The organism is Rhodobacter sp. NSM, assembly GCF_052244495.1.
In the GTDB taxonomy this organism is placed as follows: domain Bacteria; phylum Pseudomonadota; class Alphaproteobacteria; order Rhodobacterales; family Rhodobacteraceae; genus Cereibacter_A.
The window spans coordinates 1-221,966 of the sequence record NZ_JBQPXH010000002.1 but is presented as its reverse complement, the minus strand read 5'-3'; the positions used below and the strand labels follow the sequence as shown (position 1 = coordinate 221,966).

Below are 221,966 nucleotides of genomic sequence, written 5' to 3'. Positions count from 1 at the left end.
CCTTTCATCGTGACGGTGCTCTCGATCCTCCGCCAAGCCATCGGCCTTCAGCAGGCACCGCCCAACATGCTCATCGTGAGCCTCGCGTTGTTCCTCACCTGGTACATCATGGACCCGGTCTTCACTGACGCCTGGATCCGTGGCATCGAGCCGCTGACCCGCAACGAGCTGGACCTGCCACAAGCCATCGCTGCCGCGGCGATCCCGTTCCGCGACTTCATGGCCGCGCGTCTCGATCCGGACACGTTTGCCAGCCTTCAGGCACTCCGTCCCGGAGAGACCGCGCCGCCCGTCGACTCGCCGCTGTCGGTACTCGTTCCGTCCTTTCTTCTTTCGGAGATCCAGCGCGCGTTCGAGATCGGCTTCCTCATCTACCTGCCCTTCCTCGTCATCGACCTCGTGGTCGCAGCGGTTCTGATGTCGATGGGGATGATGATGGTCCCTCCCGCCGTCGTCTCTATGCCCTTCAAGCTCGCCTTCTTCGTCGTCGCCGATGGTTGGAGCCTGATCTCGGGCGCGCTGGTCCACAGCTATCTTTGAAGTGAGGCAGTCCAGAGCCGGAAGCGCTCCTGCCCTGTCACCTCGCGAATGAGACCGAGCGCGGACAGACGTTCGAAATTGCGCTGAACGGCGGCGCGGGAGGAGCCGGTCTCGGATTCTGCCACCGGGGCCGAAAGCAGAGGCCAGCGGCACAAGGCCTCGACCAGACGCTTCGGTGTGCGTCCCGACAGCGCAGCCGTGGCGATCGACGCGCGTTCGCGCCACTCCTCCAGACTGTCCAGATGGCGGAGCAACGCCAGTGTCGCCCGGTCCGCACCCTCGTACCAGCGCGCAAGACGCTCCTCTGGTGTCCCGCCGCCGCGGAATGCCGCGCTGCCTCCCGAAGCAAGCGGCAGGAAGGCTGACGATCTCCCCTCCGAGGCGCCAACGCGAGAGGCGACGACGGCCGCCTCAATGCGTCCGCTGCTCCTGTCACCCGCAACCGCAATCCAGAAGTGGTATCCGACTGCCGCCCTCGTGATCGCGTGCAATCCCGCCGAGGCTTCTTCGACCTCCGCCCAATCAGGCACGCGGTCGGTTTCATCTTTCCGTCCGAGAAAAGCGGCGAGGCCTGCCGCGGGGCCGGGCCCTCCGATCAACCGTCGCGCACCCCAGGCGGCACGCGACAACGCAAGGCTGTCCAGCTGTGCGCCGGCCATCCGCAGCGACATCCAGAGAGACAGGCGGTCAGGCGTCACGCGATCGCCCGCCCACCAGCTGAATTCGCAGGCCTCGCGGACGGCAAGCCGCTCTCGCACGCCAGCCGGAGCACGCCGCATGCGTTCGTCGAAGGCGCCGAACCTCTGCGCCGTCCGCGCAAGATTGGCCGCCAGAGCCGCCTCGGCCCGGCGCCACTCGACGTCGCGGAGGGGAACCCGACGGTCTGCCCGCGGCAGCGGCGGGACAAAAGCCTCCTCGGTCTCCGGCGTCGGGCCGGCAAACCACAGGTCTTCCTCGGGAACTTCGCCGTCGTAGAGGGATGGCTGCGAGGTGTCGATGTCAGCGAGCAGGCGTCTCATCCCTCGATCATAGCACCCACCGGCTTGCCGGGGGAGGCTGCGTCTTGTTGCCGCACGTCTACCCTTTACCCTTTTGCGGAACACAGTCATTCTGCGCCCCACCTCCGATCCGGAGCTCAACGGAGAGCCCGATGCTCGTCGCCCTCGACAAGATTTTTTCAGACGATCCCTCCCCTTACGTTCTGCTCGACCGCGACCTGACGATGATCTGGGCCAATACCGCCTACCTGCGCGCCACCGGCCGCTCGCGCGAGGAGATCCTGGGCCACCGCATGACCGACGTGTTCCCTGCGGACCCCGAGTCGGTCTCGGACCAGATGCTCCGCGCCTCGTTCCGGCGCGTCATCGACCTCGGGCGTCCCGACCACCTGCCTCTCATCCCCTATCCGATCGCCGGGACCGACGGTCGCATGGAGGAGAGGTTCTGGAGCGCCACGAACACGCCGATCAAGGATGCGGACGGCAGGGTCGAGTACATCCTGCAGAACACGAACGACATCACCGCGCTTTACCGCGAGGATCGAGGAACGGAGCAGCCGCTGGTCCGGGCGCGGATGACCCAGCGCGCGGAAGCGGTGACCCGCGAGAACCTGGAACTCGGCAGCGCGATGGACTTCTTTCGCAGTGCCATCGACCAGGCGCCCAGCTTCATGGTGGTCCTCGAAGGCAGCGACCACGTCTTCCGGATCGTCAATCAGGCGTATCTCCAACTGGTCGGACGTCGCGACCTGCTGAACCGCACCGTCCGTGACGCTCTGCCCGAGCTTGAAGGACAAGGCTTCTTCGAACTGCTCGACGAGGTCTTCCTGACAGGTCTCGCCTTCACGCGGCGCGCGGCCCCCGTTCTCCTTCAAAGGGGCGCAGAGGTCGAGCGGAGCTTCGTCGATTTCATCATGTGTCCGCTTCGGGGGCCTGATGGGCAGGTTCGCGGCGTCTTCGTCGAGGGTCACGACGTGACACGGCAGAAGATGGCCGAGGCGGAGCTTCTGGAAACGCGAGAGCGATTTCGTCTCATGGCCCAGACGATGCCAAATCACGTCTGGACCGCCACTCTCGACGGCCGGCTCGACTGGCTGAACGATCGGCTCCGGGATTACTTCGGCCGGCAGGCGGACGAACTGCTCGACGCATCGCCGGTGGCGATACTGCATCCCGAGGATCGCGATCGTGCCGAGGCAGCCTGGTCCGCATCTTTGGCCCACGGCATCCCGTTCGAACAGGAGATCCGACTTCGGCGGCACGACGGGGCCGATCGGTGGCATCTCTCCCGGGCGCTGCCGATCCGCGACGACGACGGCAGGATCCTGCGCTGGATCGGAACGAACACCGACATCGAGGATCGCAAACTGGCCGAAGAGGCCATCGCCGGCCTGAACGCGACACTCGAAGAGAGGGTGCAGCAGCGCAATCGCGAACTCGAGGAACTGAGCGCCACGCTGCGGCAGAGCCAGAAGATGGAAGCCATCGGCAACCTGGCCGGTGGCATTGCCCATGATTTCAACAACCTGCTGCAGACCATCACGGGCAGCGTGCAACTTGCGATGCGCGCGCTCGACGAGGACAACCCGGTGCTGCCGCGGTTGGAGCAAGCCCTGCGCGCGGTGGAGCGGGGCGCGACCCTGGCATCGCAGCTCCTCGCGTTCGGCCGGCGGCAGCCCCTTGCCCCTCAAGTCATCAACCTCGGCCGACTTCTGCGCGATGCCGATCACATCGTGCGCAGTGCTGTGGGCGAAGGTGTCGAGGTGGAAACCATCGTCGCCGGCGGACTCTGGAACACCTGCGTCGATCCCGCGAACGTCGAGACGGCAATCCTCAACCTCGCCATCAATGCACGCGATGCGATGGAGGGCCGCGGCCGGCTGACGATCGAGATCGGCAACTCGTTCCTCGACGAGACCTACACCCGGACCCATCCGGATCTCGAGCCGGGCCAATACGTGATGCTGGCCGTCACCGACACGGGCTGCGGCATGACGCCGGCCGTCATCGACCGCGTCTTCGAGCCGTTCTTTACCACCAAGGCCGAAGGGCGCGGCACTGGCCTCGGAATGTCCATGGTCTACGGCTTCGTCAAGCAGTCCGGTGGACATATCAAGATCTACAGCGAGGTGGATAGCGGGACCTCGATCAAGATCTACCTGCCGCGGTCTCTGGAGACCGAAGATGTTGCGCGACCTCAACCGACGGGCGCAATGACGGGAGGGACGGAGACGATCCTCGTGGTGGAAGACGACGAGCAGGTCCGCTCGACGGCGATCGGGCTGCTGCACGATCTGGGATACTCGGTGCTGCAGGCCAAGGATGCCGATCGCGCGCTCACCATCGTGGAGAGCGGCGCGCAGATCGACCTGCTCTTCACGGATGTGGTCATGCCCGGCAAGCTGAACAGCCGCCAGCTTGCGGAAAGGGCTCGGCGCCTGCGTCCGGGCCTGCCCGTGCTGTTCACGTCCGGATACACACAGAACTCGATCGTGCACGGAGGACGCCTCGACAGCGGCGTGCATCTTCTGAGCAAGCCCTACACGCAGGAGGCGCTGGCGCGGAAGCTTCGCGACGTCCTCGCCGCGGCGGCGCCCGCCGCAGCACCCGAGCAGAACCTCAGGGGCGTCCATGTCCTCGTCTGCGAAGACGACGTGATCATCCGCATGAACCTCGTCGAAGGGCTGGCGGAGGCCGGCTGCCGTGTATCGGAGGCAGGGGTGGGCTCGGCGGCAATCGCGCAGCTTCAGAACGAAGCCGCAGATCTGCTCCTGATAGACCTGGGTCTACCGGACATGAGCGGGGTCGACCTTGCCCGCATGGCGCGATCGATGCATCCCGACATACCCATTCTCTTTGCCACCGGCGACACCGGCGTGCCCGAGGAGGAATTCCAGCCTCGGGTCGCGGTTCTGACGAAACCCTTCGGCGATGAGGCCTTGCTCGACTGCGTGGCAAGGCTCGTCCACGGCATGCCTCACCTCACGATGAACTCGGCATGAAGCGCGCCGGCGGCATGGATGCTCTTCAGGATGTCGATCATGTCGTTGGGCGCGACGCCCAGCGCGTTCAATCCGGCAACCACCCTTGAGAGCGAGGTTTCCGACTGGATCTCCGCGAGCCCCGTCCCTGGCTCTTCCTCGATGGACGCGGAGGTGCGCGGGACGACGATCGTCTCGCCACGGCTGAATGGATTCGGCTGAATCACCATCGGCTGCTCTTCCACGCGAAGTGTGAGGCCTCCCTGCGCGACCGCGACGCGACTGATGCGCACGTCCTCGCCCATGACGATGGTGCCGGACCGCTGATCCACCACCACCCGTGCCACCGTCTCGGGCTCGACCTCCAGGTTCTCGATCCTCCCCAGTGTCCTCGCCGGAGAGCGGGATCCCCCCAGGTCGAGCGAGACGGTGCCTGCATCCAGCATCGTCGCCACCCCGCGGCCGAGTTCGCGATTGATCCGCTCCTCGATCCGACCGGCTGTGGTGAAGTCGGGCGAGCGCAGCGCCAGACGCACGATTTCAAGGCTGGCAAACTCGAAGTCCACTTCGCGCTCGACCCTGGCGCCTTCCGGGATGGTGCCGGCGGTCGGCACTCCCTGGACAACCCGCGCGGCCTGGCCCTCGGCGGAGATGCCGCCCGCGATGATCGTGCCCTGCGCCACCGCGTAGATCTGCCCGTCGGCTCCATTGAGCGGGGTCATCACCAGGGTGCCGCCGAGAAGGCTCTTCGCATCGCCCATCGCCGAGACGGTGACGTCGATCTGCGCCCCCGCCCGGGCGAAGGGCGGGAGAGTAGCGGTCACGAAGACAGCGGCGACGTTCTTCGGCCTGTATTCCTCGCCCGTGACGTTGACGCCGAGCCTCTCGAGCAGATTGGACATGATGTCCTCTGTGAAGGGCGCGTTTCGCAGGCCGTCTCCCGTGCCATTGAGACCCACGACGAGACCATAGCCCACGAGGTCATTGCCGCGAACGCCATCGAACCGGACGAGATCCTTGATGCGAATTGGTCCGGCCAGTGCTGGAGGAGCGATCAGGAGGAGGAGCGCGAGGAGGCGAAGCAACATCACAGATAGTCCGTCAGGCTCATGCGGCTCAGCCTGGCCGTCAGGTTGTAAAGGGTTTCGAGCTGGCTCTGCGTGGCCTCGAGAAGGCTCGCCGCTTCGTATTCGTCGATCCCCAGAAGCTCCTTCCGCGCGATCTTCAATGCGGTCGACTCGTTCGAATTTTCGGTCGCGGCGCTCTCGATGCGCGCCTCGGTGCGGCCGAGCCTGGCGGCAAGATCGACGCGGTTCGACTGGCCCTGCAGCAAGACGTTGCCTGCCATGCCCGCCAGATCGGCGCGTTCCGCGTCGGAGCCTGCGAGCACCCCCCGACCAATCATTGCGGCCATGGCAAGGCCCTTCAAGGTTTCGCGTATGGCCGGATCATCGGCGGTGACGTCGATGCTGACACTCGTGCCTGCGCCGACGGAGACAGGAGCGAGCGTTCCGCCACCGCCATAGGCGAGATCGGAATAGCCGCCGGGTCCGTCGAACCAACCCTTGATGGCTGCCTGCACGTCGGACGCGGTCGTGGCGCCGATGACCGCGGCGTCCAGAAGGCTCAGAATGCCCTCCGCGTCCATCACCGCGTTTTCCTGCTGGCGCGTTCCGCCGAAGATCGAACGGTCGCCCAAGTGGGTATTCAGTGTCGCGATGGCACTTCGGAATGTCTCCTCAGCCTCTTCTCCCAGCTGGTCCATCGTCATCTGCGTGGCGCTCTGGCTCAGGCTCAACAGGGTCGCAGAGAGGGCCGACGCGCTGTCGTCGATCTTGGCGAGTGCGACCTGCATGGTCGAGGCCATGAGGGCTGTCTCGGCCGTGACCGCCGCACGCGCCGAAATCAGTGCGAGGCTGCCGTCTATGCCGTTCAGCGCGGAGAGATCGCCACCGACCTTCTTCCGCACATCGGCGGCGAGGCCAGTCACGACCTCGGTCGAGAGCCGCTGCGCCTCGGATTTGAGCGTGGCGTTCTGACGCCGGAGCATGAAGGTTCGGGCGAGGTCGCCCAGGGACACGGCGCTCATCTACATCTCCAGCAGGTATTGGATCAGGTCGTCGCAGGCGGTGACGACCTTGGCATTGGCGGCATAGGCCCGCTCGAGCAGGAGCAGTTGTTCCATCTCGCGGTCAGTGTCCACGCCATCCCCAAGCACCAGCGCCTGAAGTTCGTCGCGCCTCGCCGAGGCGAAGCTGGCCTCCTGATCCGCCTCGACCAGGGCCGAGGACAGGCCGGAGACGGTCTCGGTCGCGAGGCCGGCGAAGCTGAAGCTGCCACTCAGCCCGTTGGCCGAAAAGGCGGTTCGGGCATCCAGGGCCTGGCTCATGGCGTTGATGAGGGTCGCATTGCCGACGTCGCCTTCCGCGGCGGCCTGAAGACCGTCGCGCAGATGCCAGAGTGCCCCCCCCTGACCCGGATCGACGATCGCGTTCACGGAGATCCGGCTGGCAAGGCCTGTGAGGTTTGCCGGATCGAACGGATTTCCATCATCGGTAAACAGACCCGCGTCACCCGCCGACAGGGTGGGATCAGCGCCAACAAGGCGCGTGACGAGATCCTGTGCCAAGGCATCGAGCCGCGCCTGCTCTGTCGGGGCGAGGTCGTCCCGAACGGCGAAACTCGCCGCAAGCGAGCCGCCAGCGAACAACCCGTTCTCCGCCGAAACCATGACGGGCTTGCCGTTGATCGTGAGGGTGCCGAGCGTGCCAGCGGCCACGGAAGAGCTCGCCACGAGGCCGGGGGTCCGCGTGAACCCGATTGCGGTCGGTCGGCCGTCGAGGAGGGCCGCGCCGCCTGTCGTGAAGAGGGCGATCTGACCATTCTCGCGCTCGACTTCGCGAAGCGGCACGACGGTCGCGATTGCGTCCACCAGTCGCTGCCTCTCGTCCTCGAGGGCGGAACTGTCGCGGCCGCTGACCCGCATCTCGGTGATCCTGACGTTCATGTCCCTGACGCGCGACAGCGTGTCGTTGAGCGTCTCGACCTGATCGGCAATCGAGGCATCGGCCTCGCGCCGGGCGGCAAGGACGGCATCCGATGCGTCGCGGATGCCGGAGGCGAGGGCGCTGGCGGCATCCGCCACGTCCTGAAGGCGTTCCTGAGAATCCGGGCGGCTGGATGCGGAGACCAGCGAGGCGGAGAAGGTCGAGATCCGCGCCAGAAGCGAACCTTCGCCCGTATCGCCGGTTGCATCGGCGAGCGATTGGTAGAAGGCGGCGCGCGTGTCGCGATCGCCCGTCGCGGCATCGGCGATCCTGCGATCGCCGACGAGGGTCATATTGACCATGCGGTTGATGCCGACCACGCGAACGCCCTGCCCCTCCTGGCCATAGGAACGCGCCGCGACTTCCATCTCGCGCCTCGCGTAGCCCTCGGTGAGGGCGTTGGCCACGTTGTTGGAGGTGTTCTCGACACTGCGCGAGGTGACGGTCAGGCCGGACAGTGCGTTCGACAGGGCGCCGGTGATGCTCATGTCTCAGATCCTCAACGCTTGAGGTTGGTCGTTTCCTGCAGCATCTCGTCCACGGTCTGGATGATCTTGGCGTTGGACGAGTAGGCTCGCTGGGTCTGGATGAGGGCGGTGAGTTCGTTGGCCACGTCGGTGGTGGACCCTTCGCGGGCATAGCCCACGACGTCGCCTGTCGGCCCGTCGCCCGCATCCCAGAGATAGAAGGAGCCGGAGTCGGGCGAGATCGCGAATGTCTGGTTGTTCAGCGCGGTAAGACCGTTGTAGTTCGGCACGTCCACGAGCGGGACCTGGTAGATCACGCGGGTGAAGCCGGTGTCGTAGGTCGCGCGGATGTAGCCGCCGTCGTCGATCTCGACGCTGGTGAGGTTGCCGACAGGAGACCCGTCCTTGGTGATGCCGGTCTGGGCGAAGTCGCCCGAGACCTGGGTCATGGCGTTCGCGCTTCCCGGCTTGCCGAGCGTCACGTCGATCGTATTCGCGGCATCGCCCGCCACCGCGAGCGAGATGACACCCGTCAGCGGATCGTAGGTCGGGCTGGTGTCGGCAGGGGTTGATCCCGCATTCTCGACGGTGAACGTGGTGCCGTCGAGCGTCACGGTGTCGAGTTCCGTGATGGCCGTGTTGTCGAGGATCGTGCCGCCGCCGCTGCGGGCATCGCTGAACTGCAGCGTGTAGATGCCGATCACCTTGTCGGCATTGGCGGAATCCTGGATCACCATTGTCCAGTTGTTGGTCGGCGCATCCGTGGGGTTGGCCGGTACGGTCGGGTAGTAGCTGACGGTCAGCGTCTCCGAGGTGCCGAGGTTGCCGAAATATTCCACCGACACTGTCAGCGCATCGCCCGAGGCGCCGGGTTTCGTCTCTTCCGCCGGCAGGTTGACGCCGAGATTGATGCGGGTGGTCGGATCCGCGGCCGTCTGGTTCGCCGCGATCACCACCGGCTCGAGCTGGGCGATCGAGTCGCGCGACATCGTCGGAATCGTGCCGTCGGCCGTCGCAGGCCAGCCGAGAAGGACAAGGCCGGTATCCGTCTTCAGCACGCCGTTCGGGTCGGTCGCAAAGGAGCCGGTGCGCGTCATCAGCAGCGCGTCATTGCCAGCCATGGAACTGATCGACGTCTCCCGGATGACGGGCAGCATCCCTCGGCCGGAAATGGCGATGTCCATGGCGTTCGAGGTGGTCACGAGAGCCCCCCGCTCTTCCACGAGACGGAGCGCGTTCGCCCGCACCCCACCGGCCGAGTAGGAACCGGAATTGGCCGATTGCGTGATCACCATGCTTTCGAAGTCGGCGTCGGCGCGCTTGTATCCGTAGGTGCCGGAGTTCGCGATGTTGTCGGCAATGGTGGCGAGCTTGGTGGCGTTGGCGTTGAGCCCCGCCACCCCCGCGTTGAGCGAGGAAGAAATCGTCATGGATGAAGGCGCCTTTCTGCTGCTTCAAGCCTTGGTGGACCCGAAACTGCGCGCGGCGCCTTAACACCGGCCTAACATCATGGCTTTATCGCGGCGCTCAACGATCCCGGCGGAGGAGAATTACTTCAAGTCGGTTGTTTCGGACCGCCATCGGGTCCGGCGTGACGGTCTTGCGGTCGGCGAAACCCGAGATCCTCTGCATGCGCTCGCCCGGCAGGCCGGACGATTCGAGAAGGCCCCGCATCCGTTGCGCCCTCTGCGCCGAGACATCCCAGACCGGATTGCGGATCAGGGTGATGGGGTAGCTGCGGACATGGCCGTTGACGGCGATCCGGTTGGTGGTGATCGGGAGGATCTCGGCCAGGAGTCTCGCGATCTGCGGAAGGACCGGCTCGGGCTCGTCCGTGTCGCCGAAGAAGAGCGGGACATCCGGAAGGTCGAAGATCTCGATCACCAGTCCCTCGTCCGTGATCCGCGTCACCACATGCCGCAGCAGACGCTGCATCGTCATGCTTTCGCCCGTTCGGGCGCGCAGCAGCTTCTCGACCTCGACGAGGCGCGCCTGTTCCTCGGCGGCCTCGCCGGTCTCGCCTTCCTCGCCGCGCGCCTTGACCTCTATGGTCGCCCGGTCATCCGTGGCACCGGTGCCGGTCTGCAGCATCGTCTGATCGTGGAAGACGGAATCGCCGCCGAACGCACCCTCTCCACCCCCTGACACCCGGTTCATCGGGATCGTCGGGTTGAAGTAGTCTGCCAGACCCTTGCGCTGTTTCTCCGTCGTCGCGTTCAGCAGCCACATCAGCATGAAGAAGGCCATCATGGCCGTCACGAAATCGGCATAGGCGACCTTCCAGGCACCGCCATGATGCCCGCCCCCCTGCACGACCTTCTTCCGCTTGATGACGACTGGCGCGGCATTCGACTGCCCTGCCATTCCGGTCACCCCGTTCATACACACCCGACAGCGACCCTACCGGCGGCGAATGAACGGGGCATTAACCCGTGGAATTTTAGGCTCCGCAGGACACGGGTTCGGACACCAGTTCGATCCGCGTTTCAAGGCCGATCGCGGCATAATCCGCGTGGAAGCGCCGGGCGGCAGCACGGCTCAGCCCCGACTCGAGCCGGATGTCCTGCGCCCGGTGCGGGGACATGAGCCGCTTCGGCTCGACACGCACCCGCGTAGCAAGAAAGTCGGCAATGTCGGGACGCGAGATGTCGTGTCCCTCGGCGAGGAACAGGTCGAAGCGCTGGAAGTCGCGGTTCAGCGCCTCCACGATGTCTCCGTGGCGTGCCAGCACCAGCCGCGCAGTGCGGGCATCGAGGGCGGCGCCGACCGCTCCGCTGAACAGGCAAGGCGCGAGGCCAAGCTGCCGCAACAGCTTCTGCAGCCCCGCGCTCATGGCGCAGCCCGGCTTGAGGAACAGATCGTATCGCGCCGTATGGAGGCTGGAGAGCGCGATGCGGAGGCTGCCGTCCCGCCGGAAGGCGTGGCGCAGCGCCTCGGCATCGCTCTGGCAGAGGCTGAGCAACAGGCCTTGCCGCCCGGCGAGCGCCGCGCGGATGGCCTCAGGCTCCTGCCGCAGATGTGTGGCGAGCCGCGCGAGCGTAGCCTCGGACGTCGGGCGGAGCGGCTGCACCGCCACATCCACGACCAGCGGCTCCTCGGGAGCGCCCGTCGGATCGAGCCGGACGATCACGCCCAGCGCGGCGAGAAGGGGTGAAAGGCGCTCGGCCGCTGCGGCCGGCATCCCTTCCGACAGCACGGCGCCTTCCTGGGCGAGGAGCCGGCTCACCAGCGGCCGCTCCAGGCCGAGATGGCGCGAGATCAGTCCGGCCGCCACGCGGAAGCACTGCGGCGCGGAAAGGAGGGTCACGCGCATCTGACGCGATGATGTCACTGTGGCAGACATGGCTTGCTCCCTGCTTTTCTCCGGTCAGCTTGCCTCCAACGGTGTGACCTCACCGTAACGGACCCGTCAAACATCCGTCAAATCGCAAGATGTCTCGGCAATGCGACTGTCCGGTTCCCCTCCTGCGACAAACAGGGCGACATCTGCCTTACGCATGGCGGACGGCCGCATCGACCAGCGCGGATGCGTCGGGCAGCCCGGCGCCGAAGAAGGCCTGCGGACCGAGCAGCGGTTCGTCATCCGCGTTCATCGTGTCGGGGGTCAGCGGCCGGCAACCCGGCTTCACCACCGACGATGTCGACGAGGCCGCCACGAGAAGCCGTTTCAGCGCAAGTCCGCCCAGCGGATCCTTGCCCGCAGCCCGGCGCGCGCGCTGGGCAAGGGCCACGAGCCCGCCGATCAGCGCCGAGGCGCCGGAGGTGCCGCCGAAGGCCGTGTAGTATCCGCCGCCCAGCCCCGGGTTGCCTTGCGAGGGCATGACCGTCGACCAGGGCTGCGAGCCGCTGTCGTAGCCGAACACGCCGGGAAGGTCGGTGGTGACCAGCTCCAGCGTCGAATAGACATGCGTCTTGCCGGCCCCGACCGAATGATCGTGAAGCGCCATCAGCGGATCGAAGGTGTTCTGTCTGCGCTGGTGGCGGTTGTAGACGGGATAGTCGTCCGAGGGCGCGACCAGCGTCAGCCCCTCTCCGTAGCTCGAGTAGCCCGACCGCAGCCCTTCGGCCGTGACCGCGCCGACGGCGATGATTCCGTTCGAGTCATCGGCGAGATTGGCCGGGTAGATCAGCTGGCTCTCGCCGTCGTTTCCGGCCGCGCAGACCACCGGAATATGCCGCGAGATTGCCTGGATCAGGTGGCAGAGGATCTTCCACGGACGGTCAGGCTGAAAACCCGTCTGCGCGGCATAGGGATCGCCGGCGCCGTTGCCGAGCACCTGCAGCCGCTGGAAAAGATCGGCGGCATGGCGGCTCTTCCAGGTCTCGAGATCCGCCTTCAGGTCCTCCTTGGGCTGAAGCGGGCCGCGCACCGGGTCGGGCAGACCGCGCGGCAGCACGATCACGTCGACCTTGTGCTGCCAGGCATAGAGGAAGGCCGTGATGAACTGGTAGGGATCGCTCTCGAAGGAGGTCCGGATCGAGATCAGCCGCGAGAACGGATCGACGCCGAAGTAGGGCAGCAGGTTCCCGTCCGGGTTGGGCACGCCGTCGGGGAAGGCACTTTCGGGCGGAAGCGCCTCGGTGGAGCCCTCTGCGACGGCCGCGGGCTCGCCCACGATCAGCCCGGCGCAGGCGGTGCCGTGGGCCGCGAAGCTCTCGTCGCCGTCCAGCAGGTGCCGCGTGACGCCCTTTGACTGGCGCAGGTCCTCGACCAGCGCCTCCAGAAAGTCCTGCTCGTGCGACGAAAGCTGCAGGGGCTGAAGCCCGTCGAGATCCAGGTCCGGGAAGAACGCCCGGCTCCCTTCACGCGTCGAGGGCGAGGCGTCGCCCACCGGCACCGACTGGGCGCCGTAGCGGTGGCTGGTGAAATCGATCGACCGATCCGCATCCACCCTGCTCCGGAGGTTGGGATGGACCCGGCTCACCCCGGTGTCGATCAGGGCGACCGTGGCGGTCCCGCCGTCGATCCGGTCCCAGACCGTCGAGCGGATCTGCGGTGCCGGCACTTCTCGCAGCGCGCTTTCCGAGAGCGGCGGGATCGGCTCGATCGGCTGGCCGAAATCGCCGTCGAGCACGTTCAGCGCCGCGAGATGCCAGAGCCAGTAGTAGCGGGGCGGGATCGGCCGGGTCATGACCTGTCTTTCCATGTCAGTGCCACTCCTCTTGCGCAGCAAGGAAGGCGGCGCCGAAGGCGTCGCGCAGATAGGGTGCGAAGCGCCGCGCCAGTTCCTTCCCGGCGATCGTGTCGGACGGGAAATGCAGTCCTGCCCACTCCCGGTTCTCGGCCACGTTCTGCGCGATCCTCTGCAACTCCTCGGTCGCGGGATGCTCGGGCAGGATCGCGTTGAAGGCGAAGACGATGGAATGGGCCTGGAAAGAGTGGTTCGACGGGAAGCTCTGGTGCGCCGGCACCGCGAGCAGCGGCCTGAGCCGCGGCTCGGCCACATTCGGCCGGTCGCGGTCGATCCGCGCCTTGTAGAGCAGCCCCACATACTCGGTTGCCTGCAGGATGTTGAGGAACAGCCCCTCGGTCGCCTCGTAGCCCGCAAGCCCTTCGATCCCGAGCGGCCGCAGGAACTCGTCCACCGAAAAGGCGGCCTGGGCCTCGATGTCGGGCAGACGCCGCATCCGCTCGGCATCGCGGGACTGCATGGCCAGCATCACGGCCGTCTCGAGCCGCGTGAAGTCCGGCCCCGGCGGCAGGCAGATGTCGAGACATTCCCAGACGAAGCGGCGCGCGACGGTGAAGGGATCGGCCTCGGGAAGCTGGTGGAGCCGGCGCAACTCCAGCGCGGGCAGGAGGTTCGACAGGGCGGCCGCGCCGCCGCCCGCCCCGGCAGACCGCTTGTTCTTGTTCTTGTTTTTATTCTTGTTCTTGTTCTTGTTCTTGTTGAGGGATGACTTGTTCTGCACCGACTTGTTGAGCGCGGAGAGAGCCGCGCCGCCTGCCGGCACGTCGCCCTCGGCCGATCCGTCGCTTCCGACCGGATGCCCGAGGCCACCGTTCACCGGCAGCACCCGCTCGGCATTCACCTCGAACGGGTAGCGGTTCAGGAACTCCGCCACGCCCGCGGTTACGGGTTCACACATCACTCTTCCTCCCAAATCAGGTTCTTGGCTCAGTGCTTGCGCACGCCCGCCTTCGACAGGCCGTCCAGGAAGTGCCGCCCGCCCTCGGTGTCGAGGCCCGGGTAGCCCGCCTCCCTCAGCGAGGCGATCGAGAAGTTCGGCTCCACCTGGAGGAGCCGCTCGAGGAACATCCGCGCTTCTTCGGGGCGGTCCAGATGGGCATTGGACGAGACCAGCACCCTGAGCAGCGAGTTGAAATCCGGCCGTTCGGCCAGTGCCGACTGCCCCGCATCGATCGCGGTCTGGTGGTCGCCGGAGAAATTGCCGGTGATCGCACGCGTCGTCTCATAATAGTAGCGATGCGGGCTGAAGGCGCCGAGATGGCGCGCCCAGCGCGCCATGGCCAGCGCCCGCTTCGGCTGACCCGCGTAGGCGTGAAGCATCGCGTAGAGGTCCCAGGCCAGCGTCTGCGCGGGGTTCACCCGCAAGGACCGCTCGAAGAGCGCGGCCGCATAGTCGAATTCGCCGAAGAGGAAGGAATGGATGTGGCCGACGAGGGCCGAGACCAGCGCGTTGTTCGGCTCCAGCGAGAGGGCGCGGCGGGCGAGGTGCTGCGTCTCTTCTATGAGCGGCGCATCCGAAGGGTTGAAGCGCTGGCCCACGCGGAAGGTATTGAGGAACGCGAGCCAGGCGTAGCCCTGAGCGGTGGGTGTGGTGTCGAGATGCCGGCGCAGGATCACCTCGGACCGGTCGAGATCCCCCCGCGCGAGACGAAACATCGAGGCGACGGCGGCGGCGATGCGCCCTTCGGCCTCGGCTGCCTCGCCGCCTCCCCGACGCAGCAGATGCATCATCGCTTCTTCTGTCGCGCGCACGATCAGGGGGACCGCGAAATTTGACTCGACCGTCGCCTCGCGCCGCGCCACCACCACCTCGTCGGACCAGACGAGCGAATTGTCCGCCGGGTTCTGAAGCACGATCCCGACCCGGAGATAGCTGACGTCGGTCAGCACCCGGACCTGCACGCTCAGGTGCACCTGCTCGGGCAGCCGCGCGAGCGCTGACCCTCCCAGCAAGCCCGGACCGGTCTCACCAAAGCCGAGCGGGGCCATCTCCACGAGGCGCATGTCGCCCGTCTCCATCAGCGCGCGGCGAAGCGCCCGCTGAACGTCGGCCTGAACCACGGCGCCGGCAGGGTCGCCGCCGAGGATCACCGGAGGCATCATGGCCACCCGCCATCCCTTGTCATCGTCGTCCTGTCGCAGAAAGCTCGACGGGGGTGTCTGCGGCATGGCCGTCCGCGCCATCGGCGGCGAGGTCCGGGGCACGGTCAGCGATGCAGAGCGCGCGTCGGCCGAAGGCCCGGAACGCGGGGCGAGATCGGCTTCGAAGCCCGTCTCCTCAAGCCGCGCGAACCAGCTCTGCCGCTCCAGCGTGAGCCAGTCCTCGAATTCAGGGTCGCGCACGTCGATCCCTTCGAGGAAGTGCTCCGTCGTCACCGGCTCGTCGCCGCGCCGGTCGCCCGCGACAAGCTCGAGCGCATCGACGGCGATCGATGCGAGGTCGAGGGACACCGTGTTCTTGTCCGCCGTCAGCAGATGGGCCGCCCGCGGGCCGAGCGACTTGCGGATGTCGAGCAGCGCCTGCCGGAGACTCGCCGAGGCCTGGTCCTCGCCCCGGTCGCTCCAGAGCTTGTCGCGCAGCCAGACGCGCGAGCGCGACCCGCGCGGGGCGACGGCCAGCATGGCGAGGATGGCGCGCGACTTGCGCGACTTCGGAGTCAGATCCTCGCTGTCGGGTCCCAGAAGGGTAAAGGGTCCGAACAGGTACATCCGCAGTACGTGAGACACGCCCGTCATTCGGTCTGCCACTGATCCAGGAGACGGAGCCCCGGCATCCGTCCGTTCGAGCCACAGTGACCGACCGGTGACTTTGGGTAAAGCGGTATCGAACACGAACGGCACCACGCATTGGGTGTATGCCGCTGATGCAGCCGGGGACAACATGCCTATCCCTCCCTTGACGACTTCCCGACCGAGATCTAGCCCGTGTCCGTGAGCGGCGCGTCAATGGAACGTCAAAGATGGCGCGTGTCCCGGCACTTCATCGAGCCCGCCGGAAGAGGAGCATCCATGCCCAAGATCCTGCGCGGCGCCACGATCTTCGACGGAGCCGCTTTCCACGAGGCCGACCTGCTCATCCGGGAAGGGCGCGTCGCGGCGCTCCTGCCTCGCGGCACGCAGGACGGGATGCCGGTCGAAGAGGTCGACGGCATCCTCGCCCCGGGGCTCATCGACCTGCAGGTGAACGGCAGCGGCGGGGTCATGCTCGACGGCGCGAGCACGGCCTCAACGATCCGCCGCATCTGCGAGAGCCAGGCGGCACTCGGCGTGCTCCACATCCTGCCCACCCTCGTCACCGACGGACCCGAGGTCGTCGCGCGGGTCATCGCGGCCATCGCCGAGGCCGTGGCCATGGGCACGCCCGGCCTCCTGGGCCTGCATCTCGAAGGGCCGCATCTCGATCCCGCGCGGAAGGGTGCGCATGACGGCCGGCTGATCCGGCGCATGGAACAGGCCGATCTCGACCTCTACCTGTCCGCGGCGCGTGCACTTCCGACCCTGATGCTGACCCTGTCACCGGCCGCCGCGACAACGGACCAGATCGCGGCGCTCGCATCGGCCGGTGTCGTCGTCAGCCTCGGGCATACAGACTGCACCATGGCCGAGGCGCAGGCCGCCTTCCGCGCCGGGGCCGCCTGCGTCACCCATCTCTTCAATGCCATGAGCCCGCTCGGCCATCGCGAGCCCGGCCTGCCGGGTGCGGCGCTCGCATCAGCGGTGCCGACCGGCCTCATCGCTGACGGTCGCCACGTCGCTCCCGAGGTGCTGCGCATCGCGATGGCCGCAAAGCCGGAGGGTCTCTTCCTCGTCTCGGACTGCATGGCTGTCGCCGGAACCGACCTCGGCGAGTTCGAGCTGAACGGCCGCCGGATCCTTCGCCGCAGCGGGATCCTCACGCTCGAGGATGGCACGCTTGCCGGCGCAGACCTGACCCTGCCCGCGGCGGTGCGCAACCTGACGGCTCTGGGCGTAGAAACCGGGCGCGCACTTTCGATGGCCACCTCCGCCCCCGCCGCAGCCATCCGGCGTCCCGACCTCGGGCGGATCGCACCCGGTGCGCCTGCCGATCTGGTGCTGCTCTCGCCCGATCGCCACCCCAAGGCCGTCTGGCGCGCAGGAGTCAGGCAAGACCTGCCGTCTCGGCCCTGAGCCAGTCCCGGAAGGCCGCAAGCGGCGGATGCTCGCCCCGGTCCTCCGGCCAGACCAGCCAGTAGGCGTGACGCCCCTCGACCGCGCCGCCAGAAGCCGGGACAAGCGTCCCCTCTGCCAGCGCCGGGCCGGCCAGGAATTCCGGCAGGAGCGCCACGCCGATCCCGTGGATCGCGGCCTGCATCATCGTGGCGAACTGATCGAAGACCATGCCCCGCGGCACGGAGGCCGCCACTCCGTGATGCGCGAACCAGCCCGCCCAGCCGCGCGGCCGCGTCTCCAGCGTCAGAAGCGGCAGGGCCAGCAGGTCCGCGGCCCCCCTCACCGGATGGGCAGCCAGGAAGTCCGGCGACGCCACCGCCACGACTCCCTCGCCGAAGAGGCGCATGTGGCCGGCGCGCGGCCAGGTCGGGCTTCCGAAGTGAATGGCCGCGTCGAAGTCCTCGCCCTCGAAGTCGAAGGGCTTCAGCCGGGTCGCCAGATTGATCGTCACTCCCGGATGCGCCTTGAGGAAGCCCGGCAGGCGCGGCGCGAGCCAGTGCGTGCCGAAGGTCGGCAGGATCGCGAGCGACAGCACCCCGCCCTCCGGATCCGAAGCAAGGCGCAGCGACGCCCGCCCGATGATGTCGAGCGCACGCCGGACCTCTCCGGCATAGGCCAGCGCCGCCTGAGTCGGCCGCAGCCGTTTCTTCTGCCGCTGGAAGAGCAGGACCCCCAGCTGCTCCTCGAGCGACTGGACCAGCCGGCTTACCGTGCCCTGGGTCAGGTCGAGTTCACGCGCCGCGGCGGCGGTCGAACCTGTCCGCGCCACCGCCTCGAAGGCAGCGAGTTGCCCCACCGGAGGCAGGTAGCGCCGAGCAAAGGCCACTTGATGCACTCCATGCATGAACTTCGACGAAATTAGCGTTATCCTTGTCCGGCATGAAGCGGTATCTGCTCGCAACCCGATCATCCGCGGAGGACGTCATGAAGGACCTGAAGGCCAAGGATGCGCCCGATCTCGGCCGCTTCGACTGGGAGGACCCCTTCCGGATGGAGCTCCAGCTCTCCGAGGAAGAGCGCATGCTGCGCGACGGTGCCCGCGCCTACGCACAGGAGCGGCTGATGCCGCGGGTGACGGTGGCCTATCGCGAGGAACAGACGGATCCCGCGATCTTCCGCGAGATGGGCGAGATGGGCCTTCTCGGCGTGACCGTCCCCGAGGAATATGGGGGGCTCGGTGCTTCCTATGTCTCCTACGGCCTCATCGCACGCGAGATCGAGCGGGTGGATTCGGGCTACCGCTCGATGATGTCGGTGCAGTCCTCCCTCGTGATGTATCCGATCTACGCCTATGGGTCCGAGGAGCAACGGCAGCGCTACCTGCCCGGACTTGCAAGAGGTGACCTCATCGGCTGCTTCGGCCTGACCGAGCCCGACGCGGGCTCCGACCCCGCCGGAATGAAGACGGTGGCCCGCAAGACCGCCTCCGGCTACGTGCTCAACGGGTCGAAGATGTGGATCTCGAACGCGCCCATCGCCGACGTCTTCGTGGTCTGGGCGAAGTCCGAGGCCCACGGCGGCAAGATCCGCGGCTTCGTGCTGGAGAAGGGCCTGAAGGGTCTTTCCGCCCCGAAGATCGGCGGAAAGCTGTCGCTGCGCTCCTCGATCACCGGCGAGATCGTGATGGACGGGGTCGAGGTGCCGGACAGCGCGCTCCTGCCGAACGTCGAGGGCCTCAAGGGTCCGTTCGGTTGCCTCAACCGCGCGCGCTATGGCATCAGCTGGGGCGTGCTCGGCGCGGCCGAGGCCTGCCTGCACGCCGCCCGCCAATACGGGCTCGACCGCAGACAGTTCGGCCGCCCGCTGGCCCAGACCCAGCTCTACCAGCTGAAGCTTGCCAACATGATGACCGACATAGCCCTCGGCGCTCAGGCGAGCCTGCGCGTCGGCCGGCTGCTCGACGAAGCCAATGCCGCGCCCGAGATGATCTCGATCGTCAAGCGCAACAACTGCGGCAAGGCGCTCGAGGCCGCGCGCCACGCCCGCGACATGCACGGCGGCAACGGCATCCAGGAGGATTTCCACGTCATGCGCCACATGGCGAACCTCGAGACGGTGAACACCTACGAGGGCACGCACGACGTCCACGCGCTGATCCTCGGGCGCGCGATCACCGGCCTGCAGGCATTCTTCTGACCTTCATTCTCGCACAAATATCCCCGCCGGAGGCTCCGCGGCCTCCGCCGGGCGGAACGCACCGATGCCTCGCTCGCTGATCGTCCATGAGAACTTCCTTGCCCGCGTCCCGGCGCGTGATCTGCCGGCGGGTGCGGCCCCCGCGCCCGGTCTCGACCCGCAGGAGATGGTGGCGCTCTTCCGCTGCCAGTGCCTCTCGCGCGCCCTCGACCGGACGAGCCGGGCGATGCAGAAGGCCGGACAGGGCTTCTACACCATCGGCTCCTCGGGCCACGAGGGCATGGCGGCCGTGGCCCATGCCCTGCGGCCCACCGACATGGCTTTCCTGCATTACCGCGACGCGGCCTTCCAGATCGCGCGGGCGGCGCAGGTGGGGCAGGACATCGCGCGCGACATGCTCCTGTCCTTCGCCTCCTCCTCCGAGGATCCGATCTCGGGCGGCCGCCACAAGGTGCTGGGCTCGAAGGCGCTCGCCATCCCGCCCCAGACCTCGACCATCGCAAGCCACCTACCGAAGGCCGTCGGCGCCGCCTATTCGATCGGTCTCGCCCGCCGTCGCCCGCCCGAGCACCGCGCCCTGCCCGAGGACGCGCTGGTGATGGCCAGTTTCGGCGATGCCTCGGCCAACCACTCGACCGCGCAGGGCGCCTTCAACACCGCGGGCTGGACCGCCTTCCAGACGGTGCCGCTCCCGATGCTCTTCGTCTGCGAGGACAATGGCATCGGCATCTCGACCAAAACCCCCCGCGGCTGGATCGAGGCGAGCTTCCGCAACCGGCCGGGCCTGCGCTACTTTGCGGCCAATGGTCTCGACATAACAGACGCATATGCCGTGGCGGCCGAGGCGGCCGACTACGTTCGGACCCGCCGCAGGCCTGCCTTCCTGCACCTGCGCACCGTGCGCCTCTACGGCCATGCGGGCGCCGACCTGCCCACCACCTACATGAGCCGCGAGGAGGTGGAGGCCGAGGAGGCGAACGATCCGCTGCTCCACACCGTCCGCCTGATGGACGAGGCGGGTGCCCTGAGTCCCGACAAGGCGCTGGCGATCTACCTCGAGACCCAGGAGCGTGTGGACCGCATCGCGGCGGAGGCCGTGACCCGGCCCCGGCTGAAGACGGCACCGGAGGTTATGGCGAGCCTCATTCCCCCGGCCCGACCCTGCAGCCCCACGAACGGCCCTTCGTTCGAGGCCCGCGCCGCAGCTTACGGAACCGACCTCAGGGCGATGGACGAGCCGCAGCCAATGAGCCGTCTGATCAACTGGGCGCTCACCGACCTGATGCTGGAGCACCCCGAGATCGTGCTGATGGGCGAGGACATCGGCCGCAAGGGCGGGGTCTATGGCGTCACGCAGAAGCTCCAGTCCCGTTTCGGCTGCAACCGGGTGATCGACACGCTGCTCGATGAACAGTCGATCCTGGGCCTCGGCATCGGCATGGCCCACAATGGCTTTCTTCCGGTGCCCGAGATCCAGTTCCTCGCCTATCTCCACAACGCCGAGGACCAGATCCGGGGCGAGGCCGCCACCCTGCCCTTCTTCTCGAACGGGCAATACGCGAACCCGATGGTCGTCCGGATCGCGGGGCTCGGCTACCAGAAGGGCTTCGGCGGACATTTCCACAACGACAATTCCATCGCCGTCCTGCGCGACATTCCGGGGCTGATCCTCGCCTGCCCTTCGGACGGGGCGGAAGCCGCGATGATGCTGCGCGAATGCGTGCGCCTTGCCCGCGAGGAGCAGCGTCTGGTGGTGTTCCTCGAACCCATCGCGCTCTATCCGATGCGCGACCTGAAGGACGAGAAGGACGGAGGCTGGATGCGCACCTACCCCGACCCCTCGCGCCGCATCGCCTTCGGCGAGATCGGCATCCACGGGGATGGACGCGACCTTTCCATTGTCACCTACGGCAACGGCAACTACCTGTCGCAGCAGGCGAATTTCGCGCTTCGTGAAAATGGAGTGTCCGCTCGGATCATCGACCTGCGCTGGCTGGCGCCCCTGCCCCTCGACGCGATGCTTGAGGCCACGCGCGACTGCGGGGCCGTGCTCGTCGTGGATGAATGCCGCCGCTCGGCTGGCGGGCCCGCCGAGGCGCTGGTGACCGCGCTGGCCGAGGACGGCCGCAGCCGCATCGCCCGTGTCACAGCCGAGGACAGTTTCATCGCCACCGGCCCGGCCTATGCCGCCACGCTCCCCTCGGCCGCGGGCATCGCCGAGGCGGCATTGAAGCTGGTGAAGGGATGAGCGCCATCGCCCGGACCTGTTACCCGATCCGGCGCGCAAAGCCCGCTTCGAGCAGCGAAAGGCTGTTCGGACACGTCACAGGAGGACAACGATGAAGGAACTGTTCGACGCGCTGGGGCTCAGCCGGACCGAGATCGAGGGCGGCACCCTGACGGTGCACTCGCCCATCGACGGCGCGGAGATTGCACGCGTCCATCCCACCGATCCAACTACGATGTCCGGAGTGATCGCCCGCGCGCAGGAGGCGTTCCGGGCGTGGCGCGAGGTGCCCGCGCCCCGGCGGGGGGAGCTGGTGCGGCTTCTCGGCGAGGAGCTGCGCGCGGCCAAGGCCGAGCTCGGCGCGCTGGTCACGCTCGAGGCGGGCAAGATCACCTCGGAAGGCCTGGGCGAGGTGCAGGAGATGATCGACATCTGCGACTTCGCGGTCGGTCTTTCGCGGCAGCTCTATGGGCTGACCATCGCCTCCGAGCGGCCGGGGCACCGGATGATGGAGACCTGGCACCCGATGGGGCCCTGCGCCGTGATCTCCGCCTTCAACTTCCCGGTCGCGGTCTGGTCGTGGAACACCGCACTGGCGCTGGTCTGCGGCGACCCGGTGATCTGGAAGCCATCCGAAAAGACGCCGCTGACGGCGATGGCATCGATGAAGATCCTCGGCCGGGCGCTGGAGCGGTTCGGGGACGCACCCGAGGGTCTCGTGCAGCTGGTGATCGGCGGGCCGGAGATCGGCGAGGCGCTGGTCGCCTCGCGCGATGTGCCGATCGTCTCGGCCACCGGCTCGACCCGGATGGGGCGGATCGTCGGGCCGAAGGTCGCGGAGCGCTTCGGGCGCCCGATCCTCGAACTCGGCGGCAACAACGCGATGATCGTGGCCCCCTCGGCCGACCTCGACATGGCCGTGCGCGCCATCGTCTTCTCGGCGGTCGGCACGGCCGGGCAACGCTGCACCTCGCTCCGGCGACTGATCGTGCACCACTCGATCCGGGAGGATCTGGTGGCCCGCCTCGTCAAGGCCTACGGCTCGCTCAAGGTGGGCGACCCGCGCGCCGAAGGCACGCTGGTCGGCCCGCTCGTCGACGCGGATGCGCGCGACCGGATGCTGGCGGCGCTCGACCGCGCGCGGGCCGAGGGTGGCACCGTGCATGGCGGCCGGCCGGTCGAAGGTGTGCCCGGCGGGGCCTATGTCGAGCCCGCCATCGCGCTGATGCCCGCCCAGACCGGCGTCGTCTGCGAGGAGACCTTCGCGCCGATCCTCTACGTCATGGGCTACGAGACGCTGGACGAGGCAATCGCGCTGCAGAACGCCGTGCCGCAGGGCCTCTCGTCCTGCATCTTCACGCTGAACCTGCGCGAGGCCGAGGCCTTCGTCTCGGCGGCAGGCTCGGATTGCGGGATCGCCAACGTGAACATCGGGCCCTCCGGCGCCGAGATCGGCGGGGCCTTCGGCGGCGAGAAGGAGACCGGCGGCGGCCGCGAAAGCGGCTCGGATGCGTGGCGCGGCTACATGCGGCGGCAGACGAACACGATCAACTGGTCGGCGGCGCTGCCGCTGGCGCAGGGGGTCAGGTTCGACATCTGAGGCCGCGCGCGGCCCCTGAAGTAGGGGTCAGGCACGCTCGGCACAGGCGGCGCGGCACCAGCGCAGCGCCGCCTCGCCATCGGGCGGAAGCCACTGGCAGAGCCCGCCGGCGAATGCCTCCCAGGCGGGCTCGCTCGACGGGCGCACCGCCACGAGGACCGGCACCCCACGCTCGCAGGCGCGACCGATCAGGCCACGCATCCCTTCGCCCTCCGTCTCCGCCTTGCCGAAGCGCGGGATGACGAGGAGGTCCGGGGACCGCTCCAGGGCGGCGATCCCGGCCGCGGCCGCGATCGCGAGGCCCTCGGGATCCAGCCGGCAGCCGCTGGACCCGGGACCGAGATCCTGCGTGATCGGGTAGAGCGCCCCCGAGACGAGATCCTCGAGCCGTGTTCCCTCTCGCTGAAGGAACCCCGCAGGCCGCAGCCCCTCGGCCCGGAGCGTGGCCACCACCGCGGCCAGCAGAGGGTCGATGGGAACATCGGCGCGGATCGGAAGGGCCGCGACGGGAAGCCGCGCATCGAAAGTGTCGCTCTGGTCCATCGCCCTTCCCTGCCCCGACGCGGCGTCACCCGCCTTGATCCTGCGCAACCGGGGCTCGTCTCGCGTCCCCGCCCGTGCCACCATCGGCGCGGGAGGACCTAAGATGACAGCAGAGCCGATCAGCCGCTACCCCGTTCCCGAGATCGACGGACTGCCCGAGGACATCCGCGACCGCATCCTCGCCGTGCAGGAGAAGTCGGGGTTCGTGCCGAACGTCTTCCTCGTCCTTGCCCGGCGGCCGGACGAGTTCCGTGCCTTCTTCGCCTATCACGACGCGCTGATGGACAAGGACTGCAACCTCACCAAGGCCGAGCGCGAGATGATCGTGGTGGCGACCTCGAACGCCAACGGTTGCCAGTATTGCGTGGTGGCACACGGGGCGATCCTGAGGATCCGGGCGAAGGACCCGCTTGTGGCCGACCAGGTCGCCGTGAACCACCGGAAGGCGCAGATCACGCCGCGGCAGAGGGCGATGCTGGACTTCGCGATGAAGGTCTCGCAGGCCTCCCATCTTGTCGGGCCCGAGGATCACGAGGCGCTGGCCGCCCACGGCTTCGATGCAGAGGATGCGTGGGATATTGCCGCCATCGCCGCCTTCTTCGGCATGTCGAACCGCATCGCCAATGCAACGGACATGCGGCCGAACCCCGAGTTCTATGCCATGGGCCGATAAGGCCCGGCCTGCGCGCGTCAAGGATCCGCGTCATGCGCCAAGGGGCGCAAGCAACATTATTGCTTGAAAATCAGCGCGAGCAGTGTTTTGCGTTGCGGCAACTCAACCCAAGGCACAGCCAGAGCGGAGACCGCCATGACTCGCCCGACCTTCGTCCATCCGACCCGGCGTTCCGTGCTGGCCGGAGGCGCCTCAGCCCTCGTAGCCGCCAGCCTGCCCCGCTTCGTGCAGGCGCAGAGCTCCGAGCCGATCCGGCTCGGATTCCAGCTCCATCGTACCGGGATCGGCGCGGCGTACGGGAGGTGGTACGAGCGGACAGCGCTCGCCGCGCTGAAGGTCGTGAACGAGTCGGGCGGCATCGCGGGCCGCCCGGTCGAGATCCTGTTCGAGGATGACGCGACCGACCCGCGTCGTGGCGCGGAGGTCGTCGAGAAACTCGCCACCCAGGCCAGGGTGGACATGATCTTCGGGCCGCTCTTCAGCCATGTGGTCATCGGCTCGGCCCCGCGCGCGGCCGAACTCAAGATCCCCTACCTCGTCTGCTCCGAGGGCTACCACGTCGCCTCGGGCAAGCTGAACCGCTGGACGCTCCAGCCCGGTATCACCGACGTGCGGGCGCAGGTCACGGCCATGGCGCCCTTCGTGACCCGGAACCTCGGCAAGAAGATCACGATGATCTTCCCGGACTACGCCTTCGGCCACGACCACCGTGACTTCTTCACCGAGGCGGTGGCGGCGCAGGGGGGAGAGGTCATCGCCCAGATCGCGATCCCGCCGACCGAGACCAGCTTCACGCGCTACTTCCCCCGCATCCCGCGCGACACCGAGGTGCTCTATCACGTCATGGTTGGCCCCTCGGTGCTGACCTTCGTGAAGGAGCTCGGCGAATTCTACGGCTCGGGCGCCCGACCCGAGATCTTCGGCTTCATCGACTCGCTCGAGGCAGTGGACATCTCGAGCCCCGGCCTCGGCTTCCTCGACGGATCGCATTTCTGGGAAGGCCAGTGCCGGATGCTGCAGTCCGACGCGAGCGAGGCGGAGAAGTTCTACCGCGAGGCGGTGGGCGTCGATGCCAACGGCGCGGCAGTCGAGGATCCGCAGAACGTCTCTTGCTACGGCCACATGTTCTCGGTCTGGGAGACGCTCTTCGCGATCAAGCAGGGCATGGAGGCCTGCGGCTGGCGCGGGCCGCAGGACCGTCAGGCCTTCGTCGAGGCGGTCGAGGCCTTTACCGAGATGCCGGCGGGCCGCGAGCGTCCGCAGGGCGCCAAGGTCTTCGACGCGAAACTCCACCAGGCCTTCGGGCACCAGTTCATCTCGAAGCTTGAGGGCGGACGTCTGGTGAAGGTGCACGAGACCTCGATCGAGGACGGACGCTACGAGAGCGACGTGGACTATACCGCGACCTCCTTCTGAGGATGGAATTCGGACCCTTCCTGCTTCTCGCCGTGATGGAGGGGCTGGTCGGCGCGGCGGTGCTCGCGCTGACGGCCTCGGGCTTGAGCCTCGTCTTCGGCGTGATGCGGGTGGTGAACGTGGCCCATGGCGAGTTCTTCATGCTGGGCGCGGTCGCCGCCTGGTTCGTAAGCCAATGGGTGCCGGGGCCGCCGGCCGCCGCCTTCGCCGTGGCGCTGGTCGCCTGCCCGCTCCTCGTGGCAGGGCTGGCAGCGCTCGCCGACCGGGCGGTGCTGAAGCGGCTTTCCTACGAGCCAGAGGCCACGATCATCGCCACCATCGGCCTGCTCTACATCCTGCAGCAGGCGGCGCTAAGCCTCTACGGCCCCGAGGCGCGACCGGTGCCGCCGCCTTTCGAGGCGCGGCTGCAACTGCCGTGGTTCGGCTGGTCGGGCTACAAGCTCTTCGTGATCGGGGCGGCGGGCGCGGTGCTCGCAGGCCTCTGGCTCTTCCTGTCGCGCAGCCGCGCGGGCCTCGTGATGCGGGCGACGCAGGTCGACCGGGTCACCGCCACGGCCTTCGGCATCGACGTGGATCGCGTCTACGCCGGCACCTTCGCGCTCGGGGCGGGGCTCGCCGCCACCGCCGCGGTGCTGATCGTGCCGATCCAGCAGGCGCACTACCTGATGGGGGGCGATCCGCTGCTGCTCAGCTTCATCGTCGTGGTGATCGGCGGCCTCGGATCGCTGCGCGGCACGCTGGTCGCGGCGCTGCTGATCGGCGTCTCGGACGGTGTGATCTCTACCTTCTTCGAGCCGACGCTGGCAAAGATCCTTGCCACGCTCCTTGTGGCGCTGGTGCTTGTCTTCCGTCCGCAGGGTCTGTTCGGGACTGCTGCATGAGGATGCTCGCCCTGCATCTGGCCGTGCTGGCGGCGCTGGCGGCGCTCCAGTTCCTTCTGCCCGCCTATCACCATACCAATGCCGCGCGCATCATGGTGCTCGCGACCTATGCGATGGGGTTCAACATCGCCTTCGGCTACACCGGCCTCCTGTCGCTCGGCCATGCACTCTTCTTCGCCGGAGGCATGTATGCGACGGGACTTCTGGTCGATCAGGGCGGCTGGCAGCCCTGGGCCGCGCTGCTGGCCGGGCCCGTCGCAGGCGGCGCGCTCGCCGCGGGGCTGGGGCTTCTGGCGCTGAGGACGGCGGGACCGGCCTTCATGATCGTCACGCTGATGTTCGCGCAGGCCTTCCACCTCGCGATCCTCTACTGGGGAGGCTTCACGGGCGGCGACGAGGGCTTCACCCTCTCCGGCGCGGCGCGGAGGGTCGGGCCGCTTGACCTTGCCGATCCCGCCACGCGCTACGGCGCGGCCTTCGCGCTCTTCGCCGCGACGATGCTGGCCTGCCTTGCCCTCGTCCGGTCGCGCCGGGGCCGTGTCCTCGTCGCCGTGCGCGAGAACGAGGAGCGCACGCGGATGCTGGGCTACGACACGTTCCGCGCCAAGCTGTTCGCGATGACGCTCTCGGGCCTCGTCTCCGGCGCGGCGGGGGCGACCTACGGGCTGATGTTCGGCTATGTCGGTGGCTCCTTCGCCTCGATCCAGTATTCGATCCTGCCGCTGATCTGGGTGCTGCTCGGCGGTGCCGGGACCGTGCTCGGGCCGCTTCTCGGCACCGCGCTCATGTTCTACCTGATCGACTGGGCCTCGTCAGTCACCACAGCCTCGCAGTTCGTCGTCGGCGCGGTGCTGATCCTGCTCGTCCTCTTCGCGCCGCGGGGGCTTCTCGGCCTCCTGCGCGAGCGCGGCCTGCGGAGCCTGCCATGAGCCTTCTGGAGGCGCGGAACCTCGTGCGCCACTTTGGCGGCGTGCTGGCGATCGACGGGGTGGATTTCGATCTGTCTGCCGGTGAGATCCACGCGCTGATCGGGCCGAACGGAGCCGGAAAGTCGACGCTTGTCGGGCTCCTCTCGGGGCGCATCCCGGCACAGGAGGGCAGCATCCGCTTCGACGGACGCGACATCACCCGCCTGCCCGCGCATGCGCGGGTGGCCTGCGGCATCGCCTATGCGTTTCAGATCACCTCGGTCTATCCCCGCCTCACGGTCTTCGACAACGTGGCCCTCGCCGTGCAGCGCGGGGGGCCAGGCGACCTTGCCACGGCCACGCGGGCGGCGCTCGCGCGGGTGGGGCTGGAGGCAGAGTCGGAGCAGCTGGCCGGCGCCCTGTCCTACGGTCACCAGAGGGTCCTCGAGGTCGCCATGGGCCTCGCGCTTGCGCCGCGCCTTCTGATCCTCGACGAGCCGACGCAGGGCCTTGCGGCTGGCGAGATCGAGGGGTTCAAGACCCTTGTGCGCGATCTGGTGCCTGACACGACCGTGCTGCTGATCGAGCACAACATGGAGGTGGTGATGGACCTCGCCCAACGCATCACCGTGCTGAACAACGGCCGGGTGCTGGCGCGCGGCACGCCGGCCGAAATCCGGGCCGACCGGGCGGTGCAGGCCGCCTACCTGGGGGGCTGAGATGCTGAGGGTCCAGTCCATTGATGCCGGATACGGCCGGGTGCAGGTCCTGCACAGGCTCAGCTTCGAGGCGCGGGCCGGCGAGGTGACCTGCATCATGGGCCGGAACGGCGCGGGGAAGAGCACGCTCCTGCGCGCGATCATGGGGCAGGTGCCACCCGGCGCGGGCCGGATCGAGCTGGACGGCGAGAGGATCGACGGTTTGCCCGCGCACCGCATCCCGCGGCTCGGGATCGGCTACGTGCCGCAGGGCCGGCGCCTCTTCGGGCCGCTGACGGTGGCCGAGAACCTCGAGATCGGCCTCATGACCCGCGGGCGCGGCGCCCGGACGCGTGAGCGGGTGCTCGACCTCTTCCCCCGGCTGCGCGAACGCCTCGGGCAGACCGCCGCGACCCTCTCGGGCGGCGAGCAGCAGATGCTGGCCATCGGCCGCGCGCTCTGCCTCGAGCCGAAGGCCATCCTGCTCGACGAGCCGACCGAGGGCCTGCAGCCCTCGATGATCGCTCTGATCCGGGACACGGTGCGCAGGCTGCGCGGAATGGGCGTGGCGGTCGTGCTGGTCGAGCAGCGGATCGAGGCGGTGCTGGATCTGGCCGACCGTGTGGCCTTCATGGAGACCGGGCGCGTGGCCGAAGCGGTGGCCGCCGCCGATCTTGCGGCCGACGCGCCCCAGTTCGCGCGGTACGTCGGCGTCTGAGCGCCCCCGCCGGGAAGGGCGGCCAGAACACCGCGGCCTGCCTCGCCACATCGCGTCCCGCCATGCCCAGCCGGCCTTTACCACTTTCGCTCCGTGACTTCACCCGTCAGCCGGCGCTCCGGGCAAGTAGGAACCTTTCAGCCGCACGATCTCCTCCTGCAGCCGCAGGGCGGCCGGGTTCAGCGGCCGGTCCACCGGATTCACGAGAAACCAGTGGCGCTCGATCGGCAGGCCCGGCGCCGACAGCCGCACCAGCTGTCCGAAGCGCAACTCGTCCATGACCACATGAAGCGACAGGAACGCGATGCCGAGGCCCGCGATGGCGGCCTGCTTGATCGTCTCGTTCGAATCCATCTCGATCAGGTCGACCACCTGTCCTTCGCCCAGCCGGTCGAGATAGCGCGACATGAGAAGCCGCGTCCCCGACCCGTCCTCTCGCGCAAGGAAGGTCTGCGCAAGGAGATCCGGTGCGGGCACCTCGGCCAGACCGGCCAGCGGATGGTCGGGTGCGGCCACGATCCCATGCGGATGGGGACCGAGCGCGACCGACGCCACCTCGGGCAGTCGGGGCGGGCGGCCCATGATGGCCAGATCGACCGTATGCCGGGCAAGATCGTCGATCAGATGCTCGCGGTTGCCGACGCGCAGGGCGATTCGGATCTCGGGGCAGGCAAGGCTCAGCATCTTGACCAGCCGGGGGGCGAAATAACGCCCCGTGGAGACGACGCCCAGCGTGACCTGCCCGGCCCGACCTTGGCTCACTGCCATCACTTGGTATGAGCATTGCGACAGAATGACCTCGATCCTCTGCGCCGCTTCCATGACGGCAGAGCCCGCAAGCGTCGGGGTGAAGGCACCGGCCTCGGGCGGGCGATGCAACAAAGGGACGCCGAAGGCTTCCTCCAAGTTCCTGATCTGGCTGTGAATTGCCGGAGGCGTCAGGCCCAGGTGCAGCGCGCCGCCCGTCAGCGAGGCTTTCTCTGCCACTGCCGTCAGGGCCCGAAGCTGCTTCAACGTGATGGCGTCCAGCCTCACCATTCCAATTATCCTAATCTATATTCATGCTTATTAAATTCCATAAAAGGCCAGCTTGGGCAAGCCTTGCGTCAAGGACGGGAGGAGATGCCAGTGAAGCCGTTTTCAACCAATCCCGATGCCATCCCGGCCGAGTTGCAGGATGTCATGGACCGCCTTGGCTCGGTCGCAATCGAGATCGCGCTCCGCATTGCCCGCGGCGGGATCGACGAGGATCTTGCAGGGCTCTGCGGCACCAACACCGACGGCGACGGACAGAAGGCGCTCGATGTCATCGCCGATGATGCCTTCCGCGATGCCCTCATGGGCTCGGCCATCAGGTTCTACGCCTCGGAAGAGCAGGAGACGGTCGCCACGCTCAACGAGACGGGCACGCTTGCCATCGCCATCGATCCGCTGGACGGCTCGTCCAACATCGACACGAACCTCTCCATCGGCACGATCTTCGCCATCTGGCCGGCCGCGGATACGGCGGAAGCCAGCTTCCTGCGGCCCGGCTCGGAACTGGTCGCGGGCGGCTACGTGATCTACGGCCCGCAGGTCTGCCTCATGGTGAGCTTCGGCAGGGGCACGCAGAAATACGTGCTGGATCCGCAGACGGGGGCCTTCGTGCTCGTTGACCGCGCGGTGAAGGTTCCGCCCACATCGATCGAATTTGCAATCAACGCGTCGAACTACCGGCACTGGCCCAAGCCGATCCGCGCCTACATCGACGATTGCGTGGCCGGAACCGAGGGGCCGCGGGGACGGAACTTCAACATGCGCTGGCTGGCCTCGCTCGTCGCCGAGACGCACCGCATCCTCGCGCGCGGTGGCGTGTTCCTTTACCCGCGCGACAGCCGCAAGGGCTACGAGCAGGGACGGCTGCGCTTCCTCTACGAATGCGCGCCCATCGCCTTCGTGATCACCCAGGCGGGCGGCGGGGCCACGGACGGCGAGAACCCCATCCTCGGCCAGACGCCCTCGCGGTTGCACGCCCGCACACCCTTTGTCTTCGGGTCCGCCGAGAAGGTGGCCCGCATCACGGCCTACCACGACCTGCCGGAGCAGGAGACGTCGGCCCTCTTTGGAAATCGCGGCCTGTTCCGGAGCTGATACCCGTCATGAGCAAGAAACACCCCATCATCTCGGTCACGGGATCGTCCGGCGCGGGCACGTCGACCGTGAAGCACACCTTCGACCAGATCTTCCGACGGGAGGGCGTGAAGGCCGTCTCGATCGAGGGTGACGCCTTCCACCGCTACAATCGCGCCGACATGAAGGCCGAGCTGGAGCGCCGCTATGCCTCCGGAGACGCCACGTTCTCGCATTTCTCCTACGAGGCGAACGAACTTAAGGAGCTGGAGCGCGTCTTTCGGGAATATGGCCAGACCGGTCTCGGCCGCACGCGAACCTACGTCCACGATGACGCGGAGGCGGCAAGGACCGGGGTCGCGCCCGGCAACTTCACCGAATGGCGCGAGTTCGACAGCGACAGCCACCTGCTCTTTTACGAGGGGCTGCACGGCGCGGTGGTCAACGACGAGGTGAACATCGCAGCCCTTGCGGACCTCAAGATCGGCGTCGTCCCCGTCATCAACCTCGAATGGATCCAGAAGATCCACCGGGACCGCGCGACCCGCGGCTACACGACCGAGGCCGTGACGGACGTGATCCTCCGCCGGATGCACGCCTATGTGCACTGCATCACGCCGCAGTTCACGCAGACCGACATCAACTTCCAGCGCGTTCCGGTGGTGGACACGTCGAACCCCTTCATCGCGCGCTGGATCCCGACCGCCGACGAAAGCGTCGTCGTCATCCGCTTCCGGAACCCGAGGGGCATCGACTTCCCCTACCTGACCTCGATGATCCACGGCTCCTGGATGAGCCGCGCCAATTCCATCGTCGTGCCCGGCAACAAGCTGGACCTGGCGATGCAACTGATCCTGACGCCCCTGATCGAGCGCCTCGTGCGCGAGAGCAAGGTGGCCTGACCCGACCCCGCGTCTTCGGGGACATGCCCCGAAGCGCCGATCCCGCCCGACCCCGGCCGGCTCCGACCGGCCGGACAGGATACGACCGACTCTGACATGACGACCGAGGGAGGAGACCCATGGCCCTGATCACGCTCAGACAATTGCTCGACCATGCCGCGGAGCGCGGCTATGGCGTGCCGGCCTTCAACATCAACAACATGGAACAGGGGCTCGCCATTCTTCAGGCGGCCAAGGCCTGCGACGCGCCGGTGATCCTGCAGGCGTCCCGCGGGGCGCGAAGCTATGCCGGCGACATCATGCTGCGCCACATGGTCCAGGCGCTGGCCGAGATGTATCCGCAGATCCCGATCTGCCTGCATCAGGACCACGGCAACAACGAGGCGACCTGCCTTTCGGCGATCCGGCACGGTTTCACTTCGGTGATGATGGACGGCTCGCTTCAGGCGGACATGAAGACGGTCGCCTCCTACGACTACAACGTCGACATCACCCGCCGCGTGACCGAGGCCGCGCATTGGGTCGGCGCCTCGGTCGAGGGCGAGCTGGGCGTGCTGGGCAGCCTCGAGAAGGGCGAGGCCGAAGCCGAGGACGGCTCGGGCGCCGAAGGCAAGCTCGACCACAGCCAGATGCTGACAGACCCGGATCAGGCGGTCGATTTCGTGCAGGCCACCCGCGTCGATGCCCTCGCCATTGCCATGGGCACCAGCCACGGCGCCTACAAGTTCAGCCGCAAGCCCGATGGCGAGATCCTCGCCATGCATGTCATCGAGGAAATCCACAAGCGGCTGCCCTCGACGCATCTGGTCATGCACGGCTCGTCCTCGGTCCCGCAGGAGCTGCAGGACCTGATCAACGCCAATGGTGGCGAGATGCCCCAGACCTACGGCGTGCCGGTGGAGGAGATCGAGCGCGGGATCCGCCACGGGGTGCGCAAGGTCAACATCGACACCGACTGCCGGATGGCGCTGACCGGCCAGTTCCGCAAGGTCGCGAAGGAGAACCCGAAGGAGTTCGACCCGCGCAAGTTCCTCATCCCCGCGATGAAGGAGATGGAGGCCCTCGTCCGCGACCGGCTGGAACGGTTCGGCACTGCGGGCAATGCCTCGAAGATCACCGTCATCCCGATGGATGACATGGCCCGGCGCTACGCCAGCGGAGCGCTCGATCCTGCGGTCGCGACCGCCAAAGCCGCCTGAAGGGAGGGTGCGATATGGATACCAAGAACACCGAGATCAAAGGCAAGGAACGCTACAAGGCCGGCGTCCTGAAATACGCGCAGATGGGCTATTGGGACGGCGACTACGAGCCCAAGGACACCGACGTCCTGGCCCTGTTCCGCATCACGCCACAGGAGGGGGTGGATCCGATCGAGGCCGCCGCTGCGGTGGCCGGTGAAAGCTCGACCGCGACCTGGACCGTGGTCTGGACCGACCGCCTGACTGCCTGCGACAGCTATCGGGCCAAGGCCTACAAGGTCGAGCCGGTGCCCGGAACGCCCGGCCAGTATTTCTGCTACGTCGCCTATGACCTGATCCTGTTCGAGGAAGGATCCATCGCGAACCTGACCGCCTCGATCATCGGCAACGTGTTCAGCTTCAAGCCGCTGAAGGCCGCCCGGCTCGAGGACATGCGCTTCCCGGTGGCCTATGTGAAGACCTACAAGGGTCCGCCCACCGGCATCATCGGCGAGCGCGAGCGGCTGGACAAGTTCGGCAAGCCGCTCCTCGGCGCCACGACGAAGCCCAAGCTCGGCCTGTCGGGCAAGAACTACGGGCGCGTGGTCTACGAGGGGCTGAAGGGTGGCCTCGACTTCATGAAGGACGACGAGAACATCAACTCGCAGCCCTTCATGCACTGGCGCGACCGGTTCCTCTACGTGATGGAGGCGGTGAACCTCGCCTCGGCGCAGACGGGCGAGGTGAAGGGCCACTACCTGAACATCACCGCCGGCACGATGGAGGAGATGTACCGCAGGGCGGAATTCGCCAAGCAGCTCGGCTCGGTCATCGTGATGGTGGATCTCATCATCGGCTACACGGCGATCCAGTCGATCTCGGAATGGTGCCGGCAGAACGACATGATCCTGCACATGCACCGCGCGGGCCACGGCACCTACACCCGGCAGAAGAACCACGGGATCAGCTTCCGCGTGATCGCCAAGTGGCTCCGCCTCGCCGGGGTGGACCATCTGCATTGCGGAACGGCCGTGGGCAAGCTCGAGGGCGATCCGCCGACGGTGCAGGGCTACTACAACGTCTGCCGCGAGCCGTTCAACGCGGTCGACCTGCCGCGCGGGATCTTCTTCGAGCAGGACTGGGCGGACCTGAGGAAGGTCATGCCGGTTGCCTCGGGCGGCATCCATGCCGGGCAGATGCACCAGCTGCTGAGCCTCTTCGGCGATGACGTGGTGCTGCAGTTCGGCGGCGGCACGATCGGCCATCCGATGGGCATCCAGGCCGGGGCCACGGCGAACCGCGTGGCGCTGGAAGCGATGGTTCTCGCCCGCAACGAAGGCCGCAACATCGACGTCGAAGGCCCGGAGATCCTGCGGGCTGCCGCCAAGTGGTGCAAGCCGCTGGAAGCCGCCCTCGATACCTGGGGCAACATCACCTTCAACTATACCCCCACCGATACGTCGGATTTCGTGCCGACCGCCTCGGTCTCGATGTAAGGAGAGACGCACATGCGTATCACCCAGGGCTGCTTTTCGTTCCTGCCGGACCTCACCGACGACCAGATCTCGGCGCAGGTGGAATACTGCCTGTCGCGCGGCTGGGCGGTAAGCCTCGAATACACCGACAACCCCCATCCCCGGAACACCTACTGGGAGATGTGGGGCATGCCGATGTTCGACCTGCGGGATCCCAAGGGCGTGATGATGGAACTCGAGGAGTGCCGCAAGGCCTGCCCCGACCACTACATCCGCATCAACGCCTTCGACTCCACCCGCGGCTTCGAGACGGTGACCATGAGCTTCATCGTGAACCGCCCGAAGGTCGAGCCGACCTTCCGCATGGAACGGACGGAAGTGGATGGCAGGGCCATCCGCTACACACACAGCATCGTCCGCTGATCCGATCCTCCCTCAGGATTGGTGGGCCCTTGACCGGGAGGCCTTCGGGCCTCCCGGCGCCGGGCACGGGCTGACTGCCTTTTCCGATTGGCCTGCGACAGAACGCTTTCCTGTTCGCGTCCGACCCGTGCTCTACTTCATGCATGACTCAGACAAACCGGAGTTCGCAATGAACGACGAAGCCGCCGCCCCCACCTCGATCGACCTGCGTGCGGAATACGAAGGCTCGGGTGCAAAGGAAGTTCTGGAGGAACTCGACCGCGAGCTGATCGGCCTCAAGCCGGTCAAGGACCGGATCCGCGAGACGGCTGCACTGCTGCTCGTCGAACGCGCCCGGCAGAAGATGGGCCTCGCGCATGAAACGCCGACGCTGCACATGAGCTTCACCGGCAACCCGGGCACCGGCAAGACCACGGTGGCGCTGAAGATGGCGGGGCTGCTGCACCGCCTCGGCTACGTCCGAAAAGGGCATCTCGTGTCCGTGACGCGCGACGACCTTGTGGGCCAGTATATCGGGCATACGGCTCCCAAGACGAAGGAAGTCCTCAAGCGCGCCATGGGGGGCGTGCTCTTCATCGACGAGGCCTACTATCTCTACCGACCTGACAACGAGCGCGACTATGGCCAGGAAGCCATCGAGATCCTGCTGCAGGTCATGGAAAACAACCGCGACGACCTCGTGGTGATCCTCGCGGGCTACGCAGACCGGATGGAGAATTTCTTCCAGTCCAACCCCGGCTTCCGCTCGCGCATCGCGCATCACATCGAGTTTCCGGACTACAGCAACGAGGAGCTCTACGAGATCGCGGGCCACATGCTCTCCGACCAGAGCTACCGCATGGCCAGCGGCGCGGAGGGTGCGCTGAAGGAATATATCGCGATGCGCCGGACGCAGCCGCATTTCGCCAATGCCCGCTCGATCCGGAACGCGCTCGACCGCGCGAGGCTCAGGCAGGCCAACAGGCTGTTCACGTCCTCGACCGGGCCACTCGATGCTGCCGCGCTCTCGACCATAGCGGAAGAGGACATCCGCGCCAGCCGGGTCTTCAAGGGCGGGCTCGACAGCGAGCGCCGCGCTGCGGGGGCGCTGTCGAAATGATTGAAGCGATCATCTTCGACGTCGACGGAACGCTTGCCGAGACCGAGGAACTCCACCGCCGCGCCTTCAACGAGACTTTCGCCGCCATCGGTGTCGACTGGTTCTGGGACCGCGAGGACTACCGCGAGCTGCTGACCACGACCGGTGGGAAGGAGCGGATCGCCCGCTTCCTGCGCCACCAGAAGGGCGACCCTGCGCCCATGCCGATCCCGGAGATCCACAAGGCCAAGACGGACCGCTTCGTGGCGCTGATGGCCGAAGGCGAGATCGCGCTGCGGCCCGGCATCGCAGACCTTGTCACCGAAGCGAAACGGGCGGGGCTGAAGCTTGCCATCGCCACCACGACCAGCCTGCCGAACGTCGAGGCGCTGTGCCGCGCCTGCTTCGGCAAGCCGGCCTCGGCGATCTTCGATGTCATCGCGGCGGGCGACATGGTGTCCCACAAGAAGCCCTCACCCGAGGTCTACCTTCTCGCCCTGAAGGAACTCGGCCTGGAGCCCGATCAGGCGGTGGCCATCGAGGACTCGCTCAACGGTCTGCGGGCGGCGAAGGCGGCGGGGCTGCGCTGCATCGTCTCGCCCGGCTTCTACACCCGGCACGAGGAATTCGCCGGAGCGGACCGCCTCGTCGGCTGCTTCTCCGAGATCGGCGGCCTCGCCGGGCTCGAAGCCACGGCGCCGGTGGCCTGATGCCCGGCGTCGTCTTCGATCTCGACGGAACGCTCGTCCACTCCGCCCCCGATATCCACGCGGCGGTCAACAAGGCGCTGGCCGAGGAGGGGGGCGAGCCGCTTTCGCTCGCTCAGGTCACCGGCTTCATCGGCAATGGGGTGCCGGTGCTCATCCAGCGGGTGATGGCTGCCCGCGGAGAGGAACCGGATGCGCATCGCCATGCCGACCTGCAGCAGTGCTTCATGAAATATTACGAGGCGGACCCGGCGACGCTGACGAGTGTCTATCCCGGGGCCGAGGCGGCGCTTCGTCACCTTCACGGCGCGGGCTGGCGCATCGCGCTCTGCACCAACAAGCCGGTTGCGGCCTCGCGGCAGATCCTGTCGCTCTTCGGCATCCTCGACCTTTTCGACGCGATCATCGGCGGCGACAGCCTGCCCCAGCGCAAGCCCGACCCCGCGCCCCTCCGCGCGGCCGCCGCGGCCCTGACCGAAGAGCATGTGCTCTATGTCGGCGACAGCGAGGTGGACGCGGCGACCGCCAGCGCCGCCGGGCTGCGCTTCGCCCTCTTCACCGAGGGCTACCGGCATGCGCCCGTCCACGAACTGCCGCACCACGGCCTTTTCAGCCACCATGACGAACTGCCCGACCTGCTGACGCATCTGCTGGCCTGACGGCCCATCTCCCCCTAGGCTCGCAGGCGGGAGAGGGAGGAGCGGATGAGCAGCTTGACCGACGCGGGACCGGACTGGACGGCAAGGCCGGCGCACAGGCTGTGGCTGCTGGATCAGGCGCGCGGGCTCTTCGACTTCTTCCGTCCGTCCCTCGATCCGGACGGCGGGTTCCGCCCGCTCGACCTGCGGGGTCAGCCGCTCGGCGGCAAGGCGGGTGCGCTGCGCCAGATCCACGATACGACGCGCATGGTGCATTGCCACGCGCTTGCGCAGGAACTGGGCCTGCCGGGGGCGGATCGTGCGATTGACCATGGGATAAAGACGCTCTGGTCGCGCCACCGGGACTCTCGGCACGGCGGCTATTTCTGGAGCTTCGACGGCGACGGCATCGTCAGCGCCGAAAAGCAGGCCTACGGCCATGCGTTCGTGCTCCTCGCCGCGGCCTCGGCACGGATGGCAGGCCATCCCGATGCCGACCGACTGCTGTCGGACGTGGCCGAGGTTCTGCACCGCAGGTTCTGGGATCCGTCAGCCGGCGCGGTGCGCGAGGAATTCTCCGACGACTGGAAGCCGCTGAGCGCCTATCGCGGCCAGAACTCGAACATGCACCTGACCGAGGCGGCAATGGCGGCCTTCGAGGCGACCGGCGAGCGCGGCTGGCTCGACATGGCCGAGAGCATCGCCAGCCTGATCGTCGACCGCCATGCGCGGGCCGAGGGGTGGCGCGTCCCCGAACATTTCGACGAGCACTGGCAGGTCGACCGCCAGCACGCGGGCGATCCGATGTTCCGGCCGGCGGGCACGACGCCGGGACACGCGCTCGAGTGGAGCCGCCTGCTGATACAGCTCTGGCATCTCGGCGGTCGCCGACACGACTGGATGCGCGACGCAGCCGAGGCGCTCTTCCTGCACACGGTCGCGATCGGCTGGGACCATCGCGCAGGCGGCTTCTACTACACCCTCCACTGGAGCGATCGGCCGGATCGCGAGGATCGCTTCTGGTGGCCCTGCGCGGAAGGGGTCGCGGCTGCCCATGTGCTGCGTCGATCGGGCGGCGATGCACGGCTTGAGGACTGGTATCGCCGGATCTGGAACTTCGTCGCCGCGCGATTCATCGACCACGCCCACGGCGGCTGGTTCGCCGAACTCGATTCCGAACTTCGCCCCGTCGAGAAGGTCTTCCGTGGCAAGCCCGACCTCTACCACGCGGTGCAGGCGTGCCTCATCCCGATGCTGCCGCCCGACGCAGGCCTCTGTCGCGGTCTGAGGGCGATGACGCTTGCCGCTCCGGAGCCGGGCTGAGTCCTCCGAAGAATTTTTCGGAGCCCGGAACTTCCCCTTCTGGCGGGGGTTGAGCACACAATCCCGCGGCTGGCGCTTTCCCCGACGCCTTGCCCTTGATCGCCGCGGGCCGAGCGCCGCCACCAGGGTTATCCCTCCCCTGCTGGCGGCGCGCTTCTTTTCCATGCACCGAATTACGTCGGCGGCCCGGCAGTCGCGAGGAGAGGCATGGGCCGTGCGCTCTTGGTGCATCCGCACGCCTTCCCGCATCCAGAGCGAGGCATCGGCCAAAACAAAGGCGGCGCCGAAGCGCCGCCTTCAGAATGTCTGCCGCTAGGCGGCCGTCAGGTGTCGATGCGCTCGACCACGGCGGCCGCGAAGGTGGCCACCATGCCCGCGTAGACTTCCTGGCTCGTCGGCGGGATCACGGTGATGTCGGTCCCCGGCGGCATCATCGGCAGCGCCTGCGCCATCGTCACCGTGAGGTCGAAGGTCTTGAAGTTCGTGTTGTTCGTCAGGTCGATCACGTTGACCGTGCCGGTCATCGTGCTTTCCGCCCCGACAGCCGACTCGAAGAAGCTGGCAAGCGCGACCTCGCTCATGTCGATCTTGATGTCCATGCCCTCGTCGGCAAGGCGGCCCACGAGCTGCGCCGCGATGGCGGTCTCGAGATCCGTGTCGAGCGACTTCCAGTAGGCTGCCGCCTCGGCATTGCTCAGGTCATTGAGCGAGGTCTCGACATCGATGGATTTGATCATCGGCTCTTCGGCCGAGGCCAGCGCAGGCAGGGTCAGGGCCGCGCCCAGAAGGGCGGCCGCAAGTGTCTTCCCGTTCATTGGATAAGTCTCCGGACTTCATGTTGGCTGCAGGCGACAGGGTCGCCCGTCATGTGCCACCCAAACTCGCAAGTGCCGCGCCGGTTCCGAAAATGCGTCTCAGATCAAGGGGCGACGCCGCGGTTGTTCCGGATCGGCGAGCGCGACCGCACCGAGCTGCTCGCGGTCGATCGACAGCGTGCCGCCACTCCAGCGCGCGGCGCCCATTTCTCGAAGCCGCCGGATCGTCTTGTTCGTGTGGACCAGCGACAGGCCCAGCGCATCCGCGAGATCCTGCTGCCGCCACGGCATCTGAACCCTTCCATCCCCGTCGCCCAGCCCCACGGACAGCAACCTCTCGTGGATCCGCAGCAGCGCCCATGCCATTCGTTGCGTCGCGTCGCGCTGGCCGAGCGTAGCGATCGTCTCGCCGAGGAAATGCTCCTCGACGGCGGCGATCCAGGTCAGGTCATAGGCGCGTTCGGGCTCTTCGCGAAAAAGGGACATGAGGTTGGCGCGGTTGAAGACGCAGAGAACCATCGGCGTCGTGCTCTCGACGGTGTGTCGCATCTTGTCCGAGAGGCCGGCCTGAAGACCCACGAAATCGCCCGGAAAGAGGAAGTTGATCACCTGCCGCCGTCCGTTCTCGAGCATCGTCGAGCGGATGCCGAGGCCGCTGAGGATCGTGAAGAGATGCGCGCTGCCCTGCCCCTCCTCGAGCAGCATTACGCCGGGATCGACGGACATCTCGCCGACCTTGAACCGTTCCATGAAAGACAATTCACCCTCGGAGAAGGGCAGGAATAGCGGCAACTGCCGCAATGGGCAGTTGTGGCAGACGGTGACATGCACGGCGGGGTGGCTCTCTCGCATGTCACAGTTTAATGCAGAGCGGCACAATCGGGTGCATAGAATTCGCCATCGGTATCTTCACGAGGCCGGGACACGGTGCGCTCCTGCTATTTCATTGCCCTTAAACATGTCGTCGTCGCGCAGGATCTCGCGCAGACCATCCTCGACCACGATTCGGAGGCCGAGGTGATCGTCGGACGCCGTCCGGAAGATCTCGGCACGACCTGCCGGCCCCGCGTGGCCTTCATCGGGCTTGCGCCCAGCAAGGCGCTGGAGCATCCCCTCGTGTGCGCCCTGCTTCGGGACGGGACGCGCCTGGTCCTGCTCGGCGAAGAGGCCGAGACGGCGGGCGAAGGCCCCGACTGGTGGGTCCTGCCCCGCCCCTTCACGAGCGATGCGGTTCTGGCGCTGCTGGAGCGTGCGGCCGAAGAGCGCCGCGGTCAGGATGCCCGCTGATCCAGCGGGCATCGAGATCACCGCTCAGGCGTTCAGCGTCTCGGTCGAGGAGAAGAACATCGCCTGGCTGACGGCCGAACGCACCTGATCCTCGGAATAGGGCTTGGTGATGAGGAAGGCAGGTTCGGGGCGCTTGCCGGTCAGCAGCCGCTCGGGGAAGGCGGTCACGAAGATGACCGGGATGTCCTCGAACTGCTTGAGGATGTCGTTCACGGCGTCGATGCCCGAGGAATTGTCCGCCAACTGGATGTCGGCCAGGATCAGGTCCGGCCGCTCCCGCGCGGCCAGAGCCACGGCTTCGGTCCGGGTGCGGGCGATGCCCGTCACGCCGTGGCCCATTTCGCGGACGATGGCCACGATGTCCATGGCGATGATCGCCTCGTCCTCGATGACCATGATTCGGCCTGCAACCGAACTGGCCATTTCGCGCTGCGCGATCTCGATCAGCTCGGCGGCTTCCGAGGCGTCGACCTGCATGATCGCGCCGATCTCGTCATGGTGGAAACCCTCGATCGCGTGAAGCAGCAGAGCTTCGCGCGTGTTGGGCGTCAGGCGCGCCATATGGTCCTGTGCCCTCTGCGACAGGCGGGTGTCCGGTTCGCCCAAAGGCGCGCCGGCACTGGCCCAGACAAGGTGGAACGCATGAAAGAGCGCCACCTTGGGGCTTTCGGTCGCCTCGAAGATATGCGTATCCTCCAGAATGGCTTCCAAGGTGACGGCGGCATACCGGTCGCCCGTCTCCTGACTGCCGGTCAGCGCACGCGCATAGCGGCGCAGATACGGCAGGTTGGTCCCGATCACACTGGCGAGGTCGGGCGTCGTGTCGGAGGTCATATACAAGGTCCCCTGTCTGCAACATTCTTGGGAACCGAACGTGCCTGCGGGCGTTCGGTTCCGGGGATCTTATCAACTTTTTCGAGGGGCGTGGCAGTTTCCATGACGCAATCTACCGAACCCAAGGCGTCGCCGTCCGAGGCGAAGGCCAAGGGACCCGACAAGACGAAGGGCAAACGGAGAGAACTGCAGCAGCAGATCGACGAGAACCTGAGACGGGTCTACGAGGAAGCTCTTGTGCAAGAGATCCCCGACCGTTTCGCGCAATTGCTCGACCAGCTGCGGCAGAAGGAAGTCGGTAGATGACCAAATCCGAGAACACGCCACCCGAACACCGCGATCCGCGCGACGAACTGCCCGAGCACCTGCCCGCGCTGCGCGCTTTCGCCATCAGCCTCACGCGGAACGTCGCCGTGGCCGACGATCTCGTGCAGGACACGATCGTGAAGGCCTGGACGAACTTCGACAAGTTCACCGAGGGCACGAACCTGAGGGCATGGCTCTTCACCATCCTCAGGAACACGTTCTACTCGGACAAGCGCAAGCATCGCCGCGAGGTGCCCGATCCCGAGGGCATTCACGCCGCGACCCTGTTCGTGAAGCCAGCCCACGACGGCCACCTCGCCTTCGCGGACTTCAGCGCGGCCTTCGATCAATTGTCTCCGGAGCACCGCGAGGTCCTCATCCTCGTTGGCGCCTCGGGATTCGCCTACGAGGACGCGGCGGCGATGATGGGCGTGGCGGTCGGCACGGTGAAGAGCCGCGCGAACCGGGCGCGGGCGCGTCTGGCCGAGCTGCTCGGCCTCGAGAAGGGAGAAGAGATCTTCTCCGGTGTTGACGGGCAGACCATGGCCGTCATGTCCCGGTCAGGGATGACGGCTGCATGACACCCTTCGCCGGGTTGCAGCGGCGCTACGCGGACAGGATCGGCTCTCGCATGGCCTTCCTTCTCGCGGTCGCCCTGCTGCCGCTCGGGGCTATCTCGGTCGTCCAGTCCCACGCCGTGCTGCGCGAGGCGGAGGCCCGATCCGAGGCTGCCCTGACCGGCGAGACGATGCGCGCGGCCGAGCACGAGATCCGGCTGATCCAGAAGGCGCAGGGCGCGGCCGCAGCACTGTCGGAGATCGTCCGGCCGCTGCTGGCCAGCCCCGAGGCCTGCGACCTTGCCATGCGCGAGGTCAAGAATGCCTCGCAGGTCTACGAGGTCATCGGCTTCATCGACAACGACCTGCGGATGACATGCTCCTCGCTCGGCCGGGAAGAAGATTTCACCGGCTCCGATACGGCCGTTCTGGCAATCGAGGCGGGCGAGCCCCTCCTGCAGGTCAGCCCCGAGGGCCGCGTTTCGGGCAAATCGGTCGTCGTTGCGACCAATCCGGTCTTCGATCCCAACGGCAGGCAGATCGGCGTCCTCGCGGTATCGCTACCCCACAGCGTCCTCATCGGGCAGCCGAGCATCACGTCGGACCAGTTGCCGCCCGTGCTCATGACCTTCAACGGCAGTGGCGATATCCTGACCTCCTCGGCCGGCTTCGAGGCGGGACAGCAATTGCTGCCGCGCGACAGGGCGCTGCCGGCGCTGGCGGGCGAGACGCGCAGCCTCGCCTTCACGGCGAAGACCATCAGCGGGCGCGACCGCGTCTATTCCGTCGTGCCGATCATCCCGGGCCGGCTCTATGCCCTGGGATCCTGGCCCGCGGGCGGCAAGACCGGCCTCTGGATCCGCGCCCTTCCTTCCTTCGCCCTGCCGTCGCTGATGTGGCTCGCCTGTCTCCTCGTGACCTGGCTCGCGGCCGAGCGGATGATCGTCCGGCCGATCCGGCACCTGCGGAAGGCGATCCTCGACTTTGCGAAGGGAAGCCGGATGGTCGATCCGCTGAACACCTCGGACGCGCCGCAGGAGATCCGCGAGCTTGCCGAGGCATTCGCGCGGATGACGGACACGATCCTGCACGACGAAGCCGAACTCGAGGACATGGTGCACCAGAAAGAGGTGCTGCTCCGCGAGGTCCATCACCGGGTGAAGAACAACCTCCAGCTCATCGCCTCGATCATGAACATGCAGATGCGCCAGGCCCGGACGCCCGAGGCGAAGGGGCTCATGAAGGGTCTGCAGGACCGGGTCATGAGCCTCGCCACGATCCACCGGGGCCTCTACCAGACGACGGGTCTGACCGACATCCGGGCGGACGAGCTGTTGCCGGACATCGTGCGGCAGGTGGTCAATCTGGCCACCGGCCCCGGTCGTCGCATCGCCGTCAACACCGATTTCGGCGACGTGCGCCTGACGCCCGACCAGGCGGTGCCGCTGTCGCTTCTGCTGACCGAGGCGCTGACCAACGTGATGAAATACGCTGGCGCCCGGGCAGGAGAGACGCCGCGGCTCGACGTGTCTCTGAGGTGCGAGCAGGGGTCGACGGCCCTTCTCGAGGTCTCGAACACGCTCGATCCGGTGCCGCGCCAGACCGAGCAGGCAGCCATGGGCACGGGACTGGGAGCACAGCTTCTGGCCGGCTTCGCGCAGCAGATCGGCGGCGAGGTGAAGATCGACCGGACGGAGGAGCGCCACACGCTGAGGGTCCGCTTCGAGATCCGGCCGCTGGCCGACGCCGAGGCACGCAACGAGGCTGCGGCGGGCACGGATCCCGTTCCCGCCGCGGCGTCCTGACCAAGCGCGACCGCGCGCATCCGTGATCGCGCGTCCGGAACCGCCCTTCCCGGCCATGCGTTCATCCGGCAGCCCGCAAGGGAATAGTACAAGGAGCAAGTGACATGAATTGGGATCAGGTTTCCGGCCGCTGGAAAGAGTTCAAAGGCAACGCCCGCAGCAAGTGGGGCGAGCTTACCGACGACGAGCTCGAGCAGGTCGCGGGTGACCGCGAGCGCATGGTCGGACTCATCCAGAAGAAATACGGTGACGACAAGGCCGATGCCGAGCGGAAGGTCGACGACTGGATGCGCGGCCTCTGAGGCTTTCATGATGCGCGACAAGGCCCGCTTCGGCGGGCCTTTTTGCATTCCGGAGGGCGGTGGCGCGGTCCCGATGCCGCAAGGACGGCGTCCAGATACTTTTGAGACCGGGCGGAGCGCCGGACGCCGGAAGCCAAAGGGATGCTGCTTGCAGGAAGATACGGGCGGTAGGTCATAAAACGGGTTTCCCTACGCCCGTTACTACGGGTAGTAAGCACCGGACAAGATCATCGCGAGTTGTTGACATGCGTTCTGCCCTTCTTTCGATCGTGACCGCCATGATCTGCGCGATCGCAGCGGGCGCCGAGGCCGGCGGCCTGTCCAATGCGCAAGCCGAACCCGAGATCATTGCTCCGGCCTCGAGACCGGACTGGTCGGGGACCTATGTCGGCGGAACGGTCGGCAGGGCCTTCGGTGCCGACGATCGCCTCGGTTTCTGGGAGACCGGCGGCGGGTATGCAGGCGATGTCGGCGATCTCGACGTTTCGGGCACGGTGGCGAGCGTGCGGCTCGGCTATCGCTGGCAGCTTGGCTCGTGGGTCATGGGGCCGGAACTTTCCTACGAAGCCGGCAGCGTATCGGCCGAGAGCCGGGGCGTGCTGGGCGGCGAGAGCCTGACCGGCCGGTCCGAGATCGGATCGCTCATCGCTCTGCGGCTTCGGACGGGCTATGCGGTGCGCCCCGATCTGGTGCTGTTTGGGCAGGTCGGGCTGGCGCAGGCCGACATCGACTACAGCGTGAACGGCTTCGACGGCGACTACAAGGCCACCGGCTACCTCGGCGGCATCGGGATCGAGAAATCGCTTGGCGCGGGCTGGTCGGTGACGGGCGAGGTGGAATACCTCGATCTCGGCAAGGAACTTCGTCGGTTCGGGGATCTCGAGACCAACGCGACTCCCACCCACAGCCGCGCCCGGATCGGTCTCAACTACCAGTTCTGACCTTCTGGAAAGCCCAGCAAGCCCCGCTGCGTCAGGGCGCCTCATGTCGGAGGCCCGCGGCACCATGCCCGCGCAGCCCATCGAACCATCAGGCGACTCCGGCCCGTCGCGGTGCTGGTCACTTGACCAAGCGCATCGCCGCCCCATGCGACGGGAGCGGCACCTTGGGGGTGTAGGGCCTCGGCAATGCGCCCTCTGCGGCAGGCGAGCTGACGGCTGGCCGAGCGTCGATCCGGGCGTGATGCCCTTACGCTCCTCTTCTCCGCGCGGAACCCGGGACCATTCCGCCGGTTGCCCTGACTGATGCCAGCTCCTGCCCATCCCTGACTGATGCCGGCTCCTGCCCATCGTGGACGATCCTGGGAGAAACACATGTCCTACATCCGCTTCGGCCTGATGATCCTCACCTCGACCCTCGTGATGTTCGGGCTGATGTATCTGAACACCTACTCGCTGAAGCACGTCTTCTTTTCCGAGACGCGGGTCTACATGGCGCTGATGATGGGCGCGACGATGGCCATCATCATGCTGGGATACATGCTCGGGATGTACAGGAACCGCGCGCTGAACGCGGCGATCTTCGTGACGGCGGTCATCGGCTTCGCCCTGTCGCTCTGGCTCGTCCGCAGCCAGGTCACGGTCAGCGGCACGAGCTACATGGAAGCGATGATCCCGCACCACTCCATTGCCATCATGACCTCGGAACGTGCCGATATTAAGGATCCGCGCGTGCGGAAGCTGGCCGACGAGATCGCGGCGGCGCAGCGGCGCGAGATCGCGGAGATGCGGTATCTCGTGGCGGAGGTCTCGGCCGGGCGGACGGTGGACAGCGTCTACATCGACCCGCCCGCCCATGTCGGCGATCTGGACGAGGCGCTTTCAACCCCGCTGATCGCCGAACTCGATCCCTCTCCGATTGCGAGGATCGAGGCAGAGGAGGTGGTCACCGGCACCCAGCGCTGCACCTTCCGCCGCGGCGAGGGCTCCGATCCGATCCTCTGGGCCTCCGCCGGGGGCGCCGTGATGAAACTGAACGGCGTGCTTGTCCCGCTTGAGCCGGACGGATCCATGGAGGGAATGGCCTTCACCGCCCCCGGCGTCCTGATGAGGGTGCGGCAGCTGGGCGAAGAGGGTGGCTGGAGGTCGGATGCCGAACTGCTCTTCGCGCTCGATCGAGGACTGGAGGTGGGCTATCGCGGCTCCTGGCGCTGCGGCGCCTGACGCCCACGCGTCGCCCTGAGCGCCGTTCGCGCCTCCGGAGCAGAGAGAGTGGACGGGCTGCTGCGCATCGGCGGATGGGGGCGATCGGTTCGGAGATCGGCACGTCGAACTGCCATTGGCGAGGCGGACGGAACCGGCCGGTCAGTGATCCACGACGTCACGCGCGGCGCCTCGGCCCCGATAGGCCTTTCCGGAAGAGCGCCCTTCGAGCCCATGGAGGCGCCGGGACCGGCGCCTGAGGACAAGGACATGCGGCTTCGCCTGATGCACCTGATGCAGAAGGCGAACCGCACCGGTCGCGGCCACCACTTGAACTGGGCATCAGCGGGCGGAACCCGCCGAGGGCTTCGGCCGCTTGACGACCTACTGCACGCCGGAGCCGCCACGCGGGTTCTCCGGCATCATCTTCTCCACTGAGCGGAACCTTACCCGTCGCGACCTGTTCCTTTGGCGTCCCCGCAGAGATGGTGACGGCATGAAAGATCATTTTCCTGCAGTCTTCGAGCCCACCGGCGCCGGCCGGGTCTCACCCGGACGCCCCGCATCCGGCGGACTGGGGCGTGCTGCAGGCCGTCGCAGCCCGGCCCGGTAACGGAATGAGGCTGGCCCCCTGCTCCTGATCCTTGCCGTGCCTGCACATGCCGCTGCTCCCTATCAGTACCTTGCGACTGCAGGCCGACCGGGCGACGGCATCACGCCGCTCCTCTGGGCGCTGCTGGGGGTGTCGATCCTCGTCGTCGTGCTGATCGCGGGTTTCGTGCTTTTCGGGCTCCGGCGGGTGCAGCGCGGCGTGGATCCCGCGGCCGACCGTGCCTCCGTCCATCGGGCCGACGAGAGGCACGCCATGCTGGATCTACGGCGGCCTTCTGCTGACGACCGTCGTCCTCCTCGGCTTCACCGGATGGACCGTGCGGGCGTTGAACGCGATGGTAGCGCCCCGGCCGGCCTTCAGCCTTGAGGTGACGGCCCTGCAATGGTGGTGGGAGTCCGCTACGTCGATCCGGAAGCTGCGGACCGAAGCTTCGTCACGGCGAACGAGATACACATTCCGGTCGGCCAGCCGGTTAAGCTGCGGCTGAGATCTGCGGCTGTGATCCACTTCTTCTGGGTGCCGGCCCTTGGCGGCAAGACCGACCTGATACCGGGACAGGAGAACATGACGTGGCTGCAGGCCGACAAGGCCGGCGTCTGGGAGGGGCGCTGCGTCGAATACTGCGGCCTGCAGCATGCGAACATGGCGCTCCGGGTCTTCGCCGACCCGCCCGATGCCTTCGATGCGTGGATGGAGCGAGAGCGCCGGGCGACCGCCCAGCCCACGACCGAGGGGCAAAGACAGGGTCGAACCGTCTTCCTCCAGACCTGCGGCGCCTGCCACAGGGTCCGGGGAACGCCTGCCCGAGGACGCGTCGGGCCGGATCTCACGCATCTGATGAGCCGAAGCACGATGGCCGGGGGCATCCTGCCCAACACGCCGGAGCAGCTGACGGCCTGGATCACCGATCCGCAGGCGCTGAAACCGGGCGCTTACATGCCCGCTCCGCATCTCACCGAGGCCGAGCTCGCCGCGCTTCTGGCATGGCTCGGAACACTCGAATGAGTGCCGCGGCGCCCCTTCGTCCGACTGCCGCGCGCGACGGCACCATGACATTCGGATCCGACGCCGCGGCGAAGGACGTGAGAGGGGGGCGGGCCGAGGTCGACGGTCCACACCGACCGCAGCGTCCGGCATCGGCCGAAGCGCCCGTGCACTCGGGAACAGGGAAGGCCGCATGACAGACCCCTACAGCCGCACGCCCCGCCTCGGTCCCGATACGCCGGATCTGCGCCGCAGGCTCGACCGGATCTGGAGGACAGGGCCCGGTCTGACGGGTTGGATCGGCACGGTCTTCCACAAGGAGATCGGGCTGCGCTACCTCGTGACCGCCTTCGCCTTCCTGCTTCTTGGCGGGCTTGAGGCGCTCGCGCTGCGTGTCCAGCTCGCCCGGCCCGACCAGTCGCTGCTGACCCCGAGCAGTACAACGAGCTCTTCTCGATCCACGGCATCACCATGATCTTCCTCTATGCGTTGCCGGTGCTGTCGGGCTTCTCGAACTATCTCTTCCCGCCGCCGCTCGGCGCGCGCGACATGGCCTTTCCACGGCTGAACGCCTTTTCCTACTGGGTCTTCCTCGCTTCCGGGCTCTTCATCTACGCAAGCTTCCTCGCTGGAGCGGTGCCGAACAACATCCCCTCATGGCGCTCTCCTTCTTCTCGGGTGCCTCCTTCATCATCACCATCCCGTCGGCCATCGCCGTCTTCGCCTGGATCGCGACCATCCGTACAGGTCGACCAATCCTGACCATTCCCTTGCTCTACTGCGCCTCCTTCGTCGTCATGTTCACGATCGGCGGGGTTTCAGGCGTCATGACCGCCTCGGTTGCGGCCGATTTCCAGCTTCACGACACCTATTTCGTGGTGGCGCACATCCATTACGTCCTGATCGGGATCAATCTCTTCGGCGTGCTCGCCGGCATACACTTCTGGTTACCCAAGATGACCGGCCGGATGATGAGCCCGCGCCTCGGAGCCTGGGCCTTCGGGCTCATCTTCACCGGATTCAACGCGGCCTTCCTGCAGATGCACTGGACCGGCCTCATGGGCATGCCGCGGCGGATCTACACCTATCCCGAGGGCGCCGGCTGGGGTGCGGTCAACATGGTCACGACGCTGGGCTCCTTCGTCATGGCGGTGGGGATTCTGGTCTTCCTGGTGGACGTACTGCGCTCCCTCCGATCGGGCCCGCCCGCCGGTCCCAATCCCTGGGACGCGCCGACGCTCGAATGGGCGGTCTCTTCGCCGCCCCCGCCGTGGAACTTCGCCACCATCCCGGTCGTGGCCAGCCGCCACCCGCTCTGGGAGGACCGGCTTGACGAGGGAACCGGACGGTCATCGCTCGTCCACGGGCCGCTGCTCGACCGCAGCAAGGAGGCGCTGGTGACGACCTCGGTCGATGCGGAGCCGCAGGACATCGCCGACCTGCTCTGGGATTCCCTCTGGCCCTTCTTCACCACCCTCGCCCTGTCGCTGCTCTTCACCGCGCTCCTGCTGCGCGGCTGGGTCTGGGCGGGCGCGGGCGTCCTCGCGCTCGCCGCCTGCCTCCTCGGCTGGCTCTGGCCGCGGCGAAGCCTCGGCCTCATCGCAGAAGACCGCCGATGAGCAGAACCCTCCTGCCCCGCTTGACCGAAGGCCGCCGCTCCGGCGCGACCCTGCGCCAGGACGGGCGCGCCCACGAGATCCTGACCTTCGGCCCCATGACCCACGGCAGCGTGGGCCACGGCAGCCTCGGCGCCTGGGGGATGCTGACGCTGATCCTGACCGAGGGCTGCCTCTTCGGTTATCTGCTCTTCAGCTACGCCGAAGGGCGCACACGCTTCCTCGCGGTCTGGGGCCTGTTCTCCAGCCTGATCTTCCTGGTCGCCACCCTCGCCAACAGTATCGCCTTGGTCTGGGGGATACCTGCCCCGCCTGAGCCGAGGATCCTCAGTAGCGGTCAGGTGATTCGGCCGGCAAGTGTGGCCGGGGCGGTGAGAACTGGAAAAGGCGGGCCACATGAGTGACCCCATCTTCCCGGCCTTCCGCCGTCCGCATCCCGCATCGCTCGCCGGGGCGGCAACGCCTGCGCCGGCAAGCCAAGGAGCCGTGGGCTCAAACGAGCGGCCAGTAGTGTGCGAGAGTAATCTCGCAGAATGATCAGATCCTTGACCGCCGGCGGCCGGTTCGCCAGCCGGCGGCACCCTCCCCTCACGTCGCGCCCGAAGGTGCCCTTGTGCCTCCGGTGAGATGATTGGAGGCCCCTTGCACATTGGTCGTTCAGGCCAGGGATGCCGGCGACCGGGTGCATCTTTCGGGCACCGCCTTTCGCCGAGGACGCACAGTCTTTCGTATCTTGAATTGAAGAATTAACGACATGGTCAAGCTCCGGGCGTAGAAGTCCGGCATGAAGGCCCTTCCGCTGCTGCCGCTTGTCACATTGGGAATTACGGCCTGCCTCGGCGTCGAGGTCGCGGGGATCGCGGCCATGGCTTCAGTCGATGTGCGGGAGCCGTTTGTGGTGGTTGCACCGCCATGGAACGGCGGACCGGAGGAGGTCGTCCAGACGGCAGGGGGCAGACTGGTCGGCCCGATCCACGCGCCGTTATCGGTGCTTGCGGTCGGCGCCCCGGCGGAAACCTTCCTTTCGGCGGGCGCGTGGCTTGTGCTCGACGCATCCAAACTGCTGGCTCTTTGTGGATCTGAAGGCGACCCATGGTAACGTTGGAAATGGAACAGTCCGAGATGGACAAGGATTCGAGCGGCACCGCCCGCGCGGTGGCCGTGGCACTGGGCGCGCTGCCGCCCCTGACAGCCTGGCTGGTGGGCAGCCCTGTCGCAATCGCGGTTCCTGCGGCGCTGATCTTCGCGGTTCTCGCCCTGCTTTCGAAGTCGCTCGCGCCGAAGGCGCGACCGATCCTCGTTTCGCTCGCGCTCGTAGGTCAGTGCATCGCCTTCACAGCAGCCTTCGCCGGCCATCCGTGGCAGATCGACTCGCACATGATGTTCTTTGCCGCCCTGGCGATCGCGGCGACGATGGGCAGCATTCCCGCTCTGCTGTTCGGTGTCGTGCTGACTGCCGTCCACCACCTGGCACTCGGGTTCTTCCTTCCGACGCTGGTCTATCCCTCGGCCGACACGTTGGGCAACCTGCTGCGCACGCTGATGCACGCGGCAATCGTGGTGCTCGAGGCGTCGATCCTCGTCTGGTCGATGATGCTCAGCGCGCGCGCCGCAGCCGAGGTGCGAGCCCGCCGGCTGGAGCTGGCAGAGACGGCGGAGAAGGCGGCCGATGCGCGGGCAGAAGCGGAAGCGGCCCGTGAGCGTGCCATGGCAGCGGCAGACCGGACGCGGCGCGAGGGGCAACGGGCCGCGACCGCTGTCGAGGAGATCGCCGTCACCTCGCAATCGACCGCCGAGGGCGCGGCTCAGGCGCGGCAGGCCGCGTCGCGGGCACGGCACGATGCGGAAGGCTCGGGCGACATCGTGCGGCAGGCCACCGCCGCGATGTCGCGGATCGAGGAGTCCTCGCGCCAGATCGGGCAGATCGTCGGGGTCATCGACGAAATTGCGCGACAGACCGACTTGCTGGCGCTGAATGCCGCGGTCGAATCCGCCCGTGCCGGTGAGGCGGGGCGTGGCTTCGCAGTCGTCGCGACCGAGGTGCGTCAACTTGCACAGCGATCAGCGGAGGCGACACGCCAGATCCGGGAAATCGTGTCGAGTTCGTCCGGTCAGGTGCGCGAGGGCGTGCAGCTTGTGACCGACACGGGCGTGGCCCTCTCCAAGATCTCCGCCGTGGTGTCGGATCTCGACGATCTGGTCAGCAGCATTGCTGCCAGCGCGCTTCAGCAGTCGGAGGGTCTTGCCGAGGTCAAGGCGGCCATCTGCAGGATCGACCAGATGGCCGATGCGGACCAGCCGGGCGAGGGGACCTCAATCAGAAACGCACGGAAGGTCCGGCCGCGGGCCCTGGCAGCGGCCTGAATCAACTCGATCGAAAGACCGTGAGCGCCCTCGCGCACGGTCTTTCTGGGTTGGTGGACGCCAATCATTGATCGGACCACCGCTGTCGAGGAGGATCTGCCCGGCTTATCGTTCGCTCGCGGCTGCCTGCGTTTCGAAGAGGAGAAGGCAGAGTTCCCGCCGCATGGAGCGCAGCCGGGCCGTGACGTCGAGCGGCTGGCCCTCGCCCAGCGCGTCGTCGAAGGCATCGACCACATGCTGCTCGCCGTCACGGATCTGGTCGAGGATGCTGCCGTCGATCCCGTCGATCATCGAGCGGAGCGATACCACCGCCCGATTGACCTTGGACATGATGCTGCCGTCGCTTTCGGGGTTCCGGCCGAAGCGCGCGATCATCTCGGCCAATTCACCGGCCTGTGCGCGGTGCAGGTCCCGGAACCGCTCGGCCGTCGGCCTGAACTCCGGTTCGGCCCGGCCGACCATCGTCTCGAAACCGGCCAGCACATCCACGCAGCGCAGATGGAGCGTCTCGAGCGCCTGAAGCGCCGCGGGCCCCGGCGCGCCGTAGGATCGCATCCCGACCATCAGCAGTCCTCCATCCGGACCGGACCCTGAGCAGTGCCGGTCAGATTCCGCGCGACGCCCCTCGCGGACCGAGGACCAGCCACAGGATGAAGCCGATCACCGGAAGCAGAATGACGATCAGCGCCCAAAGCACCTTCCGCCCCGTCGAGGCGGAGGAGCCAAGAATGGATACCAAGGCCCAGAGATCGAGCGCAAGGATGATGAGGCCGCCGAAGCCCCGAAGCTGAAACATATTCATTTCCATCTGCGCGATCCCTTGTGTGAAGAACTCGTATGCCAGCAAACGCGTCGCGGGGGCGTCGGTTCCTGCCCCGGCCCAAACCGGACCTCCTCATTCCACGACGCATCGCGCGGCTGCAGCGCGCCCCGCACTCCGATGCGCCGAACATCGTCCGGTGTCGGCGGGATCAGGTGGCAAGGAAGGCTTCGACCGGCGCGAGAGACCGATCAGGGCCTTCTTCCTGCGGGACGTGTCCCATGTGCGGCAGAAGGACCGTGCGGGCATCCGGGAGGGCGCGGGCATAGGATTGCGCATTGGTGACGGGAATCACCGCATCCTCCTCGCCCCAGAGCAGCAGCGTAGGCGCCCGGACTTTCGCCAGCAGGCGCTCTGGCGGCACGAGAACGGTCTGGCGCATCCGGTCGAACAAGGCTTCCCGCACGCCGGGTGCGCGGATGAGATCGTGGTAGCGGCTCACGATCTGGTCCGTCATTACCTCGGGATCGGCGTAGGCCATACCCAGCGAAAGCCGCAGCAGCGGCTTCGGCAGCCAGAACCGGACAGCCTGGGCGAGCATCGGAACCTCCGGCGCCTCACCATAGGTGAAGCCGGGGCTCTCGTAGCCGTCCGGCGACACGAGAACGAGCTTGCGCACCCTGTCGGGATGGGCGGCGGCGAAAGTGAAGGCTATGCGCCCTCCGATCGAGTTGCCGATGACATCGGCGCGCTTGAGCTGAGCCCGGTCCATGATCGCGAGCACGATCTGCGAGACACGTTCGTCCGAGTAGTCGCCGGTCGCATCGGGAGGAGAGAGGCCGAGGCCGGGAAGGTCGAAGCTGATAACCCGGCGCTTGACGGCCATGCGATCCTGCCACGCGCTCCAGGTATGGAGGCTGGACCCGAAGCCATGGATCAGGATGACGGCCGGCGCGGTCTTCGGCCCCCGGTCGCGCATGTGGATCGTGGTACCGGCGACCTGTACGAGGTCTCCTGGGCTCGCGAGATAGCGGTTCTCGAGCTCCGCGCGTGGAAGGTCCGGTGTCCACAGGGCAAGACCGGTCCCGAGCATGACCGCAGCCATGAGGTTGAGCACGAAGATCAGACGAAACTGGCGAACCCTACTCATGCACCACCGCTCGGAACCTGGCGGACTTCCCTCCGTTGGCCCCATGCCAGCCGAGAATCGCCCACCCACGATTCGTGCAGTTAGGTTGCGATAACCTTCCGTCAATACTTCATCTTGTCGCGTGGCGTTTTGCCGCACCTCTTGGGCAAGTCATTGCGCCGCAATGCAGCATATGAGGTGCGCCTTAAATCACGGCACTTTAATAACTTGATCCTGCTCAAATCAGAAATGCTGCGTGTGCATTATATCGTTTTCATGAACCGAAGGTATGAGAGGCTCCGGCGTTATCGGAGATACGGAAAGATCGATGTCTGACATGAAGTGGAATGCAGAGGGCGTGCCTGCTTACGGGCAGGCGCTCGATCGTGCTGCGCGCGCGACGATTGCGGGCATGACGCGCGGACTGGCACCTTCGGTGCTGGCGACGGCGACTCTCGACTGGATGATGCACCTCGCTGCAGCACCCGGCAAACAGGTGGAACTTCTGGAGAAGGCCGTCAATTCGGCCACGACGCTGATGCAGGGCGGGTTTCAGGCGCACGAGGCGCCCGTGAAGGATCGCCGCTTTGCCGCGGAAGCGTGGAGCAGCCAGCCCTACGCCGCGATGCGCGACTGCTTCCTTCTGACCGAGGACTGGTGGCAGGCCGCCACCACCGGACTGCGCGGCATGGACCGGACGCATGAGGCGGCGCTGAGCTTCTCGGTCCGCCAGATGCTCGACGTCTGGTCGCCCTCGAACATTCCCTTCCTCAATCCGGAGGTTCTGAGCCGCACGACCGAGACGCGGGGCGCGAACCTGATGCAGGGCGCGATGAACTTCGCCGGGGACATGGCGCAGCTCGTCACCGGCGCCTCCATGGACCAGACCGAATTCCGCGTCGGCGAGAACCTCGCGGCGACGCCCGGCAAGGTGGTCGCGCGGACCCATCTGATGGAACTGATCCAGTACACGCCCACCACCAGGCAGGTGCATCCCGAGCCGGTGCTGATCGTGCCGGCCTGGATCATGAAATACTACATCCTCGACCTCACCGAGCAGAACTCGCTGGTCCGCTGGCTGGTGTCGCAGGGCTTCACCGTCTTCATGATCTCGTGGAGGAACCCCGACTCCGAGGATCGGGACCTGGGCCTTGTCGATTACCTCGACCAGGGGCCAAGAGCGGCGCTGAAGGCGATCCAGGAGATCACGGGCGCGCCGAAGGTTCACGCGGCGGGCTACTGCCTTGGCGGCACGCTCCTGTCAATCATGGCGGCGCGGATGGCGCATGACCATGACGAGCGGCTGGCCTCGATGACGCTCTTCGCGGCGCAGGTGGACTTTTCCGAGGCAGGCGAACTCGCGCTCTTCATCTCGGAGGCGCAGGTCGCGCTGCTCGAGGACATGATGTGGCATCAGGGCTATCTCGACAGCGACCAGATGAGCGGGGCCTTCACGCTCCTGCGGTCGAACGACCTGATCTGGTCGCGGATGATCCACGAATACATGATGGGCGAGCGTCCGCATGCGAACGACCTGATGACCTGGAATGCGGATGCGACCCGGATGCCCTACCGGATGCACTCCGAATATCTCCGCCAGCTCTTCCTCGAGAACCGCTTCGCCGAGGGCAAGTTCGAGTTGGAGGGCCATGCCCTCTCGCTGACCGAACTTCGGCTGCCGATCCTCGCGGTGGGCACCGAGACGGACCACGTAGCGCCCTGGCGGTCGGTGTTCAAGATCCAGCGCCTGACCGAGACCGAGACGACCTTCATCCTCACCTCGGGTGGCCACAACGCAGGCATCGTGTCCGAGCCGGGCCACAAGCGGCGGCATTTCCGCATCGCCACCACCCAGCGCGACGATGCCTATCGCGATGCGGACGAGTGGTTCGCCACGACCACGCCGGCCGAAGGCTCGTGGTGGCCCGCGTGGGGCGCCTGGCTTGCGGAACGGTCCTTGCCCCGCACCAAGCTGCCGCCGATGGGCAATGCCTCGGGCGGCTACCCCGCGCTCTGCGACGCGCCGGGCACCTACATCCTGCAACGCTGAAGGTCAGGGACAATGCTCAAGGGAAAATACGGGCTGGTGGTGGGTGTCGCCAACGGCCAATCGATTGCCGCCGGCTGCGCCCGCGCCTTTGCCGAAGCCGGGGCGGAACTCGCCCTCACCTATCTCAACGAACGCGCCCTGCCCCATGTGCGGCCGGTCGCCGACGAGGTGACGGCCGCGGCCCTGCTGCCGCTCGATCTCTCGCAGGAAGGTGAGCTGGAAGCGGTGTTCGAGAACGTCCGGGAGCGCTGGGGAAGGCTCGACTTCCTGCTCCATTCGGTCGCCTTCTGCCCTAAGGAGGACCTGCACGGCCGCGTCACCGACTGTTCCGCCACGGGCTTCGCGCAGGCCATGGACATCTCCTGCCACTCGTTCCTGCGAATGGCGAAGCTTGCCGAACCGCTGATGAGCGCGGGCGGCAGCCTGATGACGGTGAGCTATTACGGCGCCGAGAAGGTCGTGGACCATTACAACATCATGGGTCCGGTCAAGGCCGCGCTCGAGGCCTGCACACGGCACGTCGCGGCCGAGCTCGGGCCGCAGGGCATTCGGGCGAACGTGCTCTCGCCCGGCCCCATCGCGACCCGCGCGGCCAGCGGCATCGACCACTTCGACGCGCTGATCGAGGATGCCAAGACCCGCTCGCCCGAACGACGCCTCGTGACCGTGGCCGAGGTGGGCGCCGTGGCGGCCTTCCTTGCTTCCGATGCCGCCTCGGGCGTCACCGGAACCGTGACCCATATCGACGGAGGCCGACATGTTCGGATGTGATCCTTCCATCACCACGGTCGAGAACCGGACGCTCGAGGAACTGCAGATCGGCGACAGCGCCGAGGTGGACCGGGTGCTCACGCCCGAGGATATCGAGCTCTTCGCCGTCATGTCGGGCGACGTGAACCCGGCCCACCTCGATGCGACCTATGCGGCCGAAACGGGCTTTCACCATGTGATCGCCCACGGCATGTGGGGCGGCGCGCTGATCTCGGCGGTGCTCGGCACCCGCCTGCCCGGCCCCGGCACGATCTACCTCGGCCAGTCGCTGCGCTTCCGCCGCCCCGTCTCGCCCGGCGACAAGATCACCGTGCGGGTGACGGTGCGCGAGAAGGACATGGCCTCGGCCAAGGTCACGCTCGACTGCCTCTGCCTCAACCAGGCGGGAGAGCTGGTCATCACCGGCGAGGCGCTGGTGATGGCCCCGCGCGAGAAGGTGCGCCGGCCGGTCTCGCACCTGCCCGAGGTGCGGCTTCACAATCCCGGCGCGCGCTTCGCGAACCTGATCCTCGCGGCGCGCAGCCTGCCGCCGATGCCCACGGCCATCGTGCATCCCTGCGACGACCTGAGCCTCCTCGGCGCGATCCAGGCTGAGGGCGCGGGCATCATCACGCCGTGGTGGGTCGGGCCGAAGGCCAGGATCCTCGCCACGGCGGCCGCGGCCAATGTCACGCTGGACGAAAGCCGCATCGTCGATGCCCCGCACAGCCATGCCTCGGCCGAAGTGGCAGTGGATCTGGTGCGGGACGGGCGCGCGGGCGCGCTGATGAAAGGCAAGCTGCACACCGACGAGCTGCTGTCGGCCGTGCTCTGCCGCGCCAAGGGCCTGCGGACCGAGCGGCGCCTCAGCCATGTCTTTGCGTTGGACGTGCCGGACGTGGACCGGATCCTGTTCATCACCGATGCCGCGATCAACATCGCGCCTGACCTCGAGACGATGAAGGACATCGTGCAGAACGCCATCGACCTCGTGATGGCATTGGGGATCGAGACGCCGCGCACCGCCCTCCTCTCGGCGGTCGAGACCATCACGGGCAAGATCCCCTCGACCCTGCTGGCGGCTTCGATCTGCAAGATGCACGACCGTGGCCAGATCATGGGCGGGCTGATCGACGGGCCGCTGGCCTACGACAACGCCATCTCGCTCGAGGCGGTGAAGGCCAAGGGCATCGTGTCCGACGTGGCGGGGCGCGCCGACATCCTCGTGGCGCCGAACCTCGAGAGCGGAAACATGATCGCCAAGCAGCTGATCCACCTCGGCGGTGCCGAGGCCGCGGGCCTCGTGTTGGGCGCGAAGGTTCCGATCATCCTCACCAGCAGGGCCGACAGCCCCTCGGCGCGCCTCACCTCGGCCGCCCTCGCCCGCCTTCACGCAGAGGCGCGGCCCACGAAGCCGGTGGCCGAATGAAACCCGTCTGGCTCGTCCTCAATATCGGCTCCTCCACGGTCAAGTTCGGCCTGTTCGACGTGGAGGACGCCACTCCCCTCGTGCGCGGTCTGGTCGAGGGGATCGGCCTCACGCCACGGCTGAAGGCCACCCTGCCCGACGGAACGCTGGAACTGCGCGCGCCCGCCGACGCGCGCGACGCGAAGGAGCTGACGCTCTGGCTTCTCGGCCTGCTGGAAGGGCGGCTCGGTCCGCTCGACCTGCATGCCGCCGGGCACCGGGTCGTCCACGGCGGCCCGGACTACAACGCGCCGGTGCTGCTGACGCCCGAGGTCATCGAACGGCTGGAGAGCTTCTCGCCTCTCGCGCCCAGCCACCAGCCTTTCAACCTCGCGGGTATCCGTGCGGTCGAGGCGCGCTGGCCGGGCGTGCCGCAGATCGCCTGCTTCGACACCGCCTTCCACCACGACCGGCCCCGCCTCGCCCGCCTCTATGCCCTGCCCCGTGCGATGGCCGACGAGGGCATCCAGCGCTACGGCTTCCACGGGCTCTCCTACGACTACATCGCGAGCCGTCTGCCCGAGGTGCTGGGCGAGACGGGACGCGGGAAGGTGATCGTGGCGCATCTGGGCAGCGGCGCGAGCCTCTGCGCGATGGAGAACCTGCGGAGCGTCGACACCACCATGGGCTTCAGCGCCCTCGACGGTCTGATGATGGGCACGCGCTGCGGCCAGCTGGATCCGGGCGTGATCCTTCATCTGCTCCGCCAAGGGATGACCGGCCCCGAGATCGAGGGCATCCTCGGCCGGAAGAGCGGCCTTGCGGGCATGTCGGGGATCAGCCCCGACATGCGCGACCTGCTTGCCAGCGACCGGCCGGAAGCTGCCGAGGCAGTCGATCTGTTCGTGCGCTATGTCCTGCGGCAGATCGGGGCGCTCGCCGCTTCGATGGGCGGGCTCGACGCACTCGTCTTCACCGCGGGCATCGGGCAGCATTCGCCAGAGATCCGGGCGCGGGTCATGGCGGGCCTCGGCTGGATGGGACTGGTGCCGGACGAGGCGGCAAACGGTCGTGCGAGCGGCATCATCTCCGCTCCGGAGAGCCGGGTGGCGGCTGCCGTGATTGCGACGGACGAGGAGGAGGTGATCCTGCGCGCGCTGCACCGTGGGGAAGTGGATCATTTCACCGCACAGACGGCGCTGGCCTGAGCGGTCGCAGGGCGGCCATCCATGGCGGTCGCCGGCCGGGTCCGGGAACACCGGACCGTGCCACGAGCCGGCCGGGGCGGCATTGCCCCGGCGCCTCCGCGGATCTCTGCTCAAAATGCCGTAGCGCGGGAACGTTCCTGCAAGATGCGCATTCCTCAGCGTAATGTTCCGGGAGGGCGAACCGCCCGGACCCGACATGGAGGATCAGATGAGCATTCCGAAGTTCCTGCTGCCCGCACTTGTCGCGAGCATCGCCATTGCCGCGTGCGGCGAAACGCGCACCCAGCGGGCCGCGACCGGCGCGCTCGGCGGCGCGGTGGCGGGCGAGGTGCTGGCCGACGACCCGGTCACGGGCGCCGTCGTGGGCGGCGTGGGCGGCGCAGTCCTGCCCTGACGCAGACGATGCGGCGCAGCACGGGTTGACTGCGCCGCAAGCCCAAGGCGTGCGGAATCCGAAGGCGGCGATCTACCGCACCACGTCCAGCCATACCGCAGGCCCAGCGCGCGCGGATCTGAAGCTCGATCCCGTGGGCCGTCTGGACAAGCCAGCCTTGGCCCGGCAGTCTCCCCCCGTGAAGGAGATCTGCCGTGACCGTCGAGCTTGTGCTTGTCCTTGCCCTCCTTTTTTCCGCCATCGTGATGTTCGCCCTCAACCGCCCGCGCATGGATGCCGTGGCGGTCATCATGATGGTCGCCCTGCCCTTTACCGGCGCCCTCACGTTGCGCGAGTCCCTGTCGGGCTTTGCGGATCCGAACGTCATCCTGATCGGGGCCCTCTTCGTCATCGGCGAGGCGCTGGTCCGCACGGGCATCACCAAGCGTCTCGGTGACTGGGTGATCGCGCGCGCGGCGGGCAGCGAGACCCGGCTGGTGATCTACCTGATGGCGGCGGTGGCGGCCCTTTCTGCGATCATGAGCTCGACCGGCGTCGTCGCGATCTTCATTCCTGTCGTGCTGCGCATTGCCCGGGACGCGCATATCCCGGTTGGCCGGCTGATGATGCCGCTGTCGGTTGCCGCGCTCACATCGGGGATGACGACGCTGGTGGCGACACCGCCGAACCTCGTGCTTCACGGAGAGCTGGTGCGCACAGGCCACGAAGGGTTCTCGTTCTTCGCCTTCACGCCTTTCGGTCTTCCGATGCTTGTCGTGGCCGTTCTCTGGATGCTGGTGGCGCGACGCTTTCTGGGAGGTCCGGCCAGCTTGGCCGCGCCCGAGCCGCGGCATCTGGGCGACTGGGTGGCGGAATATGGCCTCGCCGGTCACGAGGCACGCCTGCGGATCGGAGCGGCGTCCCCGCTCGCCGGTGCAGCCGTTTCGGACGCCGACTTTCTGTCCAGCCGCGGCATGACAATCCTCGCCATCGAGCGGCCCGGCATCTTCGGCGCGGAACTCATCCATCCGAAGGCGGCGACACGGCTTCGGGCGGGGGACATCCTGCTGCTCGACCTCGAGCGTGCCGCGATCGACCTGCCGGCGATGCGCGAGCGCTGGCACCTCGAGGATCTTCCGCCCTCCGGCGCCTATTTCGCCGACCGGGTCTCTGACATCGGCATGGCCGAAGTGATGATCCCCGCCACGTCGAGCTTCGTCGGCCGCACCCTGCTGGACCTGCGCTTCCGGTCGGTCCACGACCTCGCGGTCGTGGCCATGAAACATGGGGCGCAGTCGGTGGCCGGTCCGGTGGCGGACGAGAAGCTTCGCGAGGGCGACACTCTGCTCGTCGTCGGCCCGTGGCGGGCGATCCGCCGCATCGGCGCGGAGCGGCGGGAGATGATCCTTCTGGACCTGCCCGGCGAGGCCGAGGACGTCGCGCCCGAGGGCCACCGGGCGCCGGCGGCATTGGCGGTGCTGGTGCTCGTGGTCGCCCTGATGGTTTCGGGCATCGTCCCGAACGTGCAGGCGGCGCTCGTGGGCTGCCTGCTGCTCGGCCTCCTGCGGTGCATCGACATGCGCTCGGCGCTGGCTTCGATCCGTTGGGAGACGCTGGTGCTGATCGTGGGCATGCTGCCCTTCTCGATCGCCCTGCAGCGGACGGGAGGCGTCGATCTCGCGGCCGAGGCCCTGATCGGCCTCCTGGGAGATGCCGGGCCGAGGGCGATCCTCGGCGCGCTCTTCTGCGTGACGACGGCGCTCGGCCTCTTCATCTCGAATACCGCGACGGCGGTGCTCATGGCGCCCGTCGCCGTGGCGCTGGCCGAGCGGATGGGCGCGTCGCCGCATCCCTTCGCCATGATCGTCGCGCTCGGCGCCTCGTCCGCCTTCATGACGCCGGTGGCCTCGCCGGTGAACATGCTGGTCGTCGGTCCCGGCGGCTACCGCTTCATGGATTTCGTGAAGGTGGGCGTGCCCCTGACCATCGCCAGCCTTCTCGTCGGGGTGGTCATGGTCCCTATCCTTCTGCCGCTCTAGGAACGCAGCGGAACGGTTGACCGCCGCGCTGCGCAGGGTGTCACCTCGGCCCAACCGAGAGGAGGAACCGATGCCCATCCCCGAAAGCCTGAAGGGCCGCCTGGCCGCGCCCGTGATCGCGGCGCCGATGTTCCTCACCTCGGGTCCCGATCTCGTGGTCGAGACCTGCAACGCCGGGCTGCTCGGCACCTTTCCGGCCCTGAACCAGCGGACGAGCGAGGGATTCCGCGAGTGGCTGCGCGAGATCCGCGGGCGGCTCGCGCCGGAAGCCGCGCCGTTCGGCGTGAACCTGATCGTCCACCGCTCGAACCCGAGGGTCGAGGCCGACCTTGCCATCTGCGTCGAGGAGCGGGTGCCGCTGGTCATCACCTCGCTCGGGGCGGTGCCGGAACTGGTTGCGGCCGTCCACGGCTACGGCGGGCTGGTGTTCCATGACGTGGTGAACGCGCGCCACGCGAGGAAGGCGGCCGAGGCGGGCGTCGACGGGATCATCGCCGTGGCGGCGGGCGCGGGCGGTCATGCCGGGACACTGAGCCCGTTCGCACTGGTGTCCGAGATCCGCGCGTTCTTCGGTGGCGCCATCATCCTCTCCGGCGCGATGAACACGGGGCGGGATGTGGCCGCGGCAAGGATGATGGGGGCGGATCTCGCCTATCTCGGCACCCGCTTCCTCGCCACCACGGAGGCGATGGTGCCCGACGAGCAGAAGCGCATGGTCGCGGAGAGCAGCGCCGCCGACATCGTCTACACGCCGAAGGTCAGCGGCATCCCGGCAAGCTTCCTGCGCCAGAGCCTCGCCGCGGCCGGGATAGACCCGGAGGGCGGCGCCGCGCCCCACCTCGACATGGCGTCGGAGGCGAAGGTCTGGCGGGATGTATGGTCGGCCGGGCAGGGGGTCGGCGGCATCACGGACATTCCGGCTGCGGCCGATCTCTGTCGTGGCCTCATCTCGGAATATCGAGACGCCGTTGCCGCCTGCGCGGACGCTGCCCGCGTAGAAGGTTGGCTGTGAGGATTCAGCCCCCTGCGAACCGACTGCAGGCGCGCATGGAGCCGCAGAGAGCCGGGCGGACAGGTATCCGGCCGGCGCCTTTTCCGAGAATTATCGGAACGGATTGTTTCGGTTCGCGCCCCGCAGATCAGAGCGCGGCGAGTTCTTCCGGTGTGCGGCCCTGCGCCATGGCGACCTTGAACCAGTTCGGGCACCGCCCGCGCCCGTTCCAGGAGATCGCTCTGTTGGCCGGGTTGAAGTAGCTGACGCGCTTTCCCCCGGACCCTTGTCCGGTCGGAAGCGTGGCTGTTACAGAGCGGGTCTTCGATGCTGCCTGCCGGATCTCGCATGCATCCAGAGCGGCAGAGATCCTCCCGTAGAGGTCCAGCAGCTCGTCCCGATTCAAGCGCTCGATATTCAATTTCACACTGACCACCCAAGCCTTGTTTCGCCGGTCACACACACCGGCCCCATGGCGAATTTTTTCTCACCTTACATAAGGTTCCCGGACCGGCCGAGTATCTTTGGTCTAGGGACTACATACTTTGGGATGGGATCAACCGGGTGACGTCGCGGCAAAGTGACGCCTCGAGGACGGGACCGATGCGGATGCAGTCGAGACGCCTGATTTCTCGACACGAGATGAAGCGGAGCGGCGGACTGCCGCCATGCCGTCCTTCAGCCGCGGGCCGGCGAGTCCGATGATCGAGACGGACGCAGACATTGACGCCAGAAGGAGTGGGCGGCAGCCCGCTCCGCGCTCTGCATCAAGCAATAAATGCCGGTGACAGCCACGCGGCCTCCGGCATTGGACGGCATCGGCCAGTGGCCAGTGGTCAGGCGGCGCGACGGATGGTCGAGGCGGGCTTTTCCAAAGGCTTCGTGGTCGGCGGCACCACATGGGCGCTGCAAGCGAGCATGAGATCGTAGGGGCTCTTCATGTCCGTCGCGAGGCGCTCGACCATGCCACCATACCATTCCTGCATCGACGAGAAGGAAGCGGTATCGGTGAAACCCTTGTCCATGACCTTCTGCGTCGTTCCGATCAGGCTCGTCATCGCCGATTGACGGCGGTCAAGCCACTGGTGCGCCGCCTGGTTCACTTCGCCGGCAATACCCTGCTGCATGTCGAGCATCCGCTTCGCCATGATCGTTGCCATGGGGGCCGCCGACATGGACGAAAAAAGCTGTGTCATCGTGTCGAACATGGTGCGGGAAGTCTCGGCCGGTTTGGTCATGATCATCCTCCAGATCGTTCGTTTCAGCCGCCGCCGGGGGCGGCGCGGTCGAAACGTGGGCACTCGAGGCCGAAGCGTCAACGGAAATCCGCAATGTCGGCGCGCCTTTGCGCAGATGCGGCATGCGCAATCGTTTGCGCGTGCGGCAAGGGCGCCGAAAGCACGACGCAGCCTTGAGCCCGCGCGCGACCGAGTCGTGGCGAGAGCTTGCGCAACCGCAAATTGCGGCAGTGCAGGGGCTGCTAGTGACCGGGCATCAGATTGAAGGAGTGTCAGATGCTCAAGACGACAACCGCTGCCGCGCTCATGCTTCTCCTCGGCACCGCCGCCCATGCGGCGACGCACGAGGTGACCATGCTCAACAAAGGGGCCGACGGCGCCATGGTGTTCGAGCCCGCCTTCGTCGCAGCCCAGCCGGGGGATACGATCCTCTTCAAGGCGACCGACAAGGGCCATAATGCCGAGACCATCAAGGGGATGCATCCCGAGGGCGCCGAGACCTTCAAGGGCAAGATGGGCAAGGATCTCGAGGTCACGCTGACCGAGGAAGGCCTCTATGGCGTGAAATGCTCGCCGCACTTCTCGATGGGGATGGTGGCGCTGATCCAGGTCGGCGCGCCGGTCAACCGCGAAGCGGTCGCCGCCGCACCGATGAAGGGCGCGGCGAAGAAGCGGTTCGATCCCTTGCTCGCGCAGGTCGCCGAGTAGGATCGACCGGAGCGCGGTCCCTTGGGGGAGGGGCCGCGCTCCGCCCCCGCTCAGAACGGGCTGTCCGGGAAGTAGAACTGCTCGGCATTCTCGGGCGTGATCAGCTGCGAACCGATGATGAAGCGCCCCGAGACCGGCGTCGAGGAGACGAGCTTCAGCGCCGTCAGCTCGATCGCGGTGGAGATCTGCGCCGGCGGATAGGTCACGTTCGCCGGAAGCTGCGGATCGCCGTCGGCGATGCGCCGGATGATCTCCTTCATGCCGGCGCCGCCCATCACCCACATCTCCTCGGTGCGGTTCGCTTGGGCGATGGCCTCCATCGCGCCGATGGCCATGTCGTCGTCGGCGGCCCAGACCGCGTCGATCTCGGGATATTTCGACAGGAAGTCCTGCATCACGTTGAAGGCGTCGTCCCGGTTCCAGTTTCCGTGCTGCATGTCGAGCACCTCGATGCCCGAGCCCTCGAGGGCCTTGGTGAAGGCATCGACGCGCTCGTTGTCGAGGGTGGTGGGGATGCCGCGGAGGACGACGATCTTCTTGCCGGACTCGAGGTTCTGCGCGAAGTACTCGCCCGCCACGCGACCGAAGCCGGGGTTGTCGCCCGCCACATAGAGATCCTCGATCCCCTCGACCGAGAGGCCACGATCCACGACCGTCACCCAGATGCCTGACTCCTTGACCGCTTGGACGGGCGAAGTGAGCGGCTCACTCTCGAAGGGCAGGACGACGAGGGCGCTGATGTTGCGCGTGGCGACCATGTCCTCGATGTCGTTGACCATCTTGCCCGCGTTTCCGGCGGTCGCCAGCACGAAGTCGAGCTGCGGATAGACCTGCTGCAGCCGGGCGATGGTATCCTGCGCGTGGAAGTTCAGCCCGCCCATGAAGCCGTGGGTGGCCGAGGGGATCGCCACTCCGATGGTGCCCACCTTCTCCTGCGCGAGGGCGGGGGCTGCGCCGGCCCCGGCGGCCACGCCGGCCACGGCCGCGGTGGTCAGGAATTCTCTGCGTTTCATCACGTTCCTCCCAAGGATCTACCGCGTGTCCGCGGCCTTCTTCTCCCGCTGCAGGACGACAGCGAGGATGACGATGACGCCCTGGATCGTGCCGTTGAGATAGGGGCTGACGATCGAGGCGAGGTTCAGGATATTGTCGATCAGGCTGAGGATCAGGACGCCCACGACGGTGCCCCAGACGCGACCATAGCCACCCTTGAGCACCGTGCCGCCGATGATGACGGCGGCGATCGCCTCGAGCTCCCACAGGACGCCGGTCGAGCCCGAGGCCGAGCCCAGCCGTGGCACGTACATGATGGTGGCGAGCCCCACGAGCAGCCCCAGAAGCGCGTAGGTCGCGATCCGCACGCGCGGCACCTTGATGGCCGAATAGCGCGCCACCTGCTCGTTCGCGCCGATCGCCGCCACGTGGCGGCCATAGGCGGTCTGGCGCATCACGATCTCGCCGAGGATCGCGACGATGGCAAAGACGATGATCGGCCAGGCCACGCCCAGGATCCCGCCGTAATAGACCGGCCGGTAGAGGCCACGGAGGCCGAAATCGAGCGAGAGCGTGCCGCCGTCGGCCAGCCAGGTCACCAGCGAGCGGTAGATGCCCATGGTGCCCAGCGTCACGATGAAGGGCTCGATCCCCACCTTGGCGATGAGAAAGCCGTTGAGCCAGCCTGCAAGGAGGCCCGCGCCGGCGGCGACCAGCACCCCCACGAGGATGACCGAGACCCCTTCGCCCATGTGGGGCAGAAGCGCGTTCATCGACAGGATCATGAGCCCGGCGATGAAGGCCGCCATGGATCCCACCGAGAGGTCGATGCCCCCCGAGGTGATGACGAAGGTCATGCCCACGGCAATGATGCCGATGAAGGCCGAGCGCGCCAGCACGTTCGTCACGTTGCCGTAGCTGAGGAAGTTCGGGTTCAGCCAGGCGCCGAGCGCGATCAGCACGAAGAGCGCGAGCAGCGGCCCCAGCACATGCAGATGGAAGCGGGGACGGGGGGCGGTGACGGCACTCATGCGCTGGCCTTCCGGTGGTTCAGCCCCATCGCGAGGCGGACGATGTTCTCTTCGGTGATGGCGTCGCCCTCGACCTCGCCGGCGATGCGACCCGCGCTCATCACGACCACGCGGTTCGCGAGCCCGATCACCTCGGGCAGTTCGGACGAGACGACGATCACGCTGCGGCCTTCGGCGGCAAGGCGGGCGATGAAGCCATAGATCTGCTGCTTGGTGCCGACGTCGATCCCGCGCGTCGGCTCGTCGATGATGACGACACGCGGCTCGGCCAGCATTGTCTTGGCCAGAAGCAGCTTCTGCTGGTTCCCGCCAGAGAGGCTGCCCGCGCTGATCCCGCGGTCGCCCACCCGGATGTCGAAGTCCGAGATCGCCTGCGTCAGGGCGCGATCCTCCGCCGCCTTGTCGATCAGCACGCGCCCGAAGCGGCCCAGCGCGAGGAGGGTGAGGTTCTCTCCCAGCGGCTTGCCGAGGAGGAGGCCCTTCTCCTTGCGGTCCTCCGTCAGGTAGACGAGGCCCGCCGCGCGCGCCGCCGACACGGACGCGTGGGGCAGGGGAGTTCCCTCCATCCGCACCTCTCCCGTCGCCGGGCGGAGGCCCACGATGCCCTCCATGAGCTCGGTCCGGCCTGAGCCCACGAGACCCGCGAAGCCCAGCACCTCGCCACGGCGCAGGGTGAAGGAGGCGTCGCGCACGAACCCCGGCACAGTGAGGCTCGCCACCTCGAGCACGGACTCGGACGCGGGAGAGGACTTCGGCGGGAATAGGCCGGACAGCTCGCGGCCCACCATGGTCTCGGCCATCCGGTCCTCGGACAGCCCCTTTGCCGGTGCCGTCATCACCCGGCGGCCGTCGCGAAGGACCGTCACCCGGTCGGCGATCCGTGCCACCTCGTCAAGCTTGTGCGAGGTGTAGAGGATGGACGTGCCCGCCGCCCGCAGCCGGTCCACCTGTTCGAGCAGCGTATCGGTCTCGCGGTGGGTGAGCACGGCTGTCGGCTCGTCCATGATGAGGACGCGTGCCTTCAGCCCCAAGGCCTTGGCGATCTCCACCATCTGCCGGTTCGGCACGGACAGGGTCGAGACACGGGCGCGCGGATCGACCGCGCAATGCAGCCGCTCGAGCAGGCGGCGGCTTTCGGCCTGCATCGCCCGGTGGTCGAGAAACGGGCCGCGCTTCAGCTCGCGCCCGAGAAAGATGTTCTCCTCGACCGTGAGCGGGGTCGCGAGGTTGAATTCCTGATGGATCATCACGATCCCCGCGGCCTCGGCCTCGCGCGAGGAGGGGAAGTGGACGGGCTGGCCGTCCAGCAGCACCTCTCCTGCCGAGGGCGCGAGATAGCCCGCGAGGATCTTCATCGTGGTGGATTTTCCCGCACCGTTCTCGCCGATCAGCGCATGGACCTCGCCGGGGCGGAGGTCGAAGTCCACGTCGAACAGGACCTGAACCGGCCCGAACAGCCGCGAGACCTGGCGGATCGCCAGAACCGGCTCGGTCATGGCACCACCCAGGCGGCATTCCGGCGCGACGAGCGGAGGCAGGCGTCGATAAAGGCCATGCCCTCCATGCCGTCGGCGATGCCGGGATAGGTCACGCCCTCGGGCAGGGCTTTCCCCTCGCGATGGGCGAGGATCGCTTCGGCCGCTTCCGAATAGATCGTCGCGAAGGCCTCGAGGAACCCTTCGGGATGGCCTGCGGGCGTGCGGCTCACCCGCGCGGCCTCGGGGCCTGCGCCCGCGCCCATGCGGGTGATGAGATGCTTCGGCTCACCCAAGGGGGTGTGCCAGAGCTCGGTCGGGGTCTCCTGCGCCCATTCGAGCCCGCCCTTCTCGCCATAGACCCGCAGGCGGAGCGAGTTTTCATGCCCCACCGCGACCTGACTGCACCAGAGCATCCCGCGCGCCCCACCCTCGAAGCGCAGCATCACATGGGCGTTGTCGTCGTTCTGCCGGCCCTCGACGAATTCCGAGAGGTCGGCCGCCAGCGCCTCGACCTTTAGGCCGGTCACGAAGCGGGCGAGGTTGTAGGCGTGCGTCCCGATATCGCCCGTCGAGCCGCCCGCGCCGCTGCGCGCCGGATCGTTGCGCCATTCGGCCTGCTTGTTGGCGACGGGGGTGGCCATCCAGCCCTGCGGATATTCGACCTGCACCACCCGCAGCCGCCCCAAGGCGCCCGAGGCCACCAGTGCGCGCGCCTCGCGCACCATCGGATAGCCGGTGTAATTGTGCGTGAGCACGAAAAGCGCGTCCGCCTTCTCGGCCGCCTGCTGCAGGCGCTTGGCCTCGGCCAGTGTCGCCGTCAGCGGCTTGTCGCAGATCACATGGATGCCGCGCTTCAGGAACTCGCGCGCCACCGGCCCGTGCATGTGGTTCGGGGTAACGATCGCTACCGCCTCGATCCCGTCGCGCCGCCGGGCCTCGGCTTTCGCCATGGCGGTGAAATCGTCGTAGCTCCGCGGGATGCCAAGTGCCGCCGCGCTCTCGCGCGCCTTTTCGGGCGTCGAGGACAGCGCGCCCGCCACCAGCTGATATTTCCCGTCGAGCCGGGCGGCGATCCGGTGGACCGCGCCGATGAAAGCCCCGCTGCCGCCGCCCACCATGCCGAGCCGGATGGGCCCCTCGCGCCCCGCAAAGCGGCTCATCGGTCGAGCCCCAGCATGGCACGGTTGGCGGCCTCGTCGGTGCCTGCGCCGGCGAAATCGTCGAAGGCGTTGGGCGTCACGCGGATGATGTGGTTCCGCACGAACTCCGCCCCCTCGCGCGCCCCGTCCTCGGGATGTTTCAGCGCGCATTCCCATTCCACGACCGCCCAGCCGTCGAAGTCGAGCGCGGTCAGCTTCGAGAAGATCGCGCCGAAATCCACCTGCCCGTCGCCGAGGCTGCGGAAGCGCCCCGCCCGGTTCACCCAGGACTGGAAGCCGCCATAGACGCCCTGCCGCCCCGTGGGGTTCAGCTCGGCGTCCTTGACGTGGAACATGCGGATGCGGCTGCCGTAGATGTCGATATTGTCGAGGTAATCCAACGCCTGAAGCACATAGTGCGACGGATCGTAGAGCATGTTGCAGCGGGCGTGGTCGCCCACGCGCTCGAGGAACATCTCGAAGGTCACGCCGTCGTGCAGGTCCTCGCCGGGGTGGATCTCGTAGCAGAGGTCGATTCCGCAGTCCTCGGCATGGTCGAGGATCGGGCGCCAGCGGGCGGCCAGTTCGTCGAAGGCGGTCTCGACAAGACCCGCGGGCCGCTGCGGCCAGGGATAGAGATAGGGCCAGGCGAGCGCCCCCGAGAAGGTCGCCATCGCCTTGAGCCCGAGGTTACGCGAGGCGGTCAGGCCTTTCATCACCCGGTCGACCGCCCATTCCTGCCGCGCCTTCGGATTGCCGCGGACGGACGGATCGGCAAAGCCGTCGAGCATCGTGTCATAGGCCGGATGGGCCGCGACGAGCTGGCCATGCAGGTGGCTCGCAAGTTCCGTGACCTCGAGGCCCGCCTCGGCCGCCTCGCCCTTGAACTGGTCGCACCAGTCCTTCGACTCCGCCGCCCGGTCGAGATCGAACAGCCGCGCGTCCCATGTCGGGACCTGCACGCCCGCATAGCCGCAATCGGCCGCCCAGCGGGTGATGGACTTCCATGAATTGAAGGGCGCAGCATCGCCCGCGAACTGCGCCAGAAACAGCGCAGGCCCCTTGATCGTCTTCAAGCGCCTTTCCTCCCTCCGGTCGCCACCGGTGCAACTCCTCCACCGCGACCGCTGTCTTGATGTAATCGTTTGCAGGTTCACTATAGACGCGCAAGACTTGCTGACAACGATTCTCCTGCGACGCAGGATGTCGCGAGTCTCGGAGGACGGCATGCGGCAGAAAGTGGCTACGATACAGGATGTTGCCCGGATATCGGGGGTCTCGACGGCGACGGTGAGCCGGACGCTGTCGCACCCGGATCGGGTGGCCGAGGCCACGCGCGAGGCCGTGCTGCGGGCGATCCGCGAGACCGGCTACGTCGCGAACCACATGGCGCGGAACCTGAGGCGTCGGCGCACGGGCAGCATCCTCGCGCTGGTGCCGAACCTCGCCAACCCCTTCTTCTCCGAGATCCTTTCGGGCCTCGCCTCGGTGCTGACGCCCTCCGGCTACGGGCTTCTGATCGCCGACACCCACACGGATCCGGCCGGGCGGTTCGCCTTCTATCTCGAGAGCGGGCTGGCCGATGGCATGGTCGTCTTCGACGGCAGCCTGCCGGAGGACGCTCTGGTGACGCGAACGCGCCCGCCCGTGCTTCTTGCCTGCGAGTGGATGGGAGAGGGGCTGCCCTCGGTCCGGGTGGACAACGCCGTCGGCGCCGAGATCGCGATCCGGCACCTGCACGAGATGGGCCATCGGCGCATCGGACATGTGACCGGACCGGGCGGCAATGTCCTGACCGAAAGCCGGCTGGAGGGCGTTCACCGCGCCGTTGCCGGTCTCGGGCTCGAACTCCGCCCCGAGTGGGTCTTCCGCGGCGACTTCGGCCTGGCCTCCGGTTCCTCGGCCGCAATGGCCTGGCTTGCGCTGAAGGAGAGGCCGACGGCCGTCTTCTGCGCCTCGGACGAGATGGCCTGCGGCTTCATGGGAGCGCTGCAGCACGCAGGGGTGCGCGTTCCGGCGGAGGTCTCGGTTATGGGCTTCGACGACATCGAGGTGGCGGGGCATCTCGTTCCGGCCCTCTCCACGATCCGCCAGCCGCGCCACCTGATCGGACGCAGGGCGGCCGAGCTTTTGTCGGCGATGATCGATGCCCGCGCGCTGAGCGGCCCCTCCGAGGTCTTGCCGGTGGAGCTTATCCGACGGCAGAGTGTCGCTCCACCCTACGGAGAAGGAGCAGGCGCATGACCCATCCCCCGATTCTCGGCACGCTGGAGTCCGCCCTTTACACGGATGATCTGGCGGCAGCAGAAGCCTTCTATGGGGGGCTGATCGGCCTGCCGGTTCTGACCCGCGCGGGTGACCGGCACATCTTCTTCCGGGTGGGCGAGGGGGTGCTGCTGGTCTTCAATCGCTGCGAGACGGTCAAGCCATCGAACAATACCGCGCTGCCGGTGCCGCCGCACGGAACAAGCGGGCAGGGCCACTACTGCTTCGCCGTGCCCCCCGAGACGCTCGACCTCTGGCGGCAGAGGATGGAAGGGGCGGGCGTGGAGATCGAAGCCGATTTCCACTGGCCGAATGGCGCCCGCTCGGTCTACGTCCGCGACCCGGCCGGCAATTCGATAGAGTTCGCTGATCCCGCCATCTGGGCGTGACCGTTCGCGAAGCGTGAATGGTCGGCCTCAGCGGCCGCGGCGGAGATAGACGTAATAGGCCCCGTCGCCGCCGTGCCTGAGATGCGCAACCGCAACCTGCAGCACCACCGCGCCAAGCGGTGGCATCCTCAGCCAGAGCGGCACCTGATGGCGCAGGACGCCCTGCCGCTGCGGGATCGGTCCGTGGTCGTCGGGCCGCCTGCTGCCCTTGCCGGTGATGACCAGAACCAGACGCAGTCCGTCGGCATGCGCGTTGAGCACGAAGCGGATCAGCTCGGGATGCGCCTCGGTGAGGGTCATGCCGTGCAGGTCGATCCGCGCCTCGGGCGAGAGCTTGCCACGCGACATCCGGGCAAAGCTCTTGGCGTCCATGCGCAGAGGCTGGGTGGCCAACTGGTCCCGCAGGGCGGGGAGGATGTCGTGGCCCGGCACGTGACGGGCCTTCTCGCCGACCCGGAAGTGCGGGATCGCGGGCGAATGCCCCTTCGCCTCGACCATGTGCTGCGCAGACTCCGCCTTCGGCGTATGGCTGCGGATGCGTTGCGGGTGCAGAGGCTGGGCCGACCGTGCGACGGCCTGCCAGAGCTCTTCCTCGTCGGGGCGGAGGGTGCGCCGCCGGGCCATCAGTTCTCGGGCAGCATGGCGAAGGCCCGGTCGATGGGCAGCAGCACCATCATCCGCCCGCCGTCCTTGACCTCGCCCGCGATCTCGCCAGCGCGGTCGCCGGTGCCGTAGAAGATGTCCGCGCGCTGCATCCCCTTGATCGCGCCGCCGGTGTCCTGCGCCACGAAGAGCCGCCGCAGAGGACGGTGACCGTCCTTCTCGACCCAGACGGGCGCGCCGAGCGGCGTATAGAGCGGATCGACCGCGATGCTGCGCAACGTGGTGATCGACCGGCCCATGGCGCCGATCGGCCCCTTGTCGGCGGCCAGTTGCGGCAGCTTCCGGAAGAAGACGTAGGACGGGTTCACCGCCAGCAGCGCCTGACCCTCGAGCGGGTTGCGCCTGACCCAGGCGCGGATGGTCCGCGCCGAGGCTTCTTCGAGGCGCAGGAGGCCCCGCCGCACCATCTCCCTGCCTACCGAGACGTAGGGATGGCCGTTCTTGCCCGCAAAACCCACGCGCAGAACGCGGCCGTCGGGCATGCGGATCCGCCCCGAGCCCTGGACCTGCAGGAAGAAGGCCTCGACCGGATCGTCGAGCCAGGCGATCTCGAGACCGCGCCCCGCCAGCAGGCCTGCGTCGATCTCGGCGCGGCTGCGCCACACAGCCCCGTCCTGCAACTCGGGCGGCCGGGCGTAGATCGGCCAGGCGAAGCGCGGGGTGCGCACGGGAGACCCCGGAAGTTCGGGCTCGTAGTAGCCGGTGAAGAGCGCCGGCGGGTCGCCGACCTGCACGGGCCGAAAGAACAGCTCGAAGAACTCGCGCGCGGCCTCGGGTCGCTCCGCCGTGTTGCGGGCCAGCCCGCAGAGCGGCCCCCATTCCGGATCCTTGAGCAGATCACAGGTCTGGCGGAAGACCGCGAGCGCTTCGACGTGGTCGTCCTCGGTCCACCCGTCCAGAGCCTCGAAGTCGAGGACCTGAGCAGACGCGCCACCGGACGCCGCCGTCACGGCACAGACCGCCAGCGCGCGAAGAAGGCCACGCATCACTCCCCGGTGGCGACGAGTTGCCAGTTCGGGTCGTTGGCACCCATGTGACGCTCGAAGGTCCAGACGTCGCGCTGGCGCTTGACCTCGCTGGGGCTGCCCTCGACCACCTGCCCGCTGCGGTCGCGGACGACCGAGGTCAGCTCGCCCACGAAGCGGACGGCAATCTGGCCGATGCGGGTGTCACGGTCGAACGACGCCTCGTGGATGTCGATCTCGCGCAGGCCAAGGAACGTCGCCTCGACGCTCAGCCCCTCGTCTTCTCGGGCGCGGACGGCATCCTCGAAGCTCTCGAAGACCTCCGGCGACAGGAAAGGCCGGATCTGCTCGAGTTCGCCCTTCTCGAAGGCCATCACGATCATCTCGTACGCCCCGCGGGCGCCGGTCAGGAATTCCGATACGGAAAACCCCGGCTCGGCCATCTTCATCCCGGCCAGCGCCTTGGCCGAGGGACTGCCGTCGGCGACGTGGTCGATGATGTCGCGGTCCGGCCCGCCCTCGATCACCTCGAAGTCGCGCCGTGCGCGTGGCCGCGGATCTTCCAGGGGAACCGGCGGCTTCTCGAAACCCTCGCGGGTGCCCAGAACGCTCTTGAGCTTGATGATCAGGAAGACGGCGATCCCGGCCAGCACCAGCAGTTGGATCAGGGACGAACTCATTTTTAACCTCGGTCGGGGGGCGTCGGGCCTGAAGTCCCGCGGCACATCGGGGTTGGTATGAACGGCTTTCCCTCCCTATGTAGGGGAGGGGCCGCGGCAAGTCCACCGCCGCACCCGCAAAGTCGCTCGACAGATGGAGGCTCTCATGTGGCCACTCGCGGCCTTTCTCGCCCTGCCGATCCTCGAGATCGCACTCTTCGTCACCATCGGCGGCGCGATCGGCCTTCTGGCGACCCTTCTCATCATCTTCGCGACGGCGGTTCTCGGCGTATCGCTTCTGCGGCGGCAGGGCGTTGAAATGCAGGCTGCGCTGCAGATGTCGCGGCGGATGGATCCGCTGGCGCTGGTGGCCGACGGAGCCGTCGTCTCGCTGGCTGCCGGGCTGCTGATCCTGCCCGGTTTCTTCACCGACACGCTGGGGCTTCTGCTTCTGATCCCTCCGGTTCGGCGGGCGGTCATCCGGCGTCTGGGCCGCAACGTGCAGGTGCGGACCACAGGCTGGCGCGCGCCCGAGCGACACGACGGCCCGATCGACGCGGAATATTACGAGGTGGACACTTCGCCTCGGGATCCGCTGGCTCCGCCGCGACATTCGCCGGGAAACTCCGGCTGGACGCGGCATTGAGGCGCAGCCCCCGACCTGATACACCCGCCGCAAATGGCCCGTGACCCAGGGAGTGACACGATGACCGATACCAACGGAGCGCCTGCCGAGGCCGCACCGCAGATCCGGATGCAGGTGCTTGCGCAATACGTGCGCGACATGTCGTTCGAGAACATGGTGGCCCAGAAGGGCCTGCAGGGCGGCGACGTCCAGCCCGACATTCAGGTGCAGGTCAGCCTCGATGCCCGCAAGCGCAGCGTCGAGAACCAGTACGAGGTGATCACCAAGTTCAAGGTGACGTCGAAGAACAAGTCGGGGTCGGCCGAAACGCTGTTTCTGCTGGAGCTCGACTACGGCGGTATCTTCCACGTCGAGAACGTGCCGGAAGAGCAGCTTCACCCGTTCCTGCTGATCGAGTGCCCGCGGCTGCTGTTCCCCTTCGTGCGCCGCATCATCTCGGATGTGACGCGGGATGGCGGCTTCCCGCCGCTGAACATCGACACGGTCGATTTCCTCGCGCTCTACCGGATGGAGCTTGCCCGCCGCGCCGAGGCGCAGAAGGCCGACCAGCCCGTCCAGTGAGGGTCAGGCCCGCTTGAGCCAGATCGCGCCGTCGCCCAGCTTCGCCACGAAGGCGGCATGGGCGGCGGCTTCCTCCTCGGTGATCCGCGGCGGCAGCGGGTGGGGCCGGGGACGCGGACGCCATTCGGCCTCGGGGCTGCCGGGGCGCAAACCCGCCACGGTGGCAAGACCGAAATCGGGCTGCCGTCCGCCGAGCAGTTCCAGATAGACCTCGGCCAGGATCTCGCTGTCGAGCAGCGCCCCGTGCTTCTCGCGCGCCGAGTTGTCGACACCGAACCGCCGACAGAGCGCGTCGAGAGTGGCGGGCGAACCGGGAAACTTCTGCCGCGCCAGCGCGAGCGTGTCGAGTGCACGGTCCAGCGGCAGCCGGGGCAGGTTGGCCCTCCCCAGCTCGAAATTCAGGAATTTCATGTCGAAGGCGGCGTTGTGGATCACCAGCCGCGCCTCGCCCACAAAGTCCAGGAAATCGCGGCCCACCGCCGCGAACACCGGCTTGTCGCGCAGGAACTCGTCGCCGAGGCCGTGAACCTCGAAGGCCTCCGTCGGCATCGGCCGCTCGGGGTTGATGTACTGGTGATAGGTGCGGCCGGTCGGCATGTGGTTGAGAAGCTCCACCGCGCCGATCTCGACGATCCTGTGACCGTCGGAGGGCTCGAAGCCGGTGGTCTCGGTGTCGAGGACGATCTCACGCATCTGCGGTCTCCCGGATGTAGGCGAGGAGCGCCCGGACAGAGGCTCGCGCGGCCTCGAGCCCCAGCGTCTCGATGATGTGGGTGGCGCGCGCGCGCTTTTCGCTGTCCGGCATCTGGCGGGCAAGGATCGCCTCGAACTGCGCTTCGGTCATCGTCCCGCGCAACAGGACGCGGGCCCGCTGCAGGGCGGGCGGAGCGGTGACGAGAAGGGTCGCGTCCATATCCGTCTCGTAAGCCTTCTCGAAGAGGAGCGGGATGTCGAGCAGCACGACATCGGCGGCGCTGCCGGCGAGGAAGGCGGCGCGATCCTCGGCAACGGCTGGATGGACCAGAGCCTCGAGCCGGGGCAGGGCCGCCGGATCGGCCGCGATCCAGTCACGGAGGATCGGCCGATGCACCGCGCCGTCGCGGATCGCCTCGGGGCAGAGGGCTGCCACGGGGGCGACGAGGGCGCCCCCGGATGAGTAGAGGCGGTGAACGGCAGCATCCGCATCCCAGACCGGCACGCCTTCTTCGGCGAAGAGGGCGGCAGTGGTCGACTTGCCCATGCCGATGGAGCCGGTGAGGCCGAGCCGGAACGGCCTCATGACGCGAGGACGGCCGCGCGCGTGTCCTCGTCCACCTCGGGACGGACGCCGAACCAGCGCTCGAAACCGGGCGCGGCCTGATGCAGCAGCATGCCAAGCCCGTCGACGACGCGGCATCCCGCGGCTTCGGCCTCGACCAGAAGCGTCGTCCTGAGAGGGGCATAGACGAGATCGGAGACCACGGCCTTCGGGCTCAGCGCGTCGAGCGGAACGCGGAAATCGGGCTTGCCCACCATGCCGAGCGACGTCGTGTTCACGACCGTCGCCGCATCCTCGAGGATGTTGCCTGCCTGCACCCAATCGTGCACCTGGACCTTCGCACCGAAGTCCGAGCGCAGCGCGTCGGCGCGTGCGCGGCTTCGGTTCGACAGTCGGATCTCGGGGACGCCCACCTCGATCAGGGCGGCGATCACGGCACGCGCCGCGCCGCCCGCACCCCAGACCACCGCCGGCCCGGACTGCGGCTGCCAGCCCGGAGCGTTCTGGCGCAGGTTTGCGATGAAGCCTGTCCCGTCGGTGTTGTCCGCGTGGATCTTGCCGTCTGCGCGAAAGATCAGCGTATTGGCCGCCCCGATCAGAGCCGCACGGTCGGTCACGATATCCGCCATGGCGAGCACCGTTTCCTTGTGCGGAATCGTCACGTTGCAGCCGACGAAGCCCATCCGGGGCAGCATGGCCAGAGCATCGCGCAGGTCGATCTGTGCGATGTCCATCGGGATGTAGTGGCCCTTCAGCCCGTAGCGCCTCAGCCAGTATCCGTGCAGGGCCGGCGAGCGGCTGTGGGCGATGGGCGATCCGATCACCCCCGCGAGCGGGATGCGCGTAGGTTGCGTCATGTCGGGATGAAGCCTCTTTGACCCAGATAATTCAAGAGCGGCAAGAGTGGCAGGCCGAGAACGGTGAAGTAGTCGCCCTCGACCGTCGAGAACAGCCTCACACCCTCGCCCTCCAGGTGGTAGCCGCCAACCGAATCGCGCACGGTCTGCCAGTTGCGAGCGATATAGTCTTCGAGCCAGTCGTCCGAAAACTCGCGCATGGTGAGACGCACTTCTTCCGCATGGCGCCAGACCGGCCGGTTTTCCTCATAGAGCACGACGGCCGAGATGAGCTTGTGGGTCCTGCCGCGCAACCGGAGCAGCTGTTCGTAAAGCGCCTGAGGGGTGGCGGCCTTGCCCCAGACCTCGCGGTCGAAGGCGAGGACCTGATCGCATCCGAGGACCAGCGCGTCGGGGTTCCGGTCGGCAAGCTTCTGCGCCTTCATTTCGGCGAGGGCATCCGCCACGTCGCGGGGCGAGGCGCCCTCGGCCTCGAGCGCGGCCCGCGCGCCCTCTTCGTCGATCCGGGGCGGGCTCGCCTCCAGTTCCAGTCCCGCGGCCCGAAGGAGCGCGAGCCGCGTTTCCGAGGCAGAGGCAAGAAGGAGGCGCATGGGGAGGAGGCTGTGGATAGTCTGCTTCTGTTCCTGACGGCGAATCCGGCACAAGCCGGGCTGTCGGTGACCTATGGCCGTCAAGATGCCATGTTATCGGGCAAAGAGCCACAGTTGTCCACTCGTGCACAAGCATTCGCAGCCGTGGTGGACGAAGCAGCTATCCAGAGGCTGGGGACGCAGGCGGTGGGCTTCATCCACAGGGAGGATGCGGCGCAAGTATCTGATGAAACGGGTTTTCCGTTTGGCGCCTGGAAGTCATCCACATCCATACACACCGTCGCCCCCAGCATCAGGGCTGTGGATGAACACCGGGAGAAGCTGGCAAATCCAGTTATCCCTGCGCCCTACTGCATCATTCCATTCTTTTCTTTCTTTTCTTATGAGGATGGCCGACCGCTTCGAGGAGATGACGATGGGCGCTTTCCTGGCCGACTACTATCTGTGGACGAAGTCGCTTCACGTGATTTCGGTGCTGGCCTGGATGGCGGGTCTGTTCTACCTGCCGCGTCTCTTCGTGTATCACGCCGAGGTGGTGAAGACGGGCACCGAGACGGATGCCCTCTTCCAGACGATGGAGCGCCGGTTGCTGCGCGCGATCATGAACCCCGCGATGATCGCGACCTGGTTCTTCGGGCTGGTTCTTGTTTTCACGCCGGGCGTCGTGGACTGGTCGCTGCTGTGGCCCTGGACGAAGGGTTTCTGCGTGATTGCGATGACCGTGTTCCACATGTGGCTCGCTGCGCGCCGCAAGGATTTCGCCGCCGGTAGAAACAGCCGCGCCGGGCGCACCTACCGGATGATGAACGAACTTCCGACCCTGCTGATGTTGGTCATTGTCTTCTCGGCGGTGGCCAAGTGGAACTACTGGGGCCTCTGAGCCGCAGGCCAAGAAGATTGACTCCGAGCGGCCCAAGGCCTATGTGCGGCGTTGCGGGGCCGTCCGGCCCATTGCATCTCCCGTCTCCGACCCGAATCCAACCGCCTCTCTGGCGGTGCCCATGATGAACGGCAGTGTCATGACAGAACGCCTCAATCTCGCGGACCTGAAAGCCAAGACCCCGGCCGATCTTTTGGCGATGGCCGAGGAGTGGGAGATCGAGAACGCGCCCTCGATGAGGAAGGGCGAGATGATGTTCTCGATCCTCAAGGAGCATGCGGAGGAGGGATACGAGGTCGGCGGTGACGGGGTGCTCGAGGTGCTTCAGGACGGCTTCGGCTTCCTGCGCTCGCCCGAAGCCAATTACCTGCCGGGCCCGGACGACATCTATGTCTCGCCCGAGATCCTGCGCCAGTTCTCGCTGCGCACGGGGGACACGGTGGAGGGCGTGATCGTCGCGCCGCGCGAGAACGAGCGTTACTTCAGTCTGACGCGGGTGACCCGGATCAACTTCGACGATCCGGAGAGGGCGCGGCACAAGGTCCATTTCGACAACCTGACGCCGCTCTATCCCGATGAGCGGCTGAAGATGGAAGTGGACGATCCGACGATGAAGGATCGGTCTGCGCGGATCATCGATCTCGTGGCGCCGATCGGGAAGGGTCAGCGAGGGCTCATCGTGGCGCCCCCGCGCACCGGCAAGACCGTGCTGCTGCAGAACATCGCGCATTCGATCGCGACCAACCATCCGGAGTGCTACCTGATCGTCCTGCTCATCGACGAGCGACCCGAAGAGGTCACGGACATGCAGCGGTCGGTCAATGGCGAGGTGGTATCCTCGACCTTCGACGAGCCGGCAACGCGGCACGTGGCGGTGGCAGAGATGGTGATCGAGAAGGCAAAGCGCCTTGTCGAACACAAGCGCGACGTCGTCATCCTGCTCGATTCGATCACGAGGCTCGGCCGGGCGTTCAATACCGTGGTGCCATCCTCCGGCAAGGTTCTGACCGGCGGTGTCGATGCGAACGCCCTGCAGAGACCGAAAAGGTTTTTCGGTGCTGCGCGGAACATCGAGGAGGGTGGATCCCTGACGATCATCGCGACGGCCCTGATCGACACGGGCAGCCGGATGGACGAGGTGATCTTCGAGGAGTTCAAGGGCACCGGTAACTCCGAGATCGTTCTCGACCGGAAGGTTGCGGACAAGCGGGTGTTCCCGGCCATGGATATCCTCAAGTCGGGCACCCGGAAGGAGGATCTGCTGGTGGACAAGTCGGACCTCCAGAAGACCTATGTGCTGCGCCGGATCCTGAACCCGATGGGCACGACCGATGCCATCGAGTTCCTGATCTCGAAGCTGCGGCAGACGAAGAGCAATGCCGAGTTCTTCGACTCGATGAATACCTGAGCCATCCGACCTGCGGGAAGCCGAATGGACACGATCTACGCCTTGGCCAGCGCTCGCGGCAAGGCCGGGGTGGCGATCGTGCGTATCTCCGGCCCTCAGGCGCATGCAGCAGTGGCCGCCTTTGGCGTTGCGCTGCCGCCCGTCCGACAGGCAGCGCTCCGGAAGCTGAAGTGGAAGGGCGAGGTGCTTGATGAGGCGCTGATCCTGCTGTTTGCAGAGGCGGCGAGCTTCACGGGGGAGACCTCTGCCGAGCTTCACCTTCATGGCAGTGCTGCCGCGATCACGGCCGTTCTGCGGGCGTTGTCGGAGCAGTCGGGCCTTCGCCTCGCGGAAGCCGGCGAGTTCACACGGCGGGCGCTGGAGAACGGCAAGTTGGATCTCGCCCAGGTCGAGGGTCTGGCGGATCTGATTGACGCCGAGACCGAAGCACAGCGGCGCCAGGCGCTGAAGGTTCTTTCCGGCGCCATTGGTCAGAAGACCGAGCGCTGGCGATCCGACCTGATCCGGTCAGCGGCGCTGTTAGAGGCAACCATCGACTTCGCCGACGAGGACGTTCCGGTGGACGTGTTCCCGGAAGTTCTGGACTTGCTGAACGGTCTGATTGCAGACCTGAGACAAGAGGCTGCGGGAGCACGGGTTGCGGAACGTATTCGCGACGGCTTTGAAGTGGCGATCGTGGGTGCGCCGAATGCGGGTAAGTCCACGCTGCTGAATGCACTGGCGCGGCGCGAGGCAGCCATCACATCGGAGATTGCGGGGACCACCCGTGATGTCATCGAAGTCCGCATGGATCTGGAGGGTCTGCCCGTCACCCTCCTGGACACGGCTGGGCTGCGTGAAACCTCGGACCCTATCGAGACCCTTGGCATAGATCGGGCCGTGGCGAGAGCGGAAGCCGCCGACCTGCGCATCTTTCTGCTGGATGACAGCGGTCCGCTCTCCGGTGTTGCGGTTAAGCCTGACGATCTCGTAGTGCAGGGAAAGGCAGACCTGAGGCGCACGGACGGGTTTGCGGTTTCTGGTGTGACCGGCCAAGGACTTGAGGATCTGATCGCTCAGCTGACCGAACGTCTGCAGGCCCGTAGCGCCGGTGCCGGAAACTTGACGCGGGAACGGCACAGGCTTGCGATCGAGCGCGCTATCGGGGCTATGGAATCGGTGCAAGGTGCGATATTGGAAGGCGCACAGCAGACGGAACTGATGGCGGAAGATCTGAGGCGGGCGATCCGCGCGCTCGACTCCCTCGTGGGTAGGGTGGACGTGGAAGCACTGCTTGGCGAGATCTTCTCCAGCTTCTGTATCGGAAAGTGAGGATGTTTCACGTGAAACATTATGATGTCGTTGTCATCGGTGGTGGGCATGCCGGCAGCGAAGCGGCCGCGGCCGCAGCGCGCATGGGCGTGCACGTCGCGCTGGTCACCTTGCGCCGCGATGGTATCGGCGTCATGTCCTGCAATCCGGCCATCGGCGGCCTCGGAAAAGGGCACCTGGTTCGAGAGATTGACGCGCTCGACGGGATCATGGGGCGGGCAGCGGACGAAGCGGGCATCCAATTCCGCTTGTTGAATCGCAAGAAGGGTCCGGCGGTGCAGGGGCCGAGGGCGCAAGCCGATCGCGCGCTCTACCGTCGTGCTGTCCAAGGCATGTTGAGTGCGCATCCAAATCTCGACATTGTTGAGGGAGAAGTCGTCGATCTGGAAGTCCGAGATGGCAAGATTCGGGCTGTTCTGCTTGCGGACGGTTCGCGTCTACCGACGCAGCGCGTGATTCTGACGTCCGGCACCTTCCTGAATGGGGTTATACATATCGGAGACAGAAGACAGCCGGGCGGGCGGATGGGTGATGCGCCCTCTTGCCGACTCGCGCAGCGGCTCTCCGAACTCAACCTCGCTCGTGGAAGACTCAAGACAGGCACCCCGCCGCGCCTTGATGGCCGGACGATTGAATGGGAGAGGCTTGAGAAGCAACCGGGTGATGAGGATCCGGTGATGTTCTCCTTCCTCAATCGCACGCCGACGGCGCGTCAGATTGCCTGCGGGATTACACACACCAATGAACGCACGCACCAGATAGTGCGGGACAATCTTCAGCGCTCCGCAATGTATGGTGGGCACATTGAGGGTGTCGGTCCGCGCTATTGCCCGTCCATCGAGGACAAGATCACACGGTTCGCCGACAAAACCGAGCACCAGGTGTTTCTGGAACCGGAAGGGCTCGCGGACCACACGGTTTACCCCAACGGAATCTCCACCTCTCTCCCGGCTGAGGTTCAGGAGGCTTACGTCCGCACGATCGCCGGGCTGGAACGGGCGACCATCCTCCAGCCCGGGTATGCGATCGAGTATGACTATTTTGATCCGCGTGAACTGCGCCCGACTCTGGAGGTCAAGTCGATCCCCGGCCTGTACTTCGCTGGCCAGATCAATGGCACCACAGGTTATGAAGAGGCTGCAGCCCAGGGCCTTGCGGCTGGCTTGAACGCTGCGCTTTCGGTGCAAGAGCGAGATCCGATCATCTTCGGGCGATCGGAAAGCTATATTGGCGTCATGATCGACGATCTGACAAGTCGCGGCGTTACAGAGCCGTATAGGATGTTCACCTCTCGTGCGGAGTTTCGGCTGTCCTTGCGCGCTGACAACGCCGACCAGCGTCTGACCCAGACAGGTATTGACCTGGGTTGCGTGGGTGACATGAGGCGCGAGAGCTATCTTAAGAAGGCCGATCAACTGACGGTCGGGCGGCGTATGCTTCAATCGTGCAGCTTCACTCCCTCAGAGCTTGCTTCCCTTGGGATACGGATCAGCCAGGATGGAGCGCGACGGTCGGCGTATGCCGTCATGGCGTTCGGTGAGGAAGCCGCGGAACTGATCGGGCAGGCCGTTGCCGGCTATCGGGACCTGCCGGATGACGTTCAGGCGCAACTGTCCCGGGATGCGCTCTACGCGCAATTCATTCTCCGGCAGGAGCAGGAAGCGCTGGCACTGAAGCGAGATGAGGCGATTCGTATTCCGGACGACTTCGACTACGCACCGCTGTCAGGGCTGTCGGCAGAGCTGAAATCGAAACTCACGCGCCTGCGTCCGGCAACCATGGCGCAAGCTGCGCGAATCGAGGGCATGACGCCATCCGCGCTGACCTTGATCCTCGCGCGCCTGCGCCGGTCGGGGCGGGAACGCGCGGTGATCTAGTGGAAGAATCGGCGGTTCTTGCTGCTCTTGATGTTTCACGTGAAACATCGGAGCGTCTACGAGGCTACGCAAACCTTGTTCGAAAATGGAATCCTGCGATCAATCTGGTGTCGGCATCGACGCTGCCTGCGATCTGGTCGCGCCACATCATGGATTCGGCGCAACTGTGGCGATACCGCCCCGCGCGCTTTGACCTTTGGCTGGACCTGGGCAGCGGTTCCGGCTTTCCGGGGATAGTGATCGCGATCCTCGCCGCGGCTTCCGCGTCAGAGTCCCAATTCGTTCTGGTTGAATCGGACAAGCGAAAGGCAACCTTCCTGCGGACGGCCTGCCGCGAGCTTGGACTGTCGGCGACCATTCAAGCGACGCGCGTCGAGGACCTCCCGCCGCAGGAGGCCGACGTGATCAGCGCTCGCGCACTGGCTCCCTTGCCTGATCTCTGCCGACTGTCAGACCCCCATCTGGCGCGGCACGGCATCTGCCTCTTCCCGAAGGGTGCTGGGCATGCCGCAGAGATTGCAGCGGCGCGCCAGTCGTGGAACATGGACTTGGAGATTCACACGAGCCTTACCGATCCCGAAGCCGTCATCCTGAAGCTGAGAGCCCTGGCCCATGTCTGATCCGATCCGACCCAGAAAGCCACGCGTCATGGCCATCGCCAACCAGAAGGGAGGGGTGGGCAAGACCACAACTGCGATCAACCTCGCCGCCGGTCTGGCGGAGCTTGGTGCGCGCATCCTGGTGGTCGACCTCGATCCCCAGGGCAATGCCTCGACAGGCCTTGGCATCGAAGCCAGCCGCCGGGCCAAGACGAGCTATGACCTGCTGCTCGACAAGCCGGCGCTCGACGAGGTGATCCAGCCGACTCGGACGGACACGCTCTTCATCTGCCCGGCAAATGCGGATCTGGCATCGGCCGACATCGAACTGGCGGTGAACGAGCGGCGCAGCCAGCTCTTGCGCGAAGCGCTCCGGCAGGACGACATGGAGCGGTTCGGCTTCGACTACATCCTGATCGACTGTCCGCCATCTTTGAGCCTGCTGACGGTCAATGCGCTCATCGCCTGCGACTCGGTCCTGGTCCCGCTTCAGAGCGAGTTCTTCGCCCTTGAAGGCCTGTCGCAGCTCATGCTCACCATTCGCGAGGTGCGCAGCACTGCTAACCCGGCGCTGAAGATCGAAGGCGTTCTCCTCACGATGTATGACAAGCGCAACAACCTGTCACAACTTGTAGAGGGCGACGCCCGGCAGAACCTCGGCGACCTCGTGTTCCGGACGATGATCCCGCGCAATGTGAGGGTGAGTGAGGCGCCCTCTTATGCGCTGCCCGTGCTTGCCTATGACTCGGGGTCGAAGGGGAGCGAAGCCTATCGGGCGCTGGCCCAGGAGATCGCGACGCGGCACGGCTTTTCGGTGCAGCGAGAGGCCGCCTGTTGATGGAGAAGAAGATGGAACGTCGTGGGCTTGGGCGCGGGCTGTCCGCACTGATGGCGGATATTCAGGTCGAGGCCGAAGCCGGGCAGGGCGCTGGCCGCCGGGCCGATCTGCTGGTGCCGGTCGAGAAGCTGGTCCCCAACCCGAACCAGCCGCGGCGTGATTTCGGCCCGGAGGCGCTGGAGGATCTGGCCGCCTCGATCCGACAGAAGGGCGTGATCCAGCCGCTGATCGTCCGGCCGATCCCCGAAACGGATCGCTACGAGATCGTCGCGGGAGAACGCCGGTGGCGGGCCTCCCAGCTTGCGCAGGTGCACGAGCTGCCGGTGATCGTGCGCGAGTTCGACGATACGGAGGTGCTCGAAGTCGCCATCATCGAGAACATTCAGCGCGCCGACCTCAATGCTGTCGAGGAGGCCATGGGCTATCGCCAGTTGATGGATCGGTTTGGCCATACGCAGGAGAAGCTGGCGGAAGCGTTGTCGAAAAGCCGCTCGCACATTGCTAACCTTCTGAGATTGCTGCAACTTCCGGACGACGTGCAGTCGTGGCTTCGTGAGGGGAAGCTGACGGCGGGCCATGCGCGAGCGCTCATCACCACGCCCAATGCTTCGGACCTGGCACGGCAGGTCATCGCGCGCAACCTGTCGGTCCGCGACACCGAACGACTCGCACGGGGGACTGCCGAGAAGCGGCGACCGAATACTCCCCGTGGCGGGCGGGAGAAGGATGCCGACACGCGTGCACTCGAGGCGGATCTATCGGCCAATCTCAAGATGGCGGTGACCATCGATCACGAGCCGGGCGGCGAAAGCGGACGGCTCTCGATCCGCTACAACACGCTCGACGATCTCGACACGCTCTGCCGGACGCTCTCGGTCATGCCGAGGGACGGGTCCATATGAAAAGGCCCGAGGCGCAGAGCACCGCCGCCTGAACCGCGAGGATCGTCGGGCGCAATTCCATCCCGACGGAGAGGCCGAAGACGGCCAGCATCGACAGCGTCGCCATCTTCTTCCCTCGGGGCGAGATGGCGCCCGATCTCTCCCAGTCACGGATCGGCGGTCCGAGCACCGGATGGGTGACGAGCCAGCCGTGCAGGCGCTCGGACGAGCGGGCGAAGCAGAAGGCGGCGAGCAGCAGGAAGGGGACCGTCGGCAGCAGCGGCAGGAAGATCCCGAGCACGCCGAAGCCGACCGAGGCGAGGCCCGCAAAGAGCCACAGCAACCGCATCTATGCGCTCGCCAGCGCAGCGATGACGGAGTTGAGCACCAGCCTGCCCTCCATGGTGGCGCGAAGTCGGGTGTTCTCCGTCTCGATCATGCCCATCTCCCGCAGGTCGGCAAGGCGCTGTCGGTCCATCGGTCGACCGGCCAGCGCGGCATGACGCTCGCTGTCCAGGCCCTCGCGAAGTCGGAGCGCCATCATCAGATATTCGAGCGCATGCTCTTCCCGGTCCAGCCTCGAACGTGGCAATTCGCCATTTCCGCTGCGTTCGACCCGGTCGAGCCATTCCCCCGGTGCTTTCGGCGTCTCGGTTGCCCAACGACCGTTCGCGGACGTCAGTCGCCCATGCGCGCCGGGGCCCGCGCCGGCATAGTCGCCGCCGCGCCAGTAAATCAGGTTGTGCCGCGACTCAGCGCCCGGACGTGCGTGGTTCGAAACCTCGTAGGCCGGAAGACCGGCAGCCTCGCACAACTCCTGCGTCAGGGCATACATGTCTGCCGCCAGTTCCTCTTCCGGCAGGCCACGCAGCTTGCCTCGCTTGAAACGTTCGCCGAATGCCGTGCCATCCTCAACTGTAAGTTGATACATCGACAGGTGATCGGCGGCCATCGACAGCGCCTCGGCGAGTTCGCTCCGCCAGTGATCCAGCGTCTGGTCCTGCCGGGCATAGATCAGGTCGAAGCTCACCCGGTCAAAGGTCGACCTCGCCACGTCGAACGCCGCCCGCGCCTCGGCGACGGAATGCAGGCGGCCGAGCTGTCTCAGGTCGGCGTCGTTCAGTGCCTGAATCCCCATCGAGATCCGGTTGACGCCCGCGTCCCGGTAGCCACGGAAGCGGCCGGCTTCGACCGAGCCCGGATTGGCCTCCAACGTGACCTCGAGGTCATTCGCGAACGGCCAGGTCGCGCGCACCGTCTCGAGGATGGCCGCCACGAGGTCCGGCTCCATCAGCGAGGGTGTGCCGCCGCCGAAGAAGACCGAGTTCAGCACCCGGCCCTCGGTCTCGGCACCCAGTCGGCGGATCTCCGAGAGATAGGCGCGCTGCCAGCGGTCCTGATCGATGCTGGCCGCCACATGGGAGTTGAAATCGCAGTAGGGGCATTTCGACTGACAGAACGGCCAGTGCAGGTAAAGCCCGAAGCCGCCGTTCCGCCAGTCGTCCATCGCTACCCCTTGAAGGCTGTCACCTCGATCTCGACCAGCATCTCGGGGCGGATCAGCCCGGCGATGACCATGGTCGCGGCCGGGCTGATCTCGCCCAGCACGTCCCCCAGCACGGGAACCAGCGCCTCGACCAGCGCCGCATCGGTGACCGTATACTGCACCCGCACGATGTCGGCCATCGTGAAACCGGCCTCTTCAAGAACCCGTGCAATGGTTGCGAAGCAGTTCCGGCCCTGGGCCGCGATGCCGTCGGGCATGGCCATCGTCTTGTAGTCGTAGCCGGTGACGCCCGAGACGAAGCACCAGTCGCCCTTCACCACGGCCCGCGAGTAGCCCATCTTCGCCTCGAAGGGCGATCCGCTCGAGATACGTTTCACTTGAAGCATCCGTGCATGAGGTTGCGGAAGGCGCGGGCGCGGTGGCTGATCTCGTTTTTCTCCCAGCGGTCCATCTCGCCGAAAGTCAGTTCGCTGCCGTCGGGCTGGAAGATCGGGTCGTAGCCGTGGCCCTGCTCGCCCCGCATCGGCCAGACGACCTGCCCGGGCATCACGCCCTCGAAGACCTCGTCATGCCCGTCGGGCCAGGCCAGCACCAGCGTGCAGCGGAACTGCGCCTTGCGGGGAAAGGGGGCGCCGATGGCTTCGAGCCTGGCCCAGGTCTCCGTCATCGCCTTCCCGAAATCGCGGCCCGTGGGCGTCATCGCCCAGTCGGCGGTATAGACGCCCGGCGCACCGTCGAGCGCGTCGATGGTGATGCCGGAATCGTCGGCAAGGGTCACCATGTTCGCCGCCTTTGCCGCGGCATGGGCCTTGATGCGGGCGTTGCCCACGAAGGTGGTCTCGGTCTCTTCCGGCTCGGGCAGACCCAGCTCACCCGCCGAAACGACCTCGATCCCGAAGGGCTCGAAGAGATGCTGGATCTCCTCGAGCTTGCCCTTGTTGTGGGTGGCGACGAGCAGGCGGTCGCCCGAGAACTTCCGCGTCATCCGAGCGCGGCCTTCTGCGCGTCCACCAGACCCGCGATGCCAGCCTCGGCGAGATCGAGGAGCTGTCCCATCTCGTCGCGCGAGAAGCTCGCGCCTTCGGCCGACATCTGCACCTCGATCAGGCGATTGCGCCCGGTGAGGACGAAGTTGCCATCGGTGCCCGCAGTCGAATCCTCGGCATAGTCGAGGTCCAGCACCGGCTGGCCCGCGTAGATCCCGCAGGAGACCGCCGCCACATGGTCGACGATCGGGTCCGAGACGATGATCCCCGCCTTCAGAAGCTTGTTCACCGCGAGCCGCAGCGCGACCCAGCCGCCGGTGATCGAGGCGCAGCGCGTGCCGCCATCGGCCTGCAGCACGTCACAATCGATCACGATCTGGCGCTCGCCGAGCGCCGAGCGGTCGACGCCCGCGCGCAGCGCGCGGCCGATCAGGCGCTGGATCTCCTGCGTGCGGCCGCTCTGCTTGCCCGAAGCAGCCTCGCGCCGGTTGCGGGACGTGGTGGCGCGCGGCAGCATCCCGTATTCGGCAGTCACCCAGCCGAGGCCGGTATTCTTCAGGAACGGCGGGGGCTTGTCCTCGATCGAGGCCGAGCAGAGCACATGCGTCTCGCCCATGCGGATGAGGCAAGAGCCCTCGGCATGTTTCATCACGTTGGGCTCGATGGACACCGACCGCATCTGGTCGAGCTTTCTGCCGGAAGGACGCATGGAAAACCTCATGTCTGGAACGCCGCCAGATAGGCCCCCGGCGGCCACGGATGCAACCCTGATCAGGGGCAAGCCCGATTGACGGGCGCGGACGCGGCTCGCTAAAGTCGGCAGTCGCTTGGAAGGCAGCAGCATGAACGACGGCCGCAGGATGCTCTCGGAGATGAACGACCGCTCGCGCGAGGTCTTTCGCCGCGTGGTCGAAGGCTATCTCGCGTCGGGCGATCCCGTGGGCTCGCGCACGCTGACCCGGCACATGTCCGAGAAGGTGAGCGCCGCCACGATCCGCAACGTCATGCAGGATCTGGAATATCTGGGGCTGCTCGACAGCCCGCATGTCTCGGCCGGCCGGATCCCGACCCAGCTCGGCCTGCGGATGTTCGTCGACGGCCTGCTCGAGGTCGGTCAGGTCTCGGACGAGGACCGCGAGCGGATCGACTCGACCTTCGGCGGCAACGAGCATGACGTCGTGTCGCTGCTTGACCGGGTGGGGGCCACGCTGTCCGCCGTGACGCAGGGGGCGAGCCTCGTTCTTGCGCCAAAGCATGAGGCGGCGATCCGTCACATCGAATTTGTGAGCCTCGGGGCGGACCGGGCGCTGGTGGTGCTCGTCTTCGCCGATGGCCATGTCGAGAACCGGGTCTTCCGGCCGCCGTCGGGGCAGACCGCCTCGTCCATGCGCGAGGCCGCCAATTTCCTCAACGCGCTGGTCGAGGGCAGGACGCTCGGAGATCTGCGCCAGACCATCGGGCAGGAGATCACCCGTCGGCGTCAGGAGATCGACGCACTGGCCCATGATCTGGTGCAGAGCGGGCTCGCCGTCTGGGAGAACCCGGGCGAACAGTCGGAGCGGCTGATCGTGAGGGGTCAGTCGAACCTGCTGGAGGGCGGGGCGGAGGCCGCCGACTTCGAGCGGATCCGCACTCTCTTCGACGATCTGGAGCGCAAGCGGGACATCGCCGAATACCTCGAACTGGCCGAGGCCGGCGAAGGCGTGCGCATTTTCATCGGCTCTGAAAACAAGCTTTTCTCACTTTCGGGTTCCTCTCTGGTGGTCTCTCCCTATATGAACGCGGATCGAAAGATCATCGGCGCCATTGGCGTGATCGGCCCGACCCGGCTGAACTACGGCCGCATCGTTCCGATCGTCGACTACACGGCGCAGCTGGTGGGTCGGCTGGTGTCCGACCGCGGCAAGGGATGACGAGCATGACGAACGCAAGGAAAGACGAGATGGCCGAGGACCAGGCACCCCGGGAAGAGACTGTCGAAGCGCCCGAACTCGCGGAAGCGCCGGAGATCGACGAACTCGAGACGCTGCGCGCCGAGCGCGACGAGCTGCGCGACCGCTTCATGCGGGCGCTGGCCGATGCCGAGAACAGCCGCAAGCGGGCCGAGCGCGACCGGCGCGAGGCCGAGCAATATGGCGGCACGCGGCTCGCGCGCGACCTGCTGCCGGTCTATGACAACCTGAGCCGCGCGCTCGAGGTGGCGACCGACGAGCAACGCGCCGCTGCTGCGGCGCTGTTCGAGGGCGTGGAACTGACGCTTCGCGAATTGCGCAACGTGATGAACAAGCATGGCGTGCGCCCGATCACGCCGCAGGTGGGCGATGCCTTCGACCCGCAGCAGCATCAGGCGATGTTCGAGGCGCCGCTGCCGGGGACGAAGGCCGGCCAGATCATCCAGGTGATGACCGAGGGTTTCATGATCCACGACCGGTTGCTGCGCCCGGCGCAGGTGGGTGTCTCGTCGAACACCGGCGCCTGAGCGGCCCTTGGGGGCGCCTGTGGCCGCCCGGGACGGGGGGCTGCGCGCCCCCCGCCCGACCCCGAGGGTCGGGCTCCCCCGCGGGATATTTCTGCGAGAATGAAAGCGGCCTCACGTCAGGAGGGCGCGGAGATCGTAGAGGAGCTTCAGCGCCTCGCGCGGGCTGAGGTCGTCGGGCTGGATCTCGCGCAGCCGCTCTTCCACGGGTGAGGACTTTGGGGCTGCGGGCGCGGGTGCCGGCGGGGCCGCGCGGAAGAGCGGCAGGTCGTCGATCAGCGTCTGTCGCCGTGCGCCGCTCTCGCGCTCGCCCGACTCGAGCGCGTCGAGCACGGTGCGGGCGCGCTCGATCACCGAGGCGGGCAGGCCTGCGAGCCGTGCCACCTGGACCCCGTAGGAACGGTCGGCGGCGCCGCGCCGCACCTCGTGCAGGAAGATCACGTCGCCCTCCCATTCCTTCACCGCGACGGTCGCGTTTTCCACGCCCTTGAGCTTGCCGGCCAGCGCCGTCATCTCGTGGTAATGGGTGGCGAAGAGGGCGCGGCAGCGGTTCCGGTCGTGCAGATGTTCGAGCGTGGCCCAGGCGATGGAGAGCCCGTCCCAGGTGGCGGTGCCGCGGCCGATCTCGTCGAGGATGACGAGGGCGCGGTCGTCGGCCTGGTTCAGGATGGCCGCGGTCTCGACCATCTCGACCATGAAGGTCGAGCGGCCGCGCGCCAGATCGTCGGAGGCGCCGACGCGGCTGAAGATCTGGCTGACGAGGCCGATATGGGCGCGGCGGGCAGGGACGAAGCTGCCCGCCTGCGCGAGGAGCGCGATCAGGGCGTTCTGGCGCAGGAAGGTGGACTTGCCGGCCATGTTCGGCCCGGTGATGAGCCAGACCGCCGGCGTCTCGCCGGTGGAGAGGTCGCAGTGGTTCGCCACGAAGGGCGTGCCGGTGCGGCGCAGGGCCCGCTCGACGACCGGATGGCGCCCGGCCTCGATGGCGAAGGCGCGGCTGTCGTCGATCTCGGGCTCGGTCCAGTCCTCGGCCACCGCGAGGTCTGCGAAGGCCGCGATCAGGTCCAACTCGGCCAGCGCCCGGGCGGCGCGTCCGATCTGGCCCGCGAGATCGAGGATCGCCGTCCGCAGCGCCGCAAAATGCACCTTCTCGAGTTCGAGCGCGCGGTTGCCCGCATTCAGGATCCGCGTCTCGAGTTCCGACAGCTCCACCGTCGTGAAGCGCACCTGCCCGGCGGTGGTCTGGCGGTGGATGAAGCCTTCGGAGAGCGGCGGCGAGAGCATCCTCTCCGCGTGGGTCGAGGTGACCTCGATGAAATAGCCCAGCACGTTGTTGTGCTTGATCTTCAGGCTCGGAATGCCGGTGGTCTCGATGAAGCCTGCCTGCATCGCCGCGATGACGCCGCGACCCTCGTCGCGCAGGCGTCGCGTTTCGTCGAGATCCGCGTCGAAGCCTTGAGCGATGAAGCCGCCGTCGCGCGCGAGCAGCGGCGGCTCGGCCACCAGCGCCTGATCAAGGAGGTCGACCAGCGCCTGGTGGCCGCGGAGCGCCTCCAGCGCCTGGGCGACGAGAGCGGGCGCTTCGGCAGGCATCCGATGCGCGATTTCTTCGGCCTGGGTGAGGCCCGCCCGGATCGCGGCCATGTCGCGGGGGCCGGCGCGGTCGAGCGCCAGCCGCGAGAGGGCGCGGTCCATGTCGGGCACCCGGCGGAGGCTCGCTCGCATCTCCTCGCGCAGGCGCGGCTCCTCGGTGAGCCAGCGCACCGCGGCCAGCCTCTCGTGGATCAGGCCGAGGTCGCGCGTGGGGCTCGAGAGCCGGCGTTCGAGGAGGCGGGCGCCGGGGGCGGTGACGGTGCGGTCCACGGCCCAGAGAAGCGAGCCCTCGCGCCCGCCGGTGAGCGCTTGCGTGATCTCGAGGTTGCGTCGCGTCGCGGCGTCGATCTGGACCGTGCCGCCCGCCACCTCGCGCAGCGGCGGGCGCAGCAGGGGCAGCTTGCCGCGCTGGGTGAGGTCGAGGTAATCGACGAGCGCCCCCATGGCCGAAAGCTCGGCGCGTGTGAAGTTGCCGAAGCTCTCCAGCGTGCCCACGCCGAAGAGCGCGCAGAGCCGCTTCTCGGCCGAAGCGCTGTCGAAGCTCGCCCGCACGAGCGGGGTCAGCGCGCAACCCGTCTCCTCGATCCAGTCGAGCCCCTGCTCGTCGGCCACCAGCAGTTCGCGCGGGGCGAGGCGGGCCAGTTCCGGCATCAGGCGGGGCAGCGGGCAGGGCGTGACCGACAGCTCGCCCGTCGATATGTCGGCCCAGGCCAGCGCCGCCTCGTCGCGGATCTCGGCGAAGGCGCAGAGGAAATTGTGCCGCCGCGCCTCGAGCAGCGTGTCCTCGGTCAGCGTGCCGGGCGTGACGAGACGGACGACCTCTCGCCGGACCACCGACTTCGAGCCGCGCTTCTTCGCCTCGGCCGGATCCTCCATCTGCTCGGCGATGGCCACGCGGAAGCCCTTGCGGATCAGCGTGAGCAGGTAGCCCTCGGCCGCGTGGATGGGCACGCCGCACATGGCGATGTCCTCGCCGCGATGCTTGCCGCGCTTGGTGAGCGCGATGTCGAGCGCCTCGGCGGCAAGCGCCGCGTCGTCGAAGAACATCTCGTAGAAGTCGCCCATCCGGTAGAACAGGATGGCGCCGGGGTGCTGCGCCTTGATCTCCAGATATTGCGCCATCATCGGCGTGACGGTTTCTTCGCTCACTTCCGCTCCCCTTCAGGTCGGCAGACCCTACAAAAGCGCCTCTGCGGGGAAAAGCCGCAAATCCTTGGTGATTGTTGCGGGGGCGGGGCGGCGCTAGAAGGGCCGTGCTTGCACAGGATGGCCCCCTCATGACCAAGACCAAGATCACGCCCGAAGAGGCGCTTCTCTACCATCTGGAACCGACACCCGGGAAGTACGAGATCGTAGCCACCACGCCGATGGCAACGCAGCGCGACCTGAGCCTCGCCTATTCGCCGGGGGTGGCCGTCCCGGTGCAGGCAATCGCCGATGCGCCCGAGACGGTCTATGACTACACGGTCAAGGGCAACATGGTGGCGGTGGTCTCGAACGGGACCGCGATCCTCGGCATGGGCAACCTCGGCGCGATGGCGTCGAAGCCGGTGATGGAGGGCAAGGCGGTGCTCTTCAAGCGGTTCGCCGACGTGAACGCCATCGACATCGAGCTCGACACCGAGGACCCGGACGAGATCATCCAGGCCGTCCGCCTGATGGGGCCGACCTTCGGCGGCATCAACCTCGAGGACATCAAGGCGCCCGAGTGCTTCATCATCGAGCAGCGCCTGAAGGAGATCATGGACATCCCGGTGTTCCATGACGACCAGCACGGCACGGCGGTGATCTGCGCCGCGGGCCTGATCAACGCGCTGGAACTGTCGGGCAAGAAGATCGAGGATTGCCGGATCGTCCTGAACGGCGCGGGGGCTGCGGGGATCGCCTGCCTCGAACTCCTGAAGTCGATGGGTGCGCGCCACGACAACTGCATCATGTGCGACACCAAGGGCGTGATCTGGCAGGGCCGCACCGAGGGCATGAACCAGTGGAAGTCCGCCCATGCGGCGCGGACCGACCTGCGCACGCTGGAGGAAGCGATGGTGGGGGCCGATGTCTTCCTCGGCGTCTCGGCCAAGGGCGCGGTCACGCCCGAGATGGTGCGCAGCATGGCCGACAATCCGGTCATCTTCGCCATGGCCAACCCCGATCCCGAGATCACGCCCGAGGAGGCGCAGGCGGTCCGCGCCGACGCCATCGTGGCCACGGGCCGGTCGGACTACCCGAACCAGGTCAACAACGTGCTGGGCTTCCCCTATCTCTTCCGGGGCGCGCTCGACATTCATGCCCGCGCGATCAACGACGAGATGAAGATCGCCTGCGCCCGGGCGCTGGCGCAACTCGCGCGCGAGGACGTGCCGGACGAGGTGGCGATGGCCTACGGGCGCAAGCTCTCGTTCGGGCGCGACTACATCATTCCCACGCCCTTCGATCCGCGGCTGATCTACACGATCCCGCCCGCGGTGGCGAAGGCCGGGATGGACACCGGTGTCGCGCGGCGGCCGATCATCGACCTTCAGGGCTACGAGCTGACACTGAAGTCGCGGATGGATCCGACCGCCTCGATCCTGCAGGGCATCCACGCCCGGGCCAAGGCGGCGCAGGCGCGCATGATCTTCGCCGAGGGCGACGACCCGCGCGTCCTCCGCGCGGCCGTGGCCTATCAGCGCGCCGGGATGGGCAAGGCGCTCGTCGTGGGGCGCGAGCAGGACGTGCGAGAAAAGCTCGAGGCAACGGGGCTCGGCGATGCCGTGCGCGAGCTTGAGGTGGTGAACGCCGCCAATTCGCGCCATCTCGATGCCTACAAGAGCTTCCTCTACCACCGTCTCCAGCGTGGCGGCTTCGACAGCTACGACATCCAGCGGCTCGCCACGCGCGACCGGCACGTCTTCTCGGCGCTGATGCTGGCGCATGGACACGGCGACGGGCTGGTGACGGGCGCCACCCGGAAGTCGGCCTATGTGATGCAGCTCATCAACCACGTCTTCGACGCCAAGGCCTCGGACGGGGCGGTGGGTGTCACGGCGCTTCTGCACAAGGGGCGCATCGTTCTGATCGCCGACACGCTGGTCCATGAGTGGCCGGAGGCCGAGGATCTGGCCAACATCGCGATCAAGTCGGCACGGGTGGCGCGGAACCTCGGGCTTGAGCCGCGGGTGGCCTTCGTCTCGTTCTCGACCTTTGGCTATCCCGTCTCGGAGCGCGCGGCCAAGATGGGAGCGGCCTCTCGGGTGCTCGACGGGATGAAGGTCGATTTCGAGTACGAAGGTGAGATGACCGTCGATGTCGCGCTGAACAAGGCCGCGATGGCGCAATATCCCTTCTGCCGGCTGACCGGGCCTGCCAATATCCTCGTGGTTCCGGCGCGGCACTCGGCCTCGATCTCGATCAAGCTCATGCAGGAGATGGCGGGGGCGACGGTGATCGGCCCGATCCTGACCGGCGTGTCGAAGCCGATCCAGATCTGCGGCGTGAACTCGACGGTGAACGACATCCTCAACATGGCGGTGATGGCCGCCTGCAAGGTGGGCTGATGCTGCTCAATCTCGGCTCGATCAACATCGACCACGTCTACCGGGTGCCGCATCTGCCGGCGCCCGGCGAGACGCTCGAGGCCGAGACCCATGCCGTCGTTCTGGGCGGGAAGGGCGCGAACCAGTCGGTCGCCGCGGCGCGGGCCGGGGCGCGGGTGCTGCACATCGGCGCGGTCGGCGCCGAGGGAGGATGGGCGCGCGAGGCGATGGCGGGCTACGGCGTGGACGTGACGCATGTCGCGCTGCGCGAGGGACCCTCGGGTCACGCCATCATCAACGTGGACCACCAGGGCGAGAACGCCATCGTGATCTTTCCCGGTGCGAACCGGACCCTTGGCGAGGGCGAGCTTGCGGCCGCTCTGGCGGGCGCGGGGCCGGGGGACACGATGCTCCTTCAGAACGAGACCTCGGGTCAGGTGGAGGCGGCGCGGCTCGCGGCCGGGCAGGGCCTCAGGGTGGTCTACTCGGCCGCGCCCTTCGAGATCGGGGCAGTTCGCGCGGTCCTGCCTTTCGTCACTCTGCTGGTGATGAACGAGGGCGAGGCTGCGGCGCTGAGGGCTGCGCTGGGCGCGCTGCCAGAGGTCGAGATGATCGTGACCCGCGGCGCGAAGGGGGCCGAGTGGCTGCGCCCGGGTCAGGGCACGATCTCTGTCCCGGCCTTCCCGGTGACGCCAGTCGATACGGTGGGCGCGGGCGACTGTTTCACGGGAAACCTCGCGGCGGCTCTGGATGCAGGGCATGCGCCGGAGCAGGCCATGCGCCGCGCCGCCGCGGCCGCGGCGATCCAGGTCACGCGCAAGGGCGCTGCCGATGCCATGCCCACAGCGGCGGAGGTGGAGGCTCTCCTCCGCTGACGTTCAGTGCCCGACGAAGGGCGCGTCGGCGCCCCAGAGCTCGCGCACCCTCTCGTCCCGCCCGCAGGCGTCCCGGTAGAGATCATAGGCCGAGGCCTGCCTGCGGGGTCCGAAGCGCGTCAGGATCAGCCGGTCTCCCTTGTAGTAGTCCTGGTGATACTCCTCGGCCGGCCAGAACCGGGTGAAGGGTTCGATCGCCGTCACCACCTCCTGCCCCAGTGCCCGTTGCGCCTGCGCCTTGGCCGCTTCCGCCTGCCGCTGCTCCTGCGGAGTGGCGGGGAAGATGGCCGTCCGGTAACTCTCGCCGCGGTCGCAGAACTGCCCGCCCGCGTCCGTCGGATCGACCGAGCGGAAGAAGAGGTTCATGAGCTGGGCGTAGCTGACCACGCTGTCGTCATAGCGGATCTCGGCGGCCTCGTAGTGGCCGGTGCCGCCGCGGCTCACCTGCTTGTAGGTCGGCTGCTGTACCGTGCCTCCGGTGTAGCCCGAGATCACCTCGGACACGCCCTTCACCTTCTCGAAATCCGCCTCGACGCACCAGAAACAGCCGCCGGCGACATAGGCCTTGCGCTCGGCGGCCTCGGCGGCCCCGGCCGTCAGCAGGAAAATCAGAAGCAGTTTCGTCATTGTGGTTCCTCCTGTCCCGAGCATGGGCGCCAGGCCCGCCTGCTGCAACTCACCGGGGCGTGAGGCGCCCCTCTGCCGGTTCACCTCTTGGCTCGAAGCGCCGGCGGGTCTAGCGTCAGCCGAAGCCGGAGGAACGGATGCAGGAACACGTCACCACTCACCAGGCCGAGGAAGATTCCCGGAACGAGACCATCCGGATCTGGCTGAACGGCCGGATCCTGCCCAGGGCGGAGGCGCTGGTCTCGGTCTACGATGCCGGCTTCATGCTGGGCGATGGCGTCTGGGAGGGGCTGCGGCTCTACGAGGGTCGCTGGGCCTTCCTTGACGAGCATCTCGACAGGCTGTTCGAGGCGGCGCTCGCCATCGATCTCGACATCGGCATGGACCGGGATGCGATCCGGCAGGCGCTTCTCGACACGGCGGACGCCAACGGGATGCAGACCGACGCCCATGCGCGGTTGATGGTGACGCGCGGGGTCAAGACGCGTCCGTTCCAGCATCCGTCACTGTCGCGGCAGGGGCCGACGGTCGCGATCATCATGGAGCACTCGAAGCCGAAGATCCCGCGCCCGATCCGGCTGGCGACCGTGCCGCACATCCGCGGCCTGCCGATGAGCCAGGATCCGAAGCTCAACTCGCATTCCAAGCTGAACTGCATCCTGGCCTGCATCGCGGCCGAGAAGGCGGGGGCGGACGAGGCGCTGATGCTCGACATCCATGGGTTCGTGAACACCACCAACGCCTGCAACTTCTTCATCGTGAGAAAGGGCGAGGTCTGGACCTCGACAGGGGACTACTGCATGAACGGCATCACGCGCCGGAAAGTCGTCCAGATCTGCCGTGAGGCGGGCATTCCCGTGTTCGAGAAGAACTTCTCGCTGGTCGAGACATATTCCGCGGACGAGGCCTTCCTCACCGGCACCTTCGGCGCGCAGACACCGGTGGGCGAGATCGACGGACGAAGGATAGGCAGCGGCGACATGGGTCCGATGACCGAGCGGATCCGCGGGCTCTACAAGGAACTGGTGGCGGCATGAGGATCGCGATGTGGTCCGGCCCGAGGAACCTCTCCACGGCCATGATGTATGCCTTCGCGGCACGAGGCGACTGCGGCATCTGGGACGAGCCGTTCTATGCCGCCTATCTGAAGGCTACGGGAAGCGACCACCCGATGCGGTCCGAGATCATTGCGGCCCACGAAACCGATCCGGCCATTATCGCATCGCGATGCGCGGGAGATGCGCCGGGGGGCGAGCGCCTGTTTTACCAGAAGCACATGACGCTGCACCTGATCCCGGGCTTCGACCGTGGATTCATGCGCTCCTGCGAAAATGTTTTCCTGATCCGCCACCCCGCGCGGGTGGTTGCAAGCTATGCGCGCAAGCGTGAAGGCCCCACCCTTGCCGACATCGGCTTCCGGCAGCAGGCGGACCTGTTTGACGAGGTGGCGACCTCGCTCGGCCGTCCGCCCCTCGTGATCGACAGCGCGGACATCCGGGACGATCCGCGCGGCATGCTGTCGTCCCTGTGCAAGGCGCTGGGCATTCCCTTTACCGACGCGATGCTGAGTTGGCCCGCCGGAGGACATCCCCTCGACGGGATCTGGGCCTCGCACTGGTATGGCGCGGTCCATCTCTCGACCGGCTTCGACCAGCCGGAGGGCCCGCTGCCCGAGTTGTCGCCGCAGTATGCGGATCTGGCGCAGCAGGCCCTTCCGTTCTACGAGAAACTGGCGGCCTACCGCCTCACGCGGTGAGGTCCTCGACCTCGCGCACCTCGGCGTCCGACAGGTTCAGCCGCCCGCGCAGCGTGCAGAGATACGCGCGGTTGGCGCTGGTCGTGGGATCGACCGCCGCGCGCGAGGCGAGGTAGAACTGCTCGGCCGTTTCCTGATCGCGCACCCGCTCGAGCAGCCGATCCAGCGGCTGCGGATGGGCGATCTCGCGCTCCACCAGACGGCGATCGTCGTCATCGGCGCCGCCGGCATCGAGCTGCTCGACGATCCGCCGACGCTCTTCCATCGAGATTGCCCCGTCTGCCCAGGCGGCGGCGACCATGCCCTGCAGCAGCAGAAGCGCCTTCGCATCCGAAATCATGTCTTCGGGCGACTGGTCAGGCGCCACGTCGTGCTGCGTCGCCTGCGCATTTCCCGCCGAGTGGCCACCCTGACCCGTCAGGTTGTCGATGACGCCCCCGATCATGCCGCCGATGCTGCCCGAGCCACTGGCCCCGCTGCGGTGCGTGCGCGACTGATTGTCCTGCCACGCGCGGTAGGCCATGTAGGCCAGCGCCGCCAGTCCCGCCTTCTTGCTCACGCTCGATCCGAGAACCGCGGCCGATCCGAGTCCTCCCGCCCGGCCACCGCGGCCAGCCATGCGCGATGCCAGCATCAACCCGAGGACTTTCTTGAGGCTCATTGTCAGGGTCTCCTCTCCCGTCGGAAAGGAGGTCAACCGGCGCCGCAGGGCGCCGGTTCCGCGATTTCGCCTCTCAGCCCTTCACGCGTGCGTTGCGGGTCGCGATCAACTTCAACCTGAGCGCGTTCAGCCGGATGAATCCGGCGGCGTCCTTCTGGTCGTAGGCGCCCGCGTCCTCCTCGAAGGTGACGTGCTTCTCGGAGTAGAGCGAATGCTCCGACCAGCGGGCGACGGTCCGGGCGAACCCCTTGTAGAGCTTGACGCGCACGGTGCCGGTGACATGCTCCTGCGACTTGTCGATCAGCGCCTGCAGCATCTCGCGCTCGGGGCTGTACCAGAAGCCGTTGTAGATCAGCTCTGCATAGCGCGGCATGATCGAATCCTTCAGGTGCCCTGCGCCGGAGTCGAGCGTGATCTGCTCGATGCCACGATGAGCTTCCAGCAGGATCGTGCCGCCGGGGGTTTCGTAGATCCCGCGCGACTTCATGCCGACGAAACGGTTTTCCACGAGGTCCAGACGGCCGACGCCGTGCTTGCCGCCAAGCTCGTTGAGCTTCGTCAGGATCGTCGCGGGCGACATGGCCTCGCCGTTGATCGCCACGGCGTCGCCCTTCTCGAAGGTGATCTCGACGAATTCGGGCGCGTCCGGCGCCTTCTCCGGATCGACGGTGCGCTGGTAAACGTAGTCTGGCGCTTCCTCGCCCGGGTTCTCCAGCACGCGGCCCTCGGAGGAGGTGTGCAGCAGGTTCGCATCGACCGAGAACGGCGCCTCGCCGCGCTTGTTCTTGGCAATCGGGATCTGGTTCTGCTCGGCGAACTCGATCAGCTTCGTCCGCGAAGTCAGGTCCCATTCCCGCCACGGCGCGATGACCTTGATCGACGGGTTCAGCGCATAGGCCGTCAGCTCGAACCGCACCTGGTCGTTGCCCTTGCCGGTCGCGCCGTGCGCCACGGCGTCGGCGCCGGTCATCTCGGCGATCTCGACCAGACGCTTGGCGATCAGCGGGCGCGCGATCGAAGTTCCGAGCAGGTACAGCCCTTCGTAGAGAGCGTTCGCCCGGAACATCGGGAAGACGAAGTCGCGCACGAATTCCTCGCGCACGTCCTCGATGAAGATGTTTTCCGGCTTGATGCCCAACATCACCGCCTTCTCGCGCGCGGGCTCCAGTTCCTCGCCCTGGCCGAGGTCGGCGGTGAAGGTGACGACCTCGCAGCCGTATTCGGTCTGCAGCCATTTCAGGATGATCGAGGTGTCGAGCCCGCCGGAATAGGCAAGGACGACTTTCTTCGGGGCGGACATGGGAGGGCTCCAATCGCGGAAAACTTCGTGCGCCGGTCTAGTGAAGTTTGGCCTTGCAAACAAGGGGCGCCCCGTGGCGCAGCCTTTGCGAAGCGGCTAGGGTGCGCGCATGACCCAGTTTGCCGAAAACGCCCGCTCCGCCACCCGCGCCCTGCGGGACCTGTTTCCCGCGACGCCGCTCCAGCGCAACGACCATCTCTCGGCCCGCTATGGCGCCGAGATCTGGCTGAAGCGCGAGGATCTGACGCCGGTGCGCAGCTACAAGCTGCGCGGCGCCTTCACGGCCATGCGCAAGGTGCGGGACACCCGGCCGGACCAGCGTTCCTTCGTCTGTGCCTCGGCCGGGAATCATGCACAGGGCGTGGCCTATGCCTGCCGCCATTTCGGCGTGAAGGGCACGATCTTCATGCCGGTGACCACGCCGCAGCAGAAGATCGACAAGACGCGGACCTTCGGGGGTGACGCGATCGAGATCGTCCTGACGGGCGACTATTTCGACCAGACGCTGGCGGCGGCGCAGGCGTGGTGCGCCGAGCAGGGCGCCCATTTCCTCGCCCCGTTTGACGATGCGGACGTGATCGAGGGCCAGGCCAGCGTGGCTGTCGAGATGCTGGACCAGCTCGGCCGGGCGCCGGATCTGGTCGTTCTGCCGGTGGGCGGCGGCGGACTTGCCGCCGGAGTGACCGGCTTCCTGCGTGCCGAGGCGCCCGAGACCCGGTTCCGCTTCGTCGAACCCCTGGGCGGGGCGAGCTTCAAGGCAGCCCTCGACGCCGGGAGCCCGGTGGCCCTGCCGCGCGTCAACAGCTTCGTCGATGGAGCGGCGGTGGCCCGCATCGGCGCGATGCCGTTCTCGCGTCTCGGCTGGGTGGACCCTTCCGCGGTGCATCTCGCCCCCGAGGATCGGATCTGCATCACCATGCTCGAGATGCTGAACGTCGAGGGGATCGTGCTCGAGCCCGCCGGGGCGCTGTCCGTCGACGTGCTGCCGGAACTGGCGGAAGAGATCCGCGGCCGCACCGTCGTCTGCGTCACCTCGGGCGGAAATTTCGATTTCGAGCGGCTGCCCGAGGTGAAGGAGCGTGCCCAGCGGTTCTCGGGCCTCAAGAAGTACTTCATCCTCCGGATGCCCCAGCGTCCCGGGGCCTTGCGCGAATTCCTGATGATGCTGGGGCCGGACGACGACATCGCCCGCTTCGAGTATCTGAAGAAGTCCGCGCGCAACTTCGGATCGGTCCTGATCGGCATCGAGACCAGGAAGGCCGAGAACTTCTCGCGCCTCGCCGAAGTGATGGCGGCGGCCGGGCTCAACTATCGCGACATCACCGGCGACGAGGCCCTGGCCGAGTTCCTCGTCTAGGGCTGCCCGACAGAGCCAAGCCGCTCGATGAATTCCATCCGGGCGAGGCGGTAGCTGTTGATCAGCATGCCAAGATCAACCTCGGAGCCGCGTCCTTCCGCGGCCAGCGTCTCGCCGTCCTGACAGAGGCGCGCGACGGTGGTGAAGCCGAGGTTCAGCGCGGAGCCCTTGAGGAAGTGAAGAAGTTCTTCCAGGGCCGGTTCCGCACCGGACGACAGGGACCGGATCGACTGGTCCGTCTCCTCGAGAAACATCTGGACCACTTCGTCGAATCCGTCTTCTCCGACCTCGCCGCGCAGATCCGCGACCCTCTTCCAATCGATCATCCTGTCCGTCCCAAGCCCACGAGGCCAGACTGGATGCGCGGCATTAACGAAGCATGACCGCAAGCGCCCCGCTTTCGTAGCTTTTGAGGCTTCATTCTCCGTTAAGTCGCGCCTGCCTAGCATCGTCTCCCATAACTTGCAGAGAGGCTGTCTTGCCTGCCCTATCCCTTCCGATTGCCGACCCTGGCCTGCGCAGCCCGCCTGCGACCCCGAGGCATGTGCTGGTGGTCGATGACAGCCGCGCGCAGCGGCGGTTGCTGTCGCTCTGCCTTCGGCGCTGGGGCTACAGGGTGAGCGAGGCCGCTTCCGCGACCGAGGCACTGGATCTCTGCCGGACGGCGGGCGTCGACATCGTCCTGAGCGACTGGATGATGCCCGGCATTTCCGGACTCGAGCTGTGCCGCCGCATCCGGGCACTGCCGCGCGAGGGCTACTGCTATTTCATCCTGCTCACCTCCCGGTCCGGAACGGGCGAGGTCGTGGACGGGCTTGACTGCGGGGCCGACGACTACCTCGTGAAGCCGGCGGCTTCGGACGAGTTGCGCGCGAGGCTGCGGGCGGGCGAGCGCGTGCTCCTCATGCAGGCGGAACTGGTGGACAAGAACCACCTGCTCGAAACCGCCTTCGGGCAGTTGCGCAAGATCTACGACTCGCTCGACCGGGATCTGGTTGAGGCGAGAAAGCTGCAGCAGTCCCTCGCGCGGGAACGGCACCGCCGCTTCGGCAACTCGATGGCGACGCTGCTCATGCGGCCCTCCGGACATGTCGGGGGGGATCTGGTCGGATCCTTCGAGATCGCGCGGGGGCGGGTCGCGATCTATTCGATCGACGTCTCGGGACATGGCGTCGCCTCAGCGCTGATGACCGCGCGTCTGGCGGGCCTCCTGTCGGGCGTCTCGCCCGATCAGAACTTCGCGCTGACCGGCGGCAATTGCTATCGCTGCAAGGGTCGCCAGACCTGGCCGCCGGAAATGGTGGCAAGCCGTTTCAATCGCATGATGCTCGAGGACCTGAGGGTCGAGCAGTATTTCACCATGGCCTATGCCGAGATCGACCTCGAGACCGGGCAGATCGACCTCGTTCAGGCCGGCCACCCCCATCCCGCCCTGCTTCGGGCGGACGGGACGGTCGAGATGCTGGGACAGGGCGGTCCGCCGGTCGGCCTGCTGCCCGAGGTCGTGTATGAGCGGGTCGGATCCCGCCTTGGCCCGGGCGACCGGCTGTTTCTCCTGTCCGATGGCATCACGGAATGTCCCGACGCAGGTGGCCACGAACTCGGCGAGCAGGGCCTTGCCGCCCTGCTGCAGGCCAATGCCGGCCTTGAAGCGGACGCGCTGATGGAGGCCCTGCTGTGGAACCTTCACGAGCGGAGCGGAGGCGCAGACCTTCGCGACGACGTTTCGGGAGTGCTCTTCGAATTTCATCCCTGAGCGCGAGAGGCGGCGTAGCCGGACGGTCCGGATCCGCATCGCATCGGCGGACAGGACCTCGCCAGTCCTGTTCCGCACGGATCCGCCCGCCGCAGGTCTTCCTCGGGAACCGACGGCGGATCCTGCTGGCCGTGTTCAGCGCAGCGCACGCGCCAGCAAGGCTCGGTCGCCCGGGTTGCCGAGCCGGACCAGAGCCTCCTCGGCCGGCAACCAGACGGCGTGATGCCCGGCCTCGGTCGGCGGGCCTAGGCGCCGGATCGGGCGGGCCGTATAGACCGCGCAGAGCTTCTCGGCCCAGAGATCGTATTCCGGCATATAGGTGAAGCGGCGGAAGGCGCCGATCCGGCGGATCTCGCCGATGCGCCAGCCGGTCTCCTCCATCACCTCGCGATGCAGGGCCGCCACGGGGTGCTCGCCCGGGTCTATTCCGCCGCCCGGCAGCTGAAACTCCGGCACCGGCTCTTCCTGGAAGGTCGTGAGGATGTCACGGCCGCTCATCAGCACCGCGTAGACCCCGGGCCTGCGCTTGTAGCGACGGCCTGCACTTACCGTCTCGCCGTACCGCCTGATCATCCGCTCTTGGTCCACCCGTTGTTCCGCCTATATTGTGGCGGTATGCCAAGGCTCATGCCTCAAGGAAACCCCATGACCATCGGTTCGAAGATCGCCTGGGACGATACCGTCCTGCCTTTCCAGCTTGACCGCTCGGACATCCGCGGCCGCGTCGTGCGGCTGGACGGCGTGCTCGAGGAGGTGCTGTCGAAGCATGACTACCCGCCGCAGATCGAGGCGCTGGTGGCCGAGGCCTCTCTGCTGACGGCCCTCATCGGTCAGGCCATCAAGCTGCGCTGGAAGCTGTCGTTGCAGATCCGCGGCAACGGCGCGGTGCGCATGATCGCCACGGACTACTACGGACCCGCCGAGGACGGGCAGCCGGCGCGCATCCGCGCCTATGCCAGTTTCGTGGCCGAGGACCTCCGGCCCGGCGCGCCGGCCTTCGATCAACTGGGCGAGGGCTATTTCGCCATCCTGATCGATCAGGGACAGGGGATGGTGCCCTACCAGGGCATCACGCCCATCGCCGGAGGCTCGCTCACCGCCTGCGCCGAGACCTATTTCGCGCAGTCCGAGCAGCTGCCGACCCGGTTCGCCCTGTCCTTCGGGCTGTCCACCGCCAGTGGCGCGACCCACTGGCGCGGCGGCGGCGTGATGCTTCAGCACATGCCCAAGGCCTCGCCGGGCGTGGCGGGCGAAGGCGGCTCGGGCGAGGGTGGCCTCCTGCAGCATCAAGACCTGCTCGACGGCGACGAGGGCGAGAACTGGACCCGGGTGAACCTGCTCCTTGACACGGTCGAGGATCTGGAACTGGTGGGTCCGTCCGTCCAGCCGCCGGACCTGCTCGTGCGGCTCTTCCACGAGGAGACGCCGCGGGTGTTCGAGGCGCAGACGCTGCGCTTCGGCTGTTCCTGCTCGGCCGACCGGGTGCGCGAGTCGCTCTCGATCTACTCGCCCGAGGAGATCGCCGAGATGACGACCGAGGAGGGCATCCTCACCGCCGACTGCCAGTTCTGCGGCGCGCATTACGAGTTCGACCCCGCAACGCTCGGAACAGGGGCGAGGAGCGACGATGCCTGAGGCGCTGCGCCGCGCGCTGGAGAGCGGCGGCGCCGCCTCGTCCGACCATGACCTCGATCCCGGCATGGTGCTGCCGCCCGAGCGCCGCCTGCGCGCGGCGGCGGTGCTGGTGCCTGTCTGGCAACGCGAGGGCGGGGCGCAGGTCATCCTGACCAAGCGCGCCTCGCATCTCGCGCATCATCCGGGACAGATCGCCTTCCCGGGCGGCAAGATCGACCCGGAGGATGCGAGCGCCGAGGCCGCGGCGCTGCGCGAGGCGCGCGAGGAGATCGGCCTGCCCGAGACGCAGGTCCACCTGATTGGCAGGCTTCCGTCGCATGAGACGGTGACGGGCTATACCGTCGTTCCGGTGCTGGCGCAGGTGCACGGCGACTTCGTTCCCGTCCTGCAGGAGGCCGAGGTGGAGGAGGCCTTCACCGTCCCGCTCTCGCATGTGCTGGACCTCGCACGCTACCGGGTGGAGAGGCGGCTCTGGCGCGGCGGGTGGCGCAGCTACTACGTCGTGCCCTATGGGCCCTACTACATCTGGGGGGCGACCGCGCGCATCCTGCGGGGCTTCGCCGAGAGGATGCAGCCGTGAGGATTACAGGCGACTGGCTCTCGCAGCCGGGGACGCAGACGCTTTGTGCCGTGCTGGACGAGGCGGGCCATCGGGCCCTTTTCGTCGGGGGCTGCGTCCGGAACGCGCTGCTCGGCCAACCCGTCGCCGATCTGGATCTTGCGACCGACGCGCTGCCCGAACGGGTCTCCGCCCTCGCCTCTGCCGCGGGGCTGAAGGTGGTGCCGACGGGGATCGAGCATGGCACCGTCACCGTGGTCGCGGACGGCGTGCCGCACGAGGTGACGACCTTCCGCCGCGACGTCGAGACCTTCGGACGGCATGCCGTCGTGGCCTTCTCGGACGATGTGGCCGAGGATGCCGCGCGGCGCGACTTCACGATGAACGCGCTCTATGCCGAGATTTCCGGGACGGTCATCGACCCGCTCGGCGGGCTTCCCGACCTCATTGCTCGCCGGGTGCGTTTCGTCGGCGACCCGATCCGGCGGATCGAGGAGGATTACCTGCGCATCCTCCGCTTCTTCCGTTTCCACGCGATCTACGGCGATCCCGCGGGCGGGCTCGACGCCGAGGGTCTCGCCGCCTGCGCGGCGCGGGTGGAAGGGATCGGCCATCTCTCGCGGGAGCGGGTCGGCGCCGAGATGCGCAAGCTGCTCGGCGCCGCGGATCCTGCGCCTGCCGTCGCCGCGATGGAGAGGGCGGGGGTGCTCGCCCCCGTCCTTCCGGGGGCCGAGTCCCGGACGCTTCCCGTGCTGGTGCATCTCGAGGCCGGTCGCGAGCCGGACTGGCTCGTGCGCCTCGCGAGCCTTGGCGGCGAGGACGCAGCCGGGCACCTGCGCCTGTCGCGCGCCGACGCGCAGTCGCTGGAGAAGCTGCTTTCCGCAGTGGTCGAGGAAGCGCCGCCTGCCGAGCGGGGCTATCGGCTGGGCGCGCGGCTGGGCGCGGGCGCGGTGCTCTTGCGGGCGGCCCTGACCGCGACTGCGCCTCCCGAGGGTTGGGAGGCGGCGGTGGCAAGGGGTGCCGACGCGCGTTTTCCCGTCAGGGCCGCCGACCTCATGCCCGCCCTCTGCGGACCGGCGCTGGGCGCGCGCCTTCGGGAACTCGAGGAGCGCTGGATCGCCTCGGGCTTCCGGCTCGACCGCGAGGCCCTGCTGGCCTGAATCTGCGCATTTCCTTCACAGGGAAGAAGTCTATATCTTGGCGGCATTCACGAGGCCCCCGATGTTCCGCTTCTTCGAGAACCTGGTCGATCCCTATGCGCCATGGGACCGGACCGACACGCCACCGCGCCGCCTGTGGCCGTTCCTGAAGGAGTATGTGCAACCCTTCCGGAAGGTGTTCGCGATCACCGGCCTGATGTCGGTGCTGAATGCGTCGGTCGAGGTGCTGCTGATCTGGTATGTGGGCCGCCTCGTGGACCTGCTGGCCGAGGGCGCGCCGCAGGAGGTCTGGGCGAGTCACGGGACGGAGATCGTGGCGGTGGCGCTGGCGATCCTGTTGATCCGGCCGCTGGTGGCCGGGGTGGACGTGGCGCTTCTGCACAACACGATCCTGCCGAACTTCGGCACTCTGATCCGCTGGCGCGCGCACAACCACGTCCTGCGCCAGCCCGTCGGCTGGTTCGAGAGCGATTTCGCCGGCCGGATTGCCAACCGGATCATGCAGACACCGCCCGCGGCGGGCGATGCCGTCTTCCAGACCTTCGACGCGGGCGCCTTCGCCATCACCACCGTGATCGGCGCCGTGGCCGTGCTGGCGGATGCCGACCCGCGGCTCACGCTGCCGCTTATCCTGTGGTTCGCGCTCTATGCCCTTCTCGTGCGCTGGACGATCCGCCATGCCGGCCCGGCGGCCAAGGCTTCGTCCGACGCGCGCTCGGCCGTCACGGGCCGGGTGGTCGACGCCTATACCAACATCCATTCGGTGAAGCTCTTCGCCCACCACGACCGCGAGCTGTCCTATGCCCGTGAGGCCATCGAGACGGCCCGCACCACCTTCCAGCGCGAGATGCGGATCATCACACGGATGGACGTGGCGCTGACGGTCCTGAACGGCGCGCTGATCACCTCGGTCACGGGCTGGGCGATCCTGCTGTGGTATCAGGGGCAGGCGAGCGTGGGCATCGTGGCGGCCTCGACGGCGCTGGTGCTGCGACTGAACAACATGACCTACTGGATCATGTGGGCCACGAGTTCGCTCGTGCAGGCGCTGGGCGTGGTGGCCGAGGGGATGGAGACCATCGCCCAGCCCATCGGGCTCGTGGACCGTTCCGGCGCGCGGCCGCTGCGGCTGACCTCGGGCAGCATCGCCCTCGAGGAGGTCTCGCATCACTACGGCCGCGGCTCGGGCGGGCTCGATCGGGTGACGCTGACGATCGCGCCGGGCGAGAAGGTGGGGATTGTCGGCCGCTCGGGCGCGGGGAAATCCACGCTCGTGAAGCTCATGCTGCGCTTCTACGACCCCGAGCGCGGGCAGATCCGCATCGACGGGCAGGACGTGACCGAGGTGACGCAGGAAAGCCTGCGCCGCGCAATCGGCATGGTGCAGCAGGATTCCAGCCTCCTGCACCGGTCGGTGCGCGACAACATCCTCTACGGCCGCCCGGATGCCAGCGAGGAGGAGATGATCCTCGCCGCGCAGCGGGCCGAGGCGCATGACTTCATCCTGACACTCGAGGATCCCGAAGGCCGGCGCGGCTACGACGCCCATGTGGGCGAGCGCGGCGTGAAGCTCTCGGGCGGTCAGCGCCAGCGGATCGGGCTCGCGCGCGTCATGCTGAAGGACGCGCCGATCCTCATCCTCGACGAGGCCACCTCGGCGCTGGACAGCGAGGTCGAGGCTGCCATCCAGGAGACTCTCTACCGGGTGATGGAGGGCAAGACGGTCATTGCCATCGCCCACCGGCTCTCGACCATCGCAGCCATGGACCGCATCGTCGTGCTCGAAGAGGGGCGCGTCGCCGAGACGGGAAGCCACAGCGAACTTCTGGCCAAGGGCGGGCTCTATGCCCGGTTCTGGACCCGGCAGTCGGGCGGCTTCATCGGCACCGAGGACGCGGCGGAATGAGACTTATCCGGCTCGGCAGCCTGATCGACGCCTTCCGACCGGCGGAAGGGCCGCCGCCGCAGAAGCTCGGCGCCTTCATGCGCTGGTGCCTGCGCGGTTCGTGGCCGATGCTCTCGGTGGCCGCGGTCCTGTCCGCGCTCGCCGGCACTTTCGAAGTCGTGTCGGCCATGATCATCGGCTGGGTCATCGACGCGGCCGTGGCCTCGGGACCCGCAGGCTTCTTTGCCGAGCACGTGGGGCTGCTCGCCCTCTTCCTTGCCTTCTACCTCTTCCTGCGGCCGCTCTCGTTCGGCCTCTCCTCGGCCTCTAACGCCATCGTCATCGGCCCTAACGTCCTGCCGCTGGTGCTGAGCCGGCTTCACCGCTGGACATTGGGACAGGCGGTGACCTTCTTCGACAACGACTTCGCCGGCCGCATCGCGCAGAAGCAGATGCAGGCGGCCCGCGCCGTCACCGACGCCGTGACCGAGATCATCAACACGGTGGCCTTCGCTTTGGCCTCGGTCGTAGCATCGGCACTCTACCTCCTGTCGGTGGACTGGCGGGTTGCCGCGGCGCTGGGCCTCTGGCTCGTGGCCTACCTCGGCCTCATCCGCTATTACCTGCCCAGGGTGCGCGAGAATTCCGCCGCCCGCGCCTCGGCCCGCGCCATGGTCTCGGGGCAGGTGGTGGACACGATCACCAACATCAAGACGGTAAAGCTCTTCGCCCATGCCGCCTTCGAGGATCAGGTGGCGCTGCGGGCGATGGAGAGCTTCCGCGAGCGCTCGCTCGAGTTCGGCGTGATCTCGACCTGGTTCCGCTCTGCGCTGATGACGCTCTCGGGGCTCTTGCCGGTGCTGCTGATCGGGGGGACGCTCCTTCTGTGGCAACGGGGCGAGGCCACCGCGGGTGCCATCGCTGCGGCGGGCGCCATCGCCATGCGCATCTCGCAGATGTCGGGCTGGGTGAGCTTCACGCTGATGTCGATCTACACCTCGGTCGGCGAGGTCGAGGACGGGATGCGCACCCTCTCGGTGCCCCACGCGCTGCCCGACCGCCCGGGCGCCGCCATGCTTGCGCGGGTCGAGGGAGAGATCCGCTTCGACCGTGTGAGTTTCGCCTACGGGCGCGGCGTCGGGGGTCTCCGCGAGCTCGACCTGACCGTGCGGCCGGGCGAGAAGCTCGGCATCGTGGGCGCCTCGGGGGCCGGCAAATCCACGCTCGTCTCGCTGCTCCTCCGGCTCTACGACCCCGAGGAGGGGCGGGTGCTGGTTGACGGGCAGGACCTGCGCAGTATCACGCAGGAGAGCCTGCGCCGGCAGATCGCGATGGTCACGCAGGAAACCGCGATGTTCAACCGCTCGGCGCGGGACAACATCATGTATGGCCGCCCGGATGCGACCGAGGACGAGATGATCGCCGCCGCCCGCGCGGCGGAGGCCGACGACTTCATCGTCAGCATGGCGGACCACTCCGGCCGCCACGGCTATGACGCCTTCCTGGGCGAGCGCGGGGTCAAGTTGTCGGGCGGGCAGCGGCAGCGGATCGCGCTGGCGCGCGCGTTCCTCAAGGACGCACCGATCCTCGTGCTGGACGAAGCCACCTCGGCGCTCGACAGCGAGGTCGAGGCCTCGATCCAGGAGGCGCTGGCCCGCGTGATGGAGGGCAAGACCGTGCTTGCGATCGCGCACCGGCTTTCAACCATCGCGGCGATGGACCGGATCGTCGTGCTCGACCGCGGCCTTCTGGTCGAAGAGGGCACCCATGACGAGCTTCTCGCGCTGAACGGCCTTTACGCCCGCTACTGGAACCGGCAAAGCGGCGGCTTCATGGGGTGCGAGGAAGAGGCCGCGGAGTGATCGTCACCATCGAGAGGCTTGGCCATCTGGGCGATGCGATGGGCCAGGGGGTCTTCGTGAGCGGTGCCTTGCCCGGCGAGACGGTCGAAGGCGACGTGATGCAGGGCCGGATCGCCGCGCCGCGCATCCTCACGCCCTCGCCCGACCGGGTGCGTCCGCCTTGCCCCCATGCCCGAAGCTGCGGCGGCTGCCTGCTGCAGCATGCCTCGGACGGCTTCGTCGCAGGCTGGAAGCAGGAGGCCGTCCGCTCCGCGCTGGCGGGGCAGGGACTCGAGGCGCCCTTCCGGCCGATGGCCATCTCGCCGCCCTCGTCGCGCCGTCGCGCGACGCTCTCGGGTCGGCGGACGAAGGGCGGCGCGCTGGTGGGATTCCACGCGCGTCAGTCGGAAACAATCATCGCGATCCCGGAGTGCAAGCTGCTTCATCCCGAGCTGATGGCGGCGATTCCGGCGCTCGAGGCGCTGGTGAAGGCCGGCGGCTCGCGCTCGGCCGAGCTCTCGCTGACCGTAACCCGAAGTCTCGGTGGCCCGGATGTGGCCGTGACCGGTGGCAAGGAACTGGATGCGGCGCTTCGGGCGGACCTCGCACAGCTTGCCGAAAAGCGGGGACTTGCCCGGCTGACATGGGAGGGCGAGACGATCGCGCTGCGCGTGCCGCCGGCGCAGGCCTTCGGACCGGCGCGTGTCGTTCCTCCGCCCGGGGCCTTCCTTCAGGCGACCTCCGAGGGCGAGGCCTCGCTGGTGGCGGCGGTAGGCGATGCCATTGGCGAAGCGCGACTGGTGACGGAGCTTTTCGCGGGCGTCGGCACCTTCTCGCTTCCGCTCGCGCAGCGGGCAGAAGTCCATGCCGTCGAGGGAGATGCCGCGATGACGGCGGCGCTAGACCGTGGCTGGCGGCAGGCGGCCGGGCTGAAGCGGGTGACCGTCGAGACGCGCGACCTCTTCCGCCGGCCACTCGAACCCGCGGAACTCCAGAAGCGCGATGCCGTCGTGATCGACCCGCCCCGGGCCGGTGCGGAGGCGCAATGCGAGGCGCTCGCCCGTGCGCGCGTTCCGGTGATTGCCTTCGTCTCCTGCAATCCCGTGACTTTCGCGCGCGATGCGAAGCTGCTCGTCGGTGCCGGCTACCGTCTCGACTGGGTCCGGGTGGTTGACCAGTTCCGCTGGTCCGCGCATGTCGAACTTGTGGCGCGCCTCAGCCTGACGGCGTGAGGGACGCCGGCACGCTGATGGTCTTCTGAACGCACCTGCGAGCCTCGTCGAGCGCCGCGCGGGACGGCCTCCGCATCAATTTTTAGTCTGCCTTAACCACATTGCCCAAAGATCTTCTGGCGAGACGGGCCGATTCCCGGTATCTCAGAACAAAAAACATGTCGGGCAGTGAACATGAAAATCCTGAAGATAACCCTGATTGTCCTCGCACTCGGCCTTGCCGGTTGCGGCGATTCCAAGATCCGCAAATATGACGGGCCTCCGGTCACCAGCGTGCAGGTGCACAAGGCGGACCGGAAGATGTATCTCCTGAGCGGTGCGAAGGTGCTGCGCCAGTACGATATCGGGCTCGGGTTCAAGCCGGTCGGCCACAAGCAGTACGAGGGCGACGGGCGCACGCCCGAGGGCGTCTATTTCATCGACCGCCAGAACCCGCGCTCGACCTATCATCTGTCGGTCGGGATCTCCTATCCCAACGTTGCGGATCAGAAGATGGCCTTCCTCGAGGGCAAGAAGCCCGGAGGCGACATCTTCATCCACGGCCGCGGCAAGTATAACGGGCCGAACAAGCGCGACTGGACGGCAGGCTGTATCGCCGTCACGGATGACGAAGTCGAGGAGATCTACTCGATGCTCCGGCTCGGCACACCGATCTACATCCTGCCGTGATGCAGGCGGCGGGCCCGGGAAGGGACCGCCGAAGGCCGACATGATGGCGGGTCAGAGACCCGCCACCGTCATCGGGCCCTGGTCGGTGCCGGTGACGACCGTCCACCAGATCTTCCCCTGAGACTCCTGGTACCAGGCGAAGCCGAGGTCCGTCGCCGTCGGATCCAGCACGATCTCGCGCGTGTCCTTCTGCTCCATCCAGGCGGCCAGCGTCTCCAGCTCGGTCTGGTAGGTTTCGGAAATGAGCTCGCCCTTCAGCTTGCCTGCGTAGCCGGCGCGCTGGACGCGGACGAGCGGCGACGAGCCGTCGGAACCGAAGTGCCACGGGCGGTTCTGCACCGACATGTCCCGCGAATGCGTCGCCGCCGCGGCCGTCAGCTGCGAGTTGAGCCGGAGCGGGGCCGCGCCCTTCGCCTGCCGCAGCGTGTTCACCGAGTCGAGCAGCCGGTAGGTGATGTCGCTCTCCTGTCCCGGGCCGATCCTGTAGACCTGCGGCAGCGGCTTGCCGTCCGGCCCCAGCGCGACCTCGGTCGTCGAGGCGCAGGCCGAGAGGACCAGGGCGCCACACAGGGCGAGCGCGGAGATAGTCTTCATGTGTCATCCACCCAAAAGGAATGTTGCGGCTCTCATAACAGAAAGGCCGCAGCTTGTTCAAACGCATCTCGGAAGGCGAGTTCGCCGTTGACGAGGCCGTGAATTGTCGCCAATGGCGCGGGACGATAGGATGCCGCGGTCCGAAAATTTCCGGGACCAAGATCAAGGAGACGAGCGGAATGGGTGCGGATCAATCGAACAGGCTCGACCGTCGCACGCTCTTGTGGAGCGCCGCCGCGGGGCTTGGCGCCATGGCGCTGCCGGCGCGTGCGCAGGAAGAGACGGAGAGCATCATCCCCGCGGCCCAGAGCCCGGTGAGAAACAACATCTCGAGCTTCCGGATGCTCGACTGGCAGCCCTACTTCTCGAACCTGCGGAACGGGGCGATCCTGGTCGACATCACGTCGCGGGCGCTGCACTACTGGAGCGAGGACGGCCAGACCTATCTGCTCTTCCCGACGTCGGTTCCGCTGTCGGACGACCTGACGCGGCGCGGGCGGACCTCGGTGGTGCAGAAGGTGGTGGCGCCGCCGTGGCGGCCGACGCCGGCGATGCGCGAGCGCAACCCCGAATGGCCGGAAATGGTCGAGGGCGGTGCGCCGGACAACCCGCTCGGCACGCACGCGCTCTACCTCTCGTGGACCTACTACCGAATCCATGGGACCCACGACACCCGCAAGATCGGCCGCAAATCGTCCAACGGGTGCATCGGCCTCTACAACGAGCATATCCAGCAGCTCTTCCCCCTGGCCAAGGTGGGGACGCAGGTGCTGCTGATTTGACGTAAGCCTGCAACAGTCAAGGGATCTTCAGGCACCCCGATTGCTTTTCCCCAAGCATGCTGGTTACTCGGCATCACGAGGTAATGTCTTGGGGGCATCCGGCCGCCTCACCTGTATTCGGACCGGGTGCCATATCTGGAGGTCTCACATGAAGAAACTCGCGCTCGCCGCCGCCCTTTCGATCGCTGCCACTTCCGCCTTCGCCGGCGGCATGGCCGAACCGGTCATGGAACCGGCCGTCGTGGAAGCGGAAACCGCTTCGTCGGGCGGCATTCTGGTTCCGCTGATGCTGCTGGTGGTCGTGGCCGCCGTCGCCGCCAACTGATCAGCGCGACATCCTGACTTGAGGGCGGCGGGGACACTCGCCGCCCTTTCTTTTCGACGAAGCCGTTGCAGGTCACCCGAAGAGGCCGCACCAAGGCTCAAGGCTCAAGGCTCAAGGCTCAAGGCTCAAGGCTCAAGGCTCAAGGCTCAAGGCTCAAGGCTCAAGGCTCAAGGCTCAAGGCTTGCGGGCGCGACCTCAGCTCCGGTTGATCCAGCCCGCGAGGTTGTCCTCGATCACCGCGACCAGCGCCTTGATGTGCGCCTCATCGTCGTTCAGGCAGGGGATGTAGGTGAATTCCTCGCCACCGGCCTCCTCGAAGGCCTCGCGGATCTCGCCGTTGATCTCCTCCAGCGTCTCGATGCAATCTGCCGAGAAGGCAGGTGCGATGACGGCAATACGCTTCCGGCCGCTGCGGGCGAGTTCCGCCACATGCTCGACCGTGTAGGGCTTCAGCCACTCCTCCGGCCCGAAGACCGACTGGAAGGTCGTGTCGATCGCATCCTTGGCCCATCCCAGCCGCTCGCGCAGAAGGCGCGAGGTCTTGGCGCACTGGCAGTGATAGGGATCGCCAGCGAGGAGATAGCGGCGGGGCATGCCGTGATAGGAGGCGACCAGCACGTCCGGACGATGATCGAGGTCCGCATAGGCGCGCTCGACCGAGCGGGCGAGCGCGTCGATGTAGAGCGGGTGCTCGTAGTATTCCGGCACCGTCCGCACGGCGGGCTGGCGCTTTTCCTTCATCATGGCGCGGAAGAACTCGTCGTTGGCCGTGGCGGAGGTCGCGCCTGCATAATGGGGATAGAGCGGGAAGAAGAGGATCTTCTCGCAGCCCGCATCGACCATCGTGCGCACGCGGCTCTCCGTCGAGGGATTTCCGTAGCGCATGCAGAAGTCGACGATCACCCGGTTGCCGTGGAGCGCGCGCAGCTCGTCCGCGATCCGCGCGGTCTGGTCCTTCGTGATCGTCATGAGAGGGCTTTCGCCTTTCTCGTGGTTCCAGATCAGCTTGTAGTTCGCGCCCGAGGAGAAGGGTCGCTTCGACAGGATCAGGACCTGAAGCAGCGGCTGCCACTTCCACGCCGGGTAGTCGATCACGCGCTTGTCCGAGAGAAACTCGTTCAGGTAGCGCCGCATCGACCAGTAGTCGTAGTTGTCCGGCGTGCCGAGGTTCGCAAGCAGGATGCCGATCTTCGGCTGCGGCAGTTCCGGATGGTCGGCGGGCGCATGGGCCAGCCGACCTTCGCCGGGATGAATCGGCTCCTCGGCTCCCAGTTTGCGCGCCTGCTCCGGCGTGGCTTGCAGCATCGGCGTCATTCCGCTTCCATACATTCAGTCCGTGAGACACATATAGGCATCTGGACCGCGGTCAACCATCGGCCTTGCCCGTGCCGCCCCTCCGGGCCTTCTCGAGCGCATCGGCCAGGCTCTGTTCCGCAGAGCCGGGGCGGAGCGGCTTCTGCTGGCTTTCGTGCGGAGCCCAGCCGGTCAGGCAGATGATCTCGAAGCTGGCTACGATCCGGTCGCCCACGCGCCGGGGGTAGCGCGCATCCGCCTCGGCGAAGAGCGCGCGGCGGCTCGGCCGGCGCAGCCGCGCGTCAAGGGCGTTCGTCTCGCCCATGGCCCGAAGATCCCGCATCAGATGCAGCGTGTCGCGATAATGGACTTCCCGAAGAAGGGAATCCGCCACCGGAAGCGCAAGGCCTGCCCGCTGCAAAAGGCCGCCCAGGTCACGGATCTCGGCCATTGGCACGATCCTGGGAGAAAGACCGCCCGTCACGGCAGCCTCGGCCTCGGCCAGCGCGATCCGCAATTCGGAGAGGGTCCGGCCGCCGAAGAGAAGCCCGAGGAACAGTCCGTCCGGCCGAAGCGCCCGGCGGCACTGCACGAGCTGGCCGACGGGATCGTTCGCCCAATGCATGCCGAGCGCATGAACCACGAGGTCATGGGCGGCCTCGCCAAGATCGAGGCGCTCGTCGTCGGGCACGACGCGCGCATCCTGAAGGCGATCCCGCCACACCTCGGGGAAGGGCGTGATGACGGCGGGCGCCGTAAACCGTCTGTTAACCTCGCCCAGTCTTTCCTCGACCTCGAGGGCGGCCTCCTCGTGAAGGAAAAGCTCGGGCGCACGGCGGGCGCGAGTCCGGTGGCGGTCGAGTGCGGAGCGGTCGGTCAGGATGGGGGTCATGGGGGCCTCCGCCGCGAGGTAAGGGGGGCGGGATGGGATTGCAAGCCGTGCTGCGTCTGCTGTTTCCGCCACAATGCCTCCTGTGCGGAACGCTGGTGACGACGGATTTCGGGCTCTGCGGGAGTTGCTGGCGCGATACGCCCTTCATCGCCGGCCCGCTCGTCTGCGACCTCTGCGGCACGCCTTTGCCCGGAGAGGATGGCGACCATGCTGCCCATTGCGACGATTGCCTGGCGCTCGGACGTCCATGGGATCATGGCCGCGCAGCGATGCTCTACCGCGACAATGGCCGCAAGCTCGCCCTCGCGCTGAAACACGGAGACCGGCTTGACCTGGTGCGGCCGGCGGCGGGATGGATGCTCAAGGCTGCCCGGCCTGTCCTGACACCGGGGACGCTCGTCGTGCCGGTGCCGCTCTACTGGACCCGGCTTCTCGCGCGTCGCTACAACCAGTCCGCCCTGCTCTCGGCCGAATTGGCCCGGCAGGGGCAGCTCGACCACTGCCCCGATGCGCTGGTGCGCGGGCGGAACACGCACAGCCAGGACGGGCGGAGCCGCGAGGGCAGGTTCGACAACATGACCGGGGCGATCCGCCCGCACCCGAGGCGCGGCGGCCTGTTGCGCGGGCGGCGGGTGCTTCTGGTGGACGATGTGATGACCTCCGGTGCGACCCTCGCGGCGGCGACCGAGGCCTGTCACGGCGCCGGCGCCACCGAGGTCTCGGTAGCCGTGCTGGCGCGCGTTGCGAAGGACGCCTAAATCCCTATAGTCACCCACGACTGGAAGGGAACGCGATGAAGTCCGTCGAGATCTACACGACGCCCACCTGCGGCTACTGCCAGGCGGCCAAGGCGCTGCTTCAGCGCAAGGGCGTGACCTACGCCGAGACCGATGTCAGCCGAGACCCCTCGCTGCGCGCGGCAATGACCCAGCGCGCCTTCGGCCGGCGCACGGTGCCGCAGATCTTCATCGGCGGCCAGCATGTCGGCGGCTGCGACGACCTTTATGCGCTCGACGGGGCCGGCAAGCTCGACCCGATGCTGGCGGACTGACGGTGATGCGCGCGGCCCTCGTCCAGCTCAACGTGACCGACGATCCGGAGGCGAACCTTCCGGTGACGCTCGGCCATGTGCGAGCGGCGGCCGAAGCCGGAGCCGGGTTCGTCCTCACGCCCGAATGCACGAGCTGCCTCTCGTCCAGCCGCGAGCATCAGCGGCGCATCTTCCGGCATGAGGAAGAGGACGCGACGCTTGCGGCGCTGCGCGAGGCGGCGGCCGACGCCGGAATATGGCTGCTGATCGGCTCCCTCGGGTTGCTGACGCATGACGCCGACGGTCGTTTTGCGAACCGGAGCTTCCTGATTGCGCCGGACGGGAGTGTGAAGGCGCGCTACGACAAGATCCACATGTTCGACGTCAACGTGTCGGAGACCGAGGTCTACCGGGAGTCGTCGGCCTACCGTCCAGGTGAGACGGCCGTGGTTGCAAGGACCGACCTTGCGGCAATCGGCATGACGGTCTGCTACGACCTCAGGTTTCCCCATCTCTACCGTCGGCTTGCACAGGCAGGGGCAGAGATCCTGACGGTTCCCGCGGCCTTCAACCATGTGACCGGCGCCGCGCATTGGGAGATCCTGCTCCGCGCGCGGGCGATCGAGACCGGCTGCTTCGTCCTCGCCCCCGCGCAGACCGGCTTCCATGCCGAGGCGCATGGCAAGGGCCGGCGCACGCATGGGCACAGCCTCGCCATCGCGCCATGGGGAGAGGTCCTTGCCGATGCGGGAACCGCACCCGGCGTGACGCTCGTGGACCTCGACCTTGCCGAGGTCGGACGCGCACGCCATCGCGTGCCGTCGCTCGATCACGACCGCCCCTTCGCGGGCACCTGATGTCGGAGAGGACGGATGAGCTTGCGGTGGCGTTGTTCGGAGAGCTGTTCATGGCCGACCAGCTGGCCCGGAACCGCCTGTCCAAGGTCCTGCCCAAGGGCATGGAGCTGTCGCATTTCGGCGTGCTGAACCATCTGGCGCGCGCCGCGGAAGAGCGGACGCCGGCGCAACTCGCGCGCGCCTTCCACGTCACGCGCGGCGCCATGACCAACACGCTGGCGAAACTGGAATGGGCGGGGCACGTGCATATCCGTCCCGACTGGGACGATGCCCGGCGCAAGTTCGTCTCGATCAGCCCCTCGGGCCGGAAGGCGCGCGACGCGGCCGTGGCGGCCATCGCGCCGCTCATCGCCGATGTCGTCCAGTCGCTGGGCGCCGAGCGGGTGCGTGCGGTGCTGCCGGTCCTGCGCGAGATGCGCACGAGGTTCGAGGAAGAGGACTGATGGCCGCCCGCGTCCTCGTTCTCGGCTCGACCGGGCGGATCGGCCGCTTCCTCCGCCGGGCGTGGGAGGTGCCGCCGGAGGGTCTCCAGCCGGTCTGGCACCGACGGACGGCGGGCGTCAGCGGCGAGACGCAACCGGAACTCGTCTGGGACATGCTGGGAGGGGCAGAACCCGAGACTGCGGCAGATGTCGTGCTGACCCTCGCCGGCGTTACCGACCGCAGCGGGCGGCTCGAGGATAACGTCGCACTCGGACTTGCGGGGTGCCGCGCAGCCGAGGCGACCGGGGCCCGCCATGTGTTCCTTCTCTCCTCCGGCGCCGTCTATGGCTCGACCCGCTCCGACGATCTTGCGGAAGAGGACGAGCCCCGGCCCGACAATGCCTATGGCGCGGCGAAGCTCTCGATGGAACGGGCTGCACTCGATTGGTCGGGGCCGCAGCGGCCGAAGCTCACCATCCTGCGCCTTGGCAACGTGGCGGGGGCGGATGCGCTGCTCGGGCAGGCTCGTGCGCCCGGTGCCGACATCGTGCTGGATCCGGTGCCCGGAGCAAGAGGGCCGGTGCGCAGCTACATCGGCCCCGTGACGCTCGCTGCGGTTCTGGCGAGCCTCTCGCGCCTCGCGGCAGAGGGTGAAGCGCTTCCGGGCATTCTCAATCTGGGCGTTCCTCCTGCGGTGGACATGGCCGACCTGCTGGAGGCGTCGGGCCTCGCATGGCGCTGGGGGCCGCCGCGGGAAGGTGTGGTGCCGCGCGTCGGAATGGCTCTGGACCGTCTCGCCGCGATCTGCGATCTGCCCGAAGACGGCGGCAGCGCCACCCGGCTCGTCTCGGAATGGAGACGCCTGCAATGATCCCGACGGAAAGTTTCCCGCGATGACGCCCGCGAAGCGCCTCCTCGATCTGGTTGTCGCGCTGATCCTCGTTCTCCTGCTGGCGCTGCCGTTCCTGCTTCTGCTGCTGGTCCTGCGGGTTATCGAAGGCCGGCCGCTCTTCTACGTCGCCGAGCGCATGAAGACCCCGACCGAAGGCTTCGATCTGTGGAAGCTGCGGACGATGCGGCCTGCATCGCAGAACGCAGGCGTCTCGGGCGGCGACAAGAAGGACAGGGTGACGCGCACCGGGCGCTTCCTGCGCCGCACGCGGCTCGACGAGGTTCCGCAGCTCTGGAACGTGCTGCGCGGCGACATGAGCTTTGTTGGGCCTCGCCCGCCGCTTCGCCTCTACGTCGAACGCCACCCGGAGATCTACGCGGACGTCCTGAAGAGCCGCCCCGGCATCACGGGGCTTGCAAGCCTGCATTTTCATCGTCACGAGGAACGCCTGCTGGCCGCCTGTCGCACGCCCGCGGAGACAGATGCGGTCTACAGCCGTCGGTGCATACCTCGAAAGGCGAAGCTGGACCTCATTTATCAGGAGAAGCGGACGCTTTGCCTCGACCTGGCGCTGATGGGGCGGACCGTTGGACGCGTCCTACTGTGGCGCAATAGGCAACCTTTCGCAAATCGTCGCAGCAGATAGTGCTGCCGAGCTTGAGGTGATTCTGGCCCTCGTCTAGGCTAGCCCCATATGAATTCGGAGTTTTCTTGGGCAGAAAACGATGTCGGTCTCGGTGACGGCGAACGGTCGAAAACAACCGCGGCGACAAGAGGGCAGGACAATCCAAGTGAAGAAACTCCTTTTCGGTCTGGTGGACCGACTGACCAGAGGTCAGAAACGCGGTCTTTTGCTTCTGGCCGACGTGCTCGTGGCACCGCTGGCGCTGCTGGTCACCGGGGCGTTCATCCGTGGTTACGGCGCAGAGCATGAATGGGTGCTGTTTCCCGCTGCCGCCGCCTTTGCATTCGGGATCTCGCTGATCCTCGGGATGCCGCGCATCAAGCTCAACGCATACGAATCCCTTGCGATCCTGAAGACGGGCGCGTTCGCGTCGATCCTCACGATGGCGCTCGCGCTGCTCGCCACGATCATCGGCATGCACGTGCCGGCCGCCGCGGCGATCCTGTTCGGCCTGCTCTTCTTCATGCTGGCGGTCGCTGCGCGCATGGCGATGCTCCACGCCCTGCTCTGGGTGCTGCAGGTCGACCAGAAGGGGTGCCGCGTCGTCATCTACGGGGCGGGCAACACGGGCATGCAGCTTGCCGCCGCGCTTCGGTCGCGCGGAACCATCCGGCCGATTGCCTTTGTCGACGATAACCCCGCGCTGCACGGGATGCTGATTGCCGGCCTGCGGGTCTACGCGTCCGACCGGGTCGAGCGTCTCGTGAAGGAGCGGGACGTGGCACGTGTCCTGCTGGCTATGCCGTCCGAGTCTCCTGCGAAGCTCTCGCGCATCGCGCAGCGCCTGCAGCTTGCCGGGGTGGACGTGCACACCGTGCCGTCGTTCGCCCAGCTCGTGGGCGAGGAGAAGCTTGTCGACAACCTGTCCCCCTTCACCTTCGGCCGCTTCCTCGGGCGCCAGCAGATCGAGGATGCCCTGCCGCAGGGGGCCGATGCCTATGTCGGGAGATCGGTCATGGTGTCGGGCGCGGGCGGTTCCGTCGGCTCGGAACTGTGCCGGCAACTTCTCCTGATCCGACCGCGGCGCATCGTGATGTTCGAAATCAGCGAATTCGCCCTTTACAACATCGACCGCGAACTGCGGGCCATGGCCGAGGGGACGGGGGTCGAGATCGTGCCCGTCCTGGGCTCGGTGACGGATTCGCGGCTTTCGCGGATGGTGATGCAGGACCACGGCGTCGAGGTCGTCTTCCACGCCGCAGCCTACAAGCACGTCCCGCTCGTCGAGCATAACCCGATTGCGGGCCTTGCGAACAACGTCCTGGGCACGCGAACGCTGGCCGATGCCGCCCACGAGGCGGGTGTCTCGCGGTTCATCCTGATCTCCACCGACAAGGCCGTGCGCCCGACAAACGTCATGGGCGCCTCGAAACGGCTTGCGGAACTGGTGATCCAGGATCTGGCCAAGCGCTCGCGCGGCACGATCTTCTCGATGGTCCGGTTCGGAAACGTGCTGGGATCGTCAGGATCGGTCATCCCGCTCTTCAAGGAGCAGATCGCCAAGGGTGGCCCCGTCACCCTGACGCATGAGGACGTCACCCGTTTCTTCATGACCATCTCGGAAGCGGCTCGTCTGGTTCTTCTGGCGGGATCATTCGCGCATCAGGCTGAAAGCCGGGGCGGCGACGTGTTCGTGCTCGATATGGGCAAGCCGGTGCGCATCCGCGATCTGGCCGTGCAGATGATCGAGGCCGCCGGTCGGTCCGTGCGTGATGCGCGCAACCCCTTCGGCGACATCGAGATCGTCGTGACGGGGCTGCGACCGGGCGAAAAACTGCACGAGGAGCTGCTGATCGGCGAAGGACTGCTGACCACGCCCCATGCGAAGATCCTGCGCGCGCAGGAAGAGAGCCTCTCGGAACTGGAAATGGCGACGGCGCTGAGGGCATTGCGCAGCGCCATGGCGACCGGCGATGCGCAGGCGGCGCGGCGCGTGATCCTGTCGTGGGTCGAAGGATACCGTCCTCCGGAAACCGTTGCCACGAAGCGATAGCCGGCAAGGCTTGGCCAGAATGCTGCCGATTGGCGTTGTTCAGGATTGTCAGCCTGCCTAGACTGCGCGCAACGAACGAGGTGACCATGGCACTGCCTAAATTCGCGCGTCGGCGCGGCCTTCTTGCGGGCGCGTCCTGCGTAGCCTTGGTGGCGACGGCTCCGGTTCTGTCCGAGACCCGTCCGACGTTCAACTTTTACGGAGCGACCGGCCTGATCGACATGCCCTCGGGCGAGGCGCAGCCCGACGGAATCTTCAACACCAGCGTGACGAGCTTCGGCGGGATCACCCGCACGACCCTCACCTTCCAGATCACGCCGCGCCTGTCCGCGAGCTTCCGCTATCAGGGAATCGGAGACTGGAACGCGGCGATCCCCGAAGAGAATCGCACGGGCGTCAACAGGTTCGATACTTATTATGACCGCAGCTTCGACCTGCGGTTCCGGGCCTTCGACGAAGGGCGCTACATGCCTTCCGTCACCATCGGCCTGCAGGATTTCGTCGGCACCGGCATCCAGAGCGCCGAATATGTCGCCGCGACCAGGCACCTGACACCGAGCCTGAAGGTCACTGCAGGCGTCGGCTGGGGCCGACTCGGAAGCTATGGAAGCTTCGGCGGCTTCGGCACCCGCCCGTCCTACAATCCCGAGGAAAGCGAGGGTGGCGAGGTCAACGCGGACCAGTGGTTCCGTGGCGACATGGCCGGATTTGCGGGTGTCGAGTGGCAGCCGACCGACAAGCTCAGCCTGAAGATGGAATACTCCTCCGATGACTACGAGGAGGAGGCCGAGGACCGGCAGGTCTTCGAGCGCAGCAGCCCGTTCAACTTCGGCGCGGAATACGAAGTCTCGCATGGCGTCCAGGTCGGCGCCTACTACATGTACGGCAGCGAACTCGGTCTTGGACTGCACTTCGTGTTGAACCCACGGGAGCGCACGACGACGGGTCTCGTCGATCGCGCGCCGACGCCGATCCGGCCGCGTCCGTCGCTTGCCTCGGACCCGGATGCGTGGTCGCCGGAATGGGTGACGCAGGCCGACGCGACAAGCCTGCTGCGCAAGAACATGCAGAAGCAGCTCGACAAGGATGGCGTGCTGATCGAGGCCTTCGGCTCCGACGGGCGGACCGCGCAGATCCGCATCCGCAACGTGCGCTACGACGCCGAGGCGCAGGCGGTCGGCCGCACGGCCCGGGCCATGGCCTACTCGCTCCCCGCCTCGGTCGAAACCTTCGAGATCGTGCCGGTCGTGAACGGCGTGCCGCTCTCCACGGTGACGGTCCGTCGCTCTGACCTCGAACGGCTCGAGTTCTCGGCCGACGCCGCGGGCCGGATTCGCCAGCGCGTGACGGTCGGCGAGGCGGGACCGCCGATCGCGGGCCTCTCCTTCGATCCGAAGCGCTACCCGAGCTTCAACTGGTCGCTCGCCCCCTTCATCCGCACCAGCCTCTTCGACCCGGAAGAGCCCGTGCGGGCGGACTTCGGCCTTCGCCTGCGCGGACAGTACGAAGTCGCTCCGGGCTTCCTGCTGTCCGGCTCGGTCAGCCAGAAGCTGGCGGGCAACATCGACGGGCAGGATCGGTCAGAGTCGGGCCTGCCCCGCGTGCGGACCGACAACTACCTCTACAGCCAGGAAGGCAAGACCATGATCGACAGCCTGACGGGGGCCTGGTACGCCCGTCCGGCAGAAAATCTCTACAGCCGCGTGACGATCGGATACCTCGAGCGGATGTATGGCGGTGCGTCCGGCGAGCTTCTCTGGAAGCCCGTCAACAGCCGTCTCGCCCTCGGTGCAGAGGTCAACTACGTCAAGAAGCGCGAATTCGATCAGGGCTTCGGCTTCCTGTCGGGGGACGAGGCCTATGACATCGTGACCGGCCATGCCTCGGTCTATTACGATCTCGGCAACCAGTTCATCGGGCAGGTGGATGTGGGCCGCTATCTCGCGGGCGACTACGGCGCGACGCTCTCTCTCGACCGCGAGTTCGAGAACGGATGGAAGGTCGGCGCCTTCGCGACCCTGACGGATGCGTCGGCGGAAGAGTTCGGCGAAGGCTCGTTCGACAAGGGGATCCGCGTGAACATCCCGCTCACCGTCCTTCTCGGCCAGCCGACCCGGGAAACCACGGGCGCCACGATCCGTCCCGTGTCTAGGGACGGCGGATCGCGCGTCAATGTCGAGGGCAGGCTCTACGAGACCGTGCGGCACTACCATGCGCAGGAACTCGACGACCAATGGGGGAGATTCTGGAAGTGATGCGGCACGCGATCCGAGCCGGTCTTGTCGCCGCGTTCGCCCTGATGACCGCTTGCGGCTCGCAGGAGGACACCCGGGGCACGGCCACCTACTTCAAGCAGGCTTTTTCCGCCATGACGGCCAGAAGTGGCCAGGAGAGCAGTGGCGCGGCCGGCCTGACCCGGGCCAAGATCTCGCGGGTGACGCAGCCTCTCTCGGTCGTCGAGGTCGAAGGCACGAGCGCCTGGGCGCTCATGGTGCCGTTCCAGACGAATGGCGGGGTCGTCACCTGGTCCTCGACCGACGAGCGGACCATCGGGCTCCGGGATGGAGTGCTGGTGTCGACGCGTGGCCTCGGCCCGGATCTCATGTCGGCCGAGGTCCCGTCCGCTTCTCGGATCGCCTCCGGAACGGGCAGTTACCAGCGCGTCCATTACCAGATCGACGGCCTGGATCAGACAGTGCGCCGGGAATTCCGTTGCACTCTCGCAACGGACGGCGCCAAAACTATCACCATCGTCCAACGAAACTATCCGACGCGCCACGTGTTGGAGCAATGTGAAGGCGCTACGGGGCAGTTTACCAACGAGTATTGGGTCGATAATGCAGGCTTCATCCGGCAAAGTCGGCAAACTTTCGATCAGACGCTTGGCAAACTCAAAATCAGCCGGGCGATCGATTGACCGAAACCCAATGTTCGGACTTTTCTGGTAGTTGCCCCTATGGTATCAGGTTATCAAGCGGCCATTATACTTGGAGAACGCAAATGAAGAAACTGACTGCTCTCGTCGCATCGACGGCGCTCGTGTCCTCGGCCATGGCGGCCTTCGCCGGCGGCCCGGTGGTCGTGGTTGACGAAGCCGAGCCGGTGGCGGTTGTTGCCGCCGAAGAAACCGGCAGCATGGGCGGCCTGCTCCTGCCGGCGCTCGGCGCTGCCGCGATCATCGCGCTGATCGCTTCGGACAACGACGACGACGACGACACCACCGACTCCGAGTAATCTCGGACAGCCTCGGAACAGTTCGAAGGCCCGCGAAATCCGCGGGCCTTCTTCATTCCAGCATGGGTGATGCGTGGGCGCGGAAGGCTTCTGGCGAGCGCGGTGGCGGCTGCTGGTGCGGCTCTACGACAGGATCGATTCTGCCGATCTCAATCTGGCCGCGGCCGGCATCGCCTTCTACGGCTTCCTTGCGATCTTCCCCGCCGTGGCGGCGCTGATCGCGATCTGGGGCTGGGCGTCCGACCCCGGCGTGATCCGCGCCCAGATCGACCTCGCTGCCGATTTCCTGCCCGAGCAGGCCTACGGTCTCTTCCGCGCCCAGGTCGAGGCGCTTCTGGCGGCCAACAGCCGGCATCTCGGCTGGGCAAGCCTCTTCACCACCGGGGCCGCCATCTGGTCTGCACGCGCGGGTGTTGCGGCGCTCATCCGCGGGCTGAACGCGACTCACCGTCTTCCGAACCGCATGGGCCCCTGGCACATCGTCCGGGCCATCGTGCTCACGCTGACGCTTGTGGGGGTGGGTCTGGTCGCCATGCTGCTCTCGGTCGTGGCTCCGCTCGTGCTCAATATCATCCCGCTCGGCGATGCCGACCAGAAGATCCTGGAGCTTGCCAATGTCGCGGTCGGCATGCTGGTCGTGATCTTCGGCGTCGCTCTCGTCTACAGGCTGGGACCGAACAGGCCGAAGGGCAGCCCGAAGCCGATCATCACCTGGGGACTGCTGGTGGCCGTCGCGCTCTGGGCGATCGCCTCGCGCGCGCTGGTGTTCTATCTGGCGAACTTCGCAAACTACAACGAAGTCTACGGCTCGATCGGTGCCGTCGTGGCGCTTCTTGTCTGGCTCTACCTCAGCGCCTTCGCGGTTCTGCTCGGAGCGGCGGTCGATGCCGTCCGCGCAGCACCGCACTAGGGATCAGTAGTCGCCCTCGAAGAAGATCCCGATCGAAGTGTCGCCCTTGGTCCCGACGCTGCCCCGCAACTTGATGCTGGATGTGACGTCGAGGTTGAGGTTGATCTGGCTCTGCCCCTGCTGATCGACCTCGACCTGCGTGTAGACATTCTCCGAAATGTACTTGCCGGCCCTGAGCGAGGCACTGCCGTCCGCATCCGTCGCCACGTCCAGATCGTCGAGCCCGAAGCCCTGCCGCAGCCGTCCGATGACGCCTTCTCCGCCTCGCCCCGCGAGCGTGGCTACTGCGGAGGCAAGCTGCGCCGCCTGAAGCGGGCTGATCGTGTCGAGGCCCCGCCCGAAGAGCAGGCGCGAGATCACCTCTTCCTCGGGCAGCTCCGGTGTCGAGGTGAAGCTGACATCCGGCTCGTCCGCGCGCCCCTCGATCACCACCGATGTCGTGATGCCGTCGTTCTCCGTCGAAGCGACGACGCGGATGAACGGCACGAAATCGCCCTCGAGAAGAAGCTGCGCCTCGCTGAGGACCAGCCGCTTGCCGAGGATGTCGAGCCGCCCTCGGATCAGGTTGAAGGCGCCGCTGGGCACGACATTGGCCGTGGTGCCCGAGACGAGAAGCTGGCCTCCGAGTTCCGCATCGAGGCCCCGGCCACGGATGAAGATGCGGTCCGGTGAACTGATCAGCAGGTTCAGCCCGAAGGGTTGCGAGCTTCCTCCTGCGCCCCCTGCGCCACCGCCCTCGTCGATCAGGCCTGCGCGTGCGCGGGTCCGGCGGACGGGCGCGGGTTCGTTGCGGTGCCTCAGATCCGGCAGGCCGTTGGCTCCGCCGAAGCCGGTGGAGGGGATGCGGAGTTCCGTCTCCTCGAGATCGATCCGCCCCGCGATCTGCGCCCCGCCCGTGAGGGGTCCGCGTACGGTGACTTGTCCGGTCGCCGTGGTCTCATAGAGTTCCGGATCGCGCAGGACGGCGCGGCGGATGTCGATGACGAGGTCGGACGTATGCGGCGCTTCAAGCCCGATGCCACCGGACACCGTCAGCCGCCCGCCCGCCGCCGGGCGTCCCTGAACCTCGATGTTCGCCCGCGCCCCGGAGAGGGTTGCATTTGCCTGCAGCCCCTCGATCACGAGGCCGAGATCCTGATCGGCGAACCGCCCGCCCGACAACGAGATCTGGCCGGAGACGGAGGAGAGGGCTGGCCGGCCGTTCACCCGCAGGTCGAAGCGGAGGGGCCCCACGACGTTGCGAGGCTCGATGAACGGGTTGGCGAGCGCTGCCTGTGCACTGCCGCTGATCCCGAGATTGACGCTCGAGAAGTCCATTGCCGCCGTGCCCTGCGCCCGGGCGTCGATCTGGCCCGGACCCTGTGCGCGCAGGTCGATGCTGTAGGTCTGGCCCTCGCTCCGGGCGGTTCCCCTTACGGTAAGCGGTCCCGGAAACTGCGGCACGACCAGCGCAAGATTGGCCAGGCGCGCGTCCAGCGTCAGCGTCCGGTCGGTGCCCGAGACCGCCCCCTCGGCCGCGACGGTGAGCTGCGGGTTGCGGAGGTTGGCCTGATCCACCTGGATCGTCCCGTTCTCGATCCGCACCCGTGCCGAGAGCGTGCTCTCTCCGCGCAGCAGGCTGTTCGCCTGAGCCTGGCCTATGCGCAGGTTCGTCGCACGCGAGTCCGCCGTGATCGTGGCATTCTGCGGCGTGCCCTGGAAGCCGGCCGTCGCGGAGAGTGATCCCCCGTAGCCCGCGCCCAGAGGCGAGAGGTCGGAAAAGCGGAGGCTGGCCGTCACGTCGCTGCCGTCGGTTGCGAGCCGCCCGGTGGCCGAAAGATCGAGCGTGTTTGCGTTCACCGTCGCACGATCAAGGACCAGCGCACCCTGATCCAGCCGTCCCGCCATCTCGATGGTCGAGGAGCCGCGAAGAAGACCATCCACCTGCGGCTGGCCGATGCTCAGATCCTGCCCCGTGGCAGTGAGCGAAACCTGTCCGGCCTCCGGTGTGCCCGAGAAGCTCGCATCCGCCTCCATCCGTCCGCCATAGGCCGGACCGAGAACCGAGAGATCGGCGAAGGACAATTGTGCCGAGATGTCGCTGCCGGCTGTCGCCAGCGTGCCCGAAGCGGTGGCCGTCAGGCTCTGCGCCTCGACGCGCAATGCTCGCAGACGGGTCCCCTGCGTGTCGCGAACCAGCGAGGCCTGAAGTTGCGACGTGCCCTTCAGAAGATTGTCGACCTCGGCCTGACCGATCGCGAGGTCGGTGCCGCTGACGGTTGCCTCGGCATCGATTGCCCCCGTGAGGGCCGCATAGGAGCCGCTGACCGTGCCCGTTCCGCTGCCGCCCAGGGGCCGTCCGGCGAGCCCGGAGAACCGGGAGAGATCGGCGAAGCGCAGGTCCGCATCGCCCGATATGGCGAGGTCGCTCGTCAGCCCCTCGAAGGTCAGATCGGCCGCAAGACCGTAGTCGTCGCCATCGAGCGTCAGCCTCGGCAGCTGCAGGCCGTCGCCGCCCTCGTCCCAGGAGAAATCGGCGCTGCCCGCCACGCGAGAACCAAGCGCCGTCGCGAGATCCGGATCCGCCGGGCGGAGATCCTCGGCCGCATAGTCGAGCGTGCCCGAGACCGTCGCCGCTCCCCCCTCTCGGCGCGCGATGCGGCCCGAGCCGTCGAGCGTAAGGCGTCCGGCCGCGAAGTCGGGGCGGTCGAGATCCTGGACAGCCAGGCGCGTCGTCCATGTCTCGCCTTGCGCTGCATCATAGGCCACGTCGAGATCCGCCCGGGTCACGCGCGTCTCGGCGCCCGACAGGGGCAGCAGCACCGGCTGGCCATCGGCGGAAGCAACCTGTCCGGTCAGCGCAATGCGCTCGGGCAAGCCGTCCGCTGCGAGCACGAGATTGCCTTCGAGCTGCAGTGCGCGGGTCGAGAGCAGCAGGCGGTTCAGGTCAAGCCTGCCGTCGGGCGCGCGATTGCCGGCAACGTCCAGCTGAACGTCGGGCCCGAAGAATTCCGCGTACTCGGGCAGGAAGAGCGGGACCACGTTCCCTCCGAGCACGGCGGCGAACTGCCGTCCCTCAGCCGCATCGCCCTGCAGCGTCACACGTCCCGCCAGACGCTCCTCGCCGTCTGTCGCGAGGCGGATGTCGGCCGCGTAGTCGCTGAGCGGGCCCGTCCCCTGCACCGTCAGTTCAAGGGGCGGTGTGCCCGGCAGGCCCATCAGCGTTGCGGCAATGCCGTCGTCGCCCTCGTTGAGGTCCAGATCCAGAGCAAGTTCGCGGCTGGTGTTCGCGAAGCTGGCCGTCAGGCGCAACTCGCCCTGCGGACCGTCGGTCCGGCGTGCCAGCAACTCGGCCTCGCCAGCCCCGTTCGCAAGAGAACCCGAGGCCTCGAGACTGGCCTCGATCGCCCTGCCGAGGACCGGCTCGCCGAGAACGAGGCGGTCGGCCGCGACGCGCCCGATCTCGATGGAGACCGGCAGATCGGGCAGCGAGAAGTCCGTTGCCTCGGGCGAGGGGACATCGACACCTTCTTCGGCCACCGGCAGCCGGTCGAGAATGATCTCGACCGCCGAAAGCTCCGACACCGACAGCCGGCCCGCCAGGAGAGCCGAGCGGCTCCAGTCGAGCACGACCTCGTTCAGCGTGAGCCAGATGCCCTGATCGTCGGCGATGGTCAGCCTTTGAATCGTCGCGCGCGACGAGAGAGCGCCCTGGAAGCCCTCGATGCGGACCGCCCGGCCGGCGGAAGAGAGGTTGTCCTCGATCAGTCCCTGCAGGAAGCCGCGATCCTCGTCGGCGGTCTGCGCCGCGGCCGCGACGGGCAAAAGAAGCCAAAGAAGGAAGAGGATGATCCGCATCAGAATGCCTGCCCGATACCGACGTAGATCTGCACGCCATCGCCCGTGTCGCCCCCGACCGGGCCAGCCACATCCACGCGGATCGGGCCGAAGCCGGTGGCATAGCGCAGGCCGAGGCCTGCTCCCGCATGCCATTCGTCGCGGTCGCTTTCGATGCTCTCGGCGGTGACGTAGCCGGCATCGGCGAAGGCCACCACACCGATACGTTCCGTAATCGGCGCGCGAAATTCGGCCGAAAGCGCGGCGAAGCGCGTGCCGCCGATCTTGTAGTCGGGATCCGTCGGGTCCGGCCGCACGCCGAGCGACTGGTAGGGCTGGCCGCGGACGGTGCCGCCGCCGCCTGAATAGAAGAGATATTCGCGCGGGGTCTCGAGCAGCTCGGATCCGAAGACCGCCCCGGCCTGAAGGCGTCCCGCGAGAACGTAAGGCCGATCCTCGTCGCCGAAGCCGAAGAAGGCGCGCCCGTCCAGCGTCACCTGTCCGCCTGATCCGGTGTCGCCAAATCCCTGGAAAGGTGTGGCCCCGGCGGCGACGTAATAGCCGCTCGTCGTGTCGAGATCGTCGTCGCGCGCATTCCAGATCAGCGTGCCGGGCAATGAGACGTATTCGTAGACATACGCGCCGAAATCATCCTCGACGTCGGAGTAGGAATAGCCGAGCCCGATGCTTCCGGTGAGCCGCTTGCTGAAGAGCCGCGTGAGCGACGTGCTGAGCGAGATCGTGTCGGCGAGGTAGTCTTCCTCGTCCAGCCGCTCCACCTCGACGCCGAAGCCCAGCGTCGTGTCGGCGGTGGGCGTCGCCGGCCGGTCCAGCGTCACGCCGAGCCGGTAGTCCACCCCGCTGTTCGAGGCACCGAGGTTGTCGACCTCGCCGGTGACGGTCAGGCGCTCGCCGCCGCCGAGCAGGTTGCGGTGGATCCACTGCCCGGTGACGGTGGCGCCCTCGAGACTCGAGACCTCGACCCCGAAGCTGTAGCGGCGGGGAAGTTCCTCGACCACCGTTGCCGTGATCCCGAGTAGATCCGGCGGCGTCACGGTCTCGTCCTCGGTCAGCGAGACCGAGCGGAAGACGCCCGTCCGGCGCAGGCGGTCGGCGCTATCCTCCAGTTCCTCCGGGTCGTAGACCTCGCCCGAGGGAAGGTCGGCGATCTTGCGGATGCGGCGCTCGCTGATGCCCTTGTTGCCGACGATGCGCATCGGGCCGAAGCGCAGCCTGGGGCCGGGGGCCATGCGGATATCGGCATCGAGGGTCTGGCGCGCATGATCCGCAACCACGTCCTGGGATCCGACGTCCACCTTCGCAAAGCCCACCGAACGCCAGCCGTCCGCGGCCGCGGTCACGGAATCCTGCACCAGCGTGCTGCGGGCGCGTTCCCCGGCGCGGAAGTCGTCCGGAAGCTCGGTCTCTGGCGCGAGAGGGGCGACCCGTGCGAGGCCGAAGCGGAACGGCGGCCCGACCTGCACCTGCACGATGATCGTGCGGATCGTGTCCGGTGCATCCAGCGGCGGTATCTCGGCGGCCTCGCGCCCGTCCACCAGCACGCTCACGACGGGAGAGTAGTAGCCGAGCCCGTACAGCGCCGTGACGAGCCTGCCGTATTCTGCACGCGCGGCGCTGAAGATGTCCTGCGCCTCGCCGTCCCCGGCATCCCGCGCCGCGATGATCGCGGACGCTCCCTTGATCGCGCGTTCGACCTCGTCGTTCCCCCCGGCCACGCGGAACTCAAGCCGGTCGAGCGTCTGGGCGGAGGGTGCGACGGAAGTGAAGCCGAGGCCGACGACGGCGGACAGGAGACCAAGCGACCGGACGCTGAAAACGGACACGCACTTCCCCCTCACTGTGCCATTCAGAAAACTATTGCAGGTTGCATCCTGTGCGGCAACCGACAGAACCCCATTGGTTCCGGCCGCAACCGTCCCCGGAGGGCCCAACGGCGCGTTTCTGCCGGAAGTTCCGGGGTTTCACAGTCTTCCGAACGAATCTTCATGTGGCCGAACGGCCACGGGCAACTATTGCGCCGGGATCTCGCGGGCAGGTGCGAGGAGCCTTTCGCCCAGTGCGGAGAGGGCCAGTGCGGCCGCGCCGTGGGCCCAGAGCATCTCGCCCCAGGCGTGGATCTCGATCTCGGGCAGGGGCCGCCCGGTCTCGAGAACGAGGGCTGTCATCTCGGCCAGCGTGTCCTCGGCATAGAGGTAGTCGAAGCGCAGCCGCGCCCCCGCGAGGATAATGAGCGGCGGGTCCACGAGGTTCACGACATTCGCCAGTCCCACCGCCAGATAGCGCCCCGCACGTCGGAAGATCGAGCGCGCGGCGTGGTTCCCTGCCTTGGCGTGATCGTGCAGGCTCTCGAGCAGGATCGCCGTGGACCGGCTTTCTCGGTGGGTCCAGTTGAGTGCGGTCGTGGCCTCCCTCGCCAGCGCGTAATCGGCCACATAGGCCTCGAGACATCCGCGCTGACCACAGCGGCACAACGCTCCGTCGAGCTGCACCTTGGTGTGGCCGAGTTCCATCCCGATGCCGCGCGCGCCCCGGAAGATCCTGTGGTTGGTGACCATGCCCATCCCGAGCCCGTGCTCGATCGTCACCACGACGAAATCGGACAGGCGTCGCCCCGCGCCGAACCAGAGCTCGGCCATCGCGCAGAGGTTCGCGTCATTGTCCACCTGCACCGGCAGAGCCAACCTGTCCGTCGCCAGCCGGGCCAGCGGCACGTCGCGCTCGGCCAGGATCGACGACCAGAGCACCCGACCCTCCGCACTGTCCACATATCCCGGCAGGCCGATGCCCAGCCCGGAAAGCTCCTGCCGCGCAACACCCGCCTTGGCCGTCACCCGATCCAGCAGCGCTTCGATGACGGTGAGGAGTTCGGCCGGGGAAAGGGCCACGGGGCGCCTCTCCTCATGGTGCTCCGCGAGCAACTGGCCCGCGAAGTCCATCACCACGGCAGAGAGATCGCGGTCCGAGATCTTGAGTCCGACCACCCGATGCGCCGCGGCCCGCACGCCAAGTGCGACCACGGGACGGCCGCGACCACCCTCGCTCTCGCGGCGCGTCGCGATTTCCTCGACAAGACCGGCGTCGATCAGTTCCGACACGATGGTGGTGACCGAAGCGGGACTCACCCCCAGGTCCCGGGCCACCTGCACCCGTGCGGTAAGCCCGGCTGCGCGTACGCGCTGGAAGACCTGCTGGCGCAGGGAGCGCGAGGTCTCGGCCAGCGGAGGGATCAGCGGACCGCAGCCGACCATCGGCTCGGGCAGGGCACGCTTCCGGACCTGTCGGCGCATTTATTTCCCGCCCAAAATAATGATTCTATGGATCATTTGCTTCATGCCCCGGATGCACCGGCACCCGGCTGTCGGGTGCCTTCATCGCGTGCATGTTCAGATTGAGCGGACAACTATACTTTGACAACTGAAATTATTCGCGCCAATCCTTTGGCTGTGGCGGCGATTCCGCCGCATCAAGGGAGGTCAAGAACATGCGTAATGCCCTAGTGGCCGCCGTGGTTGCCGCGGCAGGCTTCTCCTCTGCCGCACTGGCCCAGGATCTGACCGTCGGCGTAAGCTGGTCGAACTTTCAGGAAGAGCGCTGGAAGACCGATGAGGCCGCGATCAAGCAGGCGCTCGAAGCCGCCGGCGCGACCTACGTCTCGGCCGACGCGCAATCCTCTTCGGCCAAGCAGCTGTCCGACGTCGAGGCCCTGATCTCGCAGGGCGTGGATGCGCTCATCATCCTGGCGCAGGATGCCGATGCCATCGGGCCGGCCGTCCAGGCCGCCGCGGACGAGGGCATTCCGGTGGTGGCCTACGACCGTCTCATCGAGGACAACCGCGCCTTCTACCTGACCTTTGACAACGTCGAGGTCGGACGGATGCAGGCCCGCGCCGTCTTCGAACAGGCGCCGACCGGCAATTACGTCATGATCAAGGGCAATGCGGCCGATCCCAACGCTGACTTCCTCCGCGGAGGCCAGCAGGAGGTGCTGCAGGAAGCCATCGACAAGGGCGACATCACCATCGTGGGCGAGGCCTATACCGACAGCTGGCTGCCCGCCAATGCCCAGCGGAACATGGAGCAGATCCTGACCGCGAACGACAACAATGTCGATGCGGTGGTGGCCTCGAATGACGGCACCGCGGGCGGGGCCATTGCCGCGCTGACGGCGCAGGGGATGCAGGGCATCCCGGTCTCGGGCCAGGACGGCGACCATGCCGCGCTGAACCGGATCGCCAAGGGCACGCAGACCGTCTCGGTCTGGAAGGATTCGCGCGAACTCGGCAAGGCCGCGGCCGAGATCGCGGTCGCCATGGCGCAGGGCACGGCGATGGAAGAGGTCGAGGGCGCGGAGAAGTGGTCCTCGCCCAAGGGCACCGAGATGAACGCCGTGTTCCTCGAGCCCATCCCGATCACCAAGGACAACCTGTCCGTCGTGGTGGATGCGGGCTGGATCGGCAAGGATGCCCTCTGCCAGGGTGTCTCGAACGGCCCCGCGCCCTGCAACTGATCCGCATCCGATTGCGCGATCGGGCGCCCCCGCCGCGGGGCGCCCCTGATCCCCGGCTTCCGGCCGGCCCAGCAGGACGAGCCCCATGAGCGATACCGCCAACGCGTCGGGCGCCGCCCGCAAGCGCACATTCATCGAGACGCTGGAGATCGACACGCGCCTTCTGGGCATGATCGGCGCCTTCATCGTCCTCTGCCTCGTGTTCCACTTCCAGACCGACGGGCGGTTCCTGACCCCCCGCAACATCTTCACGCTCGCGATCCAGACCGTTTCGGTGGCGATCATGGCGACGGGGATGGTCTTCGTGATCGTCACGCGCCACATCGACCTGTCGGTGGGCTCTCTGCTCGCCCTGTGTTCGGCCGTCATGGCGATGATGCAGGTCGTCGTGATGCCGCAGATGATGGGCCTCGGCTTCGGCCATCCGCTGATCACACCGGTCGCGATCCTGTCGGGCCTGGCGGTCGGCGTCCTGATCGGAGCCTTCAACGGGTGGCTGATCGGCTATCTCGGCATCCCCGCCTTCATCGTGACGCTCGGGGGCCTGCTCGTCTGGCGCAACGTCGCCTGGTACATGACGTCTGGCCAGACCATCGGGCCGCTCGACCCGACCTTCCAGCTCTTTGGCGGCATCAACGGCACCGTAGGCCCGTTCTGGTCCTGGATCCTCGGCGCGGTGGGGACGACGGCGGCCCTATGGGCCCTCTGGAGCGCGCGCCGGGCCAAGCAGTCGCACGGCTTCGCGGTGAAGCCGGTCTGGGCGGAACTGGTGATGGGCGGCATCATCTCGGCCTCGATCCTCGGCTTCGTGGCCATCGTGAACGCCTATCAGGTGCCGGCAGCCCGCCTGCGCCGCCTGTTCGAGGCGCGGGGCGAGACCCTGCCCGAGGGCTACACGACCGGCTATGGCCTGCCCATCTCCGTCCTCGTCCTCGTGGGCGTCGCCATTGCCATGACGGTCATCGCCAAGCGCACGCGCTTCGGCCGCTACATCTTCGCCACGGGCGGCAACCCCGACGCGGCCGAGCTGTCGGGCATCAACACGCGGTTGCTGACGGTCAAGATCTTCGCCCTGCTGGGAGGTCTGTGCGCGCTCTCGGCGGTCGTGGCTTCGGCACGGCTCACCAACCACGCCAACGACATCGGCACGCTGGACGAGTTGCGGGTGATCGCCGCCGCGGTGATCGGCGGCACGGCCCTCTCTGGCGGGATCGGCACCATCTACGGCGCGATCCTCGGTGCGATCATCATGCAGTCGCTCCAGTCCGGCATGGCGATGGTCGGCGTCGATGCCCCGTTCCAGAACATCGTCGTCGGCGCGGTTCTGGTTCTGGCGGTGCTGATCGACATCTTCTACCGCAAGCGGACCGGAGGCTTCAAATGACGCTCAACCCGCATCGCGCCGCCGGCGCGACCCCGTTGGTGGAGATGAAGGACATCTCGATCAGCTTCGGCGGCATCCGGGCGGTCGACCGCGTGTCGGTGGACCTGCATCCGGGCGAGGTCGTGGGCCTTCTGGGCCACAACGGCGCCGGCAAGTCCACGCTGATCAAGTGCCTTTCGGGCGCCTACCGGATGGACTCGGGCGAGATCCGCATCAACGGCACCAGGGTCGATATCCACAATCCGCGCGACGCCCGGCGCTACAACATCGAGACGATCTACCAGACGCTTGCGCTGGCGGACAATCTCGACGCAGCCTCGAACCTCTTCCTCGGGCGCGAACTGGTGACGCCCCTCGGCTTCGTCGACGACGCGAAGATGGAGGCCGAGACGCGGCGGATCATGAGCCGTCTCAACCCCAACTTCCGCAAGTTCAAGGTGCCTGTCGCGGCCTTGTCGGGCGGTCAGCGCCAGTCGGTCGCCATCGCGCGCGCGGTCTATTTCAACGCGAAGATCCTGATCATGGACGAACCCACCGCGGCGCTGGGTCCGCAGGAGACGCGGATGGTCGGCGAACTGATCCAGGAGTTGAAGCGGCAGGGTCTCGGCATCTTCCTCATCAGCCACGACATTCACGACGTCATGGACCTCTGCGACCGGATCTCGGTGATGAAGAACGGTGTCCTCGTCGGCTCCGAGCAGGTGGGCGACGTCACCGAGGACGAGATCCTCGGCATGATCATCCTCGGCAAGAAGCCCGAACGGGCAGGAGCACTCTGATGTATATCGGCCTCGACCTCGGAACCTCCGGCCTGAAGGGCATCCTGATCGACGACAGCCAGCGCGTCCTGGCCGAGGCGACAGCGCCCCTGACGGTCAGCAGGCCCCACAAGGGCTGGTCCGAACAATCTCCGGCCGACTGGATTGCCGCTGCCGAGGCGGTGATGGACCAGCTTTCGGCGCAGGGACTGTCAGGCGTGAAGGGCATCGGTCTTTCGGGCCAGATGCACGGCGCGACGCTGCTCGACGCCTCGGACGAGGTGCTGCGGCCCTGCATCCTCTGGAACGACACCCGCAGCCATGCCGAGGCCGCCGCGCTCGACGCCGATCCACGGTTCCGCGCCGTCACCGGCAACATCGTCTTTCCCGGTTTCACCGCGCCGAAACTGGTCTGGGTCGAGCGGAACGAGCCCGCGATCCGCGAGAGGGTGGCCAGGGTGCTGCTGCCCAAGGACTACCTGCGGCTCTGGCTGACCGGCGAGCATGTGGCCGAGATGTCGGATGCGGCCGGGACAAGCTGGCTCGACGTCGGGGCCCGCGACTGGTCCGAAGAGCTTCTGGCGGCAACAGGACTCACGCGTGACGCCATGCCCCGTCTGGTCGAGGGATCTGCGGTATCGGGCGAACTGCGTCCGGCGCTGGCCGCCCGCTGGGGGCTTTCCCCGGGCGTTGTCGTGGCGGGTGGCGGCGGAGACAACGCCGCCTCGGCCGTGGGGGTAGGGGTCGTCCGCGCCGGCGAGGCCTTCGTGAGCCTCGGCACCTCGGGGGTGCTCTTCGCCGCCAACGACGGCTACCAGCCCGCACCCGAGACCGCCGTCCATACCTTCTGCCACGCGCTGCCCGGCGCCTGGCACCAGATGGGGGTAATTCTGGCCGCGACCGACGCGCTCAACTGGTATGCGCGGCTCGTGGGGCAGGAGGCTTCGACGCTGACCGGCGAACTCGGGGCGCTGCAGGCTCCGGGACGGGCGGTCTTCCTTCCCTATCTCGGGGGCGAACGGACGCCTCTCAACGATGCCGCCGTCCGAGGAGCCTTCACCGGCCTCGAACATGCGACCGACCGCGCCGCGGGAACGCGCGCCGTCCTCGAGGGCGTGACATTCGCGATCCGCGACTGCCGCGATGCGCTCGCCGCCACCGGCACCCGGCTCGAGAGCCTTCTGGCCGTGGGCGGCGGATCGCGCTCCGATTACTGGCTTCAGGCAATCTCGACCGCGCTCGACGTGCCGGTCCTGCTGCCTGCCGCGGGCGATTTCGGCGGAGCCTATGGCGCGGCGCGCCTGGCGCTGATGGCCGCGACCGGCGCCGGAGCCGAGGTCGCCGGCATGCCACCGATCGCCCGCACCATCCAGCCCGACCGCGGCCTGACCGCCGCCTTCGACGACGCCCACGCGCGATACCGCGCCGCACAGACCGCCATCAGGAGCCTTTCATGACCGACTTCTTCGCCGGCATCCCGCAGATCCGCTACGAGGGCGAAGGCTCCTCCAACGAGTTCGCCTTCCGCCACTACAACCCCGACGAGGTGATCCTCGGCAAGCGGATGGAGGACCACCTCCGCTTCGCGGTCGCCTGGTGGCACAGCTTCGCCTGGCCGGGGGGCGACCCCTTCGGCGGCCAGACCTTCCAGCGGCCCTGGTTTGGCGACACGCTGGAGCTGGCGAAGCTCAAGGCCGACGTGGCCTTTGAGATGTTCGACATCCTTGGCGCGCCCTTCTTCTGCTTCCACGACGCCGACATCCGGCCCGAGGGCGCGACCTTCGCCGAGAACAAGCGCAATCTCGAGGAGATCGTCGACCACATCGGCACCAGGATGGAGAGCTCGAAGACGAAGCTCCTCTGGGGCACGGCGAACCTCTTCACGCATCGCCGTTTCATGTCCGGCGCGGCAACCAATCCCGATCCGGACGTCTTCGCCTGGTCGGCGGCGACGGTGAAGACCTGCATGGACGCCACGAAGAAGCTCGGCGGGGCGAACTACGTGCTCTGGGGCGGGCGCGAGGGCTACGAGACGCTGCTGAACACCGACCTCGGACGTGAGGCGGAAAATGCGGGCCGCTTCCTGCAGATGGTCGTGGACTACAAGCACAAGATCGGTTTCCAGGGCGCGATCCTGATCGAGCCGAAGCCGCAGGAGCCTTCGAAGCACCAGTATGACTACGACGTGGCGACCGTCTACGGCTTCCTCAAGAGGTTCGGGCTGGAGAACGAGGTGAAGCTGAACGTCGAGCAGGGCCACGCGATCCTCGCCGGCCACAGCTTCGAGCACGAACTGGCGCTGGCGGCGAGCCTCGGGATCCTCGGCTCGATCGACATGAACCGGAACGACTACCAGTCGGGCTGGGACACGGACCAGTTCCCGAACAATCATCCGGAGATGGCGCTGGCCTATTACGAGGTCCTGCGGGCCGGTGGCTTCACCACCGGGGGCACGAACTTCGACGCCAAGCTGCGCCGCCAGAGCCTCGACCCCGAGGACCTGATCCTCGCCCATGTCGGCGGCATGGACACCTGTGCGCGCGCGCTGAAGGCGGCCGCGCGGCTCTGGGAGGACGGGGCGCTGGAAAGGGCCCGCGCCGACCGCTACGCCGGATGGGAGACGCCGGAAGCGAAGGCGATGCTGGGCTCGTCGCTCGACGAGATCGAGGCGCGGGTGCTTGCCGAAGGCCTCAACCCGGAACCGCGCTCGGGCCGGCAGGAGCGGCTGGAGAACCTCTGGAACCGGTTCGTCTGAACGGACTGAGGCGGCCGGTCCATCCCTCGGGACCGTGCATGGCGAAAGGCTTCGGGTGCCGAGACGGTGCCCGAACCCCACCTGCAGCCTCGTTTGAGGGCTGCCCGGCAAGCCGCATCGCCTTCGCGGGCCCGGAGTCTCTCGCAGGCCGATCGCATCTTAGGTTTCTTCCTGTAGACGCGCTGACCGGGCATGCGTAGCCATCTGGCGGTCAATCAACTCATGGTGCAGCGTGTCCACGGTCAATTCCCCCTATGCCTTCCGGCTCGACGAGTTCAACCTCAACGGAATGGTCGAGACCCTCACTCCCGAGATCGTCAACGACACCGCAACGGAATGGACGAGTTACCGCGACCAGTTCGGCTATGGCGTGACCTATTCGAGCTTCCTCACCTTTGCGGGCACCAGCATCGGCTTCGCCTCCGGTCGCGTGACGGGCGGCACGGTCAACGCCGTGCTCTTCATCGACGACGCGAACGAAGCCTACCGGCCGATGTTCACCATGACGGGTATACAGCTGTCTTCGACGGCGGTCGTCGCGGCGGTCCGGACCGCATCGGCTGACGACGACATGGCGCTGTTCTCGTGGGCGCTGGGCGGGGCGGACGCGATCTCGATGTCAGCGGGCAGCGACTACATGCGCGGATTCGGCGGCAACGACGTGATGAATGGCTGGTCGGGGGCCGATTGGCTCGGCGGTGATCAGGGGAACGACCGGCTCGACGGCGGATCCGGAGATGACAGGCTGTTCGGCGGTGCGGGAAGAGACGTGCTCGACGGCGGCTCGGGAGCGGACCGGCTCGTCGGCGGCGCGGGCAGGGACATTCTGGAAGGGGGCGAGGACCGCGTCCGGGACACGTTCGTCTTCAACGTCCTGTCTGACAGTCGTGCGGGCACCGTCCGCGACGTGATCCACGACTTCGTCCACGCGATCGATCGGATCGACCTGTCCGGGATCGACGCCGACACCACCACCGCCGGCAATCAGCACCTGGCTTTCAGCAACTCCGCACGCGCCCACAGCGTCTGGGTGACCGATGTCGGAGAGGATCTCGTCCTTCGTGCCGATGTCACCGGGGATCGGGCAGCCGACTTCGAGATCAGGCTGACGGATGTCGCAGCCTTCGGAGCGGGTGATCTTCTTCTCTGACCCGGCAGGCGGCCTCGCGATCCGGCGCCGCATGACCAGTCGGGGCAGCGGGCTCACGCTGCCCCGAAGCAGTCCGCCCGGCTCACGCCCGCCGCACGCTCGCGGTGACGTAGTTCACCGAAAGGTCGCGGGCGGAGAGGCTCCAGCTCCAGCTGATGGGATTGAAGACCATGCCCTTGCGGTCGACGGGGTCGAGGCCCGCCTTGCGGATCAGGTCGTAGAGCTCGTCCGGCGTGATGAACTTCGCCCAGTCGTGCGTGCCCTTCGGCAGCCAGCGCATGACCCATTCGGCGCCCACGATGGCCATGGCGAAACTCTTCGGGTTGCGGTTCAGGGTCGAGCAGATCATGAGCCCGCCGGGCTTCAGAAGCTCTCGGCAGGCGGTCAGATAGGCCAGCGGATCGGCCACATGCTCGACCACCTCCATGTTGAGGACGACGTCGAACCGCTCGCCCGCGGCGGCCAGCGCTTCGGCCGTCGTGTTCCGGTAGTCGATTTCGAGACCCGACTGCTCGGCGTGAAGCCGCGCTACCGGAATGTTGCGCGGCGCCGCGTCCGCACCCACCACCTCGGCCCCGAGACGCGCCATCGGCTCGGAGAGGAGCCCGCCGCCGCAGCCGATGTCGAGCAGGCGAATGCCGTCGAAGGGCCGGGGGGCTGACAGGTCGCGGTCGAACTCCGCAGCGATCTGCTGGGTGATGTAGTCCAGACGACAGGGGTTCATCTGGTGCAGGGGCTTGAATTTCCCGTGGGGGTTCCACCATTCGGCCGCCATGGCCTCGAACTTGGCAACCTCGGCCGGGTCGATGGTGCTGGTCGATTCCATAGCAAACTCCTTGCGGTTTCCCCGATGGCGGATCAGGCTGGCGGCGTTATATAGGACGAACATGGATCAAAGATCAGGCCAAAAGCGCGCAGTCGAGTTCCTCTATCCGTCGATCGACCCGTTCGATCAGCGGGTGATCGACATGGGCGACGGCCACCGGATCTATGTCGAGCAATGCGGCGACCCCGACGGCGAACCCGTCCTTGTGCTCCATGGCGGGCCAGGAGGCGGCTGCAGCCCCTCGATGCGGCGCTACTTCGACCCCGAGCGTTACCGGGTGATCCTGTTCGACCAGCGTGGTTGCGGGCGCTCCCGCCCCCATGCGTCGGTCGAGGCAAACACGACATGGCACCTCGTCTCCGACATCGAGGTGATCCGGAAGAAACTCGGGATCGACCGCTGGATCTGCTTTGGCGGAAGCTGGGGCGCGACGCTTGCGCTGATCTACGCCATCACCCACCCCGAGCGCGTGACGAACCTCGTCCTGCGCGGCGTCTTCCTGATGATGAAGGCCGAGCTCGACTGGTTCTACGGCGGCGGCGCCGCGGCCTTCTTCCCCGACATCTGGGCCCGCTTCGTGGCGCCGGTCCCCGCGGGCGAGCGCGGTGACCTGATCGCCGCCTACCGCCGCCGGCTCTTCTCGGGAAACCTGATGGAGGAGACGCGCTTCGGCCGGGCCTGGGCGAACTGGGAGAATGCCCTGGCCTCGGTCGCTCAGGACGGCCCTATGGGCGAGAGTCCCTCGGAATATGCCCGCGCCTTCGCTCGATTGGAGAATCATTATTTCTCGAATGCGGGTTTTCTCGAGCGCGACGGCTGGATCCTTGCGAACCGCCCACGGATCGAGCACATCCCGGCCGTCATCGTGCAGGGTCGCTACGACATGATCTGCCCGCCGCACTCCGCCTGGAAGCTTGCGGATGGATGGGAGCGGGCGGACCTGCGGCTCGTGCCCTTCGCGGGCCACGCGCTTTCCGAACCCGGCATCAGCGCCGAACTCGTGCGTGTCATGGACACTCTTGCACGCTGAGATCGCCGCCGCTCCGCGCCATCGAAATCCGTGCCCATTTGACATGATTTTCACGGGCGCGTGACGCTTGCAGGGCCAAAACACCCCTCCTATATACGCCCGGTAGCCGGAAGGGGCGCCACCCCGGATGGCCTGGAATACGGGATCGGGGATCGGACGCCGACTGTCGGGCCTGACCCCCACAACATCGCCGCTAGAGAGGTGCATACATGGCCAAAGTCATCGGGATCGACCTCGGGACGACCAACTCCTGCGTTGCCATCATGGACGGCGCGCAACCCCGTGTGATCGAGAATTCGGAAGGGGCGCGGACGACGCCCTCCATCGTCGGTTTCACCGACAGCGAACGCCTCGTGGGCCAGCCGGCCAAGCGTCAGGCGGTCACCAACCCCTCGAATACCGTCTTCGCCGTCAAGCGCCTGATCGGCCGCCGCGTGGGCGACGCGGAAGTCGAGAAGGACAAGAAGCTCGTTCCCTATTCGATCGTGAACGGCGGCAACGGCGACGCCTGGGTCGAGGTTCGCGGCGAGAAATATTCTCCCTCCCAGATTTCCGCCTTCATCCTGCAGAAGATGAAGGAAACCGCCGAGGCCTATCTTGGCGAGTCGGTCACGCAGGCCGTCATCACCGTGCCCGCCTATTTCAACGACGCCCAGCGTCAGGCGACGAAGGACGCCGGCAAGATCGCGGGCCTCGAAGTGCTGCGCATCATCAACGAGCCGACGGCGGCCGCGCTCGCCTATGGTCTCGACAAGAAGGACACCAAGACGATCGCGGTCTATGACCTCGGCGGCGGCACCTTCGACATCACCATTCTCGAGATCGACGACGGCCTCTTCGAGGTGAAATCGACCAACGGGGACACGTTCCTCGGCGGCGAAGACTTCGACATGCGGATCGTCAACTACCTCGCGGACGAGTTCAGGAAAGAGCATGGCGTCGACCTCACGCTCGACAAGATGGCGCTGCAGCGGCTGAAGGAAGCCGCCGAGAAGGCCAAGATCGAGCTGTCGTCGAGCCAGCAGACCGAGATCAACCAGCCCTTCATCAGCATGGACCGGAACACCGGTCAGCCGCTGCACATGGTGATGAAGCTGACCCGCGCGAAGCTGGAAAGCCTTGTCGCCGACCTGATCAAGAAGTCGCTGAAGCCCTGCGAGGCCGCGCTGAAGGATGCGGGCGTCTCGAAGTCGGACATCGACGAGGTGGTTCTCGTCGGCGGCATGACCCGGATGCCGAAGGTGGTTGAAGAGGTCACCAAGTTCTTCGGCAAGGAGCCGCACAAGGGCGTGAACCCCGATGAGGTCGTGGCGCTCGGCGCGGCGATCCAGGCGGGCGTGCTGCAGGGCGACGTGAAGGACGTGGTGCTGCTCGACGTGACCCCGCTGAGCCTCGGCATCGAGACGCTGGGCGGTGTGTTCACCCGCCTGATCGACCGCAACACCACGATTCCGACCAAGAAGTCCCAGGTGTTCTCGACCGCCGAGGACAACCAGAACGCCGTGACGATCCGCGTCTTCCAGGGTGAGCGCGAGATGGCGGCCGACAACAAGCTGCTCGGCCAGTTCAACCTCGAAGACATTCCGCCGGCTCCGCGCGGGATGCCGCAGATCGAGGTGACCTTCGACATCGACGCAAACGGCATCGTGTCGGTCAGCGCCAAGGACAAGGGCACCGGCAAGTCGCAGAACATCACCATCCAGGCCTCGGGCGGCCTCTCGGACGACGATATCGAGAAGATGGTGAAGGATGCCGAGGCCAATGCCGAGGCCGACAAGAAGCGCCGCGAACTGGTCGAGACCAAGAACCAGGGTGAAAGCCTCCTGCACTCGACCCGCAAGTCGATCGACGAGCACGGCGACAAGGTGGACCCGTCCACCGTCGAGGCGATCGAGCTGGCCATGGGGGCGCTCGAAGAGTCGCTCAAGACCGAGGACGCCGGCAAGATCAAGGGCGGCATCCAGAACCTGACCGAGGCGGCGATGCGGCTCGGCGAGGCGATCTACAAGGCCAGCCAGGGCGAGGGCGATGCCACGCCGGACGAAGACGGTCCGCGGTCGGTCGATGACGACATTGTCGATGCCGACTTCGAGGATCTCGGCGAGAACAAGCGGAAGTAAGGCCGCAGTGAAACGTGAGAGGGGCGGTCTCGAAAGGGCCGCCCCACTCGCGTGGCCCAAGGGGATGTGCCAATGGCGAAGCGCGATTTCTACGAGGTTCTGGGCGTATCCCGCAATGCCTCGGCTGACGAGCTGAAGAAAGCCTACCGGACGAAGGCGAAGGAGCTTCACCCCGACCGGAATGCGGATAATCCTCAGGCGGAGGCCCAGTTCAAGGAGGTGAACGAGGCCTACGACGTCCTGCGCGACTCGGACAAGAAGGCGGCCTACGACCGATACGGCCATGCGGCCTTCGAGGGCGGGATGGGCGGCGGCGGTGCACGCGGCGGATATGGCCAGCAGGCCGATTTCGCCTCGGCCTTCTCCGACGTGTTCGAGGATCTCTTCGGCGACTTCATGGGTGGCCGCGGAGGCGCCGCGCGCAGCAGGGCTCAGCGCGGCTCAGACCTGCGCTACAACCTGCGCGTGACACTCGACGAGGCCTACAGGGGCGTCCAGAAGACCATCAGCGTGCCAGCTTCCATCGTCTGCGACTCCTGCAAGGGAACCGGAGCCGAGGGCGGGGCCGAGCCCGTGACCTGTCCGACCTGCTCGGGCATGGGCAAGGTTCGGGCGCAGCAGGGCTTCTTCACCGTGGAACGCACCTGCCCGACCTGCAACGGTATGGGCCAGATCGTGAAGAACCCGTGCAAGGTCTGCCACGGCGCGGGACGGGTCGAGAAGGAAAGGTCGCTTTCGGTCAACATCCCGGCGGGGGTCGAGACCGGAACGCGCATCCGTCTGGCCGGCGAGGGCGAGGCCGGGATGCGCGGCGGCCCGGCGGGCGACCTCTACATCTTCATCGAGGTGCGCGAGCATGCGCTCTTCCAGCGCGACGGCGTCCACCTCTTCTGTCGGGTTCCGGTCACGATCACCGCGGCCGCACTGGGCGGCGAGGTCGAGGTGCCGACGATCGACGGCGGCTCCAGCCGCGTCAAGATCCCGGCGGGCAGCCAGACCGGCAAGCAGATGCGCCTGCGCGGCAAGGGGATGCCCGCCCTGCGCGGCGGTGGCAGCGGCGACATGCTGATCGAACTCGCCGTCGAGACCCCGGTGAACCTGACCGTCCGTCAGAAGGAACTGCTGCGCGAATTCGAGAAGCTGTCCGAGGACAACAACCCGGAAGGCAAGAGCTTCTTCTCGAAGGTAAAGGGCTTCTGGGACGGGATGACGGGCTGACGCGACCGACGGAAGGTCGCGTCCTTCTTGTCGGGGATGCGCCAGATCACCCCGTGAACGCGCCGAACATTAACGGTCTGGAAACGGATCGTCCGGCAAACTCTGCCGATGTGTGCGACGCGGTCCTTTCACGAAGCTGCCCTGCCCCTCTTCCCGGGTGATGAGGATGAGGCACTGGCAGTGCCGCTCCCCGGAAGGTTGCCCTCCTACATTGCAGACCATCGCAAGCGCCTGCGGGCACGCTTCCAGGACGGCGGCGCCGGGGCCATGCCGGATTACGAACTGCTCGAACTTCTGCTCTTTCGCAGCATTCCCCGGCAGGATGTGAAGCCGCTCGCGCGCCGTCTGATCGACCGCTTCGGCGATCTCAACCGCGTCATCGCGGCTGAACCTGCCCGGCTGGTCGAGGTGGAAGGGATGGGCGAGGCGAGTGCGCAGGACCTGAAGATCGTCGAGGCGGTGGCGCAGCGGATGGCGCGGGCACGGGTGATGCACCGGGCGGTGCTGTCCTCCTGGGCCGCCCTCCTTGACTACTGCCACACGACCATGGCGCACCGCGAGACCGAACAATTCCGGGTGCTCTATCTCGACCGCAAGAACGTCCTGATCGCCGACGAGGAACAGGCGCGTGGAACGGTGGATCACGTGCCTGTCTACCCGCGCGAGGTGGTGAAGCGGGCGCTCGAACTGAATGCCTCGGCGCTGATCCTCGTGCACAATCACCCCTCGGGCGATCCGACGCCCTCCGAGCAGGATATCGCCATGACGGCGCAGATCCAGGATGCCGCTACCGCCCTCGGCATCGTTCTCCACGATCATCTCATCGTTGGGAAAGAGCGCGAGCTGAGCTTCAGGGCCCAGAACTATCTGTGAGCGGCCTGAGCCAGAGTTCGACGCGCCGGTTCATGCGCCTCCCGGCGACGGTCGTGTCGCAGGCCAGCGGCAGCGCCTCGCCAAACCCTTCGACGAGCGGCGGCGAGAGGTCCGGCAGCGCCTCGCGCATGGCCTTCGCCACCGCTTCAGCCCGGGCGCGCGAAAGGTCGAGATTGCCTTCGGCTGGTCCGCGCCCGTCCGAGAAGCCGACCAGCATCAGCTGCTGGCCCCGAAAGCGACCGATGTCGATCAGCTTCACGAGTTCGGACAGGCTGTCGCGGCTCTGCGCCTCCAGCGTGTCTCCGCCCTCCTCGAAACGGAAGGTGATCGAAAGCCGCTCTGCTCCGGCCATGAGATCGGTCAGCCGCTTGAGTTCGGACAGCGGAACCTCCTCCCCCGCGGCGCGGATCGCGTTCATCAGGCGCTGGCCATCGCTCGAAAGCGGGACGCGGCTTGGGCGCCGGTCCACGAAACCAGCCTCGGCCACGGCTTGCTGAGCGGGCGCAGAGGAAAGAAATTCGAGGAACTCGCGCGCGAAGAGCGGCAAGCGCCGACGGGGCGTGACCAGAAAGACCGGCAGGGCGAGAGGGTAATCCTCGGACTTGACGGCAAGCGGCGACGGCACCAGCGGAAAGCCACAACTGTCGGTCAGGGGCAGTGCCCGGGCCGCGCCCTGTGCCGTGAGGCCGGTGATGGCAAGCGCGTAGGGATCGCGGGCCACCGCCGCGGCGAGGCTCGCCAGATCCGGATGCGTGACGCTCGCCGCAATCGGCCGGCCGAGCCGCGCCTCGAGAGCGGCTTCCAGGCTGATGTCGGCAGCCAGCGCGTGCAGCACGAGCGGCATGTCCGGGCCGCCCAGGTCCTTCCAGTTGGCGATCTCGCCGGAGAGCGCCCGCGCGAGATCCCACGTCGAGATCCGGGGCAGAGGGTTGTCGGCGGCGACGATCGGCACCAGCGCGTCGAGAGCCAGCACACGCGTCGTCATGCCTTCCTCGGCATGCGCCGCAATGACCAGTTCGGCTGCTCCGGACGCGAGCGCCTCGGCCGCAACGGCGGGCGGGGACGGGGTGAAGCTGACACGCGCGACGGCTTCGCCCTTGCCGTCGAGAACTTCGGTTGCGAAGCCGATCTCCTTCTCCAGCGGGCGCAGTGAATAGCCGCGGGCCTCGGCCTCCGCCTGCAGGAGACGCGGCAGGATGCCGTTCCCCGCCTCGGTCGCGCCGAGGATGCGGATGTCTGCGACCGGCGCCTTCAGTTCAGGGCAGCCGGGTCCGGTGCAGGTCACACCACCCGAGTCGACGGTGAGCGCTCCGTATTTCGTGCCGATCCGGTAGAACTCTCCGTCAAAGCCCAGAAGCTGCCCATCGAGTGCAATGGCGCCGCTGCGGGATGTGAGGGTGATGTCCTGCGCACTGGCACCCGCGGCAACCCAGAACAGCGCGACGAACATCGCCGCGCGCGACCCCCTCCGACCCATGCACCCAGCCTGCCCCTATTGCGAGGCGGCCATATTCAGGTTTCGGGACAGATTCTTCAACACGATATAGTCACCGACCGCGTCGCATGCCGGCATCTCGAGTGTCAGTTCGGTGACGAAGACGCGCCCGCCGACACTTTCCACTACGTCGCCCATCAGGGTGCGCGCGCAGGTCGAGGCGGTGACTTCCGCCTCCAGCTGGACGCTCGCCTGAGTTCCGTCGGTCGGGAAGGTGTAGACTTCCGCCAGCATCGGCAGCGGGACCTCCGTCTCGCCCAGCAGCGACAGGAAACCACCGCGATCGGATGTGCGGCCGGGATCGACGGCCGAGACATGTCCGGCGTCGCCATGATGGGCGTCGCCGGCATGGGCGCTGACCTCGATCGCATCGGAGCCGAGCCACTGGACGCCGAAACGGTGAAGCGCGGCCACCTCGGGTACTGGCTGGGCCGCCTGCGCTTCGGAGCCATCCGCGAAAAGGATCGACACGCTCCCGGACGCATCGAGCGCAGGCAGATGGGCGGTCAGGTGCCCTGCGGACGAGAGGCGGCCCGTGACGGCCAGCCCGGCATGGCGCAGAACAACGCGCTCGTCCGGCCGACACGGCGCTGCCAACGTCAGGGCGAGCATCGCAGCAGGCTCAGCCGCGAGCGTGAGGCTGGTGAGGCAGGCAGGTCCGCTCACGTCCGCGGTCATCGGAGCAGGGGTCGGCTGATCCTCGGGCAGCAGGAAATGTGCATGGTCGATGGGAAGACGCCGCGCCGAGGGCGTGACGAGAGCCGGCGCGATCAACGTCCCCGGCCCGGCAGATACCGCTTCGACATGGGTCGGCCGGATGTCCGTCCGCGCGCGCTTCGCCGTCCACTCCATGTACTGGCCGGCTGCCAATGCGAGGGTCAGCGTCACCGCTGCCGTCGCCAGTTTCCGCGTCCGCTCCATTCCCCGCTCCGCCATGCTGCCGGTGCGAAATGGGTAACGATCAAAACGGGCCTATTGGTGGCGAAAACCTGCCGAGCTGCCTCAATTGCTCGGCTTCAATCCGCCCAGCGCGAGAATGCGGCCCATCCTTGCCGCATTCTCGCCGCAATCACTCAAGTCGGCCGTGGCAGTGCTTGTACTTGAGGCCGGAGCCGCAAGGGCAGGGCTCGTTCCTCGCCACGTCGCCCCAGGCGGCAGGCTCCGATTCGCCATCTCCGGCCCCAACCAGTTCAGGCGCGGGCTGAGGCGCCGTCGCGGCCTGAGGCTGGGGTGCAGGGGCCGCGGCGCGCTGCTGATCGAGGATCTGCCGCATCATTGCCTGCTGCTCTTCCTCGGTCAGCGGGCGCACCTGGGCAAGCTTCTGTGTCACGTCCTGCCTCAGCGAGTTCAGCATCGACTCGAAGAGCGAGAAGGCCTCGGTCTTGTATTCCGACAGCGGGTCGCGCTGCGCATAGCCGCGGAAGCCCACGACCGACCGCAGATGCTCGAGCGTCAGGAGATGCTCGCGCCACTTGGCGTCGATGGTCTGAAGCAGGATCTGCTTCTCGATCGACCGCATGGTTTCCAGCCCGAAGGCTTCCGTCTTCTCGGACATCTGCCGGTCGGAAGCCTCGCACAGGCGTTCGCGCACCACGTCCTGATCGACGCCTTCCTCCTGCGCCCATTTGGTGATCGGAGCATCGAGGCCCAGCTTGTCCATCACCGCCCGGTGCATGCCCTCGACATCCCACTGATCGGAGTAGCTGCGAGGCGGCATGTGCATGTCGATCAGGTCGTCGATCACCTGATAGCGCATGTCCTGCGCGATCTCGGAGAGATCTTCGGTCTCCATGATCTCGAGGCGCTGGCTGAAGATGGCCTTGCGCTGGTCGTTCATCACGTCGTCGAACTTGAGAAGCTGCTTGCGGATGTCGAAGTTGCGCCCCTCGACCTTTGCCTGCGCCTTCTCGAGCGACTTGTTCACCCAGGGGTGGACGATGGCCTCGCCGTCCTTCATCCCGAGCGTCGAAAGCACCTTGTCGAGCCGGTCCGAGCCGAAGATCCGCATCAGGTCGTCTTCAAGGCTGAGGAAGAAGGCCGAGCGGCCGGGGTCGCCCTGACGGCCCGAGCGGCCGCGGAGCTGGTTGTCGATCCGGCGCGACTCGTGGCGCTCAGTGCCGAGCACGAAGAGGCCGCCGGCTTCCTTGACCTTCTCCTTCTCCTCGGCGTGCTCGGCCTCGATGCGGGCGCGAACCTCGTCGGGATGGGCCGAAGGATCGGCGGCGAGTGCCTGCATCACCTTCATCTCGACGTTGCCGCCGAGCTGGATGTCGGTACCGCGGCCGGCCATGTTGGTCGCGATGGTCACCGCGCCAAGCTTGCCTGCATCGGCGACGATCTGCGCCTCCTGTTCGTGCTGGCGCGCGTTCAGCACGTTATGCGGGATACCGGCGCCCTTCAGGAGCTCTGACAGAGCCTCGGACTTGTCGATCGAGGTGGTGCCGACGAGGATCGGCTGTCCGCGGCCATGGGCCTCCTTGATCGACTCGATGATGCCGTCGTTCTTCTCGCGTGCCGTGCGATAGACCGCGTCATGGTCGTCCGCCCGCGCGACCGGCCGGTTCGTCGGCACCTCCACCACGCCGAGGCCGTAGATCTCCATGAATTCCTCGGCCTCGGTCGCCGCCGTGCCGGTCATACCGGCGAGCTTCTCGTAAAGCCGGAAGTAGTTCTGGAACGTCACCGACGCGAGCGTCACGTTCTCGGGCTGGATCGAGACCCCTTCCTTCGCCTCGATGGCCTGATGAAGGCCGTCGGAGAGGCGGCGTCCGCGCATCATGCGGCCGGTGAATTCGTCGATCAGCATGATCTCGTCGTTACGGACGATGTACTGCTGGTCGCGGTGGAACAGCTTGTGCGCGCGCAGACCCTGGTTGACGTGGTGCACGATGGTCGTGCTTTCCGGGTCATAGAGCGACTGGCCTTCGGGTAGCAGGCCCGTCTCGAGCAGCCGTTTCTCGAGGAACTCGTTGCCTTCCTCGGTGAAGGTCACGTTCCGCGTCTTCTCGTCGAGCTTGTAATGCTCCTCCACGAGTTCCGGGATCAGCTTGTCCACCTTGGTGTAGAGGTCGCTGCGGTCCTGGCTCGGGCCCGAGATGATGAGCGGGGTCCGGGCCTCGTCGATCAGGATCGAGTCCACTTCGTCGACGATGGCGAAGAAGTGGCCGCGCTGCTTCATCTCTTCCTTGGACGACTTCATGTTGTCGCGAAGGTAGTCGAAGCCGAGCTCGTTGTTCGTCGAATAGGTGATGTCGGCGGCATAGGCCAACCGCTTCTCTTCCTCGGTCTGGAACGGGTAGACCACGCCGGTGCTGAGCCCGAGCTGGGCGTAGACCTTGCCCATCCACTCGGCGTCGCGCTTGGCGAGGTAGTCGTTGACCGTGACGATGTGCACGCCCTTGCCGGCAAGCGCGTTCAGGTAGGCCGGGAAGGTCGCGACCAGCGTCTTGCCCTCGCCGGTCTTCATCTCGGCGATATTGCCCTGATGGAGGAAGATCCCGCCCATCAGCTGCACGTCGAAGGCGCGCAGGCCGAGCGCCCGGCGGGCCCCCTCGCGGCAGTTGGCGAAGGCTTCCGGCAGAAGATCGTCGAGGCTTTCGCTGCCGTCCTGCACGCGGCGCTGGAATTCGACGGTCTTCTGCCTGATGCCCTCGTCCGAGAGCTTCTGAAAGTCCGCCTCAAGCTCGTTGATGCGCGCGACGAGACTCCGGACCGATTTTACCTTGCGGTCGTTGGGGGTTCCGAAGATCTTTCTCGTGAGCGTTCCGAGACCCAGCATGTTTTCTCCGCCTGGTCGTTCCTGACAAGCCAAGTCCTCTTGACATGATCGTGTGAGGCATCGGCCTTGCTCCTGCCGCCCGTAGTCTCCTAGAAGGCAGACAGCCCGGCCCCGGCTCACGCGACCCCAGCGATGTAAGGGGATGGAGGGGTCAAGTCAACGTCGCGCGAGGGCGCGGCCGTTCAGGAGAAGGTGAGAATGGCGAACATTGCAAGGTTCTGGCGGGGCGCTTCGGTAGCGGCCGTCTGCGCGTTGGCGCTGGCCGCACCGGTCCGTGCCGAGGAGGTGACGGCCGATACCGTGGTGGCCACGGTCAACGGCCAGGACATCACGCTCGGCCACATGATCGCCCTCCGGGCCGGCCTGCCCGAGCAGTATCAGAGCCTGCCTGACGAGTCGCTGTTCAAGGGCATTCTCGAACAGCTCGTCCAGCAGGCGGCGCTGGCGCAGTCCGTCGAAGGCACGGTAACCAAGCGCGACCAGCTGTCGCTTCAGAACGAAGAGCGTGGCTTCCTCTCGGCCGTGGCAATGCGCCGCGTGGTTGAGGGTGCCGTCACCGACGAGGCGCTGCAGGCAGCCTACGACGCGCGCTTCGCCGATGCCGCGCCGCAGACCGAATACAGTGCCTCGCACATCCTCGTTGCGAGCGAGGAAGAGGCCCAGAAGCTGAAGACCGAGATCGAGGGCGGCGCCGATTTCGCCACGATGGCGAAGGAGCATTCCTCGGACGGTGCCGCCGCCAATGGCGGATCGCTCGGCTGGTTCGGGCTCGGCATGATGGTCAAGCCCTTCGAGGATGCCGTGGTCAAGATGAAGCCCGGCGAGGTCGCGGGACCGATCCAGACCCAGTTCGGCTGGCACCTGATCAAGCTGAACGAGACCCGGATCGCCGAGAAGCCCTCGCTCGACGAGATGCGCGACGAGCTTGCCGGGCAGATCGAGCAGGAAGCCATCGCCCGCCACATCGAAGAAGTGACGGCCAGCGCGGACATCAGCCGGCCGGGTGAGGGGATTGACCCCGCCACGCTTCGGAAGGAAGAACTGCTCGACTGATCCGCATAACGGAGGCACGGGCATGGCCAAGACCGACTGGAAGGACGAAGCGAAGGCTCTGAAGAAGAAGCTGTCCAAGCTCAGGGCCCGCCTGAAGGCCGAAAAGCCGGAGGCGAAGCAGAAAGCCGTCAAGACGGTCTCGCCGCTTGCCCCCGAAGCCTTCCCCACCCTGCCGGCCATCGGCGGGGTGGAGTTCTCGGCCGTCGAGGCCGGTGTGCGGTATCAGAACCGCAAGGACGTCATGCTGATCCTCCTCGCGCCGGGGACGGCGATGGCGGGTGTCTTCACCCGCTCGTCCACACGCGCGGCCTGCGTGCTCGACTGCCAGGCGAAGATCGGCAGGACCTCCGAGGCCGGCGCGGCGATCGTGGTCAACTCGGGCAACTCGAATGCCTTTACCGGAACCGTCGGAGTCGAGGCTGTCGAGGCCGTGACCGGCGGTGTGGCGGCGGCGCTCGATCTTCCGGTCGAGCGGGTCTTCTCCTCTTCCACCGGCGTGATCGGCGAGCCGCTGCCGCATGAACGCATCACCGCGAAGATCCCGGACCTCGTGGAGGGCCTCTCGGGCGATGCCATCGAGATGGCGGCCCGCGCCATGATGACGACCGACACCTTCCCGAAAGGCGCCTCGGCCGTGATCGAGGCCGAGGGCGGCGAGATTCGCATCGCGGGCATCGCCAAGGGATCGGGCATGATCGCGCCCGACATGGCCACGATGCTGGTCTACATCTTCACCGATGCGAAGATCCCGCAGCCTCTCCTGCAGAAGATGCTCTCGCGGCAGGTGGTGGCCACGTTCAACGCGATCACGGTGGACAGCGACACCTCGACCTCGGACGCGCTGCTGCTGGCTGCGACAGGCGCATCCCCTGCCGCGGAGCTCAACGGCCGGTCGAAGGCCGGCCGCGACTTCGAGGCGGCGCTCGGGCGGGTGATGCTCGATCTGGCGCAGCAGGTCGTCCGCGACGGCGAGGGCGCGACGAAGTTCGTCGAGGTCCGGGTGACCGGCGCCGAGAGCCCCGAGGACGCGCATCGGGTGGCGATGGCGATCGCCAACTCGCCGCTGGTCAAGACCGCCATCGCCGGAGAGGATCCGAACTGGGGCCGTATCGTCATGGCGGTGGGCAAGTCCGGCGCCGCGGCGGACCGCGACCGGCTCTCGATCCGGTTCGGCGACATCCTCGTGGCCGAAAACGGCTGGCGCAGCCCCGACTACCGCGAAGAGGACGGAGCCGCCTACATGAAGCGGGCGGAACTGGTAATCGCCGTCGATCTGGGGTTGGGCAAGGGCGCGCGGACAGTCTGGACCTGCGATCTGACCCACCGCTACATCGACATCAACGCCGACTACCGGTCGTGAGGATCGTCCTCGTTTCGGCGGTGGCCCTCATTGACGGGGATGGCCGCGTCCTGCTCGCTCAGCGGCCCGAGGGCAAGTCCCTCGCGGGCCTCTGGGAATTTCCCGGCGGAAAGGTCGAGCCGGGTGAGAGCCCCGAAAGCGCCCTGATCCGCGAGCTGAAGGAAGAACTTGGCATCGACACGAAGACGAGCTGCCTCGCGCCCCTCACATTCGCGAGCCATGCCTATGACAGCTTTCACCTGCTGATGCCGCTCTTTGCCTGCCGCCGGTGGGAGGGCATCGCCCAGCCGCGCGAAGGGCAGAAGCTCGCCTGGGTGCGGCCGCAGGCGTTACGCGACTATCCGATGCCGCCTGCCGACCTGCCGCTCATCCCCATCCTTCGCGACTGGCTGTAGCATTTCTGTTGCCGCAGAGTCTCATTCGTTCATATGTCGCACCCTAAAAAGGCTCTACGACCAAGATCGCGCGTGTTTCTGTATCGGTTTGCGACTAGCGTGTGACTGGGGAAACTTGCTTCTTGGGGAAAAAGCAATGCTCAGAACAATCACGATCGGTAGCTGCGTCTCGGTTCAGGGCCTGCTCGTCGGCCAGATGGCCGATGGGAAGGTGATGGTCCGCGTGGACGAGAAGACTTACGTCGGATATCCTATCCCGACGAAGCGTGCCGCCTGACGTCAAGGGATCTGCGCGCAACGTGTCGCTACGAATGAAGAGGCCGGGCAATCTGCCCGGCCTTTCCTTTTCCGTTCTGTTGCAGTGCCGGCATCACGCCAGCTTGCGCTGCACTTCCTCGCGCTCGAAGATCTCGATCACGTCGCCGGGACGGATGTCCTCGTAACGCTCGAAGGCCATGCCGCATTCCTGACCGGACTGCACTTCCTTGACCTCGTCCTTGAAGCGCTTCAGCGTCTTCAGCGTACCCTCGTGGATAACGACGTTCTCGCGCAGCAGGCGCACGCCAGCGGACCGCCGCGCCACGCCTTCCGTCACGAGACAGCCTGCGACGTTGCCCACGCCGGTGATCCGGAAGACCTCCTTGATCTGGGCGTAGCCGATGAAGTGCTCGCGCACTTCCGCCTTGAGCAGGCCCGAGGCTGCCTTCTTCACGTCGTCAACGAGGTCGTAGATCACGCTGTAGTAGCGGATCTCCACGCCCTTCTGGTTCGCGGCCTGGCGTGCCGAGGCGTTGGCCCGCACGTTGAAGCCGATGACCGCCGCCTGCGACGCCTCGGCAAGGCCGATGTCGCTTTCGGTGATCGCGCCCACGCCGTAGTGAAGCACGCGCACGCGGACCTCGTCGTTGCCGACCTTCTCGAGCGCCTGCACGATCGCCTCGGCCGAGCCCTGCACGTCGGCCTTGATGACCACCGGCAGTTCGGCGACGTCGGCATCGGCCTTGGCCTTGGCCATCAGCTGCTCGAGCGTCGTGGCGGCACCCGCCGCTGCCCGCTTGTCGCGGGCGGCCTTCTCGCGGTAGTCGGCGATCTCGCGCGCCTGGGCCTCGGTCTCGACCACGTTCAGCACGTCGCCCGCTTCGGGCGTGCCGTTCAGGCCCAGAACCTCGACAGGAACCGAAGGACCGGCCTCGTCCACACGCTCGCCCTTGTCGTTGATGAGCGCGCGCACTTTGCCCCACTGCTGCCCGACGACGAAGATGTCGCCGCGCTTCAGCGTGCCGTGCTGGACCAGCACAGTGGCCACCGGCCCACGACCGACGTCGAGCTTGGCTTCGATCACCGCGCCCTGGGCCTGCCGCTTGGGATTGGCCCGCAGGTCGAGGATCTCGGCCTGCAACGCGATGTTGTCGAGCAGCGAGTCGAGGCCCTTGCCCGTCTTGGCCGAGACCTCGACGTCGAGGACGTCGCCGGACATCTTCTCGACGATGACCTCGTGCTGCAGCAGGTCCGTGCGGACCTTGTCGGGCTGCGCGTCCGGCTTGTCGATCTTGTTGATCGCGACGATCATCGGGACCTTCGCGGCCTTGGCATGCTTGATCGCCTCGACCGTCTGCGGCATCACCGCATCATCGGCAGCCACCACCAGCACGACGATGTCCGTCACCTGCGCGCCACGGGCACGCATCGAGGTGAAAGCCGCGTGGCCGGGCGTGTCGAGGAAGGTCAGCACCGCGCCGCTGTCCGTCGTCACCTGATAGGCGCCGATGTGCTGCGTGATGCCACCGGCCTCGCCCGAGACGACGCTCGTCTTGCGGATCGCGTCCAGCAGCGAGGTCTTGCCGTGGTCGACGTGCCCCATGATCGTGATGATCGGCGGGCGCGACTGGAGGTCTTCGGCCTTGTCCTCGACCGTGTCGATCACATGCTCGACGTCGGCGTCCGACACGCGGACGGCGCGGTGGCCGAATTCCTCGATCACCAGCTCGGCGGTGTCGGCGTCGATGGTCTGGTTCATCGTGACCATCATGCCCATCTTCATGAGCGCCTTGACCACATCGGCAGCCCGCTCCGCCATGCGGTTGGCGAGCTCCTGCACCAGGATCGTCTCGGGCAGCTGCACGTCGCGCACCTGCTTCTCGGCCTTGTGGCCGAAGCCCATCGCCTTCTGGCGGGCCTTCTCCTGCTTGCGCTTCATCGCGGCGAGCGACCGCGTGCGGCCACCTTCGCCCGAGAGAGCTTCGTTCAGCGTGAGCTTGCCCGACCGGCGCGAGTCGTCCTTCTTGGTCGCGCGGTCACGCTCGGCCTCGCGCTCGCGCTCCTTGCGCGAGGGCGCCAGACCGGGCTTCGCCGACGGCGGCGCGGAAGCGCGCGATTCGGGCGCCGCAGGTTGCGGCGCGGCCGGAGCCGGGGCCCGTTTGGCTTCTTCGGCTCGCCGGGCGGCCTCTTCAGCCTCGCGGCGGGCACGTTCCTCGTCCTCGGCCTTCTGGCGAAGGGCCTCGGCGCGCTCACGCTCCTCGCGTTCCTTCGCCTCGAGTTCCTCGCGGCGCCGCTGACGCTCTTCCTCGCGCTGGCGCTCGTCCTCTTCGCGACGCTTGGCCTCTTCGACCTCGCGCAGCTTGGCTGCGCGCAGCGCGGCGAGGCGGCGCTCCATCTCGGCATCGGAGATGCCTGCAGGACGCTTCGCCGGATCGCCCAGGTGCGACGGCGAGTTCGTCGTGGTCGACGACCCCGAGGCACCCGGCTTCGGAACGACAACGCGCTTGCGCTTCGTCTCGACCAGGACACTCTTTGTGCGGCCGTGGCTGAAGCTCTGCTTCACCTGGCCCGAACGCGAGCCGCCACCCAGGCCGAGGGGTTTCTTGCCGTCTGTATCGCTCATGCGTCTTTCGTATCCCTTCCGGCGGCCCTGCCGCCGATATGCCCGCGAAGTCCGGCCAGCCTGGCCGCTTCATCCTGAACGCGCGTCGTGAGTCCACCAGCCGCGAGCGCGCCGTGTATCGCATGTTCACGGCCGAATGCCAAACCCAATTCCCGGGCCGTCAGGCAGCCGATGAACGACCTTTTTCCGTGAGGCGGATGCAGCTTCGATTTGCCGCGCTCCGACCCGTCACTGGCCTGGATGAGAACTTCCGCCTCGTCCTTCGACAGCCAGTCCTTCACCTTCTCGTATCCCGCGACCGCCTTTCCCGCCTTGCGTGCGAGCGAGATCAGATCCACCACCCGGCGGGCGAGTTGCGCCTCCACCAGATCCGCGAGCCCCTCGGGCACCTTCACCGGCTGGCGCGCAGCGCGGGCGAAGAGGCCCTTCTTCGCGGCCTTCTCGATCGCCGCGCGGTCGGCCGAGAGATACATCCCCCGACCGGGCAACCGCCCGAGGATGTCAGGGACGACCTCGCCCTCGGGACCAAGTGCAAAACGGACGAGACCCGTTTTCGGCGCGCTCTCGCCCGTGGCGAGGCAACGCCGTTCCGGCTCGTCCCTCATGTCGTCCCGGCCTCCGCGCGTCATCGGCAAAGCGAGGCTCAGGCCTCGCCCTCCGTCTCTTCCTCTTCCGCCGCTTCCGGCGCAAGTTCGGTCGGGTCGACCCAACCCAGCATGACGCGCGCGGTCATCACCAGATGCTGCGCTTCCTCGAGGCTCACGTCGAACTTCTCGAGGACGCCCTCGTCCTTCACGCGCTGCCCGTTCACGGTGGTCCAGCCGCCGGCCAGTTCCCAGTCCGCGCAGGTGGCGAAGTCTTCGAGCGTCTTGATGCCGTCCTTGGCCAGCGCCTCGAGCATCTGCGGGGTCAGCCCCTCGAAATTGGCAAGAGAGTCCTCGAGCCCAAGGGCGCGGGCGGATTCCAGAGCCTTGCGATTGGCTTCTTCCAGATGATCGCGGGCACGGGCCTGAAGTTCGGCGGCCGTATCCTCGTCAAATCCGTCGATCGAAAGAAGTTCCTCGGGGTCGACGTAGGCCACTTCCTCAAGGTTCGTGAACCCTTCGGAGACCAGAAGTTGGGCCATCATCTCGTCGATATCAAGGGTCTCCATGAAGAGATTCGTCCGCTCGGCGAACTCGGCCTGGCGGCGAGCCGATTCGTCGGCCTCGGTCATGATGTCGATGTCGAGGCCGGTGAGCTGGCTGGCGAGGCGCACGTTCTGGCCGCGGCGGCCGATGGCGAGCGACAGCTGCTCGTCGGGCACCACCACCTCGATCTTGCCGGCTTCCTCGTCGATCACGACCTTGGAGACCTCGGCCGGCTGGAGCGCATTCACGAGGAACGTGGCCTGGTCCTGGTTCCACGGGATGATGTCGATCTTCTCGCCCTGAAGCTCGTTCACCACAGCCTGCACGCGGCTGCCGCGCATACCCACACAGGCGCCGACCGGGTCGATCGAATTGTCGTAGGAGATGACCGCGATCTTCGCGCGCGAGCCCGGATCGCGGGCCACGGCCTTGATCTCGATGATGCCGTCGTAGATCTCCGGCACTTCCATCTTGAACAGTTCGGCCATGAACTGCGGGTCGGTGCGGCTGAGGAAGACCTGCGGGCCGCGGGCCTCACGCCGGACGTCCTTGATATAGGCGCGGATGCGGTCGTTCGGGCGGTAGCTTTCGCGGCCGATCTTCTCGTTGCGGCGCAGGATGCCCTCGCCCCGGCCGATGTCGACGATGATGTTGCCGTATTCCTCGCGCTTGACCACGCCGTTGATGATCGTGCCCTTGCGGTCCTTGAACTCGTCATACTGACGGTCGCGCTCGGCCTCGCGCACCTTCTGCAGGATGACCTGCTTGGCCGATTGCGCGGCGATCCGGCCGAGATCCACCGGCGGCACCTCGTCGATGATCTCGTCGCCGATCTTGGGATCGGCGAGGTAACTTTTCGCCTGTTTGACCGTGAGCTGCGCGTGGTGATTCTCGATCAGCTCGTCCTCGACCACGGTGCGGATGCGGGCGAAGGTTGCGCGGCCGGTCTTGCGGTCGATCTTCACCCGGATGTCGAGGTCCGAGCCGTAGCGCGACTTTGCGGCGCGTGCGAGGCTCTCTTCCATCGCCTGGATCACCAGATCGGGATCGATCATCTTCTCCCGCGCGACCGCCTCGGCGGTTTGCAGCAGTTCAAGCTGGTTGGCAGAGGTGATTGCCATGGTCGTGCTCCCGGTAAACGGTCAGTGGCGGGTTGGTCAGTGCTTGGTGGGAGGCTGCTCGGCCTCGTCGGCCTCCTCGCCTTCCAATTCCTCGATCTCGTCGAACTGGCTCTCGTCGAAGTTGCCCGAGGCCTTCTTCTGGCGCAGCATCTCGGCGATGAGCTCGTCCGTCAGGATCAGCTTCGCATCGGCGAGCCAGTCGAACTTCAGCCCGATGGTGACGTAGCCGTCGCGCCCGTCCTCGATGGTGATCAGCACCTCGTCGCCCTCGGTTCCCGCCAGCTCGCCCTTGAAGCGGCGGCGTCCGTCGATGAGTTCGGAGGTTTCGATCCGGGCCTCGTAGCCGGTCCAGACGTCGAAGTCCTTGAGCCGGGTCAAGGGACGGTCGATGCCGGGGCTGGAAACCTCGAGCGTGTAATTCTCGTCGATCGGATCCTCGACGTCGAGCACGGCGGAGACGGCGGTCGAGATCTCGGCGCATTCGTCGACGACGATCCCACCATCGGGCCGGTCGGCCATGATCTGCAGGGTGCGGGTCTTGCCGCTCATCAGCCTGAGGCGGACGAGCTCGAATCCCATGCCCTCGATCACCGGCGTCACGATCTCGGCGAGGCGGCGGTCGATGGCGGTCTTGGCGACGAGGTCGGACATGGGGAACCCCAAAACGAAAAAACGGGCCAAGCGGCCCGTTGCGATCATCGGTGGAACCATCGGGGTTGGAGGCCGAGGCGCCGCTATGTCAGCGCGTATAGGCCCGATTCCGCCGGGACGCAAGCGCCGATTGAGTCAGCGCCCCGCACTCCAGCTGAGCGAGGCGTGCATCCGCGTGTAATACTCTCCGATCAGCCCGATCATCAGGCAGGCGATCATGACCTTCACCGGATATCCGATCGAGCTGTGATGCGGAAAATAGTTGAGGAAGATGAAGCCGCGCCCCTGGTCGATGGTGTGGAAGAGGGGGTTCCAGTCGAAGAACTGAAGGACGTAGCCCGGTGTCGCATTGGCCACGAACATCTTTCCCGAGGCGATCATGTTCAGGCGCATGTAGATCGCGGCGATCATCCCGACCGCCCCGGGGCTCCACGGCTTGGCGGATCGGAAGATCATGCCGATCGCCACGCCCGATCCCCAGGAAAGCAGCAGCATCCCCACCGCGCCGACCGGATCGTCGATGGTGATCGGTTCCACCGCCGCGTGGTAGAAGTAGAGGACGAAGGCGGCCGAGAGGATCTGGATATAGAGCGCGCCCAGGGCGGCGGCAGAGATCGAGATGATGGTGTTCATCGGCGCGTGCTTCATCATCGCCGACGTCGGCCCGTCGGCCTTCATGACCGCGCCCATGGATTTCACATGGGTCATGAACATGAAGATGCCCGACATCATGAAGAGCAGGTAGTTGCCCCGGATGGCGGCCTGGCGAAGTCCCAGAAGCTCGAACAGGATGTAGAACGCGGCCACCATCAGCAGCGTCTGGCCGATGCTGGCCAGAAGGCCCAGGACGGCATTGCCGTGCCCCCGCCGGATCGAGCGAACCGTTGCGTGGAAGATGAGTTCGAGTTGGCCGAAGGCCAGGCCCAGCGTCGAGCGGCGCCTCTGCGAGCGGAACATCGTCTCTCTTCACCTCGTCCCTGACGGTGTTCCGTCGAACCCTTGCATGGAAACCTTGCCGTTTTCCTGCCGAGCCATGATAAGGGCGCGACCGCAGCCAAGCAACAATTCCGAGACATCCGCATGAATCACGAAGAGCTCGTCGCCCTCATCCGCCGTCTTGCGCTGGAAGCCGGCGACCGGATCATGGAGGTCTACAACGGCCCCGATTTCGAGGTGAAGGCGAAGTCCGACGCAAGCCCGGTCACCGAGGCGGACGAGGCGGCCGACCGCCTGATCTCGGCGGGCCTGCGCGCGGCCTATCCCGACGTTCCGCTGATAACGGAGGAGCAGGCCGAGTCTCACGCGCTCGCGGCGAAGACCTTCCTCATCGTCGATCCTCTGGACGGAACGAAGGAATTCGTCCAGCGCCGCGGCGACTTCACGGTGAACATAGCCTATGTCGAGGACGGCGTGCCGGTGCGGGGCGTGGTCTATGCTCCGGCCAAGGGCCGCCTCTTCTATACGCTGGCGGACGGCACCGCCGTCGAGGAGACGGGTGCGCTCGACAAGATGAAACCCGGCAACCTCCGCCGCATTTCGGTGTCGAAACCCGACAACGGGGCGCTGATGGTTGTGGCCTCGAAGTCACACCGCGATCAGGCGACCGACGACTATATCGGCCGCTACGCGGTGAGGGACATGACCAGCGCCGGCTCGAGCCTGAAGTTCTGCCTCGTCGCGACCGGCGAGGCGGATCTCTATCCGCGCCTCGGCCGCACGATGGAGTGGGATACGGCGGCGGGTGACGCGGTCCTGCGCGGTGCCGGCGGCGTGGTCGTCCGCTTCGACGATCACCAGCCGCTGGCCTATGGCAAGCCGGGCTGGGACAATCCCTTCTTCATCGCCCATGCCCCGGGTGTCACCCTGCAAAGCTGAGGCGGCGAGGCACCTGCCTGTGCGACCCGTCCGCAACCTGCTTCCCACTGCGCCGGGCGCGCCGCCTGACGCACAGCACCGGAAACTGAAATGTCTGTCCTGATCGCCATTCCTGCCCGCTACGCCTCCACCCGCTATCCGGGCAAGCCGCTCGTGGCGCTGCGCGATCCGGACGGAACCAGCAAGACGCTGATCCAGCGCAGCTGGGAAGCCGCGATGGCGGTCCGCGGCGTGGATCGCGTAGTGGTGGCGACCGACGACGAGCGCATCCGCGTCGCCGCGGAAGCCTTCGGCGCCGAGGTGGTGATGACCTCCTCATCCTGCCGGAACGGGACCGAACGCTGCGCCGAGGTTGCTCGGGTGCTGCCGGGTTATGACATCGTCGTGAACCTGCAGGGTGATGCGCCGCTCACGCCGGCATGGTTCGTCGAGGAGCTGATCGCGGGCCTTCGCGCCGATCCCTCGGCCGAGGTGGCGACGCCGGTGCTGCGTTGCGACGGGCGTGCGCTCAACGGCTTCCTCGACGACCGCCGCGCGGGCCGCGTCGGCGGAACGACCGCAGTCTTCGGTGCCACGCGCCATGCCCTCTACTTCTCGAAGGAGGTCATCCCCTACACCGGCCGGCGCTTCGCGGATGCTGACGATACGCCCGTCTTCCACCACGTCGGCGTCTATGCCTACCGTCCCGCCACGCTGGAGGTTTATCCCGACTGGCCGGTCGGGCCGCTGGAGGACCTCGAGGGGCTCGAGCAACTCCGCTTCCTCGAGAACGGTCGCCGCGTGCTCTGCGTCGAAGTCGAGGCGCGCGGTCGCCAGTTCTGGGAACTGAACAACCCGGAGGACGTCGCGCGCATCGAGGCGATGCTCGCCGAGATGCAGGCCGGATGACGCCCAGCCTGATCGTGGTGAGCCGCGGCCGGCCCGGGTTGCTGGCGCGCGCCGTCACCGCGATCCGGCAGCAGGACCATCCCTGTTTCGAACTGGTCGTGGTCGCGGACGAGGAGGGCCTTGCCGCGCTGCCGGACCTGCCGATCAAGCGCGTGCCGTTCGACGAACCCAACATCTCTGCCGCGCGCAACGCGGGCATCGCCCGAGCCGCGGGCGAGGTCATCGCCTTTCTCGACGACGACGCGGTGCCCGAGCCGACCTGGCTCTCTCGTCTGGTCACGCCCTTTCAGGACGAGCGCGTGGTCGCGGCAGGAGGGTTCGTGCGCGGAAGGAACGGGATCTCCTTCCAGTGGCGTGCGTCCGCCGTGGATGCCACGGGCCGGGATCATCCGCTGCCTGTAACGCCCGGGGGTATCACGCTCTGCGTGCCAGAGGGCGGTCTGGTGCCGCGGGTGCAGGGAACGAATGCCGCGTTCCGCGCCTTGGCGCTGCGCGAAGCGGGCGGCTTCGACCCCGCCTTCCGCTTCTATCTGGACGAGACCGACCTCTGCCGCCGGCTTCGGGGCCTCACCGCCATCGTCCCGAAGGCCGAGGTCCACCACGGATTCGCGGCGAGCGACCGGCGCCGGTCCGACCGCGTGCCGCTTTCGCTGCACGAGGTCGGGGAGAGCAGCCGCCTCTTTCTGCGGCGACATGCCGCGCCCGAGCTCTGGGCGGAGGCCGACGAGTGTCTGCGTGACGAGCAACGCCGCCGGCTTCTGCGTCACATGATCGATGGGCGGCTCGAACCGCGGGACCTGCGGCGGCTGCTGCAGAGCCTCGAGGACGGTCTCGCGGACGGGGACCGGCGGCCGCTGAGCGATCCACCGCCGATGCCGCCGGCTGCGGAAGCGGTCCAGCCCCTTACCGGCACGGGACCGCGGCCCGGATGTTTCCTTGCCGGGTCATGGCGCACCCGGGACAAGCTGCTGACGGCGGCCGGGAAAGAAGCGGAAGCGGGGCGGATCGCTACGGTGCTGCTGCTCTCTCCCACGGCGCGGCCGCATCGGCACCAGTTCCTTCCGCAGGGCATCTGGCTGCAAGAGGGCGGGATCTTCGGGCGCACGGTGCGGGACGGCCCCCGCGTGCGCCGGATCAACCCAAGGATGTGCATCGCAACTGAGCAGATGCGCCTTTCGGAGGTGCGTCCGGTCGATTTTTGACAAAACTTATCCACATGTCGGAACTTTTAGGGCCGGCACCAATTTGCCGACACATTGCCGCTTTAGGGTGCGGCGGGTTCGGACTCCGTGTAGGTTGCACGGAGCCTGCGGATCAGGGCAGGCGAAGCAGAGTGAGAGCTATGACAACAAAGAAGGTAACCAAAGCCGTTTTCCCCGTCGCCGGACTGGGCACGCGCTTTCTGCCGGCGACCAAGTCGATCCCGAAGGAGATCATGACGCTGGTCGACCGCCCCCTGATCCAATACGCGATCGATGAGGCTCGGGCGGCCGGCATCAAGGAATTCATCTTCGTCACCTCGCGCGGCAAGAGCGCGCTTGAGGACTATTTCGACAACGCTCCCGAACTCGAAGCAGCCCTGAAGAAGCCGGGGAAGGAGCATCTGCTCGAGGTGCTTGAAAGCACCAACATGGAAAGCGGCGCCATCGCCTATGTGCGCCAGCACAAGGCCCTTGGCCTGGGTCACGCCGTCTGGTGCGCCCGGCGCCTGATCGGCGACGAGCCTTTCGCGGTGATGCTGCCTGACGACGTGATCGCGGCCGAAAAGCCCTGCCTGCAGCAGATGGTCGAGGCCTATGAGCAGACCGGCGGCAACATGGTCGCCGCGATGGAGGTTCCGCCCGAGAAGGCCTCGGCCTATGGCGTGCTGTCCGTCGAGGAGGACATGGGCTCGATCGTGAAGGTCAACGGCATGGTCGAGAAGCCGAAGGAGAACCCGCCCTCGAACCTCGCGGTGATCGGGCGCTACATCCTTACGCCGAAAGTGCTGAACAACCTGAACCGCAAGAAGGAAGGCGCGGGCGGTGAGATCCAGCTGACCGATGCGATCGGCGAAGAGATCGAGGGTTCGGGGAAGGTCTATGGCTTCCGCTTCCGCGGCCAGCGCTACGATTGCGGGTCGAAGGCGGGCTTCCTTCAGGCCACCGTGGCCTTCGGACTGGCGCGTCCCGAACTGCGCGACGAGTTCTCGACCTATCTTCATGACATGATGGCGCTGGAAAAGGCGGCTCAGTAACGACCCGCCGGCATGCAGCGGCTTCTCGACCTGACGCGACTCGCGTCGCGGGCAGGGCGAGGGCCGCTCACCGGCGTTGACCGCGTCGAGGCCGCCTATCTGTCCGAGCTTCTTCGGCAGGACGATCCGGTCCACGGCTTGCTACGCGTTCCGCTCGGCTATCTGCTTCTCGGACGCGCCGGCATGGCGGCACTGCACGAGAAATTTCGCATCGGGTCGTTCGGACAGCCTGACCTGATCGGCCGTCTCCTCAGGCGCGGCCAGCCAGAGCGGGCAGGCATCGAGGCGGAGGCGCGCCGGAACGCCATCGGCCGCAGCGCGCCGTGGCGCCTGACCGCCCTCCTGCGCCGCCACCTGCCTCAGGGTGCCTCCTATCTGAACACCGGCCATTCCAACCTGTCCGATCTGACCCTGCGCCAGATCCGGGCCTCCGGCCTGAAGATGGCCGTGCTGATCCACGACGTGATCCCGCTCGAGCATCCCCACCTGACCCGGCCCGGCACGCCGAAGGCCTTTGCACGAAAGCTGGCGGCGGTCTCGGCACATGCCGACGTCCTCATCCATGCCTCCGAGGATGTGCGCGCCAGCACTGAGCCTTTTCTGTGCCGCGCCAGCAATCGCGGATCGCACGGTCGCGCGCTGGAAACCATCGTCGCCCCACTGGGCGTCCCGTTGGCGAAGCCGGAGGCGGTGCGGGTTCCGGCGGATCTTCCTCCGTCCCGGCCATACTTCATTGCGCTCGGTACGATCGAGCCACGCAAGAACCTTGGCCTTCTGCTCGACGTCTGGGAGGATCTGCACGGCATGATGCCGGAGGCGGCAGTTCCGGCGCTCCTGCTTCTCGGTGCGCGGGGGTGGGAGTCTCCGGCGTTCTTCCACCGTCTCGACGACAGCCCCCATTTCGGGCGGACGATCTTCCAGCGATCGGGCCTGCCCGACGAGGCGGTGGCGAGCCTTCTGCAGGGGGCGGAGGCCTTGCTCTTCCCCAGCCTCGCGGAAGGGTTCGGCATTCCTCCGGTCGAGGCGGCGGCCTTGGGGGTGCCGGTCATCAGCAGCCCCCTTCCGTCCGTCCGTAAAACCTTGAACGACTATCCCGTTTACCTTGATGCGACCGATCGGTATCTTTGGGCGCGCACAATCGCGACCTGGGGGCACAGGTCGCGCCATCCGCGGGCTCCGGGGCGGCCCGCACCGACGTGGCAGGACCATTTCGATCTGGTTTTCGGCCGCGTCTGACGACGCTCCTGGTGCGGGAACGATCCCGAGGGCGAGGAGCAGTTGAGTTTTGTAACCACATACCGGCTCAGGATCGCGCGGAAGACGTGGCGGCTTCGCGCATTGCGCAAGAGCTTCGAACTCCGCTCGCTGAGCTTCAGGGCCGGAGATGTGCGCAGGGAGGACATCCTTCTGTTCTGCACGCTCCGGAACGAGCGTGTGCGCCTGCCGTGGTTTCTCCGCTATTACCGCAACCTCGGCGTCACGCATTTCTTCTTTGTGGACAACAATTCGACGGACGGGTCGGCGGAATATCTGGCCGGGCAGCCGGACGTCTCGCTCTGGCACACGTCGCGCAGCTACAAGCGCGCGCGCTTCGGGATCGACTGGCTGAACCACCTGTTGCGCCGCTACGGTCACGGCCATTGGTGCCTCGTCGTCGATCCGGACGAGTTCTTCGTCTATCCGTTCTGCGACAGCCGTCCGCTGCGGGCGCTGACGGACTGGCTCGACGCCTCGTCGATCAAGTCGTTCAGCGCCATGTTGCTGGACATGTATCCCAAGGGACCCGTCGGCGCGGAACCTTACGCCGAGGGACAGGATCCGTTCGAGACCGCCTGCTGGTTCGACCGGGGCAACTACACTATCTCGCGCAACAGCCTGTATGGAAATCTCTGGATCCAGGGCGGACCGCGTGCACGGGCCTTCTTTGCCGACCGGCCGGAGCGCGCTCCCGCGCTGAACAAGATCCCGCTGGTGCGCTGGAACCGGCGCTACTGCTTTGCGAGCTCCACCCACATGCTTCTGCCGCGGGGCCTGAATTCCACCTTCGACGAATGGGGCGGCGAGAAGGCATCCGGTGTGCTGCTTCACGCGAAGTTCATCGACACATTCGCGGCGAAGGCGGAGGAGGAGATGCAGCGCCGCCAGCACTACGCAAACAGCCACGAATACCGCGCCTATCACGAGCGGCGCGGCGGTTCGCTCGACCTGTGGTGCAAGTGGAGCGAAAAATACCTCAACTGGCGCCAGCTCGAGATTCACGGGCTGATGTCCAAGGGCAACTGGGCCTGAAGGGGGCGGATTGGGCGCGGGCTTCCTCATGCTCTGCCACACGGCCTTCGACCGGGCGGCGCAGGTCGCCCGTCACTGGGCCGAACGCGGCTGCCCGGTGGTGATCCACGTCGATGCGCGGGTTCGCGACCGGGGCTTCAAGCGGTTGCAGCGCCTGCTCGAGGGCGTGCCCGATGTCCGCTTCTGCGAGCGACACGCCTGCGAATGGGGCACATGGGGACTCGTCGGCGCCACGATTTCGGCGGCAGAGGTGATGCTGCGCGAATTTCCGCAGGCGAGCCACGTCTACCTGGCCTCCGGATCCTGCCTGCCGCTGCGGCCTGTCGAGGAAATGGTCCGCTATCTCGAGGAACGCCCCGAGACGGACTTCATCGAATCCGTCACGACCGAGGACGTGGGCTGGACCGTCGGCGGTCTCGACATCGAGCGGTTCACGCTTCTCTTCCCCTTCTCCTGGCGCAAGAGGCGCAAGCTCTTCGACCAGTTCGTGCGCCTCCAGCGGCGGATCGGCTACAGCCGCCGCATTCCCCAGGGGCTGGTGCCGCATCTGGGCAGCCAGTGGTGGTGCCTGACACGGAAGACCCTGCAGGCGATCCTCGAGGATCCGCGGCGGGCCGAGTACGACGGCTATTTCCGCAGGGTCTGGATCCCCGACGAAAGCTATTTCCAGACGCTGGCGCGGCTCCATTCGCGGCATGTGGAAAGCCGGTCGCTGACGCTGTCGAAGTTCGACTTCCAGGGCAAGCCGCACATCTTCTATGACGACCACCACCAGCTCCTGCGCCGGTCGGATTGCTTCGTCGCCCGCAAGATCTGGCCCCAGGCGAACCGGCTCTACCGCGTGTTCCTCTCGGAAGGTCCGGGTGTGCAGCCCGAGGCCGAGCCGAACCCCACGAAGATCGACCGGCTCTTCTCGAAGGCGACCGAGCGGCGGACGCGCGGCCGCCCCGGCCTCTACATGCAGAGCCGCTTCCCGCGCACCGGATGGGAAGGGGCGCTGACCGCCGCGCCCTATTCCGTCTTCGCGGGGTTCTCCGAACTGTTCGAGAACTTCGAGCCCTGGCTCGGCAAGCTGGCGGGAAGCCGCGTCCATGGCCACCTCTTTGCGCCCGACCGGGTGGAGTTTGCCGGGGGCGAGGCGATCTATGACGGCGCGCTGTCTGCCTCGCCAGCGATCCGCGACTACAATCCCCGCAGCTTCGTCACCAACCTGATCTGGAACTGCCGCGGCGAGCGCCAGTGCTTCCAGTTCGGCCCGAGGGACCGGCAGCAGATCGTCGAGTTCATCGCAAGCGACCGGAACGCGCAGATCTCGGTCATTTCAGGTGCCTGGGCGGTGCCGCTCTTCCGGTCGGGGCAGGATGCCGCAAGCTGCCGGAGCGAGGCCGCGCGGCTCCAGAAGATCGAGGGGCAGGCGCTCGACGTTCTGCGCGCCTCATGGGTGAAGGCCAGGGTCCGGATCTGGACGCTGGCCGATTTCGTCGAGAGCCCGATGGAGCCGTTGCAGACAATCGTGGAGGAGATCACGCCCCGCGCGCTGCGCCCTATGACCGAAGCGCCGCGTCTGGTGGACATGACGGGCTTCGGACGGTTCCTGCAGGACCTGCGCAATCAGGGAATGCAGCCGACGCTGATGGGAGATTTCTCGGCAACGGGCGACGGGGCACCTGCGCATTCGCGCCGGGCGCGGCCTTATCTGGTGAAGTGACGGATCAATGTTCGACTCTTTCGTGATGCTCGCCGGGATGCGGACCGGATCGAACTTCCTAGAGGCAAATCTCAACGCGTTGCCCGGCGTCCGATGTCATGGCGAACTGTTCAATCCCTATTTCATCGGGACCAAGGGCTGCACCGAGCTGTTCGGCACCACCATTGCGCAACGCGCCGCGGACCCCCTCGGCTTCCTCGCGCGCGTCCGTGCGGAAACGCCCGGGCTCGCGGGCTTGCGGTTCTTCCACGACCACGATGCGCGGGTGTTGCCGGTGCTTCTCGAGGATCGGCGGTGTGCGAAGATACTGCTCGTCCGTAATCCGATCGAAAGCTACGTCTCGCTCCGCATCGCACGCGAGACGGGGCAGTGGAAGCTGACTGACCCCAAACGGCGGAAGGTGGCGAAGGTCACATTCGATCCGGCCGAGTTCGAGGCGCATCTCGCAGTCGGGGAGGCCTTCCACCGCGAAACGATCCGCGCCCTTCAGGTGACCGGCCAGACGCCGTTCGTGATCGACTACGCGGATCTGTCGGATCTCGACGTCCTGAACGGCCTCGCGGCGTTTCTCGGATGCGACACGCGGCTGACGGCGCCGGACGAGACGCTCAAGAAGCAGAATCCCGCGCCCGTGACGGATCTTGTGTCCAATCCCGACGAGATGCACGAGGCGCTCGCGCGGCTGGATCCGTTCGGCCTTTCCCGGCCGGTCAGCTACGAGCCCCGCCGCGGTGCCGGCGTTCCCGCCTTCCTCGCCGCCGGGCCGCTTCTCTACCTGCCTCTCCGGGGAGGTCTGGAAGACGAGGTGCGGGGCTGGCTGGAGAAGGCCGCCGGCGAGGTGACCGACGGGTTCACCCAGAAGCTTCTCCGTCAGTGGAAGCGCAGCCATCCCGGCCATCGCAGCTTCACGGTCCTGCGTCATCCGCTGGTCCGCGCCCATGCGACGTTCCGGGATCAGGTGCTCACGGCGGCGCTTCCGGAACTGCGCCTGGCCTTCCTGCGACATGGCGGGATCAACCTGCCGAAGCCGGGCGCCCCTCTCGATGCCGAAAGGTTCCGCGCGACCTTCCTTGCCTTCCTGCGCTTCCTCAAGCCGGCTCTTGCCGGGCAGACGCCGCTGCGGATCGGGGCGGCCGTCGCCTCGCAGCATGCGGTTCTGCAGGGTATGGCGCAGGTCGAGGCGCCGGACTTCCTCTTCCGGGAAGAGAGGCTGGTGGAGGGGCTGGCCTTCCTCGCGTCCGAGACCGGGCTGACGTCGGGGCCGTTCCGAACGGCATCCGACGACGGGCCAGCGCCGCTTTCGGAGATCTGGACACCCGAGATCGAGGAAGCCGCGCGCGAGGCGTATCAGCGTGATTACACGAGCTTCGGCTTCGGTCCCTGGCGGGCGTCAGGAGGGTAGGCAGAAGCGGATGGCCCGACCCTTCGGGCGTCAGGCGGCCTGCGGCGCACGCGTTTCCGTGAGGATCGCGTGCAGCTTGGCGGGATCGGTGTTCGACCGCAGCTTGGTACAGACGCCCGCATCGCGCATGGTCCGCGACACGAGCGCCAGCGCCTTGAGGTGATCCACCCCGGAGTCCTTCGGCGCGAAGAGCGCAAAGACGAGATCCACGGGCTGGCGATCGACGCTGTCGTAGTCGAGCGGTTTTTCGAGGCGCAGGAAGACACCCACGATCCTGTCGAGATCCTCGAGCCGGGCATGAGGCAGCGCAATCCCATGGCCGACACCCGTCGGGCCAAGGCTTTCGCGCTCCTGCAGGCCGTCGATGGCCACCGATGCATTCAGGCCGTAGGCCTGTGACGCGACCTCTCCCAGTTCCTGGAAGAGGCGCTTCTTGCTGGTCACCTGACTGAGAACCCTAACGGCTTCCGGCATCAGAAGTTTGGATAGTTCCATGGGCGGTCGCTTGTCCTGCGCCTCGGGCGCGCGCTATTTGCTGTTGCGCGGGTCGATCCAGCCGATGTTCCCGTCATCCCGACGGTAGACGACGTTCACCCCGCCATGACCTTCATTCCGGAAGACAAGCATGTTCTGGCCCGCGAGTTCCAGCTGCATGACGGCCTCGCCCACGGTGATGGAAGGAACCTTCGCTTCCATCTCGGCGATCACCATCGGCTGAAGCGTATCGGTCTCTCCATCCTCGGCTTCCTCGGATGCGGCGAGGATATAGGAGGAACCCGGACCGAATTCAACCGGGGCCGTTCGCTCGCGATGGTGGTCCCTCAGCCGCCGCTTGTAGCGGCGCAGCTGCTTGTCCATCTTCTCGCGGCAGCTTTCAAAAGCGGCATAGATTTCGGTGGCGCGGCCGGTGGCCTGAGCGGTGAGGCCGGTCGAGAGATGGATGGTCGCCTCGCAGACATGTTCATGCGCAACGCGCGAAAAGACGATCATGGCCTCGGTGGGGCGCTGGGCATATTTTTCGACGACCTCGCCGAGTTCTGCCTTGACGTGAGTCTGAAGCGCTTCACCGATGTCGATCTGTTTCCCGCTGATCTGGTATCGCATGATTCCTCCTTTTGACTCGGCAAGGCCAGTCCGCCCCGAACCGGGGTGCCCGCCGATCGGTTATTGCGAACGCGTGCAAACGTCGGGATCCGCGGGGCCTGGCACTGCTGCGGGGCCTTGGAAGAGCGGCGACGAGGGCGGGTTCTGCACGCATCTAGGTCATTTGGCTGCTTTTGGCTCGCGCTTGTCAACAGCAAGCTCATGCACCCCGCCTGACCGAAAGGTGTCATGAGATCCGGAAGTTCTGCCCGAGATAGACACGCCGCACCATTTCGTCGCGCACAACCTCTTCCGTCGTGCCGCTCTTGAGGACGGTGCCGTCGTGCAGGATGTAGGCCCTGTCCACGATTTCCAGTGTTTCCCGCACGTTATGGTCCGTTATCAGGACGCCGATGCCCCGACTCTTGAGGTCGTGGACCAGCCCGCGAATCTCGCCGACGGCGATCGGATCGACGCCCGCGAAGGGCTCGTCGAGCAGCAGGTAGCGAGGGTCTGCGGCAAGACATCGCGCAATCTCCACACGTCGCCGCTCACCACCCGAAAGGGCCAGGGCCGGCGTGCGCCGCAGGTGGGCGATGGAAAACTCGCCCAGCAGCTCTTCGAGACGCTCGCGCCTCGTGTGCGGATCCCTTTCGGTGATCTCGAGCACGGCGAGGATGTTGTCCTCGACCGACAGGCCGCGGAAGATCGAGACCTCCTGCGGAAGGTAGCCGATCCCCATCCGCGCGCGGCGATACATCGGCAGGGCGGTGACGTCGCGGCCCTCGATCAGGACCTGCCCGCCCTCGGGGCTGACGAGCCCCGCAATCGCGTAGAAGCAGGTGGTCTTGCCCGAGCCGTTCGGGCCGAGCAGCGCCACCACCTCGCCGCGGTCGAGATGCATGGTCACGTCGCGGATGACGGGGCGGCGCTTGTAGCTCTTGCGCAGGCCGACGACCTGAAGTCCCGCCGCGCCCTGCGTGACGACGAATTCCGGATTGACGTTCATGGCGAGGTGCCTGGCTGGAACACCGTCTGCACCCGGCCTTCCATCCGGCCCGTGCCGGCAGTGAGGTCGATCACCAGCTTCTGGCCGGCCAGCGTGTTCGGCCCCTGCGTGAGCAGGACGTCCCCCGTCATCACCACCTCGCCGCTGTCGATCGTATAGACGGCGTCCTTTGCCTCGGCGGCCTCGCGCTCGTTGGCCAGCGTCACGCCGCCCGACGCGTGGAGCCGGCGGATCGCTCCGCCTTCCGGCGCATACTCGACCTGCACCGACTGCGCAGCGAGGCGCATCTGCCCCTGCACCACGCGGACGTTGCCGGAAAAGACCGCTGTGCCGTCGGACTGGTTCACCTGCAACTGATCCGATTCGATCTGGACGGGCAGCGACGTGTCCTGCTTCAACCCGCCGCCGAAGGCCACCTCGGCCCCTTGCGCCAGCGCCGCGGCGGGCAGCCAGAGAGCCGTTGCCGCCACCACCAGGATCGTCCTCATTGCATGCCTCGACATCGCGTCCATCACTTCTTCGGATCGTATACCAGCTTCACGCGATTCCCGAAGGTCAGCACGTAGCTTCCGGCAACTTCGGGATCCTCTGTCAGCCGCATCGAGCCCGCCTCGATCCGGCCGAGCGGCCCGGTCGCGTCCAGCGCGCCCTCGGACTGCACGTCCGTCTCGTCGAGACCCGCGGTCAGGGCTTCGGTCGTCACATGGTAGCCGGTGGACGTCTCCAGTTCCACCCCGCCGCCAAGCCGCAGCAGCCGCGCCTCGTCATCGAGCACTCCCGTCTCTGCGGTCATGCGCGCGCTCGCCCCGTCCGGCGTCTCGATCCGGGCGCGGAGCGCGGAGGCACGGCCTTCCTCGCCGTCGGTCTGGCCGGGGCGCGCTTCGGCGGCCTCGACGCTGAGGGCGGCGCCGTCGCTCGTGATGCCGGCCCAGGTGGGTGCGGTCATCCGCGGCTCGCGCAGCCGGTCCTCGACATCCACGTCGGCATAGGGAATCGCATCGTCCGGATCGATGGTCCGCGCCACGAGGAACAGGGTCGAGAGCACCGCAAGGGCGGCCAGCGGCAGCACGATCTTCAGCCAGCCGACGAGCCGGGAGTGAAGGTTGTCGGGCCGCCGCGCCGTCATCGCTCAGGCCACTCCGGCCCGAAGACAGTCATGGATGTGGATCAGCCCCACCGCTTCGCCCGAGCCGCCGGGCTCGACCACGAAGAGCGAGGTGATCTTCTTCGCATTCATCTCCGCCACGGCCTTCTCGGCCAGCGCATCGGGGGCGATGGTGCGGGGAGCCGCGGTCATCACTTCCTCGACACTGTGGGCGAGGAGCCCGTCGAGGTGGCGCCGCAGGTCGCCGTCAGTGATCACGCCCAGAAGGCGCCCGCCTTCGCCCGTGACGCCCAGCACGCCGAAGCCCAGCCGGCTCATGGTAATCAGCGCCTCGCCCATCGGCGTGCCGACGCTCACCAGCGGCAGGTTGCGGTGCATGAGGTCGGCCACCCGGGCAAGCCGCGCCCCGAGCTTGCCGCCCGGGTGGAAGACGCGGAAATGCTCCGGCGTGAACTGGCGATGCTCCATCAGCGCGATGGCCAGTGCGTCGCCGAGGGCGAGCGTCATGGTCGTCGACGAGGTGGGCACGATTCCGTTGCCGCAGGCCTCGGGTGCGGGCGGCAGCACGAGCGCCACGTCCGACTGGCGCAGCAGGGTCGATTGCGGCCGGCTTGCCACCCCGATCAGCGGGATGTCGAAGCGGCGGGTATGGGCGATGATGTCGGCCAGTTCCGGCGTCTCGCCGGAATTGGACAGCACGAGCGCCACGTCGTCCCGCGTGACCATGCCGAGATCGCCGTGGCTGGCTTCGGCCGGGTGGACGAATTGCGCGGGGGTGCCGGTCGAGGCGAGCGTCGCCGTGATCTTGCGCCCGACGTGGCCCGACTTGCCCATGCCCGAGACGATCACACGTCCGCGGGCGCGCAGGATCGTCTCGACGGCCTCTCCGAAGCTGTCGCCGAGGCTCTCGCCCAGCAGCGATAGAGCGGCGGTCTCGGTCTCGATCACCCTGCGGGCGGTCGCGAGGAAGTCAGTGGTGGAAGATGTCATTGGGTTCGTTCCAGCCCATGAGATCGAGTTCCGCCCGGGTCGGGAGGAAGTCGAAGCAACGCTGCGCCAGCTCCATCCGTCCCTCGCGGACAAGCCGCGCCTCGAGCTCGTTCTTCAGGCGGTGCAGGTACAGGACGTCGGAGGCAGCGTAATCCTTCTGCGCCTCCGTCAGCTCGGCCGAGCCCCAGTCCGAGGTCTGCTGCTGCTTCGAGACGTCCACGCCGACAAGTTCGAGGAGCAGGTATTTGAGCCCGTGCCGGTCGGTGAAGGTCCGCACCATCTTCGAGGCGATCTTGGTGCACCACACCGGTTCGGTCCGCACGCCGAAGGCCTGCTTCAGGGCGGCGATGTCGAAGCGGCCGAAGTGAAAGACTTTCAGCACCTGCGGGTCGGTCAGAAGACGCTCGAGATTGGGCGCGCGGGTTTGTCCGCGCTCGATCTGCACCAGATGCGCATCGCCGTCACCTGCCGACAGTTGCACGACGCACAGGCGGTCGCGCCGCGGGTCGAGACCCATGGTCTCGGTATCGATGGAGACGATGGAGCCGAGGTCGAGCCCCTCGGGCAAATCGTTCCGATGCAGGTGGATTGTCACTCTCTGATCCTTCGAATTGGCACGAAGGATCGATGGTGCCCAGGAGAGGACTCGAACCTCCACGCCTTGCGGCACACGGACCTGAACCGTGCGCGTCTACCAATTCCGCCACCTGGGCAGGTGTCGTGAGCCGCGATGTATATGGGCGGTTTGGGACTGTCAACGGGGTGTCACGAAAATTCGCGAGGCTCATTCGCGCTTGTTCCGCAGCCCCCGCAAAGTTATGGGAAGGGGCGATCTTTGATGACCATGCCGGGGTGAGGACGGAAGATGAGCAAGCTTGTGACGATCTACGGCGGGTCGGGTTTCGTGGGGCGCTACATCACCCGCCGGATGGCGCAGCAGGGCTGGCGTGTGCGCGTTGCCGTCCGCCGTCCGAACGAGGCCCTCTTCGTCAAGCCCTACGGCGTCGTGGGGCAGGTCGAGCCCGTGTTCTGCAACATCCGCGACGACGCCTCGGTCCGGGCCGTGATGCACGGGGCGGATGCCGTGGTGAACTGCGTGGGCATCCTGGCCGAGGTCGGCAAGAACCGCTTCCAGTCGGTGCAGGCCGAAGGCGCCACCCGCGTCGCGCGCCTCGCTGCGGCGGAAGGTGTGCAGACGTTCGTCCAGCTTTCCGCGATCGGCGCCGACGACAGCTCGCCCAGCGCCTATGCCCGCACCAAGGCGGCGGGCGAGGCGGCCGTGCTCGACGCCTTCCCGCGCGCGGTCATCCTGCGCCCCTCGGTGATCTTCGGGCCCGAGGACGACTTCTTCAACCGCTTCGCCCGCATGGCGCGGTTCAGCCCGGTGCTGCCTGTCGTGGGCGGCCGGACGAAGTTCCAGCCGGTCTTCGTCGATGACGTGGCGCAGGCAGCGGTGGCCGGAGTGCTCGGCCGGGCCGCGCCCGGCATCTACGAACTCGGCGGGCCCGACGTGGAGAGCTTCCATTCGCTGATGCAGCTTCTCCTCCGCGTGATCGTGCGGCGGAAGCTGATCGTGAACGTGCCCTTCGGCGTGGCGAAGTTGATCGCGGGCGGGCTGGATCTCGTCCAGACGGTGACCTTCGGCCTGATCGCGAACCAGACGCTGACGCGCGACCAGGTGCGCAACCTCGGCCGCGACAACGTCGTGGCGCCCGGGGCGAAGGGTCTCGCGGATCTCGGTATCCCGCCCACCGCGATGGAGGCCGTACTGCCCGAATACCTCTGGAGCTACCGCCCGTCGGGGCAGTATGCCTCGATCAAGGCTTCGGCCCGAAACCTGCGAAAGACCTGACGACTGGACGGAGCGACCATGCTGGACACGACGACGCTCGTCGCTCTTGTTCTCGGACTTCTGGAAGGACTGACCGAATTCATCCCCGTCTCCTCGACGGGGCACCTGCTGCTGGCAGGCCATTTCCTTGGCTTTCACAGCGCAGGCCGAACCTTCGAGGTGGTCATCCAGCTCGGCGCCGTGCTCGCGGTGCTGACGGTCTATGCCTCGAAGCTGGTTTCCGTCGTCCGGGCCGCGCCGCGTGACCCTCAGGCCTTCCGCTTCCTCGTGGCGGTGGTGCTGGCCTTCCTGCCCGCGGTGGTGGTTGGCGTGCTCGCGCATGGCTTCATCAAGGCCGTTCTGTTCGAAACCCCCATATTGATCGCTGTCATGCTCATCCTCGGCGGGATCGTCCTTCTCTTCGTGGACAGGATGGCACCCGCGCCCCGCTACAACGACGCAATGGAGCTTCCGCTGAACGTGGCGCTCAAGATCGGCATCTTCCAGTGCCTCGCGATGGTGCCCGGCGTTTCACGCTCGGGGGCGACCATCGTCGGCGGGCTGATGCTCGGGGCGGGCAAGCGTGCGGCTGCCGAGTTCTCGTTCTTCCTCTCGATGCCGACGATGGCCGGAGCCTTCGCCTACGACCTGTTCAAGAACCGCGACGTTCTGGACTCCTCCGCATTGGGCGAGATCGCGATAGGCTTCGTCGCGGCCTTCGTCGCGGCCGTTCTCGTTGTGCGGTGGTTGCTCGGCTATGTCAGCCGCCACGGCTACTCCTTGTTCGGCTGGTGGCGAATCATCGTGGGCTCGGTGGCTCTGGTCGCGCTTCTCTACGGGTACTGAGTGATTAGGTAAGCTTAGCTGACCTATTATAATCGAATTCGCGGCGCAGGCAGCGCACATACCGCCAGAAACATCGAAATAGGTCAGCGTTGCTGACTTTTATCGCGTTGTGACCTGGAGTAATAGGACCGCACCCCGCAGTCGGCCTCGAGGGAGGGCTCAGCATGGCAAAAGAACCGATGCTCCAGTTCGTCAAGATGGCGAGGGAGACCCCCGAGAAGCGCCCGGCGAACCTCCGGTCGCAGGACTTTCACGAGATCTACCGCGAATTCGCCGCCGCGAAGGCGGCCGAGCAGTCGAGCCGCTGCAGCCAGTGCGGCGTGCCCTTCTGCCAGACGCATTGCCCGCTGCACAACAACATCCCGGACTGGCTCCGCCTGACCGCCACGGGGCGCCTGCAGGAAGCCTACGAGATCAGCCAGGCCACGAACACCTTCCCCGAGATCTGCGGACGCATCTGTCCGCAGGACCGCCTCTGCGAGGGGAACTGCGTGATCGAGCAGTCGGGCCACGGCACCGTCACGATCGGCGCGGTCGAGAAATACATCACCGACATGGCCTGGGAGAACGGATGGGTCACGCCCGGACGTCCCATGGTAGAACGCTCGGAATCCGTGGGCATCATCGGGGCGGGCCCGGGCGGTCTTGCCGCGGCAGACGCGCTGCGCCGCGCGGGCCTTCAGGTCACGGTCTATGACCGTTACGACCGCGCGGGCGGCCTGCTGACCTACGGCATCCCCGGCTTCAAGCTCGAGAAGGACGTGGTCGCGCGCCGCGTCGAACAGCTCGAACAGGCGGGCGTGCAGTTCGTGCTGAACTGCAATGTGGGCGAGGATCTGAGCTTCGACGCGATCCGCGGCCAGCATGATGCAGTGCTGATCGCGACCGGCGTCTACAAGCAGCGCGATCTTGCAGCCCCCGGCGTGGGCTCGGCCGGCGTGGTGCAGGCGCTCTCGTACCTGACCGCCTCGAACCGCCGCAGCTTCGGCGACGAGGTGGACGACGAGGGTCTCGACGCCAAGGGCAAGCGCGTCGTCGTGATCGGCGGCGGCGACACGGCCATGGACTGCGTGCGCACCGCGATCCGGCAGGGTGCCACCAGCGTGAAGTGTCTCTACCGCCGCGACCGGGCCAACATGCCCGGCTCGCAGCGCGAGGTGGCGAATGCCGAGGAAGAGGGCGTGGAATTCGTCTGGCTGTCGGCGCCGCGCGGCTTCATCGCGGGCGACGCGGTGGAAGGCGTGATCGTGCAGAAGATGCGGCTGGGCGAGCCGGACTCGACCGGCCGCCAGATGCCCGAGATCATCGAGGGTGCCGACTACGTCGAGCCGGCCGATCTCGCGATCATGGCGCTGGGGTTCGAGCCCGAGGACCTGCCGGGCCTCTGGGGTGTGCCCGAGCTTGCGGTGACCCGCTGGGGCACGATCAAGGCCGACTTCCGCACCCATGCGACGAGCCTGCCCGGCGTCTATGCCGTCGGAGACATCGTCCGCGGTGCGAGCCTCGTCGTCTGGGCGATCCGCGACGGCCGCGAGGCCGCGCAGTCGATCCTCGACTATCTGGCGCAGCCGGCCGTCGCCGCGGCCGAGTAGGCGCCGCTCCGCGAAGCGACCGCCCGGAAGGTCCCGGGCGGACGATGCGCCCCGCGCCGCGGGACGCGAGGGGATGGGACCACGCGCATGACGCTTTCGACGAAGATCCTGGCAGGAGGGCTCGCGCTGGCCGCGGCCGGTCCCGCCTTCGGCTCGGGGCAGACCTTCACGCCGCCCGAGGGCTGCACCGCCTTTCTCACCGTGCAGTCCCGCGGCTGCCGTGTCTCGCACCATTACCGTTGCGACAAGGACCCCGCAGGCGACCAGTGGCGGGTGGACTTCGACCAGGAGGGCATCTTCTTCTCGTCCCACATCGACCGCGAGGCGCAGTGGGTCGAGAGCTACGAGATGTTTCCGACCGTGCGGCAGACGCTCGACCCGAACCCGGCCGACCCGGCCTCGTTCTCCGAACTTCTGAGCGGGGCGGACAGCTATGACTTCGGCCTGACGCGCAGCACCGGCGAGCGGAGCCGCGTGACCGGCTACGACCGGCTCACCGGCAAGAGCTTCACGATCGACGGGATCGTCCTGCAGGAGACCGAGTTCGACTTCACCGAGACGAGCATCGGCGGAACCGTCCTGCGGCAGGCCCATGGCAACGAGTACATCCACCCGGAATGGCGCCTGTTCTTCGCGGGTCCGACGCAATGGTCGGATGGCACCGGCGGATATCTTCCCGTGGACGGCAGCCCGGTCGAATTCGTCTTTCCGGGAGAACCCGGTTTCCTCGCCACCGAGCCGATCTTCGACTGCGACGCCATCCTGTCGCAGGCGCCCGGAGACGGCCTGATCATGAAGGTGCGCCATGACCGCTGAACGAACCGGCCACTGCCTCTGCGGCGCCGTGCAGATCGCCGTCGCGGGCGTCCCGCAGGAAATCGGCGCCTGCCACTGCGAGATGTGCCGCCGCTGGACCGGCTCGGCCTTCATCACGATGGCCGTGCCCGAGGCGGCCCTGACCGTGACCGGCGCCGAGAACGTGCGGGCCTATCCCTCCTCGGCCTGGGCCGAACGCTGCTTCTGCGGCACCTGCGGCTCGACGCTCTGGTATCGGCTGACCGGGCCGGGGATGCCGCGCGACTACTACATGGCGGCGGGGCTTCTGGATGACCTGAGCGGCATCCGCCTCGCCCACGAGATCTACATCGACCGCAAGCCCGATGCCTGGAGCTTTGCCGGTCCGACCCACCAGATGACGGAAGCCGAGTTTCTCGCCACGCTTCCAGCCAGCCCAGAGGAGTGAGCCATGACGATCTATGATGAAGCCTGGGTGAGAGCCGAAGAGGCGAAGCGGACCTGGCTGGACGAGAACGGACTCTACAAGGCCGAGGACGAGCGTGCCTCCTGCGGTGTGGGTCTCGTCGTCTCGATCTCGGGCGAGCCGTCGCGCAAGGTGGTCGAGAACGGGATCGCCGCGCTCAAGGCGGTCTGGCACCGCGGCGCGGTCGATGCCGACGGCAAGACCGGCGACGGCGCGGGCATCCATGTCCAGATCCCGGTCCGGTTCTTCTACGACCAGATCCGCCGCACGGGCCACGAGCCCGACATGCACAAGCTCGTCGCGGTGGGCCAGGTCTTCCTGCCCCGTACCGACCTCTCGGCGCAGGAGCGCTGCCGGACCATCGTCGAGTCCGAAGTGCTGCGCATGGGCCACTACATCTACGGCTGGCGTCATGTGCCGGTGGACACCTCCGTCCTCGGCGAGAAGGCCAATGCGACGCGCCCCGAGATCGAGCAGATCCTGATCCGCTGCGAGAAGGACATCGACGACGAGCAGTTCGAGCGCGAACTCTACATCATCCGCCGCCGGATCGAGAAGGCGGCGCAGGCCGCTTCGATCCAGGGGCTCTACCTCTGCTCGCTTTCGTGTCGGTCCATCATCTACAAGGGGATGATGCTGGCTGAGCAGGTGGCGACCTTCTATCCGGACCTGCAGGACGAGCGCTTCGAAAGCTCGTTCGCGATCTACCACCAGCGCTATTCCACCAACACCTTCCCGCAGTGGTGGCTGGCCCAGCCCTTCCGCATGCTCGCCCACAACGGCGAGATCAACACGATCCGCGGCAACATCAACTGGATGAAGAGCCACGAGATCCGCATGGCCTCGGTGGCCTTCGGTGACGCGGCCGAGGACATCAAGCCGATCATCCCGCAGGGCGCCTCGGACTCGGGCGCGCTCGATGCCGTCTTCGAGGTCATGGTGCGCTCGGGGCGCTCGGCTCCGATGGTCAAGACGATGATGGTGCCCGAGGCCTGGTCGAAGACCACGACCGACATGCCGAAGGCATGGGCGGACATGTACGCCTATTGCAATGCGGTGATGGAGCCCTGGGACGGACCGGCGGCCCTTGCCATGACCGATGGCCGTTGGGTCTGCGGCGGGCTCGACCGCAACGGCCTGCGTCCGATGCGCTATGTCGTGACCGGCGACGGCCTGCTGATCGCGGGTTCCGAGGCCGGCATGGTGCCGATCGACGAGATGAACGTGCGTGAGAAGGGCGCGCTCGGGCCGGGCCAGCTGATCGCCGTCGACATGGCCAAGGGCAAGCTCTACCACGATGCCGAGCTGAAGGACGCGATGGCGGCCTCGCAGCCCTTCGGCGACTGGATCGAGAAGGTCGTGGACCTGAACGCGATCCTGAAGGACGTGCCCGAGCAGCGCATGTATGAGCCGGCCGAGCTGCGCAAGCGCCAGATCGCGGCTGGCTTCTCTGTCGAGGAGATCGAGCAGGTCCTCGTGCCGATGGCCGAGGACGGCAAGGAGATGATCGCCTCGATGGGCGACGACACGCCGCCCGCGGTGCTCTCCTCGGTCTACAGGCCGCTCAGCCACTTCTTCCGCCAGAACTTCAGCCAGGTCACGAACCCGCCCATCGACTCGCTGCGCGAAAGCCGGGTGATGAGCCTCAAGACCCGGTTCGGCAACCTGAAGAACGTGCTGGAAGAGCATTCGAGCCAGACCGAGATCCTGATCCTCGAGAGCCCCTTCGTCGCCAACTCCGAGTTCGAGGTCATGCTCGAGCAGTTCGGCGCCAACGTGGCGACCATCGACTGCACCTTCCCGGCCGATCACCATCACGACGCCCTGCGCCACGGGCTCGAGCGCATCCGCGCCGAGGCCGAGGACGCCGTGCGCTCGGGTGCGGCTCACCTCGTGCTGACCGACCAGGGCCAGGGGCCGGACGCGGTGCCGATGCCGATGATCCTCGCGACCTCGGCGGTGCATTCGTGGCTGACGCGCAAGGGGCTGCGCACCTTCACCTCGATCAACGTGCGCTCGGCCGAGTGCATCGACCCGCATTACTTCGCGGTGCTGATCGGATCGGGTGCCACGACCGTCAACGCCTATCTCGCGCAGGACACCATCGCCGACCGGATCGAGCGCGGCCTTCTCGAGGGCAACCTGAACGACGCGATGCGCCGCTATCGCGACGCGATCAACGCGGGCCTTCTGAAGATCATGTCGAAGATGGGGATCTCGGTGATCTCCTCCTATCGCGGCGGCCTGAACTTCGAGGCGGTGGGTCTCTCCCGCGCCATGGTGGCCGAGTATTTCCCGGGCATGCACAGCCGCATCTCGGGGATCGGCACCTCGGGCATCCAGCACAAGCTCGAGCAGATCCACGCCAAGGGCTGGCTCGGCGGGTCGGACGTGCTGCCCATCGGCGGCTTCTACAAGGCGCGGCGCTCGGGCGAGAAACACGCCTGGGAAGCCTCGACCATGCACATGCTGCAGCAGGCCTGCGACCGGGCGAGCTATGACATCTGGAAGCAGTTCTCGGCCACGCTGCGGGCCAACCCGCCGATCCACCTGCGCGACCTGCTGGACATCAAGACGCTTGGCCGTCCGGTGCCGATCGAGGAGGTCGAGTCGATCACCTCGATCCGCAAGCGGTTCGTGACGCCCGGCATGTCGCTCGGCGCGCTCAGCCCCGAAGCGCACAAGACGCTGAACATCGCGATGAACCGGATCGGCGCGAAGTCGGACTCGGGCGAGGGCGGCGAGGATCCGGCGCACTTCCTGCCGGAGCCGAACGGCGACAACCCCTCGGCCAAGATCAAGCAGGTGGCCTCGGGCCGCTTCGGCGTCACCGCCGAATACCTGAACGCCTGCGAAGAGCTTGAGATCAAGGTGGCGCAGGGTGCCAAACCCGGCGAGGGCGGCCAGCTTCCGGGCATGAAGGTGACCGAGCTCATCGCGCGGCTCCGGCACTCGACGCCGGGCGTGACGCTGATCTCGCCCCCGCCGCACCACGACATCTACTCGATCGAAGACCTCGCGCAGCTGATCTATGACCTGAAGCAGATCAACCCGCGCGCCAAGGTCACGGTGAAGCTGGTGGCGGCCTCCGGCGTGGGCACCATCGCGGCGGGCGTGGCCAAGGCCAAGGCCGACGTGATCCTGATCTCGGGCCACAACGGCGGCACCGGGGCCTCTCCGGGCACCTCGATCAAATATGCGGGCCTGCCGTGGGAGATGGGCCTGACCGAGGCGCATCAGGTCCTCGCCATGAACAACCTGCGCGACCGGGTGACGCTGCGCACGGACGGCGGCCTCAGGACGGGACGCGACATCGTCATGGCGGCGATGATGGGGGCCGAGGAATACGGCATCGGCACCGCTGCCCTGATCGCCATGGGCTGCATCATGGTGCGCCAGTGCCAGTCGAACACCTGCCCGGTGGGCGTCTGCACGCAGGACAAGGCGCTGCGCGAGAAGTTCTCGGGCTCGGCGGACAAGGTGGTGAACCTCATCACCTTTTACGCCCAGGAGGTGCGCGAGATCCTGGCCTCCATCGGTGCCCGCTCGATGGACGAGATCATCGGCCGCGCCGACCTGCTGACCCAGGTCAGCCGGGGGGCCGCGCATCTCGACGACCTCGACCTCAACCCGCTGCTGATCACCGTGGACGGGTCGAACCGCATCACCTACGACCGGTCGAAGCCGCGCAACGCGGTGCCGGATACGCTCGATGCCGAGATCGTCAAGGACGGCGCGCGCTTCTTCGAGGACGGCGAGAAGATGCAGCTGTCCTACGCGGTGCGGAACACGCACCGCACCATCGGCACGCGCGCCTCGAGCCATATCGTGCGGAAATACGGGATGCGGAACAACCTGCAGCCCGACCATCTGACCGTGAAGCTAACGGGCTCCTGCGGGCAGTCGCTGGGCGCCTTCGCGGCCAAGGGGCTGAAGATCGAGGTCGCGGGTGATGCCAACGACTACGTGGCCAAGGGCCTGTCGGGCGGCACCATCGTCGTCCATCCGCAGATGGAAAGCCCGCTTGTCGCGGCCGACAACACGATCATCGGCAACACCGTGCTTTACGGCGCGACCGACGGCTTCCTCTTCGCAGCCGGCCGTGCTGGCGAGCGGTTCGCGGTCCGGAACTCGGGCGCGAAGGTGGTGGTCGAGGGCTGCGGCTCGAACGGCTGCGAATACATGACCGGCGGCGTCGCGGTGATCCTCGGGCGGATCGGCGCGAACTTCGGCGCGGGCATGACCGGGGGCATGGCCTATCTCTACGACCCGTCGGGCGTGGCGGAGGAGTTCATGAACCTCGAGACGCTCGTGACCTGCGCCGTGTCGCACCCGCATTGGGAGGCGCAGCTGAAGGGCCTGATCGAGCGCCACGTGAAGGAGACGGGCAGCCGGCATGCCTCGCGCATCCTGAACGACTGGGAGAGCGAGCGGGCGAACTTCCTGCAGGTCTGCCCGAAGGAGATGCTGGTGCATCTGCCCTTCCCGCTGTCGGACGAGCCGCAGGCCGTCCCGGCCGAGTGAACGAGGAAAGGGGAGCGGAAGCTCCCCTTTTTTCGTCCCACTTCGGGCTGGCGAGGCTGCGGGACGAGTGTAGCGCCCGCCCCGCCATTGGCACGCCACGCCTGCCCTGCAGCGGAGTCCGACGATGCGTTGCAGCGCCTCCGCGGACGGGTGCGACCGCGCTTGACCCATGCGAACGGTTCGTGTCCAAGGTCGGCCCATGACCGCGCGCAAGACGACCCGCCGCAAGGCTGCTCCGCCTCCGCCCGAGCCCGAGGCGCCGCCCGCCCCGCCACTGGCACTCCGCCTGCGGCGATGGGCGCTGACGGGCGCGGGCTGGGCGCTGGTTTCGGCGGTCCTCCTCGTTCTGTTCTTCGGCCTCGTGAATCCGCCGACGACCCCCTACATGATGAGCGAGAGCCTTCGCCTCGGCAGCGTGGATCAGGACTGGGCGGACTGGGACGAGATCGCCCCGGTGATGGCGCGCTCGGTCGTGGCGGCGGAGGATGCGAATTTCTGCCTTCATTGGGGCTTCGACATGGCCGCAATCCGGGCGGCCATCGACGCCGGCGGCAACCGGGGCGCCTCGACCCTCTCGCAGCAGGTGACGAAGAACGTCTTTCTCTGGCAGGGCCGCAGCTGGCCGCGCAAGGCGCTCGAGGCGGTGCTGACGCCGCTGGTCGAGACGCTCTGGACCAAGCGGCGCATCCTCGAGGTCTACATGAACGTGGCGGAATTCGACGAGGGGGTCTTCGGCATCCGCGCGGCGTCCGAACACTACTTCGGCGTCGAACCCGCGGATCTTTCCGCGCAGCAGGCGGCGCGGCTGGCAGCCGTCCTGCCCGATCCGAAGGTGCGCTCGGCCTCGAATCCCGGGCCGGTGGTTCGCCGCCGCTCGGCCTCGATTCTCGACGGCGCCAGCACCATCCGCAGGGATGGGCGGGCAGACTGCTTCGAATAGGCGAGCGGAGCGGGATTGCATCCCAGCGCCCTTCGCGGCATTGAAGAGGGGCTCCGGCCTCCGAAAGATGACATTTGCGATGAACCGTCTCTATCACGTTCCGCTGTCCCCCTTCTGCCGCAAGGTCCGCCTGACGCTGGCGGAGAAGAAGATGGAGGTGGAGCTGATCGAGGAGCGCTACTGGGAGCCGTCGCCGGATTTCCTGCGTCGCAACCCGGCCGGCAAGGTGCCTGTGCTCCGGATGGAGGGCAAGGTGCTCTCGGAAAGCCAGGCGATCTGCGAGTATCTCGAGGAGGTGGTGCCCCAGCCGCCGCTGATGCCGCGCGACGCGGACGGCCGGTTCGAGGTGCGCCGGCTCTGCACCTGGTTCGACGACAAGTTCCACAGCGAAGTCACGTCGAAACTGCTCTACGAGCGGGTGAACAAGAAGCTGACGGGGCAGGGATATCCGGATTCGAAGAACGTGAAGTTCGGCTCGAACCGCATCAAGTATCACCTCGACTACATGGCCTGGCTGCTCGACCAGCGGCGCTGGTTGGCGGGCGACGTGATGACGCTGGCGGATTTCGCGGCGGCCGCCCACCTCTCTTGCCTCGACTACATCTCGGACGTGGACTGGAACCGGCGGCCGGTCGTCAAGGACTGGTATGCCAAGATCAAGTCGCGCCCGGCGTTCCGTCCGCTGCTGGCCGACCAGGTGCCGGGCTTTCCGCAGCCCGCGCATTACGCGGACCTCGATTTCTGATCGGAACCGTGCGGGGGGCTTCACGCCCCCCGCGCCCCCCGTGGGATATTTGAGCGAGAATGAAGGCGGATAAGTCGCTCAGGGAGCGCCTGGAGGCGCGCGCGCGCGATGAGGGCTTCGCGCGACTTGGCATCTGTGCGCCGGATGCTGCGCCGGAGACGGCGGGTCGGCTGCGCGCCTTCCTCGAGGCCGGGCGGCACGGGCAGATGGGCTGGATGGAAGAGCGCGAGGCGTGGCGCGGCAGCGCCGCCGCCCTCTGGCCGGAGGCGCGGTCGATCATCATGCTGGCGGAGCTCTATACGCCCGAGGAGGATCCGCGTCTGGCGCTGGAAGAGCGCGGGCGGGGCGCGGTCTCAGTCTACGCGCAGGGCAAGGACTATCATGACCTCGTGAAGAAGCGGCTGAAACGCCTCGGACGCTGGCTCGTCTCCGAGACCGGCTGCGAGATCAAGGTCTTCGTCGATACCGCCCCGGTGATGGAGAAGCCGCTCGCCGAGGCCGCGGGGCTCGGCTGGCAGGGCAAGCACACGAACCTCCTCAGCCGCGAGCTTGGCAACTGGTTCTTCCTCGGCTCGATCTTCACCACGCTCGACCTGCCGCCCGACGAACCGGAGCGCGAGCACTGCGGCTCTTGCCGGGCCTGCCTCGATGCCTGCCCGACGGGGGCCTTTCCGGCCCCGTTCCAGCTCGATGCGCGCCGCTGCATCTCCTACCTGACGATCGAGCATCATGGTCCGGTGCCCGAAGAGTTGCGCGGCCTGATGGGCAACCGGATCTACGGCTGCGACGACTGCCTGGCCGTCTGTCCCTGGAACAAGTTCGCGGTGGCGGCGCAGGAGATCGGCTATGCCGCGCGGGTGGGGGCGCCGCCTCTCGCGGAACTGGCCGCGCTCGACGACACGGGCTTCCGCGCACGCTTCGCCGGCAGCCCGATCAAGCGGATCGGGCGCAACCGCTTCGTGCGCAACGTGCTGTATGCGATCGGCAATTCCGGAGATCCGTCGCTGCGGTCCGTCGCTGGGGCCCTCCTCGACGATCCGGACGCGACCGTGGCCGATGCGGCGCGCTGGGCGCTGGCCCGGCTGTCCCAAAATTTGCCGCATTGAGGCGGCAGATGCGGCGCAGGAGGTGCCCATGCTGACCGCTCTTGCCCCGTCCCTGCCCGTTTCGCTGATGCTCCATCTGCTGTTTGCGAACCTGGTCGCCTGGTTTGCCTTCCGGCTCGACAAGCGCCGCGCCATCGAGGGCGGCTGGCGCATGCCGGAGGCAAACCTGCTGCTTCTGGCGGCCGCCGGTGGCTGGATCGGGGCGAAGGTCGCGCAGCGCCAGTTTCGGCACAAGACGCGCAAGCAGCCCTTCGGGATGCTTCTCAACGGGATCGTGTTCGTCTGGATCGGACTCTTCGGGTCGCTGGCGCTCGCCTCGTCCCAGCCGGCGATCGTGCAGGCAATGGGGCTCGAGCGGGTGGCCTCCGCCGCCATGCAGGCGGTCTCCGGCTTCTTTGCGCCGCAGGAAGAGCCGCGCCGATTGCCGCACCGCTTCGGACCCGGCTCGGAACCTTGACCTCATCGCTTGGTTCATGGGGCGACTCGCCCTATATTCAGGCGGTCTGCAAACTCAAGGAGGACAGACATGAGCCGTCACCTTGCTGACAAGCGCACCCCTTCGGACGGCGGACGGGTGAAGAATTTCCTGCGGTTGGCGCGCAATCCGCGCTCCTTCTGGCACAGGGCCGAGACCCGGCCGTCGGGGAACCGTCGGGTGCTCGAATTCCTGCGGATCGCGCGCGGCCGCGAGGCCTGAGCTTCCGCGCGGACGGAACGGGGGCGTGCCCGAGGGCGCGCCCCTTTTCATTTGAACCCGTTGCCCGGACCGACCTGCCGTGGGCTCGGCGCCGACCGGCGCCGCGCTCAGGCGCGGACGAGCTTCTCGTAATCCGTGGCGATCTCGCGCGTCAGGGCGCCGACCTCGAAGCTGTAGTCGCCGATCTGTCCGACGGGGGTGACCTCGGCCGCGGTGCCGGTCAGCCAGCACTGCTCGAAACCTTCCAGTTCCGACGCTTCGATGTAACGCTCATGCACGGTGATGCCCTTGTCGCGCAGCATCCCGATGACTGTCTGCCGGGTGATCCCGTTCAGGATCGCGTCCGGCAGCGGCGTGTGGACCTCGCCGTCCTTCACGAAGAAGATGTTGGCGCCGGTGGCTTCGGCGACGTAGCCGCGATAGTCGAACATCATCGCATCCGAGCAGCCCTTCGCTTCCGCAGCGTGCTTGGACATGGTGCAGATCATGTAGAGGCCCGACGCCTTGGCCGCGCTGGGAATCGTCTCGGGCGAGGGGCGCTTCCACTTCGAGATGTCGAGCTTCGCGCCCTTGAACTTGGCATCGCCGTAGTAGTTGCCCCAGGACCAGACGGCGACCGCCAGGCGGATCGGGTTCCGGGCCGATGCGACCCCCATGTCCTCGCCCGCGCCGCGCCAGGCGAGCGCCCGGACATAGGCATCTGTCAGGCCGTTCGCCTCGAGGGTCGCCGTCTTGGCCGCTTCGATCTCCTCGACGGTCCAGGGCAGCGGCATGTCGAGCAGTTCCGCGGACCTGCGCAGCCGCTCGGAATGCTCCACCGACTTGAAGATCCTGCCGGAATAGCAGCGCTCGCCCTCGAAGACCGAGGAAGCGTAATGGAGCGCGTGGGTCAGGATGTGGACCTTCGCCTCGCGCCACTCCACCAGTTTCCCGTCCATCCAGATCTTGCCGTCGCGATCATCATATCCAGCCATGGTCACTCTCCTGCGCAAAGGCGCTTTGCATAAGTTGCGCAAGATAGGTCCGCACCGGGCATAAAGTTGCGCAAATGACGGGCTGTCGGTAACAGTTGAGTCTTGGAAAGTCAACAAGGCTGACATAAAATCTGCGCGGACAAGGGAGGCGGTCATGGCAGAGGGAGGACCGGGACCGGGAAGCGGCGAGTCGCTCCTGTTCCTGACGGACGAGCAGCTGAGGAAGGGGATCGAGGCGATGTTCTTCGCCTATCGCGGCTTCACCGCCGATCCGGACCGGATCCTCGAAGAGCTGGATTACGGGCGTGCGCATCACCGGGCCATGCATTTCATTCATCGAAGCCCTGGAACCACGGTGAACAACCTGCTCTCCATTCTGGGCGTCACGAAGCAGAGCCTGAACCGCGTGCTCCGGACGCTGATCGAGGACGGGCTGGTCGAGAGCCGCGTGGGCCGGGTGGACAAGCGGGAACGTCACCTCTACCTCACGTCACGAGGGACCGAGCTTGAGCGGTCCCTGTCGGATTCGCAGCGGGCGCGCATGAGGGCGGCGTATCGTGCCGCCGGACCTGCGGCGGTTCAGGGCTTCCGGCAGGTGCTCGAGGCCATGATGGATCCCGAGTTGCGTCGGCAGTACCAGACGCTGAAGGAGGGTGGAGCGTGAGCGAGCCGCAGGCGCATCTGCTGGTGGTCGACGACGACGAGCGCATTCGCAGCCTCCTGCAGAAATTCCTGGTGAGGAACGGGTTTCTCGTCTCGACCGCACGCGACGCGGCGCAGGCCCGGCGGCTTCTCGACGGGCTAGAGTTCGACATGATCGTCCTCGACGTGATGATGCCGGGCGAGGATGGCGTCTCGCTCACCCGGGCGCTGCGCGAGGATCTGGCGACGCCGATCCTGCTGCTGACCGCTTGGGGCGAGACCTCGCACCGCATCGAAGGGCTCGAGGCCGGCGCGGACGACTATCTTGCGAAGCCGTTCGAGCCGAAGGAGCTGCTGCTGCGGATCAACGCGATCCTGCGAAGGGTGCCCACTGCGCGGCCCGAGCTGGGACCGAAGGTCCTCCATCTGGGCGATGTCCGCTACGATCTCGAGCGGGGCGAACTCTGGCGGGGAACCGAGCCCGTGCGGCTGACGGCGACGGAGGCCGCGCTGATGCGGATCTTCGCGGCGCAGCCGGGCGAGGCGGTGACGCGCGAAAAGCTGGTGGGTGATCTCGGGCGTGACGAGGGCCAGAGCCAGGAGCGGGCGGTCGACGTCCAGATCACGCGGCTTCGCCGGAAGATCGAGGTCGATCCGCGCCAGCCGCGCTACCTTCAGACGGTGCGCGGGTCGGGCTACATGCTCGCGCCCGACTGAACCTTTGAGGCAAGGGCGGGATGGGTGCATCCGATCAAGGAGCCCCGCCTGCATCACCGGCAGAGCCGCTTCCGGTTGCGCGCCGCGCCCAAGGTCCGGCGCGCGTGCCCCTTGCCACCACCGCGGGTTTTCACGAAGCGCGAAGGAACGCGCCATCTCCTCCACTCGTCGCGCTTGAGATGCCTCTGCTTTCCCCGCAGGCTTGGGCAAGAGCAACCGGAGGAGACGGCATGACGGTGGTCTGGATTTCGCACCCGGCGTCCGAGGCGCATGTGACGCCCGAGGGACATCCCGAACGCATCGAGAGGATGGCGGCGGTGGCGGCAGGGCTCGACGAGTTGCCGCTCGAGCGGCGCGAGGCGCCCGTGGCGGAGGATGCCGAAGTGCTTCGTTGCCATCCGCAGCGCTACCTCGACCGCATCCGCGACTCCGAGCCGGCAGAGGGCATCCGGGGGCTCGATCCCGACACCTGGATGTCGCCGGGATCCTGCGAGGCGGCCCTTCGCGCCGTCGGTGGCACCTGCGCCGCAGTGGATCTCGTGCTGGGGGGCGAGGCGGCCTCGGCCTTCGTGGGCTGCAGGCCCCCGGGGCATCATGCCGAGCGCGAGACGCCAATGGGCTTCTGCCTGTTCGGCAGCGTGGCCATCGCGGCAAAGCGGGCGCTCGACCATCATGGGCTGGGTCGTGTCGCGGTGGTGGATTTCGACGTCCACCATGGGAACGGCACGCAGGACCTGCTGTGGGACGAGAGCCGCGCGCTCTTCGTCTCGAGCCACCAGATGCCGCTTTATCCCGGCACCGGCGCGACCTCGGAGCAGGGCGCGCACGGCCAGATCCTGAACCTGCCACTGGCCGCCGGAAGCGGGGGCGCCGAAATGCGCGAGGCCTGGGCGGAGGCCTTCCGGCGCATCGAGGACTGGCAGCCCGAGCTGATCCTGATCTCGGCGGGTTTTGACGCACATGCGGCCGATCCGCTGGCGAACCTCAACTGGCGCGAGGAGGATTTCCGCTGGCTGACGGAGCGTCTGTGCGATCTGGCTGCGGCGTCATGCGGCGGGCGGGTGGTATCGACACTCGAGGGTGGTTATGATCTGCCTGCCCTCGCCGCGAGCAGCGCGGTGCATGTGGGCGTCCTTCTGGAGCGGAGCGCATGACGGAAAAAGCAGTGGCAGAAATGACGTTCGAAGAGGCGATGGCGGCGCTGGAAGCCGTCGTGACCGCCTTGGAGAAGGGCGATGTGCCGCTGGACGAATCCATCCGCCTCTATGAGCGCGGGTCTGCGCTCAAGGCGCATTGCGCGCAGAAGCTGAAGGATGCCGAGGACAAGGTGGAACTGATCCGCGCCGCCGAAGGCCGTGCGACGGGGACGGTTCCGGCGGAGGGATTGTGACCTTTTCCAGGGCTTTGACGGATGCGGCCGCGCAGGTTCAGGCGCGGCTCGATGCGGCGCTGGCGGACCGCGAGGACCTGCCGGTGGTTCATGCCATGCGCTATGCCGTGCAGGGCGGAAAGCGGCTGCGGGGCTTTCTCGTGCTCGAATCCGCCCGGCTGCACGGGATCGCGCCCGAGGCTGCGGTGAGTGCTGCGGCCTCGATCGAGGCGCTGCACGCCTACAGCCTCGTGCATGACGACATGCCCTGCATGGACGATGACGACCTGCGCCGCGGCCTGCCCACCGTCCACAGGAAGTGGGACGAATGCACCGCGGTGCTTGCGGGCGACGCGCTGCAGACGCTCGCCTTCGAGCTTCTGGCAGATCCGGCGCTCGGTCCGGCCGAGGTCCGTATCGAGCTGGTGGCGAGCCTTGCCAAGGCTTCCGGCGCCGAGGGCATGGTGCTGGGGCAGGCGCTCGACATCGCGGCCGAAACGGCAGCCGTGCCGCTCACGCTCGAGCAGATCACCCATCTGCAGGCCGGCAAGACCGGCGCGCTGATCCGCTGGTCGGCCGAGGCCGGCGCCATCCTCGGGCAGGCGGACCGGGTGCCGCTGCGCCGATACGCCACGGCTCTCGGGCTTGCGTTCCAGATCGCCGACGACATTCTCGATGTCGAGGGCGATGCGGACAAGGCGGGCAAGCGGCTCCAGAAGGATGCCGAAGCCGGGAAGGCCACCTTCGTCTCGCTCCTCGGGCTCGACGGCGCCAAGGCGCGGGCGCGGGCTCTGGTGGAGGAGGCCGAGGCGGCGCTTGCCCCCTACGGCGCCGAGGCAGGAACATTGATCGAGGCCGCGCGCTTCGTCATATCGCGTGAAAGCTGAAGGAAGACCATGACCGACAGACCCCGCACGCCGACGCTCGACCGGGTGACGCTCCCGGTCGATATCAAGGGCCTCAACGACCGCGACCTGCGCAGCCTCGCCGACGAGCTGCGGGCCGAGACGATCTCGGCCGTCTCGGTAACCGGCGGGCACCTCGGCGCGGGTCTCGGCGTGGTCGAGCTGACAGTGGCGCTGCATGCGGTCTTCGATGCCCCGCGCGACAAGATCATCTGGGACGTGGGCCACCAGTGCTATCCGCACAAGATCCTGACCGGCCGGCGCGACCGCATCCGCACGCTGCGGCAGGGCGGGGGCCTCTCGGGCTTCACCAAACGGTCGGAAAGCCCTTATGACTGCTTCGGCGCTGGCCATTCCTCGACTTCGATCTCGGCCGCGGTGGGCTTCGCCGCCGCGCGCGAACTTGGCGGGGATACCGGCGACGCGGTGGCGGTGATCGGCGACGGCTCGATGTCGGCCGGCATGGCCTTCGAGGCGCTCAACCACGGCGGGCACCTCAAGAACCGCGTCATCGTGATCCTGAACGACAACGAGATGAGCATCGCGCCGCCGGTGGGGGCGCTCTCGTCCTATCTCTCGCGCCTCTATGCGGGCGCCCCGTTCCAGGACTTCAAGGCGGCGGCCAAGGGTGCGCTGGGCCTTCTGCCCGAACCGTTCCAGGAGGGCGCGCGCCGCGCCAAGGAGATGCTGAAGAGCGTCACGGTCGGCGGCACGCTGTTCGAGGAGCTGGGCTTCTCCTACGTCGGTCCCATCGACGGGCACGACCTCGACCAGCTTCTGCCGGTGCTGCGCACGGTAAAGCAGCGCGCGAGCGGGCCTGTCCTCATCCACGTGATCACGAAGAAGGGCAAGGGCTACGCGCCCGCCGAAGCCGCGCGCGATCGCGGCCATGCCACGAACAAGTTCAACGTCCTGACCGGCGCGCAGGTGAAGCCGGTCTCGAACGCGCCGTCCTACACCAAGGTCTTCGCCCAAAGCCTGATCAAGGAGGCCGAGGCGGACGAGAAGATCTGCGCCGTGACCGCCGCCATGCCGGACGGGACGGGCCTCAATCTCTTCGCGGACCGCTTCCCCAAGCGGATCTTCGACGTGGGCATCGCCGAGCAACATGCCGTGACCTTCTCGGCGGCGCTGGCGGCCGGGGGCATGCGGCCCTTCTGCGCGATCTATTCGACTTTCCTGCAGCGCGGCTACGACCAGATCGTGCATGACGTGGCGATCCAGCGCCTGCCCGTGCGCTTCGCCATCGACCGGGCGGGGCTTGTGGGCGCCGACGGGGCCACCCATGCGGGATCATTCGACGTGGCCTTCCTGTCGAACCTGCCGGGCATCGTTGTCATGGCCGCCGCCGACGAGGCGGAACTGGTGCACATGGTCGCAACCGCCGTGGCGCATGACGAGGGTCCGATCGCCTTCCGCTATCCGCGGGGTGATGGCGTGGGCGTCGAGATGCCGACGCGGGGCGTGCCGCTCCAGATCGGGCGTGGCCGGATCGTGAGCGAGGGGACGCGCATCGCGCTTCTCTCCTTCGGCACGCGCCTGTCCGAGGTGCAGGTGGCCGCCGAGGCGCTGGCTGCGCGCGGGATCTCGCCCACGGTGGCGGATGCGCGCTTCGCCAAGCCGCTCGACCGCGACCTGATCCTGCAGCTTGCCGCACATCACGAGGCGCTCATCACCATCGAGGAAGGCGCCATCGGCGGCTTCGGCAGCCATGTCGCCCAGCTTCTGGCCGAGGAAGGCGTCTTCGACCGTGGCTTCCGCTACCGCTCCATGGTTCTGCCGGACACGTTCATCGACCACGGCAGCGCCGAAGCGATGTATGCGACGGCCGGCCTGAATGCGGCCGATATCGAGCGCAAGGCGCTCGAGACGCTGGGCGTGGAGGTGCTGGCGCGCCGCGCCTGAGGCCGACCGCTTACCGAAGATCACCACGCAGGCGCGGCAGGCGGCTGCGTGGTGATGTCATTCCGGGCGGTGCCTATACGGCTGTCCGGCAGGGCGTCAGCCCTCTGCGTCGAGCAAGGCGCGCAGGCCCGAGCGGAAATCCGGGTGGATCAGGCTCACCCCCAACCGTTCCTTGATCCGGTCGTTCCGGACCCGCTTCGATTCGGCGTAGAAGCTGCGGGCCATCGGGGACATCTCGGCCTCGTCGAATGGCACCTCGGGCGGCGGCGGCAGGCCCAGGAGCTCGGCCGCATAACCGAGCACGTCCTCGGGCGGGGCCGGATCGTCGTCGCAGACGTTGTAGACCGCGCCCGGATCGGGATGGAGCATGGAGGCCTCGACAACCTGTGCGATGTCGTCGACATGAACGCGGCTGAAGACCTGTCCGGGCTTCACGATCCTGCGGGCGGTGCCGTCGCGAACCTTCTCGAACGGGCCCCGGCCCGGCCCGTAGATCCCGGCGAGCCGGAAGATGTGCAGCGGCAGGCCGAGGTCCAGCCACTGGCGTTCCGCGGCAACGCGCGCGCAACCGCGGGCGGTCGACGGGGTGAGCGGCGTCTCCTCGTCCACCCAGGCGCCATCGTGGTCGCCATAGACGCCGGTCGTCGAGAGGTAGCCCACCCATTCGGCACCCGAGCCGGCCAGTTCCCCGGCGTGAGCGGCCAGAAACGGGTCGCCGTCCGGCCCCGGAGCGGCCGAGGCGAGGATATGCGTGGCGCGGGTCAGGATGGCCCCCAAGTCTCCGGGCCAGAGGAAGGGCTCGACGCCTTCAGCGGCGAGAAGGTCGGCCTTCTCGGGGCTGCGGGTCGTGCCGATGATCCGCCAGCCGGCGGGAATGAGGCGCCGCGCCAGTGCGCGGGCCGAGTAGCCGTGGCCGAGAGAGAGCAGCGTCTTCATGCCGCCACTATCGGCATGCCACGCGCGCACTGCAAGGGGCCAGCCTGCGTCCCGCCGGACATGTGCCGCACCGTCCCGCGACCTGACGCTTGATCCCGAACGGCGAGCCTGCGCATCCTCACCGGCAGGCAGCGAAGAAAGAGAGGCCCCGTGACCGACGCGCCCCTTCCCCTCCTCGTACCGGATGCGCCCGACCGCGAGACCTTCACGGATCCCGCCGAGGCCGTCCGGCGGCTGGAGGAGCTCTACACCCAGTCCACGACCTTCCTCTCGGGCCATTTCAGTGCCGTGGCCACATCGGGTCGCCCGACGGGACGCGTCAGGGCCTACTATCCCGAGATCCGGCTGGCCACGACCAGCTTCACCCGCGCCGACAGCCGGTTGAGTTTCGGCCATGTCGCCCAGCCCGGCACCTATTCCACGACCGTCACCCGGCCGGACCTGTTCCGGAATTATCTGATCCTGCAGATCGGGCTGCTGATGCAGAACCACGGCGTGCCGGTCGAGATCGGGATGTCCGAAACGCCGATCCCGGTTCACTTCGCGGTGGCGAACGATCCGTCGGTGGCGGTTCCGCAGGAAGGCGTGCTCTCCTTTCCGCTGCGGGACGTGTTCGACGTGCCGGACCTCTCGACGACGAACGACGACATCGTGAACGGCACGCGCCTCCGCAATCCCGACGGAACGCTGCCGCTCGCGCCCTTCACGGCGCAGCGCGTGGACTATTCACTCGCCCGCCTCACGCATTACACGGCGACCAACCCGCGCCATTTCCAGAACCACGTCCTCTTCACCAACTACCAGTTCTATGTGGATGAGTTCGAGGCGATCGGCCGTGCCGCCTTGGCGGATCCCAACTCGGGCTACAGCGCCTTCGTGGGGCCGGGGGATCAGGAGATCACCGATCCGGAGGCGCCGCTGGCGCCTCTGGCGCGCCTGCCGCAGATGCCGACCTATCACCTCAAGCGCGAGGACGGGCAGGGGATCACGCTGGTCAACATCGGCGTCGGCCCCTCGAATGCCAAGACCGCAACCGACCACATCGCCGTCCTTCGTCCCCACGCCTGGCTGATGGTGGGGCATTGCGCGGGCCTGAGGAATTCGCAGAGCCTCGGGGATTTCGTGCTCGCCCACGCCTATCTGCGCGAGGATCACGTGCTCGACGACGACCTGCCGGTCTGGGTGCCGATCCCGGCCCTGGCCGAGATCCAGATCGCGCTCGAGGATGCGGTCGAGGAGGTGACGCAGCTGCAGGGCTACGAACTCAAGCGGATCATGCGCACGGGGACGGTGGCGACGATCGACAACCGCAACTGGGAGCTCCGCGACAAGTCGGGCCCTGTCCAGCGCCTGAGCCAGAGCCGGGCGGTCGCCCTCGACATGGAAAGCGCGACCATCGCGGCCAACGGCTTCCGCTTCCGGGTGCCTTACGGCACGCTCCTCTGCGTCTCGGACAAGCCGCTCCACGGCGAGCTGAAGCTGCCGGGCATGGCCAGCGATTTCTACCGCACGCAGGTCGCGCGGCATCTCCGGATCGGAATTCGCGCAATGGAAACGCTGCGCGAGACGCCCATCGAGCGCATCCACAGCCGAAAGTTGCGAAGCTTTGAGGAAACAGCGTTCCTCTAGGCGAGTTGACGCGGGGACAAGCCGGGAATAGGGCTTGATTTATGCTGCAAAACAAGGTGTAGCGCTTGAATTCGCCCCCAGAGGCAGGAACAGACCCCGTGTCCAGCGGGGCAAGACCAGGAGAGTTTCATGTCGAAACCGATGACCAAGACGCAGCTCGTGGCGACACTCGCCGAGGAAATGGGCGCCGACAAGAAGACGGCCACTGCGGCGCTCGACGCGCTTGCGTCCATCGTCACCCGCGAAGTGGCCTCCGGTGGTGCGGTCACGCTGCCGGGCCTCGGCAAGGTCGTCTGCCGCGAGCGGCCCGAGCGTCAGGTCCGCAACCCGGCCACGGGCGAGCAAGTGACCAAGGCCGCCGACAAGCAGGTGAAATTCACCATCGCGAAGGCGCTGAAGGACAGCGTGAACGCCTGAGCCAGCGGCTCGGCGGATCGATCGGTTCGAGAGGGTCGCCTGCGGGCGACCCTTTTTCATGAAATGGCGAAGGAGTGCCGGAATGGACCTGCGCAGCATCGGAATGGGCCTCGCCTTCGCCTTCATGTGGTCTTCGGCCTTCGCTTCGGCACGGATCATCGTGGCCCAGGCGCCGCCGCTCAGTGCGCTGTCGCTGCGCTTCCTCGTCTCGGGCCTCGTCGCCCTGGCGATCGGGGCGGCGCTGGGACAGTCGGCGCGGCTCAGCCGGGCCCAATGGCGCGGGGTCGTGGTCTTCGGGCTCTGCCAGAACGCCCTCTACCTCGGGCTCAACTTCATCGCGATGCGCTGGGTAAGCGCGAGCTTCGCGGCCATCGTCGCCTCGACCATGCCGCTTCTGGTGGCGCTGGCGGGCTGGATCTTCCTGCGGGAACGGCTGCGACCGCTGACCGCGCTCGGGCTGCTGGCGGGGATCGCGGGGGTGGCGCTGATCATGGGCACCCGGCTTTCGGGCGGCGAGGACGCGCTGGGGTTCCTGCTCTGCGCCGTGGGCGTGCTGGCGCTGACCGTCGCGACGCTGACGGTGCGCGTCGCCTCGTCGGGCGGCAATCTCCTGATGATCGTGGGGCTGCAGATGCTGGTCGGTTCTGCCGCGCTGGCGCCCGTGGCGCTGGCGACCGAGACGCCACTTTCGGTGGACTGGAGCCTGAGCCTCGTCCTGGCTTTTGCCTACACGACCCTCGTGCCGGGGCTGCTCGCGACCTGGGTCTGGTTTCTGCTGGTGGGGCGGATCGGCGCAGTCCGCGCAGCGACCTTCCACTTCCTCAACCCGTTCTTCGGGGTTGCCGTGGCAGCGGTGCTGCTCGGCGAGCGGATGGGGATTTGGGATGCGGTCGGCGTCGTGGTGATCGCGTCAGGCATCCTTGCCGTGCAGCTTTCCCGCGTGCCGGAAGCGGCGAGGCGCTAGAACGGGCCGCGCCCGCGCTCAGCCGATCCGGCCGCGCTGGCCTCCGGTCTGACCGCGGTCGAGAAGCAGGTGGTCGAGCAGCACGCAGGCCATCATCGCCTCGCCCACCGGAACGGCACGGATGCCGACGCAGGGATCGTGACGGCCCTTTGTCACCACCTCGATCTCGCGCCCGTCGGTCGTGATCGACCGCCTCGGCGTCAGGATCGAGGAGGTGGGCTTCACGGCGAAGCGCACCACCACGTCCTGCCCGGTCGAGATGCCGCCAAGGATGCCTCCGGCGTGGTTCGAGAGGAACTCCGGCCCATCCGGCCCCATGCGGATCTCGTCTGCATTCGCGCTGCCGGTGAGGCCGGCCGCGGCCATGCCCTCGCCGATCTCGACACCCTTCACCGCGTTGATCGTCATCATGGCCGCGGCGAGGTCGCTGTCGAGCTTGCCGTAGATCGGGGCGCCGAGGCCCGCCGGCACGCCCGAGGCGCGGATCTCCACGATGGCTCCTACCGAGTCCTGCGCCTTGCGGAGCCCGTCGAGATACTCGGACCAGAGCGCGGCTGTATCGGGATCGGGGCACCAGAACGGGTTGCGCTCGATCTCGGCCGCGTCGAACCGCGCGGGATCGATGGCATGGGGGCCGATCTGGACCATGTAGCCCGTGATACGGAGATCCGGCACCAGTTCCGCCAGCGCCGCCCGGGCGACGCCACCCGCAGCCACCCGTGCCGCCGTCTCGCGCGCCGAGGACCGCCCGCCGCCGCGATAGTCCCTCAGCCCGTATTTCCAGTGATAGGTGATGTCGGCATGGCCGGGGCGGAAGCTGTGGGCGATCTCGCCGTAGTCCTTGGACCGCTGGTCGGTGTTCTCGATCATCAGCTGGATCGGTGTCCCGGTCGAGCGCCCCTCGAAGGTGCCCGACAGGATCTTCACCGCGTCCGCCTCCTGCCGCTGGGTGGTGAAGCGGCTCTGCCCGGGCTTCCGGCGGTCGAGCCAGGTCTGGATCGCCTCGGCCTCGATCGTCACGCCCGGCGGGCAACCGTCCACCGTCGCGCCGAGCGCGGGCCCGTGGCTTTCGCCCCAGGTCGTGACGCGGAAGATGTGGCCGAAGGTGTTGAAGCTCATGACATCCGTCCCCCGTTTGGCGCCGAGCCATAGGACAGATGCGGCCGCCGGGGAACCGGATTCTCGTCCGGTCGCCCGTTTCCTGTTGCGGCAGCGGGCCGCGCCGCTATGGTCGTTACCACCTCGGGGTGCCCGAAAGGGCTGAGACGCACGCGCGAACCCGTTGAACCTGACCCGGTTAGGACCGGCGGAGGGAAGGTGCATGGCTCCTCATCCCGTTCCGTTCGCGTCGAAGAGGAGGATGAGATGAGACTTCCGATGCTTGCTGCGGGTGTCATGCTGTCGGCGGGACTGGCCGAGGCGCAGACGCCCGTCCTCACGGTTCTGACCTACGACAGCTTTACCTCGGAATGGGGGCCCGGACCTGCGGTCGAGAAGGCCTTCGAGGAGGTCTGCGGTTGCGACCTGCGCTTTACCGCTGCCGGCGACGGGGCGGCTCTCCTCGCGCGGCTCCAGCTCGAGGGTGCGCGGACCGAGGTCGACGTGGTCGTGGGTCTCGACACCAACCTGACGGCGGCCGCGGCCGCGACGGGCCTCTTTGCCCCTTATGGGGTGACGGCCCCGCTTGACCTTCCGGTTGCATGGGACGACCCGCTGTTCCTGCCCTTCGACTGGGGATGGTTCGCCTTCGTCCATGACCGGGACATGGCGAACGTGCCGACCTCGTTCGAGGAACTGGCGGCCTCTGACACGACGATCGTGATCCAGGATCCGCGAAGCTCGACCCCCGGGCTCGGGTTGCTGATGTGGGTGAAGGCGGCCTACGGCGCGCGGGCGTCGGAGATCTGGCAGGGTCTGGCCGACAACATCGTGACGGTCACACCCGGCTGGTCCGAGGCCTATGGCCTCTTCCTCGAGGGCGAGGCGGACATGGTGCTGAGCTACACGACCTCGCCCGCCTATCACCTGATCTCCGAGGAGGACGAGAGCAAGGCCGCCGCCCCCTTCCGCGAGGGCCACTACCTTCAGGTCGAAGTGGCAGCCAGGCTCGCCTCGAGCGACCAGCCCGAGCTTGCCGACCGCTTCCTCGCCTTCCTGCTGGAAGAGCCGGTGCAATCGGTGATCCCCACGACGAACTGGATGTATCCGGCGAAGCTGCCCTCCGGAGGTCTGCCCAAGGGCTACGAGACGCTCCTGCGGCCCGAGATCTCGCATCTGCTGCCGGCCGAAGAGGCCCTCTCGCTGCGGCCGGAGGCCCTCGCCGAATGGCAAGAAGCGCTGGCGCGCTGATCGTCGCGGCGGCGCTGGCCGTCGTGACGTTCATCCCGCTCGCGCGCGTGATGGCGCGGGCCGGAGGCGGAGCGCTCGGGCCGGCCGACTGGGCTGCCCTGCGCTTCACCATCCTGCAGGCGGCGCTCTCGTCGCTCGTCTCGGTCGCTCTCGCCGTGCCGGTTGCGCGGGCGCTGGCGCGGCGCCGTTTCCCTGGCAGGGGCCTCCTGATCGCGTTGCTCGGCGCACCCTTCCTGCTGCCGGTGATCGTGGCGGTGCTCGGGCTGATCGCCGTCTTCGGGCGCGCGGGCCTGCTGAACCGGGCGCTCGAAACGCTGGGGCTGCCCGCCCTGTCGGTCTACGGCCTGCACGGGGTGGTGCTGGCCCATGTCTTCTTCAACATGCCCTTCGCCGTCCGGCTGATCCTGCAGGGCTGGCTTGCGATCCCCTCGGAGCGGTTCCGCCTCGCGGCCTCGCTCGGCTTCGGGCCGGCCGATGTCGCGCGGCACCTCGAGCGGCCGATGCTGCGCGAGGTTCTACCGGGCGTGGCGCTGGTCGTCTTCGTGACCTGCCTCTCGAGTTTTGCAGTGGCGCTGACGCTCGGGGGCGGGCCGCGCGCGACGACGGTGGAACTGGCGATCTACCAGGCGCTTCGGTTCGAGTTCGACCTCGGGAGGGCCGCCTTGCTGGCGACGCTGCAATTCGCGCTCTGTGGCGCGGCGGTTCTGGCGACGGGCGCCCTGGTCCTGCCCTCCGCCTTCGGCGCGGGGCTCGACCGCGCACCGGTGCCCTTCGCACCGAAGGGCTGGCGACGGGTGACGGATGCCGCCGTGCTGGTCGGGGCCACCGCCTTCCTTCTGCTGCCGCTGGCCATGGTCGTCGCGCGGGGCCTGCCGGGCCTCCTCGATCTGCCGACCGAGGTCTGGGCCGCGGCAGCCCGTTCCCTGGCGGTGGCGCTGCCGTCCTCGTTCCTTGCCACGACGGGTGCGCTGGTGCTTTCGCTTGCCTCGCCGCGCTTCGGGCTCGTCGCGACGCTGCCGCTCGCCGCCTCGTCCCTCGTGCTCGGCACCGGGCTCTTCCTCGCCGTCCGCCCCTTCGCAAACCCGACCGATGTAGCCCTGCCAGTGACGATGCTGGTCAACGCCACCCTCTCGCTGCCCTTCGCCTACCGCATCCTGGCGCCCGAGGCGCGCGGGCTGGAAGCCGATTTCGGGCGGCTCGCCGGGTCGCTTGGTCTGCGCGGGATGGCGCGGATGCGATGGCTCGTCCTGCCGCGTCTGCGCCGGCCGCTGGGGTTCGCGCTCGGCGTCTCGGCCGCGCTTGCGATGGGGGATCTTGGCGTGATCGCGCTATTTGCGGGCGAGGGGGGCGCCACGCTGCCGCTTCTCGTCCAGCGGCTGACCGGGGCCTACAGGCTCGAGGAAGCGGCCGGGGCGGCGCTTCTCCTCGTGCTCACGAGCTTCGCCCTCTTCTGGATCTTCGATCGCGGGGGCCGGCATGCTGCATCTTGATCGCCTGCTGATCCGGCAGGGCGGCTTCACCCTGAGCGCGGACTGGCGCGCCGAAGAGGGCGAGCGGCTGGCGGTGATCGGCCCCTCAGGGGGCGGAAAGTCAACGCTGCTCATGGCGATTGCGGGTTTCCTGTCCCCATCCGAGGGTCGAATCCTCTGGACGGGGCAGGACCTCGGCCCGGTGGGTCCGGGCGAGCGCCCTGTCAGCATCCTCTTTCAGGACCAGAACCTCTTCCCGCATCTCACGCTGGAGCAGAACCTCGGCCTCGGGCTTTCGCCCCGCCTGCGCCTGCGCGCCTCGGATCGCGGGCGGATTGCCGGCGCGCTGGAGCGGGTGGGGCTGGCGGGGCTGGGAGAGGTCCGGCCGGGGCGGCTGTCTGGCGGGCAGCAGGGAAGGGCGGCGCTCGCCCGGGTGCTGCTGCGGGCGCGGCCGATCCTGCTGCTCGACGAGCCCTTCTCGGCCCTGGGTCCGGCGCTCAAGGCCGAGATGCTGGCGCTGGTCGCAGAGATCGCCGGCGAGACCGGCGCCACCGTGCTGATGGTGACCCATGACCCCGAGGATGCGCGCCGCTTTGCCGGGCGCACGGTTCTGGTGGCCGAGGGCCGGGCCGAGGCTCCGCGCGGGACGGAAGCCCTTCTCGGGGATCCGCCGCCGGCGCTGCGCGACTACCTGGGCGGGCACTGACGGCGGATCGCTGCGCGGCAGGCAGGCGAAAAGCAGAAGGCCCCGCACGAGGGCGGGGCCTTTGCCGTCCGATCCTTCAGGATCAGCTGTTCTTCTTGCCCTTGACGTTGGCCCAGAGCCGCTTGTTCGTCAGGTAGAGCAGCACGGACAGCACGGTCAGGAACATGACAGCGGTGAAGCCGGCCTGCTTGCGCGCCATCATCTTCGGCTCGGCTGCCCACATCATGAAGGCCGACACGTCTTCGGCCATCGCGTGGACGGTCGCTTCGTGGCCGTCGGCATATTCAACCAGATCGTCCATGAGCGGAGGCGGCATGGCGATCCAGCTGCCGGCGGTGGTCTTGACCCCGTTGGCGTCCTTGCAGCTGTCCGGCACCGAGCCGTTCTGGAAGGCGCGGTTGTAATAGAACCCTTCGGGTTCGTTACCCTCGGCGCATTTCGGCGGCTCTTCCGGGAAGCCCGTCAGGATCGAGTACATGTACTCGGGGCCGCCCATGCCGTTGAACAGCTGGCTGAGGCCGGTGCCCATCGGGCCGTGGAAGCCCGCGCGCGCCTTCGCCATCAGCGACAGGTCGGGCGCGTTCTCCAGCGCGGAGACCGGGAAGTGGTCGGTCGGCTTGCCGTCGCGGTCCTCGCCCGTTTCCTCGTCGGTCACGGTGAACTGGGCGGCGTAGGCACGCACCTGATCCTCGGGCAGCTCGGGGCCGCCCTTGTCGGAGAGGCTGCGGATCGGGACGTATTTCAGCCCGTGGCAGGCCGAGCAGACCTCGGTGTAGACCTGAAGGCCGCGCTGCAGCTGGTGCTGGTCGAAGGTCCCGAAGGGGCCCTCGAACACGAAGTCCACGTCATGGACATGGCCTTCCGCCGCCATCGCCGCGCCGCCCGAGAGGGCGAGCGCCGCAGCGGCTGTGAGCGTGAGTTTCCGGATCATCGTCACTGTCCTTTCCCTTACTCGGCCACGACGGTTTTCGTGCCGCCGGTCTCCGGCGAGTAGTGGGCGTTGAAGTCTTCCTCGATCGTCGCCGGCGTGGCCAGCGGCTTCTCGACCGCACCGAGGATCGGCAGGATCACCAGGAAGTAGGCGAACCAGTAGGCCGATGCGATGAGCGAGATCCAGTCGTAGGGGAAGGTGGTCTGCTGCGCGCCGACCCAGGTCAGGATCACGAAGTCGGCCGCGAGCAGCCAGAAGTAGATCTTGAACATCGGCCGGTAGCGGCCCGAACGGACCGGCGAGGTGTCGAGCCACGGCACCAGCGCCAGCACGAGGATCGCGCCGAACATCGCGAGCACACCGAAGAACTTCGCGTCGATGATGCCGAAGCTGATGATGTTGGCGATCTGCACCACCCAGACGTCCGCGGTGAAGGCGCGCAGGATCGCGTAGAACGGCAGGAAGTACCATTCAGGCACGATGTGCGCCGGCGTCGAGAGCGGGTTGGCCTCGATGTAGTTGTCGGGGTGGCCGAGGTAGTTCGGCATGAAGCCGACGATCGCGAAGAAGACCAGCAGCACCACGGCAAGGGCGAAGACGTCCTTGATGATGAAGTAGGGCCAGAAGGAAACGGTGTCCTTCTGCGCTTCCGCCTTCGAGGCGCGGCGCACTTCGACGCCGGTCGGGTTGTTGTTGCCGGTCGAGTGGAAGGCCCAGATGTGGATGGCGACGAGGGCCGCGATCACGAAGGGCAGCAGGTAGTGCAGCGAGAAGAAGCGGTTGAGCGTGGCGTTGTCCACCGCCGGGCCGCCGAGAAGCCAGGTCTGGATGGCGTGGCCGATGCCCGGGATCGCGCCGAAGAGGCCGGTGATCACGGTGGCGCCCCAGAAGGACATCTGACCCCAGGGCAGCACGTAGCCCATGAAGGCGGTCGCCATCATCGCGAGGTAGATCAGCATGCCGACGATCCAGGTGACCTCGCGCGGGGCCTTGTAGCTGCCGTAGTAGAGGCCGCGGAAGATGTGCAGGTAGACCGCGATGAAGAACAGCGAGGCGCCGTTCGCATGCAGGTAGCGCAGCATGTAGCCGCCGTTCACGTTGCGCATGATGTGCTCGACCGAGGCGAAGGCCAGGTCGACATGCGGCGTGTAGTGCATCGCGAGCACGATGCCGGTGACGATCTGCAGCACGAGGCAGAAGGCAAGGACGACACCCCAGATCCACATCCAGTTCAGGTTCCTGGGCGTGGGGATCATGATCGTGTCATAGGCCAGCGCGACGATCGGGAGCCGGCTGTGCAGCCACTTCTCGATGCCCGTCCGCGGCTCGTAATGGTCGTGAGGGATTCCGGACATGGCGTGTTCCTTACCCGAGCTGGATGGTTGTTTCGTCAATGAACGAGGCGAGCGGGATCGGCAGGTTCTCGGGCGCGGGGCCCTTCCGGATGCGGCCGGCGCTGTCGTAGTGCGAGCCGTGGCAGGGGCAGAACCAGCCGCCGAAGTCTCCCGAAACGCCGCCGATCGGCACGCAGCCGAGGTGAGTGCAGACGCCCCACATCACCAGCCATTCGCCGGCTTCGTCGAGCGTGCGGTTCTGGTCGGTCGCCTCGGCGCCGGCGTCGATGTTCGCGTTGCGGGCGTTGGTATCCACCAGCTGGCTGAGCTGGACGGAACGGCCGAGTTCGATGTCGGCCTCGGTGCGGCGGCGGATGAAGATCGGTTTCCCGAGGTACTTGACGGTCAGCTGGACGCCCGGATCGACCGAGCTCACGTCGACGAAGATGGAGGCGAGCGCCTGCACATCGGCCGATGGATTCATCTGGTTGATCAGCGGCCAGACGGCGGCCCCGGTGGCCACCGCCCCGGCCCCGGCCGTAGCGTAATACAGGAAATCCCTGCGGGTGCCTGCGTGATCTTCTGCGTTGGACACGAGAACTTCTCCCTTCCTCGGGCCGCTGCAGGCCCACAACATGACCGGGCCGCGATCGGACGCAGCCTTGCCTGTCGCCTTCTAATTGCCATGCGGCGTTGCGTCCAGCGGACAAACAGGCGCAGCGGGCAATTGGCGAAGGGTCTTCAGGTGAGTTTTGTGCTCTCGACGAGCGACAGGATGCCGTCGGATTCAGCAGTCGGTGGGGCGCAGGCGCGGCAGAGTTGCTGCGGGTCGGGGACGGGCCGAGGCTGAGCGACTTCGCCGGGAGAAGGGACGCGCATCCTGCCCATTTCAGGGTCAATGCCCTGCGGATCTGCCTTGCCGGCCGATCGCAGTCCGTGCAGCCTCTCAGGCTGCCGGCGCGACCCAACCCCGGGACGTGCCTGCGCGACTCATCGAAACGCCACAGTCCGAACGGAAAACTGCTTCTTACGAACGCGTTGACGGGTCAGGAGACGGGCGCGCGGCACGCAGGCAGGCCCTCGGCGCACCGGGGCAGCGAACCCGGTCAGGCAGGCCCCATTCACGATTTCGTGTCGGCCCTGCCGGCTGCGGCTTGGCCACTGCCTCCGCTGTCGTGCCTGATAGTGCCCTTTCATCTGTGGCCGCGTCTCGCGGCCACCCACGTCAGCTTCCCGTTCGGCCAGGCACGCTTCGCCGCTTCCCCTCGGTCCGAAGGGGTTCCCTGGCGCAGGCCTACCCTTCGCCCGGATCGGCCTGTCATTCGCGCTTCGCGAATGATTCCCTCTGGGGTCTCAGCCGACCGGCACGGTCGCGAGCATGGATGGACGCTGGCTGAAGCTCTGTGCCCAGGTGGCGAGCGTCGGATGGCTGCCTCTCCAGTCACGCGGCCCGTGGCGGAAGTCGAGGTAGTCGAGTGCGCAGCCCATCGCGATCTGGCCGATGTCCAGCGGCCCGTGCAGATGGCTCATCCAGCGCGATTCCACCGCCTCGAGCGCGCGCGAGATCTTGTTCCACTGCCCCTCGACCCACGGTTCGTGCCGTTTCGCCTCGGGCCGGGTGCGGACCTCGTAGACCATGAGGACCGCAGCCTCGAGGATGCCGTCGGCGGTGGCCTCCAGCGTCAGCGCGTCCCAAAGCCGGGGCGGCTGCGGATAGAGGCCGGCATTCGCCAGGGAATCGAGGTAGCGGCAGATCACCCGGCTGTCGTAGATTGCCGGCCCATCGTCGCGCCCGAGCACCGGGATCTTGCCGAGCGGGTTGAGCGCCAGCGGCAGGCTGCCCGGATCGACCGGGGTGCCCCCGGCCATCACGCGCTCGACCCTGTCGGCGAGGCCGGTCTCGTATAGCACAACGTCGACCTTGCGCACGAAGGGCGAAGTCGCGGAAGCGTAGAGCCGCATGTGGTCAGAACCTCCGGATGCGGAGCCGGCCGAGCCAGGCCGCGTCCACCTCGACGCCCCCGCCCGACCAGGTCAGCCTGCGCCGGAAATGCCCGGCCGTATTGGTCTGGCGGACGCCGTCGAGGGAGCGATCCGCCGGACGATGCAGAAACAGGCCTTCGCCCAGATCATCGAGGGCATCCTCGGCCCGCTGGTCCGTCCGCCCGGCCACGACCGCACGACGGACGAGCCAGATCGCGCCTGCAACCGCGCCCGTGCGCAGCGCCATGACGGCGATGGGAACGATGGGAAGTGGCATGGCGACCTCCTCTGTCGGTTCCCGGATGGTAGGCCGCGGACACCTCTCTGGCAACGGCCGCCGACGCAGGGTCAGGCGATGGCGATGCTCCCGCGACAGGACGGGGATCGGGATGCGCCCCAGCGGAAGGCCGGTGCGGGGAGACGGAAGCTGCCGGCAGGAGGTCCATCCGCGGCCGAAGCGGATCGACGTTTCCCTTGCGTCATCGGTGATCCGAAATGAAAAGGCCGCCGCGGGATGTCCCGGGCGGCCTTCCTGTCCCTCGAATTCAGGCGCTCAGCCCTGACGGGCCTTGTAGCGCTTCTGCGTCTTGTTGATCACATAGACGCGGCCCTTGCGGCGCACGACCTGGCAGTCGCGGTGGCGCAGCTTGAGCGAGCGGAGCGAGTTCGCAACCTTCATCTCTCTTCTCCCTTTCGCGGCGCGCGTGCGCCTTGAAAAAACTATGCCCCCGAGGCCGGGGGCGATGAATGGTGGGCGGTACTGGGATCGAACCAGTGACCACTACGATGTCAACGTAGTGCTCTACCGCTGAGCTAACCGCCCACTCTGACGTGACTGCCACCACTGCGCGGCCAGAAGCCGGCGACCGGGCGGCACCCCGTCGGTGCGCTGCTCTATAAATAGAGTCGGCGGGGTGTTCAAGGGGTTTTGGAGAGCTAGAAAATGGAGCACTATCGGGCGGTGAAGGATGCCAGATGACCCCGGACGCCTATTCGCTGATCCGCCCGGAAAGGCGCGACACTTCCGTGATCTTCTCCTCGCCGCACAGCGGGCGGGACTATCCGGCGTCGCTCGTGGGGAGGACGATTCTCGACGAACGGGCGCTCCGATCCTCGGAGGATGCCTTCGTCGATGAACTCTTCTCTCCTGCGCCACTTCTCGGGGCGCCCCTTCTCCTTGCCCGTGTCCCGCGCGCCTATGTCGACATGAACCGGGCGGCGGATGAGATGGATCCGGCGCTTATCGAAGGCATTCTGCGTGCGCCCCACAATCCGCGCGTGAGTTCGGGCCTCGGGGTGATTCCGCGCGTCGTCGCGAACGGCCGGCAGATCTACCGGGGCAAGATGCCGCTGGCAGAGGCAGAGGCGCGGATCGCGCGCTACTGGGTTCCCTACCATCAGGCCCTGCGCGACCTCATCGAGGAGAGCCGCGTCCTTTTCAACGAGGCGGTTCTGGTGGATTGCCATTCGATGCCTCACGAGGCCATCGAGACCCACGCCCGTCCCGGGCAGCCCACGCCCGAGGTCGTGCTGGGCGACCGTTTCGGCGCCGCGGCCTCGCGTGCGGTGGTGGATCGGATCGAGGCCGCCTTCGTCTCGGCGGGCCTGCGGGTCGTGCGCAACGCGCCCTTTGCCGGTGCCTATATCGCCCAGGCCTATGGCCGACCGTCGCGCAACCAGCACGTCGTGCAGATCGAGGTCGACCGCTCTCTCTATATGGACGAGGGCCGGATCGAGCGGAGCGCGAGGTTCCCGGCCTTCTCGACGCTGATGGCCAAGGTCGTCTCCGAGATCGTCTCGGTGGGCCGGCCCGCCATGCCGCTCGCGGCGGAGTAGGTCACCGCAGGGAGCGGCCCTTGATGATCGCGTCCCGACCGAAGCGGGCGCGGATCTCGTCCGTGGCCCGTTCCGCGGCCTGACGGCGCTCGGCGAAAGGGTCGAGCAGGTCTCCGGTCACCGTCGCCTCCTCCCCGCGGGTGAGATCGGAGATGCCGACGCCGATCAGCCGGAACGGACCGGGCGAGCGCGCCGCATCGAAGAGCGCCCGCGCCTCGCGGTAGATCCGGTCCGCCGATTGCGTGGCGCCTTGCAAGGCATGCCGGCGCGTCACGATGGCGAAATCTGTGCGCTTCAGCTTCAGTGTGACGGTTCGCCCGCAGAGGCCGCGCGCTTTCGCCCGGTCCGAGACCTGTTCGGCCAGCCGCCACAGGTGGCCGTCGAGGATCTCCGGATCGCCGGTGTCCTCGTTGAATGTCGTCTCCTTCGAGATCGACTTCAGCGCATGGTCCTGCGAGACGCGCCGGCGGTCCTCGCCGCGGGCAAGGTGCCAGAGTCGCTCGCCTGTCTGGCCGAAGCGGGCGACGAGATCCTGTTTCTCCCACCGCAGAAGGTCCGAGATGGCGCGGATTCCCGCCTTCTCCAGCGCGCTCTGCGTTGCCGTGCCCACGCCCCAGATGATCCGGACCGGCTGCGCGCGCAGGAAATCCGCCGTCTCGGCCCGGCCGATCACCGAGAAGCCGCGCGGCTTGTCGAGGTCGGACGCGATCTTGGCGAGGAACTTGTTGTGCGAGAGGCCGACCGATCCCGTGATGCCGAGTTCGCGCTCCATCCTCTGCAAGAGGCGCGCGAGAAGGACGGCTGGCGGCGCGCCGTGCAGACGTGCGGTGCCCGTCAGGTCGAGGAAGGCCTCGTCGAGCGACAATGGCTCGATGGCCGGCGTCATCTCCTCCATCATTGCGCGGATCTGTCGGGAGACGCCGACATAGACCTCCATGCGGGGCTTCACCACCACCGCCTCGGGGCAGAGCTTCAGGGCCTGGAACATCGGCATGGCCGATCGCACGCCGGAGATCCTCGCGATGTAGCAGCAGGTCGAGACGACGCCGCGTGTGCCGCCGCCCACGATCACGGGCCGGTCGCGCAGCGACGGGTCGTCGCGTTTCTCGACGCTGGCGTAGAAGGCATCGCAATCCATATGCGCGATCGAAAGGTCGAAAAGCTCCGGATGGGCCGTCACGCGAGGCGAGCGGCAGGCCGGGCAGCGGGTGCCGCCATCGAAAGCAGTGAGGCAGTCTCGGCACAGGACGGGCATGACGCCATGATACATCCGCGCCCCCGGCTGCGGTAGATCGTCAGCCTGTCTTTAACTTTCCGTCGCCATCCTTGCGCGCACCAGGGCTTCGCGGCATCAAGAGCCGGGGCGATCGTTGGGAGTTACCATGGAACCGGCAGACTTCATCGGCGGAAACGCCGTGCTATTGGCGCTCGCCGCCTTCATCATCCTCTGCGTCTTTCTCGGGGTGCGGATCGTTCCGCAATCGCAGAAGCATGTGGTGGAGCGGTTCGGCCGGCTGCGCGCCGTCCTCGGGCCGGGGATCAACTTCGTGGTGCCGTTCCTCGACGTGGTCGCCCACAAGATCTCGGTGCTCGAGCGGCAGCTTCCCAACGCGATGCAGGACGCGATTACCGCGGACAACGTGCTGGTGAAGGTCGAGACATCGGTCTTCTACCGCATCACCGAACCCGAAAAGACGGTCTACCGGATCCGCGACGTGGATGCCGCCATCGCCACCACCGTCGCCGGCATCGTGCGGAGCGAGATCGGCAAGCTTGAACTTGATCAGGTGCAGTCGAACCGGTCCGACCTGATCCACAAGGTGCGAGAGCAGGTCGCGGCCATGGTGGACGACTGGGGGATCGAGGTCACGCGGGCCGAGGTGCTCGACGTGAACCTCGACGACGCGACCCGCGCCGCCATGCTGCAGCAGCTGAATGCCGAACGCGCCCGGCGCGCCCTCGTCACCGAGGCCGAGGGCCGCAAGCGTGCGGTCGAACTGAATGCCGATGCCGAACTCTACGCGGCCGAGCAGGAAGCCAAGGCACGCCGGGTGCTTGCCGATGCCGAGGCCTATGCGACCGGGGTCATCGCCGAGGCGATCCGCGAAAACGGGTTGGAAGCCGCCCAGTATCAGGTGGCCCTGAAGCAGGTCGAGGCGCTGACGGCCGTCGGCAAGGGTGATGGCAAGCAGCTCGTCGTGGTTCCGGCCTCGGCCATGGATGCCTTCTCGGACGCGTTCAAGATGCTGAAGGGACGGTCATGATCTGGTCGGTCTGGTGGGCGTGGGTCGTGGCGGGACTCGTGATCGCCATCGCCGAGGTCCTTGTGCCGGGCTTCGTGTTCCTGGGCTTCGCGGTCGGTGCCGTGGCGACCGGCCTGCTGATCTGGCTCGGCTTCGAGGCGGGCCTGCCGCTCCTCCTCGTCGTCTTCGCGGTCATCTCTCTCGTCTTCTGCCTGGGGATGCGCCGCGTCTTCGGCTTGCCGGGCGGCTCGGTGAAGCTCTGGGACCGGGACATCAACGACAACTGAGCTGACGGATTCGCGGATCCAGGCCGAACTGCATCCGGGGCAGAGATGCGTCCCGGCGTGGTGGAAGCCGGGGATGTCGGTGACGCCAGCGGGTGGGGCGCCCGTCGGCTGCGGAAGTCACGCCCTGTCATAAGGTCAGAAGCTCGGAGGCGCGACGGCTGCTGTGCGGAGAGCCAGTCTCATCGCCGACCGCACCTCAAGAGAACGCGACCACGGCTCCGGGATCCCTGCGTCCTCAGGTCTGCGCGGCTGACCGGAGTGGCGAGGGCGCGTGACGCCTCGGCGATCCTGCACAGCGACCTGACCCGGCGCAGGCCACCTGTGAACCACCGGTTCCGGCGAAACACTTTTCCGCATCATGGCAGACTTTCGCTGCCCGCGAGCCTCGGCCGCATCGGCAGGGGAACCGGGCGAGGCGACTTCTGTTCCTTCCCGAAGGAAACTGGAAGGAGGATCTCATGTCTGACTACCGTCGCGACCCCGGCCCGACCCCGACCAACCGGCCCGCTGGCGAGCGTCCCGTCGAAGCCTCGACCTCGCGGACGATGTGGTACGTCGTCGGAGCCGTCGTCGTGCTTCTGCTCGTCCTGTGGTTCCTCTTCGGCGGCATGAGCGCCACCGACGATGCTACGATGGAAACGCCGCCGGCTACCACCACGACCACGACCGAACCCGATGCGGCCGCCCCTCCGGCAACCACGCCGGATGCCACGACCCCTGCGCCGGATGCTACGACGCCTGCGCCGGACGCCACCGCGCCGGAAGCGACCCCGGCCACGCCTGCACCGGACGCGACCGAGCCGGCCGCTCCTGCGCAGTAGGGCTCAGCCGCGCGCCGGTAGCTCCGCCTGGACGGCGAGGGCAGCGGCCCGCGGATCCTCGGCCTGCCAGATCGGCCGGCCGACGACGATGTGATCGGCCCCGTCCGCAATGGCGCGGGCGGGCGTCGCCACCCGCTTCTGGTCGCCGCGGGCCGCGCCGTCGGGGCGGACGCCCGGCGTGACGATCAGCCGACCGTCCGATTGCGGAAGGGCCCGGATAGCGGCGGCCTCCTGCGGACTGGCGATGACGCCATGGGCGCCCGCCTCCAGGGCCCGCGCCGCCCGCTCGAGGGTGATCTCGGCAAGATCACCGGACTTGATGAGATTCGCGTCCAGATCCGCCCGGTCGAGCGAAGTCAGCACCGTGACGGCGAGGATACGCAGCCCGCTGCCCGCGCTGCCCTCGGCCGCGGCTCGGACCACCTGCGGGTCGCCATGAACCGTCAGGAAATCGATGTCGAACTGCGAGAAGCCGCGTACCGCGGCCTCGATCGTGGCCCCGATGTCGAAGAGCTTCATGTCGAGGAAGATGCGCTTTCCCTGCTCCTGCTTGAGTTCGTTGGCGAGCGCCAGCCCGCCCCCCGTCAGCATTCCGAGCCCGATCTTGTAGAAGGAGACGGAATCGCCCAGCTGTCGCGCAAGCTCCAGCCCCTGGACGACGTTCGGCACGTCGAGTGCCACGATCAGGCGGTCGTCGGCCATGAAAGCTCCTTTCGGCATGGGATCGGGCGGGTCATGCGGCTGCGACGCTTCGCTGTCAAGGCAGGCCATTCCGTCCGTCGGGCGCGGCTGCTATCAGGCGCCCATGCTTATCGCCCTCGACATAGGCGGATCCCGCATCCGCGCCGCTCGCGCCTTCGCTCCCGATCATCTGGAGCCGCTGGGCGAACTGCCGATGCCGCCGAGCTTTCCCGGCTTCGTGCACGCGCTTTCGCGTCTCGTTCCGCCGGATGCCACGAACCTCGCGATCTCGATGGCGGGCGTGGTCGATCCTGAGAGTGGCCGGATCACCGCGGCAAACCTGCCGGCCGTCAGCGGGCGATGCCTCGCGGAGGATCTGAAGGCAGCGCTTCACCGCCCCGTCTGGATCGGGAACGACGCGGATTGCTTCGTGCTGACCGAGGCGCTGCGGGGGTCGGCCAAGGGGCACCGGAACGTGTTCGGCATCATTCTCGGCAGTGGTGTCGGCGGTGGCCTCGTCATCGACGGCAAGCTCGTCTCGGGTGCAGGAGGGATTGCCGGAGAGTGGGGTCACGGCCCGATCCTCGATCAGAGGCCGCTCGGCCGGGACGTGCCGCGGCTTCCCTGCGGCTGCGGGCAGACCGGATGCATCGACACGCTGGGTGGCGCACGGGGCATCGAGAGGCTGCATCTCCACCTCACCGGGCGGTCGCTCGACAGTCGCGAGCTTCTTTCGGCGTGGCGTGCCGGAGACCTCGCCGCTGCCGGCACGGTCGAGGTGTGGCTTGATCTGATCGCGGGACCGCTCGCCGTCGTCCTGAACGTCGTGGGACCCTCGGCCGTCCCGGTCGGGGGAGGGCTCGCGAACGACAGGGATCTTGTCGCGGCGCTGGATCGGGCGGTCCGGCAGCGCATCCTGCGCCGCACGTCGGAGGCCCTGCTGCTGCCTGCGATGCATCCCGAACCGGGGCTGGTCGGAGCGGCGCTGGCCGGCCTGGAGACCTTCCGCTAGCGCCGGTCGCCCGCACTATGGCGGGTGATGCTGCTCAGGCGGCCCGCTGCAACTGCGGTTCGTGGCGCGCCCGGAACAAGGTGGTCGCGCTGTCGATCAGACGTTGCCGAAGCGGCAGACTGCCGCGAGCAGGCTCCGTCGTGAAGATCCGGCGGACATAGGGCACCGGGCGCGCGCTGTCCTTGATCAGCAGCGCGACGGTCGCCTCGACCTGCCCGAAGTCGCGCGCGTAGTGCGCGCGCTCGATGGTGGCGGAGAGGATACGCATCGTGACACTCCTCGTTGAACCGCGCAGTCGCGGTCGGGATCAGAATGGACCCGCAGGACCCGTCCCTGAGAGTGACCGCGTGGCGCGGTGGGCGTGCGGGTCGGGCCAGCGGGTTCGCTTGTGGATAAATATCTGTCAGCCGGCTTTGGTTCCAGCGCGGGAGGGGCAAGAACACGGGCGGTTGATTGCCCCGTGATCCTTGAATTCGGCCGATGATGCGACCACCTGATCAGCAAGACCCGGGATGGACCGTGCCGACTGTCGGGCGGTGTCGCGGGGGCTTATTGAGAGGAGTGACCGATGAACCTCGAGAAGTTCACGGAGCGGTCGCGTGGGTTCCTTCAGGCCGCGCAGACCATCGCGATGCGGGAGAGCCATCAGCGTCTGGCGCCCGAACATCTCCTGAAGGCTCTGATGGACGACGATCAGGGACTCGCCTCGAACCTGATCCGCCGCTCGGGCGGCGAGCCGCAGCGTGTGGCCGAGGCGGTGGACCTGACCATCGCCAAGCTGCCGAAAGTGTCGGGCGACGCCCAGCCCTTCATGGACCCGGGTCTCGTCCGGGTCCTCGACGAGGCGGAGAAGATCGCGAAGAAGGCGGGCGACAGCTTCGTTCCGGTCGAGCGCATCCTGATGGCGCTGGCCATGGTCGCGTCGAAGGCCAAGGACGCGCTTGATGCGGGCGCGGTGACCGCGCAGAAGCTGAATGCCGCCGTGAACGACATCCGCAAGGGGCGCACCGCGGATAGCGCGTCGGCCGAGGAGGGCTATGACGCGCTGAAAAAATACGCCCGCGACCTGACGCAGGCGGCGCGCGACGGAAAGATCGACCCGATCATCGGGCGCGACGACGAGATCCGCCGCTCGATGCAGGTCCTGAGCCGCCGGACCAAGAACAACCCCGTGCTGATCGGCGAGCCCGGCGTCGGCAAGACCGCCATCGCCGAGGGTCTCGCGCTGCGCATCGTGAACGGCGACGTGCCGGAGAGCCTGAAGAACAAGCGGCTGCTGTCGCTCGACATGGGCGCGCTGATCGCGGGTGCGAAGTATCGCGGCGAGTTCGAGGAGCGGCTGAAGGCCGTGCTGAACGAGGTCACGGCGGCCGCCGGAGAGGTCATCCTGTTCATCGACGAGATGCACACGCTGGTCGGCGCCGGAAAGTCGGAAGGCGCGATGGATGCGGCGAACCTCATCAAGCCGGCGCTCGCGCGCGGAGAGCTGCACTGCATCGGCGCCACGACGCTCGACGAATATCGCAAGCATGTCGAGAAGGATGCGGCCCTCGCCCGGCGGTTCCAGCCCTTGATGGTGGAGGAGCCGACGGTCGAGGACACGATCTCGATCCTGCGCGGCATCAAGGAGAAGTACGAGCTTCACCACGGGGTGAAGATCGCCGACGCGGCGCTGGTGGCGGCGGCGACGCTCAGCCACCGCTACATCACCGACCGCTTCCTGCCCGACAAGGCCATCGACCTCGTGGACGAGGCCGCGAGCCGGCTGCGGATGGAGGTGGATTCGAAGCCCGAGGAACTCGACGCGCTCGATCGGCAGATCCTGCAGGCGCAGATCGAGGCCGAGGCGCTGAAGAAGGAGGACGACGCGGCGTCGAAGGACCGTCTGGCGAAGCTCGAGAAGGAGCTTTCCGAGATGACCCAGCGCGCCGCCGAGATGACGGCGCAGTGGCAGTCCGAGCGCGACAAGCTCGAGGCCGCACGCGATCTGAAGGAAAAGCTCGACCGGGCAAGGGCAGAGCTGGAGCAGGTCAAGCGCGAGGGCAATCTGGCCCGAGCGGGCGAACTCTCCTATGGCGTGATCCCGCAGATCGAGAAGCAGCTCGACGAGGCAGAGGCGCGCGAGGGCGACCTTCTGGTGTCGGAAGCCGTCCGCCCCGAGCAGATCGCCGAGGTGGTGGAGCGCTGGACCGGCATCCCGACCTCGAAGATGCTCGAGGGCGAGCGCGAGAAGCTTCTCAAGATGGAGGAGGAACTCGGGCGGCGGGTGATCGGCCAGCGCACCGCGCTGACCGCGGTGGCCAATGCCGTTCGGCGCGCGCGGGCGGGGCTGAACGACGAACGGCGTCCGCTTGGGTCGTTCCTGTTCCTGGGCCCGACCGGCGTCGGCAAGACCGAGCTTACCAAGGCGGTCGCCGAGTATCTCTTCGACGACGACCAGGCGATGGTCCGCATCGACATGTCCGAGTTCATGGAGAAGCACTCGGTCGCGCGGCTGATCGGCGCGCCTCCGGGCTATGTCGGCTATGACGAGGGTGGCGTGCTGACCGAAGCGGTTCGCCGCCGGCCCTATCAGGTCGTGCTGTTCGACGAGGTGGAGAAGGCCCACCCCGAGGTGTTCAACGTGCTCTTGCAGGTTCTCGATGACGGTGTGCTGACCGACGGTCAGGGCCGGACGGTGGACTTCAAGCAGACGCTGATCATCCTGACCTCGAACCTCGGCGCCTATGCGCTGAGCCAGCTGCCCGAAGGGGCCGATCCGGCCCCGGCGCGGGCCGCGGTGATGGAGGCGGTGCGGGGGCATTTCCGACCCGAGTTCCTGAACCGCCTCGACGAAATGGTGATCTTCGACCGGCTCAGCCGCGAGGACATGGGCCAGATCGTCGAGATCCAGCTCGGCCTGCTCGGGAAGCGGCTGGCGAGCCGCAAGGTGACGCTCGAACTCGATGCGGCGGCCCGGCAGTGGCTCGCCGACGAGGGCTACGATCCGGTCTATGGTGCGCGCCCGCTGAAGCGGGTGATCCAGCGCCATCTGCAGGATCCGCTGGCCGAGATGATCCTTGCCGGCGATGTCATGGACGGATCGACGATCACGGTCAGCGCGGGGGCCGACGGGCTCATCATCGGTGACCGGATCTCGTCCTCGCGCCGCGAGCGTCCGCAGGACGCGGTCGTTCACTGACGCTCAAGGCAGGCCCGCCCCCGGGACGCGGGGGCGGGCCTTGTCCCTCAGGCGCTTGGCATCAGCACGCCGTCGATCACATGGATCACACCGTTGGTCGCATCGACGTCGGGCTGCGAGATCGTGACCCCGTTCACCTGCGGACCGTCCTCCAGCGAGATGGTCAGCTCGCCACCCTCGACGGTTTCGGCCATCATGCCCTCTGAAAGGTCCGACGACATCACCTCGCCCGGAACGACATGATAGGTCAGGATCTCGGTCAGCTTTTCCTGGTTCTCGGGCTTCAGCAGGTCGTCGACGGTGCCCTCGGGCAGGGCCGCGAAGGCTTCGTCGGTCGGAGCGAAGACGGTGTAGGGACCCTCTCCCTTCAGGGTGTCCACGAGGCCTGCGGCCTCGGCAGCGGCGAGCAGGGTCGTGAAGCTGCCCGCTTCGGTGGCGGTTTCCACGATGTCTCCGGTTTCGGCGAAAGCGGGTGCCGCGAGCAGTCCGGCGGCGCCGAGGGCGAGAAGTGTGTTGCGCATCAGTCCAGTCCTCCTGTGTCGTGCCGTTGAGTGGCGCGAGGGTTACGCCCCGCCTCCCGGCGTGGATCGCCAGGTCGGACGAGCCGTGAACGGACGTGATCCGGCGTGAGCGGCCCGGTGCCCGCCCCGGTCCCTGCAACGTGATCGCAAGAGCCTTTGAAATCAGGCCCTCAGCATGCACCTATGGTTCAGGCAAGGGAGGGAGACATGATGCGCAAGCCCGGATGGTCAGACGTCACGCCGCGGGCCGACTGGCTCAACCGGCGGCAGATCCTCGCAGCGGCGGGTGCGATGAGCCTGGCAGGGCCGGCCTTCGCGCGGATCGAGGCGAAGGCCAGCCGCTTCTCGACCGACGAGATGCCAAACACCTACGAGGAGATCTCCAACTATAACAACTTCTACGAGTTCGGTCTCGACAAGGCCGACCCGGCGCGCAACGCCGGCGCGCTGACGGTCGATCCCTGGTCGGTCGAGATCGGCGGGCTGGTCGATCGCCCCGGCTCCTATCCGCTGGACGACATCCTGAAGGGCGTGACGCTCGAGGAGCGGATCTACCGGCTCCGCTGTGTCGAGGGCTGGTCGATGGTCGTGCCCTGGATCGGGTTCGAGTTGCGCACGCTGCTGGACCGTGCAGGTGTGCAGCCGTCGGCGAAATTCGTGGCCTTCGAGACGCTCGTCCGCCCTGAGGAGATGCCGGGCGTGCGCTCGCGCATCCTCGACTGGCCCTACCGCGAGGGGCTGCGGCTCGACGAGGCGATGCATCCGCTGACAATTCTCGCGACCGGCCTCTACGGAGAGGAGATGCCGAAGCAGAACGGCGCCCCGATCCGGCTGGTCGTGCCGTGGAAATACGGCTTCAAGTCGATCAAGAGCATTGTCAGGATCTCGCTCGTCGAGACGATGCCGCAGACGTCGTGGAACGCGCAGAACCCGCGCGAATACGGCTTCTACAGCAACGTGAATCCGGCCGTGGATCATCCCCGCTGGAGCCAGGCCTCCGAGCGGCGCATCGGCTCGGGCTTCTTCGCGCCCCGAATCGAAACTCAGCCCTTCAATGGCTACGGCGATCAGGTCGCGCAGCTTTACGCCGGCCAGGATCTGGCGGTGGACTTCTGAATGATCGCGCAGCGGATCAACGGGGCGCTGCGGCCGGTCCCGACGAGCGTGATCTATGCCGCGGGCCTCTTGCCGCTGGCGCTTCTGGTGTGGCAGGCCGCGACAGGCGGTCTGGGGGTCGATCCGGTCAAGGCAATCGAGCATCGCCTGGGCGAGCTTGCGCTGCAGTTCCTCGTCGGCGGACTCGTCATCAGCCCGCTCCGGTGGTGGACGGGGGTGAACCTGATCCGCTTCCGAAGGGCTGTGGGGCTGCTCGCCTTCTTCTACGTCTGCCTCCATCTCTCCGTCTGGCTGATGCTCGACCTGCAGTTCCGATGGGCCGAGATCGGGGCCGACATTGCGAAGCGTCCCTACATCACGCTGGGCATGCTGGGATTCGTCTCGATGATTCCCCTCGCGCTGACGTCGAGCAACGCCGCGATTCGGCGGATGGGCCCGCTGGCCTGGACGCGTCTGCACCGGCTCACCTATCTGGTCGCCGTCCTCGGAGCCCTGCATTTCCTGCTTCTCGTGAAGGCCTGGCCTTGGGAGCCGATCCTCTACACCGCAGCTGTCATGGCGCTGCTCGGAATGAGGGCCGTAAGGGCGTCGCGGCGGGTGCGCTGACACCTCCCGTACATGCTGTGTGCAGGCGTGTGCAGATCGCAATATGTAGTAGCGCGCGCCGGTGATCGGAC

The 221,966-nt window shown here is 67.2% G+C and carries 215 protein-coding genes, 2 tRNA genes and 1 riboswitch (1 of these 218 running past the window's edge); of the genes, 136 read left to right on the top strand and 81 right to left on the bottom strand.

The features are described 5' to 3' along the window. Positions 1-540, top strand: partial view of a flagellar type III secretion system pore protein FliP gene (fliP, locus tag ACTVZP_RS05570; RefSeq protein WP_443211115.1) — the 3' portion only. The gene continues 174 nt to the left of window position 1, outside the view; the window shows 540 of its 714 coding nt (coding positions 175-714); its start codon lies off the left edge, out of view; the stop codon is at positions 538-540. Here fliP and ACTVZP_RS05565 read toward each other — a convergent pair. Further along, a complete protein-coding gene (locus ACTVZP_RS05565) occupies positions 531-1,559 on the bottom strand; it encodes a hypothetical protein (RefSeq protein ID WP_443211114.1) in 1,029 nt (342 codons plus the stop codon). The genes fliP and ACTVZP_RS05565 overlap by 10 nt on opposite strands. A 131-nt stretch (positions 1,560-1,690) precedes the next feature. On the opposite strand from ACTVZP_RS05565, the gene ACTVZP_RS05560 reads away from it, so the two are divergent. Beyond that, positions 1,691-4,540, top strand: a complete 2,850-nt coding sequence (locus ACTVZP_RS05560; protein ID WP_443211113.1) for a PAS domain-containing protein — start codon at positions 1,691-1,693, stop codon at positions 4,538-4,540. Here ACTVZP_RS05560 and ACTVZP_RS05555 read toward each other — a convergent pair. From ACTVZP_RS05555 to ACTVZP_RS05515, 9 genes are all read right to left on the bottom strand, one after another. Further along, positions 4,516-5,607, bottom strand: coding sequence for a flagellar basal body P-ring protein FlgI (locus tag ACTVZP_RS05555; RefSeq protein WP_443211112.1), 1,092 nt, complete (start codon positions 5,605-5,607; stop codon positions 4,516-4,518). The two genes, ACTVZP_RS05560 and ACTVZP_RS05555, sit on opposite strands and share 25 nt — an antisense overlap. Next, positions 5,607-6,608: a flagellin gene (locus ACTVZP_RS05550; protein WP_443211111.1), complete on the bottom strand. Its 1,002-nt coding sequence runs from the start codon at positions 6,606-6,608 to the stop codon at positions 5,607-5,609. The genes ACTVZP_RS05555 and ACTVZP_RS05550 overlap by 1 nt, the downstream gene beginning before the upstream one ends. Then, entirely contained in the window at positions 6,609-8,054 is a 1,446-nt protein-coding gene (gene flgK / locus ACTVZP_RS05545) for a flagellar hook-associated protein FlgK (RefSeq protein WP_443211110.1), read from the bottom strand. Between the two features lie 11 nt (positions 8,055-8,065). Beyond that, on the bottom strand, positions 8,066-9,463 hold the full coding sequence (locus tag ACTVZP_RS05540; protein WP_443211109.1) for a flagellar hook protein FlgE: 1,398 nt from the start codon (positions 9,461-9,463) through the stop codon (positions 8,066-8,068). Positions 9,464-9,560: 97 nt separating this feature from the next. Next, complete coding sequence (locus tag ACTVZP_RS05535) at positions 9,561-10,397, bottom strand: flagellar motor protein MotB (protein ID WP_443211108.1); 837 nt, start codon at positions 10,395-10,397, stop codon at positions 9,561-9,563. A 76-nt stretch (positions 10,398-10,473) separates the two neighbouring features. Then, complete coding sequence (locus ACTVZP_RS05530) at positions 10,474-11,376, bottom strand: hypothetical protein (RefSeq protein WP_443211107.1); 903 nt, start codon at positions 11,374-11,376, stop codon at positions 10,474-10,476. A gap of 148 nt (positions 11,377-11,524) precedes the next feature. Beyond that, positions 11,525-13,180, bottom strand: a complete 1,656-nt coding sequence (locus tag ACTVZP_RS05525; protein ID WP_443211106.1) for a S8 family serine peptidase — start codon at positions 13,178-13,180, stop codon at positions 11,525-11,527. A 1-nt stretch (position 13,181) separates the two neighbouring features. After that, entirely contained in the window at positions 13,182-14,123 is a 942-nt protein-coding gene (locus tag ACTVZP_RS05520) for a phosphatase PAP2 family protein (RefSeq protein ID WP_443211105.1), read from the bottom strand. Positions 14,124-14,152: 29 nt separating this feature from the next. After that, positions 14,153-16,108, bottom strand: a complete 1,956-nt coding sequence (locus ACTVZP_RS05515; RefSeq protein ID WP_443211104.1) for an SARP family transcriptional regulator — start codon at positions 16,106-16,108, stop codon at positions 14,153-14,155. A gap of 126 nt (positions 16,109-16,234) precedes the next feature. Here ACTVZP_RS05515 and nagA point away from each other — a divergent pair, with 126 nt between their 5' ends. Next, positions 16,235-17,374, top strand: coding sequence for an N-acetylglucosamine-6-phosphate deacetylase (gene nagA / locus ACTVZP_RS05510; RefSeq protein ID WP_443211103.1), 1,140 nt, complete (start codon positions 16,235-16,237; stop codon positions 17,372-17,374). On the opposite strand, the gene ACTVZP_RS05505 is transcribed toward nagA, so the two are convergent. Beyond that, entirely contained in the window at positions 17,346-18,260 is a 915-nt protein-coding gene (locus ACTVZP_RS05505) for a LysR family transcriptional regulator (RefSeq protein WP_443211102.1), read from the bottom strand. The two genes, nagA and ACTVZP_RS05505, sit on opposite strands and share 29 nt — an antisense overlap. Positions 18,261-18,340: 80 nt before the next feature. On the opposite strand from ACTVZP_RS05505, the gene ACTVZP_RS05500 reads away from it, so the two are divergent. From ACTVZP_RS05500 to amaB, 3 genes are all read left to right on the top strand, one after another. Continuing rightward, positions 18,341-19,552, top strand: coding sequence for an acyl-CoA dehydrogenase (locus ACTVZP_RS05500; RefSeq protein ID WP_443211101.1), 1,212 nt, complete (start codon positions 18,341-18,343; stop codon positions 19,550-19,552). A 64-nt stretch (positions 19,553-19,616) separates the two neighbouring features. Further along, positions 19,617-21,800, top strand: a complete 2,184-nt coding sequence (locus tag ACTVZP_RS05495) for a thiamine pyrophosphate-dependent enzyme (RefSeq protein WP_443211100.1) — start codon at positions 19,617-19,619, stop codon at positions 21,798-21,800. 91 nt (positions 21,801-21,891) lie between these two features. Continuing rightward, positions 21,892-23,379 carry an L-piperidine-6-carboxylate dehydrogenase gene (gene amaB / locus ACTVZP_RS05490; RefSeq protein ID WP_443211099.1) on the top strand — a complete coding sequence of 496 codons (1,488 nt, stop codon included), beginning with the start codon at positions 21,892-21,894 and terminating at the stop codon, positions 23,377-23,379. A gap of 27 nt (positions 23,380-23,406) precedes the next feature. Here amaB and ACTVZP_RS05485 read toward each other — a convergent pair whose 3' ends face one another. Then, the gene (locus tag ACTVZP_RS05485) at positions 23,407-23,922 is read right to left on the bottom strand and encodes a DUF2478 domain-containing protein (RefSeq protein ID WP_443211098.1); all 516 of its coding nucleotides are present in this window, start codon (positions 23,920-23,922) and stop codon (positions 23,407-23,409) included. A 103-nt stretch (positions 23,923-24,025) separates the two neighbouring features. On the opposite strand from ACTVZP_RS05485, the gene ACTVZP_RS05480 reads away from it, so the two are divergent. From ACTVZP_RS05480 to ACTVZP_RS05455, 6 genes are all read left to right on the top strand, one after another. Continuing rightward, complete coding sequence (locus ACTVZP_RS05480; protein ID WP_443211097.1) at positions 24,026-24,595, top strand: peroxidase-related enzyme; 570 nt, start codon at positions 24,026-24,028, stop codon at positions 24,593-24,595. 135 nt (positions 24,596-24,730) lie between these two features. After that, positions 24,731-26,011, top strand: coding sequence for an ABC transporter substrate-binding protein (locus ACTVZP_RS05475; RefSeq protein WP_443211096.1), 1,281 nt, complete (start codon positions 24,731-24,733; stop codon positions 26,009-26,011). A 2-nt stretch (positions 26,012-26,013) separates the two neighbouring features. Continuing rightward, on the top strand, positions 26,014-26,892 hold the full coding sequence (locus tag ACTVZP_RS05470; RefSeq protein WP_443211095.1) for a branched-chain amino acid ABC transporter permease: 879 nt from the start codon (positions 26,014-26,016) through the stop codon (positions 26,890-26,892). After that, positions 26,889-27,821: a branched-chain amino acid ABC transporter permease gene (locus ACTVZP_RS05465; protein ID WP_443211094.1), complete on the top strand. Its 933-nt coding sequence runs from the start codon at positions 26,889-26,891 to the stop codon at positions 27,819-27,821. The genes ACTVZP_RS05470 and ACTVZP_RS05465 overlap by 4 nt, the downstream gene beginning before the upstream one ends. Continuing rightward, entirely contained in the window at positions 27,818-28,519 is a 702-nt protein-coding gene (locus ACTVZP_RS05460) for an ABC transporter ATP-binding protein (RefSeq protein WP_443211093.1), read from the top strand. Before ACTVZP_RS05465 ends, ACTVZP_RS05460 begins: the two co-directional genes overlap by 4 nt. 1 nt (position 28,520) lies before the next feature. After that, the gene (locus tag ACTVZP_RS05455) at positions 28,521-29,216 is read left to right on the top strand and encodes an ABC transporter ATP-binding protein (RefSeq protein ID WP_443211092.1); all 696 of its coding nucleotides are present in this window, start codon (positions 28,521-28,523) and stop codon (positions 29,214-29,216) included. A 99-nt stretch (positions 29,217-29,315) separates the two neighbouring features. Here the strand turns inward: ACTVZP_RS05455 and cbbR are convergent, their stop codons facing one another. Then, a complete protein-coding gene (gene cbbR / locus ACTVZP_RS05450; protein ID WP_443211090.1) occupies positions 29,316-30,254 on the bottom strand; it encodes a LysR family regulator CbbR in 939 nt (312 codons plus the stop codon). 84 nt (positions 30,255-30,338) lie between these two features. Between cbbR and ACTVZP_RS05445 the strand changes: the two genes are divergently transcribed. The 9 genes from ACTVZP_RS05445 (at position 30,339) to ACTVZP_RS05405 (ending at position 39,049) form a co-directional block, all read left to right on the top strand. Then, positions 30,339-31,346, top strand: coding sequence for a class 1 fructose-bisphosphatase (locus ACTVZP_RS05445; protein WP_443211089.1), 1,008 nt, complete (start codon positions 30,339-30,341; stop codon positions 31,344-31,346). Between the two features lie 8 nt (positions 31,347-31,354). Beyond that, on the top strand, positions 31,355-32,227 hold the full coding sequence (locus ACTVZP_RS05440; RefSeq protein ID WP_443211088.1) for a phosphoribulokinase: 873 nt from the start codon (positions 31,355-31,357) through the stop codon (positions 32,225-32,227). A 119-nt stretch (positions 32,228-32,346) separates the two neighbouring features. Further along, on the top strand, positions 32,347-33,426 hold the full coding sequence (gene fba / locus ACTVZP_RS05435) for a class II fructose-bisphosphate aldolase (protein WP_443211087.1): 1,080 nt from the start codon (positions 32,347-32,349) through the stop codon (positions 33,424-33,426). A 14-nt stretch (positions 33,427-33,440) separates the two neighbouring features. Beyond that, positions 33,441-34,901: a form I ribulose bisphosphate carboxylase large subunit gene (locus ACTVZP_RS05430; RefSeq protein WP_443211086.1), complete on the top strand. Its 1,461-nt coding sequence runs from the start codon at positions 33,441-33,443 to the stop codon at positions 34,899-34,901. 12 nt (positions 34,902-34,913) lie between these two features. Further along, a complete protein-coding gene (locus tag ACTVZP_RS05425) occupies positions 34,914-35,303 on the top strand; it encodes a ribulose bisphosphate carboxylase small subunit (RefSeq protein ID WP_443211085.1) in 390 nt (129 codons plus the stop codon). A gap of 169 nt (positions 35,304-35,472) precedes the next feature. Next, positions 35,473-36,402: a CbbX protein gene (gene cbbX, locus ACTVZP_RS05420; RefSeq protein WP_443211084.1), complete on the top strand. Its 930-nt coding sequence runs from the start codon at positions 35,473-35,475 to the stop codon at positions 36,400-36,402. Next, positions 36,399-37,091 (top strand): HAD family hydrolase, encoded by a 693-nt coding sequence (locus tag ACTVZP_RS05415; RefSeq protein ID WP_443211083.1) that lies wholly within the window; start codon positions 36,399-36,401, stop codon positions 37,089-37,091. The genes cbbX and ACTVZP_RS05415 overlap by 4 nt, the downstream gene beginning before the upstream one ends. After that, positions 37,091-37,747, top strand: coding sequence for a phosphoglycolate phosphatase (gene gph, locus ACTVZP_RS05410; RefSeq protein WP_443211082.1), 657 nt, complete (start codon positions 37,091-37,093; stop codon positions 37,745-37,747). Before ACTVZP_RS05415 ends, gph begins: the two co-directional genes overlap by 1 nt. Before the next feature lie 45 nt (positions 37,748-37,792). After that, entirely contained in the window at positions 37,793-39,049 is a 1,257-nt protein-coding gene (locus ACTVZP_RS05405) for an AGE family epimerase/isomerase (protein ID WP_443211081.1), read from the top strand. A 323-nt stretch (positions 39,050-39,372) separates the two neighbouring features. Here the strand turns inward: ACTVZP_RS05405 and ACTVZP_RS05400 are convergent, their stop codons facing one another. Both ACTVZP_RS05400 and ACTVZP_RS05395 read right to left on the bottom strand, forming a co-directional pair. Next, positions 39,373-39,864, bottom strand: coding sequence for a hypothetical protein (locus tag ACTVZP_RS05400; protein WP_443211080.1), 492 nt, complete (start codon positions 39,862-39,864; stop codon positions 39,373-39,375). 99 nt (positions 39,865-39,963) lie between these two features. Then, positions 39,964-40,716 (bottom strand): Crp/Fnr family transcriptional regulator, encoded by a 753-nt coding sequence (locus ACTVZP_RS05395; protein ID WP_443211079.1) that lies wholly within the window; start codon positions 40,714-40,716, stop codon positions 39,964-39,966. 75 nt (positions 40,717-40,791) lie between these two features. On the opposite strand from ACTVZP_RS05395, the gene ACTVZP_RS05390 reads away from it, so the two are divergent. After that, positions 40,792-41,151: a hypothetical protein gene (locus ACTVZP_RS05390; RefSeq protein WP_443211078.1), complete on the top strand. Its 360-nt coding sequence runs from the start codon at positions 40,792-40,794 to the stop codon at positions 41,149-41,151. 24 nt (positions 41,152-41,175) lie between these two features. On the opposite strand, the gene phyR is transcribed toward ACTVZP_RS05390, so the two are convergent. Beyond that, positions 41,176-41,985 (bottom strand): response regulator PhyR, encoded by an 810-nt coding sequence (phyR, locus tag ACTVZP_RS05385; RefSeq protein ID WP_443211077.1) that lies wholly within the window; start codon positions 41,983-41,985, stop codon positions 41,176-41,178. A 102-nt stretch (positions 41,986-42,087) separates the two neighbouring features. Between phyR and ACTVZP_RS05380 the strand changes: the two genes are divergently transcribed. The 14 genes from ACTVZP_RS05380 (at position 42,088) to ACTVZP_RS05315 (ending at position 52,673) form a co-directional block, all read left to right on the top strand. Then, a complete protein-coding gene (locus tag ACTVZP_RS05380) occupies positions 42,088-42,291 on the top strand; it encodes a NepR family anti-sigma factor (protein WP_443211076.1) in 204 nt (67 codons plus the stop codon). Then, positions 42,288-42,872 (top strand): RNA polymerase sigma factor, encoded by a 585-nt coding sequence (locus ACTVZP_RS05375; RefSeq protein WP_443211075.1) that lies wholly within the window; start codon positions 42,288-42,290, stop codon positions 42,870-42,872. Before ACTVZP_RS05380 ends, ACTVZP_RS05375 begins: the two co-directional genes overlap by 4 nt. Next, complete coding sequence (locus ACTVZP_RS05370) at positions 42,869-44,653, top strand: sensor histidine kinase (RefSeq protein ID WP_443211074.1); 1,785 nt, start codon at positions 42,869-42,871, stop codon at positions 44,651-44,653. The genes ACTVZP_RS05375 and ACTVZP_RS05370 overlap by 4 nt, the downstream gene beginning before the upstream one ends. A gap of 104 nt (positions 44,654-44,757) precedes the next feature. After that, a complete protein-coding gene (locus ACTVZP_RS05365) occupies positions 44,758-44,955 on the top strand; it encodes a CsbD family protein (protein WP_443211073.1) in 198 nt (65 codons plus the stop codon). A 245-nt stretch (positions 44,956-45,200) separates the two neighbouring features. Next, positions 45,201-45,896 carry an outer membrane protein gene (locus ACTVZP_RS05360; RefSeq protein ID WP_443211072.1) on the top strand — a complete coding sequence of 232 codons (696 nt, stop codon included), beginning with the start codon at positions 45,201-45,203 and terminating at the stop codon, positions 45,894-45,896. A gap of 372 nt (positions 45,897-46,268) precedes the next feature. Continuing rightward, the gene (locus ACTVZP_RS05355; protein WP_443211071.1) at positions 46,269-47,117 is read left to right on the top strand and encodes a DUF305 domain-containing protein; all 849 of its coding nucleotides are present in this window, start codon (positions 46,269-46,271) and stop codon (positions 47,115-47,117) included. A 628-nt stretch (positions 47,118-47,745) separates the two neighbouring features. Continuing rightward, positions 47,746-48,075 (top strand): hypothetical protein, encoded by a 330-nt coding sequence (locus tag ACTVZP_RS05350; RefSeq protein WP_443211070.1) that lies wholly within the window; start codon positions 47,746-47,748, stop codon positions 48,073-48,075. 15 nt (positions 48,076-48,090) lie between these two features. Beyond that, positions 48,091-48,714, top strand: coding sequence for a c-type cytochrome (locus ACTVZP_RS05345; RefSeq protein ID WP_443211069.1), 624 nt, complete (start codon positions 48,091-48,093; stop codon positions 48,712-48,714). Positions 48,715-48,886: 172 nt separating this feature from the next. Beyond that, a complete protein-coding gene (locus ACTVZP_RS05340) occupies positions 48,887-49,168 on the top strand; it encodes a hypothetical protein (protein WP_443211068.1) in 282 nt (93 codons plus the stop codon). Continuing rightward, positions 49,165-49,455 carry a cbb3-type cytochrome c oxidase subunit I gene (locus tag ACTVZP_RS05335; RefSeq protein ID WP_443211067.1) on the top strand — a complete coding sequence of 97 codons (291 nt, stop codon included), beginning with the start codon at positions 49,165-49,167 and terminating at the stop codon, positions 49,453-49,455. The genes ACTVZP_RS05340 and ACTVZP_RS05335 overlap by 4 nt, the downstream gene beginning before the upstream one ends. Next, positions 49,350-50,312, top strand: a complete 963-nt coding sequence (locus ACTVZP_RS05330) for a cytochrome c oxidase subunit I (protein WP_443211066.1) — start codon at positions 49,350-49,352, stop codon at positions 50,310-50,312. The genes ACTVZP_RS05335 and ACTVZP_RS05330 overlap by 106 nt, the downstream gene beginning before the upstream one ends. Then, entirely contained in the window at positions 50,309-50,713 is a 405-nt protein-coding gene (locus ACTVZP_RS05325) for a hypothetical protein (protein ID WP_443211065.1), read from the top strand. Before ACTVZP_RS05330 ends, ACTVZP_RS05325 begins: the two co-directional genes overlap by 4 nt. A gap of 380 nt (positions 50,714-51,093) precedes the next feature. Further along, complete coding sequence (locus ACTVZP_RS05320; protein ID WP_443211063.1) at positions 51,094-51,408, top strand: hypothetical protein; 315 nt, start codon at positions 51,094-51,096, stop codon at positions 51,406-51,408. Further along, on the top strand, positions 51,402-52,673 hold the full coding sequence (locus ACTVZP_RS05315; protein WP_443211062.1) for a methyl-accepting chemotaxis protein: 1,272 nt from the start codon (positions 51,402-51,404) through the stop codon (positions 52,671-52,673). Before ACTVZP_RS05320 ends, ACTVZP_RS05315 begins: the two co-directional genes overlap by 7 nt. Before the next feature lie 105 nt (positions 52,674-52,778). Here the strand turns inward: ACTVZP_RS05315 and ACTVZP_RS05310 are convergent, their stop codons facing one another. From ACTVZP_RS05310 to ACTVZP_RS05300, 3 genes are all read right to left on the bottom strand, one after another. Continuing rightward, positions 52,779-53,237 carry a ferritin-like domain-containing protein gene (locus tag ACTVZP_RS05310; protein WP_443211061.1) on the bottom strand — a complete coding sequence of 153 codons (459 nt, stop codon included), beginning with the start codon at positions 53,235-53,237 and terminating at the stop codon, positions 52,779-52,781. A 40-nt stretch (positions 53,238-53,277) separates the two neighbouring features. Continuing rightward, positions 53,278-53,481: a PLD nuclease N-terminal domain-containing protein gene (locus tag ACTVZP_RS05305; RefSeq protein ID WP_443211433.1), complete on the bottom strand. Its 204-nt coding sequence runs from the start codon at positions 53,479-53,481 to the stop codon at positions 53,278-53,280. Between the two features lie 163 nt (positions 53,482-53,644). Continuing rightward, a complete protein-coding gene (locus ACTVZP_RS05300; protein ID WP_443211060.1) occupies positions 53,645-54,583 on the bottom strand; it encodes an alpha/beta fold hydrolase in 939 nt (312 codons plus the stop codon). A gap of 307 nt (positions 54,584-54,890) precedes the next feature. Here ACTVZP_RS05300 and ACTVZP_RS05295 point away from each other — a divergent pair, with 307 nt between their 5' ends. From ACTVZP_RS05295 to ACTVZP_RS05265, 7 genes are all read left to right on the top strand, one after another. Next, positions 54,891-56,612, top strand: coding sequence for a PHA/PHB synthase family protein (locus ACTVZP_RS05295; protein WP_443211059.1), 1,722 nt, complete (start codon positions 54,891-54,893; stop codon positions 56,610-56,612). Between the two features lie 12 nt (positions 56,613-56,624). After that, positions 56,625-57,383, top strand: coding sequence for an enoyl-ACP reductase FabI (gene fabI / locus ACTVZP_RS05290; protein WP_443211058.1), 759 nt, complete (start codon positions 56,625-56,627; stop codon positions 57,381-57,383). Further along, entirely contained in the window at positions 57,370-58,791 is a 1,422-nt protein-coding gene (locus ACTVZP_RS05285) for a bifunctional enoyl-CoA hydratase/phosphate acetyltransferase (protein ID WP_443211057.1), read from the top strand. Before fabI ends, ACTVZP_RS05285 begins: the two co-directional genes overlap by 14 nt. Beyond that, complete coding sequence (locus ACTVZP_RS05280; protein WP_443211056.1) at positions 58,788-59,978, top strand: acetate/propionate family kinase; 1,191 nt, start codon at positions 58,788-58,790, stop codon at positions 59,976-59,978. Before ACTVZP_RS05285 ends, ACTVZP_RS05280 begins: the two co-directional genes overlap by 4 nt. 208 nt (positions 59,979-60,186) lie before the next feature. After that, a complete protein-coding gene (locus ACTVZP_RS05275; RefSeq protein ID WP_443211055.1) occupies positions 60,187-60,372 on the top strand; it encodes a hypothetical protein in 186 nt (61 codons plus the stop codon). Between the two features lie 194 nt (positions 60,373-60,566). Next, positions 60,567-62,390 (top strand): SLC13 family permease, encoded by a 1,824-nt coding sequence (locus ACTVZP_RS05270; RefSeq protein ID WP_443211054.1) that lies wholly within the window; start codon positions 60,567-60,569, stop codon positions 62,388-62,390. A 70-nt stretch (positions 62,391-62,460) separates the two neighbouring features. Next, positions 62,461-63,402 carry an NAD(P)H-dependent flavin oxidoreductase gene (locus tag ACTVZP_RS05265; protein WP_443211053.1) on the top strand — a complete coding sequence of 314 codons (942 nt, stop codon included), beginning with the start codon at positions 62,461-62,463 and terminating at the stop codon, positions 63,400-63,402. 127 nt (positions 63,403-63,529) lie between these two features. On the opposite strand, the gene ACTVZP_RS05260 is transcribed toward ACTVZP_RS05265, so the two are convergent. Both ACTVZP_RS05260 and ACTVZP_RS05255 read right to left on the bottom strand, forming a co-directional pair. Further along, complete coding sequence (locus tag ACTVZP_RS05260; protein ID WP_443211052.1) at positions 63,530-63,808, bottom strand: H-NS family nucleoid-associated regulatory protein; 279 nt, start codon at positions 63,806-63,808, stop codon at positions 63,530-63,532. Positions 63,809-64,217: 409 nt separating this feature from the next. Then, entirely contained in the window at positions 64,218-64,619 is a 402-nt protein-coding gene (locus ACTVZP_RS05255; protein WP_443211051.1) for a hypothetical protein, read from the bottom strand. Positions 64,620-64,895: 276 nt separating this feature from the next. Here ACTVZP_RS05255 and ACTVZP_RS05250 point away from each other — a divergent pair, with 276 nt between their 5' ends. Further along, on the top strand, positions 64,896-65,327 hold the full coding sequence (locus ACTVZP_RS05250) for a pseudoazurin (protein WP_443211050.1): 432 nt from the start codon (positions 64,896-64,898) through the stop codon (positions 65,325-65,327). Between the two features lie 50 nt (positions 65,328-65,377). Here the strand turns inward: ACTVZP_RS05250 and ACTVZP_RS05245 are convergent, their stop codons facing one another. The 5 genes from ACTVZP_RS05245 to ACTVZP_RS05225 are packed head-to-tail and all read right to left on the bottom strand — an operon-like array spanning position 65,378 to position 71,044. Continuing rightward, the gene (locus ACTVZP_RS05245; protein WP_443211049.1) at positions 65,378-66,340 is read right to left on the bottom strand and encodes an ABC transporter substrate-binding protein; all 963 of its coding nucleotides are present in this window, start codon (positions 66,338-66,340) and stop codon (positions 65,378-65,380) included. Positions 66,341-66,358: 18 nt separating this feature from the next. Further along, positions 66,359-67,351, bottom strand: coding sequence for an ABC transporter permease (locus ACTVZP_RS05240; protein ID WP_443211048.1), 993 nt, complete (start codon positions 67,349-67,351; stop codon positions 66,359-66,361). After that, positions 67,348-68,847, bottom strand: a complete 1,500-nt coding sequence (locus tag ACTVZP_RS05235; RefSeq protein WP_443211047.1) for a sugar ABC transporter ATP-binding protein — start codon at positions 68,845-68,847, stop codon at positions 67,348-67,350. The genes ACTVZP_RS05240 and ACTVZP_RS05235 overlap by 4 nt, the downstream gene beginning before the upstream one ends. Further along, on the bottom strand, positions 68,844-69,989 hold the full coding sequence (locus tag ACTVZP_RS05230) for a Gfo/Idh/MocA family protein (protein ID WP_443211046.1): 1,146 nt from the start codon (positions 69,987-69,989) through the stop codon (positions 68,844-68,846). Before ACTVZP_RS05230 ends, ACTVZP_RS05235 begins: the two co-directional genes overlap by 4 nt. Next, entirely contained in the window at positions 69,986-71,044 is a 1,059-nt protein-coding gene (locus tag ACTVZP_RS05225) for a sugar phosphate isomerase/epimerase family protein (RefSeq protein WP_443211045.1), read from the bottom strand. The genes ACTVZP_RS05230 and ACTVZP_RS05225 overlap by 4 nt, the downstream gene beginning before the upstream one ends. Before the next feature lie 151 nt (positions 71,045-71,195). Here ACTVZP_RS05225 and ACTVZP_RS05220 point away from each other — a divergent pair, with 151 nt between their 5' ends. Beyond that, positions 71,196-72,212, top strand: a complete 1,017-nt coding sequence (locus ACTVZP_RS05220) for a LacI family DNA-binding transcriptional regulator (protein WP_443211044.1) — start codon at positions 71,196-71,198, stop codon at positions 72,210-72,212. Further along, a complete protein-coding gene (locus ACTVZP_RS05215) occupies positions 72,209-72,622 on the top strand; it encodes a VOC family protein (RefSeq protein ID WP_443211042.1) in 414 nt (137 codons plus the stop codon). Before ACTVZP_RS05220 ends, ACTVZP_RS05215 begins: the two co-directional genes overlap by 4 nt. Before the next feature lie 27 nt (positions 72,623-72,649). Here the strand turns inward: ACTVZP_RS05215 and ACTVZP_RS05210 are convergent, their stop codons facing one another. The 3 genes from ACTVZP_RS05210 to ACTVZP_RS05200 are packed head-to-tail and all read right to left on the bottom strand — an operon-like array spanning position 72,650 to position 74,930. Beyond that, positions 72,650-73,246, bottom strand: coding sequence for a Smr/MutS family protein (locus ACTVZP_RS05210; protein WP_443211041.1), 597 nt, complete (start codon positions 73,244-73,246; stop codon positions 72,650-72,652). Continuing rightward, positions 73,246-74,271 (bottom strand): murein transglycosylase A, encoded by a 1,026-nt coding sequence (gene mltA / locus ACTVZP_RS05205; RefSeq protein WP_443211040.1) that lies wholly within the window; start codon positions 74,269-74,271, stop codon positions 73,246-73,248. The genes ACTVZP_RS05210 and mltA overlap by 1 nt, the downstream gene beginning before the upstream one ends. Further along, positions 74,271-74,930, bottom strand: coding sequence for a Tim44/TimA family putative adaptor protein (locus tag ACTVZP_RS05200; RefSeq protein ID WP_443211039.1), 660 nt, complete (start codon positions 74,928-74,930; stop codon positions 74,271-74,273). Before ACTVZP_RS05200 ends, mltA begins: the two co-directional genes overlap by 1 nt. Positions 74,931-75,075: 145 nt before the next feature. Here ACTVZP_RS05200 and ACTVZP_RS05195 point away from each other — a divergent pair, with 145 nt between their 5' ends. Both ACTVZP_RS05195 and secB read left to right on the top strand, forming a co-directional pair. Next, entirely contained in the window at positions 75,076-75,555 is a 480-nt protein-coding gene (locus tag ACTVZP_RS05195; protein WP_443211038.1) for an FxsA family protein, read from the top strand. Positions 75,556-75,615: 60 nt separating this feature from the next. Next, complete coding sequence (gene secB / locus ACTVZP_RS05190; protein ID WP_443211037.1) at positions 75,616-76,116, top strand: protein-export chaperone SecB; 501 nt, start codon at positions 75,616-75,618, stop codon at positions 76,114-76,116. A 3-nt stretch (positions 76,117-76,119) separates the two neighbouring features. Here the strand turns inward: secB and dnaQ are convergent, their stop codons facing one another. From dnaQ to ACTVZP_RS05170, 4 genes are read right to left on the bottom strand one after another with little or no spacing between them, the layout of a single operon-like run. Further along, entirely contained in the window at positions 76,120-76,809 is a 690-nt protein-coding gene (gene dnaQ, locus ACTVZP_RS05185; RefSeq protein WP_443211036.1) for a DNA polymerase III subunit epsilon, read from the bottom strand. Beyond that, entirely contained in the window at positions 76,802-77,395 is a 594-nt protein-coding gene (gene coaE, locus ACTVZP_RS05180) for a dephospho-CoA kinase (RefSeq protein ID WP_443211035.1), read from the bottom strand. Before coaE ends, dnaQ begins: the two co-directional genes overlap by 8 nt. Beyond that, entirely contained in the window at positions 77,392-78,231 is an 840-nt protein-coding gene (locus ACTVZP_RS05175; protein WP_443211034.1) for a shikimate dehydrogenase, read from the bottom strand. Before ACTVZP_RS05175 ends, coaE begins: the two co-directional genes overlap by 4 nt. Next, positions 78,228-78,821 (bottom strand): Maf family protein, encoded by a 594-nt coding sequence (locus tag ACTVZP_RS05170; protein WP_443211033.1) that lies wholly within the window; start codon positions 78,819-78,821, stop codon positions 78,228-78,230. The genes ACTVZP_RS05175 and ACTVZP_RS05170 overlap by 4 nt, the downstream gene beginning before the upstream one ends. 382 nt (positions 78,822-79,203) lie before the next feature. Here ACTVZP_RS05170 and hemJ point away from each other — a divergent pair, with 382 nt between their 5' ends. The 7 genes from hemJ to ACTVZP_RS05135 all read left to right on the top strand — a co-directional run bounded on the left by hemJ (position 79,204) and on the right by ACTVZP_RS05135 (position 86,636). Then, positions 79,204-79,701: a protoporphyrinogen oxidase HemJ gene (gene hemJ, locus ACTVZP_RS05165; protein ID WP_443211032.1), complete on the top strand. Its 498-nt coding sequence runs from the start codon at positions 79,204-79,206 to the stop codon at positions 79,699-79,701. A 139-nt stretch (positions 79,702-79,840) separates the two neighbouring features. Continuing rightward, the gene (gene rho / locus ACTVZP_RS05160; protein WP_443211031.1) at positions 79,841-81,109 is read left to right on the top strand and encodes a transcription termination factor Rho; all 1,269 of its coding nucleotides are present in this window, start codon (positions 79,841-79,843) and stop codon (positions 81,107-81,109) included. Between the two features lie 24 nt (positions 81,110-81,133). Continuing rightward, positions 81,134-82,420, top strand: a complete 1,287-nt coding sequence (gene mnmE / locus ACTVZP_RS05155) for a tRNA uridine-5-carboxymethylaminomethyl(34) synthesis GTPase MnmE (RefSeq protein ID WP_443211030.1) — start codon at positions 81,134-81,136, stop codon at positions 82,418-82,420. Positions 82,421-82,431: 11 nt separating this feature from the next. Then, positions 82,432-84,297 carry a tRNA uridine-5-carboxymethylaminomethyl(34) synthesis enzyme MnmG gene (gene mnmG, locus ACTVZP_RS05150; RefSeq protein ID WP_443211029.1) on the top strand — a complete coding sequence of 622 codons (1,866 nt, stop codon included), beginning with the start codon at positions 82,432-82,434 and terminating at the stop codon, positions 84,295-84,297. Next, entirely contained in the window at positions 84,297-84,917 is a 621-nt protein-coding gene (rsmG, locus tag ACTVZP_RS05145; protein WP_443211028.1) for a 16S rRNA (guanine(527)-N(7))-methyltransferase RsmG, read from the top strand. Before mnmG ends, rsmG begins: the two co-directional genes overlap by 1 nt. Next, positions 84,910-85,734 (top strand): ParA family protein, encoded by an 825-nt coding sequence (locus ACTVZP_RS05140; RefSeq protein WP_443211027.1) that lies wholly within the window; start codon positions 84,910-84,912, stop codon positions 85,732-85,734. The genes rsmG and ACTVZP_RS05140 overlap by 8 nt, the downstream gene beginning before the upstream one ends. Continuing rightward, entirely contained in the window at positions 85,734-86,636 is a 903-nt protein-coding gene (locus ACTVZP_RS05135; protein WP_443211432.1) for a ParB/RepB/Spo0J family partition protein, read from the top strand. The genes ACTVZP_RS05140 and ACTVZP_RS05135 overlap by 1 nt, the downstream gene beginning before the upstream one ends. Here ACTVZP_RS05135 and ACTVZP_RS05130 read toward each other — a convergent pair. From ACTVZP_RS05130 to rph, 5 genes are read right to left on the bottom strand one after another with little or no spacing between them, the layout of a single operon-like run. Further along, positions 86,611-86,964, bottom strand: a complete 354-nt coding sequence (locus ACTVZP_RS05130) for a YbaN family protein (protein WP_443211026.1) — start codon at positions 86,962-86,964, stop codon at positions 86,611-86,613. The two genes, ACTVZP_RS05135 and ACTVZP_RS05130, sit on opposite strands and share 26 nt — an antisense overlap. Beyond that, positions 86,965-88,122, bottom strand: a complete 1,158-nt coding sequence (hemW, locus tag ACTVZP_RS05125) for a radical SAM family heme chaperone HemW (RefSeq protein ID WP_443211025.1) — start codon at positions 88,120-88,122, stop codon at positions 86,965-86,967. Positions 88,123-88,124: 2 nt separating this feature from the next. Beyond that, the gene (locus ACTVZP_RS05120) at positions 88,125-88,499 is read right to left on the bottom strand and encodes a RidA family protein (protein ID WP_443211024.1); all 375 of its coding nucleotides are present in this window, start codon (positions 88,497-88,499) and stop codon (positions 88,125-88,127) included. Further along, a complete protein-coding gene (gene rdgB, locus ACTVZP_RS05115; RefSeq protein ID WP_443211023.1) occupies positions 88,496-89,107 on the bottom strand; it encodes an RdgB/HAM1 family non-canonical purine NTP pyrophosphatase in 612 nt (203 codons plus the stop codon). The genes ACTVZP_RS05120 and rdgB overlap by 4 nt, the downstream gene beginning before the upstream one ends. After that, positions 89,104-89,817, bottom strand: a complete 714-nt coding sequence (gene rph, locus ACTVZP_RS05110) for a ribonuclease PH (protein WP_443211022.1) — start codon at positions 89,815-89,817, stop codon at positions 89,104-89,106. The genes rdgB and rph overlap by 4 nt, the downstream gene beginning before the upstream one ends. A gap of 133 nt (positions 89,818-89,950) precedes the next feature. Between rph and hrcA the strand changes: the two genes are divergently transcribed. Next, positions 89,951-91,021 (top strand): heat-inducible transcriptional repressor HrcA, encoded by a 1,071-nt coding sequence (hrcA, locus tag ACTVZP_RS05105; RefSeq protein ID WP_443211021.1) that lies wholly within the window; start codon positions 89,951-89,953, stop codon positions 91,019-91,021. A 5-nt stretch (positions 91,022-91,026) separates the two neighbouring features. Continuing rightward, entirely contained in the window at positions 91,027-91,587 is a 561-nt protein-coding gene (locus ACTVZP_RS05100) for a nucleotide exchange factor GrpE (protein ID WP_443211020.1), read from the top strand. A 111-nt stretch (positions 91,588-91,698) separates the two neighbouring features. On the opposite strand, the gene mutS is transcribed toward ACTVZP_RS05100, so the two are convergent. After that, positions 91,699-94,326 (bottom strand): DNA mismatch repair protein MutS, encoded by a 2,628-nt coding sequence (gene mutS, locus ACTVZP_RS05095; protein WP_443211019.1) that lies wholly within the window; start codon positions 94,324-94,326, stop codon positions 91,699-91,701. Positions 94,327-94,454: 128 nt separating this feature from the next. On the opposite strand from mutS, the gene ACTVZP_RS05090 reads away from it, so the two are divergent. After that, positions 94,455-96,710 carry an NADP-dependent malic enzyme gene (locus tag ACTVZP_RS05090; RefSeq protein WP_443211018.1) on the top strand — a complete coding sequence of 752 codons (2,256 nt, stop codon included), beginning with the start codon at positions 94,455-94,457 and terminating at the stop codon, positions 96,708-96,710. Continuing rightward, positions 96,710-97,564 (top strand): ribokinase, encoded by an 855-nt coding sequence (locus ACTVZP_RS05085; protein ID WP_443211017.1) that lies wholly within the window; start codon positions 96,710-96,712, stop codon positions 97,562-97,564. The genes ACTVZP_RS05090 and ACTVZP_RS05085 overlap by 1 nt, the downstream gene beginning before the upstream one ends. Before the next feature lie 3 nt (positions 97,565-97,567). Here ACTVZP_RS05085 and msrA read toward each other — a convergent pair whose 3' ends face one another. Next, positions 97,568-98,191, bottom strand: coding sequence for a peptide-methionine (S)-S-oxide reductase MsrA (gene msrA, locus ACTVZP_RS05080; protein WP_443211016.1), 624 nt, complete (start codon positions 98,189-98,191; stop codon positions 97,568-97,570). 137 nt (positions 98,192-98,328) lie between these two features. Here msrA and ACTVZP_RS05075 point away from each other — a divergent pair, with 137 nt between their 5' ends. Together ACTVZP_RS05075 and ACTVZP_RS05070 are read left to right on the top strand one after the other, a co-directional pair. Then, positions 98,329-99,228 carry a D-amino acid aminotransferase gene (locus tag ACTVZP_RS05075; RefSeq protein WP_443211015.1) on the top strand — a complete coding sequence of 300 codons (900 nt, stop codon included), beginning with the start codon at positions 98,329-98,331 and terminating at the stop codon, positions 99,226-99,228. Next, complete coding sequence (locus ACTVZP_RS05070) at positions 99,225-99,947, top strand: sulfotransferase-like domain-containing protein (RefSeq protein WP_443211014.1); 723 nt, start codon at positions 99,225-99,227, stop codon at positions 99,945-99,947. The genes ACTVZP_RS05075 and ACTVZP_RS05070 overlap by 4 nt, the downstream gene beginning before the upstream one ends. Here the strand turns inward: ACTVZP_RS05070 and ACTVZP_RS05065 are convergent. Together ACTVZP_RS05065 and ACTVZP_RS05060 are read right to left on the bottom strand one after the other, a co-directional pair. Then, positions 99,937-100,608, bottom strand: a complete 672-nt coding sequence (locus ACTVZP_RS05065) for a tellurite resistance TerB family protein (RefSeq protein WP_443211013.1) — start codon at positions 100,606-100,608, stop codon at positions 99,937-99,939. The two genes, ACTVZP_RS05070 and ACTVZP_RS05065, sit on opposite strands and share 11 nt — an antisense overlap. Before the next feature lie 73 nt (positions 100,609-100,681). Beyond that, entirely contained in the window at positions 100,682-101,908 is a 1,227-nt protein-coding gene (locus tag ACTVZP_RS05060; RefSeq protein ID WP_443211012.1) for an argininosuccinate synthase, read from the bottom strand. Between the two features lie 109 nt (positions 101,909-102,017). On the opposite strand from ACTVZP_RS05060, the gene ilvA reads away from it, so the two are divergent. Next, positions 102,018-103,265, top strand: coding sequence for a threonine ammonia-lyase IlvA (gene ilvA / locus ACTVZP_RS05055; RefSeq protein WP_443211011.1), 1,248 nt, complete (start codon positions 102,018-102,020; stop codon positions 103,263-103,265). Here ilvA and ACTVZP_RS05050 read toward each other — a convergent pair. Continuing rightward, positions 103,262-103,591 (bottom strand): Hpt domain-containing protein, encoded by a 330-nt coding sequence (locus tag ACTVZP_RS05050; RefSeq protein WP_443211010.1) that lies wholly within the window; start codon positions 103,589-103,591, stop codon positions 103,262-103,264. The two genes, ilvA and ACTVZP_RS05050, sit on opposite strands and share 4 nt — an antisense overlap. A gap of 152 nt (positions 103,592-103,743) precedes the next feature. Between ACTVZP_RS05050 and ACTVZP_RS05045 the strand changes: the two genes are divergently transcribed. Beyond that, positions 103,744-105,021, top strand: a complete 1,278-nt coding sequence (locus ACTVZP_RS05045; RefSeq protein ID WP_443211009.1) for a PP2C family protein-serine/threonine phosphatase — start codon at positions 103,744-103,746, stop codon at positions 105,019-105,021. 135 nt (positions 105,022-105,156) lie between these two features. On the opposite strand, the gene ACTVZP_RS05040 is transcribed toward ACTVZP_RS05045, so the two are convergent. Continuing rightward, positions 105,157-105,594 carry an NUDIX hydrolase gene (locus ACTVZP_RS05040; protein ID WP_443211008.1) on the bottom strand — a complete coding sequence of 146 codons (438 nt, stop codon included), beginning with the start codon at positions 105,592-105,594 and terminating at the stop codon, positions 105,157-105,159. A gap of 72 nt (positions 105,595-105,666) precedes the next feature. On the opposite strand from ACTVZP_RS05040, the gene hslO reads away from it, so the two are divergent. The 7 genes from hslO to ACTVZP_RS05005 all read left to right on the top strand — a co-directional run bounded on the left by hslO (position 105,667) and on the right by ACTVZP_RS05005 (position 114,002). Beyond that, positions 105,667-106,656, top strand: coding sequence for an Hsp33 family molecular chaperone HslO (gene hslO, locus ACTVZP_RS05035; RefSeq protein ID WP_443211007.1), 990 nt, complete (start codon positions 105,667-105,669; stop codon positions 106,654-106,656). After that, positions 106,649-107,236 carry a CoA pyrophosphatase gene (locus tag ACTVZP_RS05030; RefSeq protein WP_443211006.1) on the top strand — a complete coding sequence of 196 codons (588 nt, stop codon included), beginning with the start codon at positions 106,649-106,651 and terminating at the stop codon, positions 107,234-107,236. Before hslO ends, ACTVZP_RS05030 begins: the two co-directional genes overlap by 8 nt. Continuing rightward, complete coding sequence (locus ACTVZP_RS05025; protein WP_443211005.1) at positions 107,233-108,375, top strand: CCA tRNA nucleotidyltransferase; 1,143 nt, start codon at positions 107,233-107,235, stop codon at positions 108,373-108,375. Before ACTVZP_RS05030 ends, ACTVZP_RS05025 begins: the two co-directional genes overlap by 4 nt. A gap of 61 nt (positions 108,376-108,436) precedes the next feature. Then, complete coding sequence (locus ACTVZP_RS05020; protein WP_443211004.1) at positions 108,437-110,281, top strand: ABC transporter ATP-binding protein; 1,845 nt, start codon at positions 108,437-108,439, stop codon at positions 110,279-110,281. Further along, the gene (locus ACTVZP_RS05015; protein ID WP_443211003.1) at positions 110,278-112,122 is read left to right on the top strand and encodes an ABC transporter ATP-binding protein; all 1,845 of its coding nucleotides are present in this window, start codon (positions 110,278-110,280) and stop codon (positions 112,120-112,122) included. The genes ACTVZP_RS05020 and ACTVZP_RS05015 overlap by 4 nt, the downstream gene beginning before the upstream one ends. Continuing rightward, on the top strand, positions 112,119-113,333 hold the full coding sequence (locus ACTVZP_RS05010; RefSeq protein WP_443211002.1) for a class I SAM-dependent RNA methyltransferase: 1,215 nt from the start codon (positions 112,119-112,121) through the stop codon (positions 113,331-113,333). The genes ACTVZP_RS05015 and ACTVZP_RS05010 overlap by 4 nt, the downstream gene beginning before the upstream one ends. A gap of 174 nt (positions 113,334-113,507) precedes the next feature. After that, positions 113,508-114,002 carry a L,D-transpeptidase family protein gene (locus ACTVZP_RS05005; protein WP_443211001.1) on the top strand — a complete coding sequence of 165 codons (495 nt, stop codon included), beginning with the start codon at positions 113,508-113,510 and terminating at the stop codon, positions 114,000-114,002. 51 nt (positions 114,003-114,053) lie between these two features. Here the strand turns inward: ACTVZP_RS05005 and dalA are convergent, their stop codons facing one another. Further along, a complete protein-coding gene (gene dalA / locus ACTVZP_RS05000; RefSeq protein ID WP_443211000.1) occupies positions 114,054-114,596 on the bottom strand; it encodes a divisome-associated lipoprotein DalA in 543 nt (180 codons plus the stop codon). Between the two features lie 179 nt (positions 114,597-114,775). Here dalA and ACTVZP_RS04995 point away from each other — a divergent pair, with 179 nt between their 5' ends. Together ACTVZP_RS04995 and ACTVZP_RS04990 are read left to right on the top strand one after the other, a co-directional pair. Further along, positions 114,776-115,378: a L,D-transpeptidase gene (locus ACTVZP_RS04995; protein ID WP_443210999.1), complete on the top strand. Its 603-nt coding sequence runs from the start codon at positions 114,776-114,778 to the stop codon at positions 115,376-115,378. Positions 115,379-115,526: 148 nt separating this feature from the next. Continuing rightward, entirely contained in the window at positions 115,527-115,703 is a 177-nt protein-coding gene (locus ACTVZP_RS04990) for a hypothetical protein (RefSeq protein ID WP_044248320.1), read from the top strand. 195 nt (positions 115,704-115,898) lie between these two features. Here the strand turns inward: ACTVZP_RS04990 and hemH are convergent, their stop codons facing one another. Together hemH and ACTVZP_RS04980 are read right to left on the bottom strand one after the other, a co-directional pair. Beyond that, entirely contained in the window at positions 115,899-117,032 is a 1,134-nt protein-coding gene (gene hemH, locus ACTVZP_RS04985; RefSeq protein ID WP_443210997.1) for a ferrochelatase, read from the bottom strand. A 37-nt stretch (positions 117,033-117,069) separates the two neighbouring features. Then, entirely contained in the window at positions 117,070-117,888 is an 819-nt protein-coding gene (locus ACTVZP_RS04980; RefSeq protein ID WP_443210996.1) for a methyltransferase domain-containing protein, read from the bottom strand. Between the two features lie 32 nt (positions 117,889-117,920). Here ACTVZP_RS04980 and ACTVZP_RS04975 point away from each other — a divergent pair, with 32 nt between their 5' ends. The 11 genes from ACTVZP_RS04975 to ACTVZP_RS04925 all read left to right on the top strand — a co-directional run bounded on the left by ACTVZP_RS04975 (position 117,921) and on the right by ACTVZP_RS04925 (position 127,912). Beyond that, complete coding sequence (locus tag ACTVZP_RS04975; protein ID WP_443210995.1) at positions 117,921-118,646, top strand: double zinc ribbon domain-containing protein; 726 nt, start codon at positions 117,921-117,923, stop codon at positions 118,644-118,646. A 35-nt stretch (positions 118,647-118,681) separates the two neighbouring features. Next, complete coding sequence (gene grxC, locus ACTVZP_RS04970) at positions 118,682-118,939, top strand: glutaredoxin 3 (RefSeq protein WP_443210994.1); 258 nt, start codon at positions 118,682-118,684, stop codon at positions 118,937-118,939. Positions 118,940-118,944: 5 nt separating this feature from the next. Then, on the top strand, positions 118,945-119,775 hold the full coding sequence (locus ACTVZP_RS04965) for a carbon-nitrogen hydrolase family protein (RefSeq protein WP_443210993.1): 831 nt from the start codon (positions 118,945-118,947) through the stop codon (positions 119,773-119,775). Beyond that, complete coding sequence (locus tag ACTVZP_RS04960; RefSeq protein ID WP_443210992.1) at positions 119,775-120,218, top strand: MarR family winged helix-turn-helix transcriptional regulator; 444 nt, start codon at positions 119,775-119,777, stop codon at positions 120,216-120,218. The genes ACTVZP_RS04965 and ACTVZP_RS04960 overlap by 1 nt, the downstream gene beginning before the upstream one ends. After that, on the top strand, positions 120,218-121,069 hold the full coding sequence (locus tag ACTVZP_RS04955) for an NAD-dependent epimerase/dehydratase family protein (protein WP_443210991.1): 852 nt from the start codon (positions 120,218-120,220) through the stop codon (positions 121,067-121,069). The genes ACTVZP_RS04960 and ACTVZP_RS04955 overlap by 1 nt, the downstream gene beginning before the upstream one ends. 22 nt (positions 121,070-121,091) lie before the next feature. Then, entirely contained in the window at positions 121,092-121,736 is a 645-nt protein-coding gene (locus ACTVZP_RS04950) for a sugar transferase (RefSeq protein WP_443210990.1), read from the top strand. A 145-nt stretch (positions 121,737-121,881) separates the two neighbouring features. Further along, complete coding sequence (locus ACTVZP_RS04945) at positions 121,882-123,768, top strand: polysaccharide biosynthesis protein (protein WP_443210989.1); 1,887 nt, start codon at positions 121,882-121,884, stop codon at positions 123,766-123,768. Positions 123,769-123,854: 86 nt separating this feature from the next. Next, positions 123,855-126,023, top strand: coding sequence for a YjbH domain-containing protein (locus tag ACTVZP_RS04940; RefSeq protein WP_443210988.1), 2,169 nt, complete (start codon positions 123,855-123,857; stop codon positions 126,021-126,023). After that, entirely contained in the window at positions 126,002-126,685 is a 684-nt protein-coding gene (locus ACTVZP_RS04935; RefSeq protein WP_443210987.1) for a YjbF family lipoprotein, read from the top strand. Before ACTVZP_RS04940 ends, ACTVZP_RS04935 begins: the two co-directional genes overlap by 22 nt. Positions 126,686-126,768: 83 nt before the next feature. Next, positions 126,769-127,002 (top strand): hypothetical protein, encoded by a 234-nt coding sequence (locus tag ACTVZP_RS04930; protein WP_443210986.1) that lies wholly within the window; start codon positions 126,769-126,771, stop codon positions 127,000-127,002. Between the two features lie 73 nt (positions 127,003-127,075). Beyond that, the gene (locus ACTVZP_RS04925) at positions 127,076-127,912 is read left to right on the top strand and encodes a YihY/virulence factor BrkB family protein (RefSeq protein WP_443210985.1); all 837 of its coding nucleotides are present in this window, start codon (positions 127,076-127,078) and stop codon (positions 127,910-127,912) included. Between the two features lie 3 nt (positions 127,913-127,915). Here the strand turns inward: ACTVZP_RS04925 and ACTVZP_RS04920 are convergent, their stop codons facing one another. The 3 genes from ACTVZP_RS04920 to ACTVZP_RS04910 all read right to left on the bottom strand — a co-directional run bounded on the left by ACTVZP_RS04920 (position 127,916) and on the right by ACTVZP_RS04910 (position 135,036). Further along, positions 127,916-131,749 (bottom strand): translocation/assembly module TamB domain-containing protein, encoded by a 3,834-nt coding sequence (locus ACTVZP_RS04920; RefSeq protein WP_443210984.1) that lies wholly within the window; start codon positions 131,747-131,749, stop codon positions 127,916-127,918. Next, positions 131,749-133,572 carry an autotransporter assembly complex protein TamA gene (locus tag ACTVZP_RS04915; RefSeq protein WP_443210983.1) on the bottom strand — a complete coding sequence of 608 codons (1,824 nt, stop codon included), beginning with the start codon at positions 133,570-133,572 and terminating at the stop codon, positions 131,749-131,751. The genes ACTVZP_RS04920 and ACTVZP_RS04915 overlap by 1 nt, the downstream gene beginning before the upstream one ends. A 186-nt stretch (positions 133,573-133,758) precedes the next feature. After that, entirely contained in the window at positions 133,759-135,036 is a 1,278-nt protein-coding gene (locus ACTVZP_RS04910) for an ROK family protein (protein WP_443210982.1), read from the bottom strand. A 194-nt stretch (positions 135,037-135,230) separates the two neighbouring features. Here ACTVZP_RS04910 and xylF point away from each other — a divergent pair, with 194 nt between their 5' ends. From xylF to ACTVZP_RS04880, 6 genes are all read left to right on the top strand, one after another. Further along, positions 135,231-136,256, top strand: coding sequence for a D-xylose ABC transporter substrate-binding protein (gene xylF / locus ACTVZP_RS04905; protein WP_443210981.1), 1,026 nt, complete (start codon positions 135,231-135,233; stop codon positions 136,254-136,256). Between the two features lie 85 nt (positions 136,257-136,341). Next, on the top strand, positions 136,342-137,640 hold the full coding sequence (locus ACTVZP_RS04900) for a sugar ABC transporter permease (protein WP_443210980.1): 1,299 nt from the start codon (positions 136,342-136,344) through the stop codon (positions 137,638-137,640). Next, on the top strand, positions 137,637-138,419 hold the full coding sequence (locus tag ACTVZP_RS04895) for an ATP-binding cassette domain-containing protein (RefSeq protein WP_443210979.1): 783 nt from the start codon (positions 137,637-137,639) through the stop codon (positions 138,417-138,419). The genes ACTVZP_RS04900 and ACTVZP_RS04895 overlap by 4 nt, the downstream gene beginning before the upstream one ends. Continuing rightward, entirely contained in the window at positions 138,419-139,855 is a 1,437-nt protein-coding gene (gene xylB / locus ACTVZP_RS04890) for a xylulokinase (protein ID WP_443210978.1), read from the top strand. The genes ACTVZP_RS04895 and xylB overlap by 1 nt, the downstream gene beginning before the upstream one ends. Next, positions 139,852-141,153, top strand: a complete 1,302-nt coding sequence (gene xylA / locus ACTVZP_RS04885) for a xylose isomerase (RefSeq protein WP_443210977.1) — start codon at positions 139,852-139,854, stop codon at positions 141,151-141,153. The genes xylB and xylA overlap by 4 nt, the downstream gene beginning before the upstream one ends. Before the next feature lie 232 nt (positions 141,154-141,385). Further along, on the top strand, positions 141,386-142,303 hold the full coding sequence (locus tag ACTVZP_RS04880; RefSeq protein ID WP_443210976.1) for a calcium-binding protein: 918 nt from the start codon (positions 141,386-141,388) through the stop codon (positions 142,301-142,303). Positions 142,304-142,385: 82 nt separating this feature from the next. Here ACTVZP_RS04880 and ubiG read toward each other — a convergent pair whose 3' ends face one another. Beyond that, positions 142,386-143,129 carry a bifunctional 2-polyprenyl-6-hydroxyphenol methylase/3-demethylubiquinol 3-O-methyltransferase UbiG gene (ubiG, locus tag ACTVZP_RS04875; protein WP_443210975.1) on the bottom strand — a complete coding sequence of 248 codons (744 nt, stop codon included), beginning with the start codon at positions 143,127-143,129 and terminating at the stop codon, positions 142,386-142,388. Positions 143,130-143,190: 61 nt separating this feature from the next. Here ubiG and pip point away from each other — a divergent pair, with 61 nt between their 5' ends. From pip to radC, 4 genes are all read left to right on the top strand, one after another. After that, positions 143,191-144,159 (top strand): prolyl aminopeptidase, encoded by a 969-nt coding sequence (gene pip, locus ACTVZP_RS04870; RefSeq protein WP_443210974.1) that lies wholly within the window; start codon positions 143,191-143,193, stop codon positions 144,157-144,159. Between the two features lie 209 nt (positions 144,160-144,368). Beyond that, positions 144,369-146,279: a molecular chaperone DnaK gene (gene dnaK / locus ACTVZP_RS04865; protein ID WP_443210973.1), complete on the top strand. Its 1,911-nt coding sequence runs from the start codon at positions 144,369-144,371 to the stop codon at positions 146,277-146,279. Positions 146,280-146,351: 72 nt separating this feature from the next. Next, positions 146,352-147,497, top strand: coding sequence for a molecular chaperone DnaJ (gene dnaJ / locus ACTVZP_RS04860; protein WP_443210972.1), 1,146 nt, complete (start codon positions 146,352-146,354; stop codon positions 147,495-147,497). A gap of 108 nt (positions 147,498-147,605) precedes the next feature. Continuing rightward, positions 147,606-148,370 carry a RadC family protein gene (gene radC / locus ACTVZP_RS04855; protein WP_443210971.1) on the top strand — a complete coding sequence of 255 codons (765 nt, stop codon included), beginning with the start codon at positions 147,606-147,608 and terminating at the stop codon, positions 148,368-148,370. On the opposite strand, the gene ACTVZP_RS04850 is transcribed toward radC, so the two are convergent. The 3 genes from ACTVZP_RS04850 to secA form a co-directional block, all read right to left on the bottom strand. Further along, entirely contained in the window at positions 148,348-149,820 is a 1,473-nt protein-coding gene (locus ACTVZP_RS04850) for a phosphate ABC transporter substrate-binding/OmpA family protein (protein WP_443210970.1), read from the bottom strand. The two genes, radC and ACTVZP_RS04850, sit on opposite strands and share 23 nt — an antisense overlap. Positions 149,821-149,862: 42 nt before the next feature. Next, entirely contained in the window at positions 149,863-150,786 is a 924-nt protein-coding gene (locus ACTVZP_RS04845; RefSeq protein ID WP_443210969.1) for a hypothetical protein, read from the bottom strand. A gap of 148 nt (positions 150,787-150,934) precedes the next feature. After that, complete coding sequence (gene secA, locus ACTVZP_RS04840) at positions 150,935-153,643, bottom strand: preprotein translocase subunit SecA (protein ID WP_443210968.1); 2,709 nt, start codon at positions 153,641-153,643, stop codon at positions 150,935-150,937. Positions 153,644-153,841: 198 nt separating this feature from the next. Between secA and ACTVZP_RS04835 the strand changes: the two genes are divergently transcribed. The 4 genes from ACTVZP_RS04835 (at position 153,842) to ACTVZP_RS04820 (ending at position 156,728) form a co-directional block, all read left to right on the top strand. Beyond that, positions 153,842-154,696, top strand: coding sequence for a peptidylprolyl isomerase (locus tag ACTVZP_RS04835; protein ID WP_443210967.1), 855 nt, complete (start codon positions 153,842-153,844; stop codon positions 154,694-154,696). A gap of 22 nt (positions 154,697-154,718) precedes the next feature. Continuing rightward, complete coding sequence (gene argJ, locus ACTVZP_RS04830; RefSeq protein ID WP_443210966.1) at positions 154,719-156,056, top strand: bifunctional glutamate N-acetyltransferase/amino-acid acetyltransferase ArgJ; 1,338 nt, start codon at positions 154,719-154,721, stop codon at positions 156,054-156,056. Then, the gene (locus ACTVZP_RS04825) at positions 156,053-156,451 is read left to right on the top strand and encodes a (deoxy)nucleoside triphosphate pyrophosphohydrolase (RefSeq protein WP_443210965.1); all 399 of its coding nucleotides are present in this window, start codon (positions 156,053-156,055) and stop codon (positions 156,449-156,451) included. Before argJ ends, ACTVZP_RS04825 begins: the two co-directional genes overlap by 4 nt. A gap of 136 nt (positions 156,452-156,587) precedes the next feature. After that, positions 156,588-156,728, top strand: a complete 141-nt coding sequence (locus ACTVZP_RS04820) for a hypothetical protein (protein ID WP_443210964.1) — start codon at positions 156,588-156,590, stop codon at positions 156,726-156,728. A 93-nt stretch (positions 156,729-156,821) separates the two neighbouring features. On the opposite strand, the gene infB is transcribed toward ACTVZP_RS04820, so the two are convergent. The 5 genes from infB to ACTVZP_RS04795 form a co-directional block, all read right to left on the bottom strand. Continuing rightward, positions 156,822-159,332, bottom strand: a complete 2,511-nt coding sequence (infB, locus tag ACTVZP_RS04815; protein WP_443210963.1) for a translation initiation factor IF-2 — start codon at positions 159,330-159,332, stop codon at positions 156,822-156,824. Continuing rightward, entirely contained in the window at positions 159,329-159,961 is a 633-nt protein-coding gene (locus ACTVZP_RS04810) for an RNA-binding protein (protein WP_443210962.1), read from the bottom strand. Before ACTVZP_RS04810 ends, infB begins: the two co-directional genes overlap by 4 nt. Positions 159,962-159,975: 14 nt before the next feature. Then, positions 159,976-161,583, bottom strand: a complete 1,608-nt coding sequence (gene nusA, locus ACTVZP_RS04805) for a transcription termination factor NusA (RefSeq protein WP_443210961.1) — start codon at positions 161,581-161,583, stop codon at positions 159,976-159,978. A gap of 36 nt (positions 161,584-161,619) precedes the next feature. Then, on the bottom strand, positions 161,620-162,234 hold the full coding sequence (gene rimP / locus ACTVZP_RS04800) for a ribosome maturation factor RimP (protein WP_443210960.1): 615 nt from the start codon (positions 162,232-162,234) through the stop codon (positions 161,620-161,622). Between the two features lie 135 nt (positions 162,235-162,369). Beyond that, positions 162,370-163,191, bottom strand: a complete 822-nt coding sequence (locus ACTVZP_RS04795; protein WP_443210959.1) for an ABC transporter permease — start codon at positions 163,189-163,191, stop codon at positions 162,370-162,372. Positions 163,192-163,314: 123 nt separating this feature from the next. On the opposite strand from ACTVZP_RS04795, the gene cysQ reads away from it, so the two are divergent. The 8 genes from cysQ to ACTVZP_RS04755 all read left to right on the top strand — a co-directional run bounded on the left by cysQ (position 163,315) and on the right by ACTVZP_RS04755 (position 172,632). Continuing rightward, positions 163,315-164,109, top strand: a complete 795-nt coding sequence (cysQ, locus tag ACTVZP_RS04790; RefSeq protein WP_443210958.1) for a 3'(2'),5'-bisphosphate nucleotidase CysQ — start codon at positions 163,315-163,317, stop codon at positions 164,107-164,109. Positions 164,110-164,199: 90 nt separating this feature from the next. Continuing rightward, positions 164,200-164,997, top strand: coding sequence for a 3-deoxy-manno-octulosonate cytidylyltransferase (locus ACTVZP_RS04785; protein WP_443210957.1), 798 nt, complete (start codon positions 164,200-164,202; stop codon positions 164,995-164,997). Beyond that, positions 164,994-166,199, top strand: coding sequence for a glycosyltransferase family 2 protein (locus ACTVZP_RS04780; RefSeq protein ID WP_443210956.1), 1,206 nt, complete (start codon positions 164,994-164,996; stop codon positions 166,197-166,199). The genes ACTVZP_RS04785 and ACTVZP_RS04780 overlap by 4 nt, the downstream gene beginning before the upstream one ends. Before the next feature lie 140 nt (positions 166,200-166,339). Next, a complete protein-coding gene (galU, locus tag ACTVZP_RS04775; protein ID WP_443210955.1) occupies positions 166,340-167,233 on the top strand; it encodes a UTP--glucose-1-phosphate uridylyltransferase GalU in 894 nt (297 codons plus the stop codon). Between the two features lie 12 nt (positions 167,234-167,245). Next, the gene (locus tag ACTVZP_RS04770; RefSeq protein ID WP_443210954.1) at positions 167,246-168,469 is read left to right on the top strand and encodes a glycosyltransferase; all 1,224 of its coding nucleotides are present in this window, start codon (positions 167,246-167,248) and stop codon (positions 168,467-168,469) included. Between the two features lie 42 nt (positions 168,470-168,511). Next, on the top strand, positions 168,512-169,522 hold the full coding sequence (locus tag ACTVZP_RS04765; protein ID WP_443210953.1) for a glycosyltransferase family 2 protein: 1,011 nt from the start codon (positions 168,512-168,514) through the stop codon (positions 169,520-169,522). Positions 169,523-169,532: 10 nt separating this feature from the next. After that, positions 169,533-171,230 carry a DUF5927 domain-containing protein gene (locus ACTVZP_RS04760; RefSeq protein WP_443210952.1) on the top strand — a complete coding sequence of 566 codons (1,698 nt, stop codon included), beginning with the start codon at positions 169,533-169,535 and terminating at the stop codon, positions 171,228-171,230. 7 nt (positions 171,231-171,237) lie between these two features. Further along, a complete protein-coding gene (locus tag ACTVZP_RS04755) occupies positions 171,238-172,632 on the top strand; it encodes a nodulation protein NodH (protein WP_443210951.1) in 1,395 nt (464 codons plus the stop codon). Between the two features lie 30 nt (positions 172,633-172,662). Here the strand turns inward: ACTVZP_RS04755 and ACTVZP_RS04750 are convergent, their stop codons facing one another. The 8 genes from ACTVZP_RS04750 to ACTVZP_RS04715 form a co-directional block, all read right to left on the bottom strand. Next, positions 172,663-173,127: a PTS sugar transporter subunit IIA gene (locus ACTVZP_RS04750; protein WP_443210950.1), complete on the bottom strand. Its 465-nt coding sequence runs from the start codon at positions 173,125-173,127 to the stop codon at positions 172,663-172,665. Between the two features lie 33 nt (positions 173,128-173,160). Beyond that, positions 173,161-173,736 carry a ribosome hibernation-promoting factor, HPF/YfiA family gene (gene hpf, locus ACTVZP_RS04745; RefSeq protein ID WP_443210949.1) on the bottom strand — a complete coding sequence of 192 codons (576 nt, stop codon included), beginning with the start codon at positions 173,734-173,736 and terminating at the stop codon, positions 173,161-173,163. A gap of 226 nt (positions 173,737-173,962) precedes the next feature. After that, the gene (lptB, locus tag ACTVZP_RS04740; RefSeq protein ID WP_443210948.1) at positions 173,963-174,724 is read right to left on the bottom strand and encodes an LPS export ABC transporter ATP-binding protein; all 762 of its coding nucleotides are present in this window, start codon (positions 174,722-174,724) and stop codon (positions 173,963-173,965) included. Continuing rightward, positions 174,721-175,212 (bottom strand): lipopolysaccharide transport periplasmic protein LptA, encoded by a 492-nt coding sequence (lptA, locus tag ACTVZP_RS04735; protein WP_443210947.1) that lies wholly within the window; start codon positions 175,210-175,212, stop codon positions 174,721-174,723. The genes lptB and lptA overlap by 4 nt, the downstream gene beginning before the upstream one ends. Before the next feature lie 23 nt (positions 175,213-175,235). Beyond that, a complete protein-coding gene (gene lptC / locus ACTVZP_RS04730) occupies positions 175,236-175,850 on the bottom strand; it encodes an LPS export ABC transporter periplasmic protein LptC (protein ID WP_443210946.1) in 615 nt (204 codons plus the stop codon). Between the two features lie 3 nt (positions 175,851-175,853). Continuing rightward, a complete protein-coding gene (locus ACTVZP_RS04725) occupies positions 175,854-176,819 on the bottom strand; it encodes a KpsF/GutQ family sugar-phosphate isomerase (RefSeq protein WP_443210945.1) in 966 nt (321 codons plus the stop codon). Next, positions 176,800-177,414 carry a ribonuclease D gene (locus tag ACTVZP_RS04720; RefSeq protein WP_443210944.1) on the bottom strand — a complete coding sequence of 205 codons (615 nt, stop codon included), beginning with the start codon at positions 177,412-177,414 and terminating at the stop codon, positions 176,800-176,802. The genes ACTVZP_RS04725 and ACTVZP_RS04720 overlap by 20 nt, the downstream gene beginning before the upstream one ends. A 33-nt stretch (positions 177,415-177,447) precedes the next feature. Then, positions 177,448-177,532 (bottom strand) — tRNA-Leu (locus ACTVZP_RS04715). 152 nt (positions 177,533-177,684) lie between these two features. On the opposite strand from ACTVZP_RS04715, the gene ACTVZP_RS04710 reads away from it, so the two are divergent. The 11 genes from ACTVZP_RS04710 to ACTVZP_RS04660 all read left to right on the top strand — a co-directional run bounded on the left by ACTVZP_RS04710 (position 177,685) and on the right by ACTVZP_RS04660 (position 190,361). Further along, positions 177,685-178,671: a complex I NDUFA9 subunit family protein gene (locus tag ACTVZP_RS04710; protein ID WP_443210943.1), complete on the top strand. Its 987-nt coding sequence runs from the start codon at positions 177,685-177,687 to the stop codon at positions 178,669-178,671. Positions 178,672-178,689: 18 nt separating this feature from the next. Next, positions 178,690-179,496: an undecaprenyl-diphosphate phosphatase gene (locus tag ACTVZP_RS04705; protein WP_443210942.1), complete on the top strand. Its 807-nt coding sequence runs from the start codon at positions 178,690-178,692 to the stop codon at positions 179,494-179,496. Positions 179,497-179,660: 164 nt separating this feature from the next. Next, the gene (locus ACTVZP_RS04700) at positions 179,661-181,088 is read left to right on the top strand and encodes an NAD(P)-dependent oxidoreductase (RefSeq protein ID WP_443210941.1); all 1,428 of its coding nucleotides are present in this window, start codon (positions 179,661-179,663) and stop codon (positions 181,086-181,088) included. A gap of 87 nt (positions 181,089-181,175) precedes the next feature. Next, positions 181,176-181,904: a hypothetical protein gene (locus ACTVZP_RS04695; RefSeq protein WP_443210940.1), complete on the top strand. Its 729-nt coding sequence runs from the start codon at positions 181,176-181,178 to the stop codon at positions 181,902-181,904. Continuing rightward, positions 181,894-182,331, top strand: a complete 438-nt coding sequence (locus ACTVZP_RS04690; RefSeq protein ID WP_443210939.1) for a GFA family protein — start codon at positions 181,894-181,896, stop codon at positions 182,329-182,331. The genes ACTVZP_RS04695 and ACTVZP_RS04690 overlap by 11 nt, the downstream gene beginning before the upstream one ends. Positions 182,332-182,334: 3 nt before the next feature. Continuing rightward, a complete protein-coding gene (gltB, locus tag ACTVZP_RS04685) occupies positions 182,335-186,873 on the top strand; it encodes a glutamate synthase large subunit (protein ID WP_443210938.1) in 4,539 nt (1,512 codons plus the stop codon). A 199-nt stretch (positions 186,874-187,072) separates the two neighbouring features. Continuing rightward, the gene (gene mtgA / locus ACTVZP_RS04680; RefSeq protein ID WP_443210937.1) at positions 187,073-187,813 is read left to right on the top strand and encodes a monofunctional biosynthetic peptidoglycan transglycosylase; all 741 of its coding nucleotides are present in this window, start codon (positions 187,073-187,075) and stop codon (positions 187,811-187,813) included. 79 nt (positions 187,814-187,892) lie between these two features. Beyond that, entirely contained in the window at positions 187,893-188,558 is a 666-nt protein-coding gene (gene fzlA / locus ACTVZP_RS04675; protein ID WP_443210936.1) for an FtsZ-binding protein FzlA, read from the top strand. A 59-nt stretch (positions 188,559-188,617) separates the two neighbouring features. Further along, positions 188,618-189,664, top strand: a complete 1,047-nt coding sequence (gene queG / locus ACTVZP_RS04670) for a tRNA epoxyqueuosine(34) reductase QueG (RefSeq protein ID WP_443210935.1) — start codon at positions 188,618-188,620, stop codon at positions 189,662-189,664. Positions 189,665-189,692: 28 nt separating this feature from the next. After that, complete coding sequence (locus ACTVZP_RS04665; protein ID WP_443210934.1) at positions 189,693-190,121, top strand: DUF1294 domain-containing protein; 429 nt, start codon at positions 189,693-189,695, stop codon at positions 190,119-190,121. 69 nt (positions 190,122-190,190) lie between these two features. Next, positions 190,191-190,361 (top strand): hypothetical protein, encoded by a 171-nt coding sequence (locus ACTVZP_RS04660; RefSeq protein ID WP_443210933.1) that lies wholly within the window; start codon positions 190,191-190,193, stop codon positions 190,359-190,361. Between the two features lie 107 nt (positions 190,362-190,468). Here ACTVZP_RS04660 and ACTVZP_RS04655 read toward each other — a convergent pair whose 3' ends face one another. Further along, on the bottom strand, positions 190,469-191,335 hold the full coding sequence (locus ACTVZP_RS04655) for a branched-chain amino acid aminotransferase (RefSeq protein WP_443210932.1): 867 nt from the start codon (positions 191,333-191,335) through the stop codon (positions 190,469-190,471). A 154-nt stretch (positions 191,336-191,489) separates the two neighbouring features. Here ACTVZP_RS04655 and ACTVZP_RS04650 point away from each other — a divergent pair, with 154 nt between their 5' ends. The 6 genes from ACTVZP_RS04650 to dxs all read left to right on the top strand — a co-directional run bounded on the left by ACTVZP_RS04650 (position 191,490) and on the right by dxs (position 196,873). Then, on the top strand, positions 191,490-191,999 hold the full coding sequence (locus tag ACTVZP_RS04650; protein WP_443210931.1) for a MarR family winged helix-turn-helix transcriptional regulator: 510 nt from the start codon (positions 191,490-191,492) through the stop codon (positions 191,997-191,999). Next, positions 191,996-192,694 carry a response regulator gene (locus tag ACTVZP_RS04645; protein WP_443210930.1) on the top strand — a complete coding sequence of 233 codons (699 nt, stop codon included), beginning with the start codon at positions 191,996-191,998 and terminating at the stop codon, positions 192,692-192,694. Before ACTVZP_RS04650 ends, ACTVZP_RS04645 begins: the two co-directional genes overlap by 4 nt. A gap of 230 nt (positions 192,695-192,924) precedes the next feature. Further along, positions 192,925-193,848, top strand: coding sequence for a histone deacetylase family protein (locus ACTVZP_RS04640; RefSeq protein ID WP_443210929.1), 924 nt, complete (start codon positions 192,925-192,927; stop codon positions 193,846-193,848). Continuing rightward, entirely contained in the window at positions 193,845-194,084 is a 240-nt protein-coding gene (locus tag ACTVZP_RS04635) for an exodeoxyribonuclease VII small subunit (RefSeq protein ID WP_443210928.1), read from the top strand. The genes ACTVZP_RS04640 and ACTVZP_RS04635 overlap by 4 nt, the downstream gene beginning before the upstream one ends. Then, positions 194,081-194,950, top strand: a complete 870-nt coding sequence (locus ACTVZP_RS04630) for a polyprenyl synthetase family protein (RefSeq protein ID WP_443210926.1) — start codon at positions 194,081-194,083, stop codon at positions 194,948-194,950. Before ACTVZP_RS04635 ends, ACTVZP_RS04630 begins: the two co-directional genes overlap by 4 nt. A 9-nt stretch (positions 194,951-194,959) precedes the next feature. Further along, complete coding sequence (gene dxs, locus ACTVZP_RS04625; RefSeq protein ID WP_443210925.1) at positions 194,960-196,873, top strand: 1-deoxy-D-xylulose-5-phosphate synthase; 1,914 nt, start codon at positions 194,960-194,962, stop codon at positions 196,871-196,873. A 96-nt stretch (positions 196,874-196,969) separates the two neighbouring features. Here the strand turns inward: dxs and ACTVZP_RS04620 are convergent, their stop codons facing one another. Further along, a complete protein-coding gene (locus tag ACTVZP_RS04620; RefSeq protein ID WP_443210924.1) occupies positions 196,970-197,809 on the bottom strand; it encodes an SDR family oxidoreductase in 840 nt (279 codons plus the stop codon). Positions 197,810-197,959: 150 nt separating this feature from the next. Here ACTVZP_RS04620 and ACTVZP_RS04615 point away from each other — a divergent pair, with 150 nt between their 5' ends. From ACTVZP_RS04615 to ACTVZP_RS04605, 3 genes are all read left to right on the top strand, one after another. Then, the gene (locus ACTVZP_RS04615; protein WP_443210923.1) at positions 197,960-199,438 is read left to right on the top strand and encodes an AMP nucleosidase; all 1,479 of its coding nucleotides are present in this window, start codon (positions 197,960-197,962) and stop codon (positions 199,436-199,438) included. Positions 199,439-199,567: 129 nt separating this feature from the next. Beyond that, positions 199,568-199,855, top strand: coding sequence for an HU family DNA-binding protein (locus tag ACTVZP_RS04610; protein WP_443210922.1), 288 nt, complete (start codon positions 199,568-199,570; stop codon positions 199,853-199,855). An 82-nt stretch (positions 199,856-199,937) separates the two neighbouring features. Further along, positions 199,938-200,819 (top strand): DMT family transporter, encoded by an 882-nt coding sequence (locus tag ACTVZP_RS04605; protein ID WP_443210921.1) that lies wholly within the window; start codon positions 199,938-199,940, stop codon positions 200,817-200,819. A gap of 18 nt (positions 200,820-200,837) precedes the next feature. Here the strand turns inward: ACTVZP_RS04605 and aroC are convergent, their stop codons facing one another. Then, positions 200,838-201,938 (bottom strand): chorismate synthase, encoded by a 1,101-nt coding sequence (gene aroC / locus ACTVZP_RS04600; protein ID WP_443210920.1) that lies wholly within the window; start codon positions 201,936-201,938, stop codon positions 200,838-200,840. Between the two features lie 114 nt (positions 201,939-202,052). Then, positions 202,053-202,151, top strand: a riboswitch (TPP riboswitch). A 33-nt stretch (positions 202,152-202,184) separates the two neighbouring features. On the opposite strand from aroC, the gene thiB reads away from it, so the two are divergent. Genes thiB through ACTVZP_RS04585 form a run of 3 tightly spaced genes read left to right on the top strand, consistent with a single transcriptional unit; the run spans position 202,185 to position 205,343 of the window. Beyond that, entirely contained in the window at positions 202,185-203,168 is a 984-nt protein-coding gene (gene thiB / locus ACTVZP_RS04595) for a thiamine ABC transporter substrate binding subunit (RefSeq protein WP_443210919.1), read from the top strand. Beyond that, positions 203,144-204,658 carry a thiamine/thiamine pyrophosphate ABC transporter permease ThiP gene (locus ACTVZP_RS04590; RefSeq protein ID WP_443210918.1) on the top strand — a complete coding sequence of 505 codons (1,515 nt, stop codon included), beginning with the start codon at positions 203,144-203,146 and terminating at the stop codon, positions 204,656-204,658. Before thiB ends, ACTVZP_RS04590 begins: the two co-directional genes overlap by 25 nt. Then, entirely contained in the window at positions 204,645-205,343 is a 699-nt protein-coding gene (locus tag ACTVZP_RS04585; protein WP_443210917.1) for a thiamine ABC transporter ATP-binding protein, read from the top strand. Before ACTVZP_RS04590 ends, ACTVZP_RS04585 begins: the two co-directional genes overlap by 14 nt. 82 nt (positions 205,344-205,425) lie before the next feature. On the opposite strand, the gene petC is transcribed toward ACTVZP_RS04585, so the two are convergent. The 7 genes from petC to ACTVZP_RS04550 form a co-directional block, all read right to left on the bottom strand. Next, positions 205,426-206,274, bottom strand: a complete 849-nt coding sequence (petC, locus tag ACTVZP_RS04580) for a cytochrome c1 (protein WP_443210916.1) — start codon at positions 206,272-206,274, stop codon at positions 205,426-205,428. 17 nt (positions 206,275-206,291) lie between these two features. After that, positions 206,292-207,629, bottom strand: coding sequence for a cytochrome b (gene petB, locus ACTVZP_RS04575; RefSeq protein WP_443210915.1), 1,338 nt, complete (start codon positions 207,627-207,629; stop codon positions 206,292-206,294). 10 nt (positions 207,630-207,639) lie between these two features. Continuing rightward, positions 207,640-208,203, bottom strand: coding sequence for a ubiquinol-cytochrome c reductase iron-sulfur subunit (gene petA, locus ACTVZP_RS04570; RefSeq protein WP_443210914.1), 564 nt, complete (start codon positions 208,201-208,203; stop codon positions 207,640-207,642). A gap of 758 nt (positions 208,204-208,961) precedes the next feature. After that, positions 208,962-209,570 carry a glutathione S-transferase gene (locus ACTVZP_RS04565; protein WP_443210913.1) on the bottom strand — a complete coding sequence of 203 codons (609 nt, stop codon included), beginning with the start codon at positions 209,568-209,570 and terminating at the stop codon, positions 208,962-208,964. A gap of 4 nt (positions 209,571-209,574) precedes the next feature. After that, positions 209,575-209,868: a hypothetical protein gene (locus tag ACTVZP_RS04560; RefSeq protein WP_443210912.1), complete on the bottom strand. Its 294-nt coding sequence runs from the start codon at positions 209,866-209,868 to the stop codon at positions 209,575-209,577. Between the two features lie 276 nt (positions 209,869-210,144). Beyond that, entirely contained in the window at positions 210,145-210,270 is a 126-nt protein-coding gene (ykgO, locus tag ACTVZP_RS04555; RefSeq protein ID WP_002722020.1) for a type B 50S ribosomal protein L36, read from the bottom strand. A 69-nt stretch (positions 210,271-210,339) separates the two neighbouring features. Further along, positions 210,340-210,414 (bottom strand) — tRNA-Val (locus ACTVZP_RS04550). Positions 210,415-210,566: 152 nt separating this feature from the next. Between ACTVZP_RS04550 and ACTVZP_RS04545 the strand changes: the two genes are divergently transcribed. After that, positions 210,567-211,427 carry an N-formylglutamate amidohydrolase gene (locus ACTVZP_RS04545; protein WP_443210911.1) on the top strand — a complete coding sequence of 287 codons (861 nt, stop codon included), beginning with the start codon at positions 210,567-210,569 and terminating at the stop codon, positions 211,425-211,427. 1 nt (position 211,428) lies between these two features. Here ACTVZP_RS04545 and ACTVZP_RS04540 read toward each other — a convergent pair whose 3' ends face one another. Further along, positions 211,429-212,682 (bottom strand): DNA polymerase IV, encoded by a 1,254-nt coding sequence (locus ACTVZP_RS04540; RefSeq protein ID WP_443211431.1) that lies wholly within the window; start codon positions 212,680-212,682, stop codon positions 211,429-211,431. A 127-nt stretch (positions 212,683-212,809) separates the two neighbouring features. On the opposite strand from ACTVZP_RS04540, the gene ACTVZP_RS04535 reads away from it, so the two are divergent. The 3 genes from ACTVZP_RS04535 to ACTVZP_RS04525 all read left to right on the top strand — a co-directional run bounded on the left by ACTVZP_RS04535 (position 212,810) and on the right by ACTVZP_RS04525 (position 214,778). Continuing rightward, positions 212,810-213,691, top strand: coding sequence for an SPFH domain-containing protein (locus ACTVZP_RS04535; protein WP_443210910.1), 882 nt, complete (start codon positions 212,810-212,812; stop codon positions 213,689-213,691). Beyond that, entirely contained in the window at positions 213,688-213,957 is a 270-nt protein-coding gene (locus tag ACTVZP_RS04530; RefSeq protein WP_443210909.1) for an NfeD family protein, read from the top strand. Before ACTVZP_RS04535 ends, ACTVZP_RS04530 begins: the two co-directional genes overlap by 4 nt. Positions 213,958-214,415: 458 nt before the next feature. Beyond that, positions 214,416-214,778, top strand: a complete 363-nt coding sequence (locus ACTVZP_RS04525; protein ID WP_443210908.1) for a hypothetical protein — start codon at positions 214,416-214,418, stop codon at positions 214,776-214,778. 3 nt (positions 214,779-214,781) lie between these two features. On the opposite strand, the gene pyrF is transcribed toward ACTVZP_RS04525, so the two are convergent. Further along, positions 214,782-215,480 carry an orotidine-5'-phosphate decarboxylase gene (pyrF, locus tag ACTVZP_RS04520; RefSeq protein ID WP_443210907.1) on the bottom strand — a complete coding sequence of 233 codons (699 nt, stop codon included), beginning with the start codon at positions 215,478-215,480 and terminating at the stop codon, positions 214,782-214,784. Between the two features lie 103 nt (positions 215,481-215,583). Between pyrF and ACTVZP_RS04515 the strand changes: the two genes are divergently transcribed. After that, positions 215,584-216,471 carry an ROK family protein gene (locus tag ACTVZP_RS04515; protein ID WP_443210906.1) on the top strand — a complete coding sequence of 296 codons (888 nt, stop codon included), beginning with the start codon at positions 215,584-215,586 and terminating at the stop codon, positions 216,469-216,471. A 34-nt stretch (positions 216,472-216,505) separates the two neighbouring features. Here the strand turns inward: ACTVZP_RS04515 and ACTVZP_RS04510 are convergent, their stop codons facing one another. After that, positions 216,506-216,739, bottom strand: coding sequence for a hypothetical protein (locus ACTVZP_RS04510; RefSeq protein ID WP_443210905.1), 234 nt, complete (start codon positions 216,737-216,739; stop codon positions 216,506-216,508). A gap of 300 nt (positions 216,740-217,039) precedes the next feature. On the opposite strand from ACTVZP_RS04510, the gene clpB reads away from it, so the two are divergent. Then, a complete protein-coding gene (gene clpB / locus ACTVZP_RS04505) occupies positions 217,040-219,652 on the top strand; it encodes an ATP-dependent chaperone ClpB (protein WP_443210904.1) in 2,613 nt (870 codons plus the stop codon). A 47-nt stretch (positions 219,653-219,699) separates the two neighbouring features. Here clpB and ACTVZP_RS04500 read toward each other — a convergent pair whose 3' ends face one another. Next, on the bottom strand, positions 219,700-220,173 hold the full coding sequence (locus tag ACTVZP_RS04500) for a fasciclin domain-containing protein (protein ID WP_443210903.1): 474 nt from the start codon (positions 220,171-220,173) through the stop codon (positions 219,700-219,702). A 210-nt stretch (positions 220,174-220,383) separates the two neighbouring features. Here ACTVZP_RS04500 and msrP point away from each other — a divergent pair, with 210 nt between their 5' ends. After that, positions 220,384-221,289, top strand: a complete 906-nt coding sequence (msrP, locus tag ACTVZP_RS04495; RefSeq protein ID WP_443211430.1) for a protein-methionine-sulfoxide reductase catalytic subunit MsrP — start codon at positions 220,384-220,386, stop codon at positions 221,287-221,289. Continuing rightward, positions 221,290-221,895: a protein-methionine-sulfoxide reductase heme-binding subunit MsrQ gene (gene msrQ / locus ACTVZP_RS04490; protein WP_443210902.1), complete on the top strand. Its 606-nt coding sequence runs from the start codon at positions 221,290-221,292 to the stop codon at positions 221,893-221,895. Positions 221,896-221,966: the final 71 nt, after the last annotated feature.

What these genes read in the sequence shown, in the direction of transcription:
- ACTVZP_RS05565 (WP_443211114.1), bottom strand. Translation starts at nt 1,559, where the DNA reads ATGAGACGCCTGCTCGCTGACATCGACACCTCGCAGCCATCCCTCTAC.
- ACTVZP_RS05560 (WP_443211113.1), top strand. Translation starts at nt 1,691, where the DNA reads ATGCTCGTCGCCCTCGACAAGATTTTTTCAGACGATCCCTCCCCTTAC.
- ACTVZP_RS05555 (WP_443211112.1), bottom strand. Translation starts at nt 5,607, where the DNA reads ATGTTGCTTCGCCTCCTCGCGCTCCTCCTCCTGATCGCTCCTCCAGCA.
- ACTVZP_RS05550 (WP_443211111.1), bottom strand. Translation starts at nt 6,608, where the DNA reads ATGAGCGCCGTGTCCCTGGGCGACCTCGCCCGAACCTTCATGCTCCGG.
- flgK (WP_443211110.1), bottom strand. Translation starts at nt 8,054, where the DNA reads ATGAGCATCACCGGCGCCCTGTCGAACGCACTGTCCGGCCTGACCGTC.
- ACTVZP_RS05540 (WP_443211109.1), bottom strand. Translation starts at nt 9,463, where the DNA reads ATGACGATTTCTTCCTCGCTCAACGCGGGGGTGGCGGGGCTCAACGCC.
- ACTVZP_RS05535 (WP_443211108.1), bottom strand. Translation starts at nt 10,397, where the DNA reads ATGGCAGGGCAGTCGAATGCCGCGCCAGTCGTCATCAAGCGGAAGAAG.
- ACTVZP_RS05530 (WP_443211107.1), bottom strand. Translation starts at nt 11,376, where the DNA reads ATGTCTGCCACAGTGACATCATCGCGTCAGATGCGCGTGACCCTCCTT.
- ACTVZP_RS05525 (WP_443211106.1), bottom strand. Translation starts at nt 13,180, where the DNA reads ATGGAAAGACAGGTCATGACCCGGCCGATCCCGCCCCGCTACTACTGG.
- ACTVZP_RS05520 (WP_443211105.1), bottom strand. Translation starts at nt 14,123, where the DNA reads ATGTGTGAACCCGTAACCGCGGGCGTGGCGGAGTTCCTGAACCGCTAC.
- ACTVZP_RS05515 (WP_443211104.1), bottom strand. Translation starts at nt 16,108, where the DNA reads ATGTTGTCCCCGGCTGCATCAGCGGCATACACCCAATGCGTGGTGCCG.
- nagA (WP_443211103.1), top strand. Translation starts at nt 16,235, where the DNA reads ATGCCCAAGATCCTGCGCGGCGCCACGATCTTCGACGGAGCCGCTTTC.
- ACTVZP_RS05505 (WP_443211102.1), bottom strand. Translation starts at nt 18,260, where the DNA reads ATGCATGGAGTGCATCAAGTGGCCTTTGCTCGGCGCTACCTGCCTCCG.
- ACTVZP_RS05500 (WP_443211101.1), top strand. Translation starts at nt 18,341, where the DNA reads ATGAAGGACCTGAAGGCCAAGGATGCGCCCGATCTCGGCCGCTTCGAC.
- ACTVZP_RS05495 (WP_443211100.1), top strand. Translation starts at nt 19,617, where the DNA reads ATGCCTCGCTCGCTGATCGTCCATGAGAACTTCCTTGCCCGCGTCCCG.
- amaB (WP_443211099.1), top strand. Translation starts at nt 21,892, where the DNA reads ATGAAGGAACTGTTCGACGCGCTGGGGCTCAGCCGGACCGAGATCGAG.
- ACTVZP_RS05485 (WP_443211098.1), bottom strand. Translation starts at nt 23,922, where the DNA reads ATGGACCAGAGCGACACTTTCGATGCGCGGCTTCCCGTCGCGGCCCTT.
- ACTVZP_RS05480 (WP_443211097.1), top strand. Translation starts at nt 24,026, where the DNA reads ATGACAGCAGAGCCGATCAGCCGCTACCCCGTTCCCGAGATCGACGGA.
- ACTVZP_RS05475 (WP_443211096.1), top strand. Translation starts at nt 24,731, where the DNA reads ATGACTCGCCCGACCTTCGTCCATCCGACCCGGCGTTCCGTGCTGGCC.
- ACTVZP_RS05470 (WP_443211095.1), top strand. Translation starts at nt 26,014, where the DNA reads ATGGAATTCGGACCCTTCCTGCTTCTCGCCGTGATGGAGGGGCTGGTC.
- ACTVZP_RS05465 (WP_443211094.1), top strand. Translation starts at nt 26,889, where the DNA reads ATGAGGATGCTCGCCCTGCATCTGGCCGTGCTGGCGGCGCTGGCGGCG.
- ACTVZP_RS05460 (WP_443211093.1), top strand. Translation starts at nt 27,818, where the DNA reads ATGAGCCTTCTGGAGGCGCGGAACCTCGTGCGCCACTTTGGCGGCGTG.
- ACTVZP_RS05455 (WP_443211092.1), top strand. Translation starts at nt 28,521, where the DNA reads ATGCTGAGGGTCCAGTCCATTGATGCCGGATACGGCCGGGTGCAGGTC.
- cbbR (WP_443211090.1), bottom strand. Translation starts at nt 30,254, where the DNA reads ATGGTGAGGCTGGACGCCATCACGTTGAAGCAGCTTCGGGCCCTGACG.
- ACTVZP_RS05445 (WP_443211089.1), top strand. Translation starts at nt 30,339, where the DNA reads ATGCCAGTGAAGCCGTTTTCAACCAATCCCGATGCCATCCCGGCCGAG.
- ACTVZP_RS05440 (WP_443211088.1), top strand. Translation starts at nt 31,355, where the DNA reads ATGAGCAAGAAACACCCCATCATCTCGGTCACGGGATCGTCCGGCGCG.
- fba (WP_443211087.1), top strand. Translation starts at nt 32,347, where the DNA reads ATGGCCCTGATCACGCTCAGACAATTGCTCGACCATGCCGCGGAGCGC.
- ACTVZP_RS05430 (WP_443211086.1), top strand. Translation starts at nt 33,441, where the DNA reads ATGGATACCAAGAACACCGAGATCAAAGGCAAGGAACGCTACAAGGCC.
- ACTVZP_RS05425 (WP_443211085.1), top strand. Translation starts at nt 34,914, where the DNA reads ATGCGTATCACCCAGGGCTGCTTTTCGTTCCTGCCGGACCTCACCGAC.
- cbbX (WP_443211084.1), top strand. Translation starts at nt 35,473, where the DNA reads ATGAACGACGAAGCCGCCGCCCCCACCTCGATCGACCTGCGTGCGGAA.
- ACTVZP_RS05415 (WP_443211083.1), top strand. Translation starts at nt 36,399, where the DNA reads ATGATTGAAGCGATCATCTTCGACGTCGACGGAACGCTTGCCGAGACC.
- gph (WP_443211082.1), top strand. Translation starts at nt 37,091, where the DNA reads ATGCCCGGCGTCGTCTTCGATCTCGACGGAACGCTCGTCCACTCCGCC.
- ACTVZP_RS05405 (WP_443211081.1), top strand. Translation starts at nt 37,793, where the DNA reads ATGAGCAGCTTGACCGACGCGGGACCGGACTGGACGGCAAGGCCGGCG.
- ACTVZP_RS05400 (WP_443211080.1), bottom strand. Translation starts at nt 39,864, where the DNA reads ATGAACGGGAAGACACTTGCGGCCGCCCTTCTGGGCGCGGCCCTGACC.
- ACTVZP_RS05395 (WP_443211079.1), bottom strand. Translation starts at nt 40,716, where the DNA reads ATGCGAGAGAGCCACCCCGCCGTGCATGTCACCGTCTGCCACAACTGC.
- phyR (WP_443211077.1), bottom strand. Translation starts at nt 41,985, where the DNA reads ATGACCTCCGACACGACGCCCGACCTCGCCAGTGTGATCGGGACCAAC.
- ACTVZP_RS05380 (WP_443211076.1), top strand. Translation starts at nt 42,088, where the DNA reads ATGACGCAATCTACCGAACCCAAGGCGTCGCCGTCCGAGGCGAAGGCC.
- ACTVZP_RS05375 (WP_443211075.1), top strand. Translation starts at nt 42,288, where the DNA reads ATGACCAAATCCGAGAACACGCCACCCGAACACCGCGATCCGCGCGAC.
- ACTVZP_RS05370 (WP_443211074.1), top strand. Translation starts at nt 42,869, where the DNA reads ATGACACCCTTCGCCGGGTTGCAGCGGCGCTACGCGGACAGGATCGGC.
- ACTVZP_RS05365 (WP_443211073.1), top strand. Translation starts at nt 44,758, where the DNA reads ATGAATTGGGATCAGGTTTCCGGCCGCTGGAAAGAGTTCAAAGGCAAC.
- ACTVZP_RS05360 (WP_443211072.1), top strand. Translation starts at nt 45,201, where the DNA reads ATGCGTTCTGCCCTTCTTTCGATCGTGACCGCCATGATCTGCGCGATC.
- ACTVZP_RS05355 (WP_443211071.1), top strand. Translation starts at nt 46,269, where the DNA reads ATGTCCTACATCCGCTTCGGCCTGATGATCCTCACCTCGACCCTCGTG.
- ACTVZP_RS05345 (WP_443211069.1), top strand. Translation starts at nt 48,091, where the DNA reads ATGGTGGTGGGAGTCCGCTACGTCGATCCGGAAGCTGCGGACCGAAGC.
- ACTVZP_RS05340 (WP_443211068.1), top strand. Translation starts at nt 48,887, where the DNA reads ATGACAGACCCCTACAGCCGCACGCCCCGCCTCGGTCCCGATACGCCG.
- ACTVZP_RS05335 (WP_443211067.1), top strand. Translation starts at nt 49,165, where the DNA reads ATGATCTTCCTCTATGCGTTGCCGGTGCTGTCGGGCTTCTCGAACTAT.
- ACTVZP_RS05330 (WP_443211066.1), top strand. Translation starts at nt 49,350, where the DNA reads ATGGCGCTCTCCTTCTTCTCGGGTGCCTCCTTCATCATCACCATCCCG.
- ACTVZP_RS05325 (WP_443211065.1), top strand. Translation starts at nt 50,309, where the DNA reads ATGAGCAGAACCCTCCTGCCCCGCTTGACCGAAGGCCGCCGCTCCGGC.
- ACTVZP_RS05320 (WP_443211063.1), top strand. Translation starts at nt 51,094, where the DNA reads ATGAAGGCCCTTCCGCTGCTGCCGCTTGTCACATTGGGAATTACGGCC.
- ACTVZP_RS05315 (WP_443211062.1), top strand. Translation starts at nt 51,402, where the DNA reads ATGGTAACGTTGGAAATGGAACAGTCCGAGATGGACAAGGATTCGAGC.
- ACTVZP_RS05310 (WP_443211061.1), bottom strand. Translation starts at nt 53,237, where the DNA reads ATGGTCGGGATGCGATCCTACGGCGCGCCGGGGCCCGCGGCGCTTCAG.
- ACTVZP_RS05305 (WP_443211433.1), bottom strand. Translation starts at nt 53,481, where the DNA reads ATGGAAATGAATATGTTTCAGCTTCGGGGCTTCGGCGGCCTCATCATC.
- ACTVZP_RS05300 (WP_443211060.1), bottom strand. Translation starts at nt 54,583, where the DNA reads ATGAGTAGGGTTCGCCAGTTTCGTCTGATCTTCGTGCTCAACCTCATG.
- ACTVZP_RS05295 (WP_443211059.1), top strand. Translation starts at nt 54,891, where the DNA reads ATGTCTGACATGAAGTGGAATGCAGAGGGCGTGCCTGCTTACGGGCAG.
- fabI (WP_443211058.1), top strand. Translation starts at nt 56,625, where the DNA reads ATGCTCAAGGGAAAATACGGGCTGGTGGTGGGTGTCGCCAACGGCCAA.
- ACTVZP_RS05285 (WP_443211057.1), top strand. Translation starts at nt 57,370, where the DNA reads ATGTTCGGATGTGATCCTTCCATCACCACGGTCGAGAACCGGACGCTC.
- ACTVZP_RS05280 (WP_443211056.1), top strand. Translation starts at nt 58,788, where the DNA reads ATGAAACCCGTCTGGCTCGTCCTCAATATCGGCTCCTCCACGGTCAAG.
- ACTVZP_RS05275 (WP_443211055.1), top strand. Translation starts at nt 60,187, where the DNA reads ATGAGCATTCCGAAGTTCCTGCTGCCCGCACTTGTCGCGAGCATCGCC.
- ACTVZP_RS05265 (WP_443211053.1), top strand. Translation starts at nt 62,461, where the DNA reads ATGCCCATCCCCGAAAGCCTGAAGGGCCGCCTGGCCGCGCCCGTGATC.
- ACTVZP_RS05255 (WP_443211051.1), bottom strand. Translation starts at nt 64,619, where the DNA reads ATGACCAAACCGGCCGAGACTTCCCGCACCATGTTCGACACGATGACA.
- ACTVZP_RS05250 (WP_443211050.1), top strand. Translation starts at nt 64,896, where the DNA reads ATGCTCAAGACGACAACCGCTGCCGCGCTCATGCTTCTCCTCGGCACC.
- ACTVZP_RS05245 (WP_443211049.1), bottom strand. Translation starts at nt 66,340, where the DNA reads ATGAAACGCAGAGAATTCCTGACCACCGCGGCCGTGGCCGGCGTGGCC.
- ACTVZP_RS05240 (WP_443211048.1), bottom strand. Translation starts at nt 67,351, where the DNA reads ATGAGTGCCGTCACCGCCCCCCGTCCCCGCTTCCATCTGCATGTGCTG.
- ACTVZP_RS05235 (WP_443211047.1), bottom strand. Translation starts at nt 68,847, where the DNA reads ATGACCGAGCCGGTTCTGGCGATCCGCCAGGTCTCGCGGCTGTTCGGG.
- ACTVZP_RS05230 (WP_443211046.1), bottom strand. Translation starts at nt 69,989, where the DNA reads ATGAGCCGCTTTGCGGGGCGCGAGGGGCCCATCCGGCTCGGCATGGTG.
- ACTVZP_RS05220 (WP_443211044.1), top strand. Translation starts at nt 71,196, where the DNA reads ATGCGGCAGAAAGTGGCTACGATACAGGATGTTGCCCGGATATCGGGG.
- ACTVZP_RS05215 (WP_443211042.1), top strand. Translation starts at nt 72,209, where the DNA reads ATGACCCATCCCCCGATTCTCGGCACGCTGGAGTCCGCCCTTTACACG.
- ACTVZP_RS05210 (WP_443211041.1), bottom strand. Translation starts at nt 73,246, where the DNA reads ATGGCCCGGCGGCGCACCCTCCGCCCCGACGAGGAAGAGCTCTGGCAG.
- mltA (WP_443211040.1), bottom strand. Translation starts at nt 74,271, where the DNA reads ATGCGTGGCCTTCTTCGCGCGCTGGCGGTCTGTGCCGTGACGGCGGCG.
- ACTVZP_RS05200 (WP_443211039.1), bottom strand. Translation starts at nt 74,930, where the DNA reads ATGAGTTCGTCCCTGATCCAACTGCTGGTGCTGGCCGGGATCGCCGTC.
- ACTVZP_RS05195 (WP_443211038.1), top strand. Translation starts at nt 75,076, where the DNA reads ATGTGGCCACTCGCGGCCTTTCTCGCCCTGCCGATCCTCGAGATCGCA.
- secB (WP_443211037.1), top strand. Translation starts at nt 75,616, where the DNA reads ATGACCGATACCAACGGAGCGCCTGCCGAGGCCGCACCGCAGATCCGG.
- dnaQ (WP_443211036.1), bottom strand. Translation starts at nt 76,809, where the DNA reads ATGCGTGAGATCGTCCTCGACACCGAGACCACCGGCTTCGAGCCCTCC.
- coaE (WP_443211035.1), bottom strand. Translation starts at nt 77,395, where the DNA reads ATGAGGCCGTTCCGGCTCGGCCTCACCGGCTCCATCGGCATGGGCAAG.
- ACTVZP_RS05175 (WP_443211034.1), bottom strand. Translation starts at nt 78,231, where the DNA reads ATGACGCAACCTACGCGCATCCCGCTCGCGGGGGTGATCGGATCGCCC.
- ACTVZP_RS05170 (WP_443211033.1), bottom strand. Translation starts at nt 78,821, where the DNA reads ATGCGCCTCCTTCTTGCCTCTGCCTCGGAAACGCGGCTCGCGCTCCTT.
- hemJ (WP_443211032.1), top strand. Translation starts at nt 79,204, where the DNA reads ATGAGGATGGCCGACCGCTTCGAGGAGATGACGATGGGCGCTTTCCTG.
- rho (WP_443211031.1), top strand. Translation starts at nt 79,841, where the DNA reads ATGACAGAACGCCTCAATCTCGCGGACCTGAAAGCCAAGACCCCGGCC.
- mnmE (WP_443211030.1), top strand. Translation starts at nt 81,134, where the DNA reads ATGGACACGATCTACGCCTTGGCCAGCGCTCGCGGCAAGGCCGGGGTG.
- ACTVZP_RS05140 (WP_443211027.1), top strand. Translation starts at nt 84,910, where the DNA reads ATGTCTGATCCGATCCGACCCAGAAAGCCACGCGTCATGGCCATCGCC.
- ACTVZP_RS05135 (WP_443211432.1), top strand. Translation starts at nt 85,734, where the DNA reads ATGGAGAAGAAGATGGAACGTCGTGGGCTTGGGCGCGGGCTGTCCGCA.
- ACTVZP_RS05130 (WP_443211026.1), bottom strand. Translation starts at nt 86,964, where the DNA reads ATGCGGTTGCTGTGGCTCTTTGCGGGCCTCGCCTCGGTCGGCTTCGGC.
- hemW (WP_443211025.1), bottom strand. Translation starts at nt 88,122, where the DNA reads ATGGACGACTGGCGGAACGGCGGCTTCGGGCTTTACCTGCACTGGCCG.
- rdgB (WP_443211023.1), bottom strand. Translation starts at nt 89,107, where the DNA reads ATGACGCGGAAGTTCTCGGGCGACCGCCTGCTCGTCGCCACCCACAAC.
- rph (WP_443211022.1), bottom strand. Translation starts at nt 89,817, where the DNA reads ATGCGTCCTTCCGGCAGAAAGCTCGACCAGATGCGGTCGGTGTCCATC.
- hrcA (WP_443211021.1), top strand. Translation starts at nt 89,951, where the DNA reads ATGAACGACGGCCGCAGGATGCTCTCGGAGATGAACGACCGCTCGCGC.
- ACTVZP_RS05100 (WP_443211020.1), top strand. Translation starts at nt 91,027, where the DNA reads ATGACGAACGCAAGGAAAGACGAGATGGCCGAGGACCAGGCACCCCGG.
- ACTVZP_RS05090 (WP_443211018.1), top strand. Translation starts at nt 94,455, where the DNA reads ATGACCAAGACCAAGATCACGCCCGAAGAGGCGCTTCTCTACCATCTG.
- ACTVZP_RS05085 (WP_443211017.1), top strand. Translation starts at nt 96,710, where the DNA reads ATGCTGCTCAATCTCGGCTCGATCAACATCGACCACGTCTACCGGGTG.
- msrA (WP_443211016.1), bottom strand. Translation starts at nt 98,191, where the DNA reads ATGACGAAACTGCTTCTGATTTTCCTGCTGACGGCCGGGGCCGCCGAG.
- ACTVZP_RS05075 (WP_443211015.1), top strand. Translation starts at nt 98,329, where the DNA reads ATGCAGGAACACGTCACCACTCACCAGGCCGAGGAAGATTCCCGGAAC.
- ACTVZP_RS05070 (WP_443211014.1), top strand. Translation starts at nt 99,225, where the DNA reads ATGAGGATCGCGATGTGGTCCGGCCCGAGGAACCTCTCCACGGCCATG.
- ACTVZP_RS05065 (WP_443211013.1), bottom strand. Translation starts at nt 100,608, where the DNA reads ATGAGCCTCAAGAAAGTCCTCGGGTTGATGCTGGCATCGCGCATGGCT.
- ACTVZP_RS05060 (WP_443211012.1), bottom strand. Translation starts at nt 101,908, where the DNA reads ATGTCCGCCCCGAAGAAAGTCGTCCTTGCCTATTCCGGCGGGCTCGAC.
- ilvA (WP_443211011.1), top strand. Translation starts at nt 102,018, where the DNA reads ATGACCCAGTTTGCCGAAAACGCCCGCTCCGCCACCCGCGCCCTGCGG.
- ACTVZP_RS05050 (WP_443211010.1), bottom strand. Translation starts at nt 103,591, where the DNA reads ATGATCGATTGGAAGAGGGTCGCGGATCTGCGCGGCGAGGTCGGAGAA.
- ACTVZP_RS05040 (WP_443211008.1), bottom strand. Translation starts at nt 105,594, where the DNA reads ATGATCAGGCGGTACGGCGAGACGGTAAGTGCAGGCCGTCGCTACAAG.
- hslO (WP_443211007.1), top strand. Translation starts at nt 105,667, where the DNA reads ATGACCATCGGTTCGAAGATCGCCTGGGACGATACCGTCCTGCCTTTC.
- ACTVZP_RS05030 (WP_443211006.1), top strand. Translation starts at nt 106,649, where the DNA reads ATGCCTGAGGCGCTGCGCCGCGCGCTGGAGAGCGGCGGCGCCGCCTCG.
- ACTVZP_RS05020 (WP_443211004.1), top strand. Translation starts at nt 108,437, where the DNA reads ATGTTCCGCTTCTTCGAGAACCTGGTCGATCCCTATGCGCCATGGGAC.
- ACTVZP_RS05015 (WP_443211003.1), top strand. Translation starts at nt 110,278, where the DNA reads ATGAGACTTATCCGGCTCGGCAGCCTGATCGACGCCTTCCGACCGGCG.
- ACTVZP_RS05005 (WP_443211001.1), top strand. Translation starts at nt 113,508, where the DNA reads ATGAAAATCCTGAAGATAACCCTGATTGTCCTCGCACTCGGCCTTGCC.
- dalA (WP_443211000.1), bottom strand. Translation starts at nt 114,596, where the DNA reads ATGAAGACTATCTCCGCGCTCGCCCTGTGTGGCGCCCTGGTCCTCTCG.
- ACTVZP_RS04995 (WP_443210999.1), top strand. Translation starts at nt 114,776, where the DNA reads ATGGGTGCGGATCAATCGAACAGGCTCGACCGTCGCACGCTCTTGTGG.
- ACTVZP_RS04990 (WP_044248320.1), top strand. Translation starts at nt 115,527, where the DNA reads ATGAAGAAACTCGCGCTCGCCGCCGCCCTTTCGATCGCTGCCACTTCC.
- hemH (WP_443210997.1), bottom strand. Translation starts at nt 117,032, where the DNA reads ATGTATGGAAGCGGAATGACGCCGATGCTGCAAGCCACGCCGGAGCAG.
- ACTVZP_RS04980 (WP_443210996.1), bottom strand. Translation starts at nt 117,888, where the DNA reads ATGACCCCCATCCTGACCGACCGCTCCGCACTCGACCGCCACCGGACT.
- ACTVZP_RS04975 (WP_443210995.1), top strand. Translation starts at nt 117,921, where the DNA reads ATGGGATTGCAAGCCGTGCTGCGTCTGCTGTTTCCGCCACAATGCCTC.
- grxC (WP_443210994.1), top strand. Translation starts at nt 118,682, where the DNA reads ATGAAGTCCGTCGAGATCTACACGACGCCCACCTGCGGCTACTGCCAG.
- ACTVZP_RS04965 (WP_443210993.1), top strand. Translation starts at nt 118,945, where the DNA reads ATGCGCGCGGCCCTCGTCCAGCTCAACGTGACCGACGATCCGGAGGCG.
- ACTVZP_RS04960 (WP_443210992.1), top strand. Translation starts at nt 119,775, where the DNA reads ATGTCGGAGAGGACGGATGAGCTTGCGGTGGCGTTGTTCGGAGAGCTG.
- ACTVZP_RS04955 (WP_443210991.1), top strand. Translation starts at nt 120,218, where the DNA reads ATGGCCGCCCGCGTCCTCGTTCTCGGCTCGACCGGGCGGATCGGCCGC.
- ACTVZP_RS04950 (WP_443210990.1), top strand. Translation starts at nt 121,092, where the DNA reads ATGACGCCCGCGAAGCGCCTCCTCGATCTGGTTGTCGCGCTGATCCTC.
- ACTVZP_RS04940 (WP_443210988.1), top strand. Translation starts at nt 123,855, where the DNA reads ATGGCACTGCCTAAATTCGCGCGTCGGCGCGGCCTTCTTGCGGGCGCG.
- ACTVZP_RS04935 (WP_443210987.1), top strand. Translation starts at nt 126,002, where the DNA reads ATGGGGGAGATTCTGGAAGTGATGCGGCACGCGATCCGAGCCGGTCTT.
- ACTVZP_RS04930 (WP_443210986.1), top strand. Translation starts at nt 126,769, where the DNA reads ATGAAGAAACTGACTGCTCTCGTCGCATCGACGGCGCTCGTGTCCTCG.
- ACTVZP_RS04920 (WP_443210984.1), bottom strand. Translation starts at nt 131,749, where the DNA reads ATGCGGATCATCCTCTTCCTTCTTTGGCTTCTTTTGCCCGTCGCGGCC.
- ACTVZP_RS04910 (WP_443210982.1), bottom strand. Translation starts at nt 135,036, where the DNA reads ATGCGCCGACAGGTCCGGAAGCGTGCCCTGCCCGAGCCGATGGTCGGC.
- xylF (WP_443210981.1), top strand. Translation starts at nt 135,231, where the DNA reads ATGCGTAATGCCCTAGTGGCCGCCGTGGTTGCCGCGGCAGGCTTCTCC.
- ACTVZP_RS04900 (WP_443210980.1), top strand. Translation starts at nt 136,342, where the DNA reads ATGAGCGATACCGCCAACGCGTCGGGCGCCGCCCGCAAGCGCACATTC.
- ACTVZP_RS04895 (WP_443210979.1), top strand. Translation starts at nt 137,637, where the DNA reads ATGACGCTCAACCCGCATCGCGCCGCCGGCGCGACCCCGTTGGTGGAG.
- xylB (WP_443210978.1), top strand. Translation starts at nt 138,419, where the DNA reads ATGTATATCGGCCTCGACCTCGGAACCTCCGGCCTGAAGGGCATCCTG.
- xylA (WP_443210977.1), top strand. Translation starts at nt 139,852, where the DNA reads ATGACCGACTTCTTCGCCGGCATCCCGCAGATCCGCTACGAGGGCGAA.
- ubiG (WP_443210975.1), bottom strand. Translation starts at nt 143,129, where the DNA reads ATGGAATCGACCAGCACCATCGACCCGGCCGAGGTTGCCAAGTTCGAG.
- pip (WP_443210974.1), top strand. Translation starts at nt 143,191, where the DNA reads ATGGATCAAAGATCAGGCCAAAAGCGCGCAGTCGAGTTCCTCTATCCG.
- dnaK (WP_443210973.1), top strand. Translation starts at nt 144,369, where the DNA reads ATGGCCAAAGTCATCGGGATCGACCTCGGGACGACCAACTCCTGCGTT.
- dnaJ (WP_443210972.1), top strand. Translation starts at nt 146,352, where the DNA reads ATGGCGAAGCGCGATTTCTACGAGGTTCTGGGCGTATCCCGCAATGCC.
- radC (WP_443210971.1), top strand. Translation starts at nt 147,606, where the DNA reads ATGTGTGCGACGCGGTCCTTTCACGAAGCTGCCCTGCCCCTCTTCCCG.
- ACTVZP_RS04850 (WP_443210970.1), bottom strand. Translation starts at nt 149,820, where the DNA reads ATGTTCGTCGCGCTGTTCTGGGTTGCCGCGGGTGCCAGTGCGCAGGAC.
- ACTVZP_RS04845 (WP_443210969.1), bottom strand. Translation starts at nt 150,786, where the DNA reads ATGGAGCGGACGCGGAAACTGGCGACGGCAGCGGTGACGCTGACCCTC.
- secA (WP_443210968.1), bottom strand. Translation starts at nt 153,643, where the DNA reads ATGCTGGGTCTCGGAACGCTCACGAGAAAGATCTTCGGAACCCCCAAC.
- ACTVZP_RS04835 (WP_443210967.1), top strand. Translation starts at nt 153,842, where the DNA reads ATGGCGAACATTGCAAGGTTCTGGCGGGGCGCTTCGGTAGCGGCCGTC.
- argJ (WP_443210966.1), top strand. Translation starts at nt 154,719, where the DNA reads ATGGCCAAGACCGACTGGAAGGACGAAGCGAAGGCTCTGAAGAAGAAG.
- ACTVZP_RS04820 (WP_443210964.1), top strand. Translation starts at nt 156,588, where the DNA reads ATGCTCAGAACAATCACGATCGGTAGCTGCGTCTCGGTTCAGGGCCTG.
- infB (WP_443210963.1), bottom strand. Translation starts at nt 159,332, where the DNA reads ATGAGCGATACAGACGGCAAGAAACCCCTCGGCCTGGGTGGCGGCTCG.
- ACTVZP_RS04810 (WP_443210962.1), bottom strand. Translation starts at nt 159,961, where the DNA reads ATGACGCGCGGAGGCCGGGACGACATGAGGGACGAGCCGGAACGGCGT.
- nusA (WP_443210961.1), bottom strand. Translation starts at nt 161,583, where the DNA reads ATGGCAATCACCTCTGCCAACCAGCTTGAACTGCTGCAAACCGCCGAG.
- rimP (WP_443210960.1), bottom strand. Translation starts at nt 162,234, where the DNA reads ATGTCCGACCTCGTCGCCAAGACCGCCATCGACCGCCGCCTCGCCGAG.
- ACTVZP_RS04795 (WP_443210959.1), bottom strand. Translation starts at nt 163,191, where the DNA reads ATGTTCCGCTCGCAGAGGCGCCGCTCGACGCTGGGCCTGGCCTTCGGC.
- cysQ (WP_443210958.1), top strand. Translation starts at nt 163,315, where the DNA reads ATGAATCACGAAGAGCTCGTCGCCCTCATCCGCCGTCTTGCGCTGGAA.
- ACTVZP_RS04785 (WP_443210957.1), top strand. Translation starts at nt 164,200, where the DNA reads ATGTCTGTCCTGATCGCCATTCCTGCCCGCTACGCCTCCACCCGCTAT.
- ACTVZP_RS04780 (WP_443210956.1), top strand. Translation starts at nt 164,994, where the DNA reads ATGACGCCCAGCCTGATCGTGGTGAGCCGCGGCCGGCCCGGGTTGCTG.
- galU (WP_443210955.1), top strand. Translation starts at nt 166,340, where the DNA reads ATGACAACAAAGAAGGTAACCAAAGCCGTTTTCCCCGTCGCCGGACTG.
- ACTVZP_RS04770 (WP_443210954.1), top strand. Translation starts at nt 167,246, where the DNA reads ATGCAGCGGCTTCTCGACCTGACGCGACTCGCGTCGCGGGCAGGGCGA.
- ACTVZP_RS04755 (WP_443210951.1), top strand. Translation starts at nt 171,238, where the DNA reads ATGTTCGACTCTTTCGTGATGCTCGCCGGGATGCGGACCGGATCGAAC.
- ACTVZP_RS04750 (WP_443210950.1), bottom strand. Translation starts at nt 173,127, where the DNA reads ATGGAACTATCCAAACTTCTGATGCCGGAAGCCGTTAGGGTTCTCAGT.
- hpf (WP_443210949.1), bottom strand. Translation starts at nt 173,736, where the DNA reads ATGCGATACCAGATCAGCGGGAAACAGATCGACATCGGTGAAGCGCTT.
- lptB (WP_443210948.1), bottom strand. Translation starts at nt 174,724, where the DNA reads ATGAACGTCAATCCGGAATTCGTCGTCACGCAGGGCGCGGCGGGACTT.
- lptA (WP_443210947.1), bottom strand. Translation starts at nt 175,212, where the DNA reads ATGAGGACGATCCTGGTGGTGGCGGCAACGGCTCTCTGGCTGCCCGCC.
- lptC (WP_443210946.1), bottom strand. Translation starts at nt 175,850, where the DNA reads ATGACGGCGCGGCGGCCCGACAACCTTCACTCCCGGCTCGTCGGCTGG.
- ACTVZP_RS04725 (WP_443210945.1), bottom strand. Translation starts at nt 176,819, where the DNA reads ATGACATCTTCCACCACTGACTTCCTCGCGACCGCCCGCAGGGTGATC.
- ACTVZP_RS04710 (WP_443210943.1), top strand. Translation starts at nt 177,685, where the DNA reads ATGAGCAAGCTTGTGACGATCTACGGCGGGTCGGGTTTCGTGGGGCGC.
- ACTVZP_RS04705 (WP_443210942.1), top strand. Translation starts at nt 178,690, where the DNA reads ATGCTGGACACGACGACGCTCGTCGCTCTTGTTCTCGGACTTCTGGAA.
- ACTVZP_RS04700 (WP_443210941.1), top strand. Translation starts at nt 179,661, where the DNA reads ATGGCAAAAGAACCGATGCTCCAGTTCGTCAAGATGGCGAGGGAGACC.
- ACTVZP_RS04695 (WP_443210940.1), top strand. Translation starts at nt 181,176, where the DNA reads ATGACGCTTTCGACGAAGATCCTGGCAGGAGGGCTCGCGCTGGCCGCG.
- ACTVZP_RS04690 (WP_443210939.1), top strand. Translation starts at nt 181,894, where the DNA reads ATGACCGCTGAACGAACCGGCCACTGCCTCTGCGGCGCCGTGCAGATC.
- gltB (WP_443210938.1), top strand. Translation starts at nt 182,335, where the DNA reads ATGACGATCTATGATGAAGCCTGGGTGAGAGCCGAAGAGGCGAAGCGG.
- mtgA (WP_443210937.1), top strand. Translation starts at nt 187,073, where the DNA reads ATGACCGCGCGCAAGACGACCCGCCGCAAGGCTGCTCCGCCTCCGCCC.
- fzlA (WP_443210936.1), top strand. Translation starts at nt 187,893, where the DNA reads ATGAACCGTCTCTATCACGTTCCGCTGTCCCCCTTCTGCCGCAAGGTC.
- queG (WP_443210935.1), top strand. Translation starts at nt 188,618, where the DNA reads ATGAAGGCGGATAAGTCGCTCAGGGAGCGCCTGGAGGCGCGCGCGCGC.
- ACTVZP_RS04665 (WP_443210934.1), top strand. Translation starts at nt 189,693, where the DNA reads ATGCTGACCGCTCTTGCCCCGTCCCTGCCCGTTTCGCTGATGCTCCAT.
- ACTVZP_RS04660 (WP_443210933.1), top strand. Translation starts at nt 190,191, where the DNA reads ATGAGCCGTCACCTTGCTGACAAGCGCACCCCTTCGGACGGCGGACGG.
- ACTVZP_RS04655 (WP_443210932.1), bottom strand. Translation starts at nt 191,335, where the DNA reads ATGGCTGGATATGATGATCGCGACGGCAAGATCTGGATGGACGGGAAA.
- ACTVZP_RS04650 (WP_443210931.1), top strand. Translation starts at nt 191,490, where the DNA reads ATGGCAGAGGGAGGACCGGGACCGGGAAGCGGCGAGTCGCTCCTGTTC.
- ACTVZP_RS04640 (WP_443210929.1), top strand. Translation starts at nt 192,925, where the DNA reads ATGACGGTGGTCTGGATTTCGCACCCGGCGTCCGAGGCGCATGTGACG.
- ACTVZP_RS04635 (WP_443210928.1), top strand. Translation starts at nt 193,845, where the DNA reads ATGACGGAAAAAGCAGTGGCAGAAATGACGTTCGAAGAGGCGATGGCG.
- dxs (WP_443210925.1), top strand. Translation starts at nt 194,960, where the DNA reads ATGACCGACAGACCCCGCACGCCGACGCTCGACCGGGTGACGCTCCCG.
- ACTVZP_RS04620 (WP_443210924.1), bottom strand. Translation starts at nt 197,809, where the DNA reads ATGAAGACGCTGCTCTCTCTCGGCCACGGCTACTCGGCCCGCGCACTG.
- ACTVZP_RS04610 (WP_443210922.1), top strand. Translation starts at nt 199,568, where the DNA reads ATGTCGAAACCGATGACCAAGACGCAGCTCGTGGCGACACTCGCCGAG.
- ACTVZP_RS04605 (WP_443210921.1), top strand. Translation starts at nt 199,938, where the DNA reads ATGGACCTGCGCAGCATCGGAATGGGCCTCGCCTTCGCCTTCATGTGG.
- aroC (WP_443210920.1), bottom strand. Translation starts at nt 201,938, where the DNA reads ATGAGCTTCAACACCTTCGGCCACATCTTCCGCGTCACGACCTGGGGC.
- thiB (WP_443210919.1), top strand. Translation starts at nt 202,185, where the DNA reads ATGAGACTTCCGATGCTTGCTGCGGGTGTCATGCTGTCGGCGGGACTG.
- ACTVZP_RS04590 (WP_443210918.1), top strand. Translation starts at nt 203,144, where the DNA reads ATGGCAAGAAGCGCTGGCGCGCTGATCGTCGCGGCGGCGCTGGCCGTC.
- ACTVZP_RS04585 (WP_443210917.1), top strand. Translation starts at nt 204,645, where the DNA reads ATGCTGCATCTTGATCGCCTGCTGATCCGGCAGGGCGGCTTCACCCTG.
- petC (WP_443210916.1), bottom strand. Translation starts at nt 206,274, where the DNA reads ATGATCCGGAAACTCACGCTCACAGCCGCTGCGGCGCTCGCCCTCTCG.
- petB (WP_443210915.1), bottom strand. Translation starts at nt 207,629, where the DNA reads ATGTCCGGAATCCCTCACGACCATTACGAGCCGCGGACGGGCATCGAG.
- ACTVZP_RS04565 (WP_443210913.1), bottom strand. Translation starts at nt 209,570, where the DNA reads ATGCGGCTCTACGCTTCCGCGACTTCGCCCTTCGTGCGCAAGGTCGAC.
- ACTVZP_RS04560 (WP_443210912.1), bottom strand. Translation starts at nt 209,868, where the DNA reads ATGCCACTTCCCATCGTTCCCATCGCCGTCATGGCGCTGCGCACGGGC.
- ykgO (WP_002722020.1), bottom strand. Translation starts at nt 210,270, where the DNA reads ATGAAGGTTGCGAACTCGCTCCGCTCGCTCAAGCTGCGCCACCGCGAC.
- ACTVZP_RS04545 (WP_443210911.1), top strand. Translation starts at nt 210,567, where the DNA reads ATGACCCCGGACGCCTATTCGCTGATCCGCCCGGAAAGGCGCGACACT.
- ACTVZP_RS04540 (WP_443211431.1), bottom strand. Translation starts at nt 212,682, where the DNA reads ATGCCCGTCCTGTGCCGAGACTGCCTCACTGCTTTCGATGGCGGCACC.
- ACTVZP_RS04535 (WP_443210910.1), top strand. Translation starts at nt 212,810, where the DNA reads ATGGAACCGGCAGACTTCATCGGCGGAAACGCCGTGCTATTGGCGCTC.
- ACTVZP_RS04530 (WP_443210909.1), top strand. Translation starts at nt 213,688, where the DNA reads ATGATCTGGTCGGTCTGGTGGGCGTGGGTCGTGGCGGGACTCGTGATC.
- ACTVZP_RS04525 (WP_443210908.1), top strand. Translation starts at nt 214,416, where the DNA reads ATGTCTGACTACCGTCGCGACCCCGGCCCGACCCCGACCAACCGGCCC.
- pyrF (WP_443210907.1), bottom strand. Translation starts at nt 215,480, where the DNA reads ATGGCCGACGACCGCCTGATCGTGGCACTCGACGTGCCGAACGTCGTC.
- ACTVZP_RS04515 (WP_443210906.1), top strand. Translation starts at nt 215,584, where the DNA reads ATGCTTATCGCCCTCGACATAGGCGGATCCCGCATCCGCGCCGCTCGC.
- ACTVZP_RS04510 (WP_443210905.1), bottom strand. Translation starts at nt 216,739, where the DNA reads ATGCGTATCCTCTCCGCCACCATCGAGCGCGCGCACTACGCGCGCGAC.
- clpB (WP_443210904.1), top strand. Translation starts at nt 217,040, where the DNA reads ATGAACCTCGAGAAGTTCACGGAGCGGTCGCGTGGGTTCCTTCAGGCC.
- ACTVZP_RS04500 (WP_443210903.1), bottom strand. Translation starts at nt 220,173, where the DNA reads ATGCGCAACACACTTCTCGCCCTCGGCGCCGCCGGACTGCTCGCGGCA.
- msrP (WP_443211430.1), top strand. Translation starts at nt 220,384, where the DNA reads ATGCGCAAGCCCGGATGGTCAGACGTCACGCCGCGGGCCGACTGGCTC.
- msrQ (WP_443210902.1), top strand. Translation starts at nt 221,290, where the DNA reads ATGATCGCGCAGCGGATCAACGGGGCGCTGCGGCCGGTCCCGACGAGC.